The organism is Streptomyces sp. NPDC019443 (assembly GCF_044389785.1).
Lineage (GTDB): Bacteria > Actinomycetota > Actinomycetes > Streptomycetales > Streptomycetaceae > Streptomyces.
The window spans coordinates 683,102-910,173 of sequence record NZ_JBIRYJ010000001.1 but is presented as its reverse complement, the minus strand read 5'-3'; the positions used below and the strand labels follow the sequence as shown (position 1 = coordinate 910,173).

The window sequence follows — 227,072 nt, the reverse complement described above, 5'->3', positions numbered from 1 at the left end:
CGGCTCGCCGAAGGCGGGGTGGCCTTCGAGCCGCTCCTCTCCCCCACCGGAACCCGCCGCGCGGTCAACCTCGTCGACCCCGCGGGCCGCCGCATGTCCTTCTATGACGCCCGCGATCCGGGGGAGTTGCGGATGCCGCGCGACTTCTACCTCCCACATCTGCGGCGGGCCCGCCACGTCCATCTCTCGATCGTGAACTTCGCGCGGTTCCTCTACGACGACATCGAGGCGCTGGGCGTACCCGTCTCCACAGACCTGCACGACTGGGACGGACTGGCCGACCACCACCGGGAATTCGCGCTCCGCTCGGACCTGGTCTTCCTGAGCACGGTGGGCGCGCGCGAGCGGATAGCCTCGGTGATGCGGGAGATCCTGCGCGACGGACGGGCCCAGGCGGTGGTCGCGACGGCGGGCGCCGGCGGCTCGTACCTCCTCACCCGCGACGGCAGCAGCACCCCACGCCCGATCCCCGCGGTGGTTCCACCCGCACCGGTGGTGGACTCCAACGGCGCGGGTGACGCGTATGTCTGCGGCTTCCTGTACGGGCGGCTGGCCGGCCGCGACCTTGAGGAGAGCGCGAGGCTGGGCGCACTGGCGGGCGCCCACGCCTGCACGGCCGAGGGCAGCGGGGCACTGATCGGCCCCGCCGGACTCGTCCCGCCTCAGGTCTGACGCACCGGTTCGTACGCGTCCGCCCGCAGCCCGAAGGTCCAGGCGACGCCCTCCTTCGCGGTCTGGGTCGTGGGCGGCACCCGCAGCCAGTAGGTGCGGTGGCTGCCGTCCGGCTCGGGGCTGGAGTTGACCACTTCGACCATCGTCACGTCCTCGTCGTCGTCCAGCGCGATCCGCCACAGAATGCCTGTCTCGTCCCGGTGCACGGGCTGGGCGTCCGACTCGGCGAGATAGCGGTAGTAGCCGTAGTACTCGAGCATCACGCGCCGCAGTTCGGCGTTCTCTTCGCTGCGTATGCGCTGTGGGGTGAGCGAGGTCAGTTCGCGGAGGAAGTCTGCGGGCACCGGCATGCCGCGCCAGGCGTACAGGGCGAAGCCGTCGGGGAATGCCAGCGCCGGGCCGTCACCCCTGTCGAGCCGGCCGGCCTCGTCCCGGTGGAGCTCCACCGGCCGCTCGCAGATCACCACCGCCTTTTCGTACGGCCACCACCAGCCTGCGTGCACCGCGACCTTGACGAGCCCTTGGAGCCGGTCGCTACGGCCGTCGAAGCCCGCGAGCCAGGCCGCGTCGTGCTGGCCGAGCACCGCGTCGAGCAGGGTCAGCCGGATCTCGGTCTCTGTCGCCGTCGCGTCTCCGATGTCTGCCGTGTCCGCCGTGTGCGCTGTGCCTGCTGTGTCCTGAACGGCGAGTGCGTCCACCACCCCGGTCCGTATCCGCTCGGCCAGTGCCCGCGTGGTGTCCCAGAGCCGGGCACCGGTGAGGCTCCACAGCTCGGCCCAGCCGGCAGGCCCCAACTCGTCGTGGATACGGCGGCGTTCCTCCGCCCACGGGCGGGTGCGTACCTCGTGGCGCACCGAACGGCCAGGGTCGTCGAGCGAGCGGACGGCGGCCACACCGGACCGCGGAGAGTCCGCCCACACGATGCGCTCCGGTTCGGTGAGCCCGGCCGTGCGGTAGGCGAGGCGCACACCTTCCTCGGCGGCGGCCCGGTCCGCCGGTCCGGTCGCCGCCGAGACGGCCCGCCACTTGTCCACGTACTGCATGTGATGCCCCGTCCCCTGTCGTCCTGAATCAGTCTGTTGCTTTGCCGCTCGTCGTCATTCAGTCGGCGACGATGCGGACCGCGCCCGGCAGATACTCACGCTGCCGCACCACGCGGTACCAGCCCTTCGGCAGCGGTATGGGCGCATGCTCCTCGTGCACCACCCGGCCGCCGTCGGGGAGATGCAGAAGCATCGGGCCGAACGGGCCCGGCTCGCACACCAGTCGGCCAGGGCCGGCCACGGCATGCGCGTGACCCGTGACCTCACCCAGTGCGAGCACCAGCCGCCCTCGCGCGTCCCTTGCCTCGCTCGGCGCGTCCACGGCATGCGACGGCACGGCTTCGTCCGTGACGGGCACGATAAGCACGTCTCCCTGCCGGTACATGGCTCTCCTCTCCACGCCCGGCACCGAGTGCGCCGAACCTGGAAAAGACGCTAACGGGAGGGTCTGACAACGGGCCCGGCGCAGGACCCGGGAGGACTCGGTACAGGGTCCGGACCCGGAACCGGCACAGGACCCGGCACAGGCTCCGCCATTCCCCCGACCGGCCCCGTGACGGCAGTTGTCAGTGCGGCTTGGTAGAACTGCTGCCACATCAGCCGATCAACACTGTCCGGTGTCTGGAGCCCGTCATGACCATTTCGGACCATCTGCAGGAGCTGCACGGCCTGCCCGTGTTCGAGTTCCCCGACGCCGAGTCGAAGGTCGAGCTGCCGCAAGCGGCTTCCGTGGCCTGGCGGATCACTGTCGATGCGTACGAGAGCGGGGAGGAGTGGGAGGAAGCCTTCGCCCGCTTCCTCTCCGCGGTGGACACCACCCAGGTGCGGGCGCTGGTCGTCGGGGCGTGGAGCGATGTGTACGACTCGGCGCCCGACGCCGTCATCACCGCGCTGCTCGACGCCCGGGAGCAGCTGCCCGCTCTGCGGGCGCTCTTCCTCGGTGACATCACCTATGAGGAGTGCGAGATCTCCTGGATCAACCAGGGGCTGGTGACGCCGCTGCTCGACGCCTTCCCGGAGCTGGTGCAATTCGGGGTTCGCGGCGGCCAGGAGCTGAAGTTCCCTGCCGTCCGGCACGAGAAGCTCCGTTCGCTGACCGTCGAGACAGGCGGGCTCGACGCTGAGGTCGTGCGCGGCATCGCGGCCAGCGACCTGCCCGCGCTGGAGCATCTCGACGTCTGGCTCGGCACCTCCTGGTACGGGGGGAACGCCGAGGTGTCCGATCTGGAGCCGATCCTCTCCGGCGTCCGCCTTCCTCGTCTGCGGTCTCTGGCGCTGCGCAACAGCGAGATCCAGGACCAGATAGCCGTCGCGATCTCCGGTGCCCCGGTCGTCGCAGGTCTTGGCACGCTCGATCTGTCGATGGGCACCCTTGGCGACGAAGGTGCGGAAGCTCTGCTGAACGGACAGCCGCTGACCCATCTGGAGAAGCTCGACCTCCACCATCACTTCCTCAGCGAGCCTATGGTGCAGCGCCTGGCCAAGACCTTCGAAGCCGCAGGCGTGGAGGTCGACCTCTCCGAAGGCGAGGCTGCGGAGAGGGACTCCGAAGGCAGGGAAGACCGCTATACCGCTGTCGCGGAATGACCGGGATGCGGGCCCTACCGGACCTGGGAACAGACCTCCGTCTCACCGTCGTCGGCAATCCGGCCAACCGTCGCATCGCGCTCTTCCAGGAGGCGGTGCGCGCCGCCGGGCTGCCCGCCGCACGCGTAGTGCCCTGGCTCGACGTGCTGCGGAGGCGGGCGGAGTTCCGGCCGGGCGAGCGGGTGCGGATCGACTCGCCCGGCGAGGACCCACTGGTGGAACGGGAGTTGCGCGGTACGAACGACCCGACCCGGGTGGAGGGAACTGCCCGCTGGTACGCGCGCTTCACCTCTGCCGTGCGGGATGTGGCCGACCTGGCGGCGGCCGGCGGGGCAACGTTGCTGGACGATCCGCACGAGCTGGCGGTGCTGTTCGACAAGCGGCTGTGCCATGGCGTGCTGCGGCAGTCCGGGGTGCCCGTGCCCAAGTCGCCCACGTCCGGCGCCGGTGCCCCTGCCGTACGCGGCTGGAACGACGTCCGTGCGCTGACGGAGCGAACCGGTCTTCGCCGGATATTCGTCAAACTGGCGCACGGCTCCTCGGCCTCCGGCGTGCTCGCCGTGGAGACGACGGGCCGCGGGCGGGTGCAGGCGACCACCTCGGTCGAGCGTGACGTGGACGGCCGGCTCTTCAACTCGCTGCGCATGCACCGCTATTCGACCGAGCTTGAAGTCGGCGCGCTGATCGATGCCCTGGCGCCGGACGGTCTGCACATCGAGCGCTGGCTGCCCAAGGCCTCGCAGGACGGCCGGGTCGCGGATCTGCGGGTCGTCGTCATCGCGGGCCACGCCACCCACGCGGTCGTCAGGACGAGCCGCTCCCCCATGACCAACCTCCACCTCGGCGGCGCCCGGGGAGACCTCACCGCGGCGCGAGCGGCCACCGAAGCGGCCGGCGGCAGCTGGGCCGACACGCTCGGCCTCTGCGAACGGGCCGCGGCCTGTTTCCCCGGAGCCCTGCGCGTGGGCGTCGATCTGCTGCCCGCCATCGGGTGGCGCCGCTTCGCCGTCGGTGAGGTCAACGCCTTCGGGGATCTGCTGCCGCGCCTCACCGGCCTGCCGGGCAGCGGCGCCGAGGGCCAGGACACCTATGCGGCGCAGGTTGCCGCCGTACTACGCACAGCAAGGAACCACCATCGTGCAAACGCCTGACACCTCCGCACGCCAGGACGGCCCGGCCACCCCCGACACCCCGGACATGAGCGAGGTCGTCGGCCGCGACGACCTGCTGCTCGTCACCCTCGACACACTGCGCTTCGACGTCGCCGCCGAGCTCGCCGCCGCGGGCAGGATCCCGAATCTCGCCCGCCATCTGCCGGGCGGGGTCTGGGAGAAGCGGCACGCACCGGGCAGTTTCACCTTCGCCTCCCACCAGGCGATCTTCGCCGGCTTCCTGCCCACTCCGGCGGCCCCGGGGCCGCATCCACGTCTGTTCGCCGCGCGCTTCCCGGGCAGTGAGACCACCGCGGCCCGCACCTTCGTCTTCGACACCCCGGACGTTGTCTCGGGTCTCGCGGATGCCGGATACCGCACGGTGTGCATCGGTGGCGTCGGCTTCTTCAACAAGCTGGGACGGCTCGGCTCCGTACTGCCGGGAATGTTCCAGGAGAGCCACTGGGACCCGGAGTTCGGGGTGGCGTCACCCACCTCCTTCGAGGCCCAGGTGGACCTGGCCGAGAAGGTCGTCGCCGGACTCCCCTACGACCAGCGGCTGTTCCTGTTCGTCAACGTGCCATCGCTGCACCAGCCGAATTGGTTCCACCTCCCCGGCGCCACTGGGGACGCGGGTGATTCGCGCGAGACACACGCTGCCGCCCTTGAGTACGTCGACCGGCACATCGGGCGGCTCTTCGCCGCTGCGAGCAGCCGCCGCCGCTGCTTCGCGATTGTCTGTTCCGACCATGGCACGGCGTACGGGGACGACGGCTTCACCGGCCACCGGCTCGGCCACGACGTGGTCTGGACGGTTCCCTACGCCCACTTCTTCCTCGAGGCCGCAGCATGAGCAGCATTCCCGGGAGCGGCGCACCCCGCCCGTACCAGAGTTACGTCTACGCCTATCCGCACAAGACGGCCTACCGGCCCTTCCCCGAGAGCGGACGGCCCGCGCTGCGCGAGCGCTGGGCGGGGGAACGCAAGGACGCACTCTCCCTCTATCTCCACGTACCGTTCTGCGAGATCCGCTGCGGCTTCTGCAATCTCTTCACGCGGATCGGCGCTCCCGACGAGCTCACCACGCGCTACCTCGACGCGCTCGACCGCCAGGCGACCGCCGTGCGCGACGCCCTCGGAGACGCCGAGCCCGTACGTTTCGCCGCGGCGGCGTTCGGGGGCGGCACCCCCACCTTCCTCACCGCCGGGGAGCTTGACCGGCTCTGCGACATCGCCGAGAAACGCATGGGCGCCGATCTGCGCGCTGTCCCGCTCTCCGTCGAGACGTCCCCCGCCACCGCGACCGCCGACCGGCTCACCGTCCTCGCCGACCGGGGCGCCACCCGGCTCAGCATCGGCGTGCAAAGCTTCGCCGACGAGGAGGCCCGGGCGGCCGTACGCCCGCAGCGCCGCGCCGATGTCGAGTCGGCCCTGGCCCGGATCCGCGACGCCCGCATCCCCGTCCTCAACATCGATCTCATCTACGGCATAGATGGCCAGACCGAGCGCACCTGGCGACGGTCACTGGACGCCGCGCTCGCCTGGCAGCCCGAGGAGCTGTATCTCTACCCCCTGTATGTGCGGCCGCTGACCGGTCTGGGCCGTGCCGGCGAGGCCGGCGATCAGGCTTGGGACGCCCAGCGGCTGCTCCTGTACCGCGAGGGCCGCGACCATCTCCTCTCGCACGGCTACGAGCAGGTGTCGATGCGGATGTTCCGCCGCACGGACGCTCCGCCGCAGGGCGCGGACGACTACGCCTGCCAGACCGACGGCATGATCGGTCTCGGCTGCGGCGCCCGCTCCTACACCTCGACCCTCCATTACTCCTTCGACTACGCCGTCGACATGCGCGAGATACGCGGAATCATCGACACCTACACGGCGACCGAGGACTTCAGCCGCGCCGAAGTGGGACGCGAGGTCGACGAGGACGAGGCGCGCCGCCGCCATCTCCTCCAGTCGCTCCTCCAGGCCGAGGGCATGGAAGTGGCCGGATACCGTAAGCGGTTCGGCCGCCACCCTGCCGAGGACTTCCGGTGCGAGCTCGACCGCTTCGCCGACCTCGGCTGGCTCGACGAGAGCGCTGCGCCCGACCGGCTGATGCTGACCGCCGAGGGTCTGGCCTACTCCGACGCCGTGGGCCCGGAGCTCTTCTCCCCCGCCGTGCGCGCCGACATGGCCGCCTACGAACTCAAGTGAGGCTGAGCTGTGGACCTGACGATCCTCTACCGGGGCCCGCTCGCCTCCTGCGACTACGCCTGCCCGTACTGCCCCTTCGCCAAGCGGCACGACAGCTCCGAGCAACTGCGTGCCGACCGCTCCGCGCTCGAACGCTTCGCCGTTTGGGCGTCCGAGCAGACGGACGACCAGCTGTCGATTCTGTTCACGCCGTGGGGCGAGGGTCTGGTCCGCTCCTGGTACCGCCGCACCCTCACCGAGCTTTCCTGGCTGCCGCACATCCGTCGGGTCGCCATCCAGACGAACCTCAGCTGCCGCACCGGCTGGGTCGCGGACGCCGATCTCGACACCCTCGCACTCTGGTGCACGTACCACCCGGGCCAGACTCCGTACGACCGCTTCCTCGGCAAGTGCCGTGACCTGTCCGGGCGCGGGGTCCGGTTCAGTGTTGGCGTCGTCGGCTTCCCCGAGCATTTGGCCCAGGCCCGCCGCCTGCGCGCCGATCTGCCCTCGCCCGTCTACCTCTGGGTGAACGCGGCCGAGGGACGCGGCTACACCGACGCCGAGGCCGCGGAGTGGACGGACCTCGACCCGTTCTTCCCGTACAGCCGCGATCCGCACCGCTCGGCAGGACTCCCCTGCCGGACGGGCGAGTCGGTGATCTCGGTGGACGGCGACGGCACGGTGCGGCGCTGCCACTTCGTCCGGGACGAGCTGGGCAATCTCTACGACGGCTCCTACCGGCGGGCGCTGCGCCCGCGCGGCTGTCCGTCGGCCGTCTGCGACTGCCATATCGGCTATGTCCATCTGGAGGCGCTGCCGCTGTACGACGTGTTCGCGGGCGGTGTCCTGGAGCGGATCCCGGCCGTGCCCGCCGCTACTCAGCCGTCGTACGGAGCGGGAAGGCCCATCCCCGTCAGTCTCGCCGCACCGCGGCGCGCAGCCGGTGCATAGCGGCCGCGCCGCGGTCGGGGTCGCGGGTGCCGAGCACCCCACCCCGCCGCGGTCACAGGGGCAGCAGGTTCGGGCGCTTGGCCTCGACATGGTCGCCGGAACTCTCGCCGCGCAGCCGTCGGCCGATCCACGGCACCAGGTGCTCGCGCGCCCAGTGGATGTCGTCACGGCGCACTTCGAACGGGCCGCGCGGCGGCTGGGGCGGCCACGGCTGGTCGGGGTCGGCGGGCACATCGAGTCCGAGTACCTGGGCGGCGCGCAGCGCGACCCGGGTGTGTCCCTCGGGCGACAGATGCAGCCGGTCGGTGTCCCAGGCCCGCCTGTCCTGGACTGACTTGAGCGACCAGAGGTCGAGGACGGGGCAGTCGTAGCGGTCGGCGATGGCCCTTACATGCGCGGTGTACGTGGCGATCCTGCCGCGCAGATGGCGCAGCACCGGCACCCCGCGGGTGTCGAATCCGGTGGTCACCATGACCGTGCCGACCGCGCTCGTGAGGTCGGCGACGGCGCGCTCGAAGCGCTCGGCCACGTCGTCGGGGTCGGTGCCGGGCCGGATGATGTCGTTGCCGCCGGCGCAGAACGTCACCAGATCCGGGGCGAGTTCCTTCGCCCTCGGCACCTGCTCCTCGACGATCTGGTCGAGGAGACGCCCGCGTACGGCGAGGTTGGCGTACCTGAAGGTGTGCTCCGGCGTCCGGTCGTCGAGCAGGACCGCGAACCGGTCCGCCCAGCCGACGTACATCCCGTTCGGACCCGGGTCTCCGACGCCTTCGGTGAAGCTGTCACCGATAGCCGCGTACGACCCGAATGCACCCTTTTTCCCTGTTCTCGAATCGTCTGCCACGAGACCATATCTTTCCCTTACGGATGTGACCTACGCGACCGTAAGGAAGGGTTGACGAGGGGTGATCTTTGCCACCGGTCAAGTTTCGTCCAACCCGGAATACGCCGACTCCCCCGCGCCGCCGGACGGGGGGAGTCGACAACGGTGTGCTGTCTGCGCCTCAGATGGAGACGCCGTACTGGCGCAGGTACGCCAGCGGGTCGACGTCCGAGCCGTAGCTCGGGCCGGTGCGGATCTCGAAGTGCAGGTGCGGGCCGCTGGAGTTGCCGGTGGAGCCCGAGAGGCCGATCTGCTGGCCGCCGCTCACGCTCTGGCCGGCGGAGACGGCGAGCGAGGAGAGGTGGGCGTACTGCGAGTAGTTGCCGTCGCTGTGCTGGATGACGACCTCGTTGCCGTACGCGCCGCCCCAGCCGGCGGAGACGACGGTGCCCGCGCCGACGGCCTTGACGGTGGTGCCGGAGGAGGCCGCGAAGTCGACACCGGTGTGGTAGCCGCTGGACCACATGGCGCCGGTCATGCGGTAGGAGGTGGTGACGGTCGCGCCGTCGACGGGGGCGGTGAAGCCGGAGCTGCTGGTCTGCGAGGCGCTCGCGGAGTCACCGGAGGAGGACTGTGCGGAGGAGTCCGAGCCGGAGTCGGACGCGGCCTTGGACTTCGACGCAGCCTTCGAATCGGCCTTCGAATCGGCCTTGGAATCGGCCTTGGACTCGGATCGGTCCTGGCTCTCCTGGCGCGGCTGCGCCTTCTCCGGAGCCTTCGCCTTCGACTTCGCGCCGAGGGTCAGCTTGAGGCCCGGGTGGATCAGCGACGGGTTGTCGCCGACCTGCTCACGGTTGTCCTCGTACAGCTTCTTCCAGCCGCCGCGTACATCGTGCTCCTTGGCGATCTTGGCCAGGTAGTCACCGGAGACGACGGAGTACGTAGTGGGGACGGCGGCCGGCTTGACTGCCGCCGGGGCCGCGGCGGCGGTCACTGCCGTAGCGGGCGCCACGGCGGGAGCGGTCTTGCCCACCGCGTGGGCGCCGGTGGCACCCATCAGCGGAAGCGCGATGGCGGCGCCACCCGTGCCGGCGGCGACGAAGCCGCGCGTGATCGGGCTGGTCTTGGGACGGCGGTGCTTACCCTTTGCGGGCATGGCGCATTCCTCTCCGGCGCCTACGAGGTGAGCTGTCGGGTTCGGGCTGGAGATGCCCGGCCGCGCAATGCGCGACTAAACCCCGAGCCGTCCGGAACTCCGGAATGGCGAACTACCTGGGTCCCCCGCTCCTGCCACACGTGGGTGGATTTTTCGAATTCCGGTCGGCGGCAGGATTAGGCGGTCCGTCCGGATTGACGGGAACGTAAGCGAGGGGGACGGGCGGGTACAAGCCATCACTTTCCCGGGCCAATGATCCGTGCGATATCGCACCAGAATTCCGGTTACCCTCCGTAAAAGGTGGATCTCGACCGGATCTCAACTGCCCTTCGGGCAACGGAGTTCGGCTCCGCCGGACCACCACGCACCGTCACGGATATGATCCTGCTCACGGACTCGACCCCATCCCCCCTGTAGATGGGGCACGTCATGCCGAACCGGCCAATTCGGACAGAAGCGTCATTTAATGACTATCGACCGATCGCCCACACTTACCTACCAATCCCTGTCAACGTCACAGGAATTCCACCGGGTTCCGCCGCCTCCCCTGACGACCATTTCCCATTCTTGACCGCAAAATAGGACAAAGTGCCGTAGGCGTCGGGGTTGGTCGCAGCGGGGCACCGAGGCCGGCCGAGTCCGGGTCGGAGCCGGAGCCGGGTCAGCGGCGGCGCAGCCGGATCACGGTGGCGTCCATGTCTCCCCTGAGCCCGGTCTGCAATCCGTGGTGCAGGAGTACGGCCCCCCGGTGTACGGCGCCGGTGTCCAGGCACTCGTAGGCGGCTGCCGGGTCGAGGCCGCGCAGCCTGAGCCGGGGCGGCTGCTCGCCGTAGTGCTGCGCCTGCAGCCAGGCGAGGACAACGCTCTCGTCGCCGCGTACGTACTGCACGGCGCTCAGCCCGCCCTCCGGCGCCCGCAGCCGGTGCAGCTCGCCGTGCTGCACCAACGGCCTGATCTTCTTGTACAGGTCCACCCAGCCGCGTGCCTCTGCGAGCTCCTCGTCGGTCCACTCGGTGAGGTCGCCGCCGACCCCGAGAACACCGGCCATCGCGCTGACGAAGCGGAAGCGGAGCGTGCTGAACCGGCCGTTGAGCTGGACATTGGGGCTGTCGGTGACCCAGGCCGCCATGACCCGCGCCGGGTGCAGCTGGGTGAAGCCCTGCTGGATGGCGAGCCGGTCCAGCGGATCAGTGTTGTCGGAGGTCCACACCTGGTCGGTACGGGAGAGGATGCCGAGGTCGATCCGGCCGCCGCCGCCCGAGCAGGACTCGAAAGCGACGGACGGATGCGCGGCCCGCAACCGGTCGAGGAGTGCGTACAGCGCGTGCACATGCTCGACCCACAGCTTCTGCGGGTACTCCTCGCCGGGCCATCCGACGTCCGTGAAGCAGCGGTTGAAGTCCCACTTCACATAGTCGATGGGCGCACTGCTGAGCAGCGTGTCCAACTGCTCCCAGAGATAGTCCTGTACGTCCTCGCGCGCGAGGTTCAGCACGAGCTGGTTGCGGAATTCGGTTCTGGCGCGGCCCGGGTGGTGCTGCACCCAGTCGGGGTGCGCGCGGTAGAGGTCGCTGTCGGCGTTGACCATCTCCGGCTCGACCCAGATGCCGAACTGCATCCCCAGCGCGTGCACTTCGTCCGCGAGCGGCCCCAAGCCCTTCGGGAAGCGCTCGGCGTTGGGCGTCCAGTCGCCGAGCCCGGCGCGATCGCTGGTGCGTTGCCCGAACCACGCGTCGTCCACCACGAACAGCTCGACGCCCATCGCCCCGGCCCGCCGCGCGAGCGCCCGCTGCTGCTCCTCGGAGATGTCGAAACCGGTGGCTTCCCAGGAGTTGTAGAGGACGGGCCGCTCGGTCGCCGCGTCGGGGATGACATGCGCCAGCTGCCAGGCGTGCCAGGCCCGGCTGGCCCCGCCGAATCCGCCGTCGGTCCACAGCCCGGCGAAGACGGGCGAGGTGTACGACTGGCCGGGCGCGAGCCGCAGCAGTCCCGATTCGTCGTAGCCCGCGCCGCCGGTGATCTGCACGAGTCCGTCGGGCAGCTGCTGTACGGAGATCCGCCAGGACCCGGACCAGCCGAGGGCGCAGGCGTACACCTCGCCGCGCTCCTCCGTGGCCCCCTCCGCGTCCAGCGCGACCCACGGCAGATGCTGGTGCCCGGTGTGGCCGCGTCGGCTGCCGATCACCTTCTCGCCGTACGTCAGCTCCGACCGTACGAGCAGCGACTCGGCGGCCCAGCGGCCGTGCAGCTGGCTGAGCCGCCAGCGCTCGCGCTGCGGCAGCGTCCAGGCGGCAGAGTCGGCCCGCAGCAGCTCCAGGTCGGGGCCGTCCCCTTCGTGGGCGACGGTTTCGTGGGCGACGGTGACCCAGCGCTCGATGATGTCCGCGTCATCGCGCATCCGGTGGTGCAGGGTGAGGCCGAGGCCGTGTACGGCGTCGGTGAAGCGGAGCCGCAGTTCGTCGCCGTCCACCGCGTCACCGGCGAAGGTCCACTCCGTGCCGCGTACTTGTGGCGTACGGACGGAGAGCGCCGGGCGTACGAAGCGGGGTCCGCCCTCGACCGGGTACTCCTCGTGCCCGTCGAGCTGCGACTCGAAGGGCCAGTAGGGCGGCAATACCCGGTCCGCGAGTGCCTCCGCGTCGGCGCCGGAGATCCGGGGTCCCCAATGGAGATGCAGCAGTTCGTCGTCGTCCGTGAGGTGCAGCGCATAACTGCTCGTGGGTCCGGAGAGAACCCACGTACGCCCCTTGCCAACGCTCTCGATCATCCCGACCCCTCAGATACGCACAGGTCCGCACAGGCCCGAACATCATCCGACGGGGACCGCTGCCGGTGCAACGGCCTTGCGGGAGACGGCCGAGATGATTGCCGGATGAAGCGGTGTCGTATCGTCGGGAACGCGCCATCGTCGGCGAGCAGCGCCGACGGCAGTCACTTCAGGAGTCCCCGTGACGCAGCAGCTGCCGCAGGCCCCGTCGACAGAGCCGGAACTGGCCGGAGTGCGCAACTTCCGGGACGTGGGCGGCCTGCCGACAGTGGACGGCAGGAAAGTGCGGCACGGCCGGCTCTTCCGCAGCGGCCATCTCGCGCACGCGACCGAGTCCGACGCCTCGTTCCTCGGCACGCTGGGCCTGCACACGATCTTCGACTTCCGCAATGCGGCGGACATGCGGCTGGAGGGCCCCGACGTCGAGCTGCCCGGCGTACGCAATGTGAATCTGCCGCTGACCGACCCGGCCGACGGCGCCGAGTTCTGGAAGATGGTCCGGGACGGCGACCTCGACCAGCTGCGGTCGATCCTCGCGGACGGCAAGGCGGCGGGGCGGATGACGGCCTCGTACCGGACGATCATCAAGCAGCGCACCGCCGAGCACAGCAAGGTCCTGCACGCGCTCGCGGAGGACAGCGTTCCGGCCCTGATGCACTGCGCGGCGGGCAAGGACCGCGCCGGTCTGTCGGTAGCCGTCTCGCTGCTGGCGGTCGGCGTCGAGCGGGAGGCCATCGAGGCGGACTACCTCAAGTCCAATGACCCGCACCGCCGTTACCTGGTCCGGCGCAGCGACAATTCCCCTGCCGCGATGTCCCCGGAGGTGATGGAGCTGCTGTCCCCACTCTTCGACGCGCGGGCCGAGTACCTGAGCGCGGCCTTCGAAACGATCGAGCAGACCTGGGGCACCACCGAGCGCTACCTCACCGAGTGCCTGAAGGTGAGCCCGCAGACGCGCGAGCGGCTGCGCGACCGGCTCCTCGACGAGGCCTGAGCCGGGCTCACCGGTTCCGCGCTACTGGTTCTGGCCGCCCAGCAGGAAGAGCAGATAGAGGAAGGCGGCGAAGAGATGACCCGCCACCAGGTAGGCGAAGAGCCGGATCACCAGCCCTCGGGGGAACTTCCCCTCTTCGTTGTGCTCGGACATGGCAGACCTCTCACGTGTGTCAGGCGTGCGGATGAATGTCGGGGCTCTGCAGCAGCGTGTGTACGAAGAGCAGCTGGACCCCGTCGGGCGTGGCCGCCGCGATGCGGTGCGGGGTCATTGAGTCGAAGTGCGCGCTGTCCCCGGGGCTCAGCTCGTGCACCGCGTTCCCCAGGCCCAGCCGCAGCCGCCCGTCGAGGACATACAGCCACTCCTCGCCGGGATGCACCCGGACCACATCGCCCTGGCTGCCGAACGGGACCACCAGCCGCAGGGCCTGCATCGCCCGGCCGGGGCCGCCTGCCCGGTAGTACGTCCAGCCGTCGGCCGCCGCGCTCTCCCCGCGACCGGCGCGGATGATGGGCTCGTGTTCCGGCGCCGACTCGCCGAGGAGCTCGGCGACCGTCGTACCGTAGATGCGGGCGAGCCCCAGCAGCATCGGCAGTGACGGCTGGCGGTGGCCCGTCTCCAGACGGGAGAGGTGGGCGGGCGAGAGGCCCGCACGCTGGGCGGCCGCTTCCAGGGTGAGACCGCGACGGCGGCGCAGATCGCGCAGACGAGGTGCGACATCGGGCAGCGAGGTGTCCGCCGCCACTTCGGCAGGGGTGCTCATATGCCCATTGGGCCAGGAACCTGCCTCTGAGGCAAATTTATTGCCTCAGAGGCAAAGGTGCCGAAAGTCAGCGGTTGGCGACCGCCTGCTTGACCAGCGTCTTGCCGAAGTCCCACATCAGCCCGCCGCCGCCGTGGGCGTCGTCCATCACGGCCGTGAACGCCGCAACGAACCGATCGACCTCCCGCTCACCGATGGTCAGCGGCGGAATCAGCTTGATCACTTCCAGATGGTCGCCGGAGACCTGGGTGAGGATCCGGTGCTTCTCCAGCAGCGGCACCACGACCATCTGCGCGAAGAGACCCTTGCGGGCCGCCTGCAGCATGGTCCAGCGGCTGCGCAGCTTGATCGAGTCGGGCCGGCCGAACTCGATGCCGATCATCAGGCCGCGCCCCCGCACCTCGTGCAGCAGCTCATAGCGGTCGACGAGCGCCGCCAGCCGGGAGCGCAGCAGTTCGCCGGTCACCCGCGCATTGGCGACGACCTGCTCGTCCTCGATCACCGAGAGGACGGCGAGCCCGGCAGCCATCGCCTGGGCGTTGGATCCGAAACTCGCCGAGTGCACCAGCACCCGATCCATCGACGAGTAGACCTTCTTGAAGATCCAGTCCTTGCCGAGGGTCGCTCCGACCGGTACGTAACCGCCCGAGAGCGCCTTCGCCACACAGACCAGATCCGGCTCGACCCCTTCCTCGTACTGGTACGCGTAGAAGTCGCCGGTCCTGCCCAGGCCGGTCTGCACCTCGTCCGCGATCAGCAGCGCCTTGTGCTTGTGCAGCAGTTCCTGGGCCGCGTACAGGAACCCGGGGGGCGTCTCGTGCACGCCCTTGCCCTGGATCGGCTCCAGGACGAAGGCCGCCACATCGCCGCGCTTCAACTCCCGCTCCAGCGCGGCCAGATCGCCGAGCCCGATCGCGGTGTCGGGCAGCAGCGGCGCGAATCCGTCCCGGAACCCCGCTTCCCCGTTGACCGACAGAGATCCGGTGGTCAGCCCGTGGAAGGCGTGCGAGCAGTACAGGATCCTCGGCTTCCCGGTGGCGTAACGGGCGAACTTCAGCGCGGTCTCCACCGCCTCCGTACCGCTGTTGCCGAAGAACACCCGGTCCAGATGAGGACTGTGCGCCAACAGCTTCTCCGCGAGCAGCCCGGGCAGCGGCTGGCAGTCGAAGCGCGTGAGGTCCGCGAGCGAGGCGTCCAGGACGTCGTGCAGCGCCTTGCGCACGACCGGGTGGTGCCGGCCGAGCCCCATCACCCCGAAGCCCGCGAGCATGTCGAGATAATCATTGCCGTCGGCGTCCCAGAAGTACGCGCCCTCGGCCCGTTCGTAGACCTTGTCGAAGCCGATGGTGTGCAGCATGCGCGGCAGCTGGTGGTTGAGATGTCGCGCATGCAGCTCATACCGCTCGGCCCCGCGCTCCGCAAGGAGTCGGGCCAGGTCGAAGCCCTTGAGCGGCTCGGTGCCCGTCGGCGGCTCGGTCATTCCTCAGCTCTCCTCTCCTTGACCGCCATGGCGGCACTGATCCGTCCTGCGATCTCCACCGGGGTAAGCCCGATGTCGGCGAGTACCTCGCCGCGTTTGGCGTGCGCGAGGAACTGCTCGGGGATGCCGAAGGTACGCAGCGGCACATCCACGCCGGCGTCCCGCAGTGCCTGCCCGACGGCCGAACCGACCCCGCCGCTGCGGCTGTTGTCCTCCACCACGGCCACCAGACGGTGCTGCGCGGCGAGCGGAGCGAGTTGTTCGTCGACGGGCTTGACCCAGCGCGGGTCCACGACGGTGCAGGCGATACCGCGGCCCTTGAGCAGCTCGACACTCTGCAGGCAGACGGGCGCGAGCGCGCCCACCGACACCAGCAGCACATCGGCGTCGTCCGCCCGATGCAGTACGTCCATCCCGCCGATCCGCCCGACCGCCTCGACGGGCTCGCCCACCGACTCCTTCGGGAAGCGCAGCACGGTCGGCGCGTCGTCCACATCGACGGCCTCGCGCAGCTGCGCACGCAGCCGGTCGGCGTCGCGCGGCGCGGCGATCCGCAGCCCGGGCACGACCTGCAGGATCGACATGTCCCACATGCCGTTGTGGGACGGACCGTCGACGCCGGTGACGCCCGCCCGGTCGAGTACGAATGTCACCCCGCACTTGTGCAGCGCGACGTCCATCAGCAGCTGGTCGAAGGCGCGGTTGAGGAAGGTGGCGTATACAGCGACGACGGGATGCAGCCCGCCGGTGGCGAGCCCGGCCGCGGAGACCGCGGCGTGCTGCTCGGCGATCCCGACGTCCCACACCCGGTCGGGGAACCGCTCGGCGAACTTCGTCAGGCCGACGGGGTGCAGCATCGCGGCCGTGATCGCCACGACGTCCGGCCGCTCGGCCCCGATCGCGGCGATCTCGTCCCCGAACACCGAGGTCCAGGAAGGTCCATTGGACGGCGCGAGCGGCTCGCAGGTCAGCGGGTCCATCACCCCGACGGTGTGGAAGCGGTCGGCCTCGTCCTCCAGAGCCGGCTGGTAGCCGCGGCCCTTCTCGGTCAGGCAGTGCACCAGTACGGGCCCGTGGAAGCGCTTGGCCCGGCGCAGCGCGGATTCGACGGCCGCGATGTCGTGCCCGTCTATCGGCCCCAGGTACTTCAGGCCGAGATCCTCGAACATCCCCTGTGGCGCGAAGGCGTCCTTGAACCCCTTCTTCGCGCCGTGCAGCGATTCGTACAGCGGCTTCCCGACGACCGGGGTGTGCTGCAGAACGTCCTTGCCCCAGGCCAGCACCCGTTCGTAGCCGTCGGTCGTACGGAGTGTGGCCAGGTGGTTGGCGAGGCCGCCGATCGTCGGGGCGTACGAGCGCTCGTTGTCGTTGACGACGATGATCAACGGCCGGTCCTTCGCCGCGGCGATGTTGTTGAGCGCCTCCCAGGCCATGCCGCCGGTGAGCGCGCCGTCGCCGATGACCGCGACGACATGATCACTGCTGCCCAGCACCTGATGCGCCTTGGCAAGACCGTCCGCCCAGCCCAGGACCGTCGACGCGTGGGAGTTCTCTATGACGTCGTGCTCGGACTCCTCGCGGGAGGGGTAGCCGGAGAGGCCACCCTTGCCGCGCAGCTTGGAGAAGTCCTGTCGGCCGGTCAGCAGTTTGTGTACGTAGCTCTGGTGCCCGGTGTCCCACAGAATGCGGTCGACGGGCGAGTCGAAGACCCGGTGCAGGGCGACGGTCAGCTCCACCACCCCGAGGTTGGGGCCCAGATGCCCCCCTGTCCTGGCCACCGCATGCACCAGGAACTCTCTGATCTCCTCGGCGAGTTCTTCGAGTTCCGCATCGGTCAGCGCCTTGAGATCGCGCGGCCCCCGGATGCTCTCAAGAATCGTCACGGTCGGACCCCCTTCGCATGCTGTTCAGCTCACGGTGACGGCGGGCGGCCCCGAGGCCACCCCTGCGTCCTCCATGGATTCGGCGATCTTCATCGCCTCTTCGATGAGGGTCTCGACGATCTTCGACTCGGGCACGGTCTTGATGACCTCACCCTTGACGAAGATCTGACCCTTCCCATTGCCCGACGCCACTCCGAGGTCCGCTTCCCTCGCCTCGCCCGGGCCGTTGACGACACACCCCATGACGGCGACGCGCAGCGGCACCTCCATGCCTTCAAGGCCCGCCGTGACCTGGTCGGCGAGCTTGTAGACATCGACCTGGGCACGGCCGCAGGAGGGGCAGGAGACGATCTCGAGGCGGCGCTGCTTGAGGTTGAGGGACTCCAGGATCTGGATGCCGACCTTGACCTCTTCGGCGGGCGGGGCGGACAGCGAGACCCGGATGGTGTCGCCGATGCCCTCGCTGAGCAGCGCGCCGAAGGCGACGGCCGACTTGATGGTGCCCTGGAAGGCGGGTCCGGCTTCGGTGACGCCGAGGTGGAGGGGGTAGTCGCACTGGGCTGCGAGCTGCCGGTAGGCATTGACCATCACGACCGGGTCGTTGTGCTTGACCGAGATCTTGATGTCGCGGAAGCCGTGCTCCTCGAAGAGCGATGCCTCCCACAGCGCGGACTCGACGAGCGCCTCGGGGGTCGCCTTCCCGTGCTTCGCGAGCAGTCTCCGGTCCAGCGAACCGGCGTTCACCCCGATCCGGATCGGAATCCCCGCATCCGACGCGGCGCGGGCGATCTCCTTGACCTTGTCGTCGAACTGCTTGATGTTGCCCGGGTTCACCCGCACCGCCGCGCACCCTGCATCGATCGCCGCGAACACATACTTCGGCTGGAAGTGGATGTCCGCGATGACGGGGATCTGCGACTTGCGCGCGATGGTGGCCAGCGCGTCCGCGTCGTCCTGGGTCGGACAGGCCACCCGTACGATCTGGCAGCCGGACGCGGTCAGTTCCGCGATCTGCTGCAGCGTCGCACCGATGTCCGAAGTGCGCGTGGTCGTCATCGACTGCACCGATACGGGGGCGTCCCCGCCGACGGCCACCGGTCCGACCTGGATACGCCGCGAGGTGCGGCGCATCGCGATCGGCCGGGCCGGCAGCTCCGGGAGCCCCAGTGCGACTGGCTCTCCTGCGGACATCACTTCACCCGCGGTTTCCCGAGACGGTTTCGCGCGCCGCCCTGAGGGACTCCTTGAGGGAGCCCATGGTGGCGAGGACGGCGGTGGGCTCGTAGCCGCAGTGCGCCATGCAGTTGGCGCAGCGCGGGTCCTTGCCGCGGCCGTACTTGCTCCAGTCGGTCTCCTCGATGAGCTCCCGGTAGGTCGGGACGTATCCGTCGCTCATCAGATAGCAGGGGCGCTGCCAGCCGAAGAGCGAGTAGTTGGGGATCGCCCACGCCGTGCACGGGAAGTCAGCCTTGCCCTCGAGGAAGTCGAGGAAGAGCGGGGAGTGGTTGAGCCGCCAGCGCCGCCGGTTGCCGCCCGCGAAGGATTTCTTGAAGAGCTCGCGGGTCTGCTCCACGCCGAGGAAGTGCTCCTGGTCGGGCGCTTTCTCGTAGGCGTACGCGGGCGAGATCATCATCTCGTCCACCTTCAGGTCGTCATTGAGGTAGTTGAGCACCTCGATCACGGTCTGCGGGGTGTCGGTGTTGAAGAAGGTGGAGTTGGTGGTGACCCGGAAGCCGCGCTTCTTGGCCTCCTTGATCGCCTCCACCGCCTCGTCGAACACGCCTTCCTTGGCGACCGACTCGTCGTGCCGCTCGCGCAGCCCGTCGATGTGCACGGCAAAGGCGAAGTAGGGAGAAGGAGTGAACTCCTCGATCTTCTTGCGCAGCAGCATGGCATTGGTGCAGAGGAATACGTACTTCTTCTTGGCCACCAATTGCCGTACGATTTCATCGATCTGAGGGTGCATCAGCGGCTCACCGCCCGCGATCGAGACCATTGGGGCCCCGGACTCGAGCACCGCCCCGACTGCTTGCGCGACCGGCATGCGCTGCTTCAGAATCCCGGCCGGGTGCTGGATCTTCCCGCAGCCCTCGCACTTCAGATTGCAGGCGAAGAGCGGCTCCAGCTCGACGATGAGCGGAAACTTCTCACGCTTGCGGAGCTTCTGTTCAAAGAGGTACGTCCCGACCCTGATGGTCTGACGGAGCGGCATGGCCATCTAGCTCACCTCCTGGGGAGCAGAAAAGAACGGTGCCATTCAAAGAAAGCAGGAAGGACAGCACGAAGAACACGGAAAGCTGATATTCCACCGTGGACCGTGCTAATCCGTACGAGTTCATGCTCTGGAGCGTCCACGACCACCCGGACGGCCGCAACCGGACGGGACCCGGTACTCAGGGCACCGTGGAGCGTGGCCGCGGACTCCATGTCCACGGCGATCGCCCCGGTGGCGCGCAGGTCGGCCCGCTCGTGACCCCGCACGACATGGTCGGACCCGATCAGCGGGCCGGTGTGCACGGTGCGTCCGGGTACGGCCCTGGCCACCGCCTTGACCAGCAGTTCCGTATCCGTACAGGCCGTGGCGCCGACGGCGTGCCGGGTCTCGTCGGCGACGACCAGGTCCCCGGGGTGCATCCCGGCGGCGAGCCCGGCACAGAAGCCGGACGCGACGACCGCCGCGTTCCGCAGCGGCCCCTCACCGCCCAGCGCGCGCAGCACGGCACGCTCCGCGTTGTGCGGCCCCATGCCGGTACGGAGCACCGTCACCGGGCCGAGTGCGCCGCTGCGGTCGCCGCTGCGCAGGGCGAGCTTCTCGATGCCGAGCGCACAGGCGATCAGCAGCGGCGCGGCGGAACCGGACGACGGTTCAGGGGATCCTTTCATCAGCCCCCCTCGCGGCTGTCTGCGCGGTCGGCGAAGGGCTCGCCGTGCACATAGCGGCCCAGGGCCGTGAGCGGGAAGACCTGCCGGTAGAGGTGGTAGTTGATGGAGAAGTCCCAGGGGAAGCCGGTGCCGGTGAAGTGCGGCTCGTCCCAGGACCCGTCCGCCTGCTGGGTCTCGGCGAGCCAGGCCACGCCCCGCTCGACCGACTTGCTCTCCCGCTCCCCCGCCGCGAGCAGCGCGAGCAGGGCCCAGGCGGTCTGGGAGGCGGTGGAGGCGCCGTGGCCGATCCACTGCTGCTCGCGATAGGAGCGCAGGTCCTCGCCCCAGCCTCCGTCGTCGTTCTGGACGGATTCGAGCCAGCGGACGGCCCGGCGGATCGCGGGGTGCGAGACCGGCAGCCCGGCCGCGGTCAGCGCGGGAACCACCGACCCTGTTCCGTAGACGTAGTTGACGCCCCAGCGCCCGAACCAGGCGCCGCTGAGCTCCTGTTCGGCGAGCAGCCACTCGATGCCGCGCCGGGTACGGGGGTGTTGGGCCTTGCCCTCGAAGGCCAGCATCTCGACCACATGCGCGGTGACGTCCGCCGACGGCGGGTCGATGACCTCACCGAAGTCGCAGAACGGCAGCCGGTTGGGGAAGGCACTGGTGTTGTCGGCGTCGAACGCGGCCCAGGCGCCATTCCTGGACTGCATCCCGAGGGTCCAGGCGCCGGCCCGCGCGACCGCCGCGTCGACCGACCGCGGATCGGGGTGCTTGACCCGTCGCAGGGCGAGGATCACCTCGGCCGTGTCGTCAATGTCCGGGTAGTTGTCGTTGTGGAACTCGAACGCCCACCCGCTGGGTGCGAGTTGAGGTCTGCGTACGGCCCAGTCGCCCGGCCGTACGATCTCCTCGGCCAGCATCCAGTCGGCGGCCTTGACCAGTGCGGGGTGATCCGCCGGCAGCCCGGCGTCGGCGAGGGCGATGGTGGCCAGGCAGGTGTCCCAGACGGGCGACTGACAGGCCTCGATCATCCGCGCGCCGTCCTCGCGCCATAAGGCGAACCGGTCGAGGGACTCGAGACCGGCCCGCATCACGGGGTGCTGAAGGTCGTAGCCGAGCAGATGCAGGGCGATCACGGAGTAGACGGCGGGCGGCTGGATGCCACCCCAGCAGCCGTCGTTCTCCTGGCGCTCGATGATCCAGCGCGCTGCGGCGTTCATGGCCGCTCCGCGCAGCCGGCGAGGTGCGACGTTGTGGTACATGTGCAGCGCCTTGTCGGCGCGCTGGAAGAATCCGTCCCAACTCGCCGCGTAAGCAAGGGGCTTGGGCGGGTTCGGCACCCGGGCGTCGGTGTGCAGCTCGTCGAGCGCGAAGGGCGCGGGCCGCACCGGCCGCTTCGCCGAGACGACGGTGAGCGGCACGATGGTCTGGCGCGCCCAGCAGCCGAAGTCGTAGATGTTCAGCGGGAACCACTTGGGCAGGAAGATCAGTTCGGGCGGCAGTTCGGGGAGGTCGTCCCACTTCCACCAGCCGAACAGGGCCAGCCAGATCCGGGTGAAGACCCGGCTCGCCGCGATGCCGCCCCGTTGCCTGATCCAGGCGGAGGCGCGCGCCATGTGCGGATCGTCCGGCCGGTCGCCGGCCAGCCGGAGCGCGACGTATGCCTCGATGGTGGTGGAGAGTTCGCCGGGCCCGCCGTAGAAGGTGGCCCAGGTGCCGTCGTCGCGCTGCTCGCCCCGGATGAAGCGGGCGGCCGCCTCGGTGGTCCGCGCTTCCTGGATGCCGAGAAACTGACGGAGCAGCAGATCCTCGGCGTCCATGGTCACATTGGTCTCGAGGTCGCCCTTCCACCAGCCCTCGGCGTCCTGGCGACCGAGCAGATGCTCGACGGAGCGTTGTGCGGCCTGTCCGGCGGCTTCGAGGACGTCGCTCGCGGCGGGGCGCTCGGCAGGATGAGTGTCGGTTGTTCCGCTGGCCGCGGCTGCGCCGGCCCCCGCGGGCCCGCTGCTTCCGTCGGTCGTCGCTGTCATGGCTTCCCCTTCGTTGCAGTGGTTCTCTGCTGTGCTGGGGTCTGACGTCGGCCGGCGCCCGGTTTCCCGTGCACCGGCCGGCGACTGCTTGGGGGCCTGGAGGCTAGCCCCCAGAAGACACGCGTATACGAGCGATGGCGATCATCTCTTTCGTACGACGACGAAGTCCGCGAGCGCGATGAGCTGCGCCCGCACCCGTTCCGGCATGTCGACGCGGCCCAGCGCCTCGATCGCGACGGCGTGCTGCCTGCGGGCCTCCTGGGAGGTCCAGTCGCGGCCGCCCGCTTCTTCGATCAGGCCTGCCCTGGTAGCGAATTCTTTCTCGGAGAAGCTGTCGAAGTCATTGCTCTTGGCGTCGGCCGCGAGCAGCTCTCCGAGGCGCTGTGAGGCCGGTCCGCCCGCGGCGAGCGCGGCGACGACCGGAAGGGACTTCTTGCGCTGGCGCAGATCGCTCCAGGTCTGCTTGCCGGTGGACTCCGGGTCGCCCCAGATGCCCAGCAGATCGTCGACGGCCTGGAAGGCGAGTCCGAGGTGGTAGCCGTACGCCTCCAGCGTGTCGGCCGTCCGGTCGTCCGCCCCGCCGAGCACCGCGCCGATGGAGACGGCGCAGGCCAGCAGCGCGCCCGTCTTGTTGCCCTCCATCTCCAGGCACTCCTCGACGGTGACCCGCTCGCGGTGCTCGTATGAGATGTCCTGGGCCTGGCCGTCGATGAGCTTGCGCGTGGCCGTGGTCAGCCGGCGCGTGGCGCGCCCCGCCTCGACGGTGCCGAGCTCCAGCAGGACCTCGCCCGCGAGCGCGAACAGCGCGTCGCCGACGAGGATCGCCTGGGCCGGTCCGTGCACCTTCCAGACGGTGTCGCGGTGGCGGCGCTGCTCGTCGCCGTCCATCAGGTCGTCGTGCAGCAGCGAGAAGTTGTGCACCAGCTCCACCGCCACGGCGCCGGGGATGCCGACCTCGGGGGCTGCGCCGGCCGCCTCTGCGGACAGCAGCGCGAGTGCGGGGCGTACGGCTTTGCCGCCGTCCCCGTCGGCGGGCCGTCCTTGCGCGTCGATCCAGCCGAAGTGGTAGGCGGCGACGGTGTCCATGGGCGGCGCGAGCCGGTCCACGGCTGCGCGCAGCACGGGGGTGGACATGGTCCGCCCGCGCTCCAGCAAAGCGACGATGTCGACTCCCGCTGCGGTGTCATCAGCAGGGCTCGCCGAGGGCACAGTCGGCACGGTCTCTCCTCTTGTTCCAGTACTGAAGCTCACGCCGCCTCCTTGAGCGGATGTTCATGGTGGCGGCCGAGCGCGGAGAGTGCGGCGCCCGCGGCGCTGAAGCCGCTGCGCACGGCGCTCTCCATGGTCGCGGGCCACCCGGTGGCGGTCCACGAGCCCGCAAGGTACAGGCCGGGGGACCGAGTGCGCGCACCCGGTCGCAGCCGACCGACGCCCGGGGCAGGGGCGAAGGTCGCCGTCCGCTCCCGGGTGACGAAGAAGTCGCTCACCCCGGCGCCTCGCGCGGCGGGCAGAAGCCGCTCCAGCTCGGGCAGATACCGCTCACGCAGTACGGCGACGGGCGCATCGATCTCCTCCTCGGCGGCGGACTGGGACAGGGCCAGATACTGGCCGCCTTGCAGTCCGGAGGCCTCGGTGCGGTCGAAGACCCACTGGACCGGGGTGCCGAGCGCGGCGAAGAAGGGGCGGCGCAGCACCTTGCGGTCGTACAGGACATGGATGTTGAGGATCGGCGCGGTGCCGATGTCGAGCAGCCGGTCGGGGTCGTCGAGGGCCCCTTCGGGCAACAGCGCATGGGCCTCGCGCTGCGGTACGGCGAGGACGACGGTGTCCGCGTCCAGTTGCTCGCCGTCGACCTCGACCTGCCAACGCCCAAGGCCCGCACGGGAGATGCTCCGTACCCGGGTCGAGAGCCCGGTGCGTACACCGGCGGAGTCGAGTGCCTTGCGGGCAAGCGTGTCGTGCAGGTCCCCGAGCGGCACGCGGGCCCAGCCGATGTCGGCGGCGCCGGGCTCGGAGAGCAGTCCGGTCTTGAAGACCATGGCGGCGAGGCCCATCGAGGCGTTCGGCGCGGTGGCGTTCAGCGTCGCCACGCCGACCAGGTCCCAGAGGGCTTCGACGGTGCGCTGCGACTGGCCGTGGCGGCCCAGCCAGGTGGCGAAGTCGATGCCGTCCAGCGCCGGGTCGGCCGGGTCCAGCTTGCCGAGCGCGAGTGCGGCGCGCCCGACGGACGCGCGCTCGGCGAGCGAGAGGTGCGGATAGGTGGCGAGCCCGGCGGCGAGGTGCAGCGGTACGGGCAGCGCGGTGCGGCGCAGCCGTCCGAGACGCGGTCCGCGTGCCGGTGCGACGTCCAGTACCGGCACGTCCAACCGGTCCTGGAGCGGGGCGAGATGAGCGCCGTCCACCCGGTCGAGGAACCAGCGGTACGCGGTGCAGCAGCGCAGGTACACATGCTGACCGTTGTCGACGGTGAGGTCCCCGCGGCGGAAGGAGAAGGCGAGACCGCCCAGACGCGGGCGGCCTTCGAGGAGGGTGACACCGACTCCCGCGTCGGCGAGTTGCAGCGCCGCGGTGACTCCGGCGAGTCCTCCGCCGATCACCACCGCGTGCCGGGACCGCATGTCGTCGTCCGTCATGCGACCTCCCCTCGGGCCGTTGCAGTCTGGGACGCCGCGCCGCACCGGAGGGTTGCGCACCGCTTGTCCGCGTTCGCCCGCATCAGGCGCGCCCCCTGAGCTTCTGCCGGGTGACATGCCGGGCGTCGAGCCCGGAAAGCCCGCGCACGGCGACGTACGCCTTCTCGCGCCCGGGCAGGGACACGCGGCCGCGCAGCACCGCCTCGGGGTCACGTTCGATGCGGTCGAGGAGGCGGCGGTAGATGCCGGCCATCGCGGCGACGCAGGCGCCGCTGCGCCGGTCGAGCATCGGCAGCAGCCGGTAGCCCTCGGCGAACAGGGCGCGAGCGCGCCGTACTTCGAAGTGCACAAGGCCCGCGAAGTCGGAGCCGGGCGGCGGGGTGGCGCTGTGGAAGCCCGCGGAACAGCCGAACTTGGCGAGGTCGTCGGCGGGCAGATAGGTGCGGCCGTTACCCGCGTCCTCGCGAACGTCCCTGAGGATGTTGGTGAGTTGGAGGGCGAGTCCAAGCGTGTCGGCGTACTCGGGGGCGCGTTCGGCGGCGCGCGCGCCGGGCTGGGTGCCGAACACGCCGAGCGAGAGCCGCCCGATCGCGCCCGCGACACACCGGCAGTACGTCTTGAGGTCGTCCCAGGTCTCGTAGGTCTCGCCGCGTACGTCCATCAGCACACCGTCGATGAGCTCGTCGAGCCCGCCGAGCGGAAGGGGAAACCGGCGCGCCGCGTCCGCGAGGGCGACCGCGACCGGGTCGATGTCGTCCTCGTCGACCGCGCCCTGGCGGATCCGCTTCAGGAGTTCCCGCGTCCCTTCGAGCCGGTCCCGCTTGGCCTCCACGGCGAGCGTGCCGTCGCCGATGTCGTCGACCCGGCGCGAGAACGAGTACAGCGCCGACATGGCCTGTCGCTTGTCGGTCGGCAGAAGCCTGATCCCGTAGGCGAAATTGCGCGCCTGCTGCCCGGTGACGGCCTCGCAGTAGCTGTACGCAGCCTGCACCGGCGCGGGTACCTCCGTCGGTCCCTGCATCGTCCGGCTCACCCCTCTCTACGCGCTCTTCGCAAGACAGCTCCCACTTCACGCAGCAGATGCGCCTTGGTGGGCTTGGGCGGTCCGGGCAGGACGTCGTTTCCGGCAGCCTCGATCGCGGTGAGGGCCGCGCGCCCCCCGGCAACGAACCCGGCCAGCAGCAGCCGCAGTCTGCCGTGGACGCTACCCACCAGCGGTGTGCCTTCATTCAGCAGTTGCAGGGCGCGTTCCGCTTCGTACGCGACCAGTGAGCGCACCGACGCGCTCCCCGTTCTCGCGGCCAGGTCGGCCTCGGTGACATGGAAGCGGTGCATGTCCTCTGCGGGCAGATAGATCCGGTCGCGCCCCAGGTCCTCGGCCACGTCCTGGAGGTGCTCGACGATCTGGAGGGCGGTGCAGACTGCGTCGGAGCGGCGGACGCGCTCGGGACTGGCGGTCCCGGTGATCTGCAGCACCAGGCGGCCTACGGGGTTGGCGGACAGTTCGCAGTACGCGAGGAGTTCGTCGTACGTCTTGTAGCGCCGCACCAACTGGTCCTGGCGGTTGGCCTCGATCAGGCCGAGGAAGGGCTCGGGGGTGAGCGAGCGGCGGCGCACGGTCGACTGGAGGGCGTGCAGCAGGGGGTGACCCGGTTCGGTGTCGGCGGCGAAGACGCGGCGCAGATCAGCCTCGAAGGCGTCGAGCATCACGAGCCGGTCGTCGGCCTGCGCGGGGTCGACGCCGAGGTTGCGGGCGTCGGCGCCGCCGGGCGCGAGGTCACCGTCGCCGATGTCGTCGACGAGGCGGGCGTAGCCGTACACCGCCATCAGGTCGTCGCGCCAGGCGCGCGGCAGGAAGAAGGGGGCCACCGGGAAGTTCTCGTCGGATGCCTTGTCGAGGGTGGCGCGCGCGGAGGCCTCGCGGCGCACCTGCCGGGTGCCCGTCATACGGGACTGCCCGGCGCGGGGACGGCGAAAGCCTCGCGGACCTGGAGATTTTCCGTCATTGCCGTCACATCTCCCGTTCTACACTGCTGACCCAATACATCCTATTTCGGACACGCCGCCGGTCCTCCCGACTGCGGGGGCACCGCCTGGCGGACGGGATGCCTAGGGTGTATCGCCCCACTTGCCGCGATTCAGCACCGGTACAGCTTACGTTGTACAACGCCCAGTGATACGCCGGGGTGTTGCGCGCATTACAAGAACACTCCAATCGTCGCCAACCTTCCTCCGGGCCCCGGGAATTGACCTTCACTTGACGATCCGGGCCGATCGCCGCGCCCCGGCGAGGGAGCCGCTGTCTCTCCGAAGACGCAGAAAGCCCCCGCCCGGATGCCACGGCGGGGGCCTTTGGGACCGGCGGCGGACTACCTGCCGCTCTCCTTCTCGTACGCCTTGATGACCTCGTCGGTCGGCCCGTCCATCAGCAGCTCGCCCTTCTCCAGCCACAGGACGCGGTCGCAGGTGTCCCTGATCGAGCTGTTGCTGTGGCTGACCAGGAAGACCGTGCCGGCTTCCTTGCGCAGCTCACGGATGCGCTCCTCGGAGCGCCGCTGGAACTTCCGGTCACCGGTGGCCAGCGCCTCGTCGATCATCAGGACGTCGTGGTCCTTGGCCGCGGCGATGGAGAAGCGGAGCCTGGCCCCCATGCCGGAGGAGTACGTGCGCATCGGAAGGGTGATGAAGTCGCCCTTCTCGTTGATCCCGGAGAAGTCCACGATCCCCTGGTAGCGCTCGCGGATCTCCTCACGCGTCATGCCCATGGCCAGGCCACCGAGGATGACATTGCGCTCACCGGTCAGATCGCCCATCAGCGCGGCGTTGACTCCGAGTAGGGAGGGCTGGCCGTCGGTGTAGACCTTGCCGCTCTCCGTCGGCAGCAGACCCGCTATGGCGCGCAGCAGGGTCGACTTGCCGGAGCCGTTGGTGCCGATCAGGCCGATCGCCTCGCCGCGGTACGCGGTGAAGGAGACTCCGCGCACAGCGTGCACCTTGCGCACTCCCCGCGACTCGCCCTTGTCCCGCCGCACGATCCGGCTCAGCGCGGCGGTGGCGCTGCCCCTGCCGCCGCTGCCGCCGTGCACGCGGTACACGATGTGCACATCGTCGGCGATGACGGTGGGAACGCGGGAGTCGTCGCCGGTTCTCTGGTCGTTCTTCTCGAGATCAGCCACGGCCGTACCGTTCCTCAGCCTTCCAGAAGTACACGAACCCGGCGATGCCGAACAGGATCGCCCAGCCGAGCGCGAAGGCCCAGATGTGCGGAGGCAGATTCTCGGAGCCGTAACCGTCGATCAGCGCGAACCGGACGAGGTCCATGTAGACGGCGGCCGGATTCCACTGCAGGACATCGGCGATCCAGGCCGGCTTGTCCTTGAGCATCATCGGGATGGAGAACATGACGCCGGACGCATACATCCAGGTGCGCATGATGAACGGCATCAGCTGGGCGAGGTCGGGCGTCTTACTGCCAAGACGGGCCATGATCATCGCCATGCCGGTGTTGAACACGAACTGCATTGCCAGCGCGGGAATGATCAGCAGCCAGGAGAGCTTCGGGTAGCTGCCGAAGCCGATCGCGATCAGGAACAGCACCAGCATCGAGAACAGCAGCTGCTGGAGCTGCTGGAGCGCGAAGGAGATGGGCAGGGCGGCGCGCGGGAAGTGCAGCGCGCGGACAAGACCGAGGTTGCCCGAGATCGCCCGGACGCCCGCCATCACCGAGCTCTGGGTGAAGGTGAAGACGAAGACGCCGGTCACCAGGAACGGGACGAAAACCTCGTTGGGAATCCCTTCCCGGGTCCCCAGGATGAGCCCGAAGATCAAGTAGTAGACGAGCGCGTTGAGCAGCGGCGTCGCCACCTGCCACAGCTGGCCGAGCTTCGCCTGGCTGTACTGGGCCGTCAGCTTGGCCTGCGAGAAGGCCAGGATGAAGTGGCGCCGGCCCCACAGCTGCCGGATGTACTCGGCGAGCCCCGGTCGGGCACCGCTCACCGACAGGCCGTACTTGGCGGCCAGCTCCGCCGGGGTCAGACCGTCGTCGGGCGACGGGCGAACGCTGGTCGCGATCGCGCCGTCTTGGGTCGTGTCACTCACAAGTTGAAACTTTCGTGTTCAAGATGCGCGGCAGTAGGGCTCTCAGGTGGCGGCCAGGTCCCGGAGGTACGCCCGATTTTCTCAGAACCGAGCTTGTCAGATGACGGGAGGTCGGCCCAGTCGGGTGAGCCGCCATACCGTACGCCATTTCATCGGACGGCGCGGACCGCAGGGCGTCCGCCAGCCCTCCTTGAAGCCGCCGAACCATGCCTTCAGGGCGGGCAGCGAGGGGCGCCGGGCCAGTGTGAGCAGCACCCAGACACCGATGTAGACGGGGACCAGGGGCGCGGGCAGATTGCGGCGGGCGAGCCAGACCCGGTTGCGGGCCACCATCCGGTGGTAGACCGCGTGCCGGGACGGCGGCATCGTCGGGTGGAACAGCACCATGTCCGCGCGGTAGTCGATCGCCCAGCCGGCGTCCAGCGCCCGCCAGGCGAGATCCGTCTCCTCATGGGCGTAGAAAAACTCGTCGGGCAGTGCCCCGACCTCGGCGAGCACCTTCGTACGCACGGCATTGGCGCCGCCGAGGAAGGTCGTCACCCGCGAGGAGCGCAGCGGGTCGGAGGCGCGCAGCCGCGGCACGTGGCGGCGCTGGGTCAGCCCGGTCTCCGGGTCGGCGATCCGGAAGCTGATGATGCCCAGCTTCGGGTCGGCCTGGAAGGCCTGGCGCACCAGCTCGCCGGTGTCGCTGTTCGGCAGCAGACCGTCGTCGTCGAGGAAGAGCAGCGCGTCGACGCCGGAGCCGGACGGGCCGAAGGCCTCGATGCCGACGTTGCGGCCGCCGGGGATGCCCAGGTTGTCGGGCAGGTTCACGGTGCGTACAACCGACGGGAAATCTGCGACGTCCATCACCGGGGCGCCGTTGCCGACCACGACCACGTCGATCGGGTCGCCGTCCTGCTTGGCGACCGAGTGGAGGAGGGCGCGCAGGTCGTCCGGCCGGTTGCCCATCGTGATGATGACCGCGCCGAGCTTCAGCGGCGCCGTCACTTGAGCCTGCTGGACGCGAGGATCGACACGAGGTGCAGCAGCGTCTGGACGACCGCGATACCGGCGAGGATCGCGATGCCGAGACGGGTGAAGAACAGATCACCCCGGATCATGTCGAGGATGGCCACGACCAGGATGAAGAGGCTGGCCTCGATGCCGCCGACGAGCCGGTGGAACTTCAGCGCGGCCGCGGCACGCCGGGCCAGCGCCAGACCGGAGGAACGGGGCACGGACGCCTCGTCCTTGACGGCGGGCAGACCGCTGCGCTGGCGGGCCACGTCGACCAGGTCGGTCTCGGCCTTGATCAGGATCGCGCCGAGGGCGGCGACCGTACCGAGGAAGGCCCACAGCCAGTTCGTGGTGCCCTCCTGGTGGAAGACGTCCGCGCCGCGCACGCCGAAGCCGACCAGCAGGGCCGCCTCACAGAGGTAGTGGCCGATGCGGTCGAGGTAGACGCCGGTGATCGAGGTCTGCTTGCGCCAGCGGGCGACCTCGCCGTCCACGCAGTCGAGCAGCAGATAGATCTGGAAGAGCACCACCGCGAGGATCGCGCCGGTCAGTCCCGGGATCAGCAGGGCAGCGCCGCCGAGCACACCCACCACGACCATGAGGTAGGTGAGCTGGTTCGGCGTGATCTTGGTGTTCACCAGGTACGGGTCTATGTGCAGCGAGATCTCTCGCATGTACAGGCGCCCGGCCCAGTGCTCACCGCTTCGCCGGTCCTTCACTCCCTCCGGGTGAACGACCGGACGGAGTTCAGCTACTGATGGTCTTGGCATAGTCGGCGTACGCGTCCCTGATCTGGTCGGTTGAGAGGTCGAGGTGCTCAAGGATGGTGAAGCGGCCCGGACGGGTCTGCGGCGCGTATTCGACGGCTCTGACGAATTCGTCCACGCTGAAGCCGATCTCCTCCGGCAGCACCGGCAGGCCGTGCCTGCGCAGCACTTCGGCGAAGAGTCCGGACTGGTCGTGTGCACCGCGCAGGTGCATGGCGAAGGCGGCGCCGATGCCGACCTGCTCGCCGTGGCTGGCGGCGCGCTTGGGGTGGAGCAGGTCGAAGGCGTGGCTGATCTCGTGGCAGGCGCCGGACGAGGGGCGGGTGTCTCCGCTGATCGACATCGCGATGCCGGAGAGTACGAGCGCCTCGGCGAGGACCGTGAGGAACTCGTCGTCGCCGACCCCTCCCGGTTGGCGCAGTACGGCCTCGCCGGCGGTGCGGCCCATGGCGGCGGCGAGGCCGTCGACGGGTTCGCCGTTGACGCGGTGGGACAGCTCCCAGTCCGCGATCGCCGAGATGTTGGAGATCGCCTCACCGATGCCGGAGCGTACGAAACGGACCGGTGCCTCACGGATGACGTCGAGGTCGATGACCATGGCGATGGGTGTGGGGACGCCGTAGGAGCCGCGGCCGTTGTCGTTGTCCAGCGTGGCGACCGGGGAGCAGATGCCGTCGTGCGAGAGGTTCGTCGCGACGGCCACCATCGGCAGGCCGACACGGGCCGCCGCGTACTTCGTGACATCGATGATCTTGCCGCCGCCGAGGCCGACCACGGCGTCGTACCGCTTGCCCTTGATGTCGTCGGCGAGCTTGACGGCGGAGTCGATGGTGCCGCCGGCGACCTCGAACCAGGTGGCGCCCGGAAGCACCGGCGAGAGCTTCTCGCGCAGCGCCTGGCCGGAGCCGCCGCTGATCGCGATCGCGAGCTTGCCGGAGGAGGAGATCCGCTGGTCGGCGAGGAGGCCGGCCAGATCGTCCAGGGCGCCGCGGGCGATGTCGACGACGACCGGGGACGGGATCAGTCGGGTCAGTACAGGCACGCGATCTCACGGCCCTTCGCGAGGTCGTCGTGGTTGTCGATCTCGACCCACTTGACGTCGCCGATGGGGGCCACGTCCACGGTGAAGCCGCGGTTCACGAGCTCCTGGTAGCCGTCCTCGTAGTAGAGGTCGGGGTCGCGCTCGAAGGTGGTCTGCAGCGCGTCGGCGAGCTCGTCGGCGGCCTCGGGCTCGATGAGGGTGACGCCGATGTACTCACCGGTGGCGGTGGCCGGGTCCATCAGCTTGGTGATGCGCTGCACACCCTTGTCGCCGTCCGTGATGACCTTCATCTCCTCGTCGGCGAGATGCTTCACCGTGTCGAGGGCGAGGATGATCTTCTGGCCGTTGCCGCGGGCGGCGAGCAGGGTCTGCTCGACGGAGACGGGGTGCACGGTGTCGCCGTTGGCGAGGATGACGCCCTGCCTTATGACGTCACGGGCGCACCACAGGGAGTAGGCGTTGTTCCACTCCTCGGCCTTGTCGTTGTCGACGAGGGTGAGCTTCAGGCCGTACTTCGCCTCCAGGGCCGCCTTGCGCTCGTATACGGCCTCCTTGCGGTAGCCGACGACGATGGCGGCCTCGGTGAGCCCGATCTGAGCGAAGTTCCCCAGGGTGAGGTCGAGGACGGTGGTGTCGCCGTCGACGGGCACGAGGGCCTTCGGGAGCGTGTCGGTGTAGGGGCGAAGACGCCGTCCGGCACCGGCTGCCAGTACGAGGCCGATCATGCGGGTTCTCCTTCGTCATGTACGGCGGGTGCTCCGGAGGACACCCAGAAGCGGATGCTCTCCACAAGCACCACGAGTGCGACGGCCACAGCGAGGGCCGTCAGCGCGATGGTGAAGTCTGCGTCGGCGACCACCGCGGCCAGCAGCGCGACTGCCAGAACCCGCCCCTCGTGCCCGCCGGTCGCCCGCACCAGCCAGTGCGGCGGCGCGCCCGTACCGCCGCGGATGCGGTACACCGTGTCGTAGTGATGGTAGGCGACCGCCGCCACCAGTCCGAAGGCCGCGGGCAACGCTCCGTTCACCTCTGCCCGGGCGGCGAGCGCCAGGACGGTGCAGTATTCGGCGGCCCGGAACACCGGCGGGACGAGCCAGTCGAGGGCGCCTTTGAGGGGGCGGGCGACGGCTGTGCCCGAGGTGATGACATACGCCACAGCCGCGACGACCGGCCAGAGTGAGCCGTAGTCGGTGAACGTGGCACTTGCCACAAGAGCGGCGCCGCCGGCCAGCGCGATCGCGAGCGGCCCGAACGCGGGAAGCTTTCTGGCGGCCGTCGTGAAGGCGCGCGCGGCGCTCTCGGCGAGCGGGCCCGAGTCGGCCAGGTCGGCGAGCGCCTGGGCCGCCCGGTCGGTCCTGCGTGCCTTGCGGGTCAGCGAGCGCAGGATGCGCCCCGCCGTGGTGTAGGAGGCGGAGAAGGCGCAGCCGATGAGCAGGGCGTAGAAGACGATCCGGGGCGTGGCCACGGCCGTCAGCACGGCGATCATGGCCCAGCGCTCGCCGATCGGCAGCACGATCATGCGACGCAGCCAGACCGTCCAGCCGACGCTGTCGAGCTTCTCGGAGAGCGCGGCGGTGGGGCTGCCAGTCACGGACTTACCAACGGCCGTCGCGTCGTGGTTCGCCTCGTTGAAGGAGAAGTCCACGACATGGCGGCAGGTCTGCAGCACCATCGCGCCGAGCGCCAGTGCCCATACGTCGTCGCCGCCGCGGGCGGCACCGAGGGCGAGACCGGCGTAGTACGCGTACTCCTTCGCGCGGTCGAACGTCGCGTCCAGCCAGGCACCCATCGTCGAGTACTGCAGCGAGTAACGGGCCAGCTGCCCGTCGGTGCAGTCCAGGACGAAGGAGAAGAGCAGCAGCACACCCGCCGCGATGTAACCGCCGCGAGTGCCGGTGGCCGCGCTGCCGGCCGCGATCAGCGCGGTGAGCAGCGAGGCGGTGGTGACCTGGTTGGGAGTCAGTCCGCGCCGCGCGCACCAGCGGGCGAGATAGCGGGAGTAGGGGCTGATGCAGAAGGTGGTGAAGAAGCCGTCGCGGGCCTTCACGGCGGAGCGCAGCCGTACGGCCTCGTCGTCGACGGCGGAGACGGCCTGCCGCGCCTCGTTACGGGTCTGGGGGTCAGTGGGCACGGTCGCCACGAGCGACCCCAGCTCGGGCCGGTGCACGGCGGTGCCCTCGGCGTCGAGCGCGTGTGCAAGCGCGTCGGGCACTACCGGCGTCCCCGCGCCCGTGCTGTCGGCGGCGGGCCGCACCGCGGCCCGGACAGCCGACAGGGAGTCACTGTCGTCGGCCGCATCGCCTGCCCGTGCGGCGGTCGCCGCCTCTGCGGCACCGGACGGTGCGGGTCCGGCCACGCCGGACGGGGTCCCTGTGCCCGCCGCGACCGACAGAGCCCGGGTCAGAGCAGCCCGTGCCTGAGGCTGCACCGTCAGTGCGCCCGGGACCGCGGCGGCCGGGAAGCGGGGGTCCGTCAGCGCCAGCCGCAGGGAGTGAACGTGCCCCACGAAGCGGGGGTCGACGACAGCGACGCGATCGGTGCCCGGCACCGCTGCGACCAGCGCTGCGGTGTCCTGTGCGCCCGAGGCGACCCGGACGTCGAAGCCCAGCGACCGCAGATCGCCCTCGAGCGACGATCCGGGTACCGGCGGACCGGTGAGGATGACGGTCGACAGACGAACTCACTCCTTGGAGCTGACGGTGCTGGTGCGCGGCGGCTCGGCCCGTATACGGGCGGCGGCACGTCGGCAGAGGCTATCGGATGCACGGAGGCGGGAGTTCACTGGCCGTTTACGTCCCGCTCGACATGGCCGGGCCCCAGGAGGGCCCGCCGAGATCATCATCGTCGATCGGCGCCTCGGCCCACAAACCGCGGGTCCGCAGGGCCTAGGCTGACCGGCATGACTTGGCTGATCACAGGTGGAGCGGGGTACATCGGCGCGCATGTGGCGCGGGCCATGACAGCGGCCGGCGAGCAGGTCGTCGTCCTCGACGATGTCTCGTCGGGCATACCCGAGCGACTGCCCGAGGAGATTCCGCTGGTCCGCGGCGCGATCCTGGACCGGGAGCTGCTCGACCGCACCCTCGCCGAGCACGCCGTCACCGGTGTCGTACATCTCGCGGCGAAGAAGCAGGTCGGGGAGTCCGTCGAGCAGCCGCTGCGCTACTACCGGGAGAATGTGCACGGTCTCACAGTGCTCCTCGAGGCGGTCGTCGCGGCAGGTGTGCGGCGCTTCCTGTTCTCCTCCTCGGCGGCCGTATACGGCGTGCCCGAGATGGACCTGATCCCCGAGTCCGCTCCGTGCGAGCCGATCAATCCGTATGGCGAGACCAAGCTGGCGGGCGAGTGGCTGGTACGGGCGACGGGCCACGCGCACTCCATGTCCACGGCCTGTCTGCGCTACTTCAATGTGGCGGGCTCGGCCCGGCCGGAGCTGGCCGATACCGGAGTGTTCAACATCATCCCGATGTTCTTCGACCGGATCACCCGTGGTGAGGCCCCGCGGATCTTCGGCGCCGACTACCCGACGCCGGACGGCACCTGCATCCGTGACTACATCCATGTCGCGGACCTGGCCGACGCCCATCTCGCGGTGGCCCGCCGGCTGGCCGAGCAGGACGGGGCCGGGGATCTGACGGTCAACATCGGCCGGGGCGTCGGCGTCTCGGTCCGCGAACTCGCCGATCTGGTGGGCGAGGTCACGGGGTACGGCGAGGCGCCGGTGATCGAGCAGCGCCGTCCGGGCGATGCCGCCAAGGCCGTCGCCTCGGTAGATCTGATCGCCAAGGAGCTGGGCTGGACGGCGTCGCGCGGGGTACGCGAGATGGTGGAGTCGGCCTGGGAGGGCTGGTGCCTGCGGCACCCCGAAGCCCGCATCAAGTGATCTTGTCAACGCCCTGGGTGCAGGTCGTTTCCGCAGGTCAGGCGTTACGACAACGGTGTTCAGTACCGTGTTGCCTGGTACCCCCCACCCGTAGTTGACTGAGGTCTCGGCAGATCATCCGACGACCTGGAGGCGTCTCGCATGGGGGCTGGGCACGACCACGGGCATTCGCACGGCGGGCCGCCGCCGACCGGCACCGCGGCCTCGGCCTACACGGGACGGCTGCGCATCGCGCTCGCCATCACGCTGAGCGTGATGGTCCTGGAGATCGTCGGCGGCATCCTCTCCGGCTCCCTTGCCCTCATCGCCGACGCCGCCCATATGGCGACTGACGCGGTCGGTCTCGCCATGGCGCTGCTGGCGATCCACTTCGCCAACCGGCCCGCCGGACCGAACCGCACCTTCGGCTTCGCCCGGGCCGAGATCCTGGCCGCGCTCGCCAACTGCGTGCTGTTGCTCGGCGTCGGCGGCTATCTGCTCGTCGAGGCGGTGGAGCGCTTCATCACCCCGGCCGAGACCAAGGGCTGGCTGACGATCGCGTTCGCCGTGGTCGGTCTGCTGGCCAACATGGTCTCGCTCTCGATCCTGGTGCGAGGTCAGAAGGAGAGCCTCAATGTGCGCGGGGCGTATCTGGAGGTGCTCGCGGACACGCTCGGCTCGCTGACGGTGCTGGTCTCGGCCGCCATCATCCTCGCGACCGGCTGGCTGCCCGCCGACCCCATCGCATCACTCGTCATCGGCCTGATGATCGTGCCGCGCACCCTGAAGCTGCTGCGGGAGACCCTCAACGTCCTGCTGGAGGCGGCGCCGAAGGGCGTCGACATGGGCGAGGTCCGGGCGCACATAGTGGGGCTCCCCGGCGTGGAGGACGTCCACGATCTGCACGCCTGGACGATCACTTCCGGGATGCCGGTGCTCTCCGCGCATGTGGTGGTCAGCCAGCACATCCTGGACGCGGTCGGGCACGAGAAGATGCTTCACGATCTGCAGGGGTGCATCGGGGGCCACTTCGACGTGGAGCACTGCACCTTCCAGCTGGAACCGGTCGGCCATGCGGAGCACGAGGCAAGGCTCTGTCACTGAGAGCGGCGGCTGTTAGTCTTACCGGCCAGTGTTACCAGCACGCTTGAGAGGAGCTGAGGTTGATGACCGTCGCGGCGAACGCTGCCCTGCGCAGCGCCCGGTCCATCCTCGGCTTCCGGGCTGCCGGCTGACCCCTTCTCTCGTACGCCTTCTCGTACGTCGGCCGGAGCCCGCACACACTCAAGGGTTCCCACGTTGTCCGACAACGCTCTTCATGACGCCTTCTTCGCCCTGCACCACGGCCTTCCGCGGCAGGGTCCCGGCTCCGACTGCACCTCCCGCCGGCTGCTCGCCCTCGCCGGGCCGCTGCCGGCGCGTCCCCGCGTGCTCGATCTGGGCTGCGGTCCCGGCCGCAGCGCGCTGCTGCTGGCCGACGAGGCCGGTGCACAGGTCACGGCCGTCGATCTGCACGAGCCGTTCCTCGACGAACTGCGCCACAGCGCCGAGGCCCGCGGGCTCGGTGACACGATCCGCACCGTCAAGGCCGATATGGCCGAACTCCCCTGCCCCGACGGCTCGTTCGATCTCGTCTGGGCGGAGAGCTCCGCGTACAACATCGGCTTCGACACCGCCCTGCGGCAGTGGCGGCGGTTGCTCGCCCCAGGCGGCGCGCTCGTCCTGACCGAATGCGAGTGGACGGCCGGGGAACCCTCGGCCGAAGCCCGCGCCTTCTGGGACCAGCACTATGTGCTGCGTACGAGCGCCGAGAACATCTCGGCGGCCGTCGCGGCGGGCTACACCGTCCTGGGGGTGCACCGGCAGCCCGAGAGCGACTGGGAGGAGTACTACGGCCCGCTCGGCGAGCGGGCCGACGCCGCGGACGCATCGGCCCCGGGCATGGCGCAGGCGCTTGCCGCCACCCGGGCGGAGATCGCGATGCGCCGTGACCACGGCACGGAGTACGGCTACACGGGCTATGTCCTGCGGCCGGCCGACCCGCGCTGGCGCACCAGGCCGGAGACGGCGGCCGACATTCCGGCAGTACGCGCCGTCAATGCCGCGGCCTTCCCGACCGCCGAGGAGGCGGGCCTTGTCGGCCAGCTGCGCCAGGACGGCGATGCGTGGCTGCCCGGAATGTCGTACGTCGCCGAGGCGGCGGACGGCTCGGTCGCGGCGTACGCACTGCTCACCCGCTGCCATGTCGGAGACGTCCCCGCGCTCGCGCTGGCTCCGGTCGCGGTGGCTCCCGAGCATCAGCGGGGCGGCGCGGGGCAGGCGGTCGTCCGGGCCGTGCTCGATGTGGCGAGAATCCGCCAGGAGCGGCTCGTCCTGGTCCTCGGGCATCCCTGGTACTACCCGAGGTTCGGCTTCGAGCCGGCGTCACGGTACGGAATCAGGCCAACTTTCCAAGTGCCCGACGAGGCCATGCTGGCCCTGGTGCTGGACGGTTCCCTGGGCGTGCCGCGGGGCACGATCCGCTATCCGGTGGCCTTCGGTGTCTGATGAGTTCTGGTGAGTAATGTCGCCCTCGCCGCGAGCCGACGCGGCGGGGGGACATGCCCAGGCTGCCGAAGTGCGGACAAGCCGCTTTTGTACGGCACACTGGGCAGGCCCCCGATGGGCCGAGGACCGATGCGAAGGATGGTTATGCCGATCTCACCAGCCACCGCGGCGAACAGCTCGTCGAACGGCGCCCCCCAAGCGATCCTGCTCGAGCTGGTCGACGAGCACGGCAATACCATCGGCACCGCGGAGAAGCTCACCGCCCATCAGGCGCCCGGGCAGCTGCACCGGGCGTTCTCCGTCTTCCTCTTCGACGAGCACGGGCGGCTGCTGCTGCAGCGCCGCGCGCTGGGCAAGTACCACTCCCCCGGCGTCTGGTCGAACACCTGCTGCGGGCATCCGTTCCCGGGTGAGGCCCCCTTCGCGGCCGCCGCCCGGCGTACGCACGAGGAGCTCGGGGTCTCGCCCTCACTGCTCGCCGAGGCGGGCACGGTCCGCTACAACCACCCGGACCCGGACTCGGGTCTGGTGGAGCAGGAGTACAACCACCTCTTCGTGGGTCTGGTGCAGGCTCCACTGCGGCCGAACCCGGACGAGGTCGGTGAGACGGCCTTCGTGACGCCCAAGGAACTGACGGACCGGCATGCGGAGGCGCCGTTCTCGGCGTGGTTCATGACGGTGCTGGACGCGGCCCGTCCGGCGATCAAGGAGCTCACGGGCCCGTCCGGCGGCTGGTGAGACGGACCGGCACGGCGCCCAACAGCGGCTGGAGCGGCTAGAGCGGCGTGGTGCCGGCGGTCGGTCTCAGCGGCAGCGCGGCCCAGATGATCTTGCCGCCGCTCGCGGTGTGCTCGACGTCGCAGGATCCGCCGGCTTCCAGGGTGATCTCGCGCACGAGCAGCAGACCACGGCCGCCGGTCTGTCCGTAATCGGTCTCCAGCGCCTTGGGCCGGTAGGGGTGGTTGTCCTCCACCGACACCCGGATCCACTCCGCGCCGATGGCGACCTCGACGGCGATCTCGGGCGAGAGCAGAGCCGCGTGCCGTACGGCATTGGTGACCAGCTCGGAGACGATCAGCAGCAGCCCCTGGACGAGATCGTCCTCGACGGGCACGCCTTGGCGGTTCAGCAGATCCCGTACGGCGTGCCGGGCCTGCGGGACGGACACGTCGAGGGCAGGAGCGGTGAATCGCCAGACGCCCTCGTACGACAGTGGCCGGGTCGGGACGCTCCCGCGGCTCTCCATAGTCCGGCACCCACCCTCGGCTCGACTGCCCTGACCATCGAGTAATAAGTGTTGGGAGTCGGTTGGTCCGGACCGGGCCGCTGAACAGAAGTCAGCGCCTATCGACGCTTTCTGACCGTGTGCGTATGACAGCGTCAGTGGTTCGACTGTTCCTGATCTTCTTCTGCCCGGTTCTCCTGCTCTGTGACCATACTGCCGATCCGTCGGCCGCCGATCCGGTGGATAGCATCCGGCGCATGGAACAGAAGGAGCGTTCGCAGCCACAGTTGACCCACACCGTTGCGGACGGGGTCGCCACCGTCGTCATCAGCAATCCCGCCAAGCGCAATGCCATGACCGCGGAGATGTGGCGGGCGTTTCCCGAGCTGCTCGCGCGGCTGGCGGCGGATACGGCGGTACGCTCGCTGGTGCTGACCGGCGAGGGCGAGACCTTCTGCGCCGGCGCCGACATCTCCTCGCTGCGGGAGCCCGGCGAGACCCCGCAGACACTTGCGGTACACGCCGAGGAGGCACTCGCCGCGTTCCCGAAGCCGACGCTCGCCGCCGTCCGCGGCTACTGCGTGGGCGGCGGCTGCCAGCTCGCCGCGGCCTGCGATCTGCGGTTCGCGGAACAGGACGCGCTGTTCGGGGTGACTCCGGCGAAGCTCGGGATCGTCTATCCCGCCTCGACGACCCGGCGGCTGGTCTCGCTGGTGGGTCCCGCCGCCGCGAAGTACCTGCTCTTCTCGGGCGAATTGATCGACACGGAACGGGCGCTGCGCACCGGTCTGGTGGACGAGGTGCTGCCACGGGGCGAACTGGGCAAGCGCACTGCGGAGTTCACCAGGGTCGTCACGTCACGCTCGCAGCTCACCCAGGCCGCGGCGAAGGAGTTCGCGACGGGCCGTACCGACCGGGACGCCCACTGGGCGGAGCAGGCGCGCGCGAGCGGCGACCCCGCGGAGGGGGTCGCCGCCTTCCTGGAGCGCAGGGCGCCCCGTTTCACCTGGACTGTGTGATCTTCTCCGCCTGGCCGCGCCAGTGCGCGACGATCTCGGCCGGCGCCTTCTCCGGCGAGCCCGCGTCGTACGGCGGCTGCGGGTCGTACTCCGTGAGCAGCTGCACGGTCTGGGCGACCTCGTCGCCCGCGATCCGGCCGAGCAGATGCAGGGCCATGTCGATACCGGAGGACACACCCGCCGCCGTGACGTACTTGCCGTCGAAGACGACCCGTTCGCCGGTCGGCTCGGCGCCGAGGGGCGCCAGATCGTCGAGCGGCAGCCAGTGCGTGGTGGCGCGGCGCCCCTTCAGCAGACCGGCGCCGGCGAGCAGCAGGGCGCCGCTGCAGATCGAGACCAGGCGCTCGGCGCGCGGCGCGTGGGTGCGCAGCCAGTCGAGCAGGCGGGAGTCGGGGGTACGGGTGCTGGGGCCGCCGGGCACGATCAGCGTGTGGGGGACGGCGGCCTCGGCGAGGCTGCTGTCCGGGACGAGGGTGAGGCCGCTGGAGGTGCGGACCGGGGCGCCGTCCAGCGACGCGGTGCGGATCTCGTACGCACGGCCGACGGCCCTGTCGGCGCCCGCGAAGACCTCGACCGGGCCGGTCACGTCGAGACTCTGCAGGTCGTCGAAGAGGACGACGAGTACGGATCGCTGGGTCATGGCTTCCATCCTTGGCGGCGGACGAGATGGCCGCAATGACAAGTACCCCACCTTTCCTGCCATCCGGCGCCCGGTCTTCACTACGTACCGACCAGTCGGTAACGTGTCGGGTATGACCTCTCTGCCTCCGCGCGCGGGACGCCGCTGCCACAACGCCCTCAACCCGCTGCACTCGACGGTCTACTTCTCGCCGGACTTCACCGACCAGCTCGCGCAGCTCGGCATCGAGGACGCGAGGGCCGCCTACTTCGCCGGGCGCGGCGCCGCGATGGGCGCCGTCGGGCCGGGTGCGGTCACCGCGGCCTTCTACAACTTCAACCACGAACTGGTGGCCCGGCATCTGCCCGCCGTGTGGGACATCGCGTCCCCCGAGGCCGTCCTGGAGGCCCGGCTGCGCGCCGCCGACAGCACGCTGCGGCGGCTGCTGGGCGACGAGGTCATCGCATCGAAGGAGCTGGCGGAAGCGGCACGGCTCGCGCTGCGCGCCGCCGAGGCATGCACGCGGCACGCCCGGCCGCTGTACGCCGCGCATGCCGACCTGACGGTGCCCGAGGAGCCGCATCTCGCCTACTGGCATGCCGCGACCCTGCTGCGCGAGCACCGCGGCGACGGCCACCTCGCGGCGCTGCTCTCCGCAGAGCTCGACCCCGTCGAGGCGCTGGTGAGCCACACGGCCACCGGCAAGGGCATGGCGCCGCGCTGGATTCTGGCCACGCGCGGCTGGCGGCGCGCCGACTGGGAGGCCGCCCAGGGGCGGCTGCGGGAGCGTGGAATCCTGGACGCCGAGGGCGAGTTGACCGAGGATGGCGTACGGCTTCGGGCGGAGCTGGAGGAGCACACGGACCGCATCGACCTCGCCCCGTACGAGCATCTGGGGGCCGCGGACGTCGAGCGGCTGACCGAGCTGGCGCGCGGCTTCCTGACGACCGCGGTGGCCTCCGGCGCCTTCCCCGCGGACCTCAGCGGCAAGGGCTGACGTTTACCACGGCCCTCCAGGGCAACTCGGGAGACATCAGTCACCGACCCTGGAGGTGCCCTTGTTCCGCGCAGTCGCAGACGCACTTCGAATGATCGGCTCGGCGATCGCCACCGTGGTGACGCTGCCCTTCCGGATGCTCGCCCGGCTCTTCGGCGGAGCCTCGCGCGGCGGGCGCCGAACTCGCCGCGTCTGAAGCGGCAGGCGACACGGCCCCCGGCCACCCGGCACAATGCACTCTCAAGCACAGCCAGCACAGCCAGCATGAGAAGGCGAGTCGGGGAACCGTGACGACGTCCATCGAAGGCAGGATCGCCGAGGAGCTCGGCGTACGGGAGCGGCAGGTGAAGGCGGCCGTCGAGCTGCTCGACGGCGGGTCGACCGTGCCGTTCATCGCGCGCTACCGCAAAGAAGCGACCGAGATGCTCGACGACGCGCAACTGCGCACGCTCGAGGAGCGGCTGCGGTATCTGCGGGAGCTGGAGGAACGGCGGACCGCGATCCTGGAGTCCGTGCGCGAGCAGGGCAAGCTGGACGAGGCGCTGGAGGCGCAGATCCGGGCCGCCGACACCAAGGCGCGCCTTGAGGACATCTACCTGCCGTTCAAGCCGAAGCGGCGCACCAAGGCGCAGATCGCACGCGAGGCGGGTCTTGAGCCGCTGGCCGACGGGCTGCTCGGCGACCCGTCGGTGGAGCCGCTCGCGGCCGCCGCGGCCTTCGTGGACGAAGCCTTGGGCGTCGCGGACGCCGCCGCGGCGCTGGAGGGCGCGCGGGCGATCTTGACGGAGCGTTTCTCCGAGGATGCCGACCTGATCGGCGAGCTGCGCGAGCGGATGTGGACGCGCGGCCGGCTGGCGGCGAAGGTGCGCGACGGCAAGGAGGAGGCAGGCGCGAAGTTCGCGGACTACTTCGACTTCGCGGAGCCGTTCAAGGAGCTTCCTTCGCACCGGGTGCTCGCCATGTTCCGGGGCGAGAAGGAGGACATCCTCGACCTGGTGCTGGAGCCGGAGGAGCCGGGCGAGCAGCCGGGCCCCTCGACGTACGAGGGGATGATCGCCCGGCGCTTCGACGTCGCCGACCGCGGGCGCCTTGGCGACAAGTGGCTCGCGGACACCGTGCGTTGGGCGTGGCGGACGCGGATCCTGGTGCATCTGGGGATCGACCTGCGGCTCCGGCTGCGTACGGCGGCGGAGGACGAGGCGGTCCGGGTCTTCGCGGCGAACCTGCGGGATCTGCTGCTGGCCGCGCCGGCGGGCACGCGGGCGACGCTGGGGCTCGACCCCGGTTTCCGTACGGGCGTGAAGGTCGCCGTGGTCGACTCGACCGGCAAGGTCGTCGCCACGGACGTCATCTACCCGCACGTCCCGGCGAACAAGTGGGACGAGTCGCTGGCGAAACTGGCGCGGCTCGCCAAGGAGCACTCCGTCGATCTGATCGCGATCGGCAACGGCACTGCATCGCGGGAGACCGACAAGCTCGCCGGTGAACTGTGCGCGAAGCACCCGGAGTTGAGCCTCACCAAGGTGATGGTCTCGGAGGCGGGCGCGTCGGTGTACTCCGCGTCCGCGTTCGCCTCGCAGGAGCTGCCCGGCCTCGATGTGTCCCTGCGCGGCGCCGTCTCCATCGCTCGACGCCTCCAGGACCCGCTGGCCGAACTCGTCAAGATCGACCCGAAGTCGATCGGTGTCGGCCAGTACCAGCACGACCTGTCCGAGGTGAAGCTGTCGCGGTCACTCGACGCGGTCGTGGAGGACTGTGTGAACGGCGTCGGCGTCGACGTCAACACCGCGTCCGCGCCGCTGCTTTCACGGGTGTCGGGCATCGGCACCGGGCTCGCCGAGAACATCGTGGCGCACCGCGACTCCAACGGCCCCTTCCGCTCCCGCAAGGCGCTGAAGGATGTGGCGCGGCTCGGCCCCAAGGCGTACGAGCAGTGCGCGGGCTTCCTCCGGATCCGCGGTGGCGACGACCCGCTGGACGCCTCCAGCGTGCACCCCGAGGCGTATCCGGTGGTGCGGCGCATGGTGAAGACGGCGGGCGAGGAGGTCGCCTCGCTGATCGGCAACGCGCCGGTGCTGCGCTCGCTGAAGCCGGCCGACTACGTGGACGAGACCTTCGGTCTGCCGACGGTGACCGACATTCTGCGGGAGCTGGAGAAGCCGGGGCGCGACCCGCGACCCGCGTTCAAGACGGCCACCTTCAAGGAGGGCGTCGAGAAGATCGGCGACCTGGCGTCCGGGATGATCCTGGAGGGCGTGGTCACCAATGTGGCGGCCTTCGGTGCCTTCGTGGACATCGGCGTCCACCAGGACGGCCTGGTGCATGTGTCGGCCATGTCGAAGACCTTCGTCAAGGACCCGCGGGACGTGGTGAAGCCGGGCGACGTGGTGAAGGTGAAGGTCCTGGACGTCGACATCCCGCGCAAGCGGATCTCGCTCACCCTGCGACTCGATGACGAGGCCGCACCGAAGGAGGCCGGAGGCGGCCCGAAGCAGCGGGAGCGGAGTGAGCGCGGCGGCCGTCCGCCGCAGCAGCGCCGTCAGCAGGGCGGACGCGGGGGCGATCGCGGTGGGGACCGCGGCGGGAGCCGTGGCGGCGACCGCCAGGCTCCGCCGCCGGCGAACAGCGCGATGGCGGACGCGCTGCGGCGGGCCGGTCTCGCGGATCCCGACCGGCGCCGCTGAGGAAGCGCAGATGGGCCCCGTTGCCGGTCGGCGACGGGGCCCCGCGCACAGGTGCGTACGCATCACTGCCCAGGTATGCGGCCGTGCTCGGCGTCGGACCTCAGGCCTCGGTCACCTTGCCCGCGGACACCTCGATACGGCGCGTGGTGTGGACCGCGTCGAGCATCCGGCGGTCGTGCGTGACCAGCAGCAGCGTGCCGGTGTACGAGTCCAGCGCGGACTCCAGCTGCTCGATCGCCGGCAGGTCGAGGTGGTTCGTCGGTTCGTCGAGTACGAGGAGATTGACGCCGCGGCCCTGGAGCAGCGCCAGCGCGGCACGGGTGCGTTCGCCGGGGGAGAGCGTGGTCGCCGGGCGCAGCACATGGTCCGCCTTGAGGCCGAACTTGGCCAGCAGGGTGCGGACTTCGGCAGGTTCGGTGTCGGGGACGGCCGCGCAGAAGGCGTCGAGCAGTCTCTCGGTGCCGTAGAACAGCCCGCGGGCCTGGTCGACCTCGCCGACCACCACGCCGGCGCCGAGCGTGGCGTGGCCCGCGTCGAGGGTGAGGCGGCCGAGGAGGGCGGCGAGCAGTGTGGACTTGCCCGCACCGTTGGCGCCGGTGATGGCCACCCGGTCGGCCCAGTCGATCTGGAGTGAGGCCGGGCCGAAGGTGAAGTCGCCACGGCGGACCTCTGCGCCGCGGAGAGTCGCGACGACCGAGCCGGAGCGCGGCGCGGATGCGATCTCCATTCGAAGCTCCCACTCCTTGCGGGGCTCCTCCACGGTGTCGAGGCGTTCGATCATGCGCTGCGTCTGGCGAGCCTTCGCGGCCTGCTTTTCGCTCGCCTCGCTGCGGAACTTGCGGCCGAGCTTGTCGCTGTCGGTCGCCTTGCGGCGGGCGTTCTTGACGCCCTTGTCCATCCAGGAGCGCTGCATCTGGGCGCGGCCTTCGAGCGCCGCCCTCTTGTCGGCGTACTCCTCGAAGTCCTCGCGGGCGTGCCGGCGTGCGGTGTCCCGCTCCTCGAGATATGCGGTGTATCCGCCACCGAACAGGGTGATCTGCTGCTGCGCGAGATCGAGTTCGAGGACCTTGGTGACCGTGCGGGTCAGGAACTCGCGGTCGTGGCTGACGACGACCGTACCGGCGCGCAGGCCCTGGACGAAGGTCTCCAGTCGGTCCAGGCCGTCCAGGTCGAGGTCGTTGGTCGGCTCGTCGAGCAGGAAGACGTCGTACCGCGAAAGGAGCAGGGAGGCGAGGCCGGCGCGGGCGGCCTGGCCGCCGGAGAGCGCGGTCATCGGCAGGTCGAGCCCGATGGTCAGGCCGAGCGAGGCGGCGACCTCGTCGGCGCGCTCGTCGAGGTCCGCGCCGCCGAGGGCGAGCCAGCGCTCCAGGCTGTCGGCGTAGGCGTCGTCGGCGCCGGGCGCGCCGTCGACGAGCGCCTGGGTCGCCTCGTCCATGGCGCGCTGGGCGGCGGCGACGCCGGTTCGGCGGGCGAGGAAGTCCCGTACGGTCTCGCCCGCCCGGCGCTCGGGCTCCTGCGGGAGATGGCCGACGGTGGCGGCGGGCGGCGAGAGCTTGAGCTCGCCCTGCTCGGGCCGGTCGAGTCCGGCGAGGAGGCGCAGCAGGGTCGACTTGCCGGCGCCGTTGACACCGACGAGGCCGATCACATCGCCGGGGGCGACGACGAGGTCGAGCCCGGAGAAGAGCGAGCGGTCGCCGTGCCCGGCGGCGAGATCTTTGGCGACGAGGGTTGCAGTCATGAGGGGGCTGATCCTAATCGCGGGTGGGGTGGGGGGTGTTTCGGGGGACGGTGTGGGGGGCGGGGCTGGGGGACGGTGCGGCGGGGGTGGGCCGCTGCGCGGGCCTTTTCCCCACCCCGCCCCTTCCCGAACTGGGGGCAAGCGCCCAGACCCCCGGGGCCGCCGGCTTCGCGGCGTGGACGGCCGCACCGGTGCGGGAACAGCGGGCGGGGCAAGCCCCAGACCCCGGGGCGCCGGCCTCGCGGCGCGGTGGGCCGCACCCCGGTGCGGGGACGGCGCGCGGGAATCCCCCTCCCGACCCCGGGGCGTCGGCTTCGCGCCGCAGAGGGCCGCACCCCCGTGCGGGACGCGAGGCCCGCGCGCCCGACGCGGGGCGTGTCAGTGGGGCACCTGTGTCACCAGCACCGTCCCCGTCGTCCGCGCCACCAGAAACGCCTCGCCCTTCACCGCCCGCCCGTCCACCGCGATTCGGTGCTCGCCCGGCTCCAGCGTCCCGTCGAACACCTCCCGCGTATGCGTCCGGTGCAGCCGGTCCAGGCGGTACGCCATCAGTCGCAGTCGGCACGTCGAGGTCACCTCCACGTCCGCCGTGCCGGCCGTCGATGTCAGTCGGGTCAGCCTGCGGCACTCCAACGGGGCGCGGTCCAGGGCGTGTTCGATCTGGGCGACCAACACTGGGATTATCGGGGCGAGGCCGTCCACGTATGTCACCTCCACGCCCGCCGTCTCGAACGCCGCGCGCACACCCGCGCGCTGCTGCGCGGTGACCGTGCGGCCGAACGCGACCGCGCCATAGGTGCGCAGTTCCTCCGCCGGGACCCCCGTGGCGCCGTCGGTGATGTCCGCGCCGATGCCGATGGCCCGCAGGGCCGCGGCCAGCCTGGCCAGTACAGCGACCCGCGCGCCGATCAGCAGGACCCGGCGGCGGACGGGCGCCGCGTCGTCGTGGCCGTCGCCGTCGCCGTCCGGCAGCAGGCGTTCCAGCTCGGCGCGGTAGGCGTCGCCGCGGAAGCGGAACGGCCCTATCCCGTGGTAGCCGTTGAGTTCCAGGTCCGCCGTCTCGGACGTCTGCCAGGCGAAGTCACGCCACACGACGTCGTCCTCTTCGCGCTCGATGACGGCCGTCACCGCTCCGCACTGGATGTCCTCGCACTCGGGGCAGCCGTAGATCACACAGCGGCCGCCCTCCAGCGGTGCCGCGGCGTCCAGCAGCAGCGTGCGCACCTGCGCGGTGAAGATCGCCGGGGGCACGTCGGATGCCAGCGGCGAGACGGCATCGAGGTCGGAGAGCTGGAACAGCAGCGGCCGCCCGTCGACGATGAAGTCCATGAAGTCCCGGTGCACTTGGTAGCCACCATCCGCGAAGACTCCCCCGGCGCGCATCGCCGGCGCCAGCCCGAAGGTCGCGTACACGGCAGACATATCCTGAGTATCCCCACCTGTGCCGTGTTCTGAGCACGGCTGAGCGCGGCAACGGCCATTCCGCTACCGTCCCGGCATGAGCGGCGATGTGTTGGTGGTGGGCGGCGGGGTCATCGGACTGACGACCGCGATCGTGCTTGCGGAGAGTGGCCTTCGCGTACGCGTGTGGACGCGGGAGCCGGCGGAGGAGACGACATCGGCGGTGGCGGGTGCGCTGTGGTGGCCGTATCGCATCGAGCCGCAGGAGCTGGTCGGCGGCTGGTCGCTCGCTTCGCTGCGGGTGTACGAGAAGCTCGCCGCCCGCCCCGAGGAGACCGGTGTCCGGCTGGCCGCGGGCATACACGCCGATGTACGCCTGTCGGATCTCGGGCCGTGGGCCGCGCAGGTCGAGGGGTTGCGCGAGGCGGAGGCCGACGAACTGCCCGAGGGGTACGCCCACGGGCTGTGGGCCAGAATCCCGCTGATCGACATGCCCGTTCATCTGGGCTGGCTGCGGCGGCGGTTCGAAGCCGCGGGCGGCACGGTGGAGCTGCGTACGGTCAGCTCCTTCGCCCAGGCGGCGGACCGGGCGCGGGTCGTGGTCAACTGCACCGGGCTCGGCGCGCGCGAGCTCACTTCGGATGATCAACTGCGGCCGGTGCGCGGGCAGTTGGTACTGGTGGAGAACCCCGGGATCGAGGAGTGGTTCACCGCGGCCGACCATGCGTCGGCCACAACGACGTACTTCTTTCCGCAGCCAGGGCGGCTGATTCTGGGCGGCACCGCAGAGGACGACGACTGGCGCCTCGCGCCCGATCCGGCGACGGCCGAGGAGATCGTGGCGCGCTGTGCGCGGATCCGTCCGGAGATCGCCGGGGCACGGATCCTCGGGCACCGGGCGGCGCTGCGCCCGGCGAGGCCCCAGGGAGTGCGCATCGAGGCCGAGCCGCTGCCGGACGGCGGTCTGCTGGTCCACAACTACGGCCATGGCGGCGCCGGGGTGACAGTCGCCTGGGGCTGCGCGGAGGCTGCGGCGGCCCTTGCCTCGTAGCTCGGGGGCTCCGTCACGAACCTGACGAGCTCCGCCCCGGCTCCCGAGGAGGCGGGGGCCGGGGCGGAGACCGGGTCAGGCGTTGTTGTCGGCGTCCTGGCAGTTCTTGATCTTGCGCTGGATCGCGGCGGCCTGCGCACGCGCCTTCTTGGCCTCGTCGTGCGCGCCGAGCCGGTCGAGCTTCGCCGCCTTCGACTTGAGCTCATCGACCTGCTGGCGCATCTTGTTGATCTCACAGATCACGATGCCGCCGGCGCGGACATCCGCCGTGGCGGCGGCCTGCGCGGGGGCGGCGGTGAACAGCAGACCGCCGGCCAGGGCGGCGGTGATGGCGAGCGTGGTCGTACGACGCATGGTTCCTCTTCCTTCCCGTGCACCACGTTCCAAGTGCACGGCTGTGCAGCCTCATTGAGAGGCTTGATCAATACCAGTCGGTAACCCTAGCCGACGTGATCACGGGGTCTCGACCGGGTTGCGCTGGTCGTCGGGGCCCGCGCCCGGCGGCCCGATCCGGATCTCGAAGTCGCCGTCGTACTTCTTGTGGCCCGCGATCACCGCCGACTCCACGGCCTCGGCCCCGATCTCGCCGCGCACGATCAGCGGGTCGTGACGCAGATCGCGCATCAGCGCCACGCACATGCCCACCATGACGATCACGAACGGCGCGGCCACCAGGATCGTCAGATTCTGCAGTCCCGCCAGTGCGTCGCCCTTTCCGTTCCCGATGAGCAGCATGATCGCCGCGACGGCACCTGTCACCACGCCCCAGAAGACGACCACCAGTCTGGACGGTTCGAACGAGCCCTTCTGCGACAGCGTCCCCATCACGATGGACGCGGCGTCCGCGCCCGACACGAAGAAGATGCCGACCAGGATCATCACCAGCAGGCTCATCGCCGTGGGGATCGGATACTGCTGCAGCACCGCGAAGAGCTGGCCTTCCGGAGTCGTCTCGTCGCCGAGCTGCTTGCGCTCCTGCAGCTTCATCGCCGTACCGCCGAAGACCGCGAACCACACCAGGCTGACGGTGCTCGGCACCAGGATGACCCCACCGACGAACTGACGGATCGTGCGCCCCCGGCTGATCCTGGCAATGAACATCCCGACGAACGGCGTCCAGGAGATCCACCAGGCCCAGTAGAAGACCGTCCAGCTGCCCAGCCAGTCGGCGACGCCCTCGCCGCCGGTGGCCTCGGTGCGGCCGGCGAGCTGTGGCAGATCGCCCAAGTAGGAGAAGATCGACGTCGGCAGCAGATCGAGGACGATGATCGTCGGCCCCGCGACGAAGACGAAGACGACGAGCAGCAGCGCCAGCACCATATTGGTGTTGGACAGCCACTGGATGCCCTTCTCGACGCCGGAGACCGCGGACGCGACGAAGGCAACGGTCAGCACCGCGATGATGCCGACGAGCAGACCGGTGCTGACCTTCTCCATCCAGCCCAGCTCCTGGACGCCGCTGCCGATCTGCAGGGTGCCGAGGCCGAGCGAGGCCGCGGAGCCGAAGAGCGTCGCGAAGATCGCGAGGATGTCGATGACCCGGCCGGGTGCGCCGAGGGCATTCTTCTCACCGATGAGCGGCACGAAGACCGCGCTGATGGTCTGTCGCCTGCGGCGACGGAAGGTGCTGTAGGCGATGGCGAGTCCGACGACGGCGTAGATCGCCCAGGGGTGCAGGGTCCAGTGGAAGAGCGTGGTGGCCATGGCCGTCTGCATGGCGTCCGCCGAGTCGGCGGGGTCGGTGCCGGGCGGCGGTGTGATGTAGTGGGCGAGCGGCTCGGCCACTCCGTAGAACATCAGGCCGATGCCCATGCCCGCGCTGAACATCATGGCGACCCAGGACACCGTCCTGAACTCCGGGCGCTCGCTCTCCTGCCCGAGCGGGATCTTGCCGTAGCGGCTGATGGCGAGCCAGAGAGCGAAGACCACAAAGCCGGAGGCGGCGAGCACGAACGCCCAACCGCCGTTGTGGATCAGCCCGCTGAGCATCTTGCTGGAGACGCTCTCGAGGGTGTCGGTGGCGACGGCGCCCCACACCACGAAGGCGAGGGTGAGGACGGCAGTGACGCCGAAGACCACCCGGTCCGTCCTGGCGCGCTCGGTCTCCTGAGGATGGCCGGGGAGATCCGCCGTCACCGGCCGCTCTCCCCGGCTTCCCGGTTGCTGTTCGTCGTGCGACACGAGTGGCACCTTCCAAGGTTTGGCGGAACCTGCTTTCGCTCCTCCGCTACCCCCTACCACACGTGATGCACGCCACCCTCCTCAACAGGCGGCGACCGGTTGTCCCGGTGTGAGGTGGTATGCCGCACGGGCATCGAGAAGCAGCGGGATCAGTTCGCGCTGGGACTGGCGCAGCGGTACGAACGCCCCGTCCCCCTCCGGCCTCGACGCGACGCCGTGCAGCGCCAGTTCGTCCCGCACGTCCGCGTACTGCGCCGCGTCGAGGCGGTAGCCGCAGGGCGGATCCTCCAGGGTCTCCTCCGCCGTCGCCGGGTCGTTGTCGGCGCCGCCCAGATAGACCGGGCCGCGGTCCTTGAAACCGGCCAGCCTCGCGGCTCCGGTCGCCGCCTCGATCCGGCCGCGCCGTTCGTCGACGAAGTCCAACAGACCGTCCAGGGCGGTCAGTTGACTGTCGACCCGGCGACGGTTGTTCAGCGCTGGGTCGGCCTTCTCCTCCTCGGTGAGGGGGTCGACGCGGCTCTCGATCAGCAGGCCCAGGGCGTTCTTGACGCCCGAGGCATTGCGCAGGATGCGCTCCTGGCCGTCGCCCGCAACCTGCTTGATGGGGTCGCCGGTGACCGGGTCGGTCCATATGCCGTAGGTACCGGTGGTGAAGCCGCTGTCATGTGCGGCCGGGCGGACGTAGTGCTCGGAGAGGGTCTGCGACTCCTGGTGAACCTTGGCGTCGGTGTTGAGGTTGCGCGGCCAGAGGTCGAAGAGGTCCTTGTCGTAGTACGGCGGGGTGGCGCCGTACTCGTGCAAGTCGTAGACGATGTCCGGGCGCTGGTCCCGGATGACGGCGGCCAGCGCCCGCGCCTCGGCGGTCTTCAGGGCGATGTGGTCGCGGTTGATGTCGACCCCGTCGGAGTTGCCGCGGGTGTCCGCGGCCCGTCCGTCCGGGTTGGCGGTGGGGACGACGAGGATTCTCGTACGGGACAGCAGCCGGCGGGTTTCGCCGTCCCTGGCGTAGGCGAGATCGCGGATCGTGGTGAGACAGGCGTCGCGGCCCGAGGGCTCGTCGCCGTGCTGAGTACAGATCAGCAGGACGGTGCTCGCGGCGTGCTGAGCGCCGATGTGTACGAGCTGAAGCGGCCGGCCCTGCTTCGTGGTGCCGATCCGGCCGACCGAGACCCGGTCGCTGCCGCGGTCGACGGCGGCGAGGAACGTCTGCTCCTCGGGCTGGCTGGTCCAGCGCGCGCCTTGGCTGGTCTCGAAGCCGGTGCGGGGCAGGCTGTGCGCCGCCTCGGCCGGCGCCGTGGCCAGCGGCACGGCAAGCGCTGCCGCTGCGACCGTCAGGGCGAGGATGCGGATACGGGACGTCATCGGCTGTCGCCTCCCGGGATCGGGCGGATGGGCCGCGGCTCGGCCACACCGCTGAGCCGGGCCTCGCGCGGGGTGAGGGACGCGGTGGACCCCGCGGTGGCGCGTACGAAGGCGGCGGCGCCGCCGACGATCGGCAGCTTCGCCGATGTACGGGCCAGATCGAGGGTGAGCGCCGGAGTGCTCGCGGGCGGGTCGATGAGGTCCCTGTCCGTGCCGCCGACTATCAGGGCGAGCCGGTGCCCAGCCGGGACGACATGGTCACTTGCGTGCAGATCGAGGGTGATGGTGTACGCCGTGCCGGGCGTCAGCGGACGGCCCTTTGCGTCGGAGGCGTAGTTGCCGAGGTCCGCCCACCCGCGGCTGAAGACGGTGTAGTCGACGGCTGCCGTGCGGGCCTTGGTCGTCTTGAAGCAGGGGCTGTCGCCCGGGGTACTCGCGCCCCAGCAGCTGCGTTCGGCAAGGGTGGTGATGCCTTCGCCGGCTGCCGCGTAGTCGCGGATCGTGTCGGGGCCGAGGTCGACGAGGACCGCGGAGAGATGGGCGCTGGTGGTGGACGGCGTGGCGGTGATGGTCACCCTGGAGGAGCCGGACAGCCGAAGGTCACGGCCGAGGGGCTTGGTGATGAACCCGGCCTTGGAGGAGGTCGACCGGTCGATCTGGGCGGCCCAGTCGGTCTCCTCGAGCGTCGGGTCGTCGGTGAAGGTCTCGGTCGCGCCGGGGCGTGCGGGCTGCAGACTCAGTGTGCCGACGCCCGCCGCCGCACCCTTGTCCGGGCGGAGGCTGGTGGTGTCGGTGGACCGGGGCGGCCAGACGCGGTCGGTGGACCACTGGTCGGGGGCGCGCTCGATGTCGGCCATCGGCTCGCGGTCGATGCCGTTGTCGTGGCCGAGGAGGTAGTGGTCGAACCAGCGGTGCAGGGTGCTGACCCACTCGGCGCGGCGGAAGTCGAACGGGTCGACGTGCCCGGTCTGCGAGAGCCAGACCTTGCGCTCCACGCCTTCGTCGGCGAGGGCGTCCCACCACTGGCCGAAGTGCTTGGAGCGGACGTTGAGGTCCTGCATACCGTGCACGGCGAAGACGCTGGCCTCGACGTTGTCCGCGTCGGGAACGTGGTCGCGCTCGCTCCACAGCCGGGTCAGATCACCGTTGCGGGGCGCCTCGTCCACCAGCCGCTGCTGGACGGCCTGGCAGCGGGCGCGGGCGTCGGGGCTCTCGACATAGTTGGAGAGCCAGTCGGGGCCCGAGTTGTAGAGCGGGGCGCCCTTGGCGAAGTAGTAGTCGTACCAGGAGGAGATGGCGCCGATCGGGACGATCGTCTTGAGCCCCTCGACTCCGGTGGCGGCGACGCCGTTGGCGATGGTGCCGTCGTAACTCTTGCCGATCATGCCGGTACTGCCGGTGCTCCAGCCGGCCCGGGCGCGCTCGCCGCCGGTGCGGGTGGTGTAGCCGCGGCCGCGGCCGTTCAGCCAGTCGACGACGGCCTTGGCGGACTGGATGTCCGAGCGGCCGCCGACGTCGACGCAGCCGTCGGAGCGGTTGGTGCCCGCCAGGTCGACCGCGACGAAGGCGTACCCGCGCGGGACGAAGAAGTTGTCGTAGTAGAGCGGGAACTGGACGGGGTTGCCATTCGCGTCGTATGTCTTCCTCTGACTCTCGTTGCCGCGTCCGCAGCAGGAGTAGTACGGACTGGCGTCCATGATCACGGGGATCTTCCGGCCCTGCCGCGCGGGCTCACGCGGCCGGACGATGTCGACGGCGACGCGATCGGTCCGCCCGTCTCCGTCGCCGTCGAGCCGGGTGTCCACCCATACGGACTCACGGATGGCGTTCTCGTACGAGTAGACGGGTCTGCTCTCACGTACGGGCGCGCTGTGTGCGCCCGTCGGGGCCAGGGTCATGGCCATCAGGGCGGCCGAGGCCGCCGCCACCAGCGATCTGCACGTCAAGCGGGCGCCCCGCGCGTGTGTCGGCATGGGCGGAAGGTACTCCGGTCAACTCCTGTGCAACAGAGGGCATTCGGCTGTCCCAGTCGATCTCGGCGGAGGCGACTCGACGGACGCTCTCGTCAGCGCAGCGCCTGCGTGACGCGGCTGCGCAGCGTCTCGTTCTCGATCGTGTCGGCGTATCGCCAGGCCGCGGCGGTGACTTCTTCGGTTTGCAGCTCGACGATCTCGGCCGAGGTGCGGAAGAGGAAGCGCAAGTCGAAGTGCCGGTGATCGGGCTCGCCCCTGGTTGGGCTGGCCGGTATGCGGGGGCCTCGATGTGTACGGGGCGGTGGTCGGCCGGGATAACGACCGCGGCCGTGATGCCGGTCTACTCAGTCAGGGAATTCGCACTGGAAGCCAAGCGACGGCAGGAGAAGGATATACAGGTTCGCTATTTTCATCATAAAGTCGGGAATCTGCTGCGGGGTAGTTGCGCCTCATTCTGTTAGGCGACAACCCCGAGTTCGGTGCGGGTGCGGTGGATGAACTCGCGGACGGCCGGCTCGCGCCGCCAGGGGGCCAGGGCCGCGTTGAACTCGCGGACGTAGTCCTTGGCGCGGGTGGACTGGACGCGGACGAGGATGTCGACGCTGCGGTTGCCGAGTTCGAGGCCGTGGTCGAGGTCGCGGGCCTGTAGATGGGCAGTCCCCACGATCGCGAGCCGCATCCCGACGGAGCGTGTGAACACCCCGGTCGGCATGGCGGCAGCCTGCTTGTTCCAGGCGAGGGCGGCCTTGGGGTTCTTCAGGTCGCGGAAGACCTCGGCGGCGTCCGCCGAGAGGCGGGCGTGGTGATAGAAGTCGATCCATCCGGGCTCGTCACCGTTGTCGGCCTTGGCCTGGCCCAGCAGATCCTCGGAGGCCGCGAGGGCCCGTGAGGCGGACCTGGAGTCGTTCTCGCGAGCATGAGCGCGGGCCTCGATCAGCTTGTTGAACGCCAGCACCCTGGGCGCCGCCTGGCCCTTGGCGCGTTCGAAGGCGCCCTGCGCCATGTCCACGGCCTGGGACGCAAAGCCCCGCATCAGGGACTGCATGGCCATCGTGGTCAGGACATAGCAGCCCAACTGCACATCTCCGCCCGCGCGGGCCATGCGGAGAGCCTGGATGAAGTGCCGCTGGGCGGCGTTGTGCTGCCCGACGTCGAACGCCGTCCACCCCGCCAGCCGCGACAACTCGGCCGTCACGCTGAAGAGTTCACTGCCGACATCGTCGGAGAAAGTGCCGTGCAGGAGAGGGGCCGCCCGGTGCTCAAGACAGTCGGTGACGGAACTGGACTTCCAGTTCCCGCCGCCATACTTCGAGTCCCAGTGACGGGCGTGGTCGGCTGCCTCGCGCAGTTCGTCCAAGTCCGAGCGGCCGACTTGCTGGCCGCCCTGGTGGTTGGCGGTCTCATCGGCGGGGCTGACGAGCCAGCGGGTGACGGGGACGGTAAACGCGGACACGGCGAAGCCGGACCCGGTGTCCTTGAGGAAGTCGCGGCGGTTCACGGAGCTCCAGAACGAAGTGGCGACGCGGACAGCATCGGCGGGATCTCGCGAGAAATCCAACCCCACCGAAGCATCGATTGTCTCCGCCTCGCCCATACCGATTTCCGCGAGACTGACTGGCCGCCCCAGCCGTTCCCCAAGAGCTTGGGCCAGCAGCCGGGGCACCGGGGGCTTCGGGGTCATCCCGCGCCGACACCAGTTCGCCACGGAGGTATGCGAGGAGTCCGTCTCTATCCCTGCCTGGTGGGCGAGCTGGTTGACGCGCAGAGCCAGGGACTTGTGGCTCGCACCAGAGCCTTCGACGAACCGGGCCAGGTCCGTATTGGGCGGACGGGCCCGACGGACGGTCGATGCCACGAGGTCCCCCTTGACCAGTACTGGAGTGTTGCGCACGAGGTCGACTCGACTGGCTACAGAAAGTGGTACGCGGGCGGACTGAGGATTTTCAGTCGTGCGCGAACCCCCGCTGGGCACGAAGAGTCGTACACGATACGCGTGTTGGGTCACCGAGGGTATTGCCTGCGGGGCCCACAGTGAACCGCGCACGCGAGTTGTGAGCCCCCCTGCGAGCCCTCCCCGATCTTGTTGCCGACCGCTGTGATGAGGGCCCAGGCCACCGCCGGAACTGGACGAGGCCCCTTCCGGCGGTGGCCGCCGACAGGCACCACTCACTCTCGGGGGTGAACCAGATGTGCGGAATCGCAGGACTGGCCGGACCGGACGCCCACTGGCACCAGATGACGGTGAAGGCCATGGGCATCGCCCAGCACTACCGCGGACCGGACGGCACCATGCACGCCGCATCCAGCGACGGGCGGGGGGTGCTGGCCATGAACACGCTGCTGATCGTGGACCCGCTCGCCCATCCCGGCCCCTACCTCGACCGCCCATCGAGGGTCCTGTTGGCCTTCAACGGAGAGATCTACAACTACCGTCGGCAGGCAACAGCCTGGGGCATCGAGCTCGCTGAGAAAGAGACCGACGCCCACCTCGTCCTCAAGGCCTGGACGAAGCTCGGACCGTCCTGCCTGGACGGGCTGGACGGCATGTTCGCCCTCGCGCTCTATGACCCCCGCGTCGGCAAGCTGTTCCTGGCCCGCGACCGGCTGGGGGAGAAGCCGCTCTACTGGCGCATGGACGGCGGCCGGCTCGCGTTCGCCTCCGAGGTCACCACCTTGATCGGCTACGGTTCGGCGCCGCTGATCGTCCGCCCGGAGATGTTGGCGATCGAGACCCCGGTCGGCGTCGACACCCCGTTCCAGGGCGTCCAACTGCTGGCCCCGGCGACGTTACTGACCTTCGACGTCGTGACCGCCTCGCTGCAACAGACCATCTGGTGGCGTCTGGAGGACCGGCTGCCGTTTGCGGGCGACTACCGCCAGGCCCTGGCCGCCTTCTCGGTCGTGCTGGCCGAGCAGGTCCCACTTCGGGCCCCTGGCTGTGACTTCGCGCTGCTGCTGTCCGGCGGCCTGGACTCCTCGGTTCTGGCCTATCTGATGCGGCCCCCGGTCTGCGTCACCGTCTCCTACCCGGGCCAAGACCGCCTGGACGAGTCGGATGTCGCGGCCCGGATCGCGCGGGACATCGGGGCCGAGCTCGTGGTGGTCGAGCCGGATCACATCGACTTCACCAAGGCCCTGCCGCACTTGATGTCCGCGCTGGACTACCCGATGGGCAACGCGTCCACGTTCTCCGAGTACATGGCTTACCGCAATGTCTCCGACCTCGGCCTGAAGGTGGTGGTCGGTGGCCTCGGTCCGGACGAATTCCTCATGGGCTACGTCCGCCATGCCCTGGTCCTGTTCGGTCCGGACGCCGTCCTGAAGGCGGGCCTGGACGCCTACCGGCCGCTGGCCGCCAAACTCACCGCGGGCCAGCAGTTGGAGCCGGGCGAGTCGGTCACCCGGCTCATCCTGCGCGGACCGGACCCCGAGATGCGGCTCAGGGCCTTGGTCGCCGACGCCATGGAACGGGCTGGCGGCGACCTGGCCAGGGGGTGACCCTGGCGGATCTGGCAACGGCCTGGCGGCCGTTGGTGATGACGAGCGACAAGCTCGCCTCCGCCCACTCATTGGAGCGCCGGTCCCCTTACCTAGCGCGTGAACTGGTGGAGCTGTCCTACCGGCTCCCGGTCCAGCACAAGATCGCCGATCCGGTGTCGGGCAAGCGGATCCTGCGGGATGCCGCGAAGGCCCTCGGCCTGCCGCGCGAGGTCTGGGGAAGCCGGGACAAGCTCGGCTTCTCCTCCCCTGTCCCCACCTGGCTCAACGGCCCCCTCGCGGCCTGGGCAGACGCCCAGATCCACACTGCGCTCGCCGAGGCTCCGGCCGCGCTGCGGCCGCTGCTCACGGACGGCCTCAAGCCCGGCGGCCGGTTCGACCGGACGAGGATGCAGGCCCTGCTGGCAGCCGCCTGGTTTTCAGACCAGTCGGTGAGGGCTGCCGCATGATCCTCAACTCCCTTACTACGGTGACGGGATGCACTCTGCCACCACCCGTCCCGAGCGCCCTGCCACCGCCCGCGGCGCGGTCGCCATCATCACCAACCGGCGCGGCGAACTCCTCCTGCACCTGCGGGAGGACCTGCCCAATATCGCCTGGCCCGCCCACTGGAGCTTGCTCGGGGGCGGCGCCGACGAGGGGGAGAGCCCTACCGAGACGGTTGTCCGCGAGCTCGACGAGGAAGCCGGACTCGTCCGCAGGAATCTCACCGAGCTCTTCGAGTTCCGCGACGAACACGGCTCCGGCCAGCTGATCAGCTTTTTCGCCTCCGACTGGGACGGCGACGAGACCACGCTGCCGCTGGCCGAGGGCGTCAAGCTCCAGTTCTTTGCCCCCGAACACCTCGGCATCCTCACGATCCCGCCGTTCATCCGGGGCGGGATCCACCGCTATCTGGCCGCCCGGCCCGCCTGAGTCCTTCCCCGGGATGGGGCGGCCGGGCGGCGGCCCCATCTGGAAGGACACGCTCGTGAAGCTCACCGTCGTCGGCTGCGGCTACCTCGGCGCCACCCATGCTGCCTGCATGGCCGAACTCGGCCACGAAGTCCTCGGCATGGACTCCGACATGGACAAGGTCAGCGTCCTCAACTCCGGCAAGGCCCCGTTCTTCGAGCGCGACCTGGACGAGTTGCTGGCCAAGCACACGGCCTCGGGCCAGCTGAAGTTCACCGCCTCCTACGCGGAGGCCGCCCACTTCGCCGACCTGCACTTCATCGGGGTCGGCACGCCGCAGACGCCCGGCATGGACACCTACGACCTCACTCACCTCTATTCCGCGGTCCGACAGCTCGCCCCGCGTCTGACTGGTCCGGCCGTGATCGCGGTCAAGTCGACCGTCCCAGTCGGCACCGCACGTCGCGTCGCCGAGATCCTGCGGGAGTTCTCCCGGGCCGGCGACCGGGTCGAGGTTGCCTGGAATCCGGAGTTCCTGCGCGAATCATTCGCCATCGAGGACACCCTCCACCCCGACCGGCTCGTTCTCGGCTTCCAGGAAGAGCAGGCCTGGGCCGAGGTCATGCTGCGACAGTGCTTCGCGAAGATCATCGAGTCCGGGACCCCGACGATCGTCACCGACTGGGCGACGGCCGAACTCGCCAAGGGAGCCGCGAACTCCTTCCTCGCCACCAAGATCTCCTTCATCAACGCGATGGCCGAGATCTGCGAGAAGTCCGACGCCGACGTCCGCCAGCTCGCCGAGATCCTCGGCCACGACCTCCGCATCGGGCGGCGCGGGATGCGGCCGGGTCTTGGCTTCGGCGGCGGCTGCCTGCCCAAGGACATCCGCGGCTTCATCGCCCAGGCCGCAGCGCTCGGCGCCGAGGCAGCCACCGGCATCCTCCGGGAGGCCGACGCGGTCAACCACCGCCGCCGCGAGGCCATGGTCGAACTTGCCCGCGAACAGCTCGACGGCAATCTCATGGGCAAGCGGATCACCATCTGGGGCGCCGCCTTCAAACCGAACACCGACGACATCCGCGACTCGCCCGCCCTCGCCGTCGCCCACAAACTCCACGAGCTCGGCGCCACCGTCACCGTCACCGACCCCAAGGCCCTCGACAACGCCCGCAAACTCCACCCCGAACTCGACTACATCGAGGACCCGATCGCCGCCGTCCAGGACACCGACCTTCTGCTGCACCTGACCGAATGGGCCGAGTTCGGTCACATCGACCCGCACCGCCTTGCCCACCGCCCCACTCAGCCCCTGATCATCGATGGACGCGGCACCCTCAACCCCGACACCTGGCGCGAAGCCGGATGGGCCTATCGGAGTCTCGGCCGTCCTTGAACCCAAGGACTGCGCCTCGGCCAGGGGCCCACAGGGACAGATGACCCGACAACCCATAGAAGAACGACATCACCGCAGACGGCCGGTCCCCGATCGGGGACCGGCCGTCTGCGGTGGCCACTGTTCCGAGTCGTCCTGCGTCCGCACCGTTGATGAGCCGTCTGAGCGGGTGTGTTCACGGACGCTCTTTGAGCGGAGCATCCCACGCGGCCGGGTACCTGTGGGCCGGATCGGTGAGGCCGCAGCCGCATTTCGGCCGAATGGCGATCACATGAAAGGCCGAGCGGCGCTCATGACTGCGGGCGCCGGGCCTGAATAGGGTTCAAGAGATCACCAGTTCCTGCGACTTGGAGCATCCGTGCACCGCAGAATCATCGTCCCGAGCGCGCTCGCGGCCTCACTGCTGCTGGCGATCCCGGCATCGGCCGCCGACTCCTCGCCGGGCGCCCCGGGCATTGGCGACACCTACTACCCGGCCAGCGGAAACGGCGGATACGACGTATCCCACTACGACCTGAGGCTGAAGTACCAGCCCGCCACCGATCTGCTCGAGGGCACGGCGACGATCCTGGCCACCGCCCACGCAGAACCTGAGCCGTTTCAACCTCGACTTCGGTCTTGACGTCGGCGAGGTGCGGGTCAACAACAAGAAGGCGCAGTTCAAGAAGGAGGGTGACCATGAGCTGGTCATCACTCCGGCCGCGCCGCTGGAGAAGGGCAAGTCCGTCTCAGTGGTCGTCCGCTACGCGGGCAAGCCCTCCGAGCTGAACATCGGCGGGTACACCGCCTGGCACCGTACTCCGGACGGCGGAGTCGCCGCCCAGGAGCCGGACTCGGCCGTGTGGTGGTTCCCGAGCAACGACCACCCGCTGGACAAGGCGACGTACGACATCTCGGTCCTGGTGCCCGACGGGACGCAGACGATCAGCAACGGTGTCCTGCAGTCACAGAGTTCGAGGCTGGGCTGGACGCGCTACAACTGGCGTTCCAACAAGCCGCAGGCGTCGTATCTCGCCACCCTCGCCGTAGGGAAGTTCGACATCACCACGGACAAGACGGCCGACGGACTGCCGATCCTCAATGCGTACAGCAAGGACCTCGGCGACAACGCGGGGGCGGCGCGGGCGAGCGTCGAGCGGACCGGTGAGGTCGCCGAGTGGCTGACCGAGGTCTTCGGCCCGTACCCCTTCAACGCTCTGGGCGGCTATGTCCCCAATGTGACGAGCGGCTACGCGCTGGAGACGCAGACCCGTCCGTTCTACAGCCCGCGGCAGTTCGCGAACGGCGCGAATGTCTCCGTGGTCGTCCATGAGCTGGCCCATCAGTGGTACGGCGACAGTGTCTCCGTCGACGGCTGGAAGGACATCTGGGTCAACGAAGGCTTTGCCCGCTACAGCCAGTGGCTCTGGTCGGAGAAGGAGGGCGAGGGCACCGCGCAGCAGCTCGCGGACTGGGTCTATGCCCAGCACCCGGCCGATGACGCCTTCTGGACGGTCAAACCCGGTGACCCGGGCCCGGACAAGCAGTTCGACATCGCCATCTACGACCGGGGCGCGCTGGCGCTCCAGGCGCTGCGCAACGAGGTCGGCGACGAGGACTTCTTCGCGATCCTCAAGGGCTGGCCGACCGAGCACGCCTACGGCAACGCCAAGGTCGGCGACTTTGTGAAGTACGCCGAGAAGGTCTCCGGCAAGCCGCTGGCCGGTCTGTTCGACACCTGGCTCTACCAGCCGTCGAAGCCCGGCGCTCCGGCCGCGGCGGGTGCCCGGATCGCTGAGGCCGACGGCAAGCACACCCAACCGAGGTCGTGGAAGAAGATCGCCGCCACGAACACGATTCACGAGCACGACCACCACTGAGGTGCAGTCGCGAGGCGCCGCCGTCCCCGTCCGGGACGGCGGCGCTCCGGGTCCCGAGCCGGCTACGGCCGGCTACGGGCGGCCCGGGCAGTCCGCTGGTAGGCGGGGTGGGAGCGCTCTCAGGAGATCGCCGGGACCGGATATCCTGTACCTGGCAGCGTTCTCCCCCGCTGTCGTCCGACGCAGCCGACCGAAGCCGACGAGGAGCGCCCGCCTTGCCCGAGCAGACCACGGGGTCCCGCCCCACCCTGGAAGCCGTCGCCGCCCGCGCCGGTGTCTCCCGGGCCACGGCATCGCGGGTCGTCAACGGCGGCGCCGGGGTTCGCCCCCCACTGGTCGACAAGGTGCGCCAGGCGGTCGAGGAGCTCGGATACATACCGAATCACGCGGCCCGCACCCTGGTCACCCGGCGAAACGGCGCGGTCGCCGTGATCATCGCCGAGCCGGAGTTCCGGATCTTCTCGGACCCCTTCTTCGAGCAGCAGGTGCGCGGCATCAGCCGCGAGCTGACGGCGTACGACTCCCAGCTGGTGCTGCTGTGGGTGGAGGGGCCCGGCGACTACGACCGGATCGCCCGCTATCTCGGCGGCGGCCATGTCGACGGCGCACTCGCCTTCTCGCTGCACAACGACGACGAACTGCCCGCCATCATCCGCCGGGTGCAGGTGCCCAGCGTCTTCGGCGGCCGTCCGGGCTGGCCAGGCGCCGCCTCCGAGCTCGCCGTCCCCTATGTCGACTGCGACAACCGCGGCGGCGCCCGGGAAGCCGTACGTCATCTGGTCTCCCTGGGCCGCCGGCACATCGCGCACATCGCCGGCCCCCGCGACCAGACCTCCGCGCTGGACCGGATCGACGGCTACCGCGACGTCCTGCTGGACGCCGACCCGGAGCTCGTCTGCCAGGGCGACTTCACCGCGGACAGCGGCGCCCGCGCGATGGCCGAACTGCTGGACCGCCGCCCGGAACTGGACGCCGTGTTCGCCGCCAACGACCTGATGGCGTCGGGAGCGCTGCGGACGCTGCGCGAGCGGGGGCGGCGGGTGCCGCAGGATGTGGCGCTGGTCGGCTTCGACGACATGGCGTCGGTGGTGGAGACGACCGATCCGGCGCTGACGACGATCCGTCAGGACATCGAGGGGATGGGCCGGTTGATGGTCCGGCTGCTGATGCGCGTACTCAACGAGAGCGAGCCCGGGGCCGGCGCTCCCGCCTCCGTGATCACTCCGACCACGCTGGTGCGACGGGCCTCGGCCTGAGAGGGCCGTCGCCCGTCGCACACCGCGCGGTCAGCTGAAGAGGATCAGCCGAAGGGGATCACGACCACCGACTTGTCCGTGCCGGTCTGGAGCTTCGCGGTGCCGTTGCCGATGGCGCTCCACACCTCCAGTCGTACGGTGCCGCCCTTGAGATCGCCGACGGTTCCGGTCGACGCCTTCAGGCCGCGTGACTGGGCGTACTCCTCCCAGCCCGCCACCGGGTCGGTCGCGAAGTAGTGGTAGGTCTCGGTCCGGTCGAAGGTGCCGTCGCCCGTGAAGTCATAGCTGATACGGGCCTGCTGCCCGAGGCCGACGGTGGTGCCGGCGTCCAGCTGAAGGCGGAACGCGGTCGCGGCGCCCGGGGTGGGTGTGCCGTTGACCTGTCTGATCTCGTAGACGAGGGGCTGGTGCGGGGTGCCGTCGTAGTTGCCGCCGGCCGCCGACGCGATCGTGTCACTGCCCGCCGTGCCGCCCGACGCGGTGGTGAGCACGCCTCCCGTACGGAGCTGGAAGGTGTTGCCCGTGGGCGGCTCCGGATCGGGATCCGGGTCCGGGTCGCCTCCCCCGGTCCCCGTGCCGGTCGCCGTCGAGCGCGCCGGGACGGTGAGCGTCTTGCCGTCGGAGAAGTTCACCGTACGGGCCGTGGCGCCGTAATTGTGCGCGGCGTAGGTGCGTACCGTGCCCTTGGTGAAGACCGCGGAACTCGGAATGTCACCGGTCACCGTCGCGTCGGGAGCGCCGAGCGCGTCGAGCGTGCTGATCCAGTGGTAGGTGTGCGCCTTGGACTCGCCCTGCTCGGGGGTGTAGCCCGCGTTGCCCGCGTCCCACTTGGCCTTCGCCGCCGCCGGGTCGGCGAGCGACTGGAACTCCCAGAGGATGTCGCGCCATTCGACGGCCGGGCCGCCGTTCTCCCGTTCCATCTCGGCGATGTTGCGCCGGATCGCGGCCTTCTCCCCGCCCAGGTGGAGTGAACCGCCCGTCAACGGAAGGACGTTGATGCCGTGGATCTCCTCCGGGTTGGCGGTCCACCAGGTGGCGTACGCCGCGCCGCTGCCCCAGACCATGCCGGCCGTGTCATGGCCGAAGGAGGACGGGAAGACCTGCTCGTCGGCGTCGAACCAGTACTGGGCGATCGCCTCCGACTCGGTGGTCAGCAGATACGTCCCGAGGTCGCGCAGCGCGGTGTCACCGGTGGCCGAGCCCCACAGCACGAGGCCCGCGCTGAGGTTGGTGGACTCCGACGACGACTCCTGGTTGTTGCCCGCGGCGAATCCCTGGTGCCCGGAGGCCCAGCTGTGACCCGCGTACACGTCGAAGCCACGCAGGAAGGGGAAGGCGGTGTCGGTGCGGCTGGGGTTGGCCGCGTCCCGTACCAGGGTCTTGACCATGCCGCCCCAGGCGGAGTCGGCGGCCCAGCCCTGGTCGTACTGGGCGACGACCGCGGCCGCGTAGACGTAGTAGCTGTAGTGGAAGTGGTGGTCGTTGAGTTCGGTGTCGCTGCCGTAAGAGGCGGGGTAGCCGGTGAGCGTCTTCCAGGCCTTGTCGTACGAGAATTCGTTCGCGCCCCCCGCCGTGAACCAGTCCTGCAGACGGCCCTTGATCAGACCGAGGAGCTTGTCGCGGGTGGCGGTCTCGCCGATCTGGTCGGCGGCGGGCACCAGTTGGGCGAGCTGCCCCAGCACCTTGCCGGTCCAGTAGGTGTCCGTGTAGCCCTTGAAGGGGTCCGGGTCGTTCGCGACCTGGTCGAGATAGCCCTTCAGCCGGGCCTGGTCGACGCCGTTCGACTTCGGCAGCCCGGGCAGCACCGCGGACGCCTTCTGGCTGGTGGTGAAGGAGGCCGCCTCGCGGACCTTCATGGTGCCGCGCGGTGAGACGTATGTGTAGGCGGTGAGCGGGTCGGTGCTGTGCAGCCACTGATGGCGGTAGAGGGCCTGGAGCGTTCCACGTTCGGTGCCCTCCTTGGCCTCGGTGGTCAGGCTGTAGGTGGTCCGCACGGTGCCGCCGGTGTAGCTCCAGGTCGCCTTGGAGCCGGTGACGAAGCTGTACGCGTACTTCTTGTACGTCGCGAGCGCGTCGGCGGAGGGCAGTACGGCGAGCGAGAAATAGTCCTTGGCGCCGAGGCCCGCGGTGATGGTCGAGCCGGAGACAGTCCAGTCGCTGCCGGTGGGTGCGAAGAGGGCGTAGTGGTGGCCCGCGACGGTGATGCCGAGGACATTGCCCTGGTCGGCGAAGACGGCGGGCGCGGCGGCGGTGGTGACCTGGGCGTTGCCGCCGGAGCCCTTGGCGTATACGAACGGCAGGCCGTGGCCGATGGTGGTGCGCAGTGTGCGTGCGCCGTCCGACCAGTAGGGGGTCACGGTCCAGTCGGACCAGTCGTCGGCCTTGGTGTCCGGTGAGTTGAGACCGGTGAGGCCGAGGGTGAGGTCGCGCTTGTGGGCGTACTCGTACTGGCGGCCCTCGCCGACGACCGCGGGCGTTGTGGGGTAGCCGACTTCGAGACCGCCGGCCGTGGCCTGGTAGGTGAGCGGGTGGCCGTACATGGGGGTGGAGTACGGGTTGTCGCCGTACCGCTGGAAGGCGAGGGACGACCACCAGTCGTTGGTGGGGACGGGCTTGTCCTTCGCGGCGGGGGTGACCTTGGGAGTGACCGGCGCGCCGGTGTTGGTGGTCGGGCCCGACGTCCCTGCGGGGCGGGTGTCGGAGTAGCTGCCAGAGCCTACGGGAACGGTGGCGGCCGCCGCCGGAGTGGCGGCCGGGCCCAGGCCGAAGGCGGCCAGGGCTGAGACCAGAGCCAGCGCGGCAGCTGGTCTGGTGCGGGTGGCTGGCATGGACGGCACCTCGAAGTCATCACGGGAAGGGGCGTCCGAGAGCGCTCTCAGATGCCGAGGAACGTAAAACTCATGAAACAGAAGTGTCAATAGTTGAGACACAGGCGGCAGTTCAGGCCGAGTCCAAGCCGTTACGCCTTCGGGACTTGACGGGGCAAGCGCCTTCGGGGCACTCTCCAGACGCATCTTTGAGAGCGCTCTCAATCGGGCGGTCTCGCTCCACCGAAGCCAAGGGAGGCTTCTCATGCCCATCGCCCGAGCCGCCAAAAGGGCCACCGTCCGCCTGGGTGCGGTCGCGCTCGCCGGGGCACTGCTCGCCGCCTGTGGATCCGGATCGTCGGACGGCGCATCCGACAGCGCGGGCGGCAAGGTCTCGCTCACCGTCGACCTCTTCGGATCCTTCGGCTACAAGGAGGCCGGGCTCTACGCGGAGTACGAGAAGCTCCACCCGAACATCAAGATCAAGCAGAGCGACACCGAGGACGAGCAGGACTACTGGAAGTCGCTGCAGACCCGGCTCGCGGGTGGTGGTGGCCTCGCCGATGTGCAGGGCATCGAGGTGGGCCGGATCGCCTCCGTCACCCAGCAGCAGGCCGACAAGTTCGAGGACCTGAAGAAGTACGGCGCCGACAAGCTCAAGGACCAGTTCGCCGAGGCCAAGTGGTCGGCGGCCACCGGCAAGGACGGCCAGATCCTGGGCCTGGGCACGGATGTCGGCCCGGAGGCCATGTGCTATCGCACCGACCTCTTCAAGCAGGCCGGTCTGCCCACCGACCGCACTCAGCTGGCCGCCAAGTGGTCCACCTGGGACGGCTATCTGTCGCTCGGCAAGGAGTACAAGAAAAAGGCCCCGGCCAAGAGCGCCTGGGTGGACAGCGTCGGCAGCATCTACGCGATCATGGTCGGCCAGCAGAAGGAGCGGTACTACGACGCCTCCGGAAAGCTGATCTACGAGGACAACCCGGCGATCAAGGCGGCCTGGGACGCCTCCACCGAGGCGGCGCAGTCAGGTCTGAGCGCCAAGCTCGACCAGTGGTCGCCGCAGTGGAACCAGGCGTTCTCGGCCGGCTCCTTCGCCACCATGCCCTGCCCCGCCTGGATGCTCGGCTACATCAAGGGCCAGGCCGGTGACGCGGGCAAGGGCAAGTGGGACATCGCCAAGCTGCCCGAAGGCGCCGGCAACTGGGGCGGCTCGTATCTCTCGATCCCGCGGGCGGCCAAGCACAAGAAGGAGGCCTACGAGCTGATCCAGTGGCTCACCGCCCCGGAGCAGCAGGCCAAGCTCTTCACCAAGCAGGGCAACTTCCCCTCCTCGACCGGCGCCATCGCCAAGGTCGCGGCGGCGAAGGACCCGTACTTCTCCGACGCCCCGATCGGCCAGATCTTCGGTGACGCCGCCAAGGCCGCGCCGGTCCAGGTGCTCGGCGTCCACGACAAGAGCGTGGCCGACCAGATCACCAACGCGCTGAGCGAGGTGGAGCGCAAGGGCACCTCGCCCGACAAGGCCTGGTCGACCGCGAAGAAGAACGTGGAGAACGCGACCGGCTGACCCGCGGTCGGCACATCCTTCAGGCCGGTCCCAGGTTCCCGGCCGGACCGGCCTGAAGGCTCCTGGTCTTTCAGCTTCCCGTAACGACTCCTCGAAGGGCCGCACCGTGACCCTCACCGCCACCGCGAAACCGGTCTCCCCGCAGCCGGGGGCCCGGCCGTCGGCCGCGTACCGGACTTGGCGCACGCTCTCGCCGTACGCCTATATCGCCCCGTTCTTCACCCTTTTCGCCGCCTTCGGGCTCTTCCCGCTGATCTACACGGCCTTCGTCTCGCTCTACCGGGTCGAGCTGCAGACGCCGGGCGAGATGGAGTGGCGGGGCCTTGGCAACTACACCGCGCTCTTCGGCGACGAGATCTTCTGGACCGCGCTGAGCAACACCTTCACGATCGGGGTGCTGTCCACCGTCCCGCAGCTGGTGATGGCGCTCGGGCTGGCCCATCTGCTCAACTACCGGCTGCGCGGCCGGACTTTCCTGCGTACGGCGATGCTGCTGCCTTACGCGACCTCGGTCGCCGCCGCGACACTGGTCTTCGCGCAGCTCTTCGGCCGGGACTTCGGGCTGATCAACTATGTGCTGGGGCTTGTCGGTTTCGGTCCGGTGGACTGGCAGGCCGGCACGGTCTCCTCGCAGATCGCCGTATCGACCATCGTCATCTGGCGCTGGACCGGCTACAACGCGCTGATCTATCTGGCGGGCATGCAGTCCATTCCGAGCGAGCTGTACGAGGCCGCCGAGATGGACGGGGCCTCGCGCTGGCGGCAGTTCATCCATGTCACGCTGCCGGGACTGCGTCCCACGATCCTGTTCACCGTCGTCGTCTCGACGATCGGCGCCACCCAGCTCTTCGGTGAACCGCTGCTGTTCGAGGGCTCCATCTCCGGCGGCATCTCGCACCAGTACCAGACGCTCGGCCTTTATATGTACGAACAGGGCTGGGGCTTCTTCCATCTGGGCCGGGCCGCCGCCATCGCCTGGGTGATGTTCCTGCTGATCCTGGTGCTGGTCGGGGTCAACGCCCTGATCGCGCACCGCCGTTCCCGCAAGGAGGCCGGCCGATGACCGCGCTCGCCGACCCGCCTACGAAACCGCCTGCCGCGGGCCCACGACCGCAGTCCACGCGCCGGCGGAAAAGCCGGGCGGGCCGCACGATGCAGGGCGGCAAGCTCGCGTACGCGATCCTGGTCGTCGCCGTCCTGATCTCGGCGTTCCCCTTCTACTGGACCATCGTCGCCGCCAGCCGCTCCAACGCCGATCTGGCGAAGGTGCCGCCGACACTGCTGCCCGGGTCGAATCTGATCCGCAACTTCGAGGCGGTGATGGAGGAGGCCGATATCGGCAAGGCCCTCCTCAACTCCTTCATCGTCTCCGGCTCGATCACGATCGGCACAGTGCTGTGCTGCACGCTCGCCGGTTTCGCCTTCGCCAAGCTGCGCTTCCGTGGCCGCGGAGCGCTGCTGGCCATCACGGTGGGGACGATGATGATCCCGCCGCAGCTCGGTGTGATCCCGCTGTTCATGCTGATCGCCGAATTGCAGTGGGTGAATCAGCTGCAGGCCGTGATCCTGCCCGGCCTTGTCTCCGCCTTCGGCGTGTTCTTCATGCGGCAGTACCTGGTGCAGTCGCTGCCGGACGAGCTGATCGAGGCGGCCCGGGTCGACGGTGCGTCCACCGCGCGGATCTTCTGGTCGATCGTGGTGCCCATCGCCCGGCCCGGTATGGCCGTGCTCGGCATGCTGACCTTCATGGCCGCGTGGAACGACTTCTTCTGGCCGATCGTCGCGCTCTCCTCACAGGAGCCGACCGTGCAGGTGGCGCTGCGCCAGCTGGGCGGCGGCTATGTCCACGACCAGTCCGTGATCATGGCCGGCACGCTGCTCGGCACTCTTCCCGTGCTGCTGGTCTTCGGGCTGCTCGGCCGGCAGATCGTCGGCGGCATCATGCAGGGCGCCGTCAAGGGCTGACCCCGTCCTCCACCGCCTCATCTCTATTTCCTGGGAGTCCCACCTCATGACCGCTGTCGACGCACGCCCCGAGACGACGACGGAGCTCCGGTTCCCGGCCGGTTTCCGCTGGGGCACCGCCACCGCCGCGTACCAGATCGAGGGCGCCGCCACCGAGGACGGCCGTACGCCGTCCATCTGGGACACCTTCTGCCGCACGCCTGGCAAGGTCCGCAACGGTGACTCCGGCGACATCGCCGCCGACCACTACCACCGGATGCGCGAGGACGTCGCGCTGATGAAGCAGCTGGGCGTCACCGACTACCGGTTCTCCATCGCCTGGCCACGGGTGCAGCCGACCGGGCGCGGTCCCGCCGTACAGAAGGGCCTGGACTTCTACCGCCGGCTCACCGACGAACTCCTCAAGGCGGGTATCCGGCCGGTCGCCACGCTCTACCACTGGGATCTGCCGCAGGAGTTGGAGGACGCGGGCGGCTGGCCGCAGCGCGAGACCGCCCGGCGGTTCGGCGACTACGCCGGGATCATGGCGGACGCGCTCGGTGACCGGGTGGCGACCTGGACCACCCTGAACGAGCCGTGGTGTGCGGCGTTTCTCGGGTACGGCTCCGGGGTGCACGCGCCGGGGCGCACCAGCGCGAGTGCCTCGCTGCGCGCTGCCCACCACTTCAACCTGGCGCACGGCCTGGCGGCTCAATTGCTGCACACCGCCCTGCCCTCGACGTCCGAGATCTCGCTGACGCTCAATCTGCACGCGGTGCGTCCGCTCACCGACTCCGCTGCCGACCTCGATGCCGCGCGCCGGATCGACGCCGTCGGAAACCGGATCTTCCTCGATCCGGTGTTCCACGGCCGGATTCCGGAGGATCTGGTCCGTGACACGGCCGCGGTGACCGACTGGGCCTTCGTCCAGGACGGCGATCTGGAGGTCATCTCCACGCCGATCGACTCGCTGGGCATCAACTACTACTCCCCCACCGTCGTCGGCGCCGGCTCGTCGGACTCGCCGTCGCCGTGGGCCGGCGCGGAGGAGCATGTGCGCTTTTTGCCCGCGCCGGGCCCGCGCACCGCGATGGACTGGCCGGTCGACGCCGACGGTCTGTACGAGCTGCTGACCCGGCTGCGCGACGACCTGCCGGGCGTGCCGCTGGTGATCACCGAGAACGGTGCCGCGTACGACGACTACGCCGACCCGTCCGGCGAGGTCCACGACCCGGAGCGGGTGGAGTATCTGCGGGCCCATCTGTCGGCGGTGCACCGGGCGATCGGGGCGGGCGCGGATGTGCGGGGCTACTTCCTGTGGTCGCTGCTCGACAACTTCGAGTGGGCGTACGGCTACAGCAAGCGGTTCGGCATCGTCCATGTCGACTTCGCGACCCAGCGCCGTACCGTCAAGGACAGCGCCCGCTGGTACGGGGACGTCATCGCACGGGGCGGTCTGACCGGCTGATCCGGGCGGCCCGCCGCGCCTCGCGCGCCAGCGGGAGGTACCGCAGTCGCTCGGGGAGTACGGGAACCACGGCCCGTACGACCCGGGCGAATCTGCGCAGTCTGCGCTCCTGCTCGTCCGTCCACTCCAGGCCGATCGCCTCGCGCGCGTCGGGCGGCATCAGCCCGATGGTCATGAAGCGGCGGAAGCGGGCGAACGCGGGCAGCAGCACCGGCCACACCGTCCTGAGCAGCACTCTGAGCGCCAGCGGCCCGCGGTCGGGCGGCGGCATCGCCGGGTCGGTGGCGATCAGTTCGCGTACGACGACAGTCGGCTCCAGTTCGTCGGCGAGCACCTTGCGGTAGTACGGCCAGAACTCCTCGATCGTCTGGGGCATGTCCCGGTCGTGGATGCCGAGGACCCGTCCGACCTGGAGCCACTCGGCGTAGAGCTTGCGCTCCTGGGCCTCGGTGAGCGGGCGCGCCAGATAGCGCAGCGCGTGCTGGTACACCGGGAAGCCGGTGGCATGGACCCAGGAGTAGTAGGCCGGATCGAGCGCGTGGTACCTGCGGCCGTGGGCATCCGTGCCCTGGATGGTCTTGTGCAGCTCCCGGAGCCTGCGCCCCTCCTCGGCCGCCGCATCGCCCCCGTACACCCACAGCTGGAGCGAGCGCAGCGAACGCTCGCCGCGACCCCACGGGTCGGTGCGGAAGACGGAGTGCTCGTCGACGCCGGCGCCGACGGCGGGGTGGGCGACCTGCAGGGTGAGAGCGGCGGGCAGCATCAGCAGACCGCGGATGTCACCGGCGAGGGTCCAGAGCACTCCGCCGGGCGGTGGTGGTACGGGATCAGCCGCGGGCCCGGTCATTTGACCATCGTAACTTTCATGGGGCCGAGCGGGCCTTCTGCCGCCCCTGCCGGGCAGCAGCGCGAAGACGGCGGCACCAGTGTTGGTGAGATCGTACGGCGGCGGAAAGAAAGTGGGCCCCTGGCCATTACCAGGTGGTAACTCTGGCTGATTTGATGTGCGTCGCCGGTCGTACCCCCCACCACATCCGGGAGTCTTTGTGCCGCACTCCGCGCTCCGCCGCATCCCTGGCGCAGCTCTTTCCACCGCGCTCGCCGCGGCCGTCCTCACCGGGACGGCTCCGACAGCTTCCGCAGCCCCGGCGGCCGCGACGCCGTCCCTGAAGGTGCTGACGTACAACGCCTTCCTGTTCAGCAAGACGCTGTACCCCAACTGGGGCCAGGACCACCGGGCCGCGGCGATCCCCGCGACCTCGTTCTTCCAGGGCAACGACGTCGTCGTGATCCAGGAAGCCTTCGACAACTCCTCATCGGGCGCGCTGATGCAGAAGGCCGCCGCCCAGTACCCGTACCAGACCCCGGTGATGGGGCGGAGCAAGGACGGCTGGGACGCGACCGGCGGGTCGTACTCGGCCACCACGCCCGAGGACGGCGGGGTCACGGTGCTCAGCAAGTGGCCGATCGTCCGCAAGGAGCAGTTCGTCTACAAGGACGCCTGCGGGGCGGACTGGTGGTCCAACAAGGGCTTCGTCTATGCCGTGTTGAACGTCAACGGCGCGAAGGTGCATGTGGTGGGTACGCACGCGCAGTCCACCGACCCCGGCTGTGGCGCGGGCGAGGCGGCGCAGATGCGCAGCCGCCAGTTCAAGGCGATCGACGCCTTCCTGGACGGCAAGAACATCCCGGCCGCTGAACAGGTCCTGGTCGCGGGCGACTTCAATGTCGACTCGCGGACGCCGGAGTACGCCACGATGCTCGCCGACGCGGGTCTCGCGGGCGCGGACGCCCGCACCGGACACCCGTACTCCTTCGACACCGAGCAGAACTCGATCGCGTCCGAGCGCTATCCGGACGACCCGCGCGAGGACCTCGACCACGTCCTGCACCGCACCGGGCACGCGAAGCCGGCCGGCTGGACCAATGAGGTGATCAAGGAGCAGAGCGCGCCCTGGACGGTCTCCAGCTGGGGCACGAGCTACACGTACAGCAACCTCTCCGACCATTACCCGGTCGTCGCGTCCGGACAGTAGTCGCAAGCCTTTCGCAGCTGGTCAGAGGCCGCTTTTCGGCAGTGGCTGCAAGGGAGTTGGTATGTCACGGTGGTGACCATGACCGGTCACGGGCACGTTCATGGTCACCACCATCACCACGCTCATGAGCGCGTCGACGCCGCCCTCGAAGGGTCGGCGCAGGGGCTGCGGACGCTGTGGTTCTCCTTCGGGGTGCTCGCCGCCACGACAGCCGTCCAGGCGGTGATCGCGGCCGTGTCGGGGTCGGTGGCGCTGCTCGGCGACACCGTCCACAACGCCGCCGACGCGCTCACCGCCCTGCCGCTCGCCCTCGCCTTCGTCCTCGGCCGACGGGCGGCCACCCGCCGCTACACCTACGGCTTCGGGCGGGCGGAGGATCTGGCGGGCGTCTTCGTGGTGCTGGTGATCGCCGCGTCCGCGGTCTTTGCCGGCTACGAGGCGCTGCGGCGGCTGTTCGAGCCGCAGGAGGTCAGCCATCTGGCTGCAGTGGCCACGGCCGGTCTGGTGGGATTCGCCGGCAACGAGTGGGTGGCAGTGGCCCGGATCCGCACTGGCCGCAGGATCGGATCGGCCGCGCTGGTTGCTGACGGACTGCACGCTCGCAGTGACGGATTCACCTCTCTGGCCGTATTGCTGGGCGCGGGCGGAGCTGCACTCGGATGGCGGTGGGCCGATCCGCTGATCGGGCTCGCGATAACGGGGGCGATCGCGCTGGTGCTGCGCGGGGCGGCGCGCGAGATCTGGCACCGGCTGATGGACGCGGTGGACCCTGCGCTGGTCGACCAGGCCGAGCACGCGCTCTGTCATGTCGAGGGCGTACGGGCCGTGGGGGACGTACGAATGCGCTGGCTTGGGCACAATCTGCGGGCCGAGACGTCGATCGCGGTCGACCCCGCGCTGACGGTGGCGCAGGCGCACGCCGTGGCTCTTGCCGCGGAGCACGCGCTGCTGCACACGGTCCGCCGGCTCACGGCGGCCACCGTCCAGATCCATCCCTGACATGCCCTCGACCCCTTCCGCCGAACGGGTGGTCCGGCGTTCTCGCGGGCGCCTGCATGGCAGGGCCATGCCAGATTTGATCCGGCACACCGGACTGGTCCAGCCCAAACTGCTTCTCGGCACCCCCACTACGGACTCGTACGAAGGAGAAGCCCCCCCATGAGACGCACGCTCCGCGCGCGCATCTGCCTTTCCGTCCTCCTCGTCCTGCCTGCCGCCGGTCTGGGCCCAGGCACCGCCGCGGCCGCCCCGGAACCACATCCGGGCGTCACGCCCTCGGCGATGCAGTACCAACTGCACAGCACTCTCGAACGTGCGCTCGGCGACCGCGCCGCCGGTTCGTATCTCGACGCCGACACGGGCGAACTGGTCGTCACCGTCACCGACGAGGCCGCGGCCGACCAGGTCCGGGCCGCCGGCACACGCGCGAAACGCGTCGAGCGCAGCACGGCCGAGCTTGAATCCGCCATGGCCGTCCTGGATGCCCGGGCGAAGATCACCGGCACCTCCTGGGGTATCGACCCCTCGACGAACCGGATCGCGATCGAGGCCGACCGGACCGTCTCCGCGGGCTCAATGGCGCTGCTGAAGACGGTGGCCGCGAGTCTCGGCGACGCCGTGCGGATCAAGCGTGTGCCCGGGGTCCTCAAGAAGGAAGTGGTCGGCGGAGACGCGATCCACGGCGGCGGCTACCGCTGCTCGGCAGCCTTCAACGTCTCGAAGGGCACGGTCCATTACTTCGTGACGGCGGGCCACTGCACCAACTCGGCCGCAAGCTGGTCGACGACGTCCGACGGCTGGGCCATCGGGACCAGCGTGGGCACCAGCTTCCCGACCAACGACTACGGCCTCGTCCGGTACACGGACGGCTCGCGGCCCGCCGGGGACGTCAACCTCTACAACGGCAGATACCAGGACATCACGTCCGCGGCGGACGCCATCGTCGGCCAGGCCATCAGGAAGAGCGGCTCGACGTCCAAGGTGACCAGCGGCAAGGTCACCGCGGTGAACGTCACCGTCAACTATGGCGAGGGGCCGGTCTACAACTTGGTCCGCACCACCGCATGCTCGGCGGCCGGCGACAGCGGCGGAGCGCACTTCGCAGGTGCCACCGCGCTGGGCATCCACTCGGGCAGCGCCGGCTGCTCCGGCAGCAGGGGCTCTGCGATCCACCAGCCGGTGAAGGAAGTACTCAGCGCGTACGGCGTGAACGTGGACTGAGGACCGACACGCGGCGGGCGTGCCCACCACGTGGGCACGCCCGCAGTGCTGTGCAGCCACTTCGACTCCACCCCAAGATCCGCAGGGCACTTTCACAACACTGGTGAGACAGCAATACTGTTGCACCGCGTGAGGAGAAAGTGAGGCGCACCCATGGCGACCGAGACCGAGGAGCCGACGCTCACCGTCGACGAGCTGGCCGCGCGGGCCGGGGTCACCGTGCGGACCGTTCGCTTCTACAGCACGCGCGGGCTGCTGCCTCCCCCGGCGATCGGGCCGCGGCGGGTCGGGCACTACGGCCCGGGCCATCTGTCCCGGCTGGCCCTCATCGAGGAGCTTCAGCACCAGGGCATGACCCTCGCCGCGATCGAGCGCTATCTGGAGCAGCTGCCGGAGGACCTGAGCGCGCACGATCTCGCCGTCCACCGTGCGCTGGTGGCCTCCTGGGCGCCGGATTCGCCCGAGGAGGCGTCCCATGCCGACTTGGAGCGCCGTGCGGGGCGGTCGCTGAGCGAGGAGGACATCGACCGGCTCGCGGCGATGGGCGTCCTGGAGCGCGCGGGCGACGCGGGTGACGCCGACGGCTACCGGCTCGACCCGGGGCTGCTGCGGCTCGGTGTGCAGCTGCTGGACGTGCCGATCGCGCACGAGACGATCCTCGCCGCCCGTACCGTCCTGCTGAAGCACACCCGCTCCGCCGCGCACGAACTCACCCAGCTGTTCCGGGACGAGGTGTGGAGCCCGTACCGGGAACGGGAGTCGGACCCCGAGCATGTCGCGGCGATGAAGTCGCTGTCCGCCCATATGCAGCCGATGGTGGTGCAGGCGCTGGTGACCGCGTTCCAGCGGTCGCTGAAGGAGGAGCTGCGGGCCGCGTTCGCCACGGAGTAGTACCGCCGAGTGGTACGGCTCAGTCGTACCACTCGGCATTGCTGCCACTCGGCGGTGGACGCGGCCGCGGCCGCGACGGTCAGACCCCGTCGCTGAACTTCTCGCCCCGCTCCGCCTTCTCGACCAGCAGCGCCGGCGGGTCGAAGCGGTCGCCGTACCGCTCGGCGAGCTCCCGGGCGCGCGAAACGAAGCCGGTCAGACCGCCCTCGTAGCCATTGATGTACTGCAGCACGCCGCCCGTCCAGGCCGGGAAGCCGATGCCCATGATGGAGCCGATGTTGGCGTCGGCGACCGACGTCAGCACGTTCTCCTCCAGGCAGCGGACCGAGTCCAGCGCCTCCGAGAAGAGCATCCGCTCCTTCATGTCCTCGAAGGGCACGTCCACCTCCGAACGCGTGAAGTGCTCGCGCAGACCGGGCCACAGCCCGGTCCGCTTGCCGTCCTCGCCGTACTCGTAGAAGCCCGCCCCGCCGCTGCGGCCCGTACGCCCGAACTCGTCGACCATCCGGTCGATCACGGCGTCCGCCGGGTGCCCGGACCAGGTGCCGCCGGCCTCCTCGACCGCGCGCTTGGTCTCGTTGCGGATCTTGCGCGGCAGGGTGAGCGTCAGCTCGTCCATCAGGGAGAGCACCTTCGCCGGGTACCCGGCCTGCGCGGCGGCCTGCTCGACCGACGCCGGGTCGGCGCCCTCGCCGACCATCGCCACACCCTCGTTGATGAACTGGCCGATCACGCGCGAGGTGAAGAACCCGCGCGAATCATTGACGACGATCGGGGTCTTGTTGATCTGGCGGACCAGGTCGAAGGCGCGGGCCAGCGCCTCTTCGCCGGTGCGCTCGCCCTTGATGATCTCTACGAGCGGCATCTTGTCGACGGGCGAGAAGAAGTGCAGCCCGATGAAGTCGACGGGCCGGGACACGCCTTCGGCGAGCACGGTGATGGGCAGGGTCGAGGTGTTGGAGCAGAGCAGCGCGTCCGGCTCGATGACGTCCTGGATCTCCTGGAACACCTTGTGCTTGAGCGCGGTGTCCTCGAACACCGCCTCGATCACGGCGTCGCAGCCCGCGAGATCCGCGGGTTCCGCGGTCGGCGTGATGCGCGCGAGCAGCGCGTCCCGCTTGGCCTCGGTCGTACGGCCCCGGGAGAGCGCCTTCGCCAGCAGCTGCTCGGAGTAGCCCTTGCCCTTCTCGGCGGCATCCAGAGACACGTCCTTGAGGACGACTTCGATGCCCGCCCGGGCGCAGGAGTACGCGATGCCCGCGCCCATCATCCCCGCGCCGAGGACGGCGACCTTGCGGACCGGGCGCGGCTCGATGCCCCCGGGGCGGTTGGCGCCGGAGTTGACCGCCTGCAGATCGAAGAAGAACGCCTGGATCATGTTCTTGGCGATCCGGCCGGTGACCAGCTCGGTGAAGTACCGCGCCTCGATGGTCTGCGCGGTCTCGAAGTCGACCTGGGAGCCCTCGACGGCCGTCGCGAGGATATTGCGCGGGGCGGGGTAGGGGGCGCCGGCGGTCTGCTTCTTCAGATTCGCGGGGAAGGCGGGGAGGTTGGCGGCGAACCGCGGGCTGGACGGGGTGCCGCCGGGGATCTTGTAGCCCTTGACGTCCCAGGGCTGCTGGGACTCGGGGTTGGCATCGATGAAGGCGCGCGCCTTGGCGAGCATCTCGTCGGTGGTGGCGGCCACTTCGTGGATCAGGCCGTTCTCCCGGGCCCGCTGCGGGGAGTACTGCGTGCCCTGCAGCAGCACCTTCAGCAGCGCGTCCGCGATGCCCATGAGCCGTACGGTACGGGTGACGCCGCCGCCCGCAGGCAGCAGGCCGAGGGTGACCTCGGGCAGGCCGATCTTGGAGCCGGGCGCGTCGAGTGCGATGCGGTGGTGGCAGGCCAGGGCGATCTCGTAACCGCCGCCCAGCGCCGCGCCGTTGATCGCCGCGACGACGGGCTTGCCGAGCGTCTCGATCTTCCGCAGGGCGTGCTTGATGGCCATGCCGGTGTCGAAGACCTGCTCGGCGTTCTCCGGACCGACCTTGATCATGTCCTTGAGGTCGCCACCCGCGAAGAAGGTCTTCTTGGCGGAGGTGAAGATGATGCCGCGGATGGAGTCCTTCTCGGCCTCCGCGCGCTCGGCGATCGCCGCGATGGAGTCCTTGAAGGCCTGGTTCATCGTGTTGGCGGACTGATTAGGGTCGTCGAGGACGAGGGTGACGACGCCGTCGTCGCTCCGCTCCCAGCGGATGGTGGTGCTCTCGGTCATTGCGAAGTCTCCATGAGGGTCTGGTCGGGCCGGGGCCCGGAAGGTCGCGAGGCGGCCGCCGCGCACGCGCGTCCCTGTGGACGGTGCGCCGGGGCCGTAGGGCTACAGGCGCTCGACCACCGTCGCGATGCCCATGCCGCCGCCGACGCAGAGCGTGACGAGGCCGTACCGCTTGTCCTGGCGCTCCAGTTCGTCGATGACGGTGCCGAGGATCATCGCGCCGGTGGCGCCGAGCGGGTGGCCCAGGGCGATCGCGCCGCCGTTGACGTTGATCTTGTCCAGCGGGAGGTCCAGGTCGCGGGCGAAGCGCAGGACGACACCGGCGAACGCCTCGTTGATCTCCACGAGGTCGATGTCGTCGATCGTGAGCCCGGCCTTGGCGAGCGCCTTGCGGGTGGCGGGCGCCGGGCCGGTGAGCATGATGGTCGGCTCGGAGCCGGAGACCGCGGCGGAGACGATCCGGGCGCGCGGGGTCAGTCCGTACCGCTCGCCGACCTCCTTCGTGCCGATCGCGACGAGCGCCGCGCCGTCGACGATGCCGGAGGAGTTGCCCGCGTGGTGTACGTGGTCGATCTTCTCCACCCAGTGGTACTTCTGCAGCGCCACCGCGTCGAAGCCGCCCATCTCGCCGATGCCGGCGAACGAGGGCTTGAGCGCTGCGAGGCTGTCCGCGGTGGTGCCGGGGCGCAGGTGCTCGTCGTGGTCGAGGACGACCAGGCCGTTGCGGTCGCGGACGGGGACGACGGAGCGGTCGAAGCGGCCGTCCTTCCAGGCGTCGGCGGCCCGCTCCTGGGAGAGCGCGGCGTACTCGTCGACGTCGCGGCGGGAGAAGCCCTCGATGGTGGCGATGAGGTCGGCGCCGATGCCCTGCGGGACGAAGCCCGTCTCGTAGTTGGTCATCGGGTCGGCGAACCAGGCGCCGCCGTCGGAGGCCATCGGCACCCGCGACATCGACTCGACGCCGCCCGCGAGTACCAGGTCCTCCCAGCCCGAACGGACCTTCATCGCGGCCATGTTGACGGCCTCGAGGCCCGAGGCACAGAAGCGGTTCTCCTGTACGCCCGCGACCGTGTCGGGCAGCCCGGCGGCGATGGCCGAGATACGGGCGATGTCGGAGCCCTGGTCCCCGACGGGGCCTACGACGCCGAGCACGATGTCGTCGATCGCCGCCGGGTCGAGGCCGGGGAAACGGTTACGGATTTCGTGGATCAGACCGACCACGAGGTCGATCGGCTTGGTGCCGTGCAGGGCACCATTGGCCTTGCCGCGCCCGCGCGGGGTGCGGATGGCGTCGTACACATACGCTTCGGTACTCAAGACAGCAGCCTTTCAATGAGGGTCAGGCGAGAAGAGAACGGCCGATGATTTCCTTCATGATCTCGGTCGTGCCACCGTAGATCGTCTGGATACGGCCATCCGTGAAAGCCCTGGCGACGCGGTATTCCGTCATATAGCCGTAGCCGCCGTGCAATTGCAGGCAGCGGTCGGCGACGCGCTTCTGCAGTTCGGTGGCCCACCACTTGGCCATCGACGCGTGTACGGCGTCGAGTTCCCCGTTCGAGTGATCCACAATGCAGCGGTCGAGGAACGTACGGGTGACAGCGCATTCGGTGGCCATTTCGGCGATCTCGAACCGGATGTGCTGAAGCTTGGAGAGCGGCCGCCCGAAGGCCTCGCGCTCCTTGACGTACTGGGTGGTGATCTCGAGCAGATACTCTGCGGCGGCGATTCCGGCGACCGCTATGCCCATTCGCTCCTGCGCGAGATTGGTCATCAGATGGATGAAGGCGCCGTTCAGCTCGCCGAGCAGATTCTCCTTGGGGACGCGCACGTCATTGAAGAACAGCTCGGCCGTGTCCTGGGACTTCTGGCCGATCTTGTCGAGGTTGCGGCCGCGCTCGAAGCCGTCCATGCCGCGTTCGACGACCAGCAGCGAGAGGCCCTTGGCCCCGCCCTCTGGGGTGGTCTTGGCGACGACGACCACCAGGTCGGCGAGGATGCCGTTGGAGATGAAGGTCTTGGAGCCGTTGAGGATCCAGTGGTCTCCACGGTCCTCGGCGGCGGTGCGGATGCCCTGGAGGTCGGAACCCGTGCCCGGCTCGGTCATCGCGATGGCGGTGATGATCTCGCCGCTGCAGAAGCCGGGCAGCCAGCGCCGCTTCTGCTCATCGGTCGCGAGGCCGGTGAGGTAGGGGCCGATGATGTCGTTGTGCAGTCCGAGCGCGAGCCCGGCCGCACCCGCCCGGGTGAACTCCTCGGCCAGGACGGCGCTGTAGCGGAAGTCGGCGTTCCCGCCGCCTCCGTACTCCTCGGGCACGGCGAGTCCGAGCAGTCCCTGCTTCCCCGCGGCCAGCCAGGCGTCCCGGCTGACGATGCCGTCCTTCTCCCACTGCTCGTAGTGCGGAAGGACCTCCTTGGCGAGAAAGGTCCGGACGGTCTCGCGGAACGCGTCGTGCTCGGCGGTGAAGATCTGACGCTTCAACTCTCGCCCTCCTTGGCGGGCTCGGCGAGGCCGGGCAAATCCCAGTCGCGGGCCACTTCTGCGGTGTCGGCGCCCGGCTGGGCGGGGCCCCGGTAAACGGAGCCGGGTGTTGCGGAGAAGCGGGGCGCGGGCGCGGGCTGGGTGAGTCCGCCGTGGTCGACGAAGGTTCCGCGGGCCGCGAGATGCGGGTGCGAGGGGGCTTCCCGCAATGAGAGCACCGGTGCGACACAGGCGTCCGAGCCCTCGAAGACGGCGGTCCACTCTTCGCGCGTCCTGGTCTTGAAGCGGGCGGCGACGGCGGCGCGCAGCTCGCCCCAGCGGGCGAAGTCCTTACGCGCCGGAGCCTCGTCCTTGATGCCGAGCAGCTCGATGAACTCGGTGTAGAACTGCTGCTCCAGTGCGCCGACCGCCATGTACTCGCCGTCGGCGGTCTCGTAGTTTCCGTAGAAGGGGCAGCCGCCGTCGAGCAGATTCGCCCCGCGCCGGTCCTGCCAGCCGCCTGCCGCCATCATCCCGTGGATCATCGTTGCGAGATGGGCGGCCCCGTCGACGATCGCCGCGTCCACGACCTGGCCGGCCCCGCCCTCACTGCGGGCGTGTTGCAGGGCCGCGAGTACTCCGACGACAAGATAGAGCGAGCCGCCGGCGTAGTCGCCGACGAGGTTGGCCGGGACGGCCGGCGGCTCGTCGGGCTTACCGATCATGCCGAGGGTGCCGGTGACGGCGATGTACGCGATGTCGTGTCCGGCGCGCTGGGCGAGCGGTCCCTCCTGGCCCCAGCCGGTCATCCGCCCGTACACCAGGCGCGGATTGCGGGCGAGGCACTGCTGCGGCCCCACGCCGAGCCGTTCGGCGACGCCGGGCCGGTAGCCCTCGATCAGCACGTCGGCCCGCTCGACCAGGTCGAGGACTTGGCCGGGGCCGTCCGCCGCCTTGAGGTCGATCAGCACAGAGCGCTTGTTGCGGTTGGTGAGGTCGTACGCCGGATCGATGCTCAGCCCCGAGCCGCCGGGCCGGTCGACCCGTACGACATCGGCGCCGAGGTCGGCCAGGAGCATGGCGGCGAACGGACCGGGCCCGATGCCCGCCAGTTCGACCACTCGCACTCCGGCCAGCGGGCCGGTGCCCATCGCTGCCATCAAGCCCCCAGCACTGTGACACAACTGATGTAACACCAGTGATGGTAAGAACGCGTTCCACTCGGCACAAGGCCCCGGGCCGAGCAAGCGCTTAGAGTTGTCCGCAGCCTACTCCCGTACGGCGGCACGCTCGGATCGCCGTGGCGCCCCGGCGCGGCGGACGATCCGGCCGGGCGGCCCGGCATGTTACCGATGGGAAACGCATCTTCTTCCCGACCCCGTTCGCACGCTAGCCTCAGCCACCGACACGACCGCGGGGGCAACGGCGGAGGGGCCATTGAACAGGCAGAACGGGACCGGTCGCGCGCAGCGCCCGTACGACATCGTGCTCTTCGGAGCGACGGGCTTCGTCGGCGTGCTCACCGCGGAGTACCTCGCGGCGCACGCGCCCGACGGATGCCGCTGGGCCGTCGCGGGCCGCAGTCGGCAGAAGCTGGAGCGGCTGCGTGAGCGCCTTGCCGCCAGGCATCCCGGCTGCGCCGAGCTGCCGCTGATCGAGGCGGCCGCGGACGACCCCGACGCGCTGCGCGAACTCGCCGAGTCCACTCATGTGGTTGCCACGACGGTCGGCCCCTACATCTGGTACGGCGAGCCGCTGGTCGCCGCCTGCGCGGAAGCCGGGACCGACTACGTCGATCTGACCGGCGAGCCCGAGTTCGTGGACCTGATGTACGTACGCCATGATGCGCGGGCCCGGGAGACCGGGGCGCGGCTCGTCCACGCCTGCGGCTTCGACTCCGTCCCGCACGACCTGGGGGCGTACTTCACCGTCCAGCACCTTCCCGAGGACGTGCCGCTGCGCGTCGACGGGTTCGTACGCTCCAACGCCACCTTCTCCGGCGGGACGTTCGCCTCCGCGCTCACCGCGATGGGCCGCGGCCGGCAGATGCTGCGCGCCGCGCACGACCGGCGGCTGCACGAGCCGCGGCTGGTGGGACGGCGGGCGCGGGCCCCGCTCGGCGGGCCGCGGTTCAGCCGGGAGACCGGCGCGTGGGCGCTGCCGCTGCCGACGGTGGACCGGCAGATCGTGGCGCGCTCGGCGCGGGCACTGCCGCGGTACGGTCCGGACTTCCGCTACCGGCACTACGCGGCGGTCCGCACGCTTCCCATGGCGGCGGGTGGTACGGCGGCCGTGGGAGCGCTCTTCGGTCTGGCTCAACTGCCGCCTGCCCGGCGCTGGTTGTCGGACCGGATCAAGCCGGGCGAGGGTCCGGACGAGCGGCGCAGGGCGAAGAGCTGGTTCTCGGTGCGTTTCGTGGGCGAGGGCGGCGGACGCACGGTGTTCACGGAGGTCTCGGGCGGCGATCCGGGCTACGACGAGACGGCGAAGATGCTCGCCGAGTCGGCGCTGTGCCTGGCCTTCGACCAACTGCCGGGCGCCGCGGGGCAGGTCACGACGGCGGTCGCGATGGGTGACGCGCTGCTGGAGCGGCTGCAGGCGGCCGGCATCCGGTTCCGGGTGGCCGCCACGCGCTGAGGAGCCCGGGAGCCGGCCGCGGACATGTGCGGCAGGTCAGCCGGTCAGCCGGTCAGCACCGCGTAGACCATCGATCCCACCCAGCCGAAGCCCGCGAGGGCGGCCAGGATGAGCACGGCCGTCACGATGCGCTCGACGGGGTGGGTGGTGATCTCGGTTGCGCTGTGCGTCGTCTGAGTCGTCATGCCAGGGAGGATGCCGATCGCGCCCGGCTCCTGACATCCGCTCAGATACTCAGTTCGCAGACGCTGGTACCTAGGTACTCCCTTCGCTGCCTGGGCAGTTACGTAGTCGCCTCCGCAAGGGCGCGCCGGCACAGCCGGTCCGCCAGCCGCGTGCTCTCGGGGAGCCGGTAGCCGGGCGCGAGGCGGAGGGTGTGTGCGCAGGCGTTGTCGAGCGTCGTGCGGTGGCCGACGGAGACGAACACCGGCTTGACGCCGTCCTGGGTGCGCAGCGCGCGGCCGACCTCCTCGCCGTCGTCCGCGCGCAGCGGCGCGAAGTCGCCCCGCCTCGGCCCGAGTTCGCCGTAGCTGAAGGCGAAGGGGTTCTTGGCGACACCGATCACCGGCAGCCCGGTCAGTACGCCGAGATGGCTGGCGAGCCCGAAACGGCGGGGGTGCGCCCGGCCGTAGCCGTCGCAGACGACGAGGCCGGGGTCCCGGGTGAGGGACTCCAGCGCGGCGAGCACGGCCGGGATCTCCCGGAAGGCCAGCAGCCCGGGCACGTAGGGGAAGGCGACCCGGCCCACCGCGGTGGCCTCCTCGACGACCGTGAGCGTCGCGGCGTCCAGGACGACGGCCGCCGCGGCGACGACATCGCGCTCGTCGTCGTACGCCACATCGACGCCGGTCACCAGGCCCGTACCCGGCTCCGGGCCCGGCTCGTCCAGGACGACGTGCGTGCGCAGCTCGTCCTGGACGGCCAGGGCCGCACTCTCGTCGGCGGGCCAGTCGGCGGGCGTCTCGATGATCTTCATGATGCCGTCCACCCTACGACCGCCGCTCGATATCGACGTGACGTAGCCTGGCGATCATGTTCGTACTGGAATTGACCTACACCGCACCGGTCGAGCGCGTCGACGAGCTCCTCGATGCGCATGTGGCCTGGCTGGACGCGCTGTACGAGGACGGCGTGTTCATCGCGTCGGGACGCAAGAACCCCCGCGACGGCGGGGTGATCCTGGCCGTCGGGGACGACCGCGCGCGGATCGAGAAGATCGCGGCGGCCGACCCCTTCACGGTCGGCGGCGTGTGCGAGTACCGGATCACGGAGTTCATCGCGACGAAGACCGCGCCCGAACTCGCCCCGTACAAGCAGCAGTTGCCCTCGTAGCCCTAGAACTCCAGCCGCGCGACGCGGCCCTTCTCGCCCGATGCCCAGCACCCGAAGTCGGGCGTGCAGTCCACCGTGTCGTACGAACCGGTGTCGACCGTGCGCCAGCTGCGGCCGCCGTCCAGGGTCAGATCGGTCCCGGTCGGTCCGACGGCGAGCGCGGCCGACCTGCTGTGCGGCAGCCAGGCCACGCCGGAACGGTAGGCCGGCGGCGGTGTCTTCGACTGCTGCCAGCTGCGGCCGCCGTCCCCGCTGACCGCTCCGGCGTTCGGGGACGCCTGGCCGGCGCGGTAGTCGCCGCCGACGGCGATGCCATGGGCACGGTCACGGAAGGCGAGCCCGAAGACCCCACGCGCCGGGTCCCCGGCCGGGACGGTCGATTCGGCGACGGTCCAGTTCAGGCCGCGGTCGGCGGAGTGCAGCACGCGCGCCGTGGCGCCGCCGCCGGTCGCCAGCCAGACGTCCTTCGGTCCTGAGCTGACCAGGCACTGGCCGCTGGCGGCGAAGGCCGCCTCGCCCGGCAGCGCCGTCGGCATACCGGCATTCGGCAGCACCTTCCACGACTCTCCGCCGTCGCCGGTGGACAGGATGCGGTACTTGCCGTCCACCGGGTCGCTCATGGCGAGGCCGTGCCGGCTGTCGAAGAAGGTGACGCAGTCGTAGAAGGCCTTCGGGTCGGTATTGCGGAAGGACTCCGTCCAGCTCGCCCCGCCGTCCTCGGTGCGAAAGACCCGGGACGCCTCGCCCTCCCCGATTGCCAGCACCACCGCGCGCCGGCTGTCGAATGCCTCGATGTCGCGGAACTCCAGCTCGCCCGCCCCCGGCGGGGAGACGTTCCGCCAGCTGCCGCCGCCGTCCGCGGTGCGCAGCACGGTGCCTTTCGAGCCCGCGACCCAGGCGGCCTTGCGGCTGACGGCCGCGAGACCCCTGAACCGTACGTCGGCGCCGGTGTCCTTCAGGCTCCAGCTCGGCCCTTTCGCGCTGCCCACACCGCTACCGGTCTGCTCGGCCGCCTGCGCCGGTGCGGCCAGCGCCGCGGCCACCGCCGCCGCGCACAGTCCCACCGACACCGTTCGTCTCGTCTTCCCCATGGACGTCATGGCGCTGGAAGCTAGCCCACGGGCCGGACCCCGTCCAGGGTGCGGCCGGTGGCCCGCGTTCATACGCTGGGCCCATGTCCCAACCCAAGGAGTACGAGGGCCGGGAGGCCACCGTCACCTTCGAGCCGCGGCGCTGTCTGCACGCGGCCGAATGCGTACGAGGCCTCCCGCAGGTCTTCGACCTCGACCGGCGGCCGTGGGTGCAGCCCGACGGCGCCGCCGCCGACCGCGTCGCCGAGGTGGTGCGCCGCTGCCCGTCCGGCGCCCTGCAGTACCGGCTGTCCGACGGCGCCGCGGAGGAGCCCGACCGGCCGACCACCGTCAGCCGGTCCGTCGCCGGGCAGCTCGTCATGCGCGGCGATCTCGACATCCGCACCGCGCACGGCGACCGGCACGAGACGCGAGTGACGCTGTGCGGCTGCGGTGCGAGCGGCAATGAGCCGTATTGCGACCATTCGGGGCCCTGCGCCGAGCGGTGACGCAGGTCACCCTCCCTCCCGATGCACGGAATCCCTCTGTCTGTCGTCTCTCCCGGTGCAAGGGAGACGTCAGCGAGCCGCGCAAGAAGGAGCAGGCCTTGTCCACCGTCATCGAGCAGGCCGTGCAGGCCCGCCTGGTCGCCTCCGCGCCCCAGATGGAGTCGGTTCCGATAACGCTGCGTTACGACCGCGAGGATCCCTTCGCCGTACGCATGGCCTTCCCGCCTCCGGCGACGCTGGAGGGCAACGAAGTGTCCTGGGCGTTCTCGCGGGAGCTGCTCGCGGCGGGCATCGACGCTCCGGCAGGCGTCGGTGACGTACGCGTCAGGCCCTACGGCTACGAACGCACGGTGGTGGAGTTCCACGCCCCGGAGGGTGTGGCGATGGTGCATGTCCGCACCAGCGACCTGCGCCGCTTCCTCAGGCGCGTCCACGGCATGGTGCCCACCGGCCGTGAGCATCTCTACCTGGATCTCGACCACAATCTGGCCGAGCTGCTGCGCGACGCCTGCTGACTTCGGCCGGCTTCGACCGTCGGACGATAATTCGTTGACGCCGCCAGAGCCCCCTCGTACGGTGTACAGCGGTCCTGTTGTCGTCGATTGGAGTAGGACGTTGCTCGTCTGAGGTCCTGAGACACCGTGCGTCACAGCTTCTTCAGCCATGCTGTGCGCTTCGCGTGCGACCTCGGCGTTCGAGCCGTCCTCGGCATTCGAGCCGTCCTCCCCGACCGGGCTCTTTCCCTCTTTGTCCCGGCGGCCGTCGCCCGCGCCGCGGTGTCTCCACCCGTTGCCCATGCCCTTTTCCACGCAACCGGGAGACCCGTATGTCTACTGTCCCCACGCACATCACCTGCTCCTCCCTCACCTTCGCCTGGCCGGACGGCACCGGGGTACTCGACGACTTCCAACTGGCGGTCGGCCCGGGCAGGACCGGCCTCACCGGACTCAACGGATCAGGAAAATCAACGCTGTTGAGGCTGATCGCCGGTGATCTGACACCGACGGGCGGAACGGTCCGCACCACGGGCGAGCTCGGCTACCTTCCGCAGAACCTGGTGCTCGACACCGCACTGCGGGTCGACCAAGTGCTGGACATCGCCGGGACGCGCGCCGCGCTGCACGCCATCGAAGCGGGCGATCCGAGCGAGGAGCACTTCACGGCGGTCGGCGACGACTGGGACGTCGAGGAGCGGGCGCGCGCCACCCTCGACCAGCTCGGGCTCGGCCATGTCGGCCTGGACCGGACCATCGGCGAGGTGTCGGGCGGCGAGGGCGTTCTGCTCCGGCTCGCCGCTCTGTTGCTGGCCAGGCCGGATGTGCTGCTGCTCGACGAGCCGACCAACAATCTCGATCTGTACGCGCGCAGAAGGCTGTACGAGGCGGTCGCCGCCTGGTCCGGCGTGATGGTCGTGGTCAGCCACGACCGTGAACTGCTCGAGCTGGTGGACCAGATCGCCGATCTGCGCGACGGGGAGGTCACATGGTACGGCGGCAACTTCTCCGCGTACGAGGAGACGCTCGCCGTCGAACAGGAGGCCGCGGAGCGCATGGTGCGCGTCGCAGAGGCCGACGTACAGCGGCAGAAGCGTGAACTGGCAGACGCCCAGATCAAGTTGGCCCGCCGCAAGCGGTACGGACAGAAGATGTGGGACTCCAAGCGTGAGCCGAAGATCGTCATGGGTGCGCGCAAACGCGCGGCCCAGGAGTCGGCGGGCAAGCACCGCATCATGCACACGGAGAAGCTCACGGAGGCGAGGGAGCGGCTCGACGAGGCCGTGGACGCGGTCCGGGACGACGACGAGATCCGTGTCGAGCTGCCGTACACCAAGGTCCATCCGGGCCGGGGCGTACTGCGGCTGAGCGAGCTGCGACTGCGCTACGGAGCCGAGGTGAAGGGAGAGTTCGAGGTCCGCGGCCCCGAGCGGATCGCGCTGGTCGGCCGCAACGGAGCGGGCAAGACGACTCTGTTGCGCACGATCACCGGCGAGCTTGCGCCGGTCGCCGGCGAGGCGGTGGCCGAGGTCCCGCTGCGCTTTCTGCCGCAGCGGCTCGATGTGCTGGACGACGGGCTGAGCGTGGTGGAGAACGTGGCGCGGTTCGCGCCGGACGCCACCAACAACCGGATCAGGGCGCGGCTCGCGCGCTTCTTGTTCCGGGGCGCACGCGCCGACCAGCTCGCCGGAACGCTGTCGGGCGGGGAGCGCTTCCGCGCGGCGCTCGCCGCACTGCTGCTCGCCGAGCCGGCGCCGCAGCTGCTGATGCTCGACGAGCCGACGAACAATCTGGACATGGCGAGTGTGCGGAAGCTGACGGCGGCACTGGAGTCGTACGAGGGGGCGCTGATCGTGGTGAGTCATGATGTGCCGTTCCTGGAGTCGATCGGCATCACGCGCTGGCTGCTGCTGGACGGCGAACTCCGTGACATCACCACGGACGAGGTACGGGAGGGTGAGCTGCCGATGGCGTGACCACGCGCCTCGCGCCGGGGATTCCATCGCCCCGGGGCGGCGGGTCATGATGGGCCGACCGGACCGCATACCCCCTGGAGAACCCCCCGTGCCCAGCAGGAAAGCCCTGATCCGCCGCCCCAGCCCGCGCCTCGCCGAGGGCCTGGTCACCCATATCGAGCGCTCCCCGGTCGACGTCGATCTGGCGCTCCAGCAGTGGGAGACATACGCCGAGACCCTACGTGAGCACGGTTGGCAGACCGTCGAGACGGAGCCGGCCGACGACTGCCCGGACAGCGTCTTCATCGAGGACACCGTGGTGGTGTTCCGTAATGTCGCGCTGATCGCCCGGCCGGGCGCCGAGTCCCGCAGGCCGGAGACGACGGCCGTCGAGGAGACCCTCGCCCGTCTCGGCTGCTCGGTGAACTGGGTGTGGGAGCCGGGCACCCTCGACGGCGGCGACGTCCTCAAGATCGGCGACACCATCTATGTGGGCCGCGGCGGCCGGACGAACGCGGCGGGGGTGCAGCAGCTGCGCGCCGCCTTCGAACCGCTCGGCGCCCGCGTCGTGGCCGTGCCCGTGAGCAAGGTGCTGCACCTGAAGTCGGCCGTGACCGCCCTGCCGGACTCCACCGTCATCGGTTACCCGCCGCTGGTCGACACCCCGTCCGTCTTCCCCCGCCACCTCCCGGTGCCCGAGGAGTCCGGCGCGCACGTGGTGCTGCTCGGCGGCGGGAAGCTGCTGATGGCGGCGAGTGCGCCGAAGACGGCGGAGCTGTTCACGGATCTCGGCTACCAGCCCGTGCCGGTGGACATCAGTGAGTTCGAGAAGCTCGAAGGCTGCGTGACCTGCCTCTCCGTACGCCTTCGTGACCTGTACGCATAACAGAACGTAACCGGACATCCATCCTGCGGGCTTGGCCCATGGCTTACTGCGGCTTTAACCTACGGTTTCGTAACCTACGAATCCGTAAGTAACTCTCCCGTCCCCAGGAGCACCCGTGACGATCACCTCTCCCCACCTCGGCAGTTCGGAAGCGTGGACAGACGCCCGACTGCTGTTCGCGCTGGAAGAGGTGGTGGAGAAGGAACTCAACCGCCATCTCAAGGTCGCCAAGGACTGGATGCCGCACGAGTACGTCCCGTTCAGCGACGGCCGCAACTTCCCCGGCATCTTCGAGGACGGCCAGGCCTGGGAGCCCGAGCAGTCCAAGGTCACCGACATCGGCAAGATCGCGCTGGTCGTGAACCTGCTGACCGAGGACAACCTCCCCAGCTACCACCACGAGATCGCCAGCCTCTTCGGCCGCGACGGCGCCTGGGGCACCTGGGTGCACCGCTGGACGGCGGAGGAGGGCCGGCACGGCATCGTGATGCGTGACTACCTGCTCACCTCGCGCGCTGTCGACCCGGACAAGCTGGAAGAGTTCCGGATGGCGCACATGGCGGAGGGCTTCGAGTCCGACAACCGCCACTCGATGCTGCACTCGGTGGCATACGTCGCCTTCCAGGAGCTCGCCACGCGCGTCTCGCACCGCAACACCGGCCACCAGTCGGGCGACCCGGTCTGCGACCGGATGCTGGCGCGGATCGCGACCGACGAGAACCTGCACATGGTCTTCTACCGGAATCTGCTGGGCGCGGCCTTCGAGATCGCCCCCGATCTGACGATGCAGGCCGTGCGTGACGTGGTGGTCAACTTCCGGATGCCGGGACACGGCATGCCGGGCTTCGAGCGGGCCGCCGCGCAGATGGCGATCGGCGAGATCTACAACATGCGGATCCACCACGACGACGTGCTCCAGCCGGTGCTGCGCTTCCTCAAGGTGCTGGACATCGACGGTCTCGGCCCGGAGGGCCTGAAGGCGCAGGAGGAGCTCGGCCTGTACATGGGCGGGCTGGACTCCGAGGCGCGCAAGTTCGACGAGAAGCTCGCGGCGCGCAAGGCGCGGATGGCGGCGCGGGCGGCGGGCTGACCGTCCCGGCCGCTCCCCCGGCCGCTCGGGTCATTCGTACGCCGTCACCCTGCCCAGGGCCGCATCGCGCACGTCCGCGTCCGCATGGCGGCGCAGCTTCCGCAGCTGTACCCGCCACGGCTCGGTCCAGGAGGTGCGGGAGCCGGCGGCCGAGACGAGCGTGACGGCGAGAAGACCTTCCGTGTGGCCGCCGGCACCGGCGAGCTGCCTGGCGGCCGCGAGCAGCGTCCCGGTGTCGCCGGGCCCCTGCCTGCCGCCGATCCGCTTCTCCAGCAGGTCGGCGGTGCGCACGACGAGTGCGGGGCGGCCCTCGTGGAGGCTGACCAGCCGGTCGAAGGCAACGTGCAGCTCTGCCGCTTCCGCGTTCAGATCGAGAGATTCCACCAGCAGGGCCGCGGCCTGCGGGACGAAGGCGTCGTGGCGCGCCAGCAGCTCCGCGGCAGCCGTCAGTACCGGGCGCAGCGCGCCGGGCCGCCACACCGTCTCCCGGGAGAGCCTCGCCACGAGGTATTCGACACGGCGGCGGGCGGGCCGGTCACGCTCCGACCCCGCCTCGTCCACGTCGTACGCGTCGTCCGCGGCCGCCGTATCGGCCGTGACCAGCGCCTGGAGCGCGCGCTCCACGGCACGGCCTGCTTCCGGGCCGGAAGGCGCGGCGGAGGCGAGCCCGTCCGCGGCGGCGTGCCAGGACTGCCGCTTGTCCAGCCGGGTGACCGCGGCCACCAGGACGGCCGAGGCATCGGGCGACCAGGGCACCCAGCGCGCGACCGCCTCGTACGCGAGTGCGGCGAGCTCCGCGTCCTCGGTGTCGCACACCTCCCGGACCAGGCGGGCGTAGCGGGGCCGGTCCGGCTCCGGCAGATCCATCGGCAGCACCCGGAGCACGGCGGTACGCAGCACCGTGTCGCCGGCCGCCGCTTCTTTCAGCAGCTGCCAGGTCCGTTGGTCGCCGAGCAGCGGGGCGGAGAAGGCCACACACGCGGCGCGCACATCCCGGTGCTGGTCCCGCATGGCGTACGCGTCGGCCAGCACACCCGCCGCCTCGGGCAGCGGCAGCCGGGTGGCCGCCAGCCGTACGGCCTCCTTTCGGCTGGTCACCTTGGCGGTGCCGGGCACCAGTACGCCGCTCAGCAGCGCGCCGAGCCGTGACGGCCTTGCGTACCGGGAGGCGCGGGTGGCCGCGTACACGGCGACGCGCGCCCGGTCGCCGCCCGCGTGGGCGAGCAGTTCGGACAGCACGTCGGCGGGCCGGTCGGTCCACGCCAGCGCGGCGATGGCAGCCTCCGCGAGCACCACGTCCTGCGACTCTGTCCAGCGGCGCGTCACGTCGGCGCCCACGTCCGGGATCCGCGCGGCGGACATGAGAGCGGACGCACGCGCGTACAGCGGAAGCGATTCGTCGTACGCCGCGCGCTCCAACTGGCGTGCGGCTGCACGCTGTTGACGTGCGGTCCAGCGCCGGACATCGACACCCACCGGCACGGTCCAGTGGGTGCCCCTGGTCAGGAATCGCCCGTACGGCGGGGTGTCACCCAGCAGCCGGTAGAGCAGATCGGTACGGCGCGTGCTCAACACCGCTACGACAGCGGGGAGTACGGCGGCCGAGGGCTCGTGGATGACGAGCCGCTCCACACGCTGGTCACGTCCGCGGTGCGGTTCGAGCCAGAGCCCGGCTGCGGCCTGTGCGGTGGAGTTGTCGCCGAACCGGACGGCCTGCCAGAGCAGCTCCTGCAACTCCGGCATTCCGGCCGCGCGTCGGCCGACCGCGCGGGCGAGTGCGAAGGCGAGGCTGAAGTCGGCCTTCTCCGCGCCCGCCTCGATCCAGGGGCGCAGCGCCTCGAAGACCGCATGCTCCTGGTCGCGGCGCAGGGTGCGGTCCAGCCGGCCGAGATCGGCGCCGCCGGTGCTTCCCGAGATGCGTACAAGGGTGCGCAGCGCCCAGTTCACCAACTGCCGCCGACCGGTTGCGGCATGCTCGCGCAGCACGGCGATGGCGAGGCGGCTCAGCGCCTGGCGGGTGTCCGGGGAGGAGTCGCGGGCTGCCACGGCGTCGGTCGCCACGCGATCGAGGTGCGGCTCCGCGTCCTCGGTGAAGAGTGCGGGCGGGGTGGCGGCGAGCGCGTGCATCGCGGCCGAACGCACCGGGTCCTGCTCGTTGCACAGCCGAGACATCTCCTGCAGTACGGCGGTGACGGCGTCGGGGTCGCCGGAGCGCCCGGCGTTGCGGATCAGCAGCGGCCAGGCCTCGACACGATCCTCCGCCGACGCACGGTGCGTGGCGGCGACGAGCTGCTCGCGCGCCTGCGCGACGGGCAGATAGGACTCGGCGAGCAGCACCGAACTCCAGCCCGCTCCACGCTCCTTGGCCCGGTCCGCCGCACGGCGCGCCTCCCCCGCCACGTAATTGCGCGGCAGTACGTCAAGAAGCTCGGCGTTCACAGTGCACGCCTCGGGCCCGCGCTCCGCGAGCACGGCCTCGTGGAAGGCTCCGCGGCGGGCCGGCGGGTGAGCTTTGACGAGCCGCGCGTACTCGTCGTAGTGGGCTGCCATGACCTGGCCCAGCTCGACGAGCAGATCCTGCGGTGCGTGACGTACCAGGTGCCGCAGGACGGCCGGACGCAGCGATGTGCCGCGGCGGATGGCGTGGCCCTCGGGGGCGAGCAGCATGCGGACCACGCGCGCCGGGTCGGCCCTGGTCAGCGCCGGGATGCTCGGGCGCAGTTGGACGGGCAGGGCCGCGGGTCCATGCCGCAGAAGCAGATCGAGGACGCGCAGCGGGTCGGCGGTGGTGACGGAGGCGACAGCATCGGCGTACCGCTGCCACCAGCCGTCGCGCAGCGCCTCGGGGAGCGCGGACAGTTCACGCTCCGCGGTGTCGAGGAGAGCTCCGGGATGGCGGGCGCCGAGCCCCGTCCAGCCGCGTACGGCATGGAACAGGGCGGGCAGCAGCCGCGCGACGGTTCCGGCCCCGCACCCCGGCAGCAGCCGAGCCGCCTCGACGTCGCCCCAGGTCTCCCGGATCCCGTCGATGACGCGGTCGGCGAGCGCGGAGCGGCGCGCGGCGACTATCGCGTGCAGCAACTGCTTGCGTACGGCGGCGGGGGCGTCGTCGAGAGCGGCGACGAAGGCGTCGTCGGGCACGCCGAGGCCCGTGGCCACGCGCAGGGCCTGGCCGCGGACGAACGAGTCCGGGTCCGCGAGCCGGGCTCCGACCCACTCGGCGTCCCCGCCCACGGCGGCCGCGACGACGGCGAGACCACGCTCATAGGGGCCGCGCTCATCGAGCTCGGCCACCAGCGGTCGCAGCTCCGCCGGGTTCATCTCCCTTGCTTTCGCGGCGAGTTCACTCATACGCAGTGGGTACGGAAGGGGGTCGAGCGCGTCCAGCAGGCGGTCCGCCTGGTGCAGGGGAGTGTGAGCCATGGAGGGATTCTGCCTGCTGAGTCGTCCCGGCGGGCGGTCAGGTGGTCGCCAGGCGCAGCGTGAGCGCGACGATGGCGAGGGGGCCTTGCAGGAGCAGGTACTGTACGGGCCGCCGCCGCTGGGCCCCGGCGCTGCACCGCTGGACCGCCTGATCGCCTACGGTCGGGCCCGCATCGGCTTCCTGACCGGACACCGCGAGACCGCCCGCGCCGCACAACGAGGCGGCGGGACGGGGCGGGAGGTGGCCGCCGCCTCGGCCGGGATCAGTTCTGCGCCTGCTTGAGGCGGTACCGCTCCTTCTCCGACAGCCCGCCCCACACCCCGAACCTCTCGTCATGAGCCAGCGCGTACTCCAGGCACGCCACTCGCCCCTCGCACGCCCCGCACAGCTGCTTCGCCTCGCGCGTCGACGAGCCAGGGGCCGGGAAGAAGAATTCCGGGCCCGCCTGGGCGCACAGCGCGGTCTCCTGCCAGGAGAGTTCCTGGTCAGTGGTGGTGTTGATCGGCATGCGGGACACGTTCCCCCGTGGCGATAAACGCCGGGTCAATGAAGCATCAACGACCCCATGGTTTTCGGCCACCGCCCCCGCATCAGCCGTCCGTCTGCACTCCCTGCATCAGGCCTCCGTCTGCACCCCCTGCATCACCGCGAAGCGCGCGCCCGCCGGGTCCGCCAGCTTGGCGAAGCGGCCCACGCCCTCCATGTCGACCGGTGCCAGCCTGACCTTGCCGCCCAGCTGCTGCGCCCTGGCCACCGACGCGTCGCAGTCCTCGACCTCGAAGTACGGCAGCCAGTAGGGACCGTCCGTCTCCACCGGGTCCGCGGCCAGTGGGACGATGCCGCCGAACATCGCCTCCGCGCCCGCGCCCGCCGGGTTGACCATCGTGTACGAGCCCGTACCGTCCGGCAGCGGCATCGTCGATGTCTCCCAGCCGAAGATTCCGCTGTAGAAGTTGAGACCCGCGCCCGGGTCGTCGGTGTACAGCTCCGCCCAGCACAGCGTGTTCGGATCGTTGACGACGTCGAGGCCCTTGATCCGGCCCGGCTGCCATGTCGCGAAGCCCGCGCCCGCCGGGTCGGTGAAGACCGCCATGCGGCCCATGTCGAAGACGTCCATCGGCTCGAACAGCACCGCGCCACCGCCCTGCTCGACCGCCTTGGCCGTGGCGTCGGCGTCCGGCGACTGGAAGTAGATGGTCCAGCCCGGACCACCCTGCTCGGGGCCGACCGTCATGCCGCCCGCGACGGTCTTGCCGTCCAGCTGGTACATGCCGTAGCCGCCGGCCTCGGGGCCCGCCGACTGGAAAGTCCAGCCGAACAGGCCGCCGTAGAAGGCGTTCGCCGCCTCGATGTCGGGCGTGCCGAGATCGAGCCAGTTCGGGGTGCCTGTGACGAAACGGGTGGTGAGCATGGTGCGCTCCTTTGGGGGATCCCGCTGTCTGACGTCCCCGAGTCTGCTACCGATCCCGCACCGGCGCATCCAGAGTCGGCCCGGTACACGAAATCCCGCTGGGCCCAGCAGCGACTCCAACTCCGAAGTCCACACGTCTACCTCATCCAGTACCTCATCCAGCGGTCGTCGAGGCGGGTGCGAGGCGGGCGACCTGGGATGAAGCCGTGAAGTCAGCCGTGACGCCCTCTTCGGTAGGAGCGAGAGGGGCAGATCTGCCCCTGCGCCCCGCGATGCTGCGGCCTGGGCCGTTCGACGAGCAGGTGCCGTCGCCCTCGGCGTTCGCCGGACCTCAGCTCTGGGCCGTGGACGTCATGGACTGCCGTGCGGCCGCGTGGCGGGCAGCGCCGGGTGTGCTGGATGGTCAGGAGCAGGCGCGGCTCGCTAGGTTCCGGCAGGCCGCCGACCGGGATCGGTACGTCTGCGCCCATGTCGCGCTGAGGCTTCTGCTGGGCGCGTATCTGCGGGTGGCACCCGCGGACGTGGAGCTTGTACGCAAACCCTGCCCGGGGTGTGGGGGGCCGCACGGCAGGCCGGCCGTGCCCGGCGACCCGGTGCACTTCTCGCTCTCGCACAGCGGGCAGTTCGCGCTGCTCGCGTTCGCTCGTACGCCTGTCGGCGCGGACGTGGAGCGGGTGGTGACCGCGCGGGCGGCCGTCGACAGCGTGCTCGGCACCCTGCATCCCGAGGAGATCCGCGAGCTGCACGCACTTCCCGAGGATGCCAGAGGCGCCGCGTTCACTCGGCTATGGGCTCGCAAGGAGGCGTATCTGAAGGCCCTGGGCACGGGGCTGAGCCGCGGTCTCGCGACGGATCACATCGGTTCGGCGGCACGGCACCCCGCCGGCTGGTGGCTGGCGGACGTGGTCGTGCCGGATGCCGGTTACGCGGCCGCAGTGGCCCTGCACACCGGAGCGGAGGCGGGTCACGCCGCTCCTCGTTCTTGGTGAGCCGGGAACGAGGAGCGGCGTGACCCGTGCGGGATCAGGCGGTGCAGTAGCGGCGCAGGTACTCGCCGGTCGCGGAACCGTCCGCCTTCAGCAGTTCCGTCGGTGTGCCGGTGAAGACCACCTCGCCGCCGTGCTTTCCGCCGTCCGGGCCGAGGTCGATGACCCAGTCGGCCTGCCGGACGATGTCGAGGTTGTGCTCGATGACGATGACCGTATTGCCCCGGTCCACCAGCCGGTTCAACAGCGCGACGATGGTGTCGACGTCCGACATGTGCAGTCCGGTCGTCGGCTCGTCGAGTACGTAGACACTGCCGGAGCGGTGCAACTGGCCGACGAGCTTCAGGCGCTGGCGTTCACCGCCCGACAGTGTGCTCAGCGACTGGCCCAGGGTGAGATAGTCCAGGCCCACGTCGAGCAGTCCGGCCAGCTTCTGGTGCACCTCGCGCTCGGTGAAGAACTCGACGGCCTGTTCCGCGGGCAGTTCGAGTACGTCCGCGATGGACTTGCCGCGCAGCTGGTACGCCAGCACGTTCTCTTTGAACCTGCGGCCGTCGCACGAATCGCAGTGCGTGCGCACGGGATCCATGTACGCCAGTTCGGTGACGATCTCACCGCGGCCCTTGCACTCGTCACAGGCGCCCGCGGAGTTGAAGCTGAACAGGCCGGCCTGCGCCCCGCTCGCCTTGGCGAAGAGCTTGCGGATGGAGTCCATCACGTCGAGGTGACTTGCCGGCGTGGACCGGGAGGACGCCTTGATGGCCGACTGGTCGACGTAGATCGTCTCCGGGTAGGCGCTCATGAAGGCTCCGGCGACCAACGAGCTCTTGCCCGAGCCGGCGACGCCGGTGACGGCCGTCAGCACACCGGTGGGAAGACTCACCGAGACGTTCTTCAGATTGTGCAGACCGGCGCCCTCGATCAGCAGGTTCCCGGTCGCCGCGCGCACGGGGTCCTTGACCGAACCGGTCCGGCGCAGGCCGGCGCCGGTGAGCGTATCTGCCTCCTTGAGCTCCGTGAACGGGCCTTCGAAAACGATCTCGCCGCCGTGCACACCGGCGCGCGGACCGACATCGACGACATGGTCGGCGATCTCGATGACGTCGGGGTCGTGCTCGACGACCAGGACCGTGTTGCCCTTGTCCCGCAGCTCCCGCAGCAGGTCGTTGAGCCGGCCGACGTCCCGGGGATGCAGACCGGTGCTCGGCTCGTCGAAGATGAAGGTCATGCCGACGAGGCTGCTGCTCAGGTGGCGCACCATCTTCAGCCGCTGCGCCTCGCCGCCGGAGAGCGAGGTGGTCTGCCGGTCCAGGGACAGATAGCCGAGGCCGATCGCCGAGATCCGCTGAAGGGCCGTGCTGATGCCGTCGGCGATCGGTGTCGCCACCGGATCGTCGATGGTGGCGAGGACGTCGATCAGGTCGCTGACTTCCATGCGGGACCAGTCGGCGATGGTGTGCGGGCCGATCTTCGTGGCGAGTGCCTTCGGGTTCAGCCGTGCACCCTCGCAGGCCGTGCAGTCGCCCAGGGTGATGAATCGTTCGACGTTGGCCCGGCCCCGCTCGCTCAGTGAGCTCAGATCGCGCTTGAGATTGGTGCGGGCGAAGCGGGCCACGACGCCTTCGTAGTTCAGTGCCGCGGTACTGTTCGCGGTGCTCACCGTGACTTTGTCGCCGCTGCCGTGGGTCAGCATGTGCCACTCGTCATCGGTGTAGTCGCTGAGCCGCTTCGCGTTGTCGAAGTGGCCGGAATTGCCGTACAGCTGCCAGTCCATGCTTCCCACCTTGTGAGTGGGAAGCTGTATCGCGCCTTCGTCGAGCGACTTCGTACGATCAAGCATGCGCTCCACGTCGACACGGCGTGCCTGTCCGAGGCCGTCGCATTCGAGGCACATGCCCTGGGGGTCGTTGAAGGAGTAGACGGAAGGCGGGTTGTACGGCGTGCCATGGCGGGAGAAAAGCACCCGTATGCTCGAGTAGATGTCGGTCATCGTGCCCACCGTCGAGCGGGCGTTGCCGCCGACCGGCTTCTGGTCCACGACGACCGGAGCCGTGAGGTTGCTGATCATGTCCGCGTGTGGCCGCTGGTACTTGGGCAGCTGGTTGCGGATGAACCAGCTGAAAGTACCGTTCAGTTGCCGCTGTGCCTCCACGGCCACGGTGTCGAATACGATGGAGGACTTTCCCGATCCGGATACCCCGGTGAAAACAGTGATTTGATTCTTCGGTAACCGCAGTGTCACGTCTTTGAGGTTGTTCTCACGCGCACCGACAATGAGGATACGGTCTTCATTCTCTCCCATACCCGGAACGGTACCGAAAACTAGTCGAGTCGCGCTGCTGGAACGGGCAATTCCGCTATATGAGTTGGGTCGGCGGCGGGTGGGAGAATCTGCCCCGCCGCACCGCCCTTCCTCATTATCGCCTCAGCGGATTGAGTGCGGCCTCGCCGATCTTCGAGCGGAGTTCGGGGTCGGTCACTCCGAGTCCCTCCCCCGGGGCCAGACACAGGACCCCGACCTTGCCGATGTGCTGGTTCAGCTGCACCAGCCGGGCCGCTTCACCCACGTCGTCCAGCGGGTGGACCTCGGAGAGCACCGGTACGAGCTTGCCGAGTCCGAACAGACGGTTGCACTCCGCCTGTTCCATGAGATTGGCCGCGTGGCTGCCGACGATGCGCTTCGAGTGCATCCACAGATAGCGGTTGTCGTACTCGTGCTGGTACCCCGTGGTGGAGCCGCAGGTGACCACGGTTCCTCCGCGACGCACGACGAACACCGAAATGCCGAATGTGGCCCGGCCGACGTAGTCGAACACCACGCTGGGGTCTTCGCCGACCGCCTGGCGAATGGCGCGTCCCAAGCGCTTGCCCTGCTCGATGATCTCGTCCCCTGTAACGGCGGTGCCCACTCCGAGTTCCGACCGGTCGAGGACCACGTCGCAACCGAGCGCGCGCAATGCACGGGCCTTCTCCTGCGAACCGACCACGCCGATAGGAATGCCGCCTGCCTGCTTGACCAGTTGCACGGCAAAGGCGCCGAGGCCCCCGGTCGCGCCCCAGATCAGCACCACGTCACCCAGCTTGATCCGGGCGCCCTTGTCGCTGATCAGCATCCGGTAGGACGTGGCTGCCGTGAGCAACGTGCCGGCCGCCTCTTCCCAGGTCAGATGGCCCGGCTTGGACAGCAGCTGGCTCGCTTTCACGACGGCGAAGTGGCCGAGTCCGCCGAAGTTGGTCTCGTAGCCCCAGATCCGCTGTTCCGAGCCCAGCATGGCGTCGGCATGCGTCGCCGGCTCGTGGTCATCCACCTGCACGCAGCTGACCACGACGTGGTCGCCGACGCCCCAGCGGCTGACGGCGGCACCGGTACGCACCACGACGCCCGCCCCGTCGGATCCGACGACGTGGTACGGAAGGTCGTGCCGCGCGGCGAAGCCGCCCTGTCGCCCTAGACGGGTGAGGAAGCCGAAGGTCGGCAGCGGTTCGAAGGTCGCCGACCAGACGGTGTTGTAGTTGATGGCACTCGCCATCACCGCCACCAGCACCTCGTCGGGAGCCAGTTCGGGCATGGGTACTTCGCCGACGTGCAGCGACTTGCGTACGTCCTTGTCGGCGACGCCGTCGAAGATGCCGACGTCCTCCATCCGCAGATGTGCCGCTGTGTACGCCGCGGGCAGGGGCGTGTTCGCCAGGTCCTGGGCCGGCGCCCCTGCCAGTACCGCTTCGCTCAAGGCGTCCATGGCTGTCGCTCCTCTCGGGCGGTCCGCTCGGTGCCCGCGCACGGCACGACGCCGGCGGTCACGACGCGGGGGTGTTCTCGTCGAGGTAGCGCTGCCGCTCGACGTACAGCTCTGATTCGCTCTCGGCCAGCTGGCGCAGCTCCCGGACGTGCTCCTGGAAGTCCGGCTCGGCAACCGCGGCCCGCAGCGCCTGGACGTTCTCCCAGCGAGCGATGTTCACGTAACGCTTCGGGTCGTCGACGTGCCGGGACAGGGTGTAGCCCAGAATGCCCGGCTGCGCCGTCATGAACTCGGCGATGCGGGCGAAGACCTTCTCGAAGTCGTCCGGTTCGCCGGCGACCGTGAACCTGTTGACGAAGGTGACATTGCCCGCGCGGTCGCCCTGGTTGGCCATGGTGGTCTCCTTGTGCGGTGTGAGGATGGCGATCAGTCTTCGGCGGCGCTCTTGAAGGCCGGTCGAGGTCGGGCGGACAGCGCGTGCAGGCAGGCGACCAGGCTGCGGGCCTCCACATTGAGGTAGTGGCTGTGGCGCAGCAGGGCGGACAGCTGGGCCAGCGTCACCCACCGGTAGCCAGGACGACCGGCGTCGAAGTCCTCCGCGACCTCCACCACTTGGTAGCGGTTGCGCGCGTGGAAGAACCGGCCGCCCTCCTCCGAGTGCACGGCGTCGAACCGGATCTGCTCCGGGCGGGCGTCCAGCACCTCGGTCAGATACGGCGGGCGTTCGCCGCCCGGCAGCGCGTCGTGGTTCGACGGGGTGCACTGCACGGTGGGAGCGAGTTCGACGACGTCGACGAATCCCGGCTCGGCCTTCGCCTGTACGAGCACCTGCAGCACCCCGTCGGTCTCCTTCACGAGGAAGGCGCACACGCCTTCGTCGCAGGGCTGGATCATGGGCTGGGACCAGGTGCGGACCTCCCGGCCGACAGCCGACACCCGGACCCCGACGACGCTGAAGAACGCGCCGTCGGCACGGGCTATCCTGCCGTCCGCGCGCCGCCAGCCCCCTACGTCCCGCATCGGTATGCGCTCTGCGTGGCTGTCGAGCCCCGAGCGGACCTCGGTGATCCAGCCGAGCAGGGCGCTCATGGTGTGCGGTTCGGCCGCCTCGGGCTCGCAGGACCGGACGAGAGAGGAGGTGAACGGGCTCGCGACCGTGCTGCCGTAGGCACCTGACAGCCCGGTGCCGGCGAAGGGCAGGCAGGACAGCGCGGTGCGGGCGTCCATGTTCACCAGGTCGTCGGCAGCGAGGAGCCGGTGCAGCTGACCGAGCGTCAGCCAGCAGAAGCCGTCCCGCAGTTCGACGTCCACTTCCACGCGCACCACCATGTTGCGGTTGCGCTTGCGATGGAACCAGGAACCCTGCTCGGACTGCCGGACATCCGCGAGCACATGGTGGCGCGAGGTGTCGCGGAAGTAGTCGAGATAGGGCACCCGCGCGCCGCGGTGCACGCGGGTGAAGTTGCTGCGGGTGGCCTGCACGGTCGGCGACAACTGGAGTCCGTTGTGGTTTCCCGGCTCGATCTTGGCCTGCATCAGGAAGTGCAGGACTCCGTCGAACTCCTTGGCCAGGATGCCGAGTATGCCCACCTCGGGCTGGTTGAGGATCGGCTGCTGCCACCTGCTGACAGGCGCCTCCGGGATCCGTACGTCCAGGCCCTCCACGGAGAAGAAACGCCCGGACTCGTGCGCGATGTTGCCGGTCACCGGATCGGTGTGCCAGCCGGCGAGCTCGTCCAGCGGGATGACCCGTACCTCCATGGACGAATGCCGTTTCTGGTCGGCGAGCCACTGGTCGAAGCGGCCGAAATCGGGGAAGAGTCCGGACGTCGCCGTTGCGGATCTCGCGATCTGCAGGGGCACGGTGTCCCCGTGATCCTGCCCTCGCAGTCCGGCCGTCGGGAAAAATGTCGTCAAGGCGGGGCTCCCAGGAGTGCCTGATCGCTCGGCAGGGTTTCCCGCCACGGTCGTCCCGGGGGCTCGACATAGCCTCCAGCCGTGCTCGAACGGTCAGGGCCGGCCGTACCGGCGCCCGGGTGCCAGGGCAGTCGAACCGGGGAGCCGGGCGGGTGGGGACCCGCCCGGATCCGGTCCGGTAGCCTGACGGCGCCTGCGGTCAGGCGCTGAACGCCGCGGCGTTCTCACGCACCCACTGGGCGAAGGTGCGCGCGGGCTTGCCCGTTACCTTCTCCACCGTGGGCAGCACGGTGTAACCGGCCTCGGGCGGGTTCGTCCGCATCATCAGGAAGAACTCGATGTCCTCGTCCGCGTAGCCGGTCTGGCGCCACTGCTCGACGATCTCGTCCCTGGACAGCTCGATGTACCGCACCTCGCGGCCGAGGGCCTCGGCAATAGTGCGCACCTTCTCCGGGGGCGTCAGCGCCTGGGGGCCGGTAATCCAGTACTCCTGCTCCGCGTGGCCGTCGGCGGTCAGCGCGACCGCGGCGACGGCGGCGATGTCCGCCTCGTGCACCATGGCGCTCTTGGCCTCGGCGAACGCCTCACGGATGACACCCTCGGTCTTCACGGACTCCGCCCACTCGAGGGCGTTGGACATGAACTCCACCGGCGAGAGGTGCGTCCACTCCAGGCCGCTGGCCTCGATGGCCTGCTCCAGCGGGCTCTTCTCCGTGTCGCCCTTGAGCACGGTCACCCTGCGCACTCCTGCCTTCTGCGCCAGGGCAACGATCTCCGCGCCATTGGTCAGCGGCGAGAAGTCCTCGCCGTTGAAGCTGATCAGGTGCGCGGCGGTTACTCCGTCGAAGGCCTTGGCCAGGCTGGCGGTATCTGCCAGGTTGCCGGCCACCGCCTCGGCCCCGGCGGGGAGATTCGCCTTCTGCGGATTGCGAGTGAGTGCACGAACCTGCTGCCCGGAGGCGAGCAACTGCTCGACGAGGGGGCGTCCGACGTTACCTGTGGCGCCGGCGACAAGAATGGTCATGGAAATCTCCTTCCGTCCTGAGGCAGACGCTAGGAGCATTCGCGGTCAACGCCTGACCGCGTTGAGTGCGAAACTCTCGCCATGTTGGAAACCTCGGCCCGGCTGCTTCGTCTACTCGCCCTGCTACAGACACATCGGGACTGGTCGGGTACGGAGCTGTCCGACCGTCTCGGCGTGAGCCCGCGGACCGTACGCCGCGATGTCGAGAAGCTGCGGACGCTGGGTTATCCGATCAATGCGATCGGTGGCGTCGGAGGCGGTTACCAACTGGGCGCCGGCGCGTCACTGCCCCCGCTGCTGCTCGACGACGAGGAGGCGATCGCCGTGGCGGTCGGGCTGCGCACGGCGGCCGGAGGCGCGGTCACAGGCATCGCCGAGACTTCGGTACGGGCCCTGGCGAAGCTGGACCAGGTGCTGCCGTCGCGGCTGCGTCACCAGGTCAACACGCTCAGCGCGGCGCTGGTGACCATGCCGATGCCCGGCCGTAAGGTCGATCCGTCGACACTGAGCGCGATCGCCTCTGCGGTGCGCGACCGCGAACGGCTGCGGTTCGACTACGAGTCGTACGACGGGGCGCGGACCGTGCGTGACGTGGAGCCATACCGGATGGTCCTTGACGCGCGGCGGTGGTACCTCTTCGCCTGGGACACACAGAGGTCGGACTGGCGGAGGTTCCGGGTCGACCGGCTGACGATTCGCATTCCCATGGGACCGAGGTTCAGCCCGAGGCCGCTTCCCACCGAGGATCTGGCGAGCTACTTCGCCACGGGCCGGAACACCGCCCAGTTCCGCTACCGGGCGGTGCTCACCATGCATGGATCGGCGGTGGAGGTGGCCGATGAGGTTCCATCCACGCTCGGGTCGGTGGAACCCATCGACGACGAGACATGCCTTCTGCGGATCGGCTCGGACAGCCTGGACCATCTGGCGGTGTGGGTGGCCGCGTTCGGTTTCGATTTCGTGGTGCACGAACCGCCCGAGCTGGTGGAGCACCTCCGGACGCTGACCACACGCCTTCAGCGGGCGGCCTGGCCGGAGGGTTGCCCCTGAGGCCGGTCCCGGCCGGTCAGGCCCGGGCCGGCAGAGCGGCGACGGACTTGGCGCGCTCCAGCACCGCTGCCTCCGCCATCTGGAGCGAGGTGGCTGCCTTCTCCAGCTCCACCGGGTCCTGGGAGGTGTACGGCGTGACGGTGTAGGACGCGGTGATGATCTCCAACTGGTAACCGAGGACCTTCTCGAGGACGGTCCGCAGATACGGCCCGCAGTGGTCCATCGCATGATCGGGCGAGCCGGGGCTGTAGTCGCCGCCGTAGGCCAGCACCACCGTGGCCGGGCGTCCCGCCAGGGGGTTGGCACTCGGGTCGTAGGGCAGCGTACGGCCCATCAGCAACGACTGGTCCAGCCACGCCTTGAGGTGCGAGGGGATGGTCCAGTTGTGCATCGGCGCACTGATCAGCAGCGCGTCCGCGGACAGGATCTCCTCCACGAGTTCGTCGTGCAGCGCGGCTGCCGCGCGCTGGCTGTCGGTCTCCGGCTCGTTGAGGAGGGTGACGACCGCGTCGGTGTCCAAGTGGGGTACCGGGGCCGCGGCGAGGTCGCGGTAGGCGACCGTCGCGTGGGGCTGTTCCTTGCCCCACACCTCGCGGAAGGAACCGGCGAGCTTGCGCGACACGGAGTACAGCGAGGGCGAAGAGTCGATGTGCAGCAGCTGGGCCACGGGATACCTCTCATGTAGGGCGATGAACGCCGTGCAGTGGCGCTCGTGGTGGACGCATGGTGCGGTACCGCGCTCGAACCCGGTCAGAGTGCGGCTTGCGTGCGGGGCGGGGTCACATGCGGACGCCGACGAAAAGACCGCGGCCGGACAGCACGCCAGGGACGTACTCGGGCCGCAGACCGGCCTGTTCGAAGGCCGTCTCGTACTGCTTGCGGGTGAAGAGCATGGCGCGGTGCACTTCGCACACATGCCGGACGCCGTCGCTCGACGAGGCCAGCAGGTAGTGGACCTGCATCTGCGACGTATCGCCCTCGCGAACGGTGTGGGCGACCCTGGCGATGGTGGTGCCCTCCCACTCAACGACATCGCTGGACACCCAGCGGTCGACATAGGTCTCGGGGAACCACCACGGCTCGACCGCGACCACTCCCCCGGGCACGACGTGCTGGGCGAAGCAGCTGAGTGCTTGGTTCAGCTCGTCGACGGACTCCACATAGCCGATCGAGGCGAACAGGCAGGTCAGAGAATCGAAGGTGCAGCCGAGGCTGAACGAGCGCATGTCACCTATGTGCAGCGGGATGTCCGGCACATCGGCTCGTGCGATCTCCAGCATCGGCTCGGAGAGATCGACGCCCTCCGTCGGACCGATGAGTTCGGTGAACGGTTTGAGATGTCCGCCAGTCCCACAGGCCACGTCCAGCACGGAGGAGGCCCCCGGGAAACGCTTGCGGATCTGTTCGGCGACCACCTCGGCCTCCGCGAGATAGTCCTTGCCCCGCGCGGTGTGCTGCGCGTAGTAAATCTTCGCCGACTCGGCGCCGTACATACCAACTCCTCCGTTGCGGCGGTGGTGGTGCCCAGGTCCCTGCAGACTCCCCCTCCGCCGTCGAGCGCCGCTGGAACCCGGCCGGGGCTTGAGCGAGTCCCGATCGAGGCGGTCCACGATGCCGTCACGCAGTGCTTGGTTCTTGAGCGAAGGAAGCGAAGGAAAGGACACCATGTCCGCAAACGGCAGGGTCGTCGTCCTGGGCGGTACGGGTTTCCTCGGGCGGCATGTGTGCGTGGCCCTCGGCGAACGCGGCTTCGACGTCGTCGTCGTGGCCCGCAGGCCGCCGGTCGACGCCATTCCCGGGCGGTTCCTCGCACGCGACCTCGTCCAGCTGTCGCCACAGGAGTTGGCGAAGGACCTGGACGAGATCCGGCCCACGGTGGTCGTCAACACCGTCGGCAGTATCTGGGGGCGCACCGATGAGCAGATGTGGAAGGCCGCCGCCGTCCCGACGCTGCGTCTGCTGGACGCGCTGGCGCTGCTGTCCGAGCGGCCCCGGATGGTCCATCTCGGCTCGGTGCTGGAGTACGGCCGGATGAGGGCCGGCAGTACCGCGGGAGCCGCCACGGTGGCGCGGCCGACCAGTGCGTACGGCCGGGCGAAGCTGGCGGCGACGCAGGCGGTGCTGGAGCGGATACACGCGGGCGAACTGGAGGGCATGGTGCTGCGGGTCAGCAATCTCGCGGGCCCGGGCAGCCCGGACGTGAGCCTGCTCGGCCAGGTCGCCGGCCAGCTCCTGGCGGCGGGCGGGCGCCCGGCGGTGGTCATGCTCGACCCCCTGCTGGCCCACCGCGACTACGTGGACGTCCGCGACGTCGCAGACGCCGTGGTGGCCGCCACGGCGTCGAAGGTGTCCGGCGAGCTGGTCGACATAGGCAGCGGCGAGAGTACGCCGGTGCGGGCCATGGTCGACCTGCTGATCGAGCGCAGCCGGCTGCCCGCCGCCGTCGTGGAGCGCAAGGGGTCGGGCAAGCAGCACTCCACCGAGACCTGGTCGCGGGTGGACATCGGACCGGCCGAGCGGCTGCTCGGCTGGCGGCCACGCAGGCCGCTCGCCGATGCGGTGGAGGCGTACTGGCACGAGTTCATCGAGCGACAACACATCACGACGCAAAAGGGAGAACCGTCGGCATGACCACTTATGTCTGGGACTATCTGCCGGAGTACGAGGCGGAGCGCGAAGATCTGCTCGACGCCGTCGACACGGTGTTCCGCTCCGGCAATCTGGTGCTCGGGCCGAGTGTCGGCGGCTTCGAGCGCGAGTTCGCCGATTACCACGGGGTGGCGCACTGCACCGGAGTGGACAACGGCACCAACGCGGTCAAGCTCGGCCTGCAGGCCCTGGGCGTCGGCCCCGGGGACGAGGTGATCACCGTCTCGAACACCGCGGCGCCCACGGTAGTGGCCATCGACGGCACCGGGGCCACACCGGTGTTCGTCGACATCCGTGAGCAGGACTTCCTCATGGACACCGAGCAGGTGGCCGCGGCCATCACACCGCGCACCAAGGCCCTGCTGCCCGTACATCTCTACGGGCAGTGCGTCGACATGGCGCCGCTTCGCGAACTCGCCGACCGGCACGGGCTGGTGATCCTGGAGGACTGCGCCCAGGCGCACGGCGCACGTCACCACGGCAAACCCGCGGGCACCATGGGCGACGCGGCCGCGTTCTCCTTCTACCCGACCAAGGTGCTGGGCGCCTACGGCGACGGCGGAGCGGTGATCACCTCGGACGACGAGATCGACGCCGACATGCGGCGGCTGCGCTACTACGGCATGGAGAAGACCTACTACGTGGTGCGGACCCCCGGACACAACAGCCGTCTGGACGAGGTGCAGGCGGAGATCCTGCGCCGGAAGCTGCGCAGACTTGACGGCTACATCGCGGGCCGGCGCACCGTGGCGGAGCGCTACGAACAGGGTCTGGGCGATCTCGCCGACCGCGGTCTGCTGCTGCCTGCCACGAACGAGGGCAACGACCATGTGTACTACGTCTATGTGGTGCGGCATCCCCGGCGGGACGAGATCATCGAGGCACTCAAGCGCTACGACATCTCACTGAACATCAGCTATCCCTGGCCGGTGCACACCAATTCCGGCTTCGCGCACCTCGGCTACGGCACGGGATCGCTGCCGGTCACCGAACGGCTGGCCGGCGAGATCTTCTCGCTTCCCATGTATCCCTCTCTGTCGGCCGGCCTCCAGGACAAGGTGATCTCAGCCGTACGGGAGGCCGTACTCGCCCTCTGAGTCACACATGACGGCAGGGCCCACCCGGTGCGGGGTGGGCCCTGCCGTCATGAAGGGCTTCAGACGAGTGCCTCGATCGCCTTGATCACCTCCGCCGGGGCAGGCAGACCGGCGATCTCGTCGGCGAGCCCGCGTGCACGCTCCCGGTAGGAGGTGTCGGACAGCAGCTTCGAGATCTCGGCCGCGACGTCCTCGGGCGGCTCGTGGTGCGACGCCATGGTGACCGAGGCCCCGTATTCGTCCACCCGGCGCATCGGGATCGCCGAGTACTGGATCTCCGGGAGGACCAGTTGCGGGACCCCGGCGCTCAGCAGGGTCATCACCGTGACGCCACCGCCGTGGTGCACCGCAACATCCGTGGTCGGCGCGATCACGTCGAGGGGTACGAATCCGGCCTTGACGTCCGGGTATTCGGCCCGGATCTGCGAAGCGAGCGGTTCCGACGTCGCCACGACGATCTCCACGTCACCCTTGCCCAGCAGCGGGTTGTCCAGCAGGGGCCGGAAGAAGTCCATGCCCAGCGCCGGGATGAACACGCTCCGCGAGCCGGACGTGATCAGCACCCGGGGACGGTCGCCCTTGGCGTACATCCACGGCTGCAGCGGGATCTGCGGGTTGCCGGCGGTCCAGCGCATGGGCTGCGCGGGTTCGGCGTGGTCCGGCCGCACGCTGGGCGGAGTGATGTCGACGAACATGTTCGGGTCGGGGATGGCGTCCAGACCGAACCGGGAGAGTTCCGGGCGCAGTTCATCCGTGGCGCCCTGCCAGTCGACGTCGGTACGGTCATAGATGGCCCAGGTGTGGCGGACCAGCGGAAGACCGAACCGGTGTGCGACCAGCGGGCCGGCGAAGTTGTACTCCCCGCCGATCACCACATCAGGCTTCCACCGCTCGGCCAGCTCCTCCGTGCCCTGGAGGCTCGCAGCCGAGAGACGGGCGAAGCCCCGCCCCGCGAAGTCCATCTCGTTGTCCTCGGAGGTGGGCATCGCCAGCCAGTTGCCCTCCCTGTCCTTGAGTATTGCGTCCGCCATGCCCAGCTGGGTCACCCCACAGGCGGGCAGGCCGAGGCCGTTGATGAGGTCGAGGTTCTCCTCCGGCGCGGCCACGATGACGTCGTGGCCGGCCGTCCTCGCCGCCGACGCGAGCGGCGCGCTGGCGTGTACAGGCGCAGCACCGCCCCCGGCGATGAACAGGAATCGCATGGTTTCTCCTTAGCTCATCAAGGACCGGGGGCCACGGCGGGCGCCGTGCCCGGCGGCCCACGGATTACTGACTCACGGCCTTCTGGTACCGGTGGATGGCCATGGGTACGAAGATCGCGAGAATGAGGGCCACCCACAGGAACGACGCCAGGGCCGGGTTCTGCAGCGGCCATACGTCCGGGCCGGGCCGGCGCACGGCGTTGCCCAGACCGGTCAGCGACGCGAGGACGATCACCAGGAGGTTGCTGACCGCGTCGCCGTTGGTCCGGCCGGGGTCCAGACCGCCCAGCGCGGTATTGGTGCCGGAATTCCCTTTCCGCCCCTCGGCGACGATCGCATTCGGCACTACTCCTCCATCACCCACGTCAGGCGAGTTCGCGGTGGAAGCCCGATGGCTTCGGTCGGGGCGCTCGACACGGTAGGACCATTCGCGGCCAGCTTTTGTCCCCGATTGCTCGGCAGCCGCAGATAAATCGCCGTCGTCCCCGGGATCGGGCCGGTTCCCATTCTCCGGTCGGCGCACTGGACAACAGGTCGAATACCGCCGGACCGGTAGCCGGAGTACGACCCCTGGCGGTGGCCGTAAGTGGCGCTTCTCACCCCGGAGCACATACGGGTGCATGCAAAGCGCAGGCAATGAACGGCTCATGTCGGCTGCCGATTCGTATCCGATCGATCATCCGGAAAGCGGCGAAAAGCAGCCATCGAGCAGCTGGGAAAGCGGGCATCCGCAGGGCCGACGTCCACGTCACGGCACCGGTCGAGGCGGAATCCAGGCCACCCATAGCGCCGGCCCTCAGCGTATCGGCACGGCGCTTCCCTGCAGCGTGGGCGAGAGAACTGGCCACCGCGGGACCGCCCCCACCCACGTGTTGCTGTCTGAGCGGTCCGCCATGGACCGGGAACGGATACCTGACGATGAGTCGGAAACTTGGCGTTCTTACCCTCGCCGGCGTGCTCGGCCTCACTCTCCTGATGCCGCAGGCCGCCGGCGCTGTCACAACGCCCGCCGCTTCGCGCGATGCGGCCGTCGGCACGCACCGTGCTGCTCCGATCGGCGTGTGGACCGGCATGGTGACCTTCCCAACTGGTCAGGTCGAGGCCACGATGTCGTTCCACGCGAACGGGAAGGTGTGCCTGCTGACCCCACCCCCCGGACCCGATGGAGGCGTCGAGGGGCAGGGCACCTGGCAGAGCACCGGTCCGAACACCTTCACCTTCAAGGTGACGGAACGATTCTTCGACGGCGCGGGCACAACTACGGGCTATCTCCGCGCCACTCACAACGCCACCCTGCGGAACAATGTGTTCACCACGGTGGGTGACGGGGCCTTCTACGACGCCGACTGGAACGAGCAGAACACCTTCACCGCCACATCCAAGATGCGCCGGAAGAGCAGGACGGTGTCCTGCTGACCCATCGGGCCTGGCCCGTCAGCCTGCGGCCGGCTGGTCCCGGACGATCGTCCGGGATTCCGCCCGCAGGCGGCCGTCCACGCGCACCAAGACATCGGTGACGGCGTAGGTCGACTCGAACCTGACTCGGCCTTCCGCCTCGGTGAGCGTCACCAGAGACCCGTAGGCCACGGTGATGGAGCCGTCGTCGGCCTCGTTCATCAGATAGTTGTCGTTCCAGTGACGGACGACGACGTCGCGGTAGCGGGGCAGCGCCTGGCGGGCATGGGCGAGCATCGCGGCCCTGCCTTCCAGCTTCTGCCCGCGGTGGACATGGTGAGTCACGCCCTGCTCGGTGAACGTGCCGACGTACGCCTCGATGTCCTGTGCGTCCAGCAGACTCATCTGCTGGGCGTAGTACCGCAGGACCTCCACGTACAGGTCAGCGCCTACCTCCGCCATCCGCCATCCCCATTCCTCGTCACGATGTGTGCCGGCATGCCCGGGTCGTCGACCGTCAGGTCGTCCTGGGGTGTTCCCCATCCGGATCCGGATGTCACGACAGCCGGGACTTGCGGCGTCCGGTACTGCCGTACCAGCGGCGATGCGTCCAGGTCGAGCTCGGAACGCAGCACCGCCTGCTGCAGGTTCTGCAGCCGGTTCGAGGGCTCGACTCCGAGCTCCGCGTTCAGGGTCTCGCGCAGGGTCCTGAACACCTCCAGGGCCTGAGACTGCCGGCCGGCCCGGTACAGCGAGACCATGTGGTGGGCGCAGAGGTTCTCATGCATCGGGTGTTTGGCGGTCAACACCGTGAGCTCGCTGAGCACGGCGTAGTGCCGACCGAGCCGTATGTCCACCCCTATACGGCTTTCCAGCACGTTGAGCCTGCTCTCATCGAGCCTGGCCACCTCGATGCTGAGCGGCATACCGACCCGCACGTCGGCCAGCGCGTGGCCCTGCCACTGGGCCAGCGCCATGCCGAGGTACCTGGACGCCGCTTCGTACTCGGCGTCCTCGATGGCCCGGTTGCCGGCGTCCACGAGCTGTTCGTAGACGCGTACGTCGACATCCTCAGGCGCTATGTCGAGCAGGTAGCCGTCGAAGCGGGTGACAAGGACATCCTTGGCCCTGACCCGTGAGCCGACAGGCAGTGCCGAGTCGATCAGCCTGCGCAGCTGGAGGATGTAGGTCTGCAGTGTCGTCCGTACGCTCATCGGGGGGCGGTCACCCCACAGTTCCTCGATGAGCGTCGGTACGGAAACGATGCGCCCGGCGCTCAGAGCGAGCAAGGCCAGGACTTGACGAGGCTTAGCGGCGGTGGGCGTCACCGACCGTCCGTTTAAAGTGGCGTTCAACTCTCCCAGAAGACGTATACTCACGAAACTCCCCCACGAAATGGAGTGCATCTTCCATACGGTCACCGTCAGACAGTGGCGAACTTTCCACAGGTAACATCATCGCTCGGCTCAAGCGACGAGTGCCCTGGATTACGCACCCCCTGATCTGTGCCCTGCGGTCAACAGGACCAGTTGCGTCAGCCTATGTACGCTTTGACTGCCTGGTCAACCAATCTGCTCGAACAGCCAATCAGGCCGCTCGAATAATCAACTAAACGCTCCGCATATTCAGCCACACAACTTGAATCTGACTAGACCCGTCTGGTTATGGGCATCTTGAGCAGCGCCGCAGGTGGTGGGCCCGGTGAGCGCGGACAGCCCTACGGGGACACGGAGTCCCTGGGCCCGCGCCCGACCGGACCGGGTGCGGGCCCAGCCGCGGGGGCCCGCCGCGCGTCAGTAGTTGCCCAGCCCTCCGCAGACATTGAGCGCCTGGGCAGTGATGGAGGCGGCGGAGTCCGTCACCAGGTAGCCGACCAGGCCGGCGACCTCCTCAGGCGTCGAGTAACGGCCCAGCGGTATCTTGGCGTTGAACTTCTCCAGCACCTCTTGCTCGCTGATCTCCCAGTGGGCGGCGTAGCCCTGCCGTACCCGCACAGCCATGGGCGTCTCCACGTAACCGGGGCACACCGCGTTCACCGTGATGCCCCGCGCGGCCAGCTCGAAGCCCACCGACTTGGTGAAGCCCACGACCCCGTGCTTCGAGGCTGTATATGGTGCGGCGAACATCACACCCTGCTTCCCGGCAGTCGAAGCGATGTTGACGATCCGCCCCCAACCGGAGTCGAGCATGCCGCCGGCCCGCAGCACCTCCTTGGTCACCCGGAAGACGCTGTTCAGGTTGGTGTTGAGCACCTCGAGCCACAAGTCCTCGTCGAGGTCGGCGATTTCCCCGCCGCCACCGCGGCCGGCATTGTTGACGAGGATGTCTATCCGGCCGAACCGGTCGGCCGCGGCAGCCACCGCGGCGCGGATCTGCTGGGTGGAGGTGACATCGCAGGAAATGCCGTCCGCCTCGAAGCCGCCGTCGCGCAGCTCGTCCACCACGGCGGCGACGTTCTTCTCGTCACGTGCGCAACCGAAGACGGTGATGCCCTGGCGGGCGAGGGTGCGGGCCGTCGCTAGGCCGATCCCGCTGCTGACTCCGGTGATGAAGGCAGTTTTCTGGCTGGTCATGATTCCTCTCTCTGGTCAGCGGCACCGTGGGTGCCCGGGTACCGGGTCAGGCGGCGCAGTGAGGCAGACGGCCGTGGAACTCGACCATCTCCCGGAACGAGGAGGCCACGTCGATCCGCTCGCCGGGCGCGAGGCCGTCGAGTTCTGCGTAGGCGCGGTGCAGATTGCCGACAAGACGCTCCGGGTCGACGAGGGCGGCGTAGGGTCCGAGGTCTGCCGCCCTGGCCGACTCCAGCGCGGACCGGCCCGCCCGCCTGCCGTCCTCGGCCAGTTTGCGGATCCAGCGCAGATACGACTCGGTGGCTTCCAGCATCTCCGCGTTCCCGGCGGGACCGTGGCCCGGCACAACGATGTCCGGGCCCAGCTTCCGCAGTTCGGCGAGGGCCCGCAGCGATCCCTCGACGGACCCCATCAGGACGTACGGTGTGACACCCGACCACACGACGTCCCCGGTGAACAGCACCTTTCGCCGCGGCACCCAGGCGACGACATCGCTCGCCGTGTGCGCAGGGCCGACCTGTGCCAGTTCGACGGTCAGCTCCCCGAGCCGCAGGGTGAGGCGGTCCCGGAACGTCACGTCGGGCAGGGTGAGTTCGGGTTCGCCCCAATCGACGTCGGGCCACAGATGGCACAGTGCGAGACCCGCCTCCGCCATGTCGGAACGGGTGAGTTCGTGGGCGATCACGCTCGCACGGGGCACGAACTGGCTGTTGCCGAACACATGGTCACCGTGAAAGTGGGTGTTGACCACAGCATCCGGTCCCCCGGGCGCGATGCGCTCCACCTCCTCCCGGAGGCGACGTGCGCGCGCCTGGGTCGCCACGGTGTCGACGAGCACGGCCTTGCCGCCAGAGGCGATCAGCCCGGCGTTGTTGAGACACCACCCGCCGGGAGCCTGCTCGTACGCGTACACGCCCTCGGCCAGCTCGCGCAGTTGAGGCAATGCCCCTGTTGTACCGCCCTCGCTCCCTCTGCTCGGAGCCACAGCCATCACACGGCGTCCGAGAACCGCTGGAGTGTCTCGCCGGGGCTCGGCCCGTCCAGCGCCTTGAAGATGCGTTCCGCATCCGCGCCGTGCTTGTCCAGGCGGACATGGGCCAACTCCACACGGGTCGTGCCGGGCCCGGCGGGGGTGAAGACGACCTCTATCTCGCTGGCGCGCTCGTCGTCCGGAATGGACTGCCAGCGGCCGTCGATCCGCCACGTCAGCCGCAGCCGGAACGGGGGCTCCCACACGAGTACCCGGCCCCAGTCGATCTCGAGGCCGTCGACATCCCACTCGTAGTACCGGCCGCCGGCCCGCGGCTCCATGGCCAGACCGGCGCGGGGCCGGGTGACCAGTACGTGCGACGGCGGCCACCAGTCGGCCATCCGCTCGGTGAACACCTCGAAGCAACGCCGGGCATCGGCCTTGACCTCGATCGACTTGCGTACATCGGGAATTGGACTCTCCGGCATGGCCATCCTTCCGCACGGATGCTGAGTGAGTGCGGCCACCGTCATCACTACAGCTCGATCTCGTGTGGAGCACGGCTCGAACCCCGCTCCCTCGCATTCCAACTTGCCTGGACCACGAATCGAGGGGCAGCACGCACGCTGGCGGGCACGCACGGTCCGTCCCGAGTGGTGCCGCACCGGCACGTCCCCGATGCCGGCCGGCGGAACCTGATCCACCGTCACCGCGAAGGAGACTCATGGCCCGCAGGGCAGTCATCACCGGAATCGGCGTCGTCGCGCCCGGAGGCATCGGAAGGGCGCCCTTCTGGCAGCTTCTCGCCGATGGCAGGACAGCGACACGCACGATCACACAGTTCGACGCGAGTAAGCACCGGTGCCGGGTCGCGGCCGAATGCGACTTCGACCCCCTCGCGCTCGGGCTGACCCCCCAGGAGGTCCGCCGTACCGACAGGGTCTCCCAACTGGCCATGGTCGCGGCCGGGGAGGCTCTCGCCGACAGTGGCCTGGAGCTCGACGGCGCGCTCGCGGAGCGCACAGGTGTGGCCGTCGGCAGTGCCGTCGGCGGCACCACAACCATGGAGCGGGAGTACTCCGTTCTGTCCAACGGCGGCCGGGACTGGGTGGTCGACCCGTCGTTCGCCGTGCCGCACCTGTACGACTACTTCCTGCCGAGTTCCATCGCCGCCGAAGTCGCCCGGACCAGCGGCGCCCTGGGGCCCGCGACGGTCGTCTCGACCGGCTGCACCTCAGGCATCGACTCGGTCGGGTACGCCGCTGAGCTGATCCGGGACGGTGAGGCCGATGTCATGGTCACCGGGGCGACCGACGCGCCGATCTCCCCGATCACCGTGACCTGCTTCGACGTCATCAGGGCCACGTCCGCCCGCAACGACGACCCGGCCACCGCCTGTCGGCCGTTCGACCGGACGAGAACGGGCCTGATCCTCGGCGAAGGCGCGGCGGTACTGATTCTGGAGGAGTACGAGCACGCCAGGCGCCGCGGCGCGACCATCTACGCACAGGTGTCCGGCTACGCCTCGCGCTGCAACGCCTTTCACATGACCGGGCTGAAGGCGGATGGCCGGGAGATGTCAGAGGCCATCGACCTGGCGATGGACGAAGCCCGGGTGAATCCCGATGACATCGACTACGTCAACGCCCACGGTTCCGGCACAAAGCAGAACGACCGCCACGAGACGGCCGCGGTCAAGAGGAGCCTCGGGGAGCACGCCTACAGCACACCGATGAGCGGGATCAAAGCCATGATCGGCCACTCGCTCGGTGCGATCGGATCGCTGGAGATCGCGGCCTGCGCCCTGTCAATGCGCAACGGCGTCGTCGTACCCACGGCCAATCTGCACGAACCGGACCCCGAGTGCGACCTGGACTACGTGCCGAACACGGCCCGCGAGAAGCAGCTCGACGCAGTGCTCACCGTCGGCAGCGGCTTCGGGGGTTTCCAGAGCGCGATGGTACTGACCAGTTTGGAGCGGACCGCATCATGAAGCAGGACGTCGTTGTCACCGGTGTCGACGTGGTCGCACCGAACGGAGTGGGAATCGAGACCTACTGGGCAGCCACCCTGAAGGGCGTCTCGGCGATCCGGCCCATCAGCCGGTTCGACGCGGCTCGCTATCCGGTACGGCTGGCTGCCGAGATACCCCAGTTCGATGCCGAGCGCACCTTCCCGAAGAAGCTGGTCCCGCAGACGGACCGGCTGACACAGCTCGCCATGATGTGCGCCGACACGGCGCTGGCCGACGCGGAGGTCGACCCCGCAGCGCTGCCGGAGTTCGCGGCCGGGGTCGCCGTCTCCAGTGCCACCGGCGGCCTGGAGTTCGGTCAGCAGCAGCTCCAGCAGCTGTGGGGCACCGGCTGGGAGTCAGTGAGCCCCTATATGTCGTTCGCCTGGTATTACGCGGTCAACACCGGCCAGATCTCGATCAGGAACGGAATGCGGGGCCCTGGCGGAGTGGTCGTCTCGGAGCAGGCCGGCGGCCTCGACTCGATCGCGTTCGCCCGCAGGCGCGTGCGCAAGGGGACTCCTGTCATGGTCACCGGCGGGTTCGACAGCATGCTGTGCCCCTATGGCGTCTCGACCGTCTCAGCTGCCACCGGGGTGAGCCGGAGCGACGATCCCGAGCGCGCGTATCTGCCGTTCCACTCCTCGTCCTCGGGTTTCGTACCGGGCGAGGGCGGGGCCGTGCTCGTCCTGGAGTCCAGGGAGGGTGCGGCCGAGCGGGGTGCCCGCACCGTCCACGGTGTGGTGGCGGGCCATGCGGCGACCTTCGACCCGGACGCGGCGGGTTCCTCCGGTGACGGCCTGCGGCGGGCCGCGCGGGCGGCGCTGGCCGATTCCGGAACGGCGGCGGAGGACATAGACGTGGTATTCGCCGATGCCGCCGGCAGCGTACCCCTCGACCGGGCCGAAGCCGACGCGCTGACCACACTGTTCGGCACCCGGCGGGTTCCGGTGAGCGCGCCGAAGGCACTCGTGGGCCGGATGATGTCCGGCGGTGCTGCCCTCGATGTCGTGACCGCGCTGCTCAGCATGCGCGACGGCGTCGTTCCCCCGGTGCCCGAGCTGGATCGTACGGCGGTCGACCCCAGGATCGACCTCGTCGTCGGCGAGCCGCGCACGCAGGAGGTGCGCTCGGCACTGGTGCTGGCCCGGGGCCACGGCGGGTTCGCGTCGGCCATGGTGCTCACCAAGCCGTGACGGTCACACGCCCGGGGGCCCGGCTCGATCGAGCCGGGCCCCCGGGCCTTTGTGGATCCGCCGCTGCGCGACCGTCCGGTCCTGCCGCTCAGCGCCGCTTTCCGGTCGGTACGACGTACCGGGTGAAGAGCAGATCCCGGACGACGTCGTCGCCGCCTTCGACCAGGCCGACGTACCGCAGATCGCGCACCAGTTTCCCGATGGGGTGGTCATGGGTGTAGCCCAGACCGCCGAACATCTCCGAACCGATGGTCGCCACCTGCCAGGCGGCCTGGCCGCAGTACATCTTCGCCGCCAGAGCCGAACGCAGCGTGCCGATCCGGTACATGGCGGACGCCGGGTCGGCCTGCGCCATATAGCTGTCGAACTCCGCCGCGGCCGCGCGGCACTGGTTGCGCATGACGTCGATCAGCATCTCGATCTGGCCGAGCTTGCCGGCGAAGACCGCGTTGCGGACGAGCGGAGCGCCGTGCACCTGCTTCACCGACGCGTACTCCATCGACAGGTCCCTGACCTGGCGGGCCAGGCCGATGGCGGTTGAGGCGATGAGGATCCGGCTGGCGTTCAGCCCGATCTCAAGGTTCCTCAGACCGTTTCCGCGCAGGCAGTACTCAGCCGGCACCACGCAGTCGCGCAATCGGACCTGATACGTGGCCGAGCCCCGCATCCCGATCATGTCCCAGCGTTTGACGATCTCCACGCCGGCGGTCTCACGGGGCACCAGGATCACGCTGAACACCGCGTCGTCGTCGGCGTCCCGGGCGACCACCAGCAGCAGGTCGGCGGCATCGGTGTTGGTGGAGAAGTACTTGTCCCCGCTGATGACCACCTTCCCGCCGTCGCGCCTGTATCCGGTGGTGATCCGGCCGAGTTCGCTTCCCGCCTCCTCCTCGCTGGCGAGGATCCCGAGGACGCCGCCCTCACTCGCCATGCGCTCCAGATGGGGGCGTACAAGGGACTCCTCGCCGCAAAGCTGGAGCATGGTGGTGCCCAGGATCGACAGGAAGGAGCCGAAGGCGAATCCGGCGTCGCCGTACGACAGCTCCGAGACGATGTCCACACTGTCCCGCAGGGACACTCCGGCACCGCCGTACTCGGCGGGGATCCACCAGTTCGCCAGCCCGGCTTCGGCCAGCCGGGCGGACTCGGGGGTGGGCGCCGCGGGCAGTTGGTCGAAGTGGTCCGGCTTCGGCAGGATCTCCGCGTGCACGAACGACCGTACGCGGCCGAGTAGTTCGGCTGCTCGTGACGCGGCGTCGGGTGAAGCGGTGCCGGTCACGCGGCCTGAGCCAGCTGGCGGTTGAAGATGTCGAGGAAGTCCCTGGGCGTCTCGATGTCCGAGGCGTCCGAGTCCTCGAGCTTGATCTGGAAATGCTGCTCCAGACTGCTCGTCGTCGCGATGACGGCGAGCGAGTCGAAGCCCAGATCGACCAGCTGGGTGTCCAGGATGTCACCGGACAGGTCGATGCTCTCGTCCTCGCCCACCGCGCGCAGCAGGAAACCCTTGAGGTCGTCGATCGTCAACTCGGCCATGGAAGCAACCTTTCTTCGTGGTGTGGGAAATCAGCGGGCTTCGATGAACGCGCGGGCCCTGGCCAGCGTCGCCCGGCTGTTGGAGCCCAGGGAGTTGCGCACGGCCGCCCGCGCGGCCTCCAATGACTCGGGAGGTTCGGGGAGCGCGGCAATGGCCTCCGGGTCGAGGATCACCTGATGGCGCGAGGTCACCTTGACCGTGCCGTCCGGAGCATCCTCGAACAGCCACTCACCGTTGTGCGCCTGGAGCACGGGCGGCAGCTTGGTCTGCTTGTAGACGATCCGCCGCTGCGGAGTGCAGACCCGCCCGGAGACCGTCGTATGCACCGACCCGTCCAGCGCCCGCGTGTCCATCTCCATGTACTGCAGCCCACTCACGTCCTCGCGCAGGTCCATGCGCACGACGTGCGGGATGCGGTCCGGCCACTTCGCCGCGTCGTAGATGAAGTCGTAGGCGTCCTCGAGCGATCCGGCGATCACATCGGTGTCCGAGAAGTCCAGCAGCAGTTCTTTCTCGGCCTCGCCGCGCTCGGCCGCGCGCCTGAGATGGCTCAGCTCGGAGACACTGTTGGTCTCCACGGCCTGCGCGATACGGGCGAGGGCGGCCGGGTCGTCGGCGGTGGCCCGGTAGTGGTGGTCGAGGACCACCGTGCAGGTACCGTCACCGCGTTCCTGGACCGACCACTCGCCTCCCATCGCGGCGACCGGGGAGGAGGGCCGGGTCTGCTCGAACCGCACGCGGTGTCCGGCCGGGTCCAGCCGGCGCCTCGACTCCCAGGTGCGCAGATCGCCATTGGCCACCGCCCAGATCCGTATCCGTTCGTCGCTGTCGTCCCCGGCCACCCGTTCGGCCCGTACGGTGGGCGGAAAGTACAGCGGCCACAGGCTCACATCGGCGACGATGCGGTAGACGACGTCCGCCGACGCCGCCACTTCGATCCGGTGGGTCACCTCGGTGTTGCTCATGACGAGCCCTCTCTCCTCTCCAGCGTGCGCGGTACGGGAAATGTGGCAGTACCGCGTCGAGCGGCCCTACAGCTGCGATGCAGTGAGCTCATTCGGCGCCCGGCTCGGCGAGGATGTACTCCACCAGCGCCTGGGGGGTCGGGTTGCGCAGCACCGCCTCGGCCGGCAGCCGCAGCCCGGTGGCCGCGTTGAGCCGGTTGCGCAGATCCACGCTCAGCAGTGAGTCGAACCCGAGCTCCTTGAAGGAGTCCGTCGGGCCGACCGTCACGGTGTCGGTGTAGCCGAGCACCTCGGCGGCGTGGGCGCACACCATCTCCACCAGCGTCTGGTCCGTGTGTCCGGACAGCGGCTGCGGGGGCTCGTTCGCACCCGCGGCCCCCTGGTCGGCGCGACCGGGCGCGGGGATGATGACCGGCGCGGTCGGGGTGCCTCGGCCGGCCGCCCTTTGCTCGTGCAGGGCCTGGAACAGCCCGGCGGCCCGGCCTCCGGACCGGGGTCCGTCGTTGGCAGGCCGCAGGGCCACCAGGAACGGCCGTGCGGACGCCAATCCCTCGTCGAGGAGCCGAAGCGCGGGTTGGGTGGCCATCGGCGCGATACCGATGGCGGCCAGCGCGGCCACATCGGGGTCGGTCAGATGCGAGGTCATGCCGGTCTGCTCCTCCCACAGCCCCCATGCCAGCGAGGTCGCCTCCAGGCCCCGGGACCGCCGGTACTGGGCGAGGGCGTCGAGGAAGGTGTTGGCTGCCGCATAGTTGCTCTGGCCCGGCCCGCCAATCACCCCGGCCGCCGAGGAGAACAGCACGAACGCCGAGAGGTCGAGGTCCTGGGTGAGCTCGTGCAGGTACCAGGCAGCGTGTGCCTTGGGACCCACCACTGCGCGCAGTCTGGCCGGTGTCATCTGGGTGATCAGACCGTCGTCGAGCACCCCGGCCGTGTGAAAGACACTTCCCGGCGAGTGTTCCGCGACCACCTTGGCGAGCGCGGCCCGGTCGGTGACGTCGCACGCCAGGATCTGTGCCTCGGCACCCAGCCCCGCCAGTTCCGCCGCCAGCTCGCTCGCCCCCGGCGCCGCAGGGCCCCGGCGGCTCAGCAGCAGCAGCCTGCGGGCGCCGTGAACGGCGACAAGATGGCGGGCCAGCACCGCGCCCAGGCCGCCGACACCGCCGGTGACGAGCACCGGGCGCTCCACGTCGAGGCCGCGTCGCATGGTCAGCGCGAGCTTGCCCCGCTGCTTGGCACGGCTGAGCATGCGCAGCGGTACATGCCCATGATGGATGTCCCAGGTGCGCAGGGGCAGATGGGCCAGCGCGCCGCTCTCGAACAGGGCGATGAGCTCGCCCAGCACCTCGCCGATCCGCTCCGGACCGACGCCCAGGATGTTGTAGGCACGGTAGGTGATGCCGGGGTACTGCTCCTCGGTCCTTGCCACGTCCCTGATGTCGGTCTTGCCCATCTCGGCGAACCGTCCACCGGGCGCCAGCAGCCGTAGCGAGGCGTCGATGGCTTCATTGGCCAGCGAGTTGAGTACGACGTCGATGCCCCACCCGCCGGTGGCCGCGCGGAAGTCGTCCTCGAAGGACAGGGAACGGGACGAGGCGATGTGGTCACCGGGGATTCCCCAGTCCCGCAGCGTCCCGTGCTTGCTCGGCCCCGCGGTGGCGAAGACCTCCGCGCCCAGATGCCTGGCCAGCTGGATGGCCGCAAGGCCCACACCGCCGGTCGCCGTGTGGATCAGCACCGACTCGCCCGGCCGTACGTCGGCGACCTCCACCAGGCACTGGTAGGCGGTGATGAACACGATCGGGACGCTCGCGGCCTGCGCGTGGGTCCAGCCCGCGGGGATGCCCTTGATCATCCGCTCGTCGGCGACCGCGACGGGTCCCAGGGAGCGCTCGAAGACGCCGAACACCTGGTCCCCCACCGCGACCTGGTTGACGTCGGCCCCGACCTCGGTGACCACTCCGGCGCCCTCGCTGCCCATGGTCTTCTCCGTGGCGACCAGGCCCATCCCGACCGCGATGTCCCGGAAGTTGAGGCCTGCGGCCCGTACTTCGATACGGACCTCCCGGGGCCCGAGAGGCTGGGCGGCCTCCGGGTGCGGCACCAGCGCCAGGTTGTCCAGCGTGCCCCTGCTTGTGACGTCGAGGCGCCATGCGCCGTGCCCGTCCGGTGCCGGCAGACCGTCACTGCCCGGTGCGCGCAGCCGGGGCTGATAGACCTTGCCCTCGCGGATGGCCGTCTCGGGCGCGCCACAGTTGAGCGCCGCCCCCAGGACGTCGGCAGATGCCGGATCGTCGTCGATGTCGACCAGCAGGAAGGTGTCCGGATGCTCCGCCTGCGCGGCCCGGACCAGTCCGGTGACCACGGATGACGCCAGGCCCTGGACGGGTTCGCGACCTGTCACGTCCAGGGCCCGGCGGGTCAGCACCGCCAAGCGCGCCGAGGAAAATCGCCGGTCGGCCAGCCATCCCTGCAGCAGGTCCGTGACCTCACCGGTCAGCCGGTCCATGGCGGCGGGCAGCGACCCGGTGTCGTCGGCCGTGCCGCCCCCTTCGACGGGTGCGACGAGGATGTGCGGTACAGGGCTGGGGACCGACTCGAGGTCGGGGAAGTCACGGGCGGCGCCCAGCGCAGGCGCCGACAGTGTCGACCAGTCCTCTGCCGACAGGACGTCCCCAGGTACAGGTTCCCAGGTCAGCTCGAAGTTGGCGGCCCGGTCACCGAAGGCGTCGCCGGCGCCCGCCAAGGGGCGCAGCACGAGCGAGTCGACCGATGCGACGGTGCGGCCGTGCTCGTCCGCGCACTGCATTGACAGTCCGCCCTCGTCCGCCACCATGCGAACCCGCAGTGTCCGCGCGGCGGAGCCAGGCAGGGTGACGCCGCGCCAGGCGAACGGCACGACCAGTTCCCGACCAGCCTGGAGTACCGCGGCGTGCAGGGCCGCGTCGAGCAGCGCGGGATGCGCGGTCGCGTACGGGAAGGTGGTCGCCGCTTCCTGCGGCAGAGTCACCTCGGCGAAGGTCTCTTCACCGCGTACCCACATCCGGCGCAGGCCGGTGAACGCCGGGCCGTAGCGGTAGCCACGCTCGGCCAGCCGGTCGTACGCGCCGGTCAGGTCGACGGGCGAGGCGTCGGCCGGGGGCCACTGCGCGGTCGCGTGCGGCGCCGCCGTGTCCATGTCGTCTGCTGCGGGAGCCAGCACACCGGACGCGTGCTCGACCCAGTCCGATCCGTCCGGGCGGCGCGCGTGCACGGTCAGCGTCCGGCGGCCCGAGGCGTCGGCGGGCTCCAGGACAACCCGGACGTCGACCGTTCCCTCCCCGGGGACGGGCAGGGGGACGCCGACGGTGAACTCGGCGACCTTCGTGCAGCCCACCGCGGCGCCGGCCTCGGCGGCGAGGGACAGGAAGGCGGTCGCCGGGACCAGCGTGGACTCCCGTACGACGTGGCCGGCCAGCCACTGATGCCGCGCCGGGTCGATCGTCGCGGTGAAGACGGACTGGCCGGACGGCATGGGGATGTGCGCGGTGTCGAAGGCGCCCGTCCCGGAGCCGCTGGTGCCGGCTGGAGCGGTGACCCAGTACCGGCTGCGGGTGAAGGCGAACGACGGCAGGTCGATCCTGCGGCCCTGTGGCTGGACGGAGGAGAGGTCCACGGCCACGCCGGATGCCTGGGCGGCGGCCGCGGACGCGACGAACTGGCTCAGGCCGGTGCCCCGGCGGATGGACCCGATGACGGTGCCCTGCACACCGGCGCCATCGAGGATGTCCAACAGGCCCATGGTGAGCACGGGATGAGGACTGATCTCGATGAAGGCCCGGTGCCTCCTGGCGATGAGCCGCTCGACGGCCGGCTGGAAGCGCACGGTGCCGCGGAGGTTGTCGTACCAGTAGGAGGCGTCCAGGACCGTGGTGTCGATGGCCTCGCCGGTCAGGGTCGAGTACATCGGTACGGCGGCCTGGCGCGGCAGCACACCCGTCAACTGCTGGGCCAGAGGCTCCCGGAGCACTTCCATGGCGGAGGTGTGCGAGGCATAGTCGACGTCGATCCGCTTGGCGTCGACGCCCTGCCGCTCACAGGCCGTCAGCAGCTCGGTCAGCGCCTCCTCGCCGCCTGCGACGACCGTGACATGGGGACCGTTCAGGGCGGCGATTCCGACGCCACGCGCCGGGCCGCCCACGGAATCCAGCAGGCTCTGTGTGTCAGCCGCGCCCAGCGGGACGGAGACCATCCCGCCGCTCCCGGCCAGTGTGTGCAGGGCCTTGCTGCGCAGCGCGACGACCCTGCAGGCGTCGCCGAGGCTCAGCGCGCCCGCCACGTGCGCGGCGGCGATCTCGCCCTGCGAGTGACCGATGACCGCCGCCGGCCGGACACCCACGCTCTCCCACAGCCGTGCCAGGGACACCATCACGGCGAACAGGGCGGGCTGTACGACATCAACCCTGTCCAGCGCTTCGCCCCGTAGGGCATCGATGAGCTGTCGGCCGCTGTACGGGGCCAGGGCCTCTCCGCAGGCTCGCATGCTGTCGCGGAAGACCTCGGACTCCTCGGACAGAGCGAGCCCCATCTCGCGCCACTGCGATCCCTGCCCGGGAAAGACGAAGACCGGGCCGACGGAGCCCTGCCGGGCCTCGCCGCGCAGCACGGTGGGCGACCGGTACTGGCCGGGTACGGCCGGAACTGCCTCCTTCGAGGCGAGCCTGCGCAGTCCGGCAGCCAGGTCCTCCGTCGTATCGGCGATCACCGCTCCGCGGTGGGCGAACCGGGCCCGGGACCGCAGGACATGCCCGACGTCCTCGGGGGCGGCCTCCGGCGCGCCGATCACGAAGTCGCCGAGCACCTCGGCCTGGGTACGCAGCGAGTCACCGCTCGGTGCGGAGAGGGACCAGACGAACGGGCCGCCGACGGAGCGGGCCGGCTCGTCCGTGGCGGCCTCGCCGTCCGCGGGCGCCGGGCTCCCCTCTTCCAGTACGAGGTGCGCGTTGGTGCCGCTGATCCCGAAGGAGGACACCGCGGCACGCCTGGGCCGCTCCTCGCGCGGCCAGGGCCGGGCCTCGGTCAGCAGAGAAAGCCCGCTTTCCTCCCACTCCACGTGCCGGCTCGGCCGGCCCACGTGGAGGGTGGCCGGGAGGACACCGGCACGCATCGCCTGGACCATCTTGATCACTCCGCCGACCCCGGCGGCGGCTTGTGTGTGCCCCAGGTTCGACTTCAGTGAACCCAGCCACAGCGGCCGGCCCGGTGCACGGTTGCGGCCGTACGTCGCCGCCAGCGCCCGTGCCTCGATCGGGTCGCCGAGCTCCGTTCCGGTGCCGTGTGCCTCTACGGCGTCGATGTCCCGGGGGTCGATCCCCGCCCTGCTCATGGCGAGGGTGATGACCTCCTCCTGAGCCGACTTGTTCGGTGCGGTCAGACCGTTGCTCGCGCCGTCCTGGTTGGTGGCGCTGCCGCGGATCAGGGCGAGGATTCGGTGCCCCCGCGCGAGGGCGTCCGACTCGCGCTCCAGCAGCAGCAGCCCCGCGCCCTCCGACCAGGCAGTGCCGTCCGCGTCGTCGGAGAAGGACTTGCAGCGCCCGTCCGGCGAAAGGCCGCCCTGCCGACTGAAGTCGATGAACAGGCCCGGAGTGGGCATCACCGCGACACCGCCGGCCAGCGCCATGTCGCAGTCGCCCATCCGCAGGGCCTGGGCGGCGATGTGCAGGGCGACCAGCGAGGACGAGCAGGCCGTGTCCACGGTGAGCGCGGGGCCGCGCAGCCCGAAGTAGTACGCGACGCGGCCCGAAGCGACGCTGGTGGTGCTGCCGGTGATGCGGTATCCGCCCGATCCCTGGCTGTCCTCGTGCAGCCGCGGCCCGTACTCCTGCGCCATCGCCCCCACGAAGACACCGACGTTGGCGCCGGCCAGTTCGGCCCGGTCCAGTCCGGCTCTCTCGAAGGTGTCCCAGGCCACTTCGAGGAGCAGCCGCTGCTGCGGGTCCATGCCCGCCGCCTCGCGAGGCGAAATGCCGAAGAACTTCGCGTCGAACATGTCCGCGTCGTGGAGGAATCCGCCGTGCCGGGTGCTGGATTTACCTTCGGCGTCCGGAGACGGGTCGTATATGTCCGCCAGGTCCCAGCCGCGGTTGTCGGGGAATTCGGTGATCGCGTCGCCCCCCGCCGCGACGAGCTGCCAGAGGTCCTCCGGGGTCCTGACACCACCGGGGTAGCGGCAGCCCATGGACACGATGGCGATCGCGTCCTGCTCGCCGTGCGGAGAAGCCGATTCGCGGATCATGTGCAACAGCCCTTTCATGAAATGGGCGCAGACCGGTCAGGCTGAGCCGTACGGGCGGCGCCGTGCCCTGTGGGTGCGGCGCCGGACCCGTGCTAGAGCGGTGCGTCCGACTCGAACGCCTCGATCAGGGACGCGGGAGTGGGCCGGTCGAAGAGCAGCGTGGTGGGCAGGGGACGTCCGGTGATCCTGGCCAGCATGGTGCGCAACGCCACGGCCATCCGGGAGTCCATCCCGAGGTCGCTGAAGGACCGGCTCACATCGAGATCGGCCTCCGGCCCCAGCCCGAGGACTTCGAGTGTGGAGGTCACGACCAGGTCGAACGGGTCTCGGCTCCACTGGACGGCGGGGCTCCCGGCTTGCGGCGCCGCCACCTCCTCCGTGGTGTCCAGCCAATGGCGCCCCCGCTGGAACGGATACAGCGGGAGGTCCGTGGCCCGCGCGTGCCGTCCGAAGACGGCCGGCCAACGGACCGGCACGCCGAACACATGGGCAGCGGCCACGGATTCGGCCACACCGCCGGTCTCGTCCTCCGTGGCCATGGGCGCGGTGAAGCGTTCCACGCCGTGGTCCACGGTCTCCGCGGCCATGGTCGACAGCCCCTGGCCCGGGCCCAGTTCGACGAAGAAGCGGGCGCCCAGTTCGTGGGCCGTCCTGAGCGCAGGCCCGAAGCGTACGGTGGCGCACACATGGTGAGCCCAGTAGTCGGGGGTGGCGATGTGCTCGGCCAGTGCCGGGCTGCCGGTCACCGTCGAGACAATCACCGGGCCGCTGGGCGGGTTCCAGCTCAGCCCCTCGGCGACGCTTCGCAACTCGTCCCGGATGGGGGCCATCAGCGGGGAGTGCCCGGCCACCGCGATCCGCAGTCGGCGGATTCGGCGCCCCAGCGACTCGAAGTGGGCGGCCACCCTGCTGGTGGCCTGCTCCTCACCGGACACCACCAGGGAGCGCGGGCTGTTGACCGCGGCGATGCCGACGAGTCCCGGCTCCCGGTCGACCGCCCTTTGCACCTCGTCCTCCTCCGCCTGGACGGCGATCATCGCGCCGCCGGGCGGCAGAGTGTTGATCAGCCGCCCCCGGTGGGCGACCAGGGCGGCCGCGTCCTCCAGGGAGAGCACACCCGTCACGTGTGCGGCGGTGATCTCGCCCTGGGAGTGGCCGACCAGCAGGTCCGGCACCAGACCGAAGGACTCCAGCAGCCGGTACAGGCCGACTTCGAGCGCGAACAGGGCGGGCTGCGCGTAACTCAGTTTGTCGACCAGGTCCTGACGGCCCCACATGGCGTCGGCGAGGCTGGCGCCGAGAACCGGCTCCAGCGCGGCACACGCGTCGTCGAACGCCCGGGCGAAGGCCCCGAATTCCTTGTGCAGCTGCTCGCCCATGCCGGCGCGCTGCATGCCCTGGCCAGGGAAGAGGAACGCGGTGAGACCGCTGCCGCGGGTGCCCTGGACTATGCGGTTCGCCCCGTCGGCCGGGGAGCCGTCGGCGAGGGCACGCAGACTCGTCAGCAACTGGTCGGTACCGGAGGCAACCACGGCGGCGCGCCGGTCGAACGCCGTCCTGGTCGTCGCTGACGCCAGGCCGAGGTCGGCGAGCACGGCCGGCCGGGTGGTGCCGTCGAGTACGTCGGCGAGATTCTTCGCCTGCTGCCGCATCGCCGCTTCGGTCCGGCCGGACACCACGACGGGTACCACCGAGACCTGGTCGGCCGGCTCTTCCACGTCGGCGAGGGCCCGGGACGGGGCCTCGCCCAGCACCACATGACAGTTGGTACCACCGAGGCCGAAGGAGGAGACACCGGCGACCTGCGGCGCTCCCCTCTCCGGCCATGCCCGGCGGCCGTCGCAGACCCGCAGGCGCAGCGCGCTCATGTCGATCGCCGGGTTCGGCTCCCGGTAGTTGAGGCTGGGCGGCAGTTCGCGGTGGAACAGGGCGAGTGCGGTCTTGATGACCCCGGCGATTCCCGCCGCCGCCTCCAGATGCCCGATGTTGGTCTTCACCGACCCCACCAGAAGCGGCCTGTCCGACGGCCGCCCGCCGCCCAGCGCACCGCCCAGTGCCACGGCCTCCACCGGGTCCCCCAGCGCGGTCCCGGTGCCGTGCAGCTCCACATAGCTCACATCGGCGGGAGACACCCCGGCCTGCCGGCAGGCGGCGGTCAGGACCTCTCGCTGGGCGTCCTCGCTGGGCGCGGTCAGCCCGGTGCGGGCGCCGTCGCTGTTCATCGCACCGCCCAGTACGGTGCAGTAGATCCGGTCGGCGTCCGCCACGGCCTTGCTGAGCGGCTTGAGGACCAGCACCCCGGCTCCTTCACCGCGGACGATCCCGTCTGCCCTGGCGTCGAAGGTGTGGCAGCGCCCGCTGGGTGAGAGGGCGCCGAGCGCCTCGACCACCTCGTCGCCCTTGGCGGTGAGGTTGAGCTGGACGCCCGCGACAATCGCCGTCGAGCATTCCCCTCGGCGAAGCCCCTGCACGGCTTGGTGCAGCGCGGACAGCGACGAGGACTGTCCTGTGTCGACGACGAGACTCGGGCCGGTGAAGCCGAAGAAGTGGGAGAGCCGGTTGGCGAGGAAGGCCCGTCCGGTTCCGGTCATGGTGTAGGTGGACGGCGGCCCGTCCGCGGCGCGGCTGAGGAACGCGTACTCGTCCGAACCGGCGCCGACGAAGACCCCGGTGGGACCGGCGGACAGCGTCACCGGGGTGGTGCGGGCGTCTTCCAGCGCGTGCCAGCACAGTTCGAGGAGCAGCCGCTGCTGCGGGTCGGCCGCGGCCGCCTCCCGGGCCGGCATGCCGAAGAACTCCGCGTCGAACCGGTCGACGTCCTCCAGATACCCGCCGGGACGGCGGCCCTCCCGCAGACCGCTCCCGGGCCCGATCGCCTGGCCGCCGGACACCAGAAGCCGCCAGAAGGCGGCCGGGCCGTCCGCTCCGGGGAAGCGGCAGGCCATGCCCACCACGGCTACGGGTTCATCCGCGCCCGGTGCGGGTGCTCGTGTGAAGTCTTCGCTCATGGCCTTCCCCCAGTTTTCGCCGGTACGGCGAGAGGTGCGCTCCCGGCGGTCCCGGTCTGTGTCGGTACGGGCCGGGTGAACAGCCGCCGTTCGGCGGCCTCGACGGCCTGGATGTCGGCTTCGTCGCCCCGGCAGCGGTCCGGCAGCAGTGCCAGGACGGCGCTGCGACCGGTGGCGACCGCCGGATGCCGGCGTGCGAGTGTGCTCAGGCTCCTGCCCGGCCCGGCCTCGACGAGCAGACAGTCCGGGTGGTCGGTGAGCAGAGTGGTCAGGGTCGGCGCGAAGTAGACGGTCGCGGAGGCCTGTCCGGCCCAGAACTCGGGGTCCCGCGCCTCGCGTTCGCCGAGCACGCCCTGGGTGTAGGCGGAGTACACGGTGAGCCGGGGCGGCGACAGCCGCACCGAGCGCCAGTCGGGCAGGGAGGCGGCCACCGCGCCGGCGACCACCGGACTGTGGAACGCCTGGCGGGCCATGACGTCCCGGCAGACCAGCCCTCTGCCGCTGAGGATCCGAGCGGCGCCGTCCAGCGGCTCGCGCTCACCGGCCAGCAGCAACTGACGGCCCGCGTTCACCGCCGCCAGATGCACCTCCGGGCCCAGGACGTCGGCGACTTCCTCGACCGAGGCGGCGACCGCGAGCATCCCGCCGGGCGGAGTGTCCGCGAACTGGGCCATCCGGCCGCGCATCAGCCGGATTCCTTCGGCGAATTCGAGTACGCCGGCCAGAGTGGCGGCCGCGAGCTCTCCCACGCTGTGCCCGAGCATGGCGACGGGACTCAGGCCTCGGTGGAGCAGCATCCGTCCGAGGGCGTGATTGACCGCGTACAGCAGGGGCTGGGCCACGGACACGTCATCGAACATCGGCGACGGAGCCGGCGCGAGCCACTCCGACCGCAGTCGCGCACCGTCGTCCCCGAACAGCCGGAATGCTTCGTCCATCCAGGTGCTGAACGTGTCTTCGCGCCCGTACAGACCTGCCGCCATCCTCGGGTGCTGCGCACCCTGTCCGGCGAACATCAGGACGACAGGCTGGGCGGGCTGCGTCATGTCCGACATCCACATACCTTTCGTCAGCTCGGCCACACGGTGCTGCCCTGTGTTCGAGGCTCGCCTGAGGATGGTTCGAACTTCCCTGATCCATCCGGGCTCGAGCCGGTTTCGAACTTCCCGTCCCACACTCCGGGCCTCAGGGGTGCGGCCGGTTCCCGGGAACCGGCCGCCGCTTGGCCACGTGGGCGTACGGGGGGAGACTCGGTGGAAGTCGCAGACGTATACGTATCGGGTGTCGGGCTCCATCTGCCAAGGCGTATGCCGGTCGCCGAGGTGGCGGAACGAGGTCTGGCCGACTGGCGGACCATCCGGCGCACGGGCATGCGATCGGTGTGTGTCGGAGACCAGTCGGGACCCGAGATGGCAGTCGAGGCGGCGAAAGAGGCCCTGCGGGCGGCTGGTGCGGCTCCGGCCGACATCGGGCTGGTGCTGCATGCCAGCACCTGGTTCCAGGGCCACGACCTGTGGGCACCGGCGTCGTATGTACAGCGCGAGGCTGTCGGCAACACCTGCCTCTCCATGCAGGTAGGGCAGTTGTCCAACGGCGGTATGGCGGCGATGGAGCTCGCTGTGACCCAGCTGCGGGCCGACTCCGGCCCGCACAGTGTGCTGATCACCACGGGGGACCGCTTCTGCCTACCGGGTTTCGACCGGTGGCGCACCGACCCCGGAACGGTCTGCGGGGACGGCGGGACGGCGATCGTCCTGTCCCGGGCGGGCGGTTTCGCGCGGCTGCGCAGCCTGGTCACGGTGTCCGATCCGGCGCTCGAGGGGATGGGCCGGGGCGATGACGATTTCGCGCCGGCGCCACTGGGCGCCCGCTCGCCGATCAGTGTGGCGGCGTCCCGGGACCACCTGGTGCACGAGGTCGGACTGACGAACCTGCTCGAGCGGCTGCAGTCGGGCCAACGCGCCGCGTTCAACCAGGCGCTGGACGAATCCGGCACCAAGGCCGCCCATGTCAACTGGTTCGTGCTGCCGAACCTCGGGCGTCCGAAGATGGACGCCCAGTTCTTCCAGGTCCTGGACATCGAGCCCGAGCGGAGCACCTGGTCCTGGGGCTCGGAAGTGGGCCACCTCGGCGCCGGAGACCCGTTCGCCGGGCTTGCCTCTCTGGTACGTACCCGGGCGCTGAGTCCCGGTCAGTTCTGTGTCCTGGTCAGCGCGGGCGGTGGATTCGCCTGGTCGGTCGCCGTACTGGAGATCGTCGACGAGCCGCCGGCTTCACGGCATATCGGGGACTGAGCTCGATGCCTGTACATCGAGCATGTTTCCACGCGAAATCTAGGCGCCCACCCGACGCTGTCAGCCGGACCATTCACTGCTTTTGCCGTCGATACGGAGGTTGAGTCCCCAGCCATGAGGACCAGTGAAAACTCAGCGGATGTGCTGCGGGAATTCCGCCGCCAGAAACCCCAATGGTCGCCGTCACCTTCCGGCGACGGCAGCGAAGAGTGCGTCGTGGAGGTTCCACTCGACCACTCCCGGCCCGACGGCCCGCGTCTGTCCGTCGCCGTCAACCGGATACGGGCCAAGGATCCGGGCCGACGGCGTGGAATTCTCCTCGCGCTGAACGGCGGGCCCGGCGGGTACTTCGGGCTGGGCCGCCGGTTTCCCGCGATGCTGTCCCGCACCCGGCTCGGCGAATGCTACGACCTCATCGGGTTCGATCCGCGTGGGACGGGCGGTTCCACGCCCCTGACCGGTGAGATCACCTCGACGGAGGCGCCCTTCGACTCGCGGCCCGCGGACGTCGATTTCCCGCTCGTCGCCGAGGACTTCCGCAGGCGCGAGGAGGGCAACCAGCGCGCGGGAGGGGAGCCGCGCCGGCACCACAGCACCCGGAATGTCGCCAGGGACATGGAGGTGATCCGGGAGGTGCTGGGCGAGGAAAGGCTCAGCTTCATCGGATACACCTACGGCACCTATGTCGGAGCCGTGTACGGCAGTATGTTCCCCTCCCGACTGGACCGCTGCGTGCTCGATTCCTGCGTACATCCGGACTGGTCCTGGCGGGAACAGTTCATGGCGCAGGGGCGAGCCAACCGGGCGAATGTCGAGAAGTGGGCGGAATGGGCGGCGGAGCGTGCCGGACTCTTCGGTCTCGGCGCCTCGCCGGATGCGGTGGTGTCGGCAGTCGAGGAAGCCGCACACAACACCGCGGCGCAGGCCGGGAATTATCTCCGTACCCTTTTCGACGGCGCGATGGGGTCGCGCTCCGCGAACCGGGCCAGGTGGGCCGAGCTCGGCCATCTTGTCGCGGACCTGCGCACCGGCGACAAAGCGACGATCGAGAAATGGCTCGCCGACGAAAAGGTGTGGCCTCCGGCAGAAACGGAGGGGACCACGCGCTGCGGCGTGCTCGACGCCGTCACGCTGGAGAAGGACTGGCCCGAGGACCTCGACGTCTACTTCGAGGACATGCGCCACTTCCGTGAGCACTACCCGTACGGATACGGAGTGATGCGCGCGCAGCCGTGGGTGGGGGCCTTCCGGGCCTTCACCCCGCCGGAGGAGCCGGCCAGGCTGACCGGTGAGGGCCTTGCGACCGGTCTCGTCGTCCACGCCGACGGCGACCCGACGGATCACTACGAGGGCGGGGCTGCGATGGCAGCGCGGCTGGGCTACCGGCTCATCACCGTCGCGGACTCCGGTCAGCACGAGATCTACGCGTTGAACGGCAACCCCGAAGTCGACGCGCTGGTCGAGGCGTTCCTCGTCGACGGCATCGTCCCCGAGGACACCGTCTGCACCAGCACAGTGCATCGCCCGGACATCCCTGCGGACCGGGCCGGCGGCACCGAGCGCCCGGCCGACCACAGCGCCTGACCTCACCAGTGAAGGAAGGAACATGGCACGCGCACTCGTCATCGGTGGCGGCATCGCCGGCACAGTCGTCGCGATCGCACTGCAGAAGGCCGGCCTGGAGCCGACCGTCTACGAAGCCTTCGACCGGACGGCGGACGGCATCGGCAACTTCGTCAATATCGCGCCGAACGGCATCGACGCCCTCGACAGCATCGGACTGGGCCACCTCGTACGGAGCAATGGATTCGACACCCCCGCGATAGCGTTCTACAGCCACACGGGCAGGCCACTGACCGGTGACGTGCCCACCGACCGGCTCTCCGCCGGCGGCATCATCATTCAGACGATCCGGCGTTCGGACCTTTACATCGCGCTGCGCGACGAAGCGGCTCGGCGCAAGATTCCCATCGAGTACGGAAAACGGATCGTCGACGCCACGAGCAGCGGCGGCAAAGTCCACGCCGTGTTCGCTGACGAGACGCACGCCGTGGGCGACCTGCTCGTCGGCGCGGACGGTCTGCGCTCGCAGGTACGCGGCATCATCGACCCGGCCGCCCCCGTACCGCGCTACCTCGGGGTGCTGAACGCCTTCGGCTGCGCACGCGGATTCCCCACCGAGGGACCGCCCGGGGTCATCCGGATGTTCTTCGGAAAGAACAGCTTCTTCAGCTACACCAAGCACCCCAACGGCGATCTGTGGTGGTTCGCCAATCCGCCGCGCGCGACCGAGCCCGACGTCGCGGAGCTCCGCAAGGCGAAGTTGTCCTGGCGCGAGGATCTGCTGAGGCTGTTCGCCTCCGACGGGACACCGGCAGCGCGGATCATCTCGGCCACACCCGATCTGGCGCCGCCCTCCCCCACATACGACCTGCCGAAGGTGCCACGCTGGCACCGGGATCACATGATCGTGATCGGCGACGCCGCGCACGCGGTGTCCCCGACCGCCGGGCAGGGCTGCTCCGTGGCCATGGAGGACGCCGTCGTCCTGGCCAAGTGCCTGCGTGACGCGTCGGGCGTCAAACAGGCCTTCATCACCTACGAGTCGGTGCGCCGCAAGCGCGTTGAAGACATCGTGGCGCAGGGCAAGTACAACAACGAGGGCAATATGCGCCGCGGTCCGGCGGGCCGGTTCGTGCGCAACTACTTCATCTCACGGGCCTTCAAAAACGCGGCCGCCAAGGCCGACCCGACGTGGATGAGCAGCCATCACATCGACTGGCACACACCGGAACTGACCGGGGACGACGGGCGCGGTCTGCGAGCTCCGTCATGACCGGCTCCCGGTCCGCCGCGCCCACGGATCCGACTCGCTCTGCCGAGGAGACAGCGACGATGACCACTACCGCGGACGGCTCCGGAACGCAGGAGACGTTCCCCTACGCCCGTCCTGCCGCCTTCACCCCGCCCCCGCAGTACGCGGCGATGGTCGAGAACGGTGTCACTCAGGTGACGCTCGCCAACACGGGCCTGCGCGTCTGGACGGTCACCGGACACGAGTCCGTCCGCCGCATCCTGACCGACCCTCGGGCCAGCGCCTCCCGCAAGCACGCCAACTTCCCCTTCTACTTCGTCGCGCCGCCCGAGGCCCGTACCGAGACCTCCTTCATCGGCTACGACCCTCCGGAGCACACCATCTCCCGGCAGAAGGCCGCCGCCGCCTTCACCTATCAGCGGGTCCAGAAGCTGCGCGGACGCATTCAGGAGCTCGTCGACGAGCACATCGACCGGCTGCTGGCCCTGCCGCCGCCGGTGGACTTCCACCGCTTGTTCTCGCTGTCCCTGCCGACGACCGTGATCTGCGACATGCTCGGCATCCCGCAGAACGACCATGACTTCATCATCGAGCACAGCAACAACATGTTCGGCATCCTCAGCACCCCGGAGCAGAGGGTGGCGGCGATCGTCGAGGTCAACGCCTATGTGGAGAAGCTGGTCGCGCTCAAGGAGACCGAGCCGGGCGAGGATCTGATCAGCACCATCATCGCGGAGTACCGCAAGTCGGACGAGGACTACACCCGGCGGGACCTGGTCAACATGGTCCGGATGCTGATGAACGGCGGACACGAGACCACGGGGAGCATGCTCTCCTTCGGCACCGCCTGTCTGCTCGACAACCCCGACCAGCTGGCGGAGCTGCTGGCCGATCCGGAGACGATGATCGGGCCGGCGACCGAGGAACTGCTGCGTGTGGTGACCATCGGGGACATCGGTGTCCCGCGCGTCGCACTCGAAGACATCGAGATCGACGGCACGGTCATCCCGGCCGGTGACGGCATCCTGTGCCTGCTGCTCACCGCCAACCGGGACCCGGAGGTCTTTCCCGAGCCGGAGAAGCTCATCCTGCGCCGGGGCAGCCGAAAGCAGGTCGGATTCGGCCACGGGGCGCACCACTGCATCGGCGCCGAGCTGGCGAGGCTGGAGATGCAGATCGCCTGGACGACGCTGTTCCGCCGCATTCCCACACTCAGGCTCGCCAAGCCGCTCGAGGACATTCCCCGTAAGGAGGGCGCCATCGTCTACGGGGTACGCGAACTGCCCGTCACCTGGGACGAGTGATGGGCGGCGAAATGGAGGCGTACGGATCCGGCCTGGCCGAGCTCTACGAACTCATCTACGCCGGCCGTGGCAAGGACTACGCCGCCGAGTCGGCCGATGTGACCGCGCTCGTCCAGGCCCGGAAGCCGGATGCCTCATCCCTCCTCGACGTCGCCTGCGGGACCGGCGGTCATCTGGTGTTCTTCAAGCAGCACTTCGGCACCGTGGAGGGGCTGGAGCTCTCGGAGCACATGATCGCCAAGGCCGGGCAGAGCATGCCCGATGTCCCGGTGCACCAGGGTGACATGCAGAACTTCACGCTCGAGCGCAGCTACGACGCCATCTCCTGCATGTTCAGCTCGATCGGTTACGTGGGATCGGCGGTCGAGCTGGACAACACTCTCTCGAGCCTGGCGCGCCACCTGAATCCCGGTGGCGTGATCGTGATCGAGCCCTGGTACTTCCCGGAGGCATTCCTGCCGGGTTACATCGCGGACGATCTCGTCCGGACGGACGACCGGGTCACGGTACGCGTCTCCCACTCGGAGCGGCACGGCGACCAGGTGCCGATCATCGTCCACTACATCGACGCCCGCAAGGACGCCGGGATACGGCACTTCACCGATGTCCACCGGATGCATCTCTTCACCAGGGAGCAGTACGAGACCGCCTTCGAGCGCGCCGGCTGCTCGGTCGAGTACGTCGACGGAGGCCGCTTCGGCTGCGGTCTGTTCGTCGGCGTACTGAAGTAACGAAAACCTCTGTCGGGCCCGGTCCTGTGGACCGGGCCCGACAGAGGTTTCCTGCATGTGCGTATGGCCGCGGGCGCTGTGCTGTCTCAGGCTTCCAGACGGTCCCCGGCAGCCGCTGTTGACCACATGGTGCCGAGCGACTCTTCGAGTCCGATGCGGGGCTGCCAGTCGAGCAGTTGCCCGGCGAGCCGGATGTCGGCCCGGGTCCAGGTGCCCCCGAGGCTCGGGACGTGCCGGATCTCTTCGTCGATCATGTCGGCGGTATGTCCGGCGGCGGTGACGAACAGCCGCACCAGCGTGCGCATGTCCACGGCCACGCCGCTGCCGATGTTGAGCACCCTGCCGCTCACCGACGTCTCGACGGCCTTGACGACCGCCTCCGCGACATCGCGGACGTCCACGAAGTCCCGCCTGGCTTGGGTGATGACCACCGGCATGCGCTGCCCGGAGGCGACAGCCTGACGCAGCATTCCGACGAGCTTTCCGGGGAAGCTTGCCGGCGAAGGATGCGGTCCGCTGACGTTCGCCGCCCGCAGGACCAAGCCGTCGACCAGGCCGGTCCGGACGGCGTCCAGCACGGCCTGCGATCCGGCCAGCTTGGTCTTGGTGTACGGAGTGCCAGGGCGCGGGGTGATGGTCTCGTCCATGGTGGTGCCCTCGGCCACCTCCCCGTACTCATGCATCGTTCCGATGTGCACGATGCGGGAGCGCCAGGGCAGCGCGGACATGCCCGCGAGCAGTCGGCGCACCAGGCCGACATTGACGGTGGCCATGTCCTGTTCCGACTTGGCCCAGCCGTCCGTCGCGTTCGCCGCGTCGGTCGAGTTGACCACCACACCGATCCGCTCGGCCCGCAGCAGGGCCGTGATCTCCTCCGTGGTGGCGTGCGCAAGGTCGAGAGGAACGAAGGTATGGGCCGAGACGTGCGGAGCGGGGTGGCGGGCCACTACGACGATGTCATGGCCCCGGGCGGAGGCGGCGGCACAGATGTGCCGCCCGACCCACCCGGTGCCGCCGAGAACCGCCACCCGCTGCCGACCGCTCGGCCCGTCCTGTGTGCTCATCCTGCCTCTCCACGTCGTCGGGGCCAGGGGCCCGGTGCCTGCCCGGCCGTCGGTTCTCCGGCTACGCGGCCGACTGGCGCTTCGTCACCAGGTCCACGAGCACCGACACCGTCTCACCGGGCGACGGCTGTCGCGCGATGTGGTCAGCAACGCCCTGTGCCTGCTTGCGGTAGCCGGGTTCGTCCAGCAGAGCGCCGACGGCTTCCAGCATCGACTCGGGGCTCAGCTCCGCGGGCGGAAGATGGCGCACCGCACCCAGATCGGCGAGGCGCCGGATCGCGTCGAGCGGCTTGCCGCGTCCCGGGACCACCACCTGGGGCAGCCCCTGGGAGAGGCAGGCCATCATGGTCCCCGGCCCGCCGTGGTGGACGGCCGCGTCGCAGCCCGGAAGCACGGAGGTCAGCGACAGCCAGCCGGTGGCGACGACCGAATCCGGCAGGGTCCCGAGCTGTTCGACGAGGTGGTCCGCCACCGCGACGACCAGTTCCGCGTTCAGCGACCCCAGCGAGCGCACGATCTGCCCGAGCATCGGGGCGCCGCCGATCTGCGGCTGGACGGAGCCCAGCGTGATCAGCAGCCTGGGCCGGGTGCGGGGCCGCAGGGCCCACTCGGGTACGGTGCCCGGCTCGCCGTACGACACGTACCTGATCGGCTGGGCGCCGGGTGTGGGATCACCCAGCATGGGCGGACAGTTGTCGAGGATCAGGTCCGGTGCCGGCAGCTCGGCGAGCCCCAGCTCCTTCAGCTCCGGCTCCAGCTCGGCGGCGACCCAGGGCACGACCGGCAGATCGCCGGGGCCCACAACGTGCTTCACCCAGGGGATGTCGTGGAGCGCCGCTGCCGCCGCGGCGGCAGCGTACGAATAGGCCTCGGCGACGATCAGGTCGGGGCGCCACCCCGCCACGAGGTCGCTCATACCCTGGAGGGTGCGCGCGGCCAGCCGGCCGAAGCCGCGGCCGATGCCCTCGGCCATCTCCTCGTCGGTGTCGGGCACCTGGACCCGTCCGCCCGTCCGGTCCTTCGACATCACCTCGCCCATGTCGAGGGGCCCGCAGATGGGCGCCATGGGCAGGCCGGAACCGCGGACGGGCCCCTCGAAGCTCTCGGGAGCCGCAACGAGCACCTCGTGGCCGGCCGCGCGCAGCGCCCAGGCGAGGGGGACGATCGGGTAGTACAGCGGGTGGGCAGGACCCGTGGCCACCAGTATCTTCATGCCGAGAAGCTATGAAGACGGGCCGGAATATCGCTCGAATCCGGCTGGGTCTGACGCCTGTTGCGGCCTGGCGGTCAGGGAGTGGTGGTCAGGGAGTGGTGCGGTGCGGCGCGAGTGCCCGCTCGATCTCCATGCACTGGGCATGGTCCGGCAGCAGTCCGCTTGCCCGGGCCTGCGCGAGCGAGGGGGCCACTCGGTCGCGATCGGAAACGAGGGGGCGGATGCCGTCGGGCAGTGGCAGATTGAGCTCGGGGTCGAAAACGGACAACGCCAGCTCGTTCTCCGCAACGTAGCTTCGGGAGAGCGTGTAGGACATGACCGTGTCGTCCGTCAGAGCAACGAAGGCGTGCCCCACTCCGACCGGGAAGTACAGTGCGCGGAAATCCACCGGATCGAGAATGACGGCATCCCACTGCCCGAAGGTGGGTGAGCCCACCCTGATGTCCACCACGATGTCGAGGGCCTGCCCCTGTGCGCAGTACACATATTTCGCCATGCCGGGCGGGGTACGCGTGAAATGCACACCGCGCACGACGCCGCGCCTCGATCTGCTGTAGCTGGTCTGGGACACTGCGAAGAGCGGCCGCCCCGTCGCTTCGACGAACGCCTCCTCCTGGAACGGCGACACGAACAGGCCACGGGAGTCCTGGAACACCTGCGGGGTGAAGGCCAGGGCACCGGCGACCTTGAGTTCTCGCGACTCCAACTCTCTTCCCTCCTGTGCCGAGCATCGACGATCGTGCGCCGATCGTCGTGCTTCCGGCCCGGCGGCGGGCCGGCGGCCGGGTCGTCCGACTGGACTTTGCGGCGGGTACCTCGAACCTGGCTACAGGTCCGCTGCAAGCCGTCGGCGGTGTGCGGAGGCCTCGGCACTGCGCCGGCGATCGCGGTCAGCATCTGACCGCGGTGAGGGCTACCTTGGGCCACTTGCGGGGCGTTGTTCACCCCCGTCGATGTCATGCCCAGGAAGTCCAGGTGAAGGGACACCATGGCAGAAGTACTCACCCGCCGGAGCCTCAACCGGGCGACGCTGGAACGTCAACTGCTGTTGCGGCGTACGGACTTGTCAGCTCCGGCCGTGATCGAGCGCTTGGCCGGACTGCAGGCACAAGACCCAGACCCGCCATACATCGGGCTGTGGAGCAGGATCACGGACTTCCGCATCGACGATCTGACGAAGCTGCTGCACGAGCGGATGGTGGTACGGGCGACACTGTTCCGCGGCACCCAGCACCTGGTCACGGCGGAGGACTATCTGTGGCTGCGGCCTCTGCTGCAGCCGATGCTGGACCGCTGGCAGAAGGGCGGCTTCGGCAGCTTCACCACCGGGCTGGACCTCACCGAACTCGCCGACGCCGCACGGACGGTGCTCGGCGACTCCACACTCACCAGGCCCGAGCTGGGCCGGGCCCTGGTGGAGCGGTGGCCAGGACGAGACCCGGTCGCGCTGGCCAGGTCGGTGCAGGGACTGCTGCCGGTGGTGCATCCGCCGCCGGACGGTACGTGGGGGCGACGCGGTACGACGCCGTTCCTGCTTGCCGACCAGTGGCTCGGCCGCCCGCTGGCCGCCGAGCCCTCGCCCCGCGAGCTGGTCCTGCGCTACCTCGCGGGGTTCGGTCCTGCCACGGTGAAGGACGTCCAGGCGTGGAGCGGCATGACCCGGCTGCGCGAAGTGGTCGAGGCGCTGCGGCCGGAGTTGCGCGTGTTCCAGGGAGAGGCGGGCGAGGAGCTGTTCGACCTCCCGGAGGCTCCGCGCCCCGACCCGGACACGACCGCGCCCGTCCGTTTCCTCGCCGCGCTGGACAATGTGGTGCTCGGCCATGCCGACCGGACGCGGATGATGACCGACTCCCAGCGCAGGCACATCATCGTCGAGGCAGCGGTGATCGTGGACGGCTTCGTCCGCGCTCTGTGGGGAATCAAGCGGGACAAGGGCACGGCGGTCCTGACCGTGAAGCTCTTCTCGCCCCTGAGCGCGAACGAGGAGGAGGCGGTGACCGATGAGGGCGCCCGCCTGCTGCGGTTCGCCGCCGAGGACGCCGACCACTACGACATCCGGTACCGCCCGGTCAACGACACGCCCTGACCGGGCTGCGGGGACAGCGACAGTTGCGTAGCCCCCTGCAGCCGGTGGTCGTACGGCCGCCACGTCACGCTCAGGATCCGCCCGGTGGGCGACCGGGGGCGTGGCGGCCCGCGCCTCAGACCGCGGCGAGTTCCTGTGCGATGGCCATGACGTACTCGCCGTAGCCCGACTTGCCGAGCTGGGCTCCGAGCCGGTAGCAGTCCTCGGTGTCGATGTAGCCCATGCGCAGGGCGACCTCTTCCACGCAGGCGATGCGTACGCCCTGCCGCTCCTCCAGCGTGCCGACGTACTGTCCGGCCTGCAGCAGGGAAGCGGGGGTGCCGGTGTCCAGCCATGCGAAGCCCCGGCCGAGGTTCACGAGCCGGGCCGTGCCCCGCTCCACATACCAGCGGTTCACATCGGTGATCTCGAGCTCACCGCGGGCGGAGGGCTTCAGGTTCTTGGCCACGTCCACCACGGCGTTGTCGTAGAAGTAGAGCCCGGTGATCGCGGTGTTGGAACGCGGCTTCGCCGGCTTCTCCTCGATGGACACCAGCTTCCCGTCGGGTCCGACCTCTCCCACGCCGTATCGTTCCGGATCCTGCACCGGATAGCCGAAGAGGACACATCCGTTCACGTCCCGGCTGTACTCCGAGAGGACGGAATAGAAGTGATGGCCGTGAAAGATGTTGTCGCCAAGGATAAGGGCGACCGAGTCGTCACCGATGTGATCGGCACCGATGATGAAGGCTTCCGGCAGCCCGTTGGGCTGGGCCTGCGCGCTGTACTCGATCCGCAGCCCCAACTGGGAACCGTCGCCCAGCAGTCGCTCGAACTGCGGAAGGTCGACCGGCGTGGAAATGATCAATATGTCTCTGATGCCGGTGAGCATGAGCACACTGAGCGGATAGTAGATCATGGGCTTGTCGCCGACGGGCAGCAACTGTTTGGAGACTGCAAGTGTCAGCGGCCGGAGCCGAGTTCCGGATCCACCCGCCAGTATGATCCCCTTCACCGGGTCACTCCCACTCTCCGAATCCAATGGGCCTGCGCGTTGGCAACTAAGCCAGGCCGTATTCGAGCCTGTCTCAACACCGGCTCGAATACGCGGAGGTGCCGCCCGCCGCTATCTCAAGTGCCCGTCTAGCTCCGTTCGAGGAGACGTCCATAGCGTGCGAACATGACGACTTGCCGTGCCTGCCGAGGCCCAGTGACAGAGTTCTTCGACTTCGGCCGCCAACCGCTGTCCGACGCATTCCGCTGGCCTCAGGACGATTCTGAGGAATTCTTCTACCGCCTCGCGGTCGGCGTCTGCAACGAATGCACCATGGTGCAGCTCATGGAGGAGGTACCGCGGGAGCGCATGTTCCGCGAGGACTATCCGTACCACTCGTCGATGTCCTCGGTGATGCGCGAGCATTTCACCACGACCGCCCGCCGGCTGATGGAGACGGAATGCCGCGGCAGCGATCCCTTCGTGGTCGAAATCGGTTGCAACGACGGCGTCATGCTCAAGACCATCGCCGACAGCGGCATCCGCCACCTGGGCGTCGACCCCTCTCGTGACGTCGTCGAACTGGCCGCCGCCAAGGGCATCCGCGTACGCTTCGACTTCTTCCAGGAGTCCACGGCCACCGAGATCAAGGCCGCAGAAGGGCCGGCCGACGTCATCTACGCGGCGAACACGATCTGCCACATTCCCTATGTGGACTCGGTGTTCCGCGGAATCGACGCGCTTCTCGCGCCCGACGGTGTTTTCGTGTTCGAGGACCCGTACCTCGGCGACATCGTGGAACGCGCCAGCTTCGACCAGATCTACGACGAGCATTTCTATCTGTTCTCCGCGTCGTCGGTACGGGCGACGGCCCGGCGGTTCGGATTCGATCTCGTCGATGTCGAGCGTCTCCCGGTCCACGGCGGTGAAGTGCGCTACACCATCGCCCGTCAGGGACGCCGCGAGCCGAGCGCCGCCGTCGCGGAACTGATCGCCGATGAGCAAAAGCGCCAGCTCACCGACACCACAATCCTCGAACGGTTCGGCATGCAGGTGAAGCGGAACTGCGAGGACCTGACGACGCTTCTGCACCAGCTGCGCGAGGCGGGGCACACCGTCGCTGCCTACGGGGCGACGGCGAAGAGCGCGACCGTCACGAACTACTGCGGTATCGGCCCCGATCTCGTACCTGCGATCTTCGACTCGACCGCCGCGAAGCAGGGACGGCTCTCACCGGGTACGCACATTCCCATCAGGCCGCTCGAGGAGTTCTCCGCCCCGTATCCCGAATACGTCCTCCTCTTCGCGTGGAACCACGCGGAGGAGATCATCGCGCGGGAGAAGGCTTTCCGTGAGCAAGGCGGCAAGTGGATTCTCTACGTCCCGGACGTACGTGCCATCTGATCAGCAGCCCGGTGTTCAGTCGCGGCCGTCGGCCGCGGCGGAACACGATCCGGCACAGCCCGCCCATCGCGGAACACCTCACGAAAGCGTGATGCTGCCATGACCAGAGTGCTCGTCACGGGCGGAGCGGGCTTCATCGGCTCCCATTACGTGCGCACCCTGCTGGGCCCCGGCGGACCGGGGGATGTGACCGTCACCGTCCTGGACGCCCTGACGTACGCGGGCAACCGGGCCAATCTCGCCCCGGTCGCGGGCCATCCCGGCCTCACGTTCGTACAGGGAGACATCTGTGATGTGAAGCTGGTCGACGGGCTGATGGCCGATCACGACCAGGTGGTGCACTTCGCGGCCGAGTCCCACGTCGACCGGTCCATACGTGACGCGGCCGGCTTCGTACGGACCAACGTGGCGGGGACGCAGAATCTGCTCGACGCCGCCCTGCGCCATGAAGTCGGTCCTTTCCTGTACATCTCCACCGACGAGGTCTACGGCTCCATCGAGAGCGGATCCTGGACCGAGAGCTCCCCACTTCAGCCGAACACCCCCTACGCGGCCTCCAAGGCGGCCGGGGACATGCTCGCCCTGTCCCAGCACCGGACCCATGGCCTGGATGTCCGTGTCACCCGGTGCTCCAACAACTACGGCCCGTACCAGTTCCCGGAGAAACTGATCCCGCTGTTCGTCACCCGGCTGCTGGACGGCCGGGAGGCCCCGCTGTACGGCGACGGCGGCAACATCAGGGACTGGCTGCATGTGGAGGACCACGTCCGCGCCGTCGAGCTGGTCAGAACCCGGGGCCGCGCCGGCGAGGCCTACAACATCGGCGGCGGCACCCTGATGTCCAACCGGGACCTGGTCGACCTGATCGTGCGCGCCTGCGACGCGGACTGGGACCAGATCCGGTACGTCGAGGACCGCAAAGGCCACGACCGCCGCTACTGCGTGGACCACACCCGGATCACCGAGGAACTCGGCTACCACCCCACGGTCGACCTCACGACCGGCCTGGCCGAGACGGTTACCTGGTACAGGACCAACCGGTTCTGGTGGGAACCGCTCCTCGCCGACGCGGTACTGACCTGACCCGGAGCGCCGGGGCACAGGTTTCAGCCACCCGCACCTCAGGCGCCCGCGAGCTTTTCTCGAGCGGGCCGCTCCATTTTCGCGATATGCCGGGTCCTGCCCGGTGCATGGTCATTCTCTCGACGCAAAACCCATGGAGGCGCCATGTCGGCACCGTCCGTCCCCGTAGTGCCCGACACATCGTCATCCAGGCTGCGCTCGCTCACCGGGATGCGATTCATAGCCGCCTTCATGGTGCTGATCTGCCATATAGGGATCGTCCTGGTACCTCGCGTGCAGAAGCCCTGGCTCAGCTGGACCGAGCCCTACTTCTACGCGATGGGGCCCACCGGAGTGGTCTTCTTCTTCGTCCTCAGCGGATTTGTGCTGACCTGGGCGGCGCGGCCCGGTGACACCGGCAGGCTCTTCTGGCGCCGCCGCCTGGTGAAGATATATCCGAACCACCTGGTCACCCTGGGCGCTGCCCTGGCTTTGATGCTCATCACCGGCCACGCGGTGACGACGGCCAACACCGTCCCCACCCTGTTCCTCGTGCAGAGCTGGATTCCCGATCAGGAGGTCGTGCTCAACTACGCCTCCAACGCCCCCACCTGGTCGCTCGCTTGCGAGTTGTTGTTCTACCTGGCTTTCCCCGCGCTGCTCCCGCTGCTGAACAAGATCCGTGCCGGGCGGCTGTGGCTGTGGATGGGCGGTGTCGCACTACTGATCTGCGCGTTGCCGTTCGCCGCGCTGTTGCTGCCTGAAGCACCGATGATGACGAACACCGACGTGCCATGGTGGCCATTGTGGTTCACCTACTATTTCCCCATCAGCAGGATGCTGGAATTCATGCTGGGGATGCTGACGGCGCGGATCGTGCTCAGTGGGCGCTGGATCGGACTACCGCTCGTCCCGGCCATACTGCTGGCAGGGGCGAGCTTCGTCGTCACCGCCGGGCTGCTGCCGGAGATGTACAGCCAGACGTCCGCGATTGCGTTCTTCATCGCCCTGCTCATCGCCGCCGGCGCCACCGCCGATGTGCGAGGCCACCGTACGCTCTTCCGCAACCGGACCATGATTTTCCTCGGCGAGATCTCCTTCGCCCTGTACATGGTGCACTGGCTGGTCATTCTGTACGGCCCGATGGACATGGCCGGGGCAGACGGCTGGACGGCCCAGTCGACGGTCTCCCGGGCCTTGGTCGACGCGGGCCTGACCGTGGTGATCACCTTGCTCCTGGCGTGGTTGCTCTATCGGCTCGTCGAGCGCCCCGCGGTGCGCCGCTGGAGCCGACCCGCCGCGTCTGGAAGGTCCTCGCCGCGGGCGGACGTGGGGGTCGGCCGGTGACCGGAGCTGCGCGGCGGCCGATCCGGATGAGCCGAGAGCAGGCAAACGATTTCCGGCTGGAGTACTACTGGAGAACTAGTGGTCGTGGGCGGCCGCCGCGCGATCCGGATGATGCGGCTCGTACCCCGGAATCGTCCCGTCCGGCTTCGCCACGAGAAACAGCCCCGCCATCCCCATGTCCGAGTGACTCTGGACGTGGCAGTGATACATCCACGCCCCCGCACCCACGTGCTCGCCCGCGATGATCTGGAAGCCGAACGAGTCCGCCGGGCCCGTGATCTTGTTGTCGATCACGCGGCTGACGTCGGCCGGTCCGTCCAGCAGGCCCGTTCTGTTGTCCGCCCAGCGGTGACCGTGCATATGGAACGTGTGGTAGTACTCGCCGTGCGTGATCATGATGATCTCGACTCGATCCCCCACCGTGGCCCGGAAGTTGGGGCTCGCGTTCGCCGGCTTGTTGTTGATCGTCATGTCGTTGAAGACGATGGTGAACTGCTTGTCCGGGAGGATGTCACCCTTCCTGCGGACCACCACCGGGCCATAGAGGCCCTTGCGGATGCCTCCCGTGCCGTGGTCCGTGCCCACCACGTGGTCGTGGTAGTGCCAGTAGCCCGCGCTGCCCGCGCGCCAGGTGCCGTCCGCGCGTTTGCCCGGAGTGTGGGTGCGCCAGGTGTACGTCCGGGTGGCGCCGGGTTCGACATGGCTCTTGCTCAGCTTGGTGCCGTCGTTGGCGATGTCGTAGTCCACGCCGTGGGCGTGCAGGCTCACCGGCACATCCATCGCGTTCTCGAACTCGATGTGCAGGGTGTCGCCTTCGACCAGTTCGATCGGCGGGCCGGGGATCGACGCCTTGCCCTTCTCCAGGCCGTAACCCATCTGACCGTCCGGCAACTTCTCCGCGTACAGCTTGAGATGGCGTATCTGACCGCCGGCCTGGGCAGTCTTCGGTGCGCCCGCCGCCGACACGGCGCCGGTCGCGCTCGGGGCCGATGCCAGCGACAACGATGTCACACCCGTCGCCGCGACCGCGCTCCCCGCGAGCAGTCGCCGGTTGAAGCTCCGTCTGTCCATGCCGAACTCCCCAGTTCTGTACGGAGATTGACGGGGCGCAAGTGACCCCGGAGACGAGCACACGGTAGCCGGGGGATCTTCGTTTATCCACACCCAGGACAAAGTTCGTGCCATTGCGGTCTTACCTATTGGCGAACCGCGAAAAGGGGTCTAGTTTCCAAGGCTGTTGTTGTGACCAAAGAGGGGTACGTGACCACATGCAGCGCGCACCACATCACAGGTCGAGATCCCGAAGAAGCGGACTGGCGGCGGCCCTTGGGGTCGGCGCACTGACCGTGTCCCTGCTCGGCGGCGGCGATGTCGCCGCGGCCAGGCCCTATCCGGAACCGCCTTCGACAACGTTGTCCCTGCCGTCGCCTCCTGGCGGCCAGAATGTACGGGTCCTCGTCTTCCACGCCTCCGCCACCGAGGAGCCGCCGACCGTCAACGCGGGCATCGCGGCGATCGAGACCATCGGGCAGACCGGTCCGGCAGCAGGCCGGTTCAAGACCGAAGCCACCGACGACGCCTCCGTGTTCACCAATGCCACCAAGCTCGGCAGGTACAACGCGATCGTCTTCCTGACGGGCGGCGGCGATGTGCTCGACCCGGAGCAGGAGGCCGGGCTCGAGACGTATCTGGAGGCCGGCGGAGGTTTCCTGGGCATCCATGACGCGGCGCGCACCGAGCCGTACTCCGACTGGTTCACCGGGCTGATCGGCGCCCGGCCGACCGGCGCCCCGAGCGCGGTCCAGCGCGCGACGGTCGAGGTCGGCGACCGTCAGCATCCGGCCACCAAGTCGCTTCCGCTCCAGTGGAAGCGGCCCGACAAGTGGTTCAACTGGGCGGCCAGCCCGTCCGGCAGCGTGCACACCGTGGCCCGCGTCAAGGAGAACTCGTACAAGCCCGGCGCCGGCGCCAACGGCTGGGATCATCCCGTCTCCTGGTGCCGTGACTACGACGGCGGCCGCTCCTTCTACACCGGCATGGGCGGTACGGTCGACAGCTTCGCCGAGACCGACTTCCGCGACCATCTGCGCGGCGCGCTCACCTGGACCACCCGTCTCTCGCGCGCCGACTGCAAGGCCACCATCAACGCCAACTACACCGCCGAGCGCGTCACCCAGCCCAACCAGCCGGGGCAGAACGACCAGATCGGCGAGCCGCACGGCCTGGTCACCGCCCCCGACGGCCGGGTGCTCTACATCGGGCGCGGCGGCGCCGACTCCAGCAAGCCCGTCGTGACCGACTGGAACAACCCCGACATGGGCAAGGGCCAGGGCAAGATCCACGTCTACGACCCGAAGACCAAGAAGGTCACCCTCGCCGGAGCCCTCACGATCTTCGGCAACAAGGGCGGCGGCGATGAGCTGATCAAGGTCGAGGAGGGCCTGCTCGGCATCGAGCTGGATCCCGGCTTCATGACCAACGGCTGGGTGTATCTGCACTACACACCGCACTCCAGGATCAACCGTGACACGCATATGGCCGAGCGTCGTGTCTCCCGCTTCACGCTCGACCTGGCCACCGACAAGCTGGACCTGGCGAGCGAGAAGGTACTGCTCAAGTGGCCGGTGCAGATCCACAGTTGCTGCCACGCGGGCGGCGGTATGGCCTGGGACTCGCAGCAGAATCTCTACATCGCCACCGGTGACAACAACTCCTCCGGTTTCAGCGGCGGTTACTCCGGCAACAACCCGGAGCCGAACTTCAAGGGCGTGTCCTTCGCGGACGCCCGCCGCACCGCGGGCAACACCAACAACCTCAACGGCAAGATCCTGCGGATCCACCCCGAGGACGACGGAACGTACACGCTCCCGGCAGGCAACCTCTTCACGGGTCAGGAACCGGGCGAGGGCGGCGGCAAGACTCGCGGCGAGATCTATGTGATGGGCGTGCGCAACCCGGCGCGTATCTTCATCGACAAGTCGACGGACATCCTCTACGCGGGCTGGGTCGGCCCGGACGCCGGCGCGCCGTCGACGACCTGGGGTCCGGCGAAGTACGACACCTTCGCCGCCATCACCAGGCCGGGCAACCACGGCTGGCCGTACTGCATGGGCAACAAGCAGCCCTACCGCGACCGCAATCTGCCCGATCCGAGCAAGCCGCTCGGCTGGTACAACTGCGACGCCCCGAAGAACGAGTCGCCCAACAACGACGGCCTTGTGAATCTCCCGCCGATCACCTCCAACACCATCTGGTACTCGCCGCAGGGCGGCGGAGTGGACTATCCGCGCGACGCCAACGGCATCCCGAGCTACAAAGTGGAGGAGCAGAAGATCCTGATGCCGTGGCTCAAGGGCGGCGGCCAGGCGACCATGAACGGTCCGGTCTACCGCTACGACGCAGCCGGCACCAGCAAGGACAAGTGGCCTTCGTACTGGGACGGCAAGTGGTTCGTCGGTGACTTCTACGACGGCGACCAGCCGCGGCACGCGGTGCTGACCGACCCGAAGACCGTGGGCAAGGGCGGCATCCCGGTGCACGCCGAATCCCTGAAGAAGATCATCCCGGTGGGGGCAAGCGGCATTCGCAACCTCATGGACTGGAAGTTCGCGCCGGACGGCTCGCTCTACGTCCTGGACTACGGGCGCGGATTCTTCACCTCCGACTCCAGGTCGGCGCTGTGGCACGTGACGTACAAGGGCGGCGAGCCCACGCCGTCCGCCGACAAGCTGGCACGGAAGGCAGCACAGTGAGACACCTGAGACACAGAACGGCGAGCTTCTGGACGGCCCTGCTGGCCGCCGTGACGATGGTCCTGGGGCTGACGTCCGCGGTCGCGTACGGCCAGAGCGACGACCGGGTCGCCGACCAGGTCCTCACCTGGACGGCCGGCGATCCGACCGACCGCTATCTCTCCTTCCCCACCACCGCGGTGGCGGGCAGGACGACGATCGTGTTCGAGAACAGCAAGGCGACCGGTAACACCACCGGTATGCCGCACACGCTGACCTTCGACGTCTCAGATCCCGAGTACAACAACGACGTACCTCTGAACATCCTCGCCAATCCCGGTGACGACCAGGGCGGCAGGCACACCGCCGAGGTCACGCTGGCCCCCGGCCGGTACCGCTTCCACTGCACCATCCCCGGCCACGGCTCCATGCAGGGGATCCTGAACGTCACCGAAGGCGGCGGCGAGGACACCACCGCGCCCGACACGGCCGCGAAGGTCGACGGCGACAAGAACGCCGAGGGCGCATACGTCGGCCAGGCCACCGTGACCGTGTCGGCGACCGACGCGGGATCGGGCGTGGACAAGATCGAGTACGCGGTCGGGGCTGACGGCCCCTGGCACCCGTACACCGCGCCGGTCGTGGTCAACGAGGTCGGCACGCACAAGGTCCGCTACCGAGCCAGTGACAAGGCGGGGAACGTCGCCGCGGAGAAGGCGGTCGACTTCGCGGTCGTCGCCCCGCCGACCGACGACAAGACGCCGCCGGAGACCTCGGCGACGGTCAGCGGCGAGAAGAATGAGCAGGGTCAGTATCTGGGGATGGCCACCGTCACCGTGACCGCGTCCGACACCGGCTCGGGTGTCAACAGCATTGAGTACGCGATCGGTGCGGCCGGCGCCTGGCAGCCGTACACCGCCCCGGTGATGGTGCACGAGGCGGGCACGCACAAGGTCCGCTACAAGGCGGCCGACAAGGCCGGGAACGCGGCCGCGGAGAAGGCCGTGGACTTCACGGTCGTCACGCCGCCCGCCGAGGACAAGACCCCGCCGGTGACCTCGGCCGCGGTGAGCGGTGAGAAGAACTCCGACGGCGCGTACATCACCAGCGCCAAGGTGACGCTCACCGCGACCGACGCGGCCTCGGGGGTCGACAAGGTCGAGTACTCCCTCGACGGCGGCCCGTACCTCACGTACACCTCTCCCGTCATCGTCGACCGGGTGGGCTTCCACACCGTGCTGCACCGGGCGACCGACAAGGCGGGCAACACATCCGAGGCTCAGAAGGTGTCGTTCACGATCGCGGAGGGCGGCGGGGTTCCGGCGCCCAACTGCCCGGAGTTCGACGAACGGTTGACGGTGATCGTCGGCACGGTCGACACGGGTGTGCCCAACCGCATCACGCGCAGCCGCTGCACCATCAACGAGCTGATCGAGGACGAGAAGGACTGGTCCTCGCACGCGCTGTTCCTCAAGCACGTGGACAAGGTGCTCGACAAACTCCTCGCGGACGGCGTCATCGACCAGCGGGAGCACAGGACGATCTACCGGGCGGCCAAGCAGTCGGGCATCGGCAAGCCGGGCCAGAACACCGGCTACCGCCATCTGTTCGACGGTACGCAGGCGTCCTTCGGCAAGTGGCAGCATGTGGGCGGCGGTTCGTTCGGTCTGGGCGCCGACGGTTCGATGACCAGCGGCACCACCAAGGGTGGCCTGGGCATGCTGTGGTTCCCGCAGCGGCAGTACGGGGACTTCTCGCTGAAGCTCCAGTGGCGGGACGACGCGCCGGGCTCCGGCAACGCCAACAGCGGTGTCTTTGTGCGCTTCCCGTACGTCCACAACAACCCGGAGGAGCCGCGTCCGGAGTGGGTCGCCATCAAGTACGGCCACGAGGTGCAGGTTCTGGACCGGCCGGACGGCGACATGTACAAGACCGGCTCGATCTACGGTTTCGACCGGGTGGGACTGGGCGGTGCGGGTGTGACGCCCAAGGGCACCTGGAACGACTACGAGATCCGGGTGGTCGACCAGCACTACTCGGTCTACCGCAACGGCGTCCTGATCAATGAGTTCGACAACACCGGCGGCCAGGAGTTCGTCCCGCCGCGCGGCGACGATCCAGGCACGGACGGCCGGCGGTACGCCTCCGGCTACATCGGACTCCAGGTCCACGGCACGACGGATGTGATCTCGTACCGCGACATCCGGGTCAAGGAGCTTTAGCACCGGACCTTGCCGGTCGTTGACGGACCTGCCGGACCTTGACCGGCGAAGGCCCCCTTCCCGCGCCTAGGAGGGGGGCTTCTTCGCGCGGCTCGGCTGCACCCGCGTCGGCTCGCCCGGCATCTTGGGATAGTCCGGCGGGTACGGCAGGTCGCCCAGACCGTGGTCGCGCTCGTCCTTCGTGGCCAGCTCCAGGAGGCTGTCCAGGGAGAAGGCGTGGTCGTCCATGTCCGCATGCACATCGCCCAGTTCGGCATAGCGCACGGGCATGGTGGCGATGTCGAAGTCGAGCGGCGAGACGTCGTCGATCTCGTCCCAGCGCAGTGGCGCCGAGACGGGCGCATGCGGGCGGGGGCGTACGGAGTAGGCGGAGGCGATGGTGCGGTCGCGGGCGGTCTGGTTGTAGTCGACGAAGATCCGCGCGCCGCGCTCCTCCTTCCACCAGGCGATGGTCACCCTGCCCTCCATGCGCCGTTCCAGTTCGCGGCCGACGGCGATGGCCGCGCGCCGTACCCGGGTGAAGTCCCAACGCGGTTCGATCGGCACGAACACATGGAGACCACGGCCGCCCGAGGTCTTGGGCCAGCCGCGCAGTCCATGCTCGTCGAGGATGACGCGCAGCTCGTGCGCGGCCCTGACCGCGTCGGCGAAGTCGGTGCCGGGCTGCGGGTCCAGGTCGATGCGCAGTTCGTCGGGGTGGTCGACGCCGCCCCTCCGTACCGGCCAGGGATGGAAGGTCAGACAGCCGAGGTTCGCCGCCCAGATCACGGCGGCGACCTCGGTGGGGCAGATCTCGTCGGCCGAGCGTCCGCTGGGGAAGGAGATATGGGCCGTGGGGATCCAGTCGGGGAGGTTTTTGGGGGCGCGCTTCTGGAAGAAGGACTCGCCGCCGACGCCGTCGGGGTAGCGCTCGAGGGTGGTGGGGCGGTTGCGCAGGGCGCGGGTGATCCCCTCCCCCACGACCAGGTAGTAGCGAGCCACGTCCAGCTTGGTGAAACCACGCTCGGGAAAGTAGACCTTCTCCGGACTGGACAGCCTTACGACACGTCCGCCGGCTTCCAGTTCCACCGCTGCACCCATGTGCGCCACGGTAGGCCGAGCGCGGATATGCCGCATATCGTGCAGAATCTGGAGCATGGATCTGCCCGTTATGCCACCCGTGAAGCCGATGCTGGCCAAGCCCGTGAAGAAGATCCCGCCGGGCATGCAGTACGAGGCCAAATGGGACGGCTTCCGGGCGATCGTCCACCGGGACGGCGACGAGGTGGTCATCGGCTCCAGGACCGGCAAACCGCTCACCCGCTACTTCCCCGAGCTGGCCGCCGATCTGCTGGCCAACCTTCCCGACCGCTGTGTCGTCGACGGCGAGATCGTCATCGCCCACGAGGGTCGCCTCGACTTCGACCGGCTCACCGAGCGCATCCACCCGGCCGAGTCCCGGGTGAAGCTGCTCGCCGAGCAGACCCCCGCCAGCTTCGTCGCCTTCGACCTGCTCGCCCTCGGTGACGAGTCCCTGCTCGACACCCCGCTCGCCGAGCGCCGTGCCCTGCTCGCCGACGCGGTCGCGGGCGCACGGGCGCCCGTGCATCTCGCGCCCGCCACCACCGACGCCGCGCTGGCGCAGGAGTGGTTCGAGCGGTACGAGGGCGCGGGACTCGACGGGATCATCGCCAAGCCACTGGACCTGCCGTACCGGCCCGATGCCCGCCTGATGTTCAAGATCAAACACGAACGCACGGCGGACGCCGTCGTCGCCGGCTACCGCTTCCACAAGAGCGGCCCCGTTGTCGGCTCGCTGCTCCTCGGCCTGTACGACGGCTCGGGCGCGCTCCAGCACGTCGGCGTCTGCGCCGCCTTCTCCATGAAGCGGCGCGAGGAGCTGATCGAGGAGCTGGAGCCGCTGCGGATGGATCCCCCCGCCGGCCATCCCTGGGCGGCCTGGACGGACGAGACCGCCCATGAGAGCGCCCGGCTGCCCGGCGCGCAGAGCCGGTGGACGGGCAAGAAGGACCTGTCGTGGGTGGCGCTGCGGCCCGAGCGGGTGGTCGAGGTGGCATACGACCACATGGAGGGCGACCGGTTCCGGCACACCGCCCAGTTCCGCCGCTGGCGTCCGGACCGCGAGCCCGCCGACTGCACCTATGCGCAGCTGGAGGAGCCGGTGCGGTACGACCTCTCAGAGGTGCTGGCTCCCTGAGGTGACCAGGGTCCGTCGGGGGCAACCCACCGCCCGGCGTGGGAAGTTCATCGACTTCAGGCACTTCGGCCGCGTTTGCGGCAGCAGTGACGGGCCGCCACCGTCCGTCACCGTCGTTGCGCCTCAGGACGTCCGATTCGGGGGCCTGGCCCGCGTTCGCGTAAGGTATGTCGGCGGTGCTGCCGGAGGCGGCCGGCGCCCGTTGTCCCTGACGATGTCGACCGGGACGCGGTCGGCGAGATCGCCGCGCTGTTTCGTCCTCTTCAATCCTTGCGTACCCGCATGGTCGGCTCCCGTTCGCGGCTCGCGGGCGGGGAGTTGACGGGACCTCAGCACTTACTCGACCTCGTCCGGTACGTATCGAGGGGTGGCCGCCGACCGCCGGCGCCCGACACAGAAGCAGAGAAGGAAACTACACGTGACCGCGTCGCCCCTGATCCCCGTACCGATCCCTGATCGCGTCGCCGCGCTGATCGGGTCCTGCATGCCGATCCACGTCCTGCAGGCGGAGATCGACGCCGAGTGCGCCGCACGTGAGGTGTACCAGTTCCGCGGCCCGCTGTGCGCCGAGGACCGGACGGACCGGGAGCACGCGCTGTCCGCGCTGGCCCTGGCCAACAAGGTGCTGGCCGCCTACAACCCGCTGCTGATCCTCAAGCCGGGGCGCGCCCACTGACCGGGCTCACCCCACGGACGAACCCTGGAAGGCGCGGCGGTAGGCGTGCGGGCTGGTGCCGACCTGGCGTTTGAAGCGGTCACGGAAGGCGGTCGGTGAGCCGAAGCCGACCTGGGTCGCGATACGGTCCACGGAGTGCGCCGTCGTCTCCAGCAGATACTGGGCCTGGCGGATACGGGCGCGGTGCAGCCACTGCAGGGGCGTGGTCGCCGTCTGTTCACGGAACCGGCGGTTGAGGGTGCGGGTGCTCATGCCCGCGCGCGCGGCGATCTCGCCGAGGGTGAGTTCGCGCCGGGCGTTCTCCTCCATCCAGTGCAGCAGGGGTTCCAGGGTCGCGCCCTCCGGGCTCGGCGGCTGTTCATGGACGATGAACTGCGCCTGACCACCCTCGCGTTCCAGCGGCATCACCGAGAGCCGCGCCGCGTCCGCGGCCACCGCCGAGCCATGGTCCCTGCGGATCATGTGCAGACAGAGATCGAGTCCGGCGGCGGCGCCCGCCGAGGTCAGGAACTGGCCGTTGTCCACATAGAGCACATCCGGGTCCACCTCGACCTCGGGGTGCAGGGCCGCGAGTGCGCCCGCGCCGAGCCAGTGAGTGGTGGCCCGCAGCCCGTCCAGCAGGCCGGTGGCGGCGAAGACGAAGGCTCCGGCGCAGATCGAGGCGATACGAGTGCCGCGGGCTGCCGCGGCCCGCAGGGCGTCGAGCGCCTCGGGCGGTACCGGCACGGTCGGGTCCGCGCAGCCGGGCAGGATGATCGTGTCGGCCTCGGCCAAGGCGTCCAGGCCCCACGGCGCGCGCAGCGTGAACGCGCCCGCGTCGATCTCGTCCGAAGGGGCGCAGACGCGGATCCGGTAGGCGGGCCTGCCGTCCGGCAGCCGGGTGCGGGCGAACACTTCGAGCGGGGTGGACAGGTCGAAGGCGATGACGCCGTCCAGGGCGAGTACGGCCACGGTGTGCATGGCCATAACGTAACCGCTGACCGATTTCCGGCCAAGGGTTCTCCGACTGCGCAGCTCTGCTGTCTGCCCTGGTCGATCGGAGTGGCGAGAATCCGTTGGAATGTGGCATTCATGCCACTGTCCCGCTCCATGCGGCGCTCATTAGCGTCGAACCGGCGCCCCAGTCGGGGCTGCCCCTCCCCAGGCAAGGACTGGTGCCGGATGCTCGTCCAGGTTGTTCTGTTCGACGGCTTCGACCCGTTGGACGTCGTCGCACCGTACGAAGTGCTCGGCGCCGGCGGCATGACCGCCGGCCGCGGCACGGCCCGGAGTGCCCCCGGCACGGCCCGGAGTGCCCCCGGCACGGCCCGGAGTGCCCCCGGCACGGTCCGCAGTGCCCGCGGCACCGTCCCCGTCCTCGAAAGTCGGCCGGCGTGACCAAGTTCCTGCTCATCGTTCACGTATTGGCCGCGATCATCGCGATCGGTCCGGTCACGGTCGCGGCCAGCGCGTTCCCCGCCGCCGTCCGCCGGGCCCAGGCCGAGCCCGACAGCGAGGGGGCGCTCGGTGTCGTACGCAATCTGCACCGCATCTGCCGGGTGTACGCCGTCGTCGGTGTCGTCGTGCCCGTCTTCGGTCTGGCGACCGCCAACAGCCTGCATGTCCTCGGCGACACCTGGCTGATCGTCTCGATCGTGCTCACCGCGCTGGCCGCCGGCATCCTCGGACTGCTGGTGCTGCCTGGTCAGAGTGCGGTCCTGGAGGATCTCGGGGCCGTCGCGCCCGCCAGGCTCGCCATGTCCACGGGGGCGTTCAATCTGCTGTGGGCTACGGTCACGATCCTGATGATCGTGCGGCCCGGATCCACCACCGGGGCGTGACCAGCCCTGATCGCCTCCGCATACGTCCGCCTGGGGCGGTGGGCCCGACCGCGCTCACTCCAGGAAGACACCGTCGACGTACACCCAGGCGCCGCCGTGCCGTTCGAAGCTGCTGCGCTCGTGCAGTTCGCCACGCTTGCCGTGGTGCCGGTAGCGGACGCGGAAGGTGACCGTTCCGGAAGAGTGGAAGGGGCTGCCGTCCGTGGTCTCAAGGATCTCCAACCCCTTCCAGTGCATGCCGGGGTCGAGTTCGAGCTGCGGCGGCCGAGTCGCCGGGTGCCAGGTGCGCAGCAGATACGCGGCGTCCTGGGCGACGAAGGCGCTGTAGCGGGAGCGCATCAGCAGCTCGGCGGTGGGGGCTGCGTGCTCGCCCGAGTGGAAGCGGCCGCAGCACTCACCGTAGGCGGCGGGCAGCCCGCAGGGGCAGGGCGAGGTGTCGGTGAGGGCGGGCGCGTGGCCGCGCCCCGGGCGGGAGCTGCGTCGGGACATGGGTCCATTTTCCAGCCATTGAACGAATAGGCCCACGCGTGGCTTCCGGGTCGTGGGGGATCTCCGTATGCTCCTGCGCCGGACGCGACAGTTACCGACGGTAAGGGGTGGGGATGGACCGGGTCGGCAGCACACGACGCACCTTCATGGCGGGGGCCGCCGCGGCCGGCAGCACGGCAGCACTGGCCACGGCGGGCACAGCGGCCACAGCCGCAACCGCAACCGCAACCGCCGATTCAGCGGCGGACGGCGGCTCCCGCGCCGCGCCGTCTGTCGCCGTACTCGGCGGCGGGGTCGCCGGACTCACCGCCGCGCACGAACTGGCAGAACGCGGCTTCAAGGTCACGGTCTACGAGCGCAGGGCGCTCGGCGGGAAGGCCCGCAGCATGGACGTCCCGGGCAGCGCGAGGGGCGGCCGCCGACCGCTGCCCGCCGAGCACGGCTTCCGCTTCATCCCCGGCATCTACCACAACCTGCCGGACACGATGCGGCGCATCCCGTTCCCAGGAAATGCCAACGGCGTCTGGGACAACCTGGTGGCGCCGTCCGAGATGTCCTTCTCCCGCACCGGGCGCGAGGACTTACGGATCCCACTGCCCTGGCCGGGGCACAAGCCGGCCGAGCTCACCCTCGACGAGATCCGCCGCGCGCTGACCGCCGCGCTCGACACGGCCCTGGGCATTCCGGCCCTTGAGACGGCGTACTTCGTCAACCGGGGTCTGGTCTTCCTCACCAGCTGCGACGAGCGGCGCGACGGGACATGGGAGCGCACGCCCTGGTGGGAGTTCATCAGGGCCGAGCGGATGAGTTACGACTACCAGCGCATCCTCGCCGTCGGCCTCACCCGGAACATCGTCGCGACCAAGGCCGAGGAGGCCAGCACCCGTACGGTCGCCACCCTCCTCGAAGCCTTCGTCTTCAACGCACTCGGCCGGGGCGCCGACGGACCGCTCGACCGGATTCTCAACGCCCCCACCAACGAGGCATGGATCGACCCCTGGGTCGACCATCTGGAGAGACTGGGCGTCCAGTTCCGTATCGGCTGGACGGTACGGGAAGTGAAGTACGGCACCGGCCGGGTCACCGCGGCGTTGATCGAGGACCCGCAGGGCGTACGCCGGTCGGTGACCGCCGACCACTACGTCTGCGCGATGCCGGTGGAGCATGCCCGGCGGACCTGGAGCACCGAGCTGCGCGCGGCGGACCCGCAGCTGGGGCGGTGCGACAACCTTCAGACGGACTGGATGACGGGCATTCAGTTCTATCTCACCGAGCGCGCGCCGCTGCTGCACGGGCACCTCAACTGCATCGACTCACCCTGGTCCCTGACTGCCATCCAGCAGGCCGGGCACTGGCCCGCCCGCAACTTCCCTGCCGACTACGGCGACGGCGTCGCGGTGGACTGCCTGTCCGTCGACATCTCCGAGTGGGACAAGACCGGCATCCTGTACGGGAAGACCGCCAAGCAGTGCACCCGCACAGAGGTCGCGCGGGAGGTGTGGGCCCAGCTCAAGGCGGCGGTCAACGACACGGGCCGCACGGTCCTCAAGGACAGCACGCTGCACTCCTGGTTCCTCGACCCGGGCGTGGACGGCCTCGGCACCCCGAATCCGACCAATGACGACGAGCTCCTCATTCACCCGGTCGGCACCTTCCACAACCGCCCCGAGGCCGCCACCCGGATCCCCAACTTCTTTCTGGCCGGGGACTATGTGGCCGTCGACATCGACCTGGCGACGATGGAGGGCGCCAATGCCTCGGCCCGCGCGGCCGTCAACGCCCTGCTGGACCGGACGGGTTCACCGGCGGCCCGGTGCACGGTGAAGCCGCTCTTCCGCGCCCCCGAGGTCGAGCTGATGAAGCGTCACGACCGCACGCGCTACCGGCTGGGGCTGCGCAACGCCTTGGACCTGGGCTGATCCGCTCCCCGACCGTGATCGTCATGGACACGGAGCGGATGGTGGATCATGTGATCGAGGTGGCGCCGACCGTGGTCGACAAGAGGCATCCGGATCGCCGGGAAGGCCCATGCCCTTCCGGCAGCGGGACCGCCGCCTGCCACGCCGGACGAGCCGGCGGACCACCGCTGTCCGCTCACGGACCTGCTCGACGACCTCGCGGCTGTACGGATCCGGCGGAGGCCCTCGTCATCGTGGCCGGACTCGCCCGGCGCCGCGCCGAGTTGGATCTGCACCAACTGATCACCCTGCCGCGATCACATGGAATCCGGACGGCCGGTGTGCCCGGGACCCACCCCCGGGCACACCGGCACCCACCCCCTCAGTGGTGGCCGTGGCTGCGCGGGTATGCGTACCCGACCCGGATCTCGTCGATCTGCAGCTGCTTGTAGAACCGCGGCACGGTCTCCTTCGCCCAGGTGCTGTCGATCTCCAGCTTTATGTAGCGCGCACGGACGCCGAGGTCGAGGAAGCGGGTCCCGCGGGCGCTCTCCAGGACGCCTGCCTTCACCTGACGCCAGGTCGCGCCGTCGTTGCTCACCGAGACCGTGTAGTCCTTGATGCGGGCGGAGTCCTCGGCCCTGCCGAAGGTCTCCCGGTTGTAGGTGGGCGACCATTCGCGCTGATTGACGGCGAGGTACCGGGTCTTGCGCACCGTGCGGAGGTCGAGGGTGAGGGAGGCGGGCAGGGCGCCTGCGTTGTCGTAGTACGTCGCGAAGTCGCCGTCGGTGAGGGCCGGGACGCTTGCCCTGACCGAGCCTGTCGGGTAGATGCCCTGGCGGTCCCGGTCGGTGTCGACGCTGAAGACCGTGTCGTACGCGTCCCAGGCGCTGATTCCCTTGATGGTGAGGCTGCCGCCCTGCTGGTCGAAGGCCATGCGCTTGCCGGTGCGCAGGTCCGTGACGCGCTTGACGCGATAGCCGTTGTCACGGATCTTGACCTCGTCACCGCTCGTCGGCCGGGTGGTGACATGCACGTACTGCCGGGTGCGGTCGGTCTTGCTGATCGTGAGGTAGCCGTACGCGCCGCCGTTCCACGCGCCCGGCTGCATCCCGCCGTACATATAGCCGCCGCCCTCGACGCCGGAGAGGGATTTCCAGATCGGCGGGAGGTAACCCTGCATGAAGTCGGTGAACTTCTGCTGCTGGGGCGGGAGTTTGCCGTTCACCATGGCGGTGAGGTTCATCAGGGACTTGATGGAGGTGCCGGCGTTGGCGACATAGCGGCCGACATTGAGTGAGGTGGTGACCGGCCGGTCCTGGCCGTCGTACCACCAGGAGCCGGTGTCGGGGACCTTGTAGCAGGACTCGGTCAGCCGCGGCATCGGGGTCCAGATCGCCGACGGCTGGTCGTAGGGCGGCGTCATCCCGGTCTTCTGCTCATGGGACACCATGTCCATGATCGGGGTGTCCTCATTGTTGTTGCTGAGCGTCATGTCCGGGCGCTGCTCCCGTATCTGCTCGTAGAGCTTGTGCTCCTCCCAGTACGCGTTGTCGTTGTCGATCCAGAACCCGGACAGCTTCGGGTAGTTGGCCATGACCTCGAAGAAGTTGTCGTAGCTGAACTCTCCGAAGCCCGGGCGCTGAGTGAGGTCGACGTCCTTGCCCTTGTGGGCGGAGTAGGCCTGGGAGTCGAGCGTCTCGAAGCCCTGCTCCCTGTGCCACTGCGGGTCGTCGGTCATATAGAGGATGACCTTGAGGCCTTTGGCATTGGCGGCCTTGATGAGCTCACCGAGGATGTCGCGCTCGGTGGAGCAGCTGCCGGGGATCTTGGACGGCCAGGGGCGGGCGTAGCCGAGGCGTGAGTGGAAGGTCGCGAGGACGATGTAGCTCGCCTTGAGCTTCTTGGCCTCGTCGACCCAGTAGTCGGCGCTCCAGCCGCCGTCGGTGACAGCCTTCTCCCACTCTCGGCAGTCCTTGTGGATGGGGCGGGTGAACATGCCCCAGTGCAGAAAGAGTCCGGCGGTGGCCTTGCGCAGCATCACTTCGCGCGGCGGGTTGGGGGCGGAGGTCGCGGCAGCATCGACGGCGGCCGGCTCGGGCCGGGACTGGGGCTGCGCGGCGGACGGGGCCGACAGCAGCAGCCCGCACAGGAGCGAAAGGACCGCTGCAAAGACCGCCCAGACGGTGCGGCGTCTCATGGGTACGTCACCTCGGTTCCGTTGACGAAGACCTTGCGGATGGTCAAGTCCCGTGCGGGACCGAAGATGTTGGGGCTCGCCATATTGGTGAATTCGCAGCGCTCGATATGGACGCCGACAAAGGGATCGGACTCCAGGCCCTCGAGGTTGATGGCGCGGCGGGCCCCGTCGTGGACCATGTCCTCGACCTTGATGTTGCGGATGACCGCCGGCCTGCTGCCTTCCTGGTTGCTGTAGCGCGTGGTGAGGTAGACGCAGTCCCGGTCGATGGAGCGGCCGGTGAATCTCCGTACGTACACGCCGTCGATATAGCCGCCGCGCTTCTTGTTGGTCTTGATGAAGACCGGGTGGCGGGGGTTGAACCGGCCGGGGAAGTCGAGCGGGTTGATCCGGCAGTCCTCGGCGAAGACATTGCGTACGCCGCCCGACATCTCGCTGCCGACCGCGATGCCGCCCCACCGGCCCGAGAAGACACAGTCGCGTACGACGATGTTCTCGCTGGGCACGCCGACCCGCAGTCCGTCCTCGTCACGGCCGGACTTGACGGCGATGGAGTCGTCCTCGGTATGGAAGCGGCAGCCGGTGATCAGGACGTCCGAGCAGCACTCGGGGTCGACGCCGTCGCTGTTGTTGATGCGGCCGATGACGTCGACGTCCTTGAGCGTCACATTGCGGCACAGGACCGGGTGGATGGTCCACATGGGCGGTTCGAGGACGGTGATGTCGCGCAGCAGGATGTTGCGGCACTTGTAGAACTGGATCATGTTGGGCCGCAGATGGTGCCCGGCGCCGAAGACGCGTTCCTTGACGGGGACGCCCGCGGTGCCCATCCGGCGCAGCTCCGCCTGGTCGACCAGGGCGTGGCCGCCGGGGTCGCGCCAGCTCTTCCAGGGGCCGGCCATGCCCTGGCCGTCCAGGGTGCCCTGGCCGGTGATGGCGAGGTTCTTCTGCCCGTAGGCGTAGACGAAGGACGAGTAGTTGTAGCACTCGGTGCCTTCCCAGCGGGTGAGGACGACCGGCAGATAGTCCGCCGGGTCCATGGAGAACAGGACCGTGGCCCCCTCCTCGACATGCAGGTCCACATTGCTGCGCAGCTGGATCGCGCCGGTGAGGAAGCGGCCGGGCGGCACGATCACATGGCCGCCGCCCGCACGGTTGCAGGCCTTGATCGCGGCGCGGAATGCCTCGGTGTTCTTGGTGACGCCGTCGCCGACCGCGCCGTAGGCGGTGATGTCGAAGCGCCGCTTGGGGAAGGCCGGCGGGCAGATCCGGGCGAGGATCTGCGGGACCTTGTCCCACGGGTCGCGGGCGAGACGGGAGACGGTGGCCTCGGCCGCCGCGACCGTGTCGGCCGAGATCGCCGACGGGAGGAGCGCGGCCGCGGCGACAGTGCCCGCGTAGCTGAGGAAGGTGCGTCTGGCGGTGGGAAGCGGCTGCACGGATGTCACCTCTCAGGTCTTCGGGCGGGGTACGGCGATCAGGTCGTAGCGGTCCCAGCCCTGCGAAATGCGGGTGTAGTACTTGTCCGCCTCGGCTGCGTCGCGGATCCGGTCCCATTCGCCGGTCGCCGCCTTGTCCGGGTAGCCGCGCATCTCGTCCGCGATCTTCTTGGACTCGTCGAGTCCGCTCCAGATCAGCCGTTTCATGGGCTCGGTCTGCTGCTCGGGTCCCTGGACGTAGACGCGGTAGCCGAAGTGGGCGGAGGCGATGGCGAGATGGAGGCGAGCAGTGAGCAGGGTCCGCTCGAAGACGATGGCGAGCAGGGTCACCCAGCGCCGAACCGTCGCCCGCGCCGGAGTAGTCATGATCATGACATCTCACTCCGTTCACGGCGACCTTGTGGAAGGTCAGGTCGTCGGTGAAGGCGATGGAATCGGGACCGCGGACCCCGGTGAAGGTGCAGTGGGAGAGATGGACTCCGCGGAGCCGGTCCGTCTCGAGGCCCACCAGATTGAGGACCGCGCGTGCGCCGTCGATCTCCAACTCGGAGAGATGGATGTTCCGTACGGAGACGGGCAGCGTGCCTCCCTCGCCGTTGTTGTAGTTCATGTTGACGAAGGCGACTTCCCGCTCCACCGCGCGCCCGGTGAACTGACGCACGTAGACGCCGTCGATGAAGCTGCCGCGCTTCTTGCTCGCCTTGACGTAGAGCGGGTACTTCACCGGGTAATGGCCGGGGAAATCAAGGGGGTTGACCCGGCACCGCTCGGCGAAGACGTTCCGAACGCCGCCGGACATCTCGCTGCCGACCGTGATGCCGCCCCACCGGCCGGAGAAGGCGCAGTCCTGGACGACGATGTTCTCACTCGGCACACCGACCCGATGGCCGTCCTCGTCCCGCCCGGACTTCACCGCGACGCAGTCGTCATTGGTGTTGAAACGGCAGCCGGTGATGTGGACGTAACTGGACGCCTCCGGGTCGCAGCCGTCGGTGTTGTAGAGGATGCTCTCGACGGTGATGTCACGCACCGTCACATTGGTGGAGAGGACCGGATGCACGGTCCACATCGGTGGGTCGACGATCGTCAGATCGCTGACGAGCACATTGCGGCAGCGGTTGAACTGCATCATTTTCGGCCGCAGATAGTGGCCCGAGCCGAAGACCCGGTCCTTGACCGGTACGCCGGTGGAGCCCATCTGGCGCAGCAGCTTCTGATCCGGGCCCTGCAGGCCACTGGTGCGGTACCAGCTCTCCCACGGTCCGAGTCGGGCCTGGCCGTCGAGAGTGCCGCGGCCGGTGACGCCGACGTCGTGCTGTCCGTAGGCGTAGATGAAGGGCGAGTAGTTGTAGCACTCGGTGCCCTCCCAGCGGGTCAGCACGGCGGGCAGGAAGTCGGCCGGGTCGGGGCTGAAGGCGAGGGTGGCGCCCTCGCCGACATGCAGGTCGACATTGCTGCGCAGATGGATCGCGCCGGTGAGGAAGGTGCCCGGGGGGACCACGACATGGCCGCCGCCCGCCCGGTGACAGGCGGCGATGGCGGCGCGTATGGCGGCGGTGTTCTTCGTCGTCCCGTCCCCCACCGCGCCGAAGTCGGTGATGTCGAAACACCGTCGGCGGAACCTCGGCGGGCGGATACGGGCGAGGATGCGCGGGACCTGTCTCCAGCCGTCGGGGGCGGCTTGCGCCGCCTCGGCGGAACCGTCGGCGGCGGTGGGCAGCAGCGTGCCCGCTGCCAGCACTCCGCCGGCCTTGAGGACCGAGCGGCGCGAGTGGTGCGAATCGTGCGAGTCGTGCGCGTGTTGCGAGTGGCGCGAGTGGCGCGAGTGGTCTGCATTGTGCGGATGCATGGCACATCACCTCTCCATAGGGGGTGGGGAAAGGGGCGCGGGCGAGGTCAGCGGGCGGTCCGGTCCTCCTTCACACGGGTCACCAACTGCGTCGGGTTCACAAAACGCAGCGCGATCACCAGCAGCACCAGCATCGACAGCGTGTACATCACGGCCATCGCGTCGATCGACTGCTGGGTGCGGATACCGGCGGAGAACACCGCGTAGTACAGCGCCACGATGAGGGTCTGGCTGTCGGGGCCCGCGGTGAGGAAGGTCAGCTCGAACATGCCGACCGTCCTGACCAGGACGAGGACGGAGGCTGCGAGGATTCCCGGTACCAGCAGCGGGGCCAGGATGCGCAGCAGGACCGCGCTGGTCCCGGCCCCGCACATCCGGGCCGCCGCCTCGATCCGCGGGTCGATCTGTTCGATGAACGGCGTCATCGTGAGCACCACGAAGGGCACCGACGGCACCAGATTGGCGAGCACCACGCCGGTCAGCGTGCCGGCCAGCTGGAACTTGTAGAGGACCGTCGCGAGCGGAATGCCGTACGTGATCGGCGGGACCAGGATCGGCAGCAGGAACAGCAGCAGCACCAGCCGCTTGCCGGGAAAGTCGCGCCGGGCGAGTGCGTAGGCGGCGGGTACGCCGACGACCACCGAGACGGCGACGACGAGTACGGAGACGAGGGCCGTGGTCCAGAAGACCTGGCCGAGGGAGAACTCCCGCCAGGCCGATCCGTACCACTTCGTCGTCCATCCGTCCGGCAGCCAGCTGGTGAACCAGCGGGTGCCGAAGGAGTCGACCAGCGGTACGCCGATGACCCCGGCGACGTTGATGAAGAAGAAGCCGAAGACGAGGGCCGTCACCCAGGTGACGGGCCGTCCGAAGCGGTGCTTCGTGCGCTCGGGGTCTTCAGGTGCGGTGCGTCGGTCGCGCGTGTCCATGACGTCGGCCATCAGCCCTTGCCTCCCGTGGAGCCGCGGTAGAGCATCGAGCGCCAGGCCAGCACCAGGATCACGACCGCCATCATCACCGCGGCCATCACCATCGCGATCGCGGAGCCGAGCGAGTAGTCGAACTTCTGGAAGGCCGCCTGGTAGGCCTCGATCGAGATCACATGCGTACTCCCCCGCGGGTCGCCGACGAGCTGCGCCGACGGGAAGACCGCGAAGGCCAGGACGAACGAGAGGCAGAAGGTGATCGCAAGCCCCGGAGCGAGCAGCGGCAGCATCACATGGCGAAAACGCTGCCGCCGGTTCGCCCCCAGCGTCGCCGCCGCGTGCTCGAGGCTTGGGTCGATGCCGGTGAGATAGGAGAGTGTGAGCAGATACGAGAAGGGGAAGCCGGTGATCACCAGCGAGGCGGACACGCCCCAGTAGTTGTGCACGAGGTTCAGCGGCTGGTCGATGAGGCCGATGCCCAGCAGAGCTTTGTTGAGCCATCCGTTGGGGCCGAGATAACCGAGCAGGCCCTGTGCGGTGAGGACCGTGCCGAGGGTGATCGGCATGACGAGCAGGGTGGTGATCAGCCGCCGGCCGCGGAAGGGGCCGCGGGTGCGGAAGGCGACGGGGACCGCGGCGAGGCAGTTCACCAGGGCGACGGGCACGGCGAGTTCGAGGGTGATCCAGATCGTCTCGCGCAGATACGGGTCGGAGAAGAACTCCCGGTAGTTGGCGAGCGCGCCACCGCCCTCCTGGGGCTGGAAGGAGAGCTGGAGCCCGTAGAGAAAGGGGTAGCAGAAGAGCAGTACGAGAAAGAGCGTGCCGGGCGTGAGGAGGAGCAGCGTCCGGTCAACTCCACGGTCGGCAAGGCGGTGCCGCAGCGCGGGCCGGGTGCCTCGGCCGACGGGCGGCGCGGGTGCGCGGGTGGTGGTCATGGGGTCCCCCCTGCGGGGCTGCCCGCCGCGACGGCGCTGGACCGCAGGGCCGGCTGAGCCGGCGTCACGATGCCTCTTCGGAGCCGAACGCGCCGACGGGCAGCGGCGGGTGTCGACCGGGCTGCGCCCGATGCGGCTGGGCCCGGCCCGCACGGACCGGCGCTCGGTACTCGTCGGTGGGTCGACGCCAATCGCGACTGGGCGTTGAAGCGTCCGGTGCCGCGACGGATACCTCGCCCCCACCTGCGGGCCCGGTCCCGCAGAACCCGCGCGGTCACGACGTCACCGCCTTCTGGCGCGGCACGTCCATCACCGGTTCCGCCGGCCCTGCGCCCTCCCGGGCGAAGACCAGCACCTTCTCCGGCGCTGCCGCGAGGTCCACCCGGTCGCCCGGGGCCAGCCTGCCCGCCGTACGGAAGTGGACCCGCTGGCCGTCCGACAGCCTTGCCTGGACCGCGAGTTCACGACCGTGATACTCGACGACCTCGATGTCCGCCGGGATGCGCCCGGCGGCGTTCTCGCCCGCGACGTCCAGGTCCTCCGGACGTATCGCCGCGATGCCGGGGCCGCCCGCCGCGAGCGAGTCGCGGTCCAGGCCCGTCAGCCGCGCGTCCGCGAGCCGGAGCGAGAGCTCGCCGCCGGCCGTCGCCGTGACCGTGACGTCGAGCATGTTGCGGTAGCCCATGAAGCCCGCGACATAGCGGTTCGCGGGCCTGCCGTACACCTCTTCGGGCGTGCCGACCTGCTGCATGAGCCCGTCGCGGAGCACGACCAGGCGGTCGGCGAGCGACAGCGCCTCCTCCTGGTCGTGGGTGACGTACACCGTGGTCAGCCCGAGACTCTGGTGCAGCCGCCGGATCTCGGTGCGCATCTCCAGGCGGAGCGCGGCGTCCAGATTGGACAGCGGCTCGTCCATCAGGACCAGCCGCGGCTCCAGGACGATCGCGCGGGCGATGGCGACGCGCTGCTGCTGCCCGCCGGAGAGCTGGCCGGGCCGCTTGTGGGCGTGTTCGGTCAACTGGACCATCTCCAGCGCGCGGTCCGTCCGGCGGGCGATGTCCGCCTTCGGCACCTTGGCCATCTTCAGGCCGAAGGCCACGTTCCCGCGCACGGTGAGGTGCGGGAAGAGCGCGTAGTTCTGGAAGACCATGCCGAAGCCGCGGCGCTCCGGCGCGACATGGTCGATGCGTTCGTCGTCGAGCCTGATCGCCCCGCCGGTGAGCGGCAGGAGCCCGGCCAGGCAGTTCAGGGCGGTGGACTTGCCGCAGCCGGAGGGCCCGAGGAGGGCGACGAACTCGCCGCCCCTGATCTCGAGTTCGAGTTCCCGCAGCGCCGCGTGGCGGCCGAAGCTGCGGGAGACCTTGTCCAGCCTGAGCGTCGAGAACCGGGACATCAGCGACCCGCCACCTCGCGGTTCCACATGTCGAACGCCTTGACCTGTTGCTCCGCCGGCAGCGAGGGCTTCTTCGGGAACTGGTCGATCCACTGGTCGAACTCCGGGACGCCGAACTCCCTCAGCACCTTCTGCGACTTCTCCGGCGCCATCGTCAGCGGCACGTTCTTGATCGCGGGACCGGGGTAGAAGTACCCGTCGTCGTACGCCTTGGCCTGCTGCTCGGGTGTGAGCATCCACTTGATCAGCGCGAGCGTCGCGGACATGGTGTCGGCGTCGACGCCCTTGGGGACCACCGCGTACTGCGCGTCGGTCACCCACGTCATCTTGTCGAAGTGCCCGGCCTTCATCTTCTTCGGCACGGTGCCGAGCGCCCGCGGGTTGATGTACCAGCCGGTCGTCGACATCACCATGTCGTGCTGGCCGGACGCCAGGTTCTTCATGGTCTCGGTGGTGCCGGAGCCGTAGACGCCGACGTACTTGTCGAGCTCTTTGAGGTACGCCCAGGTCTTGTCCCAGCCCTTGACCGGGTCGCCGGGGTCCTTGTCGCCGAGGAGATACGGCAGACCCATCAGGAAGGTGCGCCCCGGGCCGGAGTTGGCCGGGTCGGCGTACTGGAACTTCTTGGGGTGCTCCCTGGCCCAGGCGAGCAGCTCCTGGGGGGACTTCGGCGGGTTCTTGACCTTGTCCGGGTTGAACTCGATGAGCGGGCCTGAGGGGTAGTAGACGATCGCGGTGCCCTGCCCCTGCGCGAGCTTGTGCATCTCGGCGGCGGGCTGAAGATAGTCCGGCGTGCCGATGAGCGACTGGTGCTCCGCCATGGAGCTCCACAGCTTCTGCGAGAGTCCGGCGGCCAGACCGTCCGTCCCGGTGAGTACGAGGTCGATCTGGACGCGGCCGGCCTGCTGCTGCGCCTTGATCTTGCCGGCCAGGTCGGGCGCCGGGGCCTTGGAGTAGGTGACCTTGCCGATGATGTCCGGGTGCTGCTCGACGAATTCGTCGATCATGCCCTGGGTCAGCTGGAGGTTCCCGGCGACATCCAGGATGTCGAGCGTCACCGGCTTGCCCGGCTTCGCCGGGATCTTCTGCGGGGTCTTGTCCTTGGACTCCGTACTCCCGGAGTCGGGGGCGCCGCAGCCGGCGGCTGCCACCGCGAGCAGCAGTCCCGCGAGCGCGATCCTTGCTGAACGGTGGCGCAGTTGACGGGACATGGCGACTCGCACCCCTCTTGGTGAGATAGCGCTTACTCGGCCCTGTGCCCGAACAAGGTCCACCTCGCCAGGAGCCGTGTCAAGACAGTGCGCCGGTGGAACCGCGAACGCGCAGTTCAACGGGGACAGTTGCGGGCTCGATGTCCTCGTCGCCGCCCATGATGCGGCCGAGCGCCTCACCCGCGATCTGCCCCAGCCGGTCGCGCGGTACCGCTACCGTGGTCAGCGGGGGCGTGGAGAAGCGGGCCATGTCGATCTCGTCGAAGCCGGTCAGCGACATGTCGTCGGGCACCTTCACGCCCAGCTCGGAGAAGCGGGCGAGGACGCCGAGCGCGACGAAGTCGTTGTACGCGATCACGGCCGTGGCGCCGCTCTCCAGGGCCCCGGGGGCCGCCGCGTAGCCCTCGTCGGTGGTGGACCCGCAGGGCACCGCGTGCACTTCGAGGCCGAAGGCCTCCGCGCCCGAAAGAGCGCGCAGCCGTTCACCGTTGGCCCAGGCGTGCTCCGGGCCCTCGAGATAGACGACCTTGCGATGGCCGAGCTGGGCGAGATGGCCGCACAGGGCCATGATCCCGCGGAAGAAGTCCACCGTGATCGAGTGCAGCGCCAGGCCCGCGACCTGGCGGTTGGTGACCAGCATGGGGGTGCCGCGGCCCGCGAGCGCGGCGAGGTCGGCGCGCGGCATCCGGGGCGAGCAGAGCAGCAGGCCGTCCGCGTAACGGATCAGGTCCTCGGTCAGCTCCCGTTCCACGTCCGGGTCTTCGTTGGAGTCCATCACCAGGACTCGGCTGCCGGCCTCGCGGGCCACGATGGACACCGACTTGATGATGTCGTGGAAGTAGGGGTTCGCGAGATCGGGGACGAGCACGCCGATGGTGCCGGAGCGGCCGCGCGCCAGGCCCTGCGCGGCGGCGCTCGGCCGGTAGCCGAGGTCGCCGATGGCCGTCCTGACCCGCTCGGCGAGGACGGGGGCGACGGTATCCACGCCGTTCAGGACGCGGGAGACGGTGGCGACGGAGGCCCCGGCTTCCCGTGCGACATCGGCGATCGTGACCCTTTTCGCACGCTTCGAGGCAACCATCAGGACGCTCTCCTTTGGCACGCACGGTGAGAAACCGGTTTCTCGCCCCAGGAAAGTAGCAGAGTACGAGGCCGGCCGGACCATGACCGGACCATGACGCCGAGCGTCCGACGCCTCTGTACGACGACTTCGTCCGACGACTCCGACTCCGTACGACGACTCCATGTGGCTGAAGTCCTTACGTACCTGTGACGGCACGGCGCGCGACGACGATCAGCGGGGTTTGCGGCCGTAGCGTCGCCAGTATGCGTGTACTCGTCACAGGAGGCGCGGGCTTCATCGGCTCGCAGGTCGTCGCGGCCCTTGCCGCGCGCGGCCATGACCCGGTCGTACTCGACGCCCTGCTCCCGGCGGCCCATCCGGAACCGCCTCCGCTGCCCGACGCCGAGTGGATCCTGGCGGACGTACGGGACCGGGTGGTGACGGCGCGGGCGCTGCGTGGCGTGGACGCGGTCTGCCACCAGGCGGCGATGGTCGGGCTCGGCAAGGACTTTGCGGACGCACCCGAGTACGTCGGCTGCAATGATCTCGGTACGGCCGTGCTGCTCGCGGCGATGGCCGAGGCGGGGGTCGCGAACCTCGTGCTGGCCGGCTCGATGGTCGTCTACGGCGAGGGCCGCTACGACTGCCCGCGCCACGGCAGGGTGCGGCCGGGCCCGCGCGCCGCCACGGATCTCGCGGCCGGGCGCTTCGAGCCGCTGTGCCCCGAGTGCGGGGCGGAGCTTGCCCCCGGGCTGGTGGGCGAGGACGCGCCGACGGACCCGCGCAATGTGTACGCGACGACGAAGCTGGCGCAGGAGCATCTGGCCGCTGCCTGGGCCAGGGCGAGCGGCGGACGGGCCGTCGCCCTGCGCTACCACAATGTGTACGGGCCGGGGATGCCGCGGGACACCTCGTACGCGGGCGTGGCCTCGTTCTTCCGGTCGGCGCTCGAACGGGGCGAGGCGCCGCGGGTCTTCGAAGACGGGCGGCAGCGGCGGGACTTCGTGCATGTACGGGACGTCGCGGACGCGAATGCCATCGCGCTGGAGGCGGTGCGCGACCGGGAGCCGGGCGTGCTCACCGCGTACAACACGGGCAGCGGCACGCCGCACACGGTCGGCGAGATGGCGGCCGCACTGGCTTCGGCGCACGGCGGTCCCGCGCCGGTGGTCACCGGGGAGTTCCGGATGGGCGATGTACGGCACATCACCGCCGACTCGCGGCGACTGCGGGCCGAGCTCGGCTGGAAGGCACAGGTCGGCTTCGTGGAGGGGATGGCGGAGTTCGCCGCGAGCGGGCTGCGGGGTGCGGCGTCATGACCGCGGACGTGGACGTCGTACTTCCGTGTCTGGACGAGGCCGAGGCCCTGCCGTGGGTGCTGGAGCGGATCCCGCCCGGGTGGCGCGCGATCGTCGTGGACAACGGTTCGACGGACGGCTCGGACCGGATCGCCCGCGGGCTGGGCGCGACGGTGGTGCACGAGTGGCGGCGAGGCTTCGGCGCCGCGTGCCATGCGGGACTGCTGGCTGCCGAGGCGGAGTATGTGTGCTTCTGCGACTGTGACGCCTCGCTGGACCCGGGGCTGCTGACCGGTTTCGTACGCCAAGTCGCTGAGGGGAGCAGCGACTTGGTGCTGGGCCGCCGACGTCCGCAGGGCCGGGGCGCGTGGCCGCCGCACGCCCGGGCCGGGAATCTGGCCCTGTCCCGGATACTGCGCCGGCGCACCGGCCTGCGGCTGCGCGACCTTGGCCCGATGCGGGCGGCACGCCGCGACGACCTGCTGGCCCTGGATCTGACCGACCGCCGCAGCGGCTACCCGCTGCAGATGGTGGTCCGCGCGGCGGACGCGGGCTGGCGGGTGACGGAGGTGGACGTCCCGTACCTGCCGAGGTCGGGAACGTCGAAGGTGACGGGCACGTGGCGGGGCACCTGGCAGGCGGTCCGGGACATGCGGTCGGTGCTGTCGGAGCGGCCCGTGGGGAGCGGTGTTCGATGAGCACGACAGGCGCGACGGGCGCCACGGGTGCGCGGCAGCGGGCAATCGCCGGGGCGGCGCAGAGCCGCGGCACGCTGCTCGTCATTGCCAAGGCGCCCGTGCCCGGGCGGGTCAAGACGCGGCTCTGTCCCGCGTACTCCCCGGAAGAGGCCGCTCGGCTCGCCGAGGCCGCGCTCCGCGACACCTTGGACGTCGTGCTGGCCACTCCCGTACGCCGCCGGGTCCTCGCGCTCGACGGTGTACCCGGCGATTGGCTGCCGCACGGCTTCGAGGTCGTGCCGCAGTGTGCGGGTGGGCTCGACGCGCGGCTGGCGCATGCCTTCGGGCTGTGCGAGGGGCCCGCGCTGCTGGTCGGGATGGACACACCGCAGGTCACGGCCGAACTTCTCGGCGCCGGGCTGGAGTTGGGCGACGGCGAGGCCTCCTTCGGGCCCGCCGCCGACGGTGGGTTCTGGGCGCTCGGGATGGCCGACCCGGATCCCGCGCTGCTGCGGGGCGTGCCTATGTCCGTGCCGGAGACCGGCGCCGTGCAGCGGCACCGGCTCGCCCGGGCCGGGCTGACGGTGCGTGAACTGCCGGTGCTGCGGGACGTCGACACCGCGGCCGACGCGCGTCATGTCGCGGCCGAGGCGCCGGGCACCCGGTTCGCCGCGGCCCTTGCCGCGCTCACCGGGACAGGGGCGCGATGACCGCGCCCGCCTGGCAGGCCGATCCGTACACCGACGCACTGCGCACCGGCCGCGGCCCGCTCTTCCTGCGCCGACCCGACGGCTGGCTGCTGCCGCTGGAGGTCGAACGCTGGTGCGCGGCGCCGGACTCCGCGGATCTGACGGTGCTGGAGCGCTGCCGCGGCACGGTGCTCGACATCGGCTGTGGCCCCGGCCGCCTGGTCGCGGCACTCGCCGCGCTGGGGCGGCCGACGCTCGGCATCGATGTGAGCCCGGAGGCGGTGGCCCGCACGGTGCGGACGGGCGGCAGCGCACTGCACCGTTCCGTCTTCGACCCGCTTCCCCGCGAGGGGAGTTGGGGCACCGCCCTGCTCATCGACGGCAACATCGGCATCGGCGGGGACCCGGGCGCGCTGCTCGGCCGCGTGGCACACCTGGTCGCCGACGACGGCGTGCTGCTGGCCGAGACCTCCCCGCTCGATGTGGACGAGCGCGTACAGGTACGCGTCTTCGACGGCGGCAGCGCCCAGGGCTCGGCCTTCCCCTGGGCCCGCGTCGGCACCCCCGCGCTGCTCGACTACGCGCGCTCCGCGGGCTGGGAGGCGGAGGAGGCGGACCACTGGATGGTGGCGGGGCGCACGTTCGTGGCGCTGCGCCGCGCGTAGCCCGCGGCAGCCAGGTTCTGTCCGGCCGGTCATGCGCGGAGCCATATGGCGATGGTGTCCGGCCGGCGCTCCCGCGCCAAGGGCGCCGGTAGAGTCCCCTGGCATGCGTCCGGTCAGCCGCTGCAGTCAGCGTCTCGAGCTCCGCGAACTCGCTCTTGACGACGTGGACGCCGTCTTCGCCGTCTACGGAAGCCCGGAGGCGACAGAGCATCTCTCATTCGAGCCGCGCACGCCGACCGACGTGGAGCAGATCGTCGCCCGGTCCAGGGCGTCGGCCGCCACCACGCCGCGCACTGAATACGCCCTCGCGGTCGCCAGGCGGGACAGCAACGACCTGATCGGGTTCGGCCGTATCGCCATGGATCCCCAGCAGCAACGAGCGGCCACCTTCGGCTTTGCCCTACGTCCCGATGTGTGGGGCGTCGGATACGGAATCGAGACCGTACGCCTGCTACTCGGCCTCGGGTTCGAGGACCTGAACCTGCACCGCATTTGGGGTGCCCGCTCGCCGCTCAACGCAGCGTCGGCAAGGACCATGACCGCCGCGGGCATGACCGAGGAGGGCGTCATTCGGGAGCACATCCGGAAGGCCGGGAAGTGGCGCGACTCCGTAGTGCCCGCGGTGCTCGATCACGAATGGTTGCGGATACCGGAGCCCAGCCAGAGCGTGTCTCTTTGATGGGTTGGTCAGTTGATCGGGCATGTCCGTCCGGTTGACCAGATCGGTCACCGCCTGCGACGCAGCCGCCACGGCGGTCGCCCGCCCCGCATCAGGTAGGCCATGCCGGTGGTCCAGTCGATCGTGCCCACGCGCCCGGGGAAGAGATCTCGTCACCGGCAAGAGCTTCGCCGGGCGCGCGGGTACGCTGGTGACACGGTCCCCACAATCTCCTGCGCGACACAGGTGATCACGACGGGACGGGAGCCACACCATGGCCGAGCCGGCACCACCGACCACCTCCCGGCGGAGGATGAGTCCGCAATCGATCGTCGTCTGGGTGATCGTCGCCCTGGTGGGCGCGGCCGGCTGGGGCGTGCTCGCCCTCGCCCGCGGCGAGCAGGTCTCCGCCGTCTGGATGCTCGCGGCCGCTCTCGGCTCGTACGCCATCGCGTACCGCTTCTACTCCCGCTTCATCGCCCACCGCGTACTGAAGGTCGACAGAACGCGGGCCACCCCCGCCGAGCGGCTGAACAACGGCATCGACTTCCACCCGACCGACCGCCGGGTGCTCTTCGGCCACCACTTCGCGGCGATCGCCGGGGCCGGTCCGCTGGTCGGTCCGATCCTCGCCGCGCAGATGGGGTACCTGCCGGGCACGATCTGGATCATCGTCGGTGTCATCCTCGCCGGCGCCGTCCAGGACATGATCACGCTGTTCTTCTCCACACGCCGTGACGGCCGTTCGCTCGGTCAGATGGCGCGGGACGAGATCGGCCCCTTCGGTGGCGCCGCGGCGCTGATCGCGGTCTTCGTCATCATGATCATCCTGCTGGCCGTGCTGGCGCTGGTGATCGTCAATGCGCTGGCCCACTCGCCGTGGGGCGTCTTCTCCATCGGCATGACGATCCCGATCGCGTTCTTCATGGGCTTCTACCTGCGGGTGCTGCGGCCGGGCAAGGTCCCGGAGGTGTCGCTCATCGGTGTCGCGCTGCTGCTGCTCGCCATCATCGCGGGCGGCTGGGTCGCCGAGTCCTCACTGGCCGACTTCTTCACCCTGGAGCCGAGCACCCTGGTCATCTGGATGGTGGTGTACGGGTTCTTCGCCTCCGTACTCCCGGTCTGGATGCTGCTGGCGCCGCGCGACTACCTCTCCACCTTCATGAAGGTCGGCACCATCGTGCTGCTCGCAGTGGGCGTGGTGATCGCGGCGCCGACCCTGAAGATGCCGGCGGTCACCGAGTTCGCGGGCAACGGCCAGGGGCCGGTCTTCGCGGGATCCCTCTTCCCGTTCGTCTTCATCACCATCGCCTGTGGCGCGCTGTCCGGCTTCCACTCCCTGATCGCCTCGGGCACCACCCCGAAGATGATCCAGAAGGAGACCCAGATCCGGATGATCGGCTACGGGGCGATGCTGACCGAGTCCTTCGTCGCGGTCATGGCGATGATCTGCGCCTGCATCCTCGACCCCGGCCTGTACTTCGCGATCAACTCCCCCGGCGCCGTCCTCGGCACCACGGTGGAGTCCGCCTCGCAGGCGGTCGCCAACCTGGGCTTCACCATCACCCCGGATCAGCTGACACAGGCCGCCAGGGACGTCGAGGAGGCAACTCTGCTCTCGCGCACGGGCGGTGCGCCGACCTTCGCCCTGGGTATGTCGGACATCTTCTCGGCGGTCGTGGGCGGCGCCGGTCTGAAGGCGTTCTGGTACCACTTCGCCATCATGTTCGAGGCGCTCTTCATCCTCACCACGGTCGACGCGGGAACCCGGGTCGGGCGCTTCATGCTCCAGGACATGCTGGGCAACATCTACAAGCCGATGAAGCAGGTCAGCTGGAAGCCGGGTGTCTGGTTCGCGAGCGCTGTCGTGGTCGGCTGCTGGGGCTACTTCCTCTGGGTCGGTGTGCACGACCCGCTCGGCGGCATCAACCAGCTCTTCCCGCTCTTCGGCATCGCCAACCAGCTGCTGGCCGCCGTCGCGCTCGCCGTCTGCACCACGCTGCTGATCAAGTCCGGGCGTCTCAAGTGGGCCTGGGTGACGGCCGTTCCGCTCGCCTGGGACGCCGCAGTCACCCTCACCGCGAGCTGGCAGAAGATCTTCTCGGGCGATCCCAAGGTGGGCTTCTTCACCCAGCGCGACAGGTACCAGGCGGGCATCGACGCCGACCAGGTACTGCCGCCGGCGAAGACGATGGAAGAGATGCACACCATCGTGACCAACTCGACCGTCGACGGCATTCTCTCGGCCCTCTTCGCCGTCCTCATCGTGGTGGTTCTCGCGGATGCGGCCAGGGTCTGCGTGAAGTCGGTCCGCGCCCCGGAGAGCATCCGTCTCGCCGAGGTCCCGTACGTCGAGTCGAAGCTGGTCGCACCGGCCGGGCTGATTCCCACCAAGGAGGAGAAGGCCGAGCTGGCGGCGGCCGGACCCGGTGGCGCGAACCGCGCGGCTGCGGGAAGCGGGAAGGCGTGAGTACCGTGACGGGTATGACAGCGGTGAGTGGCGTGCGACGCGCGGTGGACTGGATCCGCTGGTACGTGGGCGAGGTTTCGGGCGAGTCGGGGTACGACCGCTACGTCGCGCACGCCAGGTCCCACGCCCCGGGCGCGAAGGTGATGTCGCGCCGAGAGTTCGAGCGCAGCCGCATGGACGCCAGGGAAGCCGATCCGCGCGAGGGGTTCCGTTGTTGCTGAGCGATACGGCGGCGGGCCACCGCGCCGACGCCCGCCGCGAGGCCGGATCCGGGCCCGGCAGCGGAGGCGCTGGCCTGCCGACGACGAACCCTCGTGACGCAGCGGCCGTCGGTCAGCTTTGGACCAAGGCGCCCTGCCGCGGCGTCGTGTAGCAGCGCGGCCGACCGATGTCGGCCGGCTGCTGCTCCTGCTCGACGTGGCCCCGCCAAAGCAGGACTCCGTGCCGTCGCTCCCAGCGGGCGGTCTGCACGCCCCGCAGCAGCGCGTCCACCCCATGCACGAAGCAGAACACGACGGTGAGCGGCTCGAAGTACGCGAGCGCCGTGGCCCCGACGATCCAGAAGCCGAATATCTTGCCGTAGAACTCCCTGAGTGTCCGGCGGACCTGGTCCGGCGAGCCCAGCGCCCTGCCGGGATCTGCGATCGGCACGGCCGCTTCAAACATGGGCAGGTCACCACGTTGCAGCAGCCTGGTCGTGTTGAGCCAGCGCCACAGGACCGCCCACACGGGGATCGCGGCGAGAGCCCACCAGCCGCGCGGCTCCACGGGACCGTTCACGGCGACGCCCACTCCCCCGGCGATCACCCCGGCGACTGTGACCGCCCCGGCGTACGACAGCTCCTTGTGCGCGAACCTGATCATTGCCGTGTCCCCAGCGCTCGACCCCGTGGCCCCCCATGGACGGGCCGCCGAACCAACTGTTTCCCCGCACGGTCGGGGTTCGACCGGCCCGCCGGACGCGTTCGTCAGATGTTCAACGCCGCGGCATTTTGCGGAGCAGCCACCGCACCGCCAGCAGTACCCCCGTCACCACCGCCACCGCCACCAGCACGAGCAGCAAGTTGCGCAGGTAGTCCAGCGGCAGCGCCGACGGATTGGTCGGCGCCCCCGGCCGCACCAGCGGCGGCAGCGCGATCATCGTCAGACAGCCGGCCACCACCAGCGCCCCGCGGACCGTGCCGCGGGCCGGGACGGCCGCCAGCAGCAGGCCGACGCCGAGCACCAACGGCGCGATGATCCCGTCGTGCAGGACGATCGCGCCCGCCAGCCACAGCGCGACGTCCTTCAGCTGTCCGCCGGTCAGCAGCAACGTCGCGCCGACGGCCATCAGGGCGAGACCCAGTGCGCCCGCCACGGTCCGCATCACAGGACCTCCATCCTGGTGACCCACTTGGTCTGCAGCACACCGGGGCGGTTCGGCGCGATGATGCGCGCCGGGAAGCCGTGGTCCAGCGAGAGCACCTGGCCGTTGAGGCGCAGGGCGAGCAGGGTGAGCGGATCGCGGGTGTAGCCGCTGCCCATCTCCATCACTCGGTATGTGCCGCGCCGCTCCAGCGACACCACCCGTACCGCCGCGTCGGGGCGCGCTCCGGCACGTTCCAGCAGGTCCTGTACGCGTACGCCGGTCCACTGGGCAGACTTGCTCCAGCCCTCCACACAGGCGATGGGCAGGGTCACGGTGTGCTGCGGCATGGCCGCGAGCTCGTCGAGGGTGAGTTGATACGAGTCACGGCCGACCACGGTCAGCCGCCAGTGGGCGGTGCTCACTCCCCCCAGTCCGGCCGCGGCGGCCGTGCGGTTGACCGGCAGGCCCTGCGGGCCGTGGTCCGGGTGGCGCGGCGCGAGCAGGTCGAAGCGTTTCAGCGGGGTGAGGGACTGGCCCACGGTGGTGAGCGTGACAGCGCCGACCGCGGCTGCGATGCCGGTCAGCAGGGAGCGCCGGTCGGGTCCTTCCGCCGCCGGGAGTTCCAGTGTGCCGGGCGAGCGTCTGCTCCAATGCGCCCTGATCTCCGGGTACTTGACCGCCACATGCAGGACCACCGCGCCGAGCAGCAGCCAGGCGACGGCGAAATGCACGGGCACGAAGGAGAACGGCCACGGGTACCACTGCACGATGTTGAGCAGCCCGGTGAAGAGCTGGAAGACGGCCGCAGCGACGAGCACCGCCACGGAAAGCCGCTCCAGCGCGTGCCGCACCGACCGCAACGCGGGCCACACGAACAGCCGCGGGTAGACCGCCCACAGCTTGGCGAGCAGCAGCGGGACGGCGGCGATGCCGCTCGCCACATGCAGGCCCTGGGTCAGCCGGTAGCCCCAGGTCGGCCGGCTCGGCAGTACGTTCGCGAGCCAGTCCGGCGGGTGCTGAAGATAGTGGCTGGTCACCCCGGTCACGAAGCAGACGGCGATCGCCCCGCCCAGCCAGCGGCCGATGGAGGTGGCCGTTCGGGCGTCGTGCAGCTTCCCCGAGAACGTCGGCAGAATCGGTGCCGGCAGCCGGGGCATCCTGGGCGGTCGCGGCAGGGTCATCCTGGGCAGCCGGGGCGGTCGGGGCAGCCGTGGCGATCGGAGCTTCATGTCTTCCATGAGACCTCTCAGGCGGCCCGCGCGGAGGGTTGCGACACCTTACGGAATGCGGACGTCAGGGGGCGGCGCACGGCCCACGCCGCCTCCGGCTGCGACGCTGAGCCTGTGATCAACCCGCGTACTCTCGCCGCCGGCGCCCTGCTGGTGGCCCTGGCGGCCGTGCTCGCCGTGACGATCCGCAAGGACGGCTACTTCACCGATGCCCTCGGGCTCTCCTGGTGGTACGCCGCCTGCTGGGCGCTGTTCGCCGCCGCGGTCGTCGCCGTACGCAAGGCCCCGGTGCGGCACGCCGTGGCCCTCGTCGTCGCGGGCGGTGTCGCGGTGGCGGCGACCGGCCTCCTCGCTCCGCCGCGCACCAGCACCGACTCGTACCGCTACGCCTGGGACGGCAGAGTGCAGGCGGCCGGGATCTCGCCGTACGACCACGCCCCCGCCGATCCCGCGCTCGCCGGGCTGCGCGACGGCTGGCTGTTCCCCACCGGGGCGCAGTGCGTGGGCCCCGGCCGAGCACGGATTCCGGGCCCCGAGGGCGGGGTGCACTGCACACGGATCAACCGGCCGCAGGTGCACACCATCTACCCGCCGGTGGCGGAGGGGTATTTCCTGCTCGTCCACGCGCTCTCGCCCGACGGGGCGCGGCACAAGGCCCTTCAGACGGGTGGCGCGCTGCTGGCGCTGGGCACCACCGCCGCGCTGCTGCTGGTGCTTCGGCGGCGCGGCGATCCGCGCCGTGCGGCGTACTGGGCCTGGTGTCCGATCGTGCCGGTCGAGGCGGTGAACAACGCGCATGCCGATGTGCTCGGGGCGCTCCTCGCGGTCGTGGGCCTCGGTGTGCTGGTACAGCGGCGCATCGTGGGCGGGGCGATGCTCGGCGCGGCGGTCGCGACCAAGCTGCTGCCCGCCGTGGTGCTGCCCGGCGCGCTCTCGGGTGTGCGGCGGGTGCGGGACGCGGCGGCCGCACTGCTGCCGGCCGCCGCGGTCGTCGCTATGAGCTATCTCCCCTATGTCCTCGTGTCCGACAGCTCGGTCTTCGGCTTTCTCGGCGGCTATACGCAGGAGGAGGGGTACGACGACCCCTCGGCCAGTAATCGCTATGCGCTGCTCCGGCTGGTGCTGCCGGACGACTGGACGCTACCCGCCGTGATCGCCGGGATGCTGGCGGTCGCCGTCCACGTCGTGTGGCGCGGCGATCCGGAACGCCCTTGGAGCGGCGCCCTGCTGGTCACCGGCACGGCGTTCCTGCTGCTGACTCCGGGCTACTCCTGGTACGCCCTGCTGCTGGTCGCGCTGGTGGCCCTGGACGGGCGGTGGGAGTGGCTCGCGGTAGCGGTCGCGGGCGCGGCCAAGTACGTCACCGTCATGATGGACGCCGACCCGCAGACCGTGGGGACCGTCGTGTACGCGGTCGCAGCCGGCGCGGTGCTCGCCGGCTGCGTACTGCGTCGTCGTGCGCGGCGTCGTCGTTACGAACGGCAGGCGCTCCCTACCTGGTCCGTCGGTACTGGGCCATGACCTCGCCGGGGGTCAGCGCGCGGTCGAGGAACATCAGGTCGTCCATCCTGCAGTTGCAGGGGTTGCCCTCCTTGGTGTTCTGCGGATAGCTGCCGCCGATCTTGATGCCGCGCGGGTCGCTCGGCGATGCGGCGTCCGGCTCGGGCGGCCCTTCGACGGCCCACGGGTCGCCGGTGAGCGTGTAGAAGCCGGGCAGGGCTCGGCCGTTGCGGTAGAGCGCCATCGTGCCGTCGTCGTAGTCGAAGGTCGCCGCGAGAAACACCCATGAGTCCTGCGGCAACAGCGATTTCCAGTCGGCGTCGGCGGCGAAGGTCTGCGAACTGGCGCCGTCGACGCGGCGGCCGAGCGCGACGACCTTCATCTCGCCGTTGACCGTGATGAGTTCGAGGAGGGCACGCACATCGTGGCCCTGCGACGTGCCGGAGAGGACTCCGGCCAGGCCGATCGCTCCATAGCGGTCGTCCGGCTTGGCGGAGCCCGAATTGGGGCCGGGGTTCTCGCCGGTCATCTTGAACCAGCCCATGACGGTCGTCTCGCGGACGCCGTTGAAGGCGTGCAGGGTGGGGATGCCGTCGGGGCCGTAGACGCCCGCCTTCCAGTCGTCGTTGCCCGGGGCGGTGGGCGTTTTCTGCCGGGTCTGCAGGACATGGCCGCGGTCCCTGTCCCATGCCCGCATCCGGGCGCCGCCGTTGACGAGCTGGATGTCGGTGCCGGACCGCCCGCGGTCGCGCTCCCAGCCGGGGTTGCCGCGTACCGGATGACCGAAGTCGTAGTACGCGACGAGATTCCGCTTCAGCGACGGCAGTACGGGGCCGTGCTGGGCGCTCGCGGCTGCCGGGGCGAGTGTCAGGGGCAGCAGGGCGACGGCGAGCACTGCCGCGAGAAGCCCTCTGCCGCGGTGGCCGGCTGGACTATTTCGCATCGGACACCTTCCAGATCGTGCCGTTGGCTTTCGAGAGCACATACAGCTCGCCCGCGCGGTCGGTGCCGAACCGCAGGTCGACCCGCTTGTCGCCGGCCAGCGCCTGCATCGAGGTCAGTGCGCCGCCCGCGTCGAAGACCTGGAGCTGGTGGACCGTGGCGAGCGGGCCGCCACGGCGCATCTCCCGGACCTCGGAGTAGAAGATCCGTCCGCTCACGCCCTCGGAGTAGATGTACTTGCCGTACAGCGCGGGCACCTGCCGGCCGCGGTGGACGAAGCCGCCGATGAGGGCGTTGCCGCTGTCCGAACAGGGTTTTTCCGGGGGCGGGTTGTGGTCGAAGGCGGCGACCGGGTAGGTGTAGCCGTTCTTGGCGTCGTCGGCCGGGAGCGGGAACACGCCGCAGGTGGGGTTGTCGGCCTTGCGGTAGGCGAACGGCCCCTCGCGGTTGCTCCAGCCGAAGTTGTCGCCCGCCTTGGCGTCGTACACCGACTCGACCCGGTGCTCACCGATGTGGCCGATGAACATCTGGTGGCGGCCCCCGGTGTCCCAGCTGAAGCGGTGCGGGTCGCGCAGCCCGTACGCGAAGATCTCGCCGAGCTTGCCCTGCTGACCGGCGAAGGGGTTGGAGGCGGGGATTCCCCATTTGCCGCCGGGGCCGTTGTGGCCGAGCGGGTCGATCCGCAGGATCTTGCCCTGGGGCGCGGTCAGATCCTGCGGGACGGTGCCGCCGGCGCCCGCCGCGCCGTCGCCGACCGCCACGTAGAGGAGGCCGTAGTCCTTGTCCCGGGGGCGGGCGTTCGGATTGAAGTTGATCTCTTGAATGTCGTGGTACGTGTCCTGGAAGCCGAGGCGCATCACTTCGCGCCGGGTGCCGCTGAAGGTGTTCGCGCGCGGGTTGTCGGCGGTCCACTCGGTGATCACGCTGTGGATGCGGGTGGTTGTGGGGGCGACGAGGTCCACGGGCTTGGTGGTGAGCGCGTCACGGGCCTCGGTGTGCACCGTGTAGAAGATGCCGTTGCGGGCGAAGTGCGGGTGGAAGGCCACGAATCCGAAGCCACTGCCGAGTCCCTTGTGCGACCAGAAGTCCGGTCCCATCGCGGCGCCGACATCGAGGTACTCGCGCGATCTGCCTTTGCGGTCCAGCAGATAGAGCTTGCCGTTGAGGTCGGGGACGTACAACCGGCGTGAGTGGTCGGGCAGTTCGCCGAGGTAGTTGATGCGGGCCCAGCGTTTGAGCCGGGCGTCGGTCGGCGGCGGCACCGACTCCGACTTGGGGAGGGTCGCGAACTCCTCGAGTACGAGACCGTGCCGGGAGACGGCCGGGTCAGGCAGTGGATCGGCTATCGGCCCTTCGTCCTGCGCGAGTGCCGGTGGCGCGATCAGCGCCATCAGCAGCACCCCCGCGGAAATCGCTGACCGGCCTCTTCCTGGCTGGGGCATCCCGCTCACCTCGTCGGCTCGGACGGCGTAGAAAGCGCTTCCACGACAGCGCCTGCGCCAAGCTACAAAGCGGGGCCGGAGGCGGCAAGGGGTGCGGAACGAGCAATGTGGTGTGCACGCCAATCCGCCCCGTAGGCTCCGCCCGTCGGAGCGGGTCGACAGCCAAGCGGCCGAGCTGCCGAGTACGTCTACGACGGGCCATTCACGATGAGGCTGACGGCCCGTGACGACCGGGTCGGCCATGTGGTGTCGCAGTTCCGGGTCGACGGCGACGGCTGGCAGACGTACTACGGCTGGCCGACCGACGCGGACGCGCCGTACCGCTTCACCCCGGGCGGCACGGTCATCGACGATCTCGTCTACGGCAAGCTCGGCAAGACCCGCGCGGTGCCGTGGGACGACGCATCCCCCGACTACGGCACCCACACGATCGAGTACCGGACGATCGACTCGGCGGGGAATGTCTCGCCCCCGGAGAAGTTCCTGGCGACGCTGCTTGAGGCCGCGACGGGCTGACGAGGGCTCACCAGGGCGTGTCGTCCGCCCCCGGCCCGAACCGGCGGCGGTATGCCGAGGGGGTGAGCCCGGTCTCGCGGCGCATCAGAGCGCGCAGATTGGCAGTGGTGCCCAGGCCGCTGCGCCGTGCGACCACGTCGAGAGGGGATACGCCCCGTTCGATCAGCCGGCAGGCGAGGGCGAGGCGTTCCCCGGTGAGCCACGCGAGTGGAGTGGTGCCCAACTGGGCCTGGAAGCGGCGGTGCAAGGTTGCGGGACTCAGTGCCGCACGCGCCGCGAGGTCGGGCACGGCAAGGGGCGCGTCCAGCCGTCCCTGTGCCCAGGCCAGTACCGGGGCCAGGGACTCGTCCGGCACGTCGGGCACCGGCCGCTCCACGAACTGCCGCTGGCCGCCGTCCCGGTGGGCGGCGAAGACGAGGCGCCGGCTCACCGAGTTGGCGATCTCGGCTCCGTGGTCGCGGCGGACCAGGTGCAGCCCGAGGTCGAGCGCGGCCGCGCTGCCCGCGGCGGTCAGGATGTCGCCGTCGTCGACGAACAGCACGTCCGGTTCGAGCTGGACGGTGGGGAAGCGCGCCCGGAAGGAGTCCGCCCACTGCCAGTGCGCGGTGGCCCGGCGCCCGTCGAGGACCCCGGCCTCGGCCAGGGTGAAGGCGCCGCTGCAGAAGCCGACCAGCCTTGTCCCTCGGGCGTGCGCCCGGCGGACGGCGTGGAGGACGGCGGGGCGGCGGGGCACCTCGACGTCGGGCCGGTTTGGCACGATCAAGGTGTCCGCCGAGTCGGCCGCCTCCAGATCGGCGACTCCCGTGAGCGTGAAGAATCCGTCCCGCATCAACGTGCGGGGCTCGGGCGAGCAGAGTGTGAAGTCGTAGAGGTCACGGCCGATCTCAGGCCTGCGCAGGCCGAACACTTCGGTCGCGCAGCCGAGCTCGAAGGGGTTCGAGTTCTCGTCGACGATCACGACGACCCGGTGCGGACTTCCCTCACGACCTCGGTGCGAGGATTCTTGCGGCATTAGCCATTTCTACCACTCACACCAGTGCTGCGGAACGTCGGATGGTTGAGCACATGAGCAACGAACCGATCGCCCTCAGCAAGGTCCTGGCCTCCTTCGACACCCTGTGGAGTCCCCGCATCGTCACCCGGGTCAACGACTACGACGTACGCGTCGCCAAGGTCGAGGGCGAACACCTCTGGCACGTCCACGACGACACCGACGAGTTCTTCCTGGTGCTCGACGGCGAGCTGCACATCTCCCTGCGCGAGCCCGCGGGTGAGCGCACGGTCTCGCTCCCCAAGGGCTCCCTCTTCACGGTCCCGCGTGGCACGGAGCACAAGCCGTCCGCTCCGTCCGGCGCCGCGATCCTCCTCTTCGAGCCCACCGGGACGCAGACGGTCGGTGACCGCCACGACGAGATCCCGGACAATGTCGACGTGACGACGGGGCACACACTCGACTTCTGAGCACGATGCGACTTGCTGGTGTCGATCCGCAGGCGGCGGCTTCGTGACCGGTCATCTCTCGCTCCACGTGTCTCGGTGGTGAGGGGCAGCTGAGCAGTCAGCTGCGGACCGGGTGCGGATCAGGTGCGGATCTGGTTCGCCGTCAGTTGAGCAGGAAGTCCGCCTGGCCGGACTTGGCTCCCTCGATGAACGCGGCGAACTCGCCGCAGGTGTAGATCAGCGCGGGGCCGTCCGGGTCCGCCGACTGGCGCACCGCGACCCGGCCGTCGGCCAGCTTCATGGTCTCGAAGCAGTTGCCCCCGTTGCCGCCGCTCCACGGCTTGTGCCAGCCCTCGCTGCCCAGCTCGGCGGCCGGCATGCCGTTGTATATGTAGTCCATTCACAGCTCCTCGCGGAGATCCCTGAGGATCTCCTTCGTGCGTTGCGCAGTCGCGGCCTGAGCCGCCATGCGGTCCAGAACCTCCAGATGCGAAGCGACCTCGGGGCGCGCGTCGAGGTAGACGGCGCCGGTGAGGTACTCGCTGTAGACCATGTCCGGGAGCTCGGGGACAGCGAACCGGAAGAGGACGAACGGCCCGTAGGTGCCGGGGTGGTGTCCGGTCGCGAACTCCGCGATCTGCAGGGTGACATGGGGCAGCTGGGCGCCTTCGAGCAGCCGATCGATCTGCGCTCTCATGACGCCGGGGCCGCCGACGGGCCGGCGGAACACCGTCTCGTCCATGATCACCCACAGCTTGGGTGCGTCGGGGCGGGTGAGCAGTGCCTGGCGTTCCATCCGCAGCGCCACATGGCGCTCGATATCGCCCCTATCGGTCTGGCCGACGGCTCCGCCGAGCATGATCGCGCGGGCGTAGTCCTCCGTCTGCAGCAGACCGGGCACGAAATGCGGCTCATAGGCGCGGATCAGGCTGGCCGCGCCCTCCAGGCTGACGTACATGCTGAACCAGCCCGGCAGAACGTCGTGAAAGCGCTGCCACCAGCCGGGCTTGTTGGCCTCCTCGGCCAGCTCGATGAAACCGCGCGCCTCCTCGTCGGTGATCCCGTACGCGTTCAGCAACAGCTGGACATACGGGATTTTCAACGCAACCTCGGCGGTTTCCATCCGGCGGATGGTGCCCGCGGCAACGCGAAGGACCTTTGCGGCCTCCTCACGCCTGAGCCCGGCTCGCTCCCGCAGATCCTGCAAGCGCTTGCCGAGAACGACCTGCCCCACAGTGGGGGCGGACCGCGGTTCACTCACTTCGAGACCTCCCCACGTGCTGTTGCGAGCAGTGTGCCACGGCCCCGTAGCGATGAATATGCCCACTCTGAATTTTCCAGAGTGGGCCTTGCCAAGGTGTCCACGTCGGCGGGAGAGTGGTCGGGTGAACCGTGACGCGCTCACTGCCCAGCGACGGGACCCGTGCGCGGGGGCCGACCACCACCGATACGGCTTCGAGCTGCCCGCGCGTGCCGAGCTCGTCAGCAGGGCGAGAAAGCTCACCCGCGAGCGGCTCCACTGCTGGGGCATAGGCGGAGATGTTCACGATACGGCGATGCTCGTCGTCTCCGAGCTGGTCACCAACGCGGTCGTGCACACCGACGGCCACCTGGTCGCCTGCGAACTCCTCAACGGCGCAGAGCGGCTGCGCATCACCGTGCAGGACCAGGGGTCCATGCCCACCGGCCCGCACGTCTGCCACACCGTCGAGGAGGAGCGCGGGCGCGGACTGCTGCTGGTCGAGGCCGTGAGCAGCGCCTGGGGCGCGTACGAGTCGAAACACGGCCCCGGCCGCATCGTCTGGGCCGAGCTGGCGCGGGCCGAACTGCCGCAAGCAGACCTTCCGTTCGGAGCGGACGTTGCGCTCGGGTCAGACCTTCCGTTCGGAACGGACTTTCCGAACGGGGCGGGCTTTGGGCTGCCGGGACCGGAGAGGCTGTGCTGAAAGGCCTGGCGACGCTCCTCTCGCGGAGCGGCCGTCACCACAGGGAGACCGGCGAATCCCGGATGACCCGGCTCGCACTCCCGTCTGCGCTTGTGGCCAATCTGGGCTGCGACGCCGTGGGCGTTCCCGCGCGGTACGCCTTCAGGCTGCTCGGGCGGCTGCCGCGGAACGGCTGTGTCTTCGCCGACAACGACTGGTGGTGGTGGATCGTGCCGGCCGGCTCCGACCTGGAGCTGACCTGGCCGCTGCCGTCGCACTACGCCCGCGAGGCGTACATACCGGCGACCAACCCCCGCCTCATCCGCTGGCCCGACGGCAACAGCCCATACACCCCGCCGATCCCGCTCTATCTGATGGCCTGCCAGATCACCGGCGCCGCTCCGCTGTGGACGGCCGGCGTGGGCAGCGCCCGCGGCGCGTGAGCCCGAGCGGACAGATGAGCGCGAGCGGGCAGATGAGCGCGAGCGGGCAGAGGGTCGGCCCCGACAGTATGCGCCGGGACGGGACGGCTAGTCTTCCGAGCATGTCAGAAGCCAATTCGAGCCCGGAACGACAGGGGCTCACACCACGTCAGGCACGCGGCATACGGATAGCTCTCTCCGCGGTCATCATGATCGCCGTGGGCGTCACCCTTGTGCTGCGGCTCGGCAGCACGCACTCGGTGCTGACCATGGGCTTCTACGGCATCGCGCTGATCCTCTGCGGCAGTGCCCTGGTTCTCAGCCGACAAGGGCGTACGCGGGTGGCCACCGCGGTTCTGGGGGTAGGCGTCGCGGTGGCCGTCGTCGCCGAGTGGGCCGTCGCATCCATGCGCTGAATGGGTCGGGCCCCCGCCCGGGGGACAGGCGGGGGCCCGGTACCGCTGGTACCTGATGCTGAGGGTGTGTCAGTACGGGCGACCTTCTCGTCGAGGTACATCACGAACGAGGAGTGACCGGTCGCGCAACAGCCCCGCGCAGGGCGTCGGCACGGGTGCCCCTCATCCCAGTGCCGCCAGGTGCGGAGCCAGCTCGGCGGCGGCTTCTTCTCCGTATGTGCCACGGATGCGTCCCAGCAGCTCGCCGCCGTTCAGCTCGGACAGCTGCGGGCCCGTGGTCTCCAGCACGGTCGTGGCCAGTGCGCTGCCCAGATGGGCCGCGCTCTCGAGGCCCACGCCCCAGGCGGTCGCCGCGAGGAAGCCCGCCCGGAAGGCGTCGCCGACGCCGGTCGGCTCGAGTGTCCCGTTCGGCGGCACCGCCGGCGCTTCGACCGGCAGCAGCCCGGCGCGGGCGATGTGGACGCCGTCCGCCCCCCGGGTGGTGACCCAGGTGCCGACCCGACCCAGGATCTGCTGTTCGGTCCAGCCGCTCTTCTCCTGGATGAGCACGCTCTCGTACTCATTGGTGAACAGATAGGCCGGGTGGGCGAGCAGTTCGCGCACATCGTCGCGCTGCAGGAACGCGAGCTGCTGGGACGGGTCGGCGGCGAACGCAATCCCCAGGCCGTTGCACTCACGGGTGTGGCGGATCATTGCGCCGGGGTCATTGTGCGAAATCACCACCAGGTCCAGGCCGCCGGCCCGTTCCCGCACCGGCGCCAGGTCGATCGTGCGGGCTTCGCTCATGGCTCCGGGGTAGAAGGAGCTGATCCGGCCGTTGTCGGCGTCCGTCGTCCGCACGAAACGCGCGGTGTGCAGCAACTCGCTGATGTGCACCGAGTCGGTGTCCACGCCATTCTGCTTCAGCCAGATCCGGTACTCGGCGAAGTCCGCGCCCACCGCTCCGACGAGGTAGGGGCCGATGCCCAGCCGTCCGAGGCCGAAGGCGATGTTCGCGGCGACGCCGCCGCACCGGATCTCCAGCTCTTCGACGAGGAAGGAGAGCGACACCTTGTCGAGGCTGCCGGCGATCAGCTGCTCGGTGAACCGGCCGGGGAAGACCATCAGGTGGTCCGTTGCGATCGAACCGGTTACGGCTATGCGCACGGTCACTGCTCCTTGGTCTACGGATGGTGCGTTGATCCGCCGCCGCTGAGCCGGCGCCGAGTGGGGCTCAGTCGGCGACGGCTGCCTGACGCAGCTTCTCCGCACGGTCGGTGGACTCCCAGGTGAAGTCGGGGAGGTCGCGGCCGAAGTGGCCGTAGGCCGCGGTCTGCGCGTAGATGGGGCGCAACAGGTCGAGGTCGCGGATGATGGCCGCCGGGCGCAGGTCGAAGATCTGGTCGATGGCGAACTGGATACGCGGCACGGGCACGGTCTCGGTGCCGAAGGTCTCGACGAACAGACCGACCGGGTCCGCCTTGCCGATCGCGTACGCGACCTGCACTTCGCAGCGCGCCGCGAGGCCGGCGGCGACCACGTTCTTCGCGACCCAGCGCATCGCGTACGCCGCCGAACGGTCCACCTTGGACGGGTCCTTGCCGGAGAACGCGCCGCCGCCGTGACGGGCCATGCCGCCGTACGTGTCGATGATGATCTTGCGGCCGGTGAGGCCGGCGTCGCCCATCGGGCCACCGATCTCGAACCGTCCGGTCGGATTGACCAGCAGTCGGTAGCCCTCAGTGCGCAGTTGCACGCCGTCCTCGACGAGCTCATGTAGCACCGGGCGTACGACGCAGTCGCGGATGTCCGGGATGAGCAGCGAGTCCAGGTCGATACCGGGGGCGTGCTGCGAGGAGACCACGACGGTGTCGAGGCGGACCGCCTTGTCGCCGTCGTACTCGATGGTGACCTGAGTCTTCCCGTCGGGACGCAGGTAGGGGACGGTGGCGTTCTTGCGCACCTCGGTGAGGCGCTTGGCGAGGCGGTGGGCGAGCGTGATGGGCAGAGGCATCAGCTCGGGCGTCTCGTCGGAGGCGTAGCCGAACATCAGGCCCTGGTCGCCGGCGCCCTGCTCGCCCAGCGCGTCACCTTCTTCACCTGTGGCGGACCCCTCGACGCGCTTCTCGTAGGCAGTGTCGACGCCTTGTGCGATGTCGGGCGACTGTGCACCGATGGAGACCGACACACCGCAGGAGGCACCGTCGAAACCCTTCGCCGACGAGTCGTAGCCGATCTTCAGCACGGTCTCGCGGACCAGTTGCTGGATGTCGGCGTACGCAGTGGTGCTGACCTCTCCGGCCAGATGGACCTGGCCGGTGGTGATCAGCGTCTCGACGGCGACCCGTGACTTCGGGTCCTGCGCCAGCAGCGCGTCGAGGACCGCGTCGCTGATCTGGTCAGCGATCTTGTCGGGATGGCCCTCGGTCACTGATTCCGAGGTGAACAGGCGAAGGGACACGAATCCTCCAATTGGCCGGGCGTAGTAGCCGCGCTGTCCTGGTGCCGCATTGCGGTCAGGCTGCGCTTCGGCCCTGCAAGGGGGCTCGAAGGCGGCTAGGGCGTGCCCGAGGGTTCGGTGATCGCCCACACCCTGCATCGGCCCGATGAGGCCCTGGGCGCCGCTCCCGCGGCGTACTCACACGGGCCCCGGCGTACAGACGAATTGCGGCTCAGGACCACCTTGAAGGCGACTCGACCTCGCCGAAAAGGGTGCGGTATTCCTTGCTGTCTTCTCTGGGAAAACTGTCTGTCGGCAGGATTTCCTCATGGTCGACATCGGGGATGTACAACCAGCACATCCCATAGACGATGAGTGCCCGGGCCACCGGACGCAGCACTTTGACGAGCAGAAAGCTTCGCAACGACGACATGGCCGGTCTCCTCTGTACGGAACTGCCAGTGCCGTAGGACCATGCGCCGTGCCGGTCGACTCTGACTCTAGGAGCGGACTCGAGAAGCGGACTCGAGAAGCGGACTCCATGAGCCGGCCGGGAGCCCGCGGCCGCCGAAATCAACACTCCGGAATCAGCGCTGGGGAGCGGGGAACGCGACGGGGCTGCGCAGACCCGCCCGGTTCACCGCGCGGACCCCGAAGAAGACATTGTCCTTGGAGAGATCCACGGTGTGCCGGGTGGTGTCACCGGCTCTGACGACATGGGTCCACTCCGGCTCCGTGGTCCCGCGCCAGACCACCTCGTACCCGGCGAGGTCGGGTTCCGTGCCGCGTTCCCACACCAGCTCGGTGGCGTTGGTGAGCGCGCTGGTGAGGATCTTCGCGCCCTTCGGGGTGCCGGGGGCCTGGGCGAGCGTCCACAGGGCGGCGCCGTTGACCTTGGCGACGCGGGCGATGTAGCCGAAGTCGCAGAACTCGGGCAGGTCTCCGTACTGCTTGCCGTCCAGCACCCTCACATCCTGGTGCTGGTGCGCGAAGTCCTCGGCGGGCTCGGTGAACCGGGCCGCGGGGAAGCCCCGTTCGAGGAACGGGATGTGGTCGCCGCCGCGCAGATAGCGGTCGCGGCGGTAGACGACACGGACATGCATGCCGGTGGCGTCGTTGTCGGCCACGTCTCGTACGAAGCGGGCGAGCTGGCGGGACGGCGAGTCGTTCTCGCCGCCCACCGCGCGGCGGGTCGCGGCCTGTTCGGGGGTTTCCGAGGTGGGCACACCCTCGGCGAACAGCCGGATGGTGTGGGGGTCTCTGGTGCCGTCGTCGGCCGTGGGGCTGCCGATGATGTCGTCGGTGAACATGCCCTGGAGGTCCACCCCGGCCTCCTTGAACCTCTGCGCCATGTGGGCCGCGCCGAACAGGCCCTGCTCCTCGCCGGCGACGGCCGCGAAGACGATGGTCGCCCCTGGACGCCGAGTGGCCATGACGCGAGCGAGTTCCATGGCGACGGCGACCCCGGAGGCGTCGTCGTCGGCACCGGGCGCGTCGCTGACGGCGTCCATGACGTCGGTGGCGCGCGAGTCGTAGTGCCCGGAGACGACGTAGACCCGGTCGGGGGCCGTGGAGCCGCGCAGCGTCGCCACGACATTGGTGATACGGGTCGCCACGGGGATGCGCGGCGCCGGCTCCTGGATGTAACTCTGCAGCTCGACGGTCATCCGGCCGCCGCTGCGCGCCGCGTACCGCTTCAGCTCGGCGTGGATCCAGTCGCGGGCCGCGCCGATCCCCCGCTTCGGATCGTCCTGGCTGGAGAGGGTGTGGCGGGTACCGAAGGAGGCGAGGGTGCGCACGGTCGCCTCGATGCGGTCGCGGTCGATCTCGGCGAGAAGAGCGCGCAGTTCACGGGTGGGGGCCTGGGCGGTGGCGGGGCGGTCGCGGTCGGGGGTGTGCTGCCGGGCGGGGGTGTGCTCGGCGGCGGCCGCGGGCGGTGCGCCGACTGCGGTCAGCGCGGCACCGAGCGCCGCGGTTCCGGCCGCCGCCGTGAGGGCCGTTCTGCGGCCGGTGCCCCGGGAGTTGGTGGGCTCGGTGGGGCCACCGGTGTTTCCGGGCGTCTGCTGCGACATGAGGTAATCGTCATGGACGCGCCAACCCCTGACAAGGGACCGTCCCCTCGGCAGTCGGCGATTCGCCGGCAGCCGCCGCCCGGTTCCGGTTCAGCCGCTGGAGACCGCCCTCAGATGCGATTTGCCGCGCCGCACATCGGGCGGCACGGCCGCCCGGGTCTCCCGGAGCACCAGCGTCATCCGCGTGAATCCCCTGTCCTGAAGGGTCGCGGGGGTCTCGTCGACGATCCGGCACTCGGTGCGGCCCCACCGCGGATCCGGGTGGTTCAGCGGTCGTACTGCTCCGTCGTGGTGCACCGCCGCCGCTCCCATGGCCCGCATCCAGTGCGGCAGCCCGCACCGGTAGGCGACGTCCATGATCGGGTCATCGGCGATGTCGTCACGAATGGCCTGAAGGACTCGGTCCTCGGGGTACCACTCCAGGGCCGCGTCCAGCTGTGCCAGCAGGGGCAGGCACCAACTCGCCTCGCGGTCGCCGAGCACGGTGCCCGCGTCCGGGTGGAACAGCACGAACCGGAGGAAGTTCTGGGTCGGCATGGCCGTGGGATGCGGTCCGACGCCGTGGAACAGCACCTCGAAGGCGTGGTTGACGTGTGCCACGTCCCAGCGTCGGTCGAAGAGCACCGAGGGCAGCGGCACGGCGTCCATCATCGCGGCGTAGTCGCGCAGGTAGGCCTGCGTCTCGGGGTCCGAGTGATCCGGACCGGCGGGCTCCGACGGGTCGGCCGGCTCCACCGGCAGAGCGGGCGGCGCGGGCGCGGTTACGGGCGCGAACGGGCGCGCGGGACCGGACGGGAAGGCCGGTCCCGACGGGCGCGCGGGACCGAGCGGAGTCGCGGGCCGGGATGCCCCGACGGGCCTGTTCCAGGCCTGCGGCGGGTCCCGGTCGACGGCGAGGCGGAATAACCAGCCGCCCTGCTGGTCACTCATCTCCAGGGCCTTGACCAGGGCGCAGAGCTTCTCCTCGGTCCAGTCCTGGGCGGGCGTGCGCTCCCAGTTGCCGTACGCGACGGTGCTGATGTCGAGCCGCGCGGCCACGTCCTCGACGCTCAGGCCGAGCTCCTCCCGGCGCCTTCTGAGGACATCGGTGAGCCGCTTCGCCCGGAGCACGCCACGGGTCGTCCCCGCGCACCCTCGACGCCCGTGGACACCAGGCCGTTCAACGCCTGCCTCATGTGTCATCGAGAACGCCACCCTTCTCGAAGTCCCGCTGCGGCAGCGCCCTTTGGATCTTCCATACCGCGTGGCGATCCTGCTACCGCAAACGCGGCCATGTCAACTATCGTGGCATTCCACGCCGCTGAGCGCTCAAATCGCGCCACAGCTGTGGCAAGACCTGGCTGTACTCCACCGAAACGGTTAATCTCCCCGCAGCCCACTGTGTGCGGAGCGACCTCGCGTGATCTAGGAGACCTACTGGTGACAGACGGCTTCTTGGTTCCGGGCCCGACGGCCACAGGCCCCCTGGCGGCGTCCGTCACCCGCGTCGCCGAGCTCGCCGGCAAGCTCGGACTGAGTTACGGCGAGATCTTCGACGTACACCAGCTCTCCGAGGCGTCGGGCGTACCGGCCGACGTGGTCACCGCCCTGCTGGACGGGCGGCCCGCCGGTGAACCCGACCTCCAGGCGCGCTTTCTTCAGCGCTTCGACCTGCTGCGCAGGACCCGGCTGAAGCCCAACGGCCGCCGGTACACCCAGCAGGAGATCGCCGACGGCGCGGGCATGTCACGGCAGCAGGCGGGGGCTCTCATCAACGGCGACCGCCGGCCGACCATGGAGCACTGCGATGCCATTCAGAGGTTCTTCAAGGTGCACGCCGGGTTCCTCACCGCCGAGGACGCCGACGCGCTCAACGGCGCACTCCAGCGCACCGAGCAGCGACTGCTCCACGACTACGCGGGCGAGGGCGACCCGCTGGAGCGGCTGCTGCAGGACCACGGCGTACGGGGCATCGCCTGGCGGGCCGCTCAACTGCCCACGGACAAACACCGGGACAAGGTCACCGAGTGGCTCGACATGCTCCTGGAAAGCGTCAAGCCGACGGAACTTTGATGCTTTGATGCACGGAACCCTGATTTCAGGACAGGGTTGGACTCACGCGTGTGCGCGCAGCTGCTGACGGGGAGAGGAGAACGGTGAGCATAGGCAAGGAGATGCGTCGGCTGTGCGGTGAGCTGGTAGCCGGAATCGATCTGCCCGCACCGGCTGAGCCCGCCGATCTCTATGCCGCCCTGTGCAGCGGAATGAGCAAGCGCCGCGGCCGCCCCGTCCGGTACCGCATGGCGACCTTCCCGCCCGGCACGGCCAGCGGGCTCTGGCTCGACATGACGGACCAGGATCTGATCGTCATCGAAGAGCGCACCGCACCCGATCATCAACTGGTCATCCTCGGCCACGAGTTGTGGCACATGAAGGCCGGACACTGCACCCACCATGTCGACGGCGCGGCCGTCGCGGCCCGACTGCTCTCGGACGAGGCGGACCTGCAGGCGACGGTGCTGAAGGTGGCGGCCAGGACCCGTTTCGACCAGGCCGAGGAGAACGAAGCCGAGAGCTTCGGTCTGCTGCTCGGCAGCAAGTGCCGCTCCTGGCTTGCCGGTTCGACGGGCCGCGGGCACCTGCGGCGGGACGGACTCGCGGGCCGGATCGAGGCGTCCTTGGGGTATCGCGGGCCACAGGGCTGATGCGTGGACGGTCAGGACTACTACATCCCAGCCGCCGCGCTGGGCTTCGCGCTCGTGTTCAAGCTCCCCGGGATGCTGCGCGACTGGCGTGATCCGCTGCTGCGTTCCGTCTGCGCCCTGCTCGTACTGGCGGCCTGCACCTTCTTCTTCGCCGCGCCGCCGACGATCGCCGAGGTCAACAGGCTCACCGGCGTCAGCAACGTCTCGGCGCCGCTGGTCTACTGCATCCTGACCGCCTTCAGCGCCTCCTGTCTGGTGCTGCTCGTCAACTGGCGGGGCGGGCCACCGGAGGAGACCCGGCAGATCTCCCGCCGCTGGGTGATCGGTTACGGCGTGGTGGTCGTGGCGCTGGTGGTGCTGTTCGTGCTCGGCGACGCCCCGGTGGAGCGGCTGCGCGACCTGGACACGTACTACGCCACGACGCCGTACATCCGCGAAATGATCGTGCTGTACCTGACGGCGCACAGCGTCGCCGCCGTCGGGATGACCGCCCTGTGCTGGCGGTGGTCGCTGCAGGTGCACGGCTGGCTGCGGACCGGTCTGGTGACCATCGTGGTCGGCTCGCTGTTCAATCTGGGCTACGGCGCCAGCAAGTTCGCCGCCGTGTTCGCCCGTTGGGCGGGCCACGACTGGGACGGTCTGAGCACGTTGGCCGCGCCGCCCCTGGCGTCGCTGGGCGCACTGTTCAGCGCCGTCGGCTTCATCCTGCCGCTGATCGCCCAGCGGCTGTCGGACAACTGGCACACCTGGACCACATACCGGCAGCTGGGCACGCTCTGGCGCGAACTGCGCACGGTCGTGCCCGACGGCACCCCTTCCGTACGCATCTCCTGGTGGTCGTCCGCGGACCTGCGCGTCACCCAGCGCGAGTCCGACATCCACGACGGTATGCTCCATCTGGACCCCTACTTCGACCCCGCGCTACGCGCAGACGCCCATGACGCGGCGATCGAGGCCGGCTCCGATCCGCGGCAGGCCCAGGCCATCGCCGACGCGGCGATGGTCGCGGCGGCACTGCGGGCCCGGACGGCCGACCCGGACGGCAAGATCATAAGCTCGGCCCAGGCTTACACCCCCAAGGCAGCCGAAGGACCGCGCGATCTGGTGCGTATGTCCCTCGCGTTGCGTCATTCACCCGTCGTTGAAGCAGCCCGCCGGCGTGCGGCCAGGTCAGAGAGCGGCTCCCTATGAGCGATCCTGTGAGAACCCGCCGGAACACGGCTGTGCGCCGGGCCGTCGTGATCGGCGGAGGGCTGGCCGGCATGCTGGCGACCGCCGTCCTCGCCGAGTACGCCGACGAGGTCACCCTCGTCGACCGCGACACCCTGCCGTCCGGACCCGAAGCGCGCAAGAGCCTCCCGCAGGCGCACCACGCGCATCTGCTGTGGTCGGGCGGGGCGCGGGCGATGGAGGCCCTGCTGCCCGGTGTCACCGACCGCTGGCTGGCGGCGGGCGCGCGCCGGATCCCGCTGCCGACAGGCCTGGTCTCCATGTCCGCGCAGGGCTGGTTCCGCCGCTGGCCCGAGATGCAGTTCCTGATCGCCTGCAGCCGCGATCTGCTCGACTGGGTGGTACGGGAGGAGGTCGTCGGCCGCCCCGGGGTCACCGTCCTGCCGGGCACCGAACTGCTCGGCCTCGAAGGCAACGCCGGCCGGGTGACGGGGGTGCGGGTGCGCTCCGAGGACGGGAGCGAGCTCGTCCTGGACGCCGATCTGGTGGTCGACGCCAGTGGCCGCGGCTCGCGGGCGCCCGACTGGCTGCGTTCCCTGGGCGTCGCCGCCGTGCACGAGGAGAAGGTCGACTCGGGTCTCGCGTACGCCAGCAGGATCTTCCGGGCGCCGGAGGGCACCGAGGAGTATCCCGTCGTCAATGTGCAGGCCGACGCGCGCGAGCCGCGGCCCGGCCAGACGGCGACCATCGTGCCCATCGAGGGACGCCGCTGGCTGGTGACGCTGTCCGGCACCCGTGGCGGTCAGCCCACCAACTCCACCGCCGAGTTCGAGGACTTCGCCCGCGGCGTCCGGCATCCGATTGTGGCCGAGCTGATCAGTAACGCCGAGCCGCTCACCGATGTCGTCGTCTCCCGCAGCACCGTCAACCGGCGGCGCTTCTACGAGAAGATCGCCGAGTGGCCGGAGGGCTTCGTGGCCATCGGCGACGCCGTGGCCACGTACAACCCGGTCTACGGGCACGGCATGTCCGTCGCGGCCCAGGGCGTCCTCGCGCTGCGCAAGGAGCTCCGGGCACACAGCCTCACCGCTCCCGGCCTCGCCCGGCGGGTGCAGCGCGCGGTGGCCGGACCGGTCGGCACGGCCTGGGACCTGGCCACCGGGCAGGACATCCTCTACCCCGGAGCCATCGGCAAGGAGCCGGGCGCGTCCGCCACGGTGCTGCGCAGCTATGTGGACCGGCTGATGCTGACCGCCACCGGCCGCCCCATGATCACCCGTGCGCTCTTCGACGTGATGACCCTGTCGGCGCCGACCATTTCGCTGCTCAAGCCCGAGATCGTGCTGGCCGTGCTGCGCGGGCCCAAACTGCCGCAGCTGCCGGGCCCGCCGCTGACCGACGAGGAGCTGCGGGTCGCGAAGGAGCCGCGCGACGCACTCGAGACCGATCCGGCAGACGCGTGAGGCTGCCCGGCGCGGGAGGCCACATCCCGCTGGAGCCCAAGGCCGACCGGGAGACGGTGCGACGGCACAACCTCAGCCTGGTGCTGCGGGCGGTCCGCGACGAGGGCGAGGTGACCCGAGCCGGGGTCTCGGCGCGGGTGGGGCTCACCCGGGCGGCCGTCTCCTCACTGGTGGAACAGTTGCTGGACAGCGGCTTCCTCTCGGAGTCGGGCAAGACCTTCAGCGGTCTGGCGGGACGGCCCGGCACGGTGCTGAAGGTGGCCCGTACGGGCGTGGCCGGCATCGGGGTCGAGATCAACGTCGACTATGTGTCGGTGTGCGTGGTGGATCTTGCGGGCACCGACCGGGTGCGGCTCGTCGAGCACCTGGACAATCGCGGTGCGCCGCCCGACCGGGTGCTCGGCCGGGCGGCCGGGATCGCCGCCCGGGCGCTGGCGTCGGCTGCCGAGCAGGAACTGCGGCCGGTCGGCGCGGAGTTGGCGCTGCCCGGGCTGATCTCGGCGGGCACGGTCCGGCACGCGCCCAACCTCGGCTGGACCCGGGTCGCGGCAGAGGGCCCGTTCGCCGAGGCGCTCGCGGCGCTGCGGCCCGGCCTGCCGCCGCTGCCGGTGCGTTCGGAGAACGAGGCGAATGTGGCGGCCCTGGCCGAGCTGTGGTTCGGCGGCCTCGGCGACGTACGCAGCTTTCTGTATCTGACCGGCGAGATCGGGGTCGGCGGTGCGCTGGTCCTGGACGGCGAACTGCTCCGCGGCGCACACGGATTCGCCGGGGAGATCGGCCATGTCCTGGTGGACCCGAACGGCCCCGAGTGCCGCTGCGGCTCGCGGGGCTGCCTGGAGCAGTACGCGGGCCAGTCGGCGCTGTTGCGGACAGCGGGCATCGACGAGCGGACCGGCGCGGCGGGCGTGGCCGAGCTGGAACGGCGCGCCCGGGCGGGCGAGGACCGCGCGGTGGCGGCGCTCGGGCAGGCCGGGCTGATGCTGGGCCGGGTGCTGTCCGGGGCGGTGAACCTCTTCGACCCGGACGCGGTGGTGCTCGGCGGGATCTACCGGCCGCTGCTGCCCTGGCTTTCGCCGTCGGCCGGCGGCGAGCTGTCCGGCCGGGTCGTGTCGGGGCTGTGGCCGCTGGACGGCGGCCGGCTGCGCGCCTCGTCCCCGGCGGCGGACGCGGTGCGCGGCGCGGCGGCGCTGGTGGTCCAGGACGTGCTGGCGGACCCCGTGGCGTACGCGCAGCGCGCGGCGGGCTGAATCCCAGCCCGTCCGGCGCTTGAGGACGCTTTCCACCTGGCCCGGCGTCGAGAACGCTCCTCAGCCCGTCCGGCGCTTGAGAACGCTCCTCAGCCCGTCCGGCGCTTGAGAACGCTCCTCAGCCCGTCCGGCGCTTGAGAACGCTCCTCAGCCCGTCCGGCGCTTGAGGACCGGACGTCTGGGGGCAGCGCCCCCAGCAGGCGGCCCGCGCTGCTCAGCGCACCCCGAGCAGGTGATCCATCGCCAGCTGGTCGAGCGCCTCGAACGCCATCCCCCGCTCCGCCGCCGCCTCCGCGTCGAACTCCTCGAACGCACCGCGGTCCGCGAGCAGCCCGGACAACCCGTCCGCCGCTGTGGGCAGCATGAGCCGGTCGAGTCGGGCAGCCCGCAGCGCCTCCCGCACCGCAGGATCGGCGCGAAAGGACGCTGCCCGCTCCTTGAGGATCAGATAGTTGCGCATGCAGCCCGCGGCCGACGCCCACACCCCGTCGAAGTCCTCGGTCCGCGGCGGCTTGAAGTCGAAGTGCCGCGGCCCTTCATAGCCTGCGGTCTCCAGCAGGTCGACCAGCCAGAAGGCGGACCGCAGATCGCCCGCGCCGAAGCGCAGATCCTGGTCGTACTTGATGCCGTTCTGCCCGTTGAGGTCGATGTGGAAGAGCTTGTCCGCCCACAGCGCCTGGGCGATGGAGTGGGTGAAGTTCAGCCCGGCCATCTGCTCATGGCCGACCTCGGGGTTGACTCCGTACAGCTCGGGCCGCTCAAGTCGCTCGATGAAGGCTAGCGCGTGGCCGACGGTGGGCAGCAGGATGTCGCCGCGCGGCTCGTTGGGCTTGGGCTCGATGGCGAACCGCAGGTCGTACCCCTGCTCGGTGACGTACTCCCCCAGCAGATCGAAGGCCTCCTTCATCCGGTCGAGGGCGGTGCGCACGTCCTTGGCCGCGCCCGATTCAGCGCCCTCGCGGCCGCCCCAGGCGACATAGGTACGCGCCCCGAGCTCGACGGCCAGGTCGATGTTGCGGATCGTCTTGCGCAGTGCGTACCGGCGTACATCCCGGTCGTTGGCGGTGAAGCCGCCGTCCTTGAACACGGGGTGGGTGAAGAGATTGGTGGTGGCCATCGGCACGACGAGGCCGGTCGTGTCCAACGCCTGCCGGAAGCGCTTGATGTGCGATTCGCGCTCGGACTCACAGGCGCCGAAGGGGATCAGGTCGTCGTCGTGGAAGGTGACGCCGTACGCGCCGAGGGCGGCGAGCCGCTGCACGGACTCGACGGGGTCCAGGGGCGGCCGGGTCGCGTCCCCGAAGGGGTCCCTGCCCTGCCAGCCGACCGTCCAGAGACCGAAGCTGAACTTGTCCTCGGGGGTGGGGGTGAAGCGTTCCGTCATCGCCATGACCACCTTCGAACAGAGTTTGTTTTCCTACCTTACTAATAATGCATGCGCCCGCGTCATCACAGAAGACCCCGCCAACACCTGTTCGCGCCGGGCGGCTTGACGTAATTTGTTTCGCGGACGGCCGAATGGGCCGGGAGGAAGAGGTGGGGGCAATGCCCGTGCAGCCGGTCGTGATCGGCGTGGACAGCTCTACCCAGTCCGCGAAGGCGGCGTTCATCGACGCGGCCACCGGCCGTACGCTCGCGGTGGGCCGGGCCTCGCACCACGTCGGCGGCGAGGGCGGGGCGCGCGAGAGCGACCCGGAGGTGTGGTGGCACGCGCTGCGCGAGGCCGTCGCCGCCGGGCTCAAGGAATCGGGCCTGCACCCGTCCGTTGTCATCGGCATCGCGGTCGCCGGACAGCAGCACGGCCTCGTCGTCCTCAACCGGGCCGGGCTTCCGGTGCGGCCCGCGCTGCTGTGGAACGACACCCGCTCGGCACCGCAGGCCGCCGCACTCACCGAGGCACTGGGCGGCCCGGAGGCATGGACGGCTCGTACGGGATCGGTGCCGGTCGCGTCGATGACGGCCGCGAAGTGGCAGTGGCTGCGCGAGACCGAGCCCCGGGCGGCCTCGGCCGCGGCCGCCGTACGCCTCCCCCACGACTTCCTTACCGAACGTCTCGCGGGCACCGCGGCCACCGACCCGGGCGACGCGTCGGGCACCTGCTGGTACTCCACCGCCACCGGCGCGTACGACCCCGAACTCCTCCGGCTCATCGGCCTGGACGCCGATTTGCTGCCTCCGGTGGCCGCCACCGGCGCCGCCCGCATCGGCTCGCTGACCGCCACGGCCGCGGACGACCTGGGCCTGCCCGCCGGCATCGCCGTCGCCGCGGGCACCGGCGACAACATGGCCGCCGCGGTCGGCCTCGGCCTCGGCGGCGCAGGCCTGCTCGACCACCCAGCCCTCAGCCTCGGCACCTCGGGCACGGTCTTCGCGGCCAGCCGCACCCGGCCCACCTCCGCGGCGCTCGCCGGATTCGCCGCCGCGGACGGTACGTACCTGCCGCTGGCCTGCACCCTGAACTGCACACTCGCCGTCGACAAGATCGCCGCCCTGCTGGGCCTGGGCCGGGACGCCGCGGAGGCGGGCGGGGAGGTGGTGCTGCTGCCGTACCTCGACGGCGAGCGCACCCCCGATCTGCCCACCGCCTCGGGCCTGCTCACGGGCCTGCGGCACACCACCACCCGGCAGCAACTCCTGGGTGCCGCCTACGAAGGCGCGGTCGTCACGGTCCTGCGCGCCCTCGACGAGGTCCTGCGCGCCTGCGGCCTCGACCCGTCCGACGAGGATGCGGCCGCCCGCCCGCTGCGCCTGGTGGGCGGCGGTGCAAGGGGCCGCCACTGGGTGGAGACGGTACGCCGCCTCTCCGGCCGCCCGCTGCTGATCCCCGGAAGCACCGAACTGGTCGCCGTGGGCGCGGCGGCCCTCGCGGCGAGCGCGGCGACGGGCGAGGACCCGGTGACGCTGGCGGCCGGCTGGCAGGGCGGCGCGGAGGTGGAACTACCGCCTGTGGAGCGGGACTTGGAGACATGGGAGCGGGTCTCGGGGGTGCTTGAGCGGGTGGCGCCCACGCTGCTCAGCTGACGGGCACGGGGGCGCCCACGCTGCTCAGCCGACGGCACAGGCGGCGCCCACGCTGCTCAGCCGACGGGGCCCGTCACCAGCAGCACCCCCGCGTACGACACCCCCGCCACCACCACCCACGCGCACAGCCCCAGCGCCGCGACCCGGCCGCCCGTGCGGGTCAGGGCCGGCAGGTCGACCGCGCTGCCGAGGCCGAACAGCGCGGCCGCGAGCAGGAGTTCCTGGGCGTGCTGGGCCGCGTCGATCGCGGTGGACGGAAGCAGGCCAGTGCTGCGCAGAGCCACCATGGCCAGGAAGCCGACCACGAAGAGCGGGACCATCGGCAGCCGATTGTGGACCGTCGTCCCGGCCCGCCGACTGCGGCGGACCGACAGGGCCACGGCCGCGACAAGCGGGGCGAGCAGCGCCACCCGCATCAGTTTGACCAGGACCGCCTCCCCGAGCGCTCCGGATCCGGCGGTCTGTGCGGTGGCCACGACCTGGCCCACGTCGTGGACGCTTGCGCCGACCCACCGGCCGAACTCCGCGTCGCTCAGCCCCAATGGCTGCTGGAGCAGCGGCAGTACGGCGATCGCGACCGTCCCGCACAGGGTCACCAGCGCCACCGAGGTAGCCGCGTCGCGCTCGTCACTGTCCGTCGCCTCGCTCACCGCACCGATCGCGGACGCCCCGCAGATGGCGTACCCGGCGGCGATGAGCAGCGGCTGGTCGCCCGGCAGTCCCATCCGGCGGCCGAGCCACCAGGTGCCGAGGAAGGTCGCCGCGACGACGCCGAGAACCATGGCGACCGTCGCCCAGCCGAGGCCGAGCACATCATCAAGGCTCAGTTTCAGGCCGAGCAGGACGATGCCGATGCGCATCAGCCGCTTTCCGGCGTACGAGAGTCCGGGGCGGGCCGCTCCCCGTACGACCGCGCGCACTCCCGGCAGATGGGCCGCGACGATGCCAAGCACCACGGACGCGGTCAACATCGGTATGTCCGGCAGCAGTTGATGCAGCCACCAGGCGACGGCCACGCCGACGACGGCCAGCGCGAGACCGGGCCGGATGCCTGGCGCGGACGGGCCGGACGACGGGGAGGCCGACGCCGCCCGTTCCCGCAGCAGCGCCATCAGCGGTCGGCCGGGAGTTCGTAGACGCGGCGGACGCTCGTGCCGAGGCGGGAGATGTCCGCTCCGTAGACATGGAGAGAGATCGCCCGGCCGGCGCCCGCGTTCCAGACCCGGTGGATGTCGCCGGGAGGCGCGAAACCGCACACCGCGCCCTGGGCATTGACGACATCGCCGGTGGCGACGAGGCGCGCGGCCCGGCCCGTCGCCGGTGACGGGAGGAGGCGGTAGCGTCGCTCGTACTCCTCGCCCTCGTGCACGCCCGTCGTGCACCACGACACATGGTCGTGCACGGAGGTTCCCTGGCCGGGCAGCCAGACCAGTGCGACGACCGAGAAGCTCCCGTCGTGTTCGGCATGGAGCAGGTGCTGGCGGTAGCGCGCGGGGTCGCTCCCGCACTGCTCATCGGTGAGCAGATCGGCCGCGCCGAGGTGCGGCGCGAGGCGCTCGCCGACCAGATACGCCGTCAGATCGGGCGGCAGTCCGCGCCCGACGGCGTCGCGCACCTCGGCGACCAGACTGTCGAGGCGGTCGGTCGTACGCGCGGCCCTGAAGGCGGTCGATCGGGTCGGTCCGGTCGATGTGGTCGATGTGGTCGATGTGGTCGATGTGGTCGATCCGGTCGATGTGGTCATACCGGCAGCGTCGAGCCGTCCGACCCATCACGTCCAACGACGAATTCTTCGCTACTCCCAAGCTCCGCTTATGGGTTGGGGACGCTCACCTCAGCAGCCGACCTTGTTTGCCGCGACCGATTTCAGCTCGTCGAGCACCCGCGCCGTCGCCGGGATCCGCAGATGTTCCCGCAGCACGTACGCCGAGATCTGCCGCCGCGACGCGGGCTGAAGTGCCCGCCCCGTCACCTTCCGATGGCAGAGGAAGTTCAGTACGAGCGCAGGCATCATCGCGACCCCAAGGCCCGCCGCGACCAGGCTCTGCACCACAAGATTGTCGTCCGTCGTAAAGGCGATGTCCGGCGCGAAGCCCTGCTCCGAGCATTCGTGCAGCAGATTGGCGCGGCAGCGCAGGCACCCCGCTATCCAGCGTTCCTCCGCGAGATCCACCAGCTGCACCGCCCGCCGCCGCGCGAGTGGATGTCCGGTCGGCAGCAGCACCGTCAACTGGTCCTCGAGCAGCGGAATTTCCACCAGCTCCTCCGGCACCTCCCCGTGCAGGCCGGGGTAGGTGAAGGCGAGCGTGATGTCGCACTCCCCGCGCACCAGCCGCTGGAGCGAGGCGGGCGGCTCGCTCTCCAGCAGGTCGACCCGGACGCCGGGGTGGGCCGCGGCCAGCCGGGCCATCGCCTCCGGGATGAGCGTGGCATTGGCGCTGGGGAACGCGCAGACGCGGACCCGCCCCGCGCGCAGCCGGGTGAGGGCGCTCATCTGCTGCTGGGCCGCGGACATGCTGTCGAGGATGACCGCGGCGTGCCGCGACAGCGCCTCCCCCGCCTCGGTGAGGCGCATGCCGCGCCCGACGCGGATGAACAGCGGTGTGCCGACGTCCCGTTCGAGGGCCTTCATCTGCTGGGTGATCGCGGGCTGCGTATAGCCGAGCGCCCGGGCGGCCGCGGAGTACGAACCTGCCCTGACCACTTCGTGGAACGTCTTGATGTGCCGGGAGTCGAACACCCGTGCATCATAAGCAGAATTTGGGTAACCGGGGGGCTCCGGCCGAGCCCCACCACCGGACGCCCCCAGGACACCCACCGGGCATCGGCGCCGACGGCTACGCCTTGCGCCCCACGCCCGCGTACAGCGACGCCGCCTCGTCCCCTTCCACGACCTCGTCGACGCCGAGCTCCGGGTGCCACTGCGTCAGCCGCACAATGCCGGGCTCCTCGACCTCGAGCCCTTCGAAGAAGCGGGCGACCTCCGCGTAGGAGCGCGGCCTCAGGGTGACTCCCCCGGCCGCGTACATGTCGACACCGCGCTGCACGGACAGCGGGTCGAAGTCGGCGGTGAGCTGCGACAGCACGAGATAGCTCCCGGACGGCAACGCATCCACGAGCCTGCGCACCAGGTCGTGCGGCCGGTGCTCGTCGCCCACGAAGTGCAGCAGCGCCACCAGCGAGAGGGCGATCGGCTGCTTGAAGTCGAGGATCTTCCTGGCCTGTTCGAGGATCCGGTCGGGCTCGCGCACATCCGCCTGGATGTAGTCGGTGACGCCTTCCGGGGTACTGCGCAGCAGCGCTTCCGCGTGCGTCAGCACAATCGGGTCGTTGTCGGTGTAGACGACCCGGGACTCGGGGGCGATGCCTTGCGCTAGCTGGTGCAGATTGGGCTCGGTGGGGATGCCGGTGCCGATGTCGAGGTACTGGCGCACGCCCGCCTGTCCCGCCATCCATCGCGTCACTCGCTGCATGAACCACCGGTTGGTCTGGGCGACATGCTTGGCGCGGTTGTCGATGCTCATGATGTGCCGGCCCAGCGCCTCGTCGACCGGGTAGTTGTCCTTGCCGCCCAGGAACCAGTCGTACACCCGCGCCGGATGCGGCTTGCTGGTGTCGATCCTGGGAACGGCGGGCTCGCTCCCGGTCATACGAAGCTCCCTGGATGCTCAGGAATTCTCGGTCAGTCGATCATGTGATCTTCGCAGGAGGACAGCCCTTCGGCAAGCAACTGCAGCTCGGAAAGGGGAAGTACGGCCCGGGCCGGGGGCCGCAGCGCCGAGCCTGCGGCAGGAGGTCAACGCCTTCATCCGGGCCGGCGCCGCCTTCGACGAAGCAGTCTCTGAGTGACCGCCTTTCTTTGCCGGGAGTCGGCTAGGGACGCAGTCGGGCGGCCAGGCCCTCGAAGTAGCTGCGGTGCACGGCGACCAGGTCCACCTGCTCGGGGTCGAGCAGCCACAGCAGGTGCGCACCCTCGATGAACGCGGCGGTCTCGACGTCCAGAGTCGCCGGGTCGAGCCCACGGCACTGGACCACCGCCTGGCCGACGAGATCCTTCACCACACGGCGGGCGCCTAGCTGACCGGTGGCGCAGACCGGCCGACCGGATGCGTCGGCAGGCGCCACTGGCTGTCCGTCAGGTCCACGTACGCAGGAGGCTGTGCATGCCGTACGCCTAGCACGGCGTCGCACGAACGGCTGACCATCCCCGCTACGGGCCCTGGCGGGCGGAGCCGACCTCCGCCCAGACCGTCTTCCCGGACGGCGGGTACGGCAATACCCCCCAGCCGTCGGCCAGTGCGTCCACGATGACCAGCCCGCGCCCTCTCTCATCGGCAACCCCGGAAACGACAGGAAGGCGATCGCCGCGCGGGTCCGTGACCTCGATCCGCAGCCGGGAGGCCAGAAGGAGGACCAGACTCAGCCGGAAGCCCCGGCCCGGCAGACGTCCATGCCTGACGGCGTTCGCGGCCAGCTCGGCCACGACGACCGCGGCAGCTTCCGCGCGCTCACTGTCGGGCGGCCATCCCCATTGCGCGATCTGCTCGACGGCAAGCAGTCGCGCGAGCCGGGCGCCACGCCGCGTGGCGCTGAGCAACTGGGTGAACTGCGGTGCGGGTGTTGCCGATTGAGGCATGTTCATCTGTACGGATTCGCTCTTCACACCACTCAGCGTGGCCGTGTGCCCATACGCTGACCAGGAACGACAGCGGTACGTAGTGGGCACGTACCGGTACGCATGGCACCGGGTACCGGTACTGCCCCCTAACGAGCGCGGACGGACGCTGCACGATTACGGAAGCGCGCGTGCCTCGGTCGGTTACGCGCAGGGCGTCCGGCCACTCGGCCTGGTCGGACTGTGCTCAGTGCCCGGTGGGGTGCCGGGACGTCGAGCCGGATCCGGTGGTCATACCAGCTGCCGTCACCAGTTCCCTTACGCCCACGGCGTGGGGATGCTTCGACCGCAGCTCAGTGACGATCTTCCGGATAGCCGGGCGGTCACGGACCTCACTCTGGGATACTCGCGCGGCAGACAGCAGTTCTGCGGCTGTCTGCTCGGCTTTGCCCCACTGCCACCACGCCCGGCCGAGGTCGGTGTGCATCCGGCCTTTGCGCTCGGCCGTCTTGAACTGGCCAGCCTGTAGTCGACGGCCGGCTTCCAGCGCCGCGCCCGCGTCGCCCAGTGCCCAATGCACACTGACGGCGTACAGATCGACGGCGGCCGGAGTCACAGGGAAGAGGCGGCCGTTGGGCGCTTCCTGCGGCAGGTCGCGAGCGGCCCGGGCTGCTTCACGGATCATGGCGAGTGCCTGGTCGCGATCACCAGCGCGCGCTTCGGTGTAGGCGGTCGTACAGAGCATCTGCGCATATGCGGAAGCCTGCGATTCGTTGTTCAAGCCGGTGGCCTCGACCCGTGCAACAGCGAGGAGGATGTTGCGCTGGGCTGCGACGGACTGGTCCTGGTGGCGAAGCACGATGCTGAGTTCGCGGGCGGCTGCGGCTGACACGAGCGGGGAGCCGGAGAGTTGCGCGTATACCGTTGCCCGGTCCGCGGTCAGTCTGGCCTGGTCGTAGCGTCCGATCTTGATCAGCCCCTGGGCAGCGAGGCTGTAGGTGGCCGACAGGCGGGCGAACGCGATCTCCTGTCGCCCGTCGGCAGCGGCGTGCGCGTCGGCGAGCAGGCCAGGAAGAGCCTTCAACAGCGTGGCGTTCTGGCCAGCGTCGAAGTAGCTGCGGGCAGCAGCGAGACGGGAGTCGAACGGGACCGGAGAACCGGTGGAGTCGGGCATGACCGCGAGCGCGTCGTCCAGGCTCGTCAGCAGAGAGACCGGGGCCGCGAGGCCGGCGGCGGCGAGCAGCGTGCGGCGGCGCATCGGGTCCTCCTGGGCACAGCGTGGCCGTTCTGGCGCAACTCTAGTGGCTTGGTCACCGGTTAACCCGAGCGACGCAGCGAGGACATTGGTCGGTACGCCCACCTCTTTGGCAGCGTGCCGGACCAGGTCCAGGCCCGCTCGTCGCCCGCGCTGCTCCAGGCGACAGACGGTGGAGGCGGAGCAGCCGATCCGCGCGCCGAGGTCGGCCTGCCGCCAGCCGAGGCTCCGGCGCCCAACCCGGATCAAGCCGCCAGGGTCGAGGTTCGCGACGAGGGCACGGACCGCGTCTGATTTCCAGAACTGATCGGCGCTCATCTGGCCTCCCACGCGCCAGCGCCCGACAGGGGCCGACTACCCACAGTATGCGGCGATCAGTGCTGCGTATACGGCGTGTGCGGGATGTGCAAACGGCTTGCACAGCGTGGCAGTCAATCACCGGGAGGCATCGTGGAGCGGTTGTCTGGGAGTGCGCCCCGCTGCGAGTGGCGAGGGCAGAGAGAATGGGGAGGACAGCATGTCAACAGCAGTCGAGATCAAGCTCCGTGACCCGCGGGACTTCGTGGCGCCCGAGGTGTGGGACCGCGAGATCCAGCTCCTCATGCGCGACTATCCGTTCGACGAAGTGATGGCGACCCGGCTGTTCGGCGCTGCCGTCACCTACCTGATCACGGCCATCGAGAAGTGGGGCCAGGGTCTGGAAATGTGCTGTGGCCGGACCGTCGACATCGCGGTCCACGTCTTCATCCTGGACACCAGGAACTACCGGGAGTTCTGCCACCAGCACTTCGACGGCAGGTTCCTGGAGCACATCCCGGAGATCGAGTTCAAGTACGACGGCTCCGTGGAGCGCACAGCGCAGATCATCGCCGCCAACGGCTTTGAGGTGGACTGGAAGCTGTGGGAGGCCGACTATGCCAAGTGCGGCCCGTGCCGACCGGGCGAGAATTGCCACTGACACTCAGGAACGGTTGGGCTCGGGGACGCTGTGAGCGTCCCCGAGCCCCTCGTTCGTTCAGGGCGCGGAACCGTTGTGTCATTCCCGCGCGGGCACCCGTCGGCACCGGTACGGTGATCAGCTTCACCAGTGACCGCCGCCCCTGAGGAGTTTCATGCCCCGTGCGCCCCACACGCCGGCCGAATACTGGGACACCTACATGCCTCACCGTGGCGAAGGTGACCAGCCTGCCCCCGTAGTGGACCGCTTCGAGTGGACTCAGTACCCCGGCCACGGACCCGGCGTCGAGGTGCTCGGCCGCCCGCGCCGAGCCCTGGACCTCGGGCCTGCGGAGGGCAAGGAGGCCGTGTTCCTGGCCCGCCAGGGCGTTGTGGTGACCGGGGTCGACCTCTCCCCGGTGCAGGTGACACGGGCCCGCCGGTGGTGGCGGGCCGAGCAGGGGCTGTCCTTCGTCCAAGCGGACGCGTGCGACTACCTCGCCTCGCACACCGAGCCGTTCGACGCCGTCTACTCGGTGTGGGGCGCCGTGTGGTTCACCGACCCCGAGCAACTCTTCCCGCTGGTGGCCAAGCGCCTGACGGCGGGTGGCGTCTTCGCCTTCAGCCAGGCCGAGACAAATCCCCGCTTATACGGGCCGCAGCGCATGCGCGGTAAATGGCTGGAGGGCCGCGAGCGCGAACTGACCGTGCTCCGCTGGCAGTACAAGCCTGGCGCTTGGGCGGATCTCCTCAAGCGTCACGGGTTCACGGACATCGACGCCTGCGTCCTCGAAGCGCCCGATGCCGGCAAGCTGGGCACGCTCATGGTGCGCGCCCGTAGCGCCGCGTAGAGGTCCTGACTGACCGGCAGGAAGACAGGGGACCGGGGCCCGGGGGCCACACGAAGGGGTGTGGCTTCGCTCGTACACCGTGCGGCCCTGCCGCCGAGCCGTAGCCTGCCGGAAGGGACCGGTACACAGAGTATAGGTACCGGTGCGGGCAGGCAGCGTGCAGAACGGGGGGCGATGGAGCTCACGGGTCCGGTGGACGACAACGACGAGGTGGAAGACGCTGCGGACCTCTTCCGTGTGATCGGCCGGTGAGGTTGCTTCGGGAGCGGGCTGCTCTCACGCAGCGGGAGCTGGGTGAGCAAGTCGGGTACAGCGAGGAGCTGATCCGGTCGATGGAGCGGGGGCGCAGGACGCCACAGCCGGAGTTCCTGGACGCGGCGGACGAGAAGCTGGGAGCGGGCGGGCTGCTGCGGGCGGCGAAGGAGGACGTGGCGAGGGCGAAGGCCCGTGCGCGGGTGAAGCATCCGACGTGGTTCAGGAACTACGCCAAGTTGGAAGCCGATGCCGTCGAGCTCAGCTTCTTCAGCTCGCTGACCGTACCGGGCCTTCTCCAGACTGAGGAGTACGCCAGGACAACCTTCATGGCCCGACAGCCCCTGCTGGACGAAGCCACGATCGAACAGCGCGTAACTGCCCGACTTGCACGTCAGGAGATCCTCACAAGGTGGCCATCCCCCATGGTCAGTGCGGTGATTGACGAGTCGGTCCTCCGCAGGGCCGTTGGCGGCTCTGAGGTACGCCAAGGACAGCTGAAGCACCTCAAACATCTCAGCCATCTGCGCAGCACCACGATTCAGGTACTCCCGATGGCCTGCGAAGACCATGCAGCGCTGGAAGGTCCGTTCATCCTTCTCGCGCCCCGAGGTCGACCACAACTCGCATACGTCGAGGTTCAAAGCGTGAACCGGCTGATCACCGACACCGAAGAGGTACGTATCCTGGCCGCACGGTACGGAAGCATCCGCGGCCAGGCGCTCAGCCCTCATGAGTCCCTGGCACTGATCGAGCAGTTGCTGGGAGAAGCATGAACATCGAGCTCAGCTCGGCCGCCAACTCCGGCCTCAACTGGTTCAAGAGCACTTACAGCGCGGGCGATGGTGGCGAGTGCGTCGAAGTCGCCGCCAATGAGCAGGCCGTGAGTGTCCGTGACTCCAAGGACATCACCCGGCCCCACCTGTCCGTCAGCCACCCCGGCTGGGCGCGCTTCGTTCGGTACGCGGCAGGAGCCTGACTTCGCTCCATGCCCAGCCGCACGTGGCCGGACGACACTCCGGCTTCCTTCCAGCTCCTTCCCGGCGCCGCCGACGCGCCGGTCATCCTTCACGTCCCGCACTCCTCGCGGGTGATTCCCGAGTCGGTGCGTGACGGCATAGCGCTGGACGACCGTGCACTCGAGCTGGAGCTGGACCACATCACCGACTCCCACACGGCCGAGATCGCCGCTGCCGCAGTGGCAGCCGCGACCGTCACCCCCTGGCGTTTCGTCAACCAGCTCTCCCGCCTGGTCATTGATCCCGAGCGCTTCCCCGACGAGCGCGAGGAGATGCTGGCCGTCGGCATGGGCGCGGTCTATACACACACCACGCACCGCGAGCGGCTCCGCCCGCCGGGCGCGGACCCCCGGCCGTTGATCGAGCCCTACTTCCATCCCTATGCGGAGGCGATGAACGCGGCGGTCGGCGAGCGGCTGGCGGCGACGGGGCGTGTCGTCGTCATCGACGTCCACTCGTATCCGACCGAGCCGCTGCCCTACGAGCTGCACGGCGACGGCCCGCGGCCGCCCATCTGCCTGGGCACGGACGACTTCCACACTCCGCCCGAGCTGATCGCCCTGGCCCAGACGGCGTTCGCGGGCTTCGGCGGCACGGGGATCAACAGCCCCTTCGCCGGGACGTATGTGCCGCTGAAGTACTACGGCAAGGACCCGCGCGTCAGCGCCCTGATGATCGAGATCCGCCGGGACACGTACATGTCGGAACCGGGCGGGGCGGCGGGCTCCGGCCTCACCGCCATCGCCGCCGCGCTGGCGGGTCTGGTCGACGCGCTGTCGGTCTGAGTCAGAACCACGCCCGCCCCGCGGCCCACACGGCGAGTTCGTCCTGCGCGCTATTCAACAGGGCGGCTGATGGCGCCGTCGCTCCGTTCGTCACAAGGGCGTAGTGCACGCCGCCCGCGTTCTGCGCGGTGAGCAGGAGGCGGCGGCTGCCCGTCCCACCCGGCTCCGGGGCGACGGCGATCGGTGTGCTTCTGGTGTACGCGGGAGGTCCGGCGACCGCGCCGAGGTCGGAGACCACCGTCGTGCGGGGGGTGTCGAAGGACGCAGGCAGGTGCAGTTCGGTGGGGGCAGCGGTGACGTCCGAGCGCCACAGGAGGAGGCCGTACCGGCCTCCGCCGACGAGCTCGGCGACCCGCGGCAGCGACTTCGGTACGGGATTCCACGTCAAGGTCGTCGAGCCGTCGCGTGAGCGGTCCTCGTAGGTGAAGGCGAGGGCGTGGCCCGCGGTGGCGCTGGGGTACAGGCGGTCCAGCAGCCGGGCGTCCTGGCGCAGGACCGCCGTGCCCGAGTCGTCGAGGCGGACGGCCGACAGGTCCTCGTCGTTCCAGGCGTCGGCGGCGGTCAGGACCTTGTCGGGGTTGCCGTTCATCAGCTCGTGGTGGCGGCCGTTGTAGATGTCCCACTGCCATTGCGTGCCGGACAGTACCGGTCCCGAGTCCTGAGGGCGAGACCACCAAGCGGCACCTGGCAGTCGGGAGTCCAGAGCCTGGTGCATCGCCTTGCCGACCGTCGGGGCCTTGTCGGAGACACTCCCGGTCAACGGGTGGCCGAACTCGCTGACGACCGCCGCTGTACCCGCGCCGGCCGCGCGGTCGCGGACGGCGCCGAAGTCCCCGGCGTACTGGCCGTCGGCGGCCTTGCCCCACATGAAGATGCCGGAGATGGCCTTGTGGTCGTAGAAGTGGGTGCTGAAGACATACCGCGGGCCGATGGTGCCGGCGTCCAGCAGCCCGCCCTCCTGCTTCTGGAAGGCGAGGTTGGAGTTCCAGAAGAGGTTCGGTTCGACGAAGGCGGGCTTGTTCTGCCAGCCGGCCGCGTCCATGCGGGCGCGGAACTTCTTGTAGAAGGGCCAGAGCAGCTCGCGCTCCCACGCCCGGCTGGACTGGCCGGAGTCGTACGAGCCCGCGTGCGGTTCGTTGTACGGGTCGAAGCCCGCGACCGCCGCGAACTCCGCGGCGCTGAGGTGCTCGGCGAAGTACGCCATGGTGGTCTGGGCGGTCGCGAGGAAGGCGTCCTGCACGCCGCCCTTGTTGTGCCAGAAGTCGTACGTCGCCCGCTTCACGGCTTCGTTCTGCGTGATGTTCTGTCCCCAGAACAGGCAGATCCCGCACGACTCCCGCGGGTAGCCGCCGGCCTCGACTGCCCACTTGGGGGCACCGTCGCCGCTGTACCAGCTGCCTTTGTTGAAGAGGTGCCGGGAGTAGAGGTCCTGGTGAAAGTCGGGGTAGACGCGGATGCCTGCCTTCAGGAAGGCCCGCAGCTGTGCGGTGGCGGCGGCGAGATAAGCCCGGTCCACCTGTCCCCGCACGGGTTCGGCGTGAGCCCATGACAGCAGGAAGCGGACGGCGTTGCCGCCGCCGAGCGCACGCAGCGCGTTCGCGGACTTCTCGGCGTCGGCGACGGAAGCGAAGGGCAGTCCGCCGTTCTCCTCCAGCTTTGTCCCGCCGGAGACGTTGTACCCGCGCAGGACCACCTCGCGGCCGAGTCCGTCTTTGAAGCGGCCGCCCTCGACCGTGAAGGCGGACGCGGCCTGCTCGTCGAACCAGAGGGAGTGCGGGGCGGGCGCCGCGGCGGACGGCGCGCCGCGTGTGGTCAGGGACGCGGTCATGAGGATGAGGAGACCGATCAGACGCGCGCGCATCTTCGCCATGCCCATCACAGTTCCTGACACACCGTCAGATTGTCAACGGTTGCACCACCGGCGACGCAGGACATGACAAGGGGAGCACCGACCCCGAGTGGCGCCAAAGACCGAGGTATCCGCAGGTAACCGACCATTCCCCTCGCATCCGGCGCATCTCCGTTATGCGGTTATCTTCGCTTCTCCGAGCCGTCGAGCCATTTCCCCCGCAATGCCGCACCCATTGCGCCGCCTAACACCTTCTGCACACGCCCCTGAAACACTCCCTACACATAGACGCGTGCGGTGCGTACGACACCTGACACGAGGTTGCCTTCTTCGGCGAATCTGCACACCGAATGCGCAGCCGTCACATCGCCTCCCGCGGACCTCTCCCGCCCTGACCAGCCCATCCTCCCATTGATGCGGTAATGTCCAGTTCCTGGCCAAGTGGGTGCCAACTCAAGGGAATTGCGATGGCTCACCGTGTGAAGAAGATGCCACCAAGCCATGGACATACCTGCACGTCAGGTAATTCAACGGCCGCCTTTCGACCGCATCAGCGGTTGTCCGATTGGCTGCGCAACACGCCTGCGTGCTTTGATCCTTCGCACTGCGGGAGCCGAAAGACTCAGTCGCAGCATTCGAGATATCCATGCGAAGGGAACCCCCTCATGAACTCCACCCCCCAGGTTCAGACCCAGGAAATCTCCGACAGCGACCTGGACAACGTGTCCGGCGGCCTGGTGGGCCAGGCTGCCGGCGCCGCGCTCGGCACCGTCGACTCCGTCGTCCCGGTCTCCGGCGTCGTCGGTGCCGCGTCCGGCACCGTCGGCTCCGTGGTCGGTACCGCCGAGGGCCTCACCGGCCTGGACACCTCCGGCGTCACGGGCCTGGTCGCCGGTCTCTGAGCCGGTCGTGTGCCGCTCAGCGGCGCATCCCCAAGCGGTGACTACGGCTCGTCGGCTTCCCCTCCTTGCCGACCGGCCGGACCGTATGCCCCGGATCCAACCCAGGGTCCGGGGCATACGGCCGCCGCCCGGCGGGCCCGCCGAGCGAGCCGCGCCGAATACCCGTCAGCCATCGCAGTTGAGGGAAGAGTGTCGTGCAGTTCCGCCAACAGGCCCTTTCCAAGCTGCAGTCGCCGGAAGAAATCGATCTGCCGGTGCGTTTTGCCCGCCCGCAGGGGTGGCTCGTCCTTGCCGTCACGGTCGTCGTCATGATTGCCGCAGCCGCCTGGGCAGTCACCGGAACCCTGACCTCCACACTCGGCGCGCCCGGTATCCTCACCCACGCCCAGGGCAGTTACGTCCTGCAGAGCCCCGTCGCGGGCCAGGTCACGGAAGTGCTCGCCGAAGAGGGCGCGAGGGTTTCCGCCAACGCTCCCCTGGTGAAGCTCCGTACCGCCGAGGGCAGCACCGTCGTCCGTACGATCGCCGCGGGCCGGCTGACCGCACTCGTCGCCACGATCGGATCCGTGGTCACGACCGGAGCGGATGTGGCGGCCGTGGAGAGGATCGACAAGCCGGACGACCCCCTGATGGCCGTCCTGTATGTGCCCGCCGACAGCGGATCGACGGTGCCCGTGGGCGCTTCGGTCGATCTCACCGTCCAGTCGGTGCCCACCCAGCAGTACGGAGTACTGCGCGGCCGGGTGAAGGCCGTCGGCCGTACCGCCCAGACCCGCCAGCGGATCACCGGCTTCCTCGGCAGCAGTCAGCTGGGCGAGCAGTTCTCGAAGAAGGGTCAGCCCGTGGCGGTCCTGGTCCGTCTCGACCCGTCCTCGCGCACCGAGTCCGGCCATAGCTGGTCGTCCGCGGACGGTCCGCCGTACGCAGTCGACTCCATGACCCTGACCACCGGCGCCATCCGGCTGTCCGAGCAGCACCCGATCGACTGGCTGCTGCCGTGACCGCGCAGAAGCAGCAGAAGCTGCCGCCGGCGGCGGGCGGCCGCGGCCGCCATCGCCCGGAGGGAGCGCCGGCCCCTCGGCGCGGCTCGCGCCGCGCAGGCCCGCCGCCCAAGGCCAGGAAGCAGAAGGCCGAGAAGCAGAAGGCCGTTCGCACCCCCACCATCCTCCAGATGGAGGCGCTGGAGTGCGGCGCCGCCTCGCTGGCCATGGTGCTCGCGCACTACGGGCGGCACGTGCCGCTCGAGGAGCTGCGTATCGCGTGCGGTGTCTCCCGCGACGGCTCACGCGCCAGCAACCTGCTCAAAGCAGCCCGCAGTTACGGTCTACAGGCCAAAGGCATGCAGATGGAGCCGACGGCGCTGGCCGAGATGCGGGCGCCGGCGATCCTGTTCTGGGAGTTCAACCACTACGTCGTCTACGACGGCATGGGACGCCGGTTCGGCCGTCGGGGCGTGCACATCAACGACCCGGACAAGGGCCGCCGCTTCGTGGCGACGGAGGACTTCGACACCAGCTTCACCGGTGTCGCGCTGATCTTCGAACCCTCCGACAGCTTCCGCCGGGGCGGCCGTAAGCCGGGGATCATGGGCGCCGTGCCCGCGCGGCTGCGCGGTACGACGGGCACTCTGCTGGCGGCTCTGCTCGCCAGCCTGCTACTCGTCGCGGTCGGCGCCGCGGTGCCTGCACTGAGCCGTACGTACATCGACATGTTCCTGATCGGCAATCAGACCTCACTGCTGGGACCCCTGTTCGCGTCGATGGCCGTGATGGTGGCGCTCACCGCCGTGCTCACCGGCCTGCAACAGGCGAACCTGCTGCGCGGCCGCATCATCTCGTCCACGCTCAGCAGCGCCCGCTTCCTGCGTCATCTACTGAGACTGCCGGTCACGTTCTTCGCCCAGCGCAGTCCGGCCGATCTGGTGCAGCGGCTGCAGTCCAACGACGCGGTCGCAGAGACGCTGGCGCGGGACCTCGCCGCCGCCGGCGTGGACGGTGTCGTCGTCATCCTCTACGCCCTACTGCTGTGGACGTACGATCCTCAACTCACCGTCATCGGCGTGCTGATCGCGCTGCTCAATGTGGTCGCGATGCGCATCGTGATCAGGCTGCGGGCCACCAACACCCAGAAGCTGCGCGCGGACAGCGCCCGGCTCACCAACACCTCGTACACCGGTCTTCAGCTGATCGAGACCATGAAAGCCACCGGCGGTGAGAACGGGTACTTCCGGCGCTGGGCGGGGCAGCACGCGACCACGCTGGAGGTACAGCAGCGGCTCGGTGTGCCGAGCGCCGCCCTCGCCGTCGTCGCGCCCACCCTCGCGATGCTCAACAGCGCGCTGATCCTCTGGATCGGTGGACTGCGGGCGGTGGAGGGCCATATCTCGATCGGTCTGCTCGTCGCCTTCCAAGCGCTGGTGACGCGATTCACCGCGCCGATCACCCGGCTGAACGGAGTGGCGGGCAGGATTCAGGACTTCGCCGCCGATGTGGCCCGGCTCAAGGATGTCGAGAACTTTCCCGTCGACGCGCTGTACTCACGCCGGGAGCAGGAGGCGAGCACCCGCAGGCTCAAGGGCCATGTGACGCTGGAGAACATCACCTTCGGCTACAGCCCGCTGGACAAGCCGCTGCTCAGCGGGTTCTCGCTGACGGTGGGACCTGGGCAGCAGGTGGCGCTCGTCGGCGGGTCGGGCAGCGGCAAGTCCACCGTCTCCCGGCTGATCTCCGGCCTCTACAGCCCGTGGGAGGGGACGATCCGTATCGACGGGCAGCGCCTGGAGGACATTCCGCGCAGCGCGCTGGCCGCCTCGGTCTCCTTCGTCGACCAGGACGTGTTCCTCTTCGAAGGCACCGTCCGGGACAACGTGGCGCTGTGGGACCCGTCGATACCGGACGAGGCCGTCGTCACCGCGCTGAAGGACGCAGCGCTCTACGACGACGTGATCGTCCGGCGGCCCGACGGCATCCACAGCCGGGTCGAGCAGGACGGCCGCAACTTCTCCGGCGGTCAGCGCCAGCGGCTGGAGATCGCCCGGGCGCTGGTCCGGCGGCCGAGCATCCTCGTACTCGACGAGGTCACCAGCGCTCTGGACGCGCAGACCGAGCAGGTCATCATCGACAATCTGCGGCGGCGCGGCTGCGCGTGCGTCGTGATCGCCCACCGGCTGAGCACGGTGCGCGACAGCGACGAGATCGTGGTGCTCGACCATGGTTCGGTCGTCGAACGCGGCAGGCACGAGCACCTGGTCGCCGCCGGGGGTCCGTACGCCGAGCTGGTCAAGGAGCACTGACGTGGCATCCGTTCACCCGTCCGCGGTCGCGGGACCGGGCGAGACCGACGCGGTGACCCACGCGCTGGGCGGCCTCGGCGCGCCCGTCGACTGCACCGGCCTGCGCAGCCTGGCGCTGGAGGGGCCGCAGGTGCTGTGGCTCGTCGTCGGCGGGGCGCTGGATCTCTTCGCGGTCGACGCCGCCCAGCAGGGGCACTGGCACTTCCTCGGCCGTCTCGAAGCGGGCACGCTGCTGCTCGGCCCGGTGGACGGCCCGCGGCACACCCTGCTCGGCAGGCCTTCGCAGGACTGTCAGCTGCGCAGGATCCCGTTGCGTGAGCTGTACCGGCCGGGGTACGAGACGTACGAGACCGAGTACGGGACGTACGACACCGCCTCCGGCACGTACAACACCATGTCCGGGACGTATGACACCGGGTCCGGCACGTACAGCACCGGCTACGAAACATCCAACACCGGCTACGAGGCTCCCAGTCCCCTGGAGTACGCCTTCGCTCTCGGCACCGGGCGGGGCCTCGGCGTCCTGTTCCAGGCTCCGCTCGACGGCCGGCCCGCGGCCGACGTGGCCGTGGCCGACGACGACATCCTGTGGATGCCGGTCTCCCCCGGCAGCGTCCAGTACGGCGGCGCGTACAGCGCGGAGGCGGCCGGGGACCTGCTGGTCGACGCTGCGCTGTGGCAGCAGATGGTCAACCAGCAGTACCGGCTGCTGTCCGCGGTGGACCGCTGGATCGAAGAGCTGGAGCGCGCGCACGAGGACCGGACGGCCGCCGGTATCAAGGCGGGCGAGGCCGTCCGTGCCCGGGCCGATCAGGCGCTGCTGGCCTCCATCGGCAGGCCGGAACGGGCCGGCCGGGCATCCACAGGCGCTGACGTGGCGACCGACGACGCCACGTTCGCTGTCTGCCGGCGGGTCGCGGAGGCCGCCGGGATCACGCTCTCCGAGCCGTCGAAGAGCGGTGCGGTGAGCGACCGCGTCAGTCCGGTCGAGCGGATAGCGGTCGGCTCGCGGATCCGTACCCGCGCGGTCAGACTCGACGGTCGCTGGTGGCGTACGAATACCGGCCCCCTGGTGGGTCATTGGGCCAAGTCGGGAGCCCCGGTCGCGCTGCTGTGGCGTCGCGGCCGGTACGAAGCGGTGAATCCGGCATCCGGACTGCGGATACGCATCGGCAGGAACAGCGCGGAGGAACTCGAACCGCGCGCCGTGATGTTCTACCGCCCGCTGCCGGAACGGCCCATGACCGCCTGGCAGCTGATGCGCTTCAGCCTGCGCGACACCCGCATGGATCTGCGCAATCTGGCGCTCGCCGGACTGGTGACGGTGGGTCTCGGCGCGCTGGTGCCGATCGCGACCGGACAGGTGCTCGGCGTGTACGTGCCGACGGCCGAGAAGAACCTCATCGTCCAGGTCTCACTCGCAGTCATGATCGCCGGCGTCGTCTCCGCCGCGTTCATGCTGCTGCAGAACCTGACCATTCTGCGGATGGAGGGACGTATCGAGAGCGCGCTGCAACCGGCCGTGTGGGACCGGCTGCTGCGGCTGCCGACCAGGTTCTTCACCGAGCGCTCGACCGGAGAGCTGGCCAGTGCGGCGATGGGCATCAGCGCCATTCGCCGGGTGCTGTCCGGCATCGGACCCGTCGCCGTGCAGGCGAGCACGGTCGGCGCGATGAACCTCGTACTGCTGCTCTGCTACAGCGTTCCGCTGGCGCTCGCCGCGATCGCCATGCTGATCCTCATCGGAGCCGTGTTTCTCGGGATGGGCCTGTGGCAGCTGCGGTGGCAGCGGCAGCTCGTCGAGCTCGGCAACAAGCTCAACAACCAGGCGTTTCAGACCCTGCGCGGGCTGCCCAAGCTGCGTGTAGCCGCGGCGGAGAGTTTCGCGTATGCCGCCTGGGCGCGGGAGTTCGCCCGCTCCCGTGAACTGCAACAGCGCGCCGGCCGGATCAGGAACCTCACCACGGTCCTCGACGCGGTCTATCTGCCGCTCTGTTCGCTCACCATGTTCATGCTGCTGGCCGGCCCCGCCCGTGGCAGCATGTCGGCCGGTGAGTTCCTGACCTTCAACACCTCCGTGACCATGCTGCTGACCTCCGTCACGCAGGTCTCCGGGGCGCTGGTCTCGGCCGCTGCCGTCCTGCCCATGTTCGAACAGATCAAGCCGGTACTCGACGAGGCCCCTGAGGTCTGCGGCGCCAGCGCCCAGCCCGGCACCCTGACCGGCGCGATGGAGGCCAGGAAGCTCTCCTTCCGCTACTCCGACGACGGCCCCCTGGTCCTCGACGACGTGTCTCTCCAGGTTCGGCCGGGCGAGTTCGTGGCGATCGTCGGTCCCAGCGGATGCGGCAAGTCGACGCTTCTCCGCCTCCTCATCGGCTTCGACAAACCGGCCTCGGGCAGCGTGCTGTACGACGGCCAGGACCTGGCGGCCCTGGACCAGGCTGCCGTCCGCCGCCAGTGCGGTGTCGTCCTGCAGAACGCACAGCCGCTGACCGGCTCGATCCTGGACTGCATCTGCGGTGCCGAGTCCTTCTCCCAGGAAGAGGCGTGGGAGGCCGCCGAGATGGCGGGCCTGGCCGAGGACATCAAGCGCATGCCGATGGGCCTGCACACCATGATCTCGGCCGGCGGCGCGATCTCGGGCGGCCAGCGCCAGCGCCTGATGATCGCCCAGGCCCTGATCCGCCGCCCGCGCATCCTGTTCTTCGACGAGGCGACCAGCGCGCTGGACAACGAGACCCAGCGCATCGTGATCGATTCCACCCGCCAACTGAGCGCCAGCCGTGTGGTGATCGCCCACCGGCTGTCGACGGTGATGGACGCCGATCGCGTGATCGTGATGTCGGACGGCCGGGTCGTCGAGCAGGGCCGCCCGGCCGACCTGCTGGCCAACGCGGGCGGCGCGCTTCACGAACTGGTGCGGCGGCAGATGACCTGAGCCGGCGGACCCGTGGAGGCGGTCGTCACTGGTCGGTCACGCCGTCCAGGTGCGGCAGGTAATGATCGAGGCGTTCCCGCTTGGTCAGCAGATACGACATGTTCTCCTCGCGCGGCGGTATCAGCAGGGGAACCTGCTCGGTGATTTTGATGCCGTGCCGCAGCAGCGCTTCGCGCTTGAGCGGGTTGTTCGACAACAGCCGCACGGACTGCACACCGAGGTCGTGCAGCATCTCCGCCGCCACCCGGTAGTCGCGGGCGTCGGCCGGAAACCCGAGGGCGAGATTCGCCTCGACCGTGTCCAGCCCCTCCGCCTGGAGCTTCATGGCCCGCAGCTTGGCCAACAGACCTATCCCTCGCCCCTCGTGACCCCGGAGGTAGACGAGAATGCCGCGCCCTTCCGTCACGATGGCGTGCAGTGCGGCGGACAGCTGATCGCCGCATTCACAGTGCTTGGACCCGAAGACATCTCCGGTCAGACACTCCGAATGCACACGGGTAAGTGCTCCCTCTTTCTCGGCATCGCCGTATACCAGCACCATTTGTTCGTCCCCGCTTTCGCGGTCCAGGTAGCCGATGGCGAGAAAATCGCCGTGCGTGGTGGACAGCCGGACATCCACCACTCGTTCTACACCTGATGGATGAACACTGTCGCCGAACACGCCATCACTTTCTGTCATGACCCCGATCCTATCTGGCAATCTCTGGGCGGCGTAGGCCAAAATGACGAAGAAGCATCAACTGACTGCCCGTTTCATCACGTTCGACCATGGACGCGCAGAGCGAACAACGAAAGGCCCTAAAACAATGAGTGGTTCACAAACGCCACAGGCATCGGGCCTGTTGCCGTGGGACTCCACGGAGGACGTGCGGACCCGGCAGGCCGATGTCGCCGTCCTTCCCATAGGCAGCTTCGAGCAGCACGGCGCGTTCCTTCCCCTGGTGACCGACACGGTCATCGCCTGCACCATCGCCCGGGAGATCGCCGCAGCCCATCCGGTTCACCACCTTCCTCCTCTCACGATCTCCTGCTCGCACGAGCATGCGGCCTGGCCGGGAACCGTCAGCATTTCCGCCGCGACCCTCCATGCCGTCGTACGGGACATCGCCGACTCGCTCCGCCGGTCCGGTGTCGGTTCCCTGATTCTGGTCAACGGGCACGGCGGAAATTACGTACTGCGCAACGTAGTTCAGGAATCCGTCGGCAGCGGGATGCGTATGGCGCTTTTCCCGGGCTCGGCAGACTGGGATGCGGCACGGTCCAGGGCCGATGTGCAGACCCCGTCACACAGCGATATGCACGCGGGTGAAGTGGAGACGTCCATCCTGCTGCACGCCCATCCCGAACTGGTCCGCCCTGGTTATGAAACCTCCGATTTCCTGGTCGACGACCGTAAGCATCTGCTCACTCTGGGTATGACGGCATACACCGAGTCCGGTGTCATCGGCCGTCCGTCAATGGCGTCCGCCGATAAGGGAAAAGAACTTCTGGCGGCACTGGTCGAATCCTTCGGTGAGTACGTCTCACTGCTCACCCGGCAGGCGACGCGATGACCGGCCGCAGCGACGTACTCGACGCGGCGGAAGCCTGGGAGCGGCTGCGCGGCATCAGGTCGGAGGCGGACGCCGAAGCCGCCGGCCTTGTCCCGGGCGCGGACGGCGGCCGGCGCTGGGAGCAGGACGCCTCGCCCGAGGCGCAGATGCTCGCCGACCGCTATCTCCCGCTGTGCCTGGCCGGTCCGCACGTTACGTTCGCACAGCTCGGACAGAGCCTGGACGGTTTCATAGCGACGCGTACCGGCGACGCCGACTACGTCACGGGCGAGGAGGACCGCCTTCATCTGCACCGCCTGCGTGCGCTCGCCGACGCGGTGGTCGTCGGGGCGGGCACAGCGGTCGCGGACGATCCGCAACTCACGGTGCGTGCCTGCCCCGGGGCCAGCCCGGTGCGCGTCGTGCTCGATCCGCACAGTCGCGTACCGCCGGGGCACCGGGTGTTCACCGACGGATCAGCGCCGACGCTGTGGGTGGTGGGCGAGGGCAGTGACCCCAGCAAGTCCGCCCCGGACGGCGTCGATGTACTGACGCTGCCGGACAGCGATGCGTTCGCCCCGGGCCGCCTGGTGCAGGCGCTCGCGCGGCGCGGTCTGGGCCGGGTACTGATCGAGGGCGGCGGCGTCACCGTGTCACGCTTCCTGCACGAGCAGGCGCTGCACCGGCTCTACGTCACGGTGGCGCCGGTCCTGCTCGGCGACGGTGTCCCGGGGCTCCGCTTCGCCGGTACGCCGGTGATGCGCGACGCGCTCCGCCCGCCGGTGCGACGCGCCGCCCTCGGCGAGGACACGCTCTTCGAGCTGGAGTTGGGGACGCCGAAGACGGGCGAGCCACTGGCCGGCGAGCACCCCGACACCGGGCAGGCTCGCGGCGAAGGTGAGCACTCCGTAGATGACGGCGACGGTCAGACCCTGGGCCGCGCCCAGGCCGGCGGCGCCGAAGGCCCACGCGGTGACGCCTTCCCTGGGCCCCCAGCCACCGACGTTCAGCGGCAGCGCCATGGCGAGCAGCGCAAGCACCATCAGGGGCGCGAGTTCGGCGAACGGCGCCGTTGACCCGGCGGCCCGGGCGGCGAGAAGGAACGTGCCGAGGTGCCCAGCCAGCACCACGACGGACGAGATGACCACTCCCGGCCAGCTTCTGCGGGCGAGCAGTCCGAGCCGCGCTTCGGCCAGCGCGGCTCGGACCGCGCGGTGCCATCGCGAAGTGCCTGACTTCCCGCGGAGACGGACGGCGACCGCGATCGTCAGGGCGACCACCACTGCGAGAGCCACAGCGGTCCCCGGCGACGCGGCCAGGTCGCGGGGCCCCGCGAGGGCCGGGGACGGCTGGGCGAGCAGGACCGTCACACCGACCGCGATCAGGACCACCTGGCCCGCGGTCCGTTCGAGGACGACCGCACGCACACCACGGCCGACGTCATGCGTGTCCTGCCCGTGCCGCACCGCGCGGTGTACATCGCCGAGTACGCCGCCGGGCAGCGCCGCGTTCAGGAACAGCGCGCGGTAGTAGTCGGCGACGGCACGGCCCAGCGGCAGCCGAATGTTCAGGCCGCGGGCCACCACGCACCAACGCCAGGCGCTGAACACAGTGGTGAGCAGGCCGAGGCCGAGAGCGGCCAGCAGGGTGGGGCCGTCAATCCTGCGCAGCCCGTCCAGGAAGGCACCGGTGCCCAGCCGCCACACCAGCACCACGAGGATGCCCGCTCCGGCGAGCGTGCCGAGACGGGCCCGTACTGTCTGGCTCATGAGGTCCCGCCCGCCGGCCGGGGCAGGGCCAGCAGATCGCTGTGGTGCACCACTACCTCCAACTGGCCCGCCTCACACGTGGCCAGGCGGCGGCGCAGATACGCCTCCGCGCGCGAGGCGAGGCCGGGGCGCTGCTCGCAGGCCGCGTCGACCCAGCCTCGTAGCCATTCCGCCGTCAGCGCCGACTCATCGGCGCCGAGCCGCCATGGGCTGGGGTGCGCCCGTACGGTCGCCCCTTGCCGTGCGAAGGCCTCGGAGGCCGCGGTGACGGCGTCGGGCCCGAGCAGGCCGTTACGGCGCTGGTGGGCGTTGAAAGCGGCGGCGAGCTCGGCATCCAGCGGTTCCGCCGGTGTCAGCTTGACCCGCCCGACCACGGAGAGCGCCAGCAGTACCGGGCATCCGGCCGTCGCGCAGGCTTTGGCGAGCCCGTCCATCTCGTCGCGGGTGAGCACGTCCAGCAGAGCGGAGGCCGTCAACAGCGAGGTCCCGGACAGGTCTTCAGCGGTCAGGCGGCCGATTTCACCGCGTTCGGCGGCGACCGTCACGGCGCTGCCGTCAGCTGCCGTACGGGGCATCCGCGCGGCGGCCAGTTCGAGCAGAGCGGGGTCACGGTCGTGCAGGATCCAGTGCTGGGGGCCGTTCAGCCGGGGTGCCAGCCAGCGTCCCATGGAGCCGGTGCCGCAGCCGAGATCGCGGATCACCAGCCCCGCATCTGGTAGCTGCAGGTGCCTGAGCAGCGGTTCGAGGAGTCCGGATGCGCGGGCGGCGGCGTCGGCGCCTTCCCGCAGCTCCAGCCACTCGGGGGCATAACGAGGCACGTCGGTCGTACTCACGCGGCCCTCCGGGGTTCGAGTATGAGCTGTTCCAGCGCACCGGCCAGCTTCCGCGATGTCGTCTCCCACGCGTCCAGCGCGGTGCGCCGGTCGCCTGCGGCCGCCTTCAACCGACGGCGCAGGCCGGCGTCGCCGAACCAGCAGCGCAGCGCCGCGGGGAGTGCCGCCGGGTCCTCCGACGGTACGAGGATGCCTGGCACGCTGCCGTCGGGCGCGCGCCCGACGGCCTCGGGGAGACCGCCGACGGCCGTCGCCAGCACCGGAATGCCGCGCGCGAGCGCCTCGGTCGCGGCCATGCCGTACGTCTCGGCGTACGAGGTGAGCACCATGAGGTCGGCGGCGGCGTAGCTCGCGTCGAGCTCCGCACCGGCCTGGGGTCCCACGAGGCTCACTCGGTCGCCGAGGCCGTACTCCTCGATCAGCTCCCTCAGCCCGGCGACATAGCCGGGGTCCTGATCGAGGCCGCCGGCGCATACGCAGTCCCAGGGCAGGTCCGCGACGGCCGCGAGTGCCTTCACCAGCCGGTACTGTCCCTTGCGCGGAGTCACCGACGCGACGCACAACAACCGCGAGACACCGTCGGTGCCGGGCGCCGGGGGCTCGATGTCGACGCCGGGGGCGGCGACATGGACCCGGCCTGAGGCGAGGCCGTGGTGGGCCACGAGTCTGCGGGCCGCCCACTCGCTGGTCGCCACGACCGCCGGAACGGCGCGCAGAGTTTCGCGCTCCAAGGCGTCCAGGGCCGCCGCCCGGGCGGGGGCGAGTCCTGTCTCGTCGCCCAGCGGCAGGTGCACCAGCACTGCCAGGCGCAGCCGTTCGGCCTCGGGGACGACGATGTCCGGAACGGCGCAGGCGACGAGTCCGTCGAGGAGGACGACGGTGCCGTCCGCCGACCCCGCCAGGACTCGGGCCAGTTCGCCGCGGGCAGCCGCTTGGGGCTGTGGCCAGCTGCCCGCCACGGCGTGCTCGTGGACCTGCCAGCCGATTCCGGGCAGTTCCTGGCAAACCCGGCGGTCGTAGACATTGCCGCCACTCGGCGCGGCCGGATCGTCGACGCCCCCGGGGATGACCATGTGCACCGAGCGCGAGTGCGGGGCGGCCGCATGAACATCGGCGCGGTTCACAGGGTGCGCTCGTAACTCGCCCAGGCGATATGTGATTCGTGCAGGGTGACCGTGATGCCGGCCAGGCCGCGGGCGCCCTCGCCCAGAGCCCCTGCGTGCACCTGGTCGGCGAGACGGTCGGCGATGACCTTGGCCAGGAATTCCGTACTGGTATTGGTGCCCGCGAAGTCGGATTCGTCGTCGAGATTGCGGTAGTTCAACTCGCCGACCACGGCGCCGAGTTCCCGGGTGGCCAGTCCGATGTCGACAACGATGTTGTCGGCGTCCAGCTCGGCGCGGCGGAAGGTGGCGTCCACAAGAAACGTCGCTCCGTGCAGGCGCTGCGCGGGGCCGAAGACCTCTCCACGGAAGCTGTGAGCGACCATGAGGTGGTCGCGGACGGTGATGCTGAACAACGGATGATCCTCCAGGTGTGGCGGCACATCGGACCCTGTACTCGGACCCTGTAGTACGGCTGGCTTGTTCTCGTTGTTCAGGCCGGGTCAGCAGCGGTTTTGTAGAGAACCCGGTGGCACAGCCCCGGGAGCTCCCCGGAGGTGAGTCTCGGCAGCACCTCCGGCAGCTCGTCGAAGGCGCACTCGCCGGTGATCAGCGCGTCGAAGGCGGGGTCGGCGAGCAGGTCGAGCGCGAGCGCGAGGCGGTCGGCGAAGGTCCGGCTGGAGCGCCGTGAGGGGGACACCATCCCCACCTGGCTGCTGCGCACGACCAGGCGGCGGGAGTGGAAGGCCTCCCCCAACGGCAGGCTGATCCGACGATCGCCGTACCAGCTCAGTTCGACAACCGTCCCCTCCGGGGCGAGGAGTTCCAGTGAGCGCGCGAGCCCGTCCTCGGTGGCGCTGGCATGGACGACGAGATCGCAGTCGCCCGCGGCGTCCTCGGGGAGCGCGAAGTCGACGCCGAGCGCGCGGGCGATCCCGGCGCGCATGGGATCCGCGTCGACGAGTTGCACACGGACAGCGGGGTAGCGGGCGAGGACCGCGGCGACGCAGGCGCCGACCATGCCGGCCCCGACCACCGCGATCCGGTCGCCGATCAGGGGCGCGGCGTCCCACACGGCGTTCACCGCGGTCTCCACCGTTCCGGCCAGCACGGCCCGCGCGGCGGGGACAGTGTCCGGCACGGGGGTCACGGCGCTCGCGGGGACGACGTAGCGGGTCTGGTGCGGGTAGAGGCAGAAGACCGTACGGCCGAGGAGGTGCTGTGGTCCTTCTTCGACCAGGCCGACGTTGAGATAGCCGTACTTCACGGGCCCAGGGAAATCGCCGTCCTGGAACGGCGCCCGCATCGCGGTGTGCTGACTCTCCGGTACGCCACCGCGGAAGACAAGGGTCTCCGTTCCACGGCTCACGCCGGAACAGAGGGTGCGCACGAGAACCTCGTCGGCGGCGGGCTTGGGCAAGGAGACGTCCCGTATCTCGCCATGGCCGGGAGAGTGGAGCCAGAAGGCACGGGCGGCGCGCTTCATCTGCGTACTCCTGAACAATCGGCGCGCTTCATCTGCGTGCTCCTGAACATTCGGGCGGCGTTTGACGTACTGATCTTTAACAAGCCGCGGCCACGGT

At 69.7% G+C, this 227,072-nt stretch carries 200 protein-coding genes, 3 pseudogenes and 1 riboswitch (1 of these 204 cut by a window edge); of the genes and pseudogenes, 91 read left to right on the top strand and 112 right to left on the bottom strand.

The features are described 5' to 3' along the window. Positions 1-672: the 3' portion of a carbohydrate kinase family protein gene (locus ACH492_RS04105; protein WP_398983306.1), read on the top strand. Its footprint begins 207 nt before the window's first position; only the last 672 of its 879 coding nucleotides appear in the window; its start codon lies off the left edge, out of view; the stop codon is at positions 670-672. Here ACH492_RS04105 and ACH492_RS04100 read toward each other — a convergent pair. Both ACH492_RS04100 and ACH492_RS04095 read right to left on the bottom strand, forming a co-directional pair. Beyond that, on the bottom strand, positions 663-1,715 hold the full coding sequence (locus ACH492_RS04100; RefSeq protein WP_398982498.1) for a DUF6745 domain-containing protein: 1,053 nt from the start codon (positions 1,713-1,715) through the stop codon (positions 663-665). The genes ACH492_RS04105 and ACH492_RS04100 overlap by 10 nt on opposite strands. A 58-nt stretch (positions 1,716-1,773) precedes the next feature. Then, positions 1,774-2,100, bottom strand: a complete 327-nt coding sequence (locus tag ACH492_RS04095) for a hypothetical protein (protein ID WP_398982496.1) — start codon at positions 2,098-2,100, stop codon at positions 1,774-1,776. Positions 2,101-2,348: 248 nt separating this feature from the next. Here ACH492_RS04095 and ACH492_RS04090 point away from each other — a divergent pair, with 248 nt between their 5' ends. From ACH492_RS04090 to ACH492_RS04070, 5 genes are read left to right on the top strand one after another with little or no spacing between them, the layout of a single operon-like run. Beyond that, positions 2,349-3,302 (top strand): STM4015 family protein, encoded by a 954-nt coding sequence (locus ACH492_RS04090; RefSeq protein ID WP_398982494.1) that lies wholly within the window; start codon positions 2,349-2,351, stop codon positions 3,300-3,302. Between the two features lie 5 nt (positions 3,303-3,307). After that, the gene (locus tag ACH492_RS04085) at positions 3,308-4,453 is read left to right on the top strand and encodes an STM4014 family protein (protein WP_398982492.1); all 1,146 of its coding nucleotides are present in this window, start codon (positions 3,308-3,310) and stop codon (positions 4,451-4,453) included. A gap of 46 nt (positions 4,454-4,499) precedes the next feature. Further along, positions 4,500-5,306 carry an STM4013/SEN3800 family hydrolase gene (locus ACH492_RS04080; protein WP_398983304.1) on the top strand — a complete coding sequence of 269 codons (807 nt, stop codon included), beginning with the start codon at positions 4,500-4,502 and terminating at the stop codon, positions 5,304-5,306. Next, positions 5,303-6,652 carry an STM4012 family radical SAM protein gene (locus ACH492_RS04075; RefSeq protein ID WP_398982490.1) on the top strand — a complete coding sequence of 450 codons (1,350 nt, stop codon included), beginning with the start codon at positions 5,303-5,305 and terminating at the stop codon, positions 6,650-6,652. The genes ACH492_RS04080 and ACH492_RS04075 overlap by 4 nt, the downstream gene beginning before the upstream one ends. A 9-nt stretch (positions 6,653-6,661) precedes the next feature. Beyond that, positions 6,662-7,585: an STM4011 family radical SAM protein gene (locus tag ACH492_RS04070; protein WP_398982488.1), complete on the top strand. Its 924-nt coding sequence runs from the start codon at positions 6,662-6,664 to the stop codon at positions 7,583-7,585. A 52-nt stretch (positions 7,586-7,637) separates the two neighbouring features. Here ACH492_RS04070 and ACH492_RS04065 read toward each other — a convergent pair whose 3' ends face one another. From ACH492_RS04065 to ACH492_RS04055, 3 genes are all read right to left on the bottom strand, one after another. Then, positions 7,638-8,429 (bottom strand): SGNH/GDSL hydrolase family protein, encoded by a 792-nt coding sequence (locus tag ACH492_RS04065; RefSeq protein ID WP_398982486.1) that lies wholly within the window; start codon positions 8,427-8,429, stop codon positions 7,638-7,640. 160 nt (positions 8,430-8,589) lie between these two features. After that, the gene (locus tag ACH492_RS04060) at positions 8,590-9,564 is read right to left on the bottom strand and encodes a peptidoglycan DD-metalloendopeptidase family protein (protein ID WP_398982484.1); all 975 of its coding nucleotides are present in this window, start codon (positions 9,562-9,564) and stop codon (positions 8,590-8,592) included. Positions 9,565-9,568: 4 nt separating this feature from the next. Next, a riboswitch (cyclic di-AMP (ydaO/yuaA leader) is annotated at positions 9,569-9,721 on the bottom strand. Positions 9,722-10,225: 504 nt separating this feature from the next. Next, on the bottom strand, positions 10,226-12,331 hold the full coding sequence (locus ACH492_RS04055; protein WP_398982482.1) for an alpha-galactosidase: 2,106 nt from the start codon (positions 12,329-12,331) through the stop codon (positions 10,226-10,228). A 181-nt stretch (positions 12,332-12,512) separates the two neighbouring features. Between ACH492_RS04055 and ACH492_RS04050 the strand changes: the two genes are divergently transcribed. Next, complete coding sequence (locus ACH492_RS04050; protein WP_398982480.1) at positions 12,513-13,325, top strand: tyrosine-protein phosphatase; 813 nt, start codon at positions 12,513-12,515, stop codon at positions 13,323-13,325. A gap of 21 nt (positions 13,326-13,346) precedes the next feature. On the opposite strand, the gene ACH492_RS04045 is transcribed toward ACH492_RS04050, so the two are convergent. From ACH492_RS04045 to ACH492_RS03950, 20 genes are all read right to left on the bottom strand, one after another. Next, positions 13,347-13,478 (bottom strand): DUF6126 family protein, encoded by a 132-nt coding sequence (locus ACH492_RS04045; RefSeq protein ID WP_398982478.1) that lies wholly within the window; start codon positions 13,476-13,478, stop codon positions 13,347-13,349. A 19-nt stretch (positions 13,479-13,497) separates the two neighbouring features. Beyond that, positions 13,498-14,088: an XRE family transcriptional regulator gene (locus tag ACH492_RS04040; protein WP_398982476.1), complete on the bottom strand. Its 591-nt coding sequence runs from the start codon at positions 14,086-14,088 to the stop codon at positions 13,498-13,500. Positions 14,089-14,155: 67 nt separating this feature from the next. Then, the gene (locus ACH492_RS04035) at positions 14,156-15,568 is read right to left on the bottom strand and encodes an aspartate aminotransferase family protein (protein ID WP_398982475.1); all 1,413 of its coding nucleotides are present in this window, start codon (positions 15,566-15,568) and stop codon (positions 14,156-14,158) included. Next, positions 15,565-17,451: a 1-deoxy-D-xylulose-5-phosphate synthase gene (gene dxs / locus ACH492_RS04030; protein ID WP_398982472.1), complete on the bottom strand. Its 1,887-nt coding sequence runs from the start codon at positions 17,449-17,451 to the stop codon at positions 15,565-15,567. The genes ACH492_RS04035 and dxs overlap by 4 nt, the downstream gene beginning before the upstream one ends. Before the next feature lie 24 nt (positions 17,452-17,475). Further along, positions 17,476-18,642, bottom strand: a complete 1,167-nt coding sequence (gene ispG / locus ACH492_RS04025) for a flavodoxin-dependent (E)-4-hydroxy-3-methylbut-2-enyl-diphosphate synthase (protein WP_398982470.1) — start codon at positions 18,640-18,642, stop codon at positions 17,476-17,478. 4 nt (positions 18,643-18,646) lie between these two features. Beyond that, positions 18,647-19,669, bottom strand: coding sequence for an adenosyl-hopene transferase HpnH (hpnH, locus tag ACH492_RS04020; RefSeq protein WP_398982469.1), 1,023 nt, complete (start codon positions 19,667-19,669; stop codon positions 18,647-18,649). A gap of 5 nt (positions 19,670-19,674) precedes the next feature. Continuing rightward, the gene (locus ACH492_RS04015) at positions 19,675-20,334 is read right to left on the bottom strand and encodes a 1-hydroxy-2-methyl-2-butenyl 4-diphosphate reductase (RefSeq protein ID WP_398982467.1); all 660 of its coding nucleotides are present in this window, start codon (positions 20,332-20,334) and stop codon (positions 19,675-19,677) included. Beyond that, positions 20,334-22,346, bottom strand: a complete 2,013-nt coding sequence (gene shc / locus ACH492_RS04010; protein ID WP_398982465.1) for a squalene--hopene cyclase — start codon at positions 22,344-22,346, stop codon at positions 20,334-20,336. Before shc ends, ACH492_RS04015 begins: the two co-directional genes overlap by 1 nt. A 141-nt stretch (positions 22,347-22,487) precedes the next feature. Further along, the gene (locus tag ACH492_RS04005; RefSeq protein WP_398983302.1) at positions 22,488-23,555 is read right to left on the bottom strand and encodes a polyprenyl synthetase family protein; all 1,068 of its coding nucleotides are present in this window, start codon (positions 23,553-23,555) and stop codon (positions 22,488-22,490) included. 38 nt (positions 23,556-23,593) lie between these two features. Then, on the bottom strand, positions 23,594-24,979 hold the full coding sequence (gene hpnE / locus ACH492_RS04000; RefSeq protein WP_398982463.1) for a hydroxysqualene dehydroxylase HpnE: 1,386 nt from the start codon (positions 24,977-24,979) through the stop codon (positions 23,594-23,596). Continuing rightward, positions 24,976-25,062: a DUF6380 family protein gene (locus ACH492_RS03995; RefSeq protein WP_398983300.1), complete on the bottom strand. Its 87-nt coding sequence runs from the start codon at positions 25,060-25,062 to the stop codon at positions 24,976-24,978. The genes hpnE and ACH492_RS03995 overlap by 4 nt, the downstream gene beginning before the upstream one ends. After that, a complete protein-coding gene (gene hpnD, locus ACH492_RS03990) occupies positions 25,062-26,000 on the bottom strand; it encodes a presqualene diphosphate synthase HpnD (protein ID WP_398982461.1) in 939 nt (312 codons plus the stop codon). The genes ACH492_RS03995 and hpnD overlap by 1 nt, the downstream gene beginning before the upstream one ends. A gap of 8 nt (positions 26,001-26,008) precedes the next feature. Further along, positions 26,009-26,926, bottom strand: a complete 918-nt coding sequence (hpnC, locus tag ACH492_RS03985) for a squalene synthase HpnC (RefSeq protein WP_398982459.1) — start codon at positions 26,924-26,926, stop codon at positions 26,009-26,011. A 422-nt stretch (positions 26,927-27,348) separates the two neighbouring features. Continuing rightward, entirely contained in the window at positions 27,349-28,155 is an 807-nt protein-coding gene (locus ACH492_RS03980) for an ABC transporter ATP-binding protein (RefSeq protein ID WP_398982457.1), read from the bottom strand. Next, positions 28,148-29,077: an ABC transporter permease gene (locus ACH492_RS03975; RefSeq protein WP_307659953.1), complete on the bottom strand. Its 930-nt coding sequence runs from the start codon at positions 29,075-29,077 to the stop codon at positions 28,148-28,150. Before ACH492_RS03975 ends, ACH492_RS03980 begins: the two co-directional genes overlap by 8 nt. 96 nt (positions 29,078-29,173) lie before the next feature. After that, positions 29,174-30,028, bottom strand: a complete 855-nt coding sequence (locus ACH492_RS03970) for a glycosyltransferase family 2 protein (RefSeq protein ID WP_398983298.1) — start codon at positions 30,026-30,028, stop codon at positions 29,174-29,176. A gap of 35 nt (positions 30,029-30,063) precedes the next feature. Continuing rightward, on the bottom strand, positions 30,064-30,846 hold the full coding sequence (locus tag ACH492_RS03965; RefSeq protein WP_398982455.1) for a CDP-alcohol phosphatidyltransferase family protein: 783 nt from the start codon (positions 30,844-30,846) through the stop codon (positions 30,064-30,066). Further along, on the bottom strand, positions 30,824-31,885 hold the full coding sequence (locus tag ACH492_RS03960) for an iron-containing alcohol dehydrogenase family protein (RefSeq protein WP_398982453.1): 1,062 nt from the start codon (positions 31,883-31,885) through the stop codon (positions 30,824-30,826). The genes ACH492_RS03965 and ACH492_RS03960 overlap by 23 nt, the downstream gene beginning before the upstream one ends. After that, positions 31,873-32,610 (bottom strand): sugar phosphate nucleotidyltransferase, encoded by a 738-nt coding sequence (locus ACH492_RS03955; protein ID WP_398982451.1) that lies wholly within the window; start codon positions 32,608-32,610, stop codon positions 31,873-31,875. The genes ACH492_RS03960 and ACH492_RS03955 overlap by 13 nt, the downstream gene beginning before the upstream one ends. Further along, the gene (locus tag ACH492_RS03950) at positions 32,607-34,559 is read right to left on the bottom strand and encodes a DUF5941 domain-containing protein (protein ID WP_398983296.1); all 1,953 of its coding nucleotides are present in this window, start codon (positions 34,557-34,559) and stop codon (positions 32,607-32,609) included. Before ACH492_RS03950 ends, ACH492_RS03955 begins: the two co-directional genes overlap by 4 nt. A 225-nt stretch (positions 34,560-34,784) precedes the next feature. On the opposite strand from ACH492_RS03950, the gene galE reads away from it, so the two are divergent. The 4 genes from galE (at position 34,785) to idi (ending at position 39,032) form a co-directional block, all read left to right on the top strand. Further along, a complete protein-coding gene (gene galE, locus ACH492_RS03945; protein ID WP_398982449.1) occupies positions 34,785-35,768 on the top strand; it encodes a UDP-glucose 4-epimerase GalE in 984 nt (327 codons plus the stop codon). Positions 35,769-35,909: 141 nt separating this feature from the next. Continuing rightward, positions 35,910-36,851 (top strand): cation diffusion facilitator family transporter, encoded by a 942-nt coding sequence (locus tag ACH492_RS03940; protein ID WP_398982447.1) that lies wholly within the window; start codon positions 35,910-35,912, stop codon positions 36,849-36,851. Between the two features lie 195 nt (positions 36,852-37,046). Continuing rightward, positions 37,047-38,294, top strand: a complete 1,248-nt coding sequence (locus ACH492_RS03935) for a GNAT family N-acetyltransferase (RefSeq protein ID WP_398982445.1) — start codon at positions 37,047-37,049, stop codon at positions 38,292-38,294. Positions 38,295-38,438: 144 nt separating this feature from the next. Continuing rightward, the gene (idi, locus tag ACH492_RS03930) at positions 38,439-39,032 is read left to right on the top strand and encodes an isopentenyl-diphosphate Delta-isomerase (protein ID WP_398982443.1); all 594 of its coding nucleotides are present in this window, start codon (positions 38,439-38,441) and stop codon (positions 39,030-39,032) included. Positions 39,033-39,069: 37 nt separating this feature from the next. Here idi and ACH492_RS03925 read toward each other — a convergent pair whose 3' ends face one another. Next, positions 39,070-39,540 carry an ATP-binding protein gene (locus ACH492_RS03925; RefSeq protein ID WP_398982441.1) on the bottom strand — a complete coding sequence of 157 codons (471 nt, stop codon included), beginning with the start codon at positions 39,538-39,540 and terminating at the stop codon, positions 39,070-39,072. 236 nt (positions 39,541-39,776) lie between these two features. Between ACH492_RS03925 and ACH492_RS03920 the strand changes: the two genes are divergently transcribed. After that, positions 39,777-40,538, top strand: a complete 762-nt coding sequence (locus ACH492_RS03920) for an enoyl-CoA hydratase/isomerase family protein (RefSeq protein WP_398982439.1) — start codon at positions 39,777-39,779, stop codon at positions 40,536-40,538. Here ACH492_RS03920 and ACH492_RS03915 read toward each other — a convergent pair. After that, positions 40,522-41,178: a DJ-1/PfpI family protein gene (locus tag ACH492_RS03915; protein ID WP_398982437.1), complete on the bottom strand. Its 657-nt coding sequence runs from the start codon at positions 41,176-41,178 to the stop codon at positions 40,522-40,524. The two genes, ACH492_RS03920 and ACH492_RS03915, sit on opposite strands and share 17 nt — an antisense overlap. Before the next feature lie 112 nt (positions 41,179-41,290). On the opposite strand from ACH492_RS03915, the gene ACH492_RS03910 reads away from it, so the two are divergent. The 3 genes from ACH492_RS03910 (at position 41,291) to ACH492_RS03900 (ending at position 44,838) form a co-directional block, all read left to right on the top strand. Next, on the top strand, positions 41,291-42,154 hold the full coding sequence (locus ACH492_RS03910; RefSeq protein ID WP_398982435.1) for a hypothetical protein: 864 nt from the start codon (positions 41,291-41,293) through the stop codon (positions 42,152-42,154). Positions 42,155-42,215: 61 nt separating this feature from the next. Beyond that, positions 42,216-42,350: an LPFR motif small protein gene (locus ACH492_RS03905; protein ID WP_398982433.1), complete on the top strand. Its 135-nt coding sequence runs from the start codon at positions 42,216-42,218 to the stop codon at positions 42,348-42,350. Positions 42,351-42,441: 91 nt separating this feature from the next. After that, positions 42,442-44,838: a Tex family protein gene (locus ACH492_RS03900; RefSeq protein WP_398982431.1), complete on the top strand. Its 2,397-nt coding sequence runs from the start codon at positions 42,442-42,444 to the stop codon at positions 44,836-44,838. A gap of 100 nt (positions 44,839-44,938) precedes the next feature. Here the strand turns inward: ACH492_RS03900 and ACH492_RS03895 are convergent, their stop codons facing one another. Both ACH492_RS03895 and ACH492_RS03890 read right to left on the bottom strand, forming a co-directional pair. Continuing rightward, the gene (locus ACH492_RS03895) at positions 44,939-46,576 is read right to left on the bottom strand and encodes an ABC-F family ATP-binding cassette domain-containing protein (protein WP_398982429.1); all 1,638 of its coding nucleotides are present in this window, start codon (positions 46,574-46,576) and stop codon (positions 44,939-44,941) included. Between the two features lie 378 nt (positions 46,577-46,954). Beyond that, a complete protein-coding gene (locus ACH492_RS03890; protein ID WP_398982427.1) occupies positions 46,955-47,998 on the bottom strand; it encodes an oxidoreductase in 1,044 nt (347 codons plus the stop codon). A 76-nt stretch (positions 47,999-48,074) separates the two neighbouring features. Between ACH492_RS03890 and ACH492_RS03885 the strand changes: the two genes are divergently transcribed. Then, positions 48,075-49,028, top strand: coding sequence for an FAD-dependent oxidoreductase (locus ACH492_RS03885; RefSeq protein ID WP_398982425.1), 954 nt, complete (start codon positions 48,075-48,077; stop codon positions 49,026-49,028). 75 nt (positions 49,029-49,103) lie between these two features. Here the strand turns inward: ACH492_RS03885 and ACH492_RS03880 are convergent, their stop codons facing one another. The 6 genes from ACH492_RS03880 to ACH492_RS03855 all read right to left on the bottom strand — a co-directional run bounded on the left by ACH492_RS03880 (position 49,104) and on the right by ACH492_RS03855 (position 56,399). Beyond that, positions 49,104-49,382 carry a hypothetical protein gene (locus ACH492_RS03880; RefSeq protein WP_398982423.1) on the bottom strand — a complete coding sequence of 93 codons (279 nt, stop codon included), beginning with the start codon at positions 49,380-49,382 and terminating at the stop codon, positions 49,104-49,106. A 99-nt stretch (positions 49,383-49,481) separates the two neighbouring features. Then, complete coding sequence (locus ACH492_RS03875) at positions 49,482-51,209, bottom strand: BCCT family transporter (protein WP_398982421.1); 1,728 nt, start codon at positions 51,207-51,209, stop codon at positions 49,482-49,484. 81 nt (positions 51,210-51,290) lie between these two features. After that, entirely contained in the window at positions 51,291-52,571 is a 1,281-nt protein-coding gene (locus ACH492_RS03870; RefSeq protein WP_398982419.1) for a M14 family metallocarboxypeptidase, read from the bottom strand. Further along, complete coding sequence (locus ACH492_RS03865; RefSeq protein ID WP_398982417.1) at positions 52,568-54,544, bottom strand: Xaa-Pro dipeptidyl-peptidase; 1,977 nt, start codon at positions 54,542-54,544, stop codon at positions 52,568-52,570. The genes ACH492_RS03870 and ACH492_RS03865 overlap by 4 nt, the downstream gene beginning before the upstream one ends. 92 nt (positions 54,545-54,636) lie before the next feature. Next, the gene (locus ACH492_RS03860) at positions 54,637-54,771 is read right to left on the bottom strand and encodes a hypothetical protein (protein WP_398982415.1); all 135 of its coding nucleotides are present in this window, start codon (positions 54,769-54,771) and stop codon (positions 54,637-54,639) included. A gap of 230 nt (positions 54,772-55,001) precedes the next feature. Continuing rightward, positions 55,002-56,399 carry a sporulation protein gene (locus ACH492_RS03855; protein WP_398983293.1) on the bottom strand — a complete coding sequence of 466 codons (1,398 nt, stop codon included), beginning with the start codon at positions 56,397-56,399 and terminating at the stop codon, positions 55,002-55,004. A 332-nt stretch (positions 56,400-56,731) separates the two neighbouring features. Here ACH492_RS03855 and ACH492_RS03850 point away from each other — a divergent pair, with 332 nt between their 5' ends. The 6 genes and pseudogenes from ACH492_RS03850 (at position 56,732) to ACH492_RS03825 (ending at position 63,447) form a co-directional block, all read left to right on the top strand. Further along, on the top strand, positions 56,732-58,042 hold the full coding sequence (locus ACH492_RS03850; protein WP_398982413.1) for an asparagine synthetase B family protein: 1,311 nt from the start codon (positions 56,732-56,734) through the stop codon (positions 58,040-58,042). A gap of 38 nt (positions 58,043-58,080) precedes the next feature. Next, positions 58,081-58,491: an asparagine synthase-related protein gene (locus ACH492_RS03845; RefSeq protein WP_398982411.1), complete on the top strand. Its 411-nt coding sequence runs from the start codon at positions 58,081-58,083 to the stop codon at positions 58,489-58,491. 28 nt (positions 58,492-58,519) lie between these two features. Beyond that, positions 58,520-58,957: an NUDIX domain-containing protein gene (locus ACH492_RS03840; protein ID WP_398982409.1), complete on the top strand. Its 438-nt coding sequence runs from the start codon at positions 58,520-58,522 to the stop codon at positions 58,955-58,957. A gap of 13 nt (positions 58,958-58,970) precedes the next feature. Further along, positions 58,971-60,332 (top strand): UDP-glucose dehydrogenase family protein, encoded by a 1,362-nt coding sequence (locus tag ACH492_RS03835; protein ID WP_398982407.1) that lies wholly within the window; start codon positions 58,971-58,973, stop codon positions 60,330-60,332. A gap of 358 nt (positions 60,333-60,690) precedes the next feature. Then, positions 60,691-62,191, top strand: a pseudogene (locus ACH492_RS03830) (M1 family metallopeptidase). Between the two features lie 215 nt (positions 62,192-62,406). Next, positions 62,407-63,447, top strand: a complete 1,041-nt coding sequence (locus tag ACH492_RS03825; protein WP_398982405.1) for a LacI family DNA-binding transcriptional regulator — start codon at positions 62,407-62,409, stop codon at positions 63,445-63,447. A gap of 44 nt (positions 63,448-63,491) precedes the next feature. Here the strand turns inward: ACH492_RS03825 and ACH492_RS03820 are convergent, their stop codons facing one another. Then, positions 63,492-66,275: a glycosyl hydrolase gene (locus ACH492_RS03820; RefSeq protein WP_398982403.1), complete on the bottom strand. Its 2,784-nt coding sequence runs from the start codon at positions 66,273-66,275 to the stop codon at positions 63,492-63,494. Positions 66,276-66,519: 244 nt separating this feature from the next. Here ACH492_RS03820 and ACH492_RS03815 point away from each other — a divergent pair, with 244 nt between their 5' ends. From ACH492_RS03815 to ACH492_RS03800, 4 genes are all read left to right on the top strand, one after another. Then, the gene (locus ACH492_RS03815) at positions 66,520-67,824 is read left to right on the top strand and encodes an extracellular solute-binding protein (protein WP_398982401.1); all 1,305 of its coding nucleotides are present in this window, start codon (positions 66,520-66,522) and stop codon (positions 67,822-67,824) included. 106 nt (positions 67,825-67,930) lie between these two features. Further along, positions 67,931-68,887, top strand: a complete 957-nt coding sequence (locus ACH492_RS03810; protein WP_398982399.1) for a carbohydrate ABC transporter permease — start codon at positions 67,931-67,933, stop codon at positions 68,885-68,887. Further along, positions 68,884-69,789, top strand: a complete 906-nt coding sequence (locus ACH492_RS03805; RefSeq protein WP_398982397.1) for a carbohydrate ABC transporter permease — start codon at positions 68,884-68,886, stop codon at positions 69,787-69,789. Before ACH492_RS03810 ends, ACH492_RS03805 begins: the two co-directional genes overlap by 4 nt. 46 nt (positions 69,790-69,835) lie before the next feature. Continuing rightward, positions 69,836-71,236, top strand: a complete 1,401-nt coding sequence (locus ACH492_RS03800) for a GH1 family beta-glucosidase (protein ID WP_398982395.1) — start codon at positions 69,836-69,838, stop codon at positions 71,234-71,236. Here the strand turns inward: ACH492_RS03800 and ACH492_RS03795 are convergent. Beyond that, on the bottom strand, positions 71,208-72,083 hold the full coding sequence (locus ACH492_RS03795; protein ID WP_398982393.1) for an oxygenase MpaB family protein: 876 nt from the start codon (positions 72,081-72,083) through the stop codon (positions 71,208-71,210). The genes ACH492_RS03800 and ACH492_RS03795 overlap by 29 nt on opposite strands. A gap of 199 nt (positions 72,084-72,282) precedes the next feature. Between ACH492_RS03795 and sph the strand changes: the two genes are divergently transcribed. The 4 genes from sph (at position 72,283) to ACH492_RS03775 (ending at position 76,383) form a co-directional block, all read left to right on the top strand. Then, positions 72,283-73,272, top strand: coding sequence for a sphingomyelin phosphodiesterase (gene sph, locus ACH492_RS03790; RefSeq protein ID WP_398982391.1), 990 nt, complete (start codon positions 72,283-72,285; stop codon positions 73,270-73,272). A 78-nt stretch (positions 73,273-73,350) separates the two neighbouring features. Continuing rightward, positions 73,351-74,271, top strand: a complete 921-nt coding sequence (locus ACH492_RS03785) for a cation diffusion facilitator family transporter (protein ID WP_398982389.1) — start codon at positions 73,351-73,353, stop codon at positions 74,269-74,271. 159 nt (positions 74,272-74,430) lie between these two features. Next, on the top strand, positions 74,431-75,492 hold the full coding sequence (locus ACH492_RS03780; protein WP_398982387.1) for a S1 family peptidase: 1,062 nt from the start codon (positions 74,431-74,433) through the stop codon (positions 75,490-75,492). A gap of 153 nt (positions 75,493-75,645) precedes the next feature. Beyond that, entirely contained in the window at positions 75,646-76,383 is a 738-nt protein-coding gene (locus ACH492_RS03775) for a MerR family transcriptional regulator (RefSeq protein WP_398982385.1), read from the top strand. A gap of 79 nt (positions 76,384-76,462) precedes the next feature. Here the strand turns inward: ACH492_RS03775 and ACH492_RS03770 are convergent, their stop codons facing one another. The 4 genes from ACH492_RS03770 to ACH492_RS03755 form a co-directional block, all read right to left on the bottom strand. Beyond that, positions 76,463-78,640, bottom strand: coding sequence for a 3-hydroxyacyl-CoA dehydrogenase NAD-binding domain-containing protein (locus tag ACH492_RS03770; RefSeq protein WP_398982383.1), 2,178 nt, complete (start codon positions 78,638-78,640; stop codon positions 76,463-76,465). A 102-nt stretch (positions 78,641-78,742) separates the two neighbouring features. Continuing rightward, positions 78,743-79,957 carry an acetyl-CoA C-acetyltransferase gene (locus tag ACH492_RS03765; RefSeq protein ID WP_398982381.1) on the bottom strand — a complete coding sequence of 405 codons (1,215 nt, stop codon included), beginning with the start codon at positions 79,955-79,957 and terminating at the stop codon, positions 78,743-78,745. A gap of 22 nt (positions 79,958-79,979) precedes the next feature. Then, on the bottom strand, positions 79,980-81,122 hold the full coding sequence (locus tag ACH492_RS03760) for an acyl-CoA dehydrogenase family protein (protein ID WP_398982379.1): 1,143 nt from the start codon (positions 81,120-81,122) through the stop codon (positions 79,980-79,982). Continuing rightward, positions 81,119-82,261 (bottom strand): CaiB/BaiF CoA transferase family protein, encoded by a 1,143-nt coding sequence (locus ACH492_RS03755; RefSeq protein ID WP_398982377.1) that lies wholly within the window; start codon positions 82,259-82,261, stop codon positions 81,119-81,121. The genes ACH492_RS03760 and ACH492_RS03755 overlap by 4 nt, the downstream gene beginning before the upstream one ends. Before the next feature lie 277 nt (positions 82,262-82,538). Here ACH492_RS03755 and ACH492_RS03750 point away from each other — a divergent pair, with 277 nt between their 5' ends. Beyond that, positions 82,539-83,738: a saccharopine dehydrogenase family protein gene (locus tag ACH492_RS03750; protein ID WP_398982375.1), complete on the top strand. Its 1,200-nt coding sequence runs from the start codon at positions 82,539-82,541 to the stop codon at positions 83,736-83,738. Between the two features lie 44 nt (positions 83,739-83,782). Here ACH492_RS03750 and mmpA read toward each other — a convergent pair whose 3' ends face one another. Both mmpA and ACH492_RS03740 read right to left on the bottom strand, forming a co-directional pair. Beyond that, positions 83,783-83,923: a morphogenic membrane protein MmpA gene (gene mmpA, locus ACH492_RS03745; RefSeq protein ID WP_398982373.1), complete on the bottom strand. Its 141-nt coding sequence runs from the start codon at positions 83,921-83,923 to the stop codon at positions 83,783-83,785. 98 nt (positions 83,924-84,021) lie between these two features. Next, positions 84,022-84,714 (bottom strand): endonuclease V, encoded by a 693-nt coding sequence (locus tag ACH492_RS03740; protein ID WP_398982371.1) that lies wholly within the window; start codon positions 84,712-84,714, stop codon positions 84,022-84,024. Positions 84,715-84,770: 56 nt separating this feature from the next. On the opposite strand from ACH492_RS03740, the gene ACH492_RS03735 reads away from it, so the two are divergent. Next, positions 84,771-85,070, top strand: coding sequence for a YciI family protein (locus ACH492_RS03735; protein WP_398982369.1), 300 nt, complete (start codon positions 84,771-84,773; stop codon positions 85,068-85,070). A 2-nt stretch (positions 85,071-85,072) separates the two neighbouring features. Here the strand turns inward: ACH492_RS03735 and ACH492_RS03730 are convergent, their stop codons facing one another. Continuing rightward, positions 85,073-86,170: a WD40/YVTN/BNR-like repeat-containing protein gene (locus ACH492_RS03730; RefSeq protein ID WP_398982367.1), complete on the bottom strand. Its 1,098-nt coding sequence runs from the start codon at positions 86,168-86,170 to the stop codon at positions 85,073-85,075. 74 nt (positions 86,171-86,244) lie between these two features. Here ACH492_RS03730 and ACH492_RS03725 point away from each other — a divergent pair, with 74 nt between their 5' ends. From ACH492_RS03725 to ACH492_RS03705, 5 genes are all read left to right on the top strand, one after another. Beyond that, positions 86,245-86,649, top strand: a complete 405-nt coding sequence (locus tag ACH492_RS03725) for a (4Fe-4S)-binding protein (RefSeq protein ID WP_398982365.1) — start codon at positions 86,245-86,247, stop codon at positions 86,647-86,649. Positions 86,650-86,747: 98 nt separating this feature from the next. Continuing rightward, on the top strand, positions 86,748-87,164 hold the full coding sequence (locus ACH492_RS03720; protein ID WP_398982363.1) for an SsgA family sporulation/cell division regulator: 417 nt from the start codon (positions 86,748-86,750) through the stop codon (positions 87,162-87,164). A 311-nt stretch (positions 87,165-87,475) separates the two neighbouring features. After that, a complete protein-coding gene (locus tag ACH492_RS03715) occupies positions 87,476-89,119 on the top strand; it encodes an ABC-F family ATP-binding cassette domain-containing protein (RefSeq protein ID WP_398982361.1) in 1,644 nt (547 codons plus the stop codon). 88 nt (positions 89,120-89,207) lie between these two features. Then, positions 89,208-89,984, top strand: coding sequence for a dimethylargininase (ddaH, locus tag ACH492_RS03710; protein ID WP_398982359.1), 777 nt, complete (start codon positions 89,208-89,210; stop codon positions 89,982-89,984). A 115-nt stretch (positions 89,985-90,099) separates the two neighbouring features. Further along, the gene (locus ACH492_RS03705) at positions 90,100-91,074 is read left to right on the top strand and encodes an acyl-ACP desaturase (RefSeq protein WP_398982357.1); all 975 of its coding nucleotides are present in this window, start codon (positions 90,100-90,102) and stop codon (positions 91,072-91,074) included. 30 nt (positions 91,075-91,104) lie between these two features. Here the strand turns inward: ACH492_RS03705 and ACH492_RS03700 are convergent, their stop codons facing one another. Next, entirely contained in the window at positions 91,105-94,497 is a 3,393-nt protein-coding gene (locus ACH492_RS03700; protein WP_398982355.1) for a hypothetical protein, read from the bottom strand. Between ACH492_RS03700 and ACH492_RS03695 the strand changes: the two genes are divergently transcribed. Beyond that, a complete protein-coding gene (locus ACH492_RS03695) occupies positions 94,496-94,780 on the top strand; it encodes a hypothetical protein (protein ID WP_398982353.1) in 285 nt (94 codons plus the stop codon). The two genes, ACH492_RS03700 and ACH492_RS03695, sit on opposite strands and share 2 nt — an antisense overlap. Here ACH492_RS03695 and ACH492_RS03690 read toward each other — a convergent pair. Then, a complete protein-coding gene (locus ACH492_RS03690) occupies positions 94,761-95,006 on the bottom strand; it encodes a WhiB family transcriptional regulator (protein WP_307660006.1) in 246 nt (81 codons plus the stop codon). The two genes, ACH492_RS03695 and ACH492_RS03690, sit on opposite strands and share 20 nt — an antisense overlap. Before the next feature lie 108 nt (positions 95,007-95,114). Then, on the bottom strand, positions 95,115-95,909 hold the full coding sequence (locus ACH492_RS03685) for a VOC family protein (RefSeq protein ID WP_398982351.1): 795 nt from the start codon (positions 95,907-95,909) through the stop codon (positions 95,115-95,117). Between the two features lie 272 nt (positions 95,910-96,181). Between ACH492_RS03685 and ACH492_RS03680 the strand changes: the two genes are divergently transcribed. Beyond that, the gene (locus tag ACH492_RS03680) at positions 96,182-96,898 is read left to right on the top strand and encodes a 4'-phosphopantetheinyl transferase family protein (protein ID WP_398982349.1); all 717 of its coding nucleotides are present in this window, start codon (positions 96,182-96,184) and stop codon (positions 96,896-96,898) included. A gap of 34 nt (positions 96,899-96,932) precedes the next feature. On the opposite strand, the gene ACH492_RS03675 is transcribed toward ACH492_RS03680, so the two are convergent. The 5 genes from ACH492_RS03675 to ACH492_RS03655 all read right to left on the bottom strand — a co-directional run bounded on the left by ACH492_RS03675 (position 96,933) and on the right by ACH492_RS03655 (position 103,576). Beyond that, positions 96,933-99,197: an ATP-binding cassette domain-containing protein gene (locus tag ACH492_RS03675; RefSeq protein ID WP_398982347.1), complete on the bottom strand. Its 2,265-nt coding sequence runs from the start codon at positions 99,195-99,197 to the stop codon at positions 96,933-96,935. 115 nt (positions 99,198-99,312) lie between these two features. Next, positions 99,313-100,635, bottom strand: a complete 1,323-nt coding sequence (gene ccrA / locus ACH492_RS03670) for a crotonyl-CoA carboxylase/reductase (protein ID WP_398982345.1) — start codon at positions 100,633-100,635, stop codon at positions 99,313-99,315. 58 nt (positions 100,636-100,693) lie between these two features. After that, positions 100,694-101,029 (bottom strand): antibiotic biosynthesis monooxygenase family protein, encoded by a 336-nt coding sequence (locus tag ACH492_RS03665; protein WP_398982343.1) that lies wholly within the window; start codon positions 101,027-101,029, stop codon positions 100,694-100,696. 32 nt (positions 101,030-101,061) lie between these two features. Then, positions 101,062-102,552: an NDP-hexose 2,3-dehydratase family protein gene (locus ACH492_RS03660; RefSeq protein ID WP_398982341.1), complete on the bottom strand. Its 1,491-nt coding sequence runs from the start codon at positions 102,550-102,552 to the stop codon at positions 101,062-101,064. Positions 102,553-102,751: 199 nt separating this feature from the next. Further along, a complete protein-coding gene (locus ACH492_RS03655) occupies positions 102,752-103,576 on the bottom strand; it encodes an SDR family oxidoreductase (RefSeq protein WP_398982339.1) in 825 nt (274 codons plus the stop codon). A gap of 81 nt (positions 103,577-103,657) precedes the next feature. Between ACH492_RS03655 and ACH492_RS03650 the strand changes: the two genes are divergently transcribed. Next, positions 103,658-104,626, top strand: a complete 969-nt coding sequence (locus ACH492_RS03650) for a helix-turn-helix transcriptional regulator (RefSeq protein ID WP_398982337.1) — start codon at positions 103,658-103,660, stop codon at positions 104,624-104,626. Positions 104,627-104,642: 16 nt separating this feature from the next. Here the strand turns inward: ACH492_RS03650 and ACH492_RS03645 are convergent, their stop codons facing one another. Continuing rightward, positions 104,643-105,293: an FMN-dependent NADH-azoreductase gene (locus tag ACH492_RS03645; protein ID WP_398982335.1), complete on the bottom strand. Its 651-nt coding sequence runs from the start codon at positions 105,291-105,293 to the stop codon at positions 104,643-104,645. A 112-nt stretch (positions 105,294-105,405) separates the two neighbouring features. Then, on the bottom strand, positions 105,406-106,119 hold the full coding sequence (locus ACH492_RS03640) for a class I SAM-dependent DNA methyltransferase (RefSeq protein ID WP_398982333.1): 714 nt from the start codon (positions 106,117-106,119) through the stop codon (positions 105,406-105,408). 172 nt (positions 106,120-106,291) lie between these two features. Here ACH492_RS03640 and ACH492_RS03635 point away from each other — a divergent pair, with 172 nt between their 5' ends. Together ACH492_RS03635 and ACH492_RS03630 are read left to right on the top strand one after the other, a co-directional pair. Then, a complete protein-coding gene (locus ACH492_RS03635; RefSeq protein WP_398982331.1) occupies positions 106,292-107,257 on the top strand; it encodes an NAD-dependent epimerase/dehydratase family protein in 966 nt (321 codons plus the stop codon). Next, complete coding sequence (locus tag ACH492_RS03630; protein ID WP_398982329.1) at positions 107,254-108,372, top strand: DegT/DnrJ/EryC1/StrS family aminotransferase; 1,119 nt, start codon at positions 107,254-107,256, stop codon at positions 108,370-108,372. Before ACH492_RS03635 ends, ACH492_RS03630 begins: the two co-directional genes overlap by 4 nt. Before the next feature lie 59 nt (positions 108,373-108,431). On the opposite strand, the gene ACH492_RS03625 is transcribed toward ACH492_RS03630, so the two are convergent. After that, positions 108,432-109,574, bottom strand: a complete 1,143-nt coding sequence (locus ACH492_RS03625) for a glycosyltransferase (RefSeq protein ID WP_398982327.1) — start codon at positions 109,572-109,574, stop codon at positions 108,432-108,434. Positions 109,575-109,638: 64 nt separating this feature from the next. Next, positions 109,639-109,920, bottom strand: coding sequence for a hypothetical protein (locus ACH492_RS03620; protein ID WP_398982326.1), 282 nt, complete (start codon positions 109,918-109,920; stop codon positions 109,639-109,641). A gap of 572 nt (positions 109,921-110,492) precedes the next feature. Here ACH492_RS03620 and ACH492_RS03615 point away from each other — a divergent pair. After that, positions 110,493-110,990 (top strand): hypothetical protein, encoded by a 498-nt coding sequence (locus tag ACH492_RS03615; protein WP_398982324.1) that lies wholly within the window; start codon positions 110,493-110,495, stop codon positions 110,988-110,990. 18 nt (positions 110,991-111,008) lie between these two features. On the opposite strand, the gene ACH492_RS03610 is transcribed toward ACH492_RS03615, so the two are convergent. The 5 genes from ACH492_RS03610 to ACH492_RS03590 form a co-directional block, all read right to left on the bottom strand. Then, positions 111,009-111,431: a nuclear transport factor 2 family protein gene (locus tag ACH492_RS03610; protein ID WP_398982322.1), complete on the bottom strand. Its 423-nt coding sequence runs from the start codon at positions 111,429-111,431 to the stop codon at positions 111,009-111,011. Further along, on the bottom strand, positions 111,419-112,258 hold the full coding sequence (locus tag ACH492_RS03605; protein ID WP_398982320.1) for a BTAD domain-containing putative transcriptional regulator: 840 nt from the start codon (positions 112,256-112,258) through the stop codon (positions 111,419-111,421). Before ACH492_RS03605 ends, ACH492_RS03610 begins: the two co-directional genes overlap by 13 nt. Before the next feature lie 504 nt (positions 112,259-112,762). Beyond that, positions 112,763-113,542, bottom strand: coding sequence for an SDR family NAD(P)-dependent oxidoreductase (locus ACH492_RS03600; protein ID WP_398982318.1), 780 nt, complete (start codon positions 113,540-113,542; stop codon positions 112,763-112,765). Between the two features lie 46 nt (positions 113,543-113,588). Continuing rightward, positions 113,589-114,485, bottom strand: coding sequence for an MBL fold metallo-hydrolase (locus ACH492_RS03595; protein ID WP_398982316.1), 897 nt, complete (start codon positions 114,483-114,485; stop codon positions 113,589-113,591). A gap of 47 nt (positions 114,486-114,532) precedes the next feature. Beyond that, positions 114,533-115,000, bottom strand: coding sequence for an SRPBCC family protein (locus tag ACH492_RS03590; RefSeq protein WP_398982314.1), 468 nt, complete (start codon positions 114,998-115,000; stop codon positions 114,533-114,535). Positions 115,001-115,236: 236 nt separating this feature from the next. On the opposite strand from ACH492_RS03590, the gene ACH492_RS03585 reads away from it, so the two are divergent. Both ACH492_RS03585 and ACH492_RS03580 read left to right on the top strand, forming a co-directional pair. Next, the gene (locus ACH492_RS03585; RefSeq protein WP_398982312.1) at positions 115,237-116,505 is read left to right on the top strand and encodes a beta-ketoacyl-[acyl-carrier-protein] synthase family protein; all 1,269 of its coding nucleotides are present in this window, start codon (positions 115,237-115,239) and stop codon (positions 116,503-116,505) included. Continuing rightward, positions 116,502-117,719 (top strand): beta-ketoacyl synthase N-terminal-like domain-containing protein, encoded by a 1,218-nt coding sequence (locus ACH492_RS03580; protein ID WP_398982310.1) that lies wholly within the window; start codon positions 116,502-116,504, stop codon positions 117,717-117,719. Before ACH492_RS03585 ends, ACH492_RS03580 begins: the two co-directional genes overlap by 4 nt. 88 nt (positions 117,720-117,807) lie before the next feature. On the opposite strand, the gene ACH492_RS03575 is transcribed toward ACH492_RS03580, so the two are convergent. The 6 genes from ACH492_RS03575 to ACH492_RS03550 all read right to left on the bottom strand — a co-directional run bounded on the left by ACH492_RS03575 (position 117,808) and on the right by ACH492_RS03550 (position 130,546). After that, positions 117,808-118,998 carry an acyl-CoA dehydrogenase family protein gene (locus ACH492_RS03575; RefSeq protein WP_398982308.1) on the bottom strand — a complete coding sequence of 397 codons (1,191 nt, stop codon included), beginning with the start codon at positions 118,996-118,998 and terminating at the stop codon, positions 117,808-117,810. Beyond that, positions 118,995-119,252, bottom strand: coding sequence for an acyl carrier protein (locus ACH492_RS03570; RefSeq protein ID WP_398982306.1), 258 nt, complete (start codon positions 119,250-119,252; stop codon positions 118,995-118,997). The genes ACH492_RS03575 and ACH492_RS03570 overlap by 4 nt, the downstream gene beginning before the upstream one ends. A gap of 30 nt (positions 119,253-119,282) precedes the next feature. Beyond that, positions 119,283-120,218, bottom strand: coding sequence for an aromatase/cyclase (locus ACH492_RS03565; RefSeq protein WP_398982304.1), 936 nt, complete (start codon positions 120,216-120,218; stop codon positions 119,283-119,285). An 88-nt stretch (positions 120,219-120,306) separates the two neighbouring features. After that, positions 120,307-126,492, bottom strand: coding sequence for a type I polyketide synthase (locus tag ACH492_RS03560; protein ID WP_398982302.1), 6,186 nt, complete (start codon positions 126,490-126,492; stop codon positions 120,307-120,309). A gap of 92 nt (positions 126,493-126,584) precedes the next feature. Further along, positions 126,585-129,500, bottom strand: coding sequence for a type I polyketide synthase (locus ACH492_RS03555; RefSeq protein WP_398982300.1), 2,916 nt, complete (start codon positions 129,498-129,500; stop codon positions 126,585-126,587). Then, the gene (locus tag ACH492_RS03550; RefSeq protein WP_398982298.1) at positions 129,497-130,546 is read right to left on the bottom strand and encodes an acyltransferase domain-containing protein; all 1,050 of its coding nucleotides are present in this window, start codon (positions 130,544-130,546) and stop codon (positions 129,497-129,499) included. The genes ACH492_RS03555 and ACH492_RS03550 overlap by 4 nt, the downstream gene beginning before the upstream one ends. A gap of 207 nt (positions 130,547-130,753) precedes the next feature. Between ACH492_RS03550 and ACH492_RS03545 the strand changes: the two genes are divergently transcribed. The 5 genes from ACH492_RS03545 to ACH492_RS03525 all read left to right on the top strand — a co-directional run bounded on the left by ACH492_RS03545 (position 130,754) and on the right by ACH492_RS03525 (position 136,644). Then, positions 130,754-131,794 (top strand): ketoacyl-ACP synthase III family protein, encoded by a 1,041-nt coding sequence (locus ACH492_RS03545; protein ID WP_398982296.1) that lies wholly within the window; start codon positions 130,754-130,756, stop codon positions 131,792-131,794. A 114-nt stretch (positions 131,795-131,908) separates the two neighbouring features. Then, entirely contained in the window at positions 131,909-133,378 is a 1,470-nt protein-coding gene (locus ACH492_RS03540) for an alpha/beta fold hydrolase (RefSeq protein WP_398982294.1), read from the top strand. Between the two features lie 22 nt (positions 133,379-133,400). Beyond that, the gene (locus tag ACH492_RS03535) at positions 133,401-134,630 is read left to right on the top strand and encodes an FAD-dependent oxidoreductase (protein WP_398982292.1); all 1,230 of its coding nucleotides are present in this window, start codon (positions 133,401-133,403) and stop codon (positions 134,628-134,630) included. Positions 134,631-134,689: 59 nt separating this feature from the next. After that, positions 134,690-135,913, top strand: coding sequence for a cytochrome P450 (locus tag ACH492_RS03530; RefSeq protein WP_398982290.1), 1,224 nt, complete (start codon positions 134,690-134,692; stop codon positions 135,911-135,913). Further along, positions 135,913-136,644, top strand: a complete 732-nt coding sequence (locus tag ACH492_RS03525) for a class I SAM-dependent methyltransferase (RefSeq protein ID WP_398982288.1) — start codon at positions 135,913-135,915, stop codon at positions 136,642-136,644. The genes ACH492_RS03530 and ACH492_RS03525 overlap by 1 nt, the downstream gene beginning before the upstream one ends. Before the next feature lie 86 nt (positions 136,645-136,730). On the opposite strand, the gene ACH492_RS03520 is transcribed toward ACH492_RS03525, so the two are convergent. The 3 genes from ACH492_RS03520 to ACH492_RS03510 all read right to left on the bottom strand — a co-directional run bounded on the left by ACH492_RS03520 (position 136,731) and on the right by ACH492_RS03510 (position 139,627). Further along, entirely contained in the window at positions 136,731-137,708 is a 978-nt protein-coding gene (locus tag ACH492_RS03520; protein ID WP_398982286.1) for an NAD-dependent epimerase/dehydratase family protein, read from the bottom strand. Between the two features lie 61 nt (positions 137,709-137,769). After that, positions 137,770-138,921, bottom strand: a complete 1,152-nt coding sequence (locus tag ACH492_RS03515) for a nucleotide disphospho-sugar-binding domain-containing protein (protein WP_398982284.1) — start codon at positions 138,919-138,921, stop codon at positions 137,770-137,772. 88 nt (positions 138,922-139,009) lie between these two features. Beyond that, positions 139,010-139,627, bottom strand: coding sequence for a dTDP-4-dehydrorhamnose 3,5-epimerase family protein (locus ACH492_RS03510; protein ID WP_398982283.1), 618 nt, complete (start codon positions 139,625-139,627; stop codon positions 139,010-139,012). A 282-nt stretch (positions 139,628-139,909) separates the two neighbouring features. Between ACH492_RS03510 and ACH492_RS03505 the strand changes: the two genes are divergently transcribed. Continuing rightward, on the top strand, positions 139,910-141,007 hold the full coding sequence (locus ACH492_RS03505) for a winged helix DNA-binding domain-containing protein (protein WP_398982281.1): 1,098 nt from the start codon (positions 139,910-139,912) through the stop codon (positions 141,005-141,007). A 115-nt stretch (positions 141,008-141,122) separates the two neighbouring features. Here ACH492_RS03505 and rfbA read toward each other — a convergent pair whose 3' ends face one another. Beyond that, positions 141,123-142,001, bottom strand: coding sequence for a glucose-1-phosphate thymidylyltransferase RfbA (rfbA, locus tag ACH492_RS03500; RefSeq protein WP_398982279.1), 879 nt, complete (start codon positions 141,999-142,001; stop codon positions 141,123-141,125). A 165-nt stretch (positions 142,002-142,166) separates the two neighbouring features. On the opposite strand from rfbA, the gene ACH492_RS03495 reads away from it, so the two are divergent. The 3 genes from ACH492_RS03495 (at position 142,167) to ACH492_RS03485 (ending at position 145,793) form a co-directional block, all read left to right on the top strand. Next, positions 142,167-143,384 carry a methyltransferase domain-containing protein gene (locus tag ACH492_RS03495; protein WP_398982277.1) on the top strand — a complete coding sequence of 406 codons (1,218 nt, stop codon included), beginning with the start codon at positions 142,167-142,169 and terminating at the stop codon, positions 143,382-143,384. Positions 143,385-143,483: 99 nt separating this feature from the next. Next, positions 143,484-144,467 (top strand): dTDP-glucose 4,6-dehydratase, encoded by a 984-nt coding sequence (gene rfbB, locus ACH492_RS03490; protein ID WP_398982275.1) that lies wholly within the window; start codon positions 143,484-143,486, stop codon positions 144,465-144,467. A gap of 144 nt (positions 144,468-144,611) precedes the next feature. Then, positions 144,612-145,793 carry an acyltransferase family protein gene (locus tag ACH492_RS03485; protein WP_398982273.1) on the top strand — a complete coding sequence of 394 codons (1,182 nt, stop codon included), beginning with the start codon at positions 144,612-144,614 and terminating at the stop codon, positions 145,791-145,793. 75 nt (positions 145,794-145,868) lie between these two features. Here ACH492_RS03485 and ACH492_RS03480 read toward each other — a convergent pair whose 3' ends face one another. Then, complete coding sequence (locus ACH492_RS03480; protein ID WP_398982271.1) at positions 145,869-146,864, bottom strand: multicopper oxidase domain-containing protein; 996 nt, start codon at positions 146,862-146,864, stop codon at positions 145,869-145,871. 197 nt (positions 146,865-147,061) lie between these two features. On the opposite strand from ACH492_RS03480, the gene ACH492_RS03475 reads away from it, so the two are divergent. Further along, complete coding sequence (locus ACH492_RS03475; RefSeq protein ID WP_398982269.1) at positions 147,062-149,545, top strand: ThuA domain-containing protein; 2,484 nt, start codon at positions 147,062-147,064, stop codon at positions 149,543-149,545. A gap of 56 nt (positions 149,546-149,601) precedes the next feature. Then, positions 149,602-151,746 carry an OmpL47-type beta-barrel domain-containing protein gene (locus ACH492_RS03470; protein WP_398983291.1) on the top strand — a complete coding sequence of 715 codons (2,145 nt, stop codon included), beginning with the start codon at positions 149,602-149,604 and terminating at the stop codon, positions 151,744-151,746. A 66-nt stretch (positions 151,747-151,812) separates the two neighbouring features. On the opposite strand, the gene ligD is transcribed toward ACH492_RS03470, so the two are convergent. After that, the gene (gene ligD, locus ACH492_RS03465) at positions 151,813-152,826 is read right to left on the bottom strand and encodes a non-homologous end-joining DNA ligase (protein ID WP_398982267.1); all 1,014 of its coding nucleotides are present in this window, start codon (positions 152,824-152,826) and stop codon (positions 151,813-151,815) included. Between the two features lie 55 nt (positions 152,827-152,881). On the opposite strand from ligD, the gene ACH492_RS03460 reads away from it, so the two are divergent. Beyond that, the gene (locus ACH492_RS03460; RefSeq protein ID WP_398982265.1) at positions 152,882-153,943 is read left to right on the top strand and encodes an ATP-dependent DNA ligase; all 1,062 of its coding nucleotides are present in this window, start codon (positions 152,882-152,884) and stop codon (positions 153,941-153,943) included. Between the two features lie 418 nt (positions 153,944-154,361). After that, positions 154,362-154,619 (top strand): hypothetical protein, encoded by a 258-nt coding sequence (locus tag ACH492_RS03455; protein ID WP_356220967.1) that lies wholly within the window; start codon positions 154,362-154,364, stop codon positions 154,617-154,619. A 6-nt stretch (positions 154,620-154,625) separates the two neighbouring features. On the opposite strand, the gene ACH492_RS03450 is transcribed toward ACH492_RS03455, so the two are convergent. After that, the gene (locus ACH492_RS03450) at positions 154,626-155,579 is read right to left on the bottom strand and encodes a GlxA family transcriptional regulator (protein ID WP_398982263.1); all 954 of its coding nucleotides are present in this window, start codon (positions 155,577-155,579) and stop codon (positions 154,626-154,628) included. Positions 155,580-155,780: 201 nt separating this feature from the next. Between ACH492_RS03450 and ACH492_RS03445 the strand changes: the two genes are divergently transcribed. Both ACH492_RS03445 and ACH492_RS03440 read left to right on the top strand, forming a co-directional pair. Further along, the gene (locus ACH492_RS03445; RefSeq protein WP_398982261.1) at positions 155,781-155,996 is read left to right on the top strand and encodes a hypothetical protein; all 216 of its coding nucleotides are present in this window, start codon (positions 155,781-155,783) and stop codon (positions 155,994-155,996) included. Further along, positions 155,993-156,439: a hypothetical protein gene (locus ACH492_RS03440; RefSeq protein ID WP_398982259.1), complete on the top strand. Its 447-nt coding sequence runs from the start codon at positions 155,993-155,995 to the stop codon at positions 156,437-156,439. The genes ACH492_RS03445 and ACH492_RS03440 overlap by 4 nt, the downstream gene beginning before the upstream one ends. A 54-nt stretch (positions 156,440-156,493) precedes the next feature. Here ACH492_RS03440 and ACH492_RS03435 read toward each other — a convergent pair whose 3' ends face one another. Further along, the gene (locus ACH492_RS03435; protein ID WP_398982257.1) at positions 156,494-156,928 is read right to left on the bottom strand and encodes a YchJ family protein; all 435 of its coding nucleotides are present in this window, start codon (positions 156,926-156,928) and stop codon (positions 156,494-156,496) included. A 113-nt stretch (positions 156,929-157,041) separates the two neighbouring features. Here ACH492_RS03435 and ACH492_RS03430 point away from each other — a divergent pair, with 113 nt between their 5' ends. Continuing rightward, on the top strand, positions 157,042-158,847 hold the full coding sequence (locus ACH492_RS03430) for an FAD-dependent oxidoreductase (protein WP_398982255.1): 1,806 nt from the start codon (positions 157,042-157,044) through the stop codon (positions 158,845-158,847). A 361-nt stretch (positions 158,848-159,208) separates the two neighbouring features. Here the strand turns inward: ACH492_RS03430 and ACH492_RS03425 are convergent, their stop codons facing one another. The 9 genes and pseudogenes from ACH492_RS03425 to ACH492_RS03385 all read right to left on the bottom strand — a co-directional run bounded on the left by ACH492_RS03425 (position 159,209) and on the right by ACH492_RS03385 (position 169,860). After that, positions 159,209-161,026, bottom strand: coding sequence for an alpha-L-fucosidase (locus tag ACH492_RS03425; protein ID WP_398982253.1), 1,818 nt, complete (start codon positions 161,024-161,026; stop codon positions 159,209-159,211). Then, the gene (locus tag ACH492_RS03420; RefSeq protein ID WP_398982251.1) at positions 161,023-162,465 is read right to left on the bottom strand and encodes a glycosyl hydrolase family 28 protein; all 1,443 of its coding nucleotides are present in this window, start codon (positions 162,463-162,465) and stop codon (positions 161,023-161,025) included. The genes ACH492_RS03425 and ACH492_RS03420 overlap by 4 nt, the downstream gene beginning before the upstream one ends. A gap of 12 nt (positions 162,466-162,477) precedes the next feature. Then, entirely contained in the window at positions 162,478-162,837 is a 360-nt protein-coding gene (locus ACH492_RS03415; protein ID WP_398982249.1) for a hypothetical protein, read from the bottom strand. Positions 162,838-163,075: 238 nt separating this feature from the next. Beyond that, positions 163,076-164,314, bottom strand: a pseudogene (locus tag ACH492_RS03410) (glycoside hydrolase family 28 protein); the annotation flags it as partial. Between the two features lie 47 nt (positions 164,315-164,361). Continuing rightward, a complete protein-coding gene (locus ACH492_RS03405) occupies positions 164,362-165,255 on the bottom strand; it encodes an ABC transporter permease (RefSeq protein ID WP_398982247.1) in 894 nt (297 codons plus the stop codon). After that, positions 165,255-166,175 carry an ABC transporter permease gene (locus ACH492_RS03400; RefSeq protein ID WP_398982246.1) on the bottom strand — a complete coding sequence of 307 codons (921 nt, stop codon included), beginning with the start codon at positions 166,173-166,175 and terminating at the stop codon, positions 165,255-165,257. Before ACH492_RS03400 ends, ACH492_RS03405 begins: the two co-directional genes overlap by 1 nt. A 274-nt stretch (positions 166,176-166,449) precedes the next feature. Continuing rightward, positions 166,450-167,568 (bottom strand): ABC transporter ATP-binding protein, encoded by a 1,119-nt coding sequence (locus tag ACH492_RS03395; protein WP_398982244.1) that lies wholly within the window; start codon positions 167,566-167,568, stop codon positions 166,450-166,452. Beyond that, entirely contained in the window at positions 167,568-168,779 is a 1,212-nt protein-coding gene (locus tag ACH492_RS03390) for an ABC transporter substrate-binding protein (protein WP_398982242.1), read from the bottom strand. Before ACH492_RS03390 ends, ACH492_RS03395 begins: the two co-directional genes overlap by 1 nt. Positions 168,780-168,858: 79 nt before the next feature. After that, positions 168,859-169,860, bottom strand: coding sequence for a LacI family DNA-binding transcriptional regulator (locus ACH492_RS03385; RefSeq protein ID WP_398982240.1), 1,002 nt, complete (start codon positions 169,858-169,860; stop codon positions 168,859-168,861). A 245-nt stretch (positions 169,861-170,105) separates the two neighbouring features. Here ACH492_RS03385 and ACH492_RS03380 point away from each other — a divergent pair, with 245 nt between their 5' ends. The 7 genes from ACH492_RS03380 to ACH492_RS03350 all read left to right on the top strand — a co-directional run bounded on the left by ACH492_RS03380 (position 170,106) and on the right by ACH492_RS03350 (position 176,520). Continuing rightward, positions 170,106-171,161, top strand: coding sequence for an NAD-dependent epimerase/dehydratase family protein (locus ACH492_RS03380; RefSeq protein ID WP_398982238.1), 1,056 nt, complete (start codon positions 170,106-170,108; stop codon positions 171,159-171,161). Next, positions 171,158-171,838, top strand: a complete 681-nt coding sequence (locus ACH492_RS03375; RefSeq protein ID WP_398982236.1) for a glycosyltransferase family 2 protein — start codon at positions 171,158-171,160, stop codon at positions 171,836-171,838. The genes ACH492_RS03380 and ACH492_RS03375 overlap by 4 nt, the downstream gene beginning before the upstream one ends. Further along, a complete protein-coding gene (locus ACH492_RS03370) occupies positions 171,835-172,527 on the top strand; it encodes a DUF2064 domain-containing protein (RefSeq protein ID WP_398982234.1) in 693 nt (230 codons plus the stop codon). The genes ACH492_RS03375 and ACH492_RS03370 overlap by 4 nt, the downstream gene beginning before the upstream one ends. Next, a complete protein-coding gene (locus ACH492_RS03365) occupies positions 172,524-173,171 on the top strand; it encodes a methyltransferase domain-containing protein (protein WP_398982232.1) in 648 nt (215 codons plus the stop codon). Before ACH492_RS03370 ends, ACH492_RS03365 begins: the two co-directional genes overlap by 4 nt. 103 nt (positions 173,172-173,274) lie before the next feature. Beyond that, complete coding sequence (locus tag ACH492_RS03360) at positions 173,275-173,850, top strand: GNAT family N-acetyltransferase (protein ID WP_398982230.1); 576 nt, start codon at positions 173,275-173,277, stop codon at positions 173,848-173,850. A gap of 253 nt (positions 173,851-174,103) precedes the next feature. Then, on the top strand, positions 174,104-176,299 hold the full coding sequence (locus ACH492_RS03355; protein ID WP_398982228.1) for a carbon starvation CstA family protein: 2,196 nt from the start codon (positions 174,104-174,106) through the stop codon (positions 176,297-176,299). 14 nt (positions 176,300-176,313) lie between these two features. After that, on the top strand, positions 176,314-176,520 hold the full coding sequence (locus tag ACH492_RS03350; RefSeq protein WP_398982226.1) for a YbdD/YjiX family protein: 207 nt from the start codon (positions 176,314-176,316) through the stop codon (positions 176,518-176,520). Positions 176,521-176,632: 112 nt separating this feature from the next. Here the strand turns inward: ACH492_RS03350 and ACH492_RS03345 are convergent, their stop codons facing one another. From ACH492_RS03345 to ACH492_RS03335, 3 genes are all read right to left on the bottom strand, one after another. Beyond that, complete coding sequence (locus ACH492_RS03345) at positions 176,633-177,163, bottom strand: hypothetical protein (RefSeq protein WP_398982224.1); 531 nt, start codon at positions 177,161-177,163, stop codon at positions 176,633-176,635. Between the two features lie 112 nt (positions 177,164-177,275). Then, positions 177,276-177,665 carry a hypothetical protein gene (locus tag ACH492_RS03340; protein WP_398982222.1) on the bottom strand — a complete coding sequence of 130 codons (390 nt, stop codon included), beginning with the start codon at positions 177,663-177,665 and terminating at the stop codon, positions 177,276-177,278. Next, on the bottom strand, positions 177,665-178,804 hold the full coding sequence (locus ACH492_RS03335) for a molybdopterin-dependent oxidoreductase (protein WP_398983289.1): 1,140 nt from the start codon (positions 178,802-178,804) through the stop codon (positions 177,665-177,667). The genes ACH492_RS03340 and ACH492_RS03335 overlap by 1 nt, the downstream gene beginning before the upstream one ends. Before the next feature lie 186 nt (positions 178,805-178,990). Between ACH492_RS03335 and ACH492_RS03330 the strand changes: the two genes are divergently transcribed. Next, entirely contained in the window at positions 178,991-180,397 is a 1,407-nt protein-coding gene (locus ACH492_RS03330; protein ID WP_398982220.1) for a glycosyltransferase family 87 protein, read from the top strand. Here ACH492_RS03330 and ACH492_RS03325 read toward each other — a convergent pair. Next, complete coding sequence (locus ACH492_RS03325; RefSeq protein ID WP_398982218.1) at positions 180,369-181,319, bottom strand: LamG-like jellyroll fold domain-containing protein; 951 nt, start codon at positions 181,317-181,319, stop codon at positions 180,369-180,371. The two genes, ACH492_RS03330 and ACH492_RS03325, sit on opposite strands and share 29 nt — an antisense overlap. Then, the gene (locus ACH492_RS03320) at positions 181,309-182,760 is read right to left on the bottom strand and encodes a PQQ-dependent sugar dehydrogenase (RefSeq protein ID WP_398982216.1); all 1,452 of its coding nucleotides are present in this window, start codon (positions 182,758-182,760) and stop codon (positions 181,309-181,311) included. The genes ACH492_RS03325 and ACH492_RS03320 overlap by 11 nt, the downstream gene beginning before the upstream one ends. 207 nt (positions 182,761-182,967) lie before the next feature. Between ACH492_RS03320 and ACH492_RS03315 the strand changes: the two genes are divergently transcribed. After that, positions 182,968-183,276 carry a hypothetical protein gene (locus ACH492_RS03315; protein WP_398982214.1) on the top strand — a complete coding sequence of 103 codons (309 nt, stop codon included), beginning with the start codon at positions 182,968-182,970 and terminating at the stop codon, positions 183,274-183,276. A gap of 7 nt (positions 183,277-183,283) precedes the next feature. Here the strand turns inward: ACH492_RS03315 and ACH492_RS03310 are convergent, their stop codons facing one another. Next, positions 183,284-184,288, bottom strand: a complete 1,005-nt coding sequence (locus ACH492_RS03310) for a GlxA family transcriptional regulator (protein WP_398982212.1) — start codon at positions 184,286-184,288, stop codon at positions 183,284-183,286. 53 nt (positions 184,289-184,341) lie between these two features. On the opposite strand from ACH492_RS03310, the gene ACH492_RS03305 reads away from it, so the two are divergent. Then, entirely contained in the window at positions 184,342-184,737 is a 396-nt protein-coding gene (locus ACH492_RS03305) for a cupin domain-containing protein (RefSeq protein ID WP_398982210.1), read from the top strand. Between the two features lie 142 nt (positions 184,738-184,879). Here ACH492_RS03305 and ACH492_RS03300 read toward each other — a convergent pair whose 3' ends face one another. Continuing rightward, positions 184,880-185,116, bottom strand: coding sequence for a DUF397 domain-containing protein (locus ACH492_RS03300; protein WP_307660047.1), 237 nt, complete (start codon positions 185,114-185,116; stop codon positions 184,880-184,882). After that, on the bottom strand, positions 185,117-185,977 hold the full coding sequence (locus ACH492_RS03295; protein ID WP_398982208.1) for a helix-turn-helix domain-containing protein: 861 nt from the start codon (positions 185,975-185,977) through the stop codon (positions 185,117-185,119). It abuts the gene before it with no gap. Between the two features lie 124 nt (positions 185,978-186,101). Here ACH492_RS03295 and ACH492_RS03290 point away from each other — a divergent pair, with 124 nt between their 5' ends. The 3 genes from ACH492_RS03290 to ACH492_RS03280 all read left to right on the top strand — a co-directional run bounded on the left by ACH492_RS03290 (position 186,102) and on the right by ACH492_RS03280 (position 187,479). Next, on the top strand, positions 186,102-186,662 hold the full coding sequence (locus ACH492_RS03290) for an ATP-binding protein (RefSeq protein WP_398982206.1): 561 nt from the start codon (positions 186,102-186,104) through the stop codon (positions 186,660-186,662). 62 nt (positions 186,663-186,724) lie between these two features. Then, entirely contained in the window at positions 186,725-187,084 is a 360-nt protein-coding gene (locus ACH492_RS03285; RefSeq protein WP_398983287.1) for a hypothetical protein, read from the top strand. A 101-nt stretch (positions 187,085-187,185) separates the two neighbouring features. Beyond that, positions 187,186-187,479 (top strand): hypothetical protein, encoded by a 294-nt coding sequence (locus tag ACH492_RS03280; protein WP_307660050.1) that lies wholly within the window; start codon positions 187,186-187,188, stop codon positions 187,477-187,479. A gap of 162 nt (positions 187,480-187,641) precedes the next feature. Here ACH492_RS03280 and ACH492_RS03275 read toward each other — a convergent pair whose 3' ends face one another. From ACH492_RS03275 to ACH492_RS03255, 5 genes are all read right to left on the bottom strand, one after another. Continuing rightward, positions 187,642-188,625, bottom strand: coding sequence for a carbohydrate kinase family protein (locus tag ACH492_RS03275; RefSeq protein WP_398982204.1), 984 nt, complete (start codon positions 188,623-188,625; stop codon positions 187,642-187,644). Positions 188,626-188,692: 67 nt separating this feature from the next. Beyond that, positions 188,693-189,919, bottom strand: a complete 1,227-nt coding sequence (gene metK, locus ACH492_RS03270) for a methionine adenosyltransferase (protein WP_398982202.1) — start codon at positions 189,917-189,919, stop codon at positions 188,693-188,695. A gap of 211 nt (positions 189,920-190,130) precedes the next feature. Beyond that, positions 190,131-190,331 carry a hypothetical protein gene (locus ACH492_RS03265; protein ID WP_398982200.1) on the bottom strand — a complete coding sequence of 67 codons (201 nt, stop codon included), beginning with the start codon at positions 190,329-190,331 and terminating at the stop codon, positions 190,131-190,133. Between the two features lie 154 nt (positions 190,332-190,485). Further along, on the bottom strand, positions 190,486-191,970 hold the full coding sequence (locus ACH492_RS03260) for a M20/M25/M40 family metallo-hydrolase (RefSeq protein WP_398982198.1): 1,485 nt from the start codon (positions 191,968-191,970) through the stop codon (positions 190,486-190,488). A 90-nt stretch (positions 191,971-192,060) separates the two neighbouring features. Continuing rightward, a complete protein-coding gene (locus ACH492_RS03255; protein ID WP_398982197.1) occupies positions 192,061-193,080 on the bottom strand; it encodes a helix-turn-helix domain-containing protein in 1,020 nt (339 codons plus the stop codon). Between the two features lie 309 nt (positions 193,081-193,389). On the opposite strand from ACH492_RS03255, the gene ACH492_RS03250 reads away from it, so the two are divergent. The 5 genes from ACH492_RS03250 to ACH492_RS03230 all read left to right on the top strand — a co-directional run bounded on the left by ACH492_RS03250 (position 193,390) and on the right by ACH492_RS03230 (position 198,534). Continuing rightward, positions 193,390-194,022 (top strand): helix-turn-helix domain-containing protein, encoded by a 633-nt coding sequence (locus ACH492_RS03250; protein ID WP_398982195.1) that lies wholly within the window; start codon positions 193,390-193,392, stop codon positions 194,020-194,022. A gap of 101 nt (positions 194,023-194,123) precedes the next feature. Then, entirely contained in the window at positions 194,124-194,654 is a 531-nt protein-coding gene (locus tag ACH492_RS03245) for a toxin-antitoxin system, toxin component (RefSeq protein ID WP_398983285.1), read from the top strand. A gap of 3 nt (positions 194,655-194,657) precedes the next feature. After that, on the top strand, positions 194,658-195,845 hold the full coding sequence (locus ACH492_RS03240; RefSeq protein ID WP_398982193.1) for an MAB_1171c family putative transporter: 1,188 nt from the start codon (positions 194,658-194,660) through the stop codon (positions 195,843-195,845). After that, positions 195,842-197,287: an FAD-dependent oxidoreductase gene (locus ACH492_RS03235; RefSeq protein ID WP_398982191.1), complete on the top strand. Its 1,446-nt coding sequence runs from the start codon at positions 195,842-195,844 to the stop codon at positions 197,285-197,287. The genes ACH492_RS03240 and ACH492_RS03235 overlap by 4 nt, the downstream gene beginning before the upstream one ends. After that, complete coding sequence (locus tag ACH492_RS03230; protein ID WP_398982190.1) at positions 197,284-198,534, top strand: ROK family protein; 1,251 nt, start codon at positions 197,284-197,286, stop codon at positions 198,532-198,534. The genes ACH492_RS03235 and ACH492_RS03230 overlap by 4 nt, the downstream gene beginning before the upstream one ends. Positions 198,535-198,748: 214 nt before the next feature. On the opposite strand, the gene xylA is transcribed toward ACH492_RS03230, so the two are convergent. Beyond that, on the bottom strand, positions 198,749-199,918 hold the full coding sequence (gene xylA, locus ACH492_RS03225) for a xylose isomerase (protein WP_398983283.1): 1,170 nt from the start codon (positions 199,916-199,918) through the stop codon (positions 198,749-198,751). Between the two features lie 161 nt (positions 199,919-200,079). Between xylA and xylB the strand changes: the two genes are divergently transcribed. Continuing rightward, positions 200,080-201,555, top strand: coding sequence for a xylulokinase (xylB, locus tag ACH492_RS03220; protein WP_398982188.1), 1,476 nt, complete (start codon positions 200,080-200,082; stop codon positions 201,553-201,555). Between the two features lie 56 nt (positions 201,556-201,611). Here the strand turns inward: xylB and ACH492_RS03215 are convergent, their stop codons facing one another. The 7 genes from ACH492_RS03215 to ACH492_RS03185 form a co-directional block, all read right to left on the bottom strand. Further along, complete coding sequence (locus tag ACH492_RS03215; RefSeq protein WP_398982186.1) at positions 201,612-202,667, bottom strand: YeiH family protein; 1,056 nt, start codon at positions 202,665-202,667, stop codon at positions 201,612-201,614. Continuing rightward, a complete protein-coding gene (locus ACH492_RS03210) occupies positions 202,667-203,299 on the bottom strand; it encodes a cysteine dioxygenase (protein WP_398982184.1) in 633 nt (210 codons plus the stop codon). Before ACH492_RS03210 ends, ACH492_RS03215 begins: the two co-directional genes overlap by 1 nt. 90 nt (positions 203,300-203,389) lie before the next feature. Beyond that, positions 203,390-204,295 carry a LysR family transcriptional regulator gene (locus ACH492_RS03205; RefSeq protein ID WP_398982182.1) on the bottom strand — a complete coding sequence of 302 codons (906 nt, stop codon included), beginning with the start codon at positions 204,293-204,295 and terminating at the stop codon, positions 203,390-203,392. Between the two features lie 97 nt (positions 204,296-204,392). Continuing rightward, a complete protein-coding gene (locus ACH492_RS03200) occupies positions 204,393-205,205 on the bottom strand; it encodes an SAM-dependent methyltransferase (RefSeq protein ID WP_398982180.1) in 813 nt (270 codons plus the stop codon). Positions 205,206-205,428: 223 nt separating this feature from the next. Continuing rightward, positions 205,429-205,617: a hypothetical protein gene (locus tag ACH492_RS03195; RefSeq protein ID WP_398982179.1), complete on the bottom strand. Its 189-nt coding sequence runs from the start codon at positions 205,615-205,617 to the stop codon at positions 205,429-205,431. Positions 205,618-205,765: 148 nt separating this feature from the next. Continuing rightward, a complete protein-coding gene (locus tag ACH492_RS03190; protein WP_398983281.1) occupies positions 205,766-206,191 on the bottom strand; it encodes an ATP-binding protein in 426 nt (141 codons plus the stop codon). Positions 206,192-206,417: 226 nt separating this feature from the next. Continuing rightward, a complete protein-coding gene (locus tag ACH492_RS03185) occupies positions 206,418-207,743 on the bottom strand; it encodes a multiprotein-bridging factor 1 family protein (RefSeq protein ID WP_398982177.1) in 1,326 nt (441 codons plus the stop codon). A 199-nt stretch (positions 207,744-207,942) separates the two neighbouring features. Here ACH492_RS03185 and ACH492_RS03180 point away from each other — a divergent pair, with 199 nt between their 5' ends. The 5 genes from ACH492_RS03180 to ACH492_RS03160 all read left to right on the top strand — a co-directional run bounded on the left by ACH492_RS03180 (position 207,943) and on the right by ACH492_RS03160 (position 211,268). Beyond that, positions 207,943-208,383 carry a hypothetical protein gene (locus ACH492_RS03180; protein WP_398982175.1) on the top strand — a complete coding sequence of 147 codons (441 nt, stop codon included), beginning with the start codon at positions 207,943-207,945 and terminating at the stop codon, positions 208,381-208,383. 154 nt (positions 208,384-208,537) lie between these two features. Next, positions 208,538-209,212, top strand: coding sequence for a class I SAM-dependent methyltransferase (locus tag ACH492_RS03175; protein WP_398982173.1), 675 nt, complete (start codon positions 208,538-208,540; stop codon positions 209,210-209,212). 248 nt (positions 209,213-209,460) lie between these two features. Next, positions 209,461-210,240, top strand: coding sequence for a Scr1 family TA system antitoxin-like transcriptional regulator (locus ACH492_RS03170; RefSeq protein ID WP_398982171.1), 780 nt, complete (start codon positions 209,461-209,463; stop codon positions 210,238-210,240). After that, positions 210,237-210,443, top strand: a complete 207-nt coding sequence (locus tag ACH492_RS03165; protein WP_398982169.1) for a DUF397 domain-containing protein — start codon at positions 210,237-210,239, stop codon at positions 210,441-210,443. Before ACH492_RS03170 ends, ACH492_RS03165 begins: the two co-directional genes overlap by 4 nt. Before the next feature lie 9 nt (positions 210,444-210,452). After that, complete coding sequence (locus ACH492_RS03160; RefSeq protein WP_398982167.1) at positions 210,453-211,268, top strand: N-formylglutamate amidohydrolase; 816 nt, start codon at positions 210,453-210,455, stop codon at positions 211,266-211,268. A gap of 1 nt (position 211,269) precedes the next feature. Here the strand turns inward: ACH492_RS03160 and ACH492_RS03155 are convergent, their stop codons facing one another. Beyond that, a complete protein-coding gene (locus ACH492_RS03155; protein WP_398983279.1) occupies positions 211,270-213,138 on the bottom strand; it encodes a cellulase family glycosylhydrolase in 1,869 nt (622 codons plus the stop codon). A gap of 644 nt (positions 213,139-213,782) precedes the next feature. Between ACH492_RS03155 and ACH492_RS03150 the strand changes: the two genes are divergently transcribed. The 4 genes from ACH492_RS03150 (at position 213,783) to ACH492_RS03135 (ending at position 220,252) form a co-directional block, all read left to right on the top strand. After that, positions 213,783-214,019 (top strand): type A2 lantipeptide, encoded by a 237-nt coding sequence (locus ACH492_RS03150; RefSeq protein ID WP_398982165.1) that lies wholly within the window; start codon positions 213,783-213,785, stop codon positions 214,017-214,019. 194 nt (positions 214,020-214,213) lie between these two features. Beyond that, positions 214,214-215,020, top strand: a complete 807-nt coding sequence (locus ACH492_RS03145) for an HlyD family efflux transporter periplasmic adaptor subunit (protein ID WP_398982163.1) — start codon at positions 214,214-214,216, stop codon at positions 215,018-215,020. Between the two features lie 170 nt (positions 215,021-215,190). Next, positions 215,191-217,311 (top strand): NHLP family bacteriocin export ABC transporter peptidase/permease/ATPase subunit, encoded by a 2,121-nt coding sequence (locus ACH492_RS03140; protein ID WP_398983277.1) that lies wholly within the window; start codon positions 215,191-215,193, stop codon positions 217,309-217,311. Position 217,312: 1 nt separating this feature from the next. Further along, positions 217,313-220,252 carry an NHLP bacteriocin export ABC transporter permease/ATPase subunit gene (locus ACH492_RS03135; RefSeq protein ID WP_398982161.1) on the top strand — a complete coding sequence of 980 codons (2,940 nt, stop codon included), beginning with the start codon at positions 217,313-217,315 and terminating at the stop codon, positions 220,250-220,252. Between the two features lie 25 nt (positions 220,253-220,277). On the opposite strand, the gene ribA is transcribed toward ACH492_RS03135, so the two are convergent. After that, positions 220,278-220,931, bottom strand: coding sequence for a GTP cyclohydrolase II (ribA, locus tag ACH492_RS03130; RefSeq protein ID WP_398982159.1), 654 nt, complete (start codon positions 220,929-220,931; stop codon positions 220,278-220,280). 127 nt (positions 220,932-221,058) lie between these two features. On the opposite strand from ribA, the gene ACH492_RS03125 reads away from it, so the two are divergent. Together ACH492_RS03125 and ACH492_RS03120 are read left to right on the top strand one after the other, a co-directional pair. Beyond that, positions 221,059-221,805 carry a creatininase family protein gene (locus tag ACH492_RS03125; protein WP_398983275.1) on the top strand — a complete coding sequence of 249 codons (747 nt, stop codon included), beginning with the start codon at positions 221,059-221,061 and terminating at the stop codon, positions 221,803-221,805. Next, a pseudogene (locus tag ACH492_RS03120) lies at positions 221,802-222,449 on the top strand (RibD family protein); the annotation flags it as partial. The gene ACH492_RS03125 and the pseudogene ACH492_RS03120, both read left to right, overlap by 4 nt. Here ACH492_RS03120 and ACH492_RS03115 read toward each other — a convergent pair. The 5 genes from ACH492_RS03115 to ACH492_RS03095 all read right to left on the bottom strand — a co-directional run bounded on the left by ACH492_RS03115 (position 222,438) and on the right by ACH492_RS03095 (position 226,975). Continuing rightward, the gene (locus ACH492_RS03115; protein ID WP_398982157.1) at positions 222,438-223,553 is read right to left on the bottom strand and encodes a lysylphosphatidylglycerol synthase transmembrane domain-containing protein; all 1,116 of its coding nucleotides are present in this window, start codon (positions 223,551-223,553) and stop codon (positions 222,438-222,440) included. The pseudogene ACH492_RS03120 and the gene ACH492_RS03115 overlap by 12 nt on opposite strands. Next, on the bottom strand, positions 223,550-224,386 hold the full coding sequence (locus tag ACH492_RS03110; RefSeq protein WP_398982155.1) for an SAM-dependent methyltransferase: 837 nt from the start codon (positions 224,384-224,386) through the stop codon (positions 223,550-223,552). The genes ACH492_RS03115 and ACH492_RS03110 overlap by 4 nt, the downstream gene beginning before the upstream one ends. Then, positions 224,383-225,459, bottom strand: a complete 1,077-nt coding sequence (locus ACH492_RS03105) for a glycosyltransferase family 4 protein (RefSeq protein ID WP_398983273.1) — start codon at positions 225,457-225,459, stop codon at positions 224,383-224,385. The genes ACH492_RS03110 and ACH492_RS03105 overlap by 4 nt, the downstream gene beginning before the upstream one ends. Before the next feature lie 47 nt (positions 225,460-225,506). Further along, positions 225,507-225,905, bottom strand: coding sequence for a 6-pyruvoyl trahydropterin synthase family protein (locus ACH492_RS03100; protein ID WP_398982153.1), 399 nt, complete (start codon positions 225,903-225,905; stop codon positions 225,507-225,509). A 77-nt stretch (positions 225,906-225,982) separates the two neighbouring features. Next, positions 225,983-226,975, bottom strand: a complete 993-nt coding sequence (locus ACH492_RS03095) for a zinc-binding alcohol dehydrogenase (RefSeq protein WP_398982151.1) — start codon at positions 226,973-226,975, stop codon at positions 225,983-225,985. Positions 226,976-227,072: the final 97 nt, after the last annotated feature.

What these genes read in the sequence shown, in the direction of transcription:
- ACH492_RS04100 (WP_398982498.1), bottom strand. Translation starts at nt 1,715, where the DNA reads ATGCAGTACGTGGACAAGTGGCGGGCCGTCTCGGCGGCGACCGGACCG.
- ACH492_RS04095 (WP_398982496.1), bottom strand. Translation starts at nt 2,100, where the DNA reads ATGTACCGGCAGGGAGACGTGCTTATCGTGCCCGTCACGGACGAAGCC.
- ACH492_RS04090 (WP_398982494.1), top strand. Translation starts at nt 2,349, where the DNA reads ATGACCATTTCGGACCATCTGCAGGAGCTGCACGGCCTGCCCGTGTTC.
- ACH492_RS04085 (WP_398982492.1), top strand. Translation starts at nt 3,308, where the DNA reads ATGCGGGCCCTACCGGACCTGGGAACAGACCTCCGTCTCACCGTCGTC.
- ACH492_RS04080 (WP_398983304.1), top strand. Translation starts at nt 4,500, where the DNA reads ATGAGCGAGGTCGTCGGCCGCGACGACCTGCTGCTCGTCACCCTCGAC.
- ACH492_RS04075 (WP_398982490.1), top strand. Translation starts at nt 5,303, where the DNA reads ATGAGCAGCATTCCCGGGAGCGGCGCACCCCGCCCGTACCAGAGTTAC.
- ACH492_RS04060 (WP_398982484.1), bottom strand. Translation starts at nt 9,564, where the DNA reads ATGCCCGCAAAGGGTAAGCACCGCCGTCCCAAGACCAGCCCGATCACG.
- ACH492_RS04055 (WP_398982482.1), bottom strand. Translation starts at nt 12,331, where the DNA reads ATGATCGAGAGCGTTGGCAAGGGGCGTACGTGGGTTCTCTCCGGACCC.
- ACH492_RS04045 (WP_398982478.1), bottom strand. Translation starts at nt 13,478, where the DNA reads ATGTCCGAGCACAACGAAGAGGGGAAGTTCCCCCGAGGGCTGGTGATC.
- ACH492_RS04040 (WP_398982476.1), bottom strand. Translation starts at nt 14,088, where the DNA reads ATGAGCACCCCTGCCGAAGTGGCGGCGGACACCTCGCTGCCCGATGTC.
- ACH492_RS04035 (WP_398982475.1), bottom strand. Translation starts at nt 15,568, where the DNA reads ATGACCGAGCCGCCGACGGGCACCGAGCCGCTCAAGGGCTTCGACCTG.
- ispG (WP_398982470.1), bottom strand. Translation starts at nt 18,642, where the DNA reads ATGTCCGCAGGAGAGCCAGTCGCACTGGGGCTCCCGGAGCTGCCGGCC.
- hpnH (WP_398982469.1), bottom strand. Translation starts at nt 19,669, where the DNA reads ATGGCCATGCCGCTCCGTCAGACCATCAGGGTCGGGACGTACCTCTTT.
- ACH492_RS04015 (WP_398982467.1), bottom strand. Translation starts at nt 20,334, where the DNA reads ATGAAAGGATCCCCTGAACCGTCGTCCGGTTCCGCCGCGCCGCTGCTG.
- shc (WP_398982465.1), bottom strand. Translation starts at nt 22,346, where the DNA reads ATGACAGCGACGACCGACGGAAGCAGCGGGCCCGCGGGGGCCGGCGCA.
- hpnE (WP_398982463.1), bottom strand. Translation starts at nt 24,979, where the DNA reads ATGACGGACGACGACATGCGGTCCCGGCACGCGGTGGTGATCGGCGGA.
- ACH492_RS03995 (WP_398983300.1), bottom strand. Translation starts at nt 25,062, where the DNA reads ATGCGGGCGAACGCGGACAAGCGGTGCGCAACCCTCCGGTGCGGCGCG.
- hpnD (WP_398982461.1), bottom strand. Translation starts at nt 26,000, where the DNA reads ATGCAGGGACCGACGGAGGTACCCGCGCCGGTGCAGGCTGCGTACAGC.
- hpnC (WP_398982459.1), bottom strand. Translation starts at nt 26,926, where the DNA reads ATGACGGGCACCCGGCAGGTGCGCCGCGAGGCCTCCGCGCGCGCCACC.
- ACH492_RS03970 (WP_398983298.1), bottom strand. Translation starts at nt 30,028, where the DNA reads ATGGGCAACCGGCCGGACGACCTGCGCGCCCTCCTCCACTCGGTCGCC.
- ACH492_RS03965 (WP_398982455.1), bottom strand. Translation starts at nt 30,846, where the DNA reads ATGCCAAGACCATCAGTAGCTGAACTCCGTCCGGTCGTTCACCCGGAG.
- ACH492_RS03955 (WP_398982451.1), bottom strand. Translation starts at nt 32,610, where the DNA reads ATGATCGGCCTCGTACTGGCAGCCGGTGCCGGACGGCGTCTTCGCCCC.
- galE (WP_398982449.1), top strand. Translation starts at nt 34,785, where the DNA reads ATGACTTGGCTGATCACAGGTGGAGCGGGGTACATCGGCGCGCATGTG.
- ACH492_RS03940 (WP_398982447.1), top strand. Translation starts at nt 35,910, where the DNA reads ATGGGGGCTGGGCACGACCACGGGCATTCGCACGGCGGGCCGCCGCCG.
- idi (WP_398982443.1), top strand. Translation starts at nt 38,439, where the DNA reads ATGCCGATCTCACCAGCCACCGCGGCGAACAGCTCGTCGAACGGCGCC.
- ACH492_RS03925 (WP_398982441.1), bottom strand. Translation starts at nt 39,540, where the DNA reads ATGGAGAGCCGCGGGAGCGTCCCGACCCGGCCACTGTCGTACGAGGGC.
- ACH492_RS03920 (WP_398982439.1), top strand. Translation starts at nt 39,777, where the DNA reads ATGGAACAGAAGGAGCGTTCGCAGCCACAGTTGACCCACACCGTTGCG.
- ACH492_RS03915 (WP_398982437.1), bottom strand. Translation starts at nt 41,178, where the DNA reads ATGACCCAGCGATCCGTACTCGTCGTCCTCTTCGACGACCTGCAGAGT.
- ACH492_RS03910 (WP_398982435.1), top strand. Translation starts at nt 41,291, where the DNA reads ATGACCTCTCTGCCTCCGCGCGCGGGACGCCGCTGCCACAACGCCCTC.
- ACH492_RS03895 (WP_398982429.1), bottom strand. Translation starts at nt 46,576, where the DNA reads ATGACTGCAACCCTCGTCGCCAAAGATCTCGCCGCCGGGCACGGCGAC.
- ACH492_RS03890 (WP_398982427.1), bottom strand. Translation starts at nt 47,998, where the DNA reads ATGTCTGCCGTGTACGCGACCTTCGGGCTGGCGCCGGCGATGCGCGCC.
- ACH492_RS03885 (WP_398982425.1), top strand. Translation starts at nt 48,075, where the DNA reads ATGAGCGGCGATGTGTTGGTGGTGGGCGGCGGGGTCATCGGACTGACG.
- ACH492_RS03880 (WP_398982423.1), bottom strand. Translation starts at nt 49,382, where the DNA reads ATGCGTCGTACGACCACGCTCGCCATCACCGCCGCCCTGGCCGGCGGT.
- ACH492_RS03870 (WP_398982419.1), bottom strand. Translation starts at nt 52,571, where the DNA reads ATGACGTCCCGTATCCGCATCCTCGCCCTGACGGTCGCAGCGGCAGCG.
- ACH492_RS03865 (WP_398982417.1), bottom strand. Translation starts at nt 54,544, where the DNA reads ATGCCGACACACGCGCGGGGCGCCCGCTTGACGTGCAGATCGCTGGTG.
- ACH492_RS03850 (WP_398982413.1), top strand. Translation starts at nt 56,732, where the DNA reads ATGTGCGGAATCGCAGGACTGGCCGGACCGGACGCCCACTGGCACCAG.
- ACH492_RS03845 (WP_398982411.1), top strand. Translation starts at nt 58,081, where the DNA reads ATGACGAGCGACAAGCTCGCCTCCGCCCACTCATTGGAGCGCCGGTCC.
- ACH492_RS03840 (WP_398982409.1), top strand. Translation starts at nt 58,520, where the DNA reads ATGCACTCTGCCACCACCCGTCCCGAGCGCCCTGCCACCGCCCGCGGC.
- ACH492_RS03835 (WP_398982407.1), top strand. Translation starts at nt 58,971, where the DNA reads ATGGGGCGGCCGGGCGGCGGCCCCATCTGGAAGGACACGCTCGTGAAG.
- ACH492_RS03820 (WP_398982403.1), bottom strand. Translation starts at nt 66,275, where the DNA reads ATGCCAGCCACCCGCACCAGACCAGCTGCCGCGCTGGCTCTGGTCTCA.
- ACH492_RS03815 (WP_398982401.1), top strand. Translation starts at nt 66,520, where the DNA reads ATGCCCATCGCCCGAGCCGCCAAAAGGGCCACCGTCCGCCTGGGTGCG.
- ACH492_RS03805 (WP_398982397.1), top strand. Translation starts at nt 68,884, where the DNA reads ATGACCGCGCTCGCCGACCCGCCTACGAAACCGCCTGCCGCGGGCCCA.
- ACH492_RS03800 (WP_398982395.1), top strand. Translation starts at nt 69,836, where the DNA reads ATGACCGCTGTCGACGCACGCCCCGAGACGACGACGGAGCTCCGGTTC.
- ACH492_RS03795 (WP_398982393.1), bottom strand. Translation starts at nt 72,083, where the DNA reads ATGACCGGGCCCGCGGCTGATCCCGTACCACCACCGCCCGGCGGAGTG.
- ACH492_RS03785 (WP_398982389.1), top strand. Translation starts at nt 73,351, where the DNA reads ATGACCGGTCACGGGCACGTTCATGGTCACCACCATCACCACGCTCAT.
- ACH492_RS03780 (WP_398982387.1), top strand. Translation starts at nt 74,431, where the DNA reads ATGAGACGCACGCTCCGCGCGCGCATCTGCCTTTCCGTCCTCCTCGTC.
- ACH492_RS03775 (WP_398982385.1), top strand. Translation starts at nt 75,646, where the DNA reads ATGGCGACCGAGACCGAGGAGCCGACGCTCACCGTCGACGAGCTGGCC.
- ACH492_RS03770 (WP_398982383.1), bottom strand. Translation starts at nt 78,640, where the DNA reads ATGACCGAGAGCACCACCATCCGCTGGGAGCGGAGCGACGACGGCGTC.
- ACH492_RS03755 (WP_398982377.1), bottom strand. Translation starts at nt 82,261, where the DNA reads ATGGCAGCGATGGGCACCGGCCCGCTGGCCGGAGTGCGAGTGGTCGAA.
- mmpA (WP_398982373.1), bottom strand. Translation starts at nt 83,923, where the DNA reads ATGACGACTCAGACGACGCACAGCGCAACCGAGATCACCACCCACCCC.
- ACH492_RS03740 (WP_398982371.1), bottom strand. Translation starts at nt 84,714, where the DNA reads ATGAAGATCATCGAGACGCCCGCCGACTGGCCCGCCGACGAGAGTGCG.
- ACH492_RS03735 (WP_398982369.1), top strand. Translation starts at nt 84,771, where the DNA reads ATGTTCGTACTGGAATTGACCTACACCGCACCGGTCGAGCGCGTCGAC.
- ACH492_RS03730 (WP_398982367.1), bottom strand. Translation starts at nt 86,170, where the DNA reads ATGACGTCCATGGGGAAGACGAGACGAACGGTGTCGGTGGGACTGTGC.
- ACH492_RS03725 (WP_398982365.1), top strand. Translation starts at nt 86,245, where the DNA reads ATGTCCCAACCCAAGGAGTACGAGGGCCGGGAGGCCACCGTCACCTTC.
- ACH492_RS03715 (WP_398982361.1), top strand. Translation starts at nt 87,476, where the DNA reads ATGTCTACTGTCCCCACGCACATCACCTGCTCCTCCCTCACCTTCGCC.
- ACH492_RS03695 (WP_398982353.1), top strand. Translation starts at nt 94,496, where the DNA reads ATGGAGGGATTCTGCCTGCTGAGTCGTCCCGGCGGGCGGTCAGGTGGT.
- ACH492_RS03700 (WP_398982355.1), bottom strand. Translation starts at nt 94,497, where the DNA reads ATGGCTCACACTCCCCTGCACCAGGCGGACCGCCTGCTGGACGCGCTC.
- ACH492_RS03690 (WP_307660006.1), bottom strand. Translation starts at nt 95,006, where the DNA reads ATGCCGATCAACACCACCACTGACCAGGAACTCTCCTGGCAGGAGACC.
- ACH492_RS03685 (WP_398982351.1), bottom strand. Translation starts at nt 95,909, where the DNA reads ATGCTCACCACCCGTTTCGTCACAGGCACCCCGAACTGGCTCGATCTC.
- ACH492_RS03680 (WP_398982349.1), top strand. Translation starts at nt 96,182, where the DNA reads ATGCTGCGGCCTGGGCCGTTCGACGAGCAGGTGCCGTCGCCCTCGGCG.
- ACH492_RS03675 (WP_398982347.1), bottom strand. Translation starts at nt 99,197, where the DNA reads ATGGGAGAGAATGAAGACCGTATCCTCATTGTCGGTGCGCGTGAGAAC.
- ccrA (WP_398982345.1), bottom strand. Translation starts at nt 100,635, where the DNA reads ATGGACGCCTTGAGCGAAGCGGTACTGGCAGGGGCGCCGGCCCAGGAC.
- ACH492_RS03665 (WP_398982343.1), bottom strand. Translation starts at nt 101,029, where the DNA reads ATGGCCAACCAGGGCGACCGCGCGGGCAATGTCACCTTCGTCAACAGG.
- ACH492_RS03655 (WP_398982339.1), bottom strand. Translation starts at nt 103,576, where the DNA reads ATGACCATTCTTGTCGCCGGCGCCACAGGTAACGTCGGACGCCCCCTC.
- ACH492_RS03650 (WP_398982337.1), top strand. Translation starts at nt 103,658, where the DNA reads ATGTTGGAAACCTCGGCCCGGCTGCTTCGTCTACTCGCCCTGCTACAG.
- ACH492_RS03640 (WP_398982333.1), bottom strand. Translation starts at nt 106,119, where the DNA reads ATGTACGGCGCCGAGTCGGCGAAGATTTACTACGCGCAGCACACCGCG.
- ACH492_RS03635 (WP_398982331.1), top strand. Translation starts at nt 106,292, where the DNA reads ATGTCCGCAAACGGCAGGGTCGTCGTCCTGGGCGGTACGGGTTTCCTC.
- ACH492_RS03630 (WP_398982329.1), top strand. Translation starts at nt 107,254, where the DNA reads ATGACCACTTATGTCTGGGACTATCTGCCGGAGTACGAGGCGGAGCGC.
- ACH492_RS03625 (WP_398982327.1), bottom strand. Translation starts at nt 109,574, where the DNA reads ATGCGATTCCTGTTCATCGCCGGGGGCGGTGCTGCGCCTGTACACGCC.
- ACH492_RS03615 (WP_398982324.1), top strand. Translation starts at nt 110,493, where the DNA reads ATGAGTCGGAAACTTGGCGTTCTTACCCTCGCCGGCGTGCTCGGCCTC.
- ACH492_RS03610 (WP_398982322.1), bottom strand. Translation starts at nt 111,431, where the DNA reads ATGGCGGAGGTAGGCGCTGACCTGTACGTGGAGGTCCTGCGGTACTAC.
- ACH492_RS03600 (WP_398982318.1), bottom strand. Translation starts at nt 113,542, where the DNA reads ATGACCAGCCAGAAAACTGCCTTCATCACCGGAGTCAGCAGCGGGATC.
- ACH492_RS03590 (WP_398982314.1), bottom strand. Translation starts at nt 115,000, where the DNA reads ATGCCGGAGAGTCCAATTCCCGATGTACGCAAGTCGATCGAGGTCAAG.
- ACH492_RS03585 (WP_398982312.1), top strand. Translation starts at nt 115,237, where the DNA reads ATGGCCCGCAGGGCAGTCATCACCGGAATCGGCGTCGTCGCGCCCGGA.
- ACH492_RS03580 (WP_398982310.1), top strand. Translation starts at nt 116,502, where the DNA reads ATGAAGCAGGACGTCGTTGTCACCGGTGTCGACGTGGTCGCACCGAAC.
- ACH492_RS03570 (WP_398982306.1), bottom strand. Translation starts at nt 119,252, where the DNA reads ATGGCCGAGTTGACGATCGACGACCTCAAGGGTTTCCTGCTGCGCGCG.
- ACH492_RS03565 (WP_398982304.1), bottom strand. Translation starts at nt 120,218, where the DNA reads ATGAGCAACACCGAGGTGACCCACCGGATCGAAGTGGCGGCGTCGGCG.
- ACH492_RS03560 (WP_398982302.1), bottom strand. Translation starts at nt 126,492, where the DNA reads ATGATCCGCGAATCGGCTTCTCCGCACGGCGAGCAGGACGCGATCGCC.
- ACH492_RS03555 (WP_398982300.1), bottom strand. Translation starts at nt 129,500, where the DNA reads ATGAGCGAAGACTTCACACGAGCACCCGCACCGGGCGCGGATGAACCC.
- ACH492_RS03550 (WP_398982298.1), bottom strand. Translation starts at nt 130,546, where the DNA reads ATGACGCAGCCCGCCCAGCCTGTCGTCCTGATGTTCGCCGGACAGGGT.
- ACH492_RS03540 (WP_398982294.1), top strand. Translation starts at nt 131,909, where the DNA reads ATGAGGACCAGTGAAAACTCAGCGGATGTGCTGCGGGAATTCCGCCGC.
- ACH492_RS03535 (WP_398982292.1), top strand. Translation starts at nt 133,401, where the DNA reads ATGGCACGCGCACTCGTCATCGGTGGCGGCATCGCCGGCACAGTCGTC.
- ACH492_RS03530 (WP_398982290.1), top strand. Translation starts at nt 134,690, where the DNA reads ATGACCACTACCGCGGACGGCTCCGGAACGCAGGAGACGTTCCCCTAC.
- ACH492_RS03525 (WP_398982288.1), top strand. Translation starts at nt 135,913, where the DNA reads ATGGGCGGCGAAATGGAGGCGTACGGATCCGGCCTGGCCGAGCTCTAC.
- ACH492_RS03520 (WP_398982286.1), bottom strand. Translation starts at nt 137,708, where the DNA reads ATGAGCACACAGGACGGGCCGAGCGGTCGGCAGCGGGTGGCGGTTCTC.
- ACH492_RS03515 (WP_398982284.1), bottom strand. Translation starts at nt 138,921, where the DNA reads ATGAAGATACTGGTGGCCACGGGTCCTGCCCACCCGCTGTACTACCCG.
- ACH492_RS03505 (WP_398982281.1), top strand. Translation starts at nt 139,910, where the DNA reads ATGGCAGAAGTACTCACCCGCCGGAGCCTCAACCGGGCGACGCTGGAA.
- ACH492_RS03495 (WP_398982277.1), top strand. Translation starts at nt 142,167, where the DNA reads ATGACGACTTGCCGTGCCTGCCGAGGCCCAGTGACAGAGTTCTTCGAC.
- rfbB (WP_398982275.1), top strand. Translation starts at nt 143,484, where the DNA reads ATGACCAGAGTGCTCGTCACGGGCGGAGCGGGCTTCATCGGCTCCCAT.
- ACH492_RS03485 (WP_398982273.1), top strand. Translation starts at nt 144,612, where the DNA reads ATGTCGGCACCGTCCGTCCCCGTAGTGCCCGACACATCGTCATCCAGG.
- ACH492_RS03480 (WP_398982271.1), bottom strand. Translation starts at nt 146,864, where the DNA reads ATGGACAGACGGAGCTTCAACCGGCGACTGCTCGCGGGGAGCGCGGTC.
- ACH492_RS03475 (WP_398982269.1), top strand. Translation starts at nt 147,062, where the DNA reads ATGCAGCGCGCACCACATCACAGGTCGAGATCCCGAAGAAGCGGACTG.
- ACH492_RS03470 (WP_398983291.1), top strand. Translation starts at nt 149,602, where the DNA reads ATGGTCCTGGGGCTGACGTCCGCGGTCGCGTACGGCCAGAGCGACGAC.
- ligD (WP_398982267.1), bottom strand. Translation starts at nt 152,826, where the DNA reads ATGGGTGCAGCGGTGGAACTGGAAGCCGGCGGACGTGTCGTAAGGCTG.
- ACH492_RS03460 (WP_398982265.1), top strand. Translation starts at nt 152,882, where the DNA reads ATGGATCTGCCCGTTATGCCACCCGTGAAGCCGATGCTGGCCAAGCCC.
- ACH492_RS03450 (WP_398982263.1), bottom strand. Translation starts at nt 155,579, where the DNA reads ATGCACACCGTGGCCGTACTCGCCCTGGACGGCGTCATCGCCTTCGAC.
- ACH492_RS03445 (WP_398982261.1), top strand. Translation starts at nt 155,781, where the DNA reads ATGCTCGTCCAGGTTGTTCTGTTCGACGGCTTCGACCCGTTGGACGTC.
- ACH492_RS03435 (WP_398982257.1), bottom strand. Translation starts at nt 156,928, where the DNA reads ATGTCCCGACGCAGCTCCCGCCCGGGGCGCGGCCACGCGCCCGCCCTC.
- ACH492_RS03430 (WP_398982255.1), top strand. Translation starts at nt 157,042, where the DNA reads ATGGACCGGGTCGGCAGCACACGACGCACCTTCATGGCGGGGGCCGCC.
- ACH492_RS03425 (WP_398982253.1), bottom strand. Translation starts at nt 161,026, where the DNA reads ATGAGACGCCGCACCGTCTGGGCGGTCTTTGCAGCGGTCCTTTCGCTC.
- ACH492_RS03415 (WP_398982249.1), bottom strand. Translation starts at nt 162,837, where the DNA reads ATGATCATGACTACTCCGGCGCGGGCGACGGTTCGGCGCTGGGTGACC.
- ACH492_RS03405 (WP_398982247.1), bottom strand. Translation starts at nt 165,255, where the DNA reads ATGGCCGACGTCATGGACACGCGCGACCGACGCACCGCACCTGAAGAC.
- ACH492_RS03400 (WP_398982246.1), bottom strand. Translation starts at nt 166,175, where the DNA reads ATGACCACCACCCGCGCACCCGCGCCGCCCGTCGGCCGAGGCACCCGG.
- ACH492_RS03395 (WP_398982244.1), bottom strand. Translation starts at nt 167,568, where the DNA reads ATGTCCCGGTTCTCGACGCTCAGGCTGGACAAGGTCTCCCGCAGCTTC.
- ACH492_RS03390 (WP_398982242.1), bottom strand. Translation starts at nt 168,779, where the DNA reads ATGTCCCGTCAACTGCGCCACCGTTCAGCAAGGATCGCGCTCGCGGGA.
- ACH492_RS03385 (WP_398982240.1), bottom strand. Translation starts at nt 169,860, where the DNA reads ATGGTTGCCTCGAAGCGTGCGAAAAGGGTCACGATCGCCGATGTCGCA.
- ACH492_RS03380 (WP_398982238.1), top strand. Translation starts at nt 170,106, where the DNA reads ATGCGTGTACTCGTCACAGGAGGCGCGGGCTTCATCGGCTCGCAGGTC.
- ACH492_RS03375 (WP_398982236.1), top strand. Translation starts at nt 171,158, where the DNA reads ATGACCGCGGACGTGGACGTCGTACTTCCGTGTCTGGACGAGGCCGAG.
- ACH492_RS03370 (WP_398982234.1), top strand. Translation starts at nt 171,835, where the DNA reads ATGAGCACGACAGGCGCGACGGGCGCCACGGGTGCGCGGCAGCGGGCA.
- ACH492_RS03365 (WP_398982232.1), top strand. Translation starts at nt 172,524, where the DNA reads ATGACCGCGCCCGCCTGGCAGGCCGATCCGTACACCGACGCACTGCGC.
- ACH492_RS03360 (WP_398982230.1), top strand. Translation starts at nt 173,275, where the DNA reads ATGCGTCCGGTCAGCCGCTGCAGTCAGCGTCTCGAGCTCCGCGAACTC.
- ACH492_RS03355 (WP_398982228.1), top strand. Translation starts at nt 174,104, where the DNA reads ATGGCCGAGCCGGCACCACCGACCACCTCCCGGCGGAGGATGAGTCCG.
- ACH492_RS03350 (WP_398982226.1), top strand. Translation starts at nt 176,314, where the DNA reads ATGACAGCGGTGAGTGGCGTGCGACGCGCGGTGGACTGGATCCGCTGG.
- ACH492_RS03345 (WP_398982224.1), bottom strand. Translation starts at nt 177,163, where the DNA reads ATGATCAGGTTCGCGCACAAGGAGCTGTCGTACGCCGGGGCGGTCACA.
- ACH492_RS03340 (WP_398982222.1), bottom strand. Translation starts at nt 177,665, where the DNA reads ATGCGGACCGTGGCGGGCGCACTGGGTCTCGCCCTGATGGCCGTCGGC.
- ACH492_RS03335 (WP_398983289.1), bottom strand. Translation starts at nt 178,804, where the DNA reads ATGCCCCGGCTGCCGGCACCGATTCTGCCGACGTTCTCGGGGAAGCTG.
- ACH492_RS03325 (WP_398982218.1), bottom strand. Translation starts at nt 181,319, where the DNA reads ATGCGAAATAGTCCAGCCGGCCACCGCGGCAGAGGGCTTCTCGCGGCA.
- ACH492_RS03320 (WP_398982216.1), bottom strand. Translation starts at nt 182,760, where the DNA reads ATGCCCCAGCCAGGAAGAGGCCGGTCAGCGATTTCCGCGGGGGTGCTG.
- ACH492_RS03315 (WP_398982214.1), top strand. Translation starts at nt 182,968, where the DNA reads ATGAGGCTGACGGCCCGTGACGACCGGGTCGGCCATGTGGTGTCGCAG.
- ACH492_RS03310 (WP_398982212.1), bottom strand. Translation starts at nt 184,288, where the DNA reads ATGCCGCAAGAATCCTCGCACCGAGGTCGTGAGGGAAGTCCGCACCGG.
- ACH492_RS03305 (WP_398982210.1), top strand. Translation starts at nt 184,342, where the DNA reads ATGAGCAACGAACCGATCGCCCTCAGCAAGGTCCTGGCCTCCTTCGAC.
- ACH492_RS03300 (WP_307660047.1), bottom strand. Translation starts at nt 185,116, where the DNA reads ATGGACTACATATACAACGGCATGCCGGCCGCCGAGCTGGGCAGCGAG.
- ACH492_RS03285 (WP_398983287.1), top strand. Translation starts at nt 186,725, where the DNA reads ATGACCCGGCTCGCACTCCCGTCTGCGCTTGTGGCCAATCTGGGCTGC.
- ACH492_RS03280 (WP_307660050.1), top strand. Translation starts at nt 187,186, where the DNA reads ATGTCAGAAGCCAATTCGAGCCCGGAACGACAGGGGCTCACACCACGT.
- ACH492_RS03265 (WP_398982200.1), bottom strand. Translation starts at nt 190,331, where the DNA reads ATGTCGTCGTTGCGAAGCTTTCTGCTCGTCAAAGTGCTGCGTCCGGTG.
- ACH492_RS03260 (WP_398982198.1), bottom strand. Translation starts at nt 191,970, where the DNA reads ATGTCGCAGCAGACGCCCGGAAACACCGGTGGCCCCACCGAGCCCACC.
- ACH492_RS03245 (WP_398983285.1), top strand. Translation starts at nt 194,124, where the DNA reads ATGCGTCGGCTGTGCGGTGAGCTGGTAGCCGGAATCGATCTGCCCGCA.
- ACH492_RS03235 (WP_398982191.1), top strand. Translation starts at nt 195,842, where the DNA reads ATGAGCGATCCTGTGAGAACCCGCCGGAACACGGCTGTGCGCCGGGCC.
- xylA (WP_398983283.1), bottom strand. Translation starts at nt 199,918, where the DNA reads ATGACGGAACGCTTCACCCCCACCCCCGAGGACAAGTTCAGCTTCGGT.
- xylB (WP_398982188.1), top strand. Translation starts at nt 200,080, where the DNA reads ATGCCCGTGCAGCCGGTCGTGATCGGCGTGGACAGCTCTACCCAGTCC.
- ACH492_RS03215 (WP_398982186.1), bottom strand. Translation starts at nt 202,667, where the DNA reads ATGGCGCTGCTGCGGGAACGGGCGGCGTCGGCCTCCCCGTCGTCCGGC.
- ACH492_RS03210 (WP_398982184.1), bottom strand. Translation starts at nt 203,299, where the DNA reads ATGACCACATCGACCGGATCGACCACATCGACCACATCGACCACATCG.
- ACH492_RS03200 (WP_398982180.1), bottom strand. Translation starts at nt 205,205, where the DNA reads ATGACCGGGAGCGAGCCCGCCGTTCCCAGGATCGACACCAGCAAGCCG.
- ACH492_RS03190 (WP_398983281.1), bottom strand. Translation starts at nt 206,191, where the DNA reads ATGCCTCAATCGGCAACACCCGCACCGCAGTTCACCCAGTTGCTCAGC.
- ACH492_RS03185 (WP_398982177.1), bottom strand. Translation starts at nt 207,743, where the DNA reads ATGAGCGCCGATCAGTTCTGGAAATCAGACGCGGTCCGTGCCCTCGTC.
- ACH492_RS03180 (WP_398982175.1), top strand. Translation starts at nt 207,943, where the DNA reads ATGTCAACAGCAGTCGAGATCAAGCTCCGTGACCCGCGGGACTTCGTG.
- ACH492_RS03175 (WP_398982173.1), top strand. Translation starts at nt 208,538, where the DNA reads ATGCCCCGTGCGCCCCACACGCCGGCCGAATACTGGGACACCTACATG.
- ACH492_RS03165 (WP_398982169.1), top strand. Translation starts at nt 210,237, where the DNA reads ATGAACATCGAGCTCAGCTCGGCCGCCAACTCCGGCCTCAACTGGTTC.
- ACH492_RS03160 (WP_398982167.1), top strand. Translation starts at nt 210,453, where the DNA reads ATGCCCAGCCGCACGTGGCCGGACGACACTCCGGCTTCCTTCCAGCTC.
- ACH492_RS03155 (WP_398983279.1), bottom strand. Translation starts at nt 213,138, where the DNA reads ATGGCGAAGATGCGCGCGCGTCTGATCGGTCTCCTCATCCTCATGACC.
- ACH492_RS03150 (WP_398982165.1), top strand. Translation starts at nt 213,783, where the DNA reads ATGAACTCCACCCCCCAGGTTCAGACCCAGGAAATCTCCGACAGCGAC.
- ACH492_RS03140 (WP_398983277.1), top strand. Translation starts at nt 215,191, where the DNA reads ATGGAGGCGCTGGAGTGCGGCGCCGCCTCGCTGGCCATGGTGCTCGCG.
- ribA (WP_398982159.1), bottom strand. Translation starts at nt 220,931, where the DNA reads ATGACAGAAAGTGATGGCGTGTTCGGCGACAGTGTTCATCCATCAGGT.
- ACH492_RS03125 (WP_398983275.1), top strand. Translation starts at nt 221,059, where the DNA reads ATGAGTGGTTCACAAACGCCACAGGCATCGGGCCTGTTGCCGTGGGAC.
- ACH492_RS03115 (WP_398982157.1), bottom strand. Translation starts at nt 223,553, where the DNA reads ATGAGCCAGACAGTACGGGCCCGTCTCGGCACGCTCGCCGGAGCGGGC.
- ACH492_RS03105 (WP_398983273.1), bottom strand. Translation starts at nt 225,459, where the DNA reads ATGGTCATCCCCGGGGGCGTCGACGATCCGGCCGCGCCGAGTGGCGGC.
- ACH492_RS03095 (WP_398982151.1), bottom strand. Translation starts at nt 226,975, where the DNA reads ATGAAGCGCGCCGCCCGTGCCTTCTGGCTCCACTCTCCCGGCCATGGC.